General features: G+C 53.4%; 210 protein-coding genes, 2 tRNA genes and 2 pseudogenes (2 of these 214 cut by a window edge). 59 read left to right on the forward strand and 155 right to left on the reverse strand.

All coding sequences use genetic code 11. The features are described from left to right. The 8 genes from JQR86_RS10965 to aroC form a co-directional block, all read right to left on the reverse strand. Positions 1-289, reverse strand: the 5' portion of a protein-coding gene (locus tag JQR86_RS10965; protein ID WP_010798007.1) for a ribonuclease E inhibitor RraB. Its footprint begins 47 nt before the window's first position; the window shows 289 of its 336 coding nt (coding positions 1-289); it begins with the start codon at positions 287-289; its stop codon lies beyond the left edge, outside the window. Between the two features lie 250 nt (positions 290-539). After that, positions 540-1,400: a polyamine aminopropyltransferase gene (gene speE, locus JQR86_RS10970; RefSeq protein WP_434153571.1), complete on the reverse strand. Its 861-nt coding sequence runs from the start codon at positions 1,398-1,400 to the stop codon at positions 540-542. A gap of 102 nt (positions 1,401-1,502) precedes the next feature. Next, positions 1,503-1,718, reverse strand: a complete 216-nt coding sequence (locus tag JQR86_RS10975; protein ID WP_010798005.1) for a PLD nuclease N-terminal domain-containing protein — start codon at positions 1,716-1,718, stop codon at positions 1,503-1,505. 94 nt (positions 1,719-1,812) lie between these two features. Next, positions 1,813-2,496, reverse strand: coding sequence for an acireductone synthase (gene mtnC / locus JQR86_RS10980; RefSeq protein ID WP_434153572.1), 684 nt, complete (start codon positions 2,494-2,496; stop codon positions 1,813-1,815). After that, complete coding sequence (locus JQR86_RS10985; RefSeq protein ID WP_150347592.1) at positions 2,493-3,044, reverse strand: 1,2-dihydroxy-3-keto-5-methylthiopentene dioxygenase; 552 nt, start codon at positions 3,042-3,044, stop codon at positions 2,493-2,495. The genes mtnC and JQR86_RS10985 overlap by 4 nt, the downstream gene beginning before the upstream one ends. Then, positions 3,041-3,658 carry a methylthioribulose 1-phosphate dehydratase gene (locus JQR86_RS10990; RefSeq protein WP_010798002.1) on the reverse strand — a complete coding sequence of 206 codons (618 nt, stop codon included), beginning with the start codon at positions 3,656-3,658 and terminating at the stop codon, positions 3,041-3,043. The genes JQR86_RS10985 and JQR86_RS10990 overlap by 4 nt, the downstream gene beginning before the upstream one ends. Next, positions 3,618-4,799, reverse strand: a complete 1,182-nt coding sequence (locus tag JQR86_RS10995) for an MFS transporter (protein WP_434154893.1) — start codon at positions 4,797-4,799, stop codon at positions 3,618-3,620. Before JQR86_RS10995 ends, JQR86_RS10990 begins: the two co-directional genes overlap by 41 nt. 127 nt (positions 4,800-4,926) lie before the next feature. Then, on the reverse strand, positions 4,927-6,018 hold the full coding sequence (gene aroC, locus JQR86_RS11000) for a chorismate synthase (RefSeq protein WP_019365091.1): 1,092 nt from the start codon (positions 6,016-6,018) through the stop codon (positions 4,927-4,929). A gap of 175 nt (positions 6,019-6,193) precedes the next feature. Here aroC and JQR86_RS11005 point away from each other — a divergent pair, with 175 nt between their 5' ends. After that, positions 6,194-7,159 carry an alpha/beta hydrolase gene (locus JQR86_RS11005; RefSeq protein WP_312270965.1) on the forward strand — a complete coding sequence of 322 codons (966 nt, stop codon included), beginning with the start codon at positions 6,194-6,196 and terminating at the stop codon, positions 7,157-7,159. A 57-nt stretch (positions 7,160-7,216) separates the two neighbouring features. Next, positions 7,217-8,023 (forward strand): hypothetical protein, encoded by an 807-nt coding sequence (locus JQR86_RS11010; RefSeq protein WP_312507898.1) that lies wholly within the window; start codon positions 7,217-7,219, stop codon positions 8,021-8,023. 194 nt (positions 8,024-8,217) lie between these two features. On the opposite strand, the gene JQR86_RS11015 is transcribed toward JQR86_RS11010, so the two are convergent. Further along, positions 8,218-9,711, reverse strand: coding sequence for a RimK family alpha-L-glutamate ligase (locus JQR86_RS11015; RefSeq protein ID WP_019365094.1), 1,494 nt, complete (start codon positions 9,709-9,711; stop codon positions 8,218-8,220). A 197-nt stretch (positions 9,712-9,908) separates the two neighbouring features. Here JQR86_RS11015 and JQR86_RS11020 point away from each other — a divergent pair, with 197 nt between their 5' ends. Together JQR86_RS11020 and JQR86_RS11025 are read left to right on the forward strand one after the other, a co-directional pair. Next, positions 9,909-11,027 carry a GNAT family N-acetyltransferase/peptidase C39 family protein gene (locus JQR86_RS11020; RefSeq protein WP_434153573.1) on the forward strand — a complete coding sequence of 373 codons (1,119 nt, stop codon included), beginning with the start codon at positions 9,909-9,911 and terminating at the stop codon, positions 11,025-11,027. Between the two features lie 102 nt (positions 11,028-11,129). Beyond that, positions 11,130-11,309, forward strand: coding sequence for a hypothetical protein (locus JQR86_RS11025; protein ID WP_122042806.1), 180 nt, complete (start codon positions 11,130-11,132; stop codon positions 11,307-11,309). 76 nt (positions 11,310-11,385) lie between these two features. On the opposite strand, the pseudogene JQR86_RS11030 reads toward JQR86_RS11025, so the two are convergent. Next, positions 11,386-11,475: pseudogene (locus JQR86_RS11030) on the reverse strand (CatB-related O-acetyltransferase); the annotation flags it as partial. 54 nt (positions 11,476-11,529) lie between these two features. Then, positions 11,530-12,819: a mechanosensitive ion channel family protein gene (locus JQR86_RS11035; protein WP_416613508.1), complete on the reverse strand. Its 1,290-nt coding sequence runs from the start codon at positions 12,817-12,819 to the stop codon at positions 11,530-11,532. A 211-nt stretch (positions 12,820-13,030) separates the two neighbouring features. On the opposite strand from JQR86_RS11035, the gene JQR86_RS11040 reads away from it, so the two are divergent. From JQR86_RS11040 to JQR86_RS11080, 9 genes are all read left to right on the forward strand, one after another. After that, positions 13,031-13,933 carry an AraC family transcriptional regulator gene (locus tag JQR86_RS11040; RefSeq protein WP_434153574.1) on the forward strand — a complete coding sequence of 301 codons (903 nt, stop codon included), beginning with the start codon at positions 13,031-13,033 and terminating at the stop codon, positions 13,931-13,933. A gap of 290 nt (positions 13,934-14,223) precedes the next feature. Then, positions 14,224-15,531, forward strand: coding sequence for an ABC transporter substrate-binding protein (locus tag JQR86_RS11045; protein WP_122042810.1), 1,308 nt, complete (start codon positions 14,224-14,226; stop codon positions 15,529-15,531). Between the two features lie 116 nt (positions 15,532-15,647). Then, on the forward strand, positions 15,648-16,583 hold the full coding sequence (locus JQR86_RS11050; protein WP_434153575.1) for a carbohydrate ABC transporter permease: 936 nt from the start codon (positions 15,648-15,650) through the stop codon (positions 16,581-16,583). A 10-nt stretch (positions 16,584-16,593) separates the two neighbouring features. After that, positions 16,594-17,427, forward strand: coding sequence for a carbohydrate ABC transporter permease (locus JQR86_RS11055; RefSeq protein WP_122042811.1), 834 nt, complete (start codon positions 16,594-16,596; stop codon positions 17,425-17,427). A 17-nt stretch (positions 17,428-17,444) separates the two neighbouring features. Then, positions 17,445-18,542, forward strand: a complete 1,098-nt coding sequence (locus tag JQR86_RS11060) for an ABC transporter ATP-binding protein (RefSeq protein ID WP_286788699.1) — start codon at positions 17,445-17,447, stop codon at positions 18,540-18,542. A gap of 48 nt (positions 18,543-18,590) precedes the next feature. Next, positions 18,591-20,072 carry a mannitol dehydrogenase family protein gene (locus tag JQR86_RS11065; RefSeq protein ID WP_434153576.1) on the forward strand — a complete coding sequence of 494 codons (1,482 nt, stop codon included), beginning with the start codon at positions 18,591-18,593 and terminating at the stop codon, positions 20,070-20,072. Between the two features lie 63 nt (positions 20,073-20,135). Continuing rightward, a complete protein-coding gene (xylB, locus tag JQR86_RS11070; RefSeq protein WP_434153577.1) occupies positions 20,136-21,641 on the forward strand; it encodes a xylulokinase in 1,506 nt (501 codons plus the stop codon). A gap of 74 nt (positions 21,642-21,715) precedes the next feature. Next, positions 21,716-22,141 (forward strand): HPF/RaiA family ribosome-associated protein, encoded by a 426-nt coding sequence (locus tag JQR86_RS11075; protein ID WP_010797985.1) that lies wholly within the window; start codon positions 21,716-21,718, stop codon positions 22,139-22,141. 110 nt (positions 22,142-22,251) lie between these two features. After that, a complete protein-coding gene (locus JQR86_RS11080) occupies positions 22,252-23,313 on the forward strand; it encodes an oxidoreductase (RefSeq protein WP_434153578.1) in 1,062 nt (353 codons plus the stop codon). On the opposite strand, the gene JQR86_RS11085 is transcribed toward JQR86_RS11080, so the two are convergent. Beyond that, positions 23,314-24,354, reverse strand: coding sequence for an acyltransferase family protein (locus JQR86_RS11085; protein ID WP_434153579.1), 1,041 nt, complete (start codon positions 24,352-24,354; stop codon positions 23,314-23,316). It abuts the gene before it with no gap. A 210-nt stretch (positions 24,355-24,564) separates the two neighbouring features. Beyond that, a complete protein-coding gene (rlmKL, locus tag JQR86_RS11090; RefSeq protein WP_434153580.1) occupies positions 24,565-26,757 on the reverse strand; it encodes a bifunctional 23S rRNA (guanine(2069)-N(7))-methyltransferase RlmK/23S rRNA (guanine(2445)-N(2))-methyltransferase RlmL in 2,193 nt (730 codons plus the stop codon). Positions 26,758-27,069: 312 nt separating this feature from the next. On the opposite strand from rlmKL, the gene rmf reads away from it, so the two are divergent. After that, on the forward strand, positions 27,070-27,285 hold the full coding sequence (rmf, locus tag JQR86_RS11095; protein WP_010797981.1) for a ribosome modulation factor: 216 nt from the start codon (positions 27,070-27,072) through the stop codon (positions 27,283-27,285). Between the two features lie 94 nt (positions 27,286-27,379). On the opposite strand, the gene JQR86_RS11100 is transcribed toward rmf, so the two are convergent. Beyond that, positions 27,380-28,408, reverse strand: coding sequence for a quinone-dependent dihydroorotate dehydrogenase (locus tag JQR86_RS11100; protein ID WP_122042822.1), 1,029 nt, complete (start codon positions 28,406-28,408; stop codon positions 27,380-27,382). Between the two features lie 394 nt (positions 28,409-28,802). Here JQR86_RS11100 and JQR86_RS11105 point away from each other — a divergent pair, with 394 nt between their 5' ends. After that, on the forward strand, positions 28,803-29,738 hold the full coding sequence (locus JQR86_RS11105) for a hypothetical protein (protein ID WP_074825324.1): 936 nt from the start codon (positions 28,803-28,805) through the stop codon (positions 29,736-29,738). On the opposite strand, the gene JQR86_RS11110 is transcribed toward JQR86_RS11105, so the two are convergent. From JQR86_RS11110 to JQR86_RS11125, 4 genes are all read right to left on the reverse strand, one after another. Next, positions 29,724-30,305 carry a biliverdin-producing heme oxygenase gene (locus tag JQR86_RS11110; RefSeq protein WP_010797978.1) on the reverse strand — a complete coding sequence of 194 codons (582 nt, stop codon included), beginning with the start codon at positions 30,303-30,305 and terminating at the stop codon, positions 29,724-29,726. The genes JQR86_RS11105 and JQR86_RS11110 overlap by 15 nt on opposite strands. After that, entirely contained in the window at positions 30,302-32,719 is a 2,418-nt protein-coding gene (locus JQR86_RS11115) for a response regulator (RefSeq protein ID WP_434153581.1), read from the reverse strand. The genes JQR86_RS11110 and JQR86_RS11115 overlap by 4 nt, the downstream gene beginning before the upstream one ends. Before the next feature lie 88 nt (positions 32,720-32,807). Further along, positions 32,808-33,269: a response regulator gene (locus tag JQR86_RS11120; protein ID WP_073449641.1), complete on the reverse strand. Its 462-nt coding sequence runs from the start codon at positions 33,267-33,269 to the stop codon at positions 32,808-32,810. 10 nt (positions 33,270-33,279) lie between these two features. Next, entirely contained in the window at positions 33,280-35,538 is a 2,259-nt protein-coding gene (locus JQR86_RS11125; RefSeq protein WP_434153582.1) for an ATP-binding protein, read from the reverse strand. 229 nt (positions 35,539-35,767) lie between these two features. Between JQR86_RS11125 and JQR86_RS11130 the strand changes: the two genes are divergently transcribed. Further along, a complete protein-coding gene (locus JQR86_RS11130) occupies positions 35,768-36,772 on the forward strand; it encodes an alpha/beta fold hydrolase (protein ID WP_434153583.1) in 1,005 nt (334 codons plus the stop codon). Between the two features lie 47 nt (positions 36,773-36,819). On the opposite strand, the gene JQR86_RS11135 is transcribed toward JQR86_RS11130, so the two are convergent. The 3 genes from JQR86_RS11135 to JQR86_RS11145 all read right to left on the reverse strand — a co-directional run bounded on the left by JQR86_RS11135 (position 36,820) and on the right by JQR86_RS11145 (position 44,545). After that, positions 36,820-41,691: an NAD-glutamate dehydrogenase gene (locus tag JQR86_RS11135; protein ID WP_434153584.1), complete on the reverse strand. Its 4,872-nt coding sequence runs from the start codon at positions 41,689-41,691 to the stop codon at positions 36,820-36,822. Between the two features lie 262 nt (positions 41,692-41,953). After that, the gene (locus tag JQR86_RS11140; RefSeq protein ID WP_407363190.1) at positions 41,954-44,062 is read right to left on the reverse strand and encodes an LTA synthase family protein; all 2,109 of its coding nucleotides are present in this window, start codon (positions 44,060-44,062) and stop codon (positions 41,954-41,956) included. Positions 44,063-44,065: 3 nt separating this feature from the next. Next, positions 44,066-44,545, reverse strand: coding sequence for a hypothetical protein (locus tag JQR86_RS11145; RefSeq protein ID WP_434153585.1), 480 nt, complete (start codon positions 44,543-44,545; stop codon positions 44,066-44,068). Positions 44,546-45,128: 583 nt separating this feature from the next. Here JQR86_RS11145 and JQR86_RS11150 point away from each other — a divergent pair. From JQR86_RS11150 to JQR86_RS11185, 8 genes are read left to right on the forward strand one after another with little or no spacing between them, the layout of a single operon-like run. After that, positions 45,129-46,088 (forward strand): AAA family ATPase, encoded by a 960-nt coding sequence (locus JQR86_RS11150; protein ID WP_010797970.1) that lies wholly within the window; start codon positions 45,129-45,131, stop codon positions 46,086-46,088. Between the two features lie 4 nt (positions 46,089-46,092). Then, positions 46,093-47,031 (forward strand): DUF58 domain-containing protein, encoded by a 939-nt coding sequence (locus JQR86_RS11155; protein ID WP_010797969.1) that lies wholly within the window; start codon positions 46,093-46,095, stop codon positions 47,029-47,031. Beyond that, entirely contained in the window at positions 47,028-47,525 is a 498-nt protein-coding gene (locus tag JQR86_RS11160; protein ID WP_407363188.1) for a DUF4381 domain-containing protein, read from the forward strand. The genes JQR86_RS11155 and JQR86_RS11160 overlap by 4 nt, the downstream gene beginning before the upstream one ends. After that, a complete protein-coding gene (locus JQR86_RS11165; protein ID WP_010797967.1) occupies positions 47,518-48,555 on the forward strand; it encodes a vWA domain-containing protein in 1,038 nt (345 codons plus the stop codon). The genes JQR86_RS11160 and JQR86_RS11165 overlap by 8 nt, the downstream gene beginning before the upstream one ends. Beyond that, entirely contained in the window at positions 48,555-50,288 is a 1,734-nt protein-coding gene (locus JQR86_RS11170; protein ID WP_434154895.1) for a VWA domain-containing protein, read from the forward strand. The genes JQR86_RS11165 and JQR86_RS11170 overlap by 1 nt, the downstream gene beginning before the upstream one ends. Further along, entirely contained in the window at positions 50,285-51,928 is a 1,644-nt protein-coding gene (locus tag JQR86_RS11175; RefSeq protein WP_434153586.1) for a BatD family protein, read from the forward strand. Before JQR86_RS11170 ends, JQR86_RS11175 begins: the two co-directional genes overlap by 4 nt. Positions 51,929-51,973: 45 nt before the next feature. Continuing rightward, the gene (locus JQR86_RS11180; RefSeq protein WP_434153587.1) at positions 51,974-53,212 is read left to right on the forward strand and encodes an exonuclease SbcCD subunit D C-terminal domain-containing protein; all 1,239 of its coding nucleotides are present in this window, start codon (positions 51,974-51,976) and stop codon (positions 53,210-53,212) included. After that, positions 53,209-56,874, forward strand: a complete 3,666-nt coding sequence (locus JQR86_RS11185; protein ID WP_434153588.1) for an AAA family ATPase — start codon at positions 53,209-53,211, stop codon at positions 56,872-56,874. The genes JQR86_RS11180 and JQR86_RS11185 overlap by 4 nt, the downstream gene beginning before the upstream one ends. A gap of 452 nt (positions 56,875-57,326) precedes the next feature. Here JQR86_RS11185 and pepN read toward each other — a convergent pair whose 3' ends face one another. From pepN to ccmA, 12 genes are all read right to left on the reverse strand, one after another. Continuing rightward, positions 57,327-59,984 carry an aminopeptidase N gene (gene pepN / locus JQR86_RS11190; protein WP_407363184.1) on the reverse strand — a complete coding sequence of 886 codons (2,658 nt, stop codon included), beginning with the start codon at positions 59,982-59,984 and terminating at the stop codon, positions 57,327-57,329. A 47-nt stretch (positions 59,985-60,031) separates the two neighbouring features. Next, positions 60,032-60,859, reverse strand: coding sequence for a DUF2797 domain-containing protein (locus tag JQR86_RS11195; RefSeq protein ID WP_407363183.1), 828 nt, complete (start codon positions 60,857-60,859; stop codon positions 60,032-60,034). Positions 60,860-60,935: 76 nt separating this feature from the next. Further along, positions 60,936-61,199 (reverse strand): YeaC family protein, encoded by a 264-nt coding sequence (locus JQR86_RS11200; protein WP_010797960.1) that lies wholly within the window; start codon positions 61,197-61,199, stop codon positions 60,936-60,938. Positions 61,200-61,321: 122 nt separating this feature from the next. Beyond that, complete coding sequence (gene ccmI, locus JQR86_RS11205) at positions 61,322-62,527, reverse strand: c-type cytochrome biogenesis protein CcmI (RefSeq protein ID WP_434153589.1); 1,206 nt, start codon at positions 62,525-62,527, stop codon at positions 61,322-61,324. Further along, positions 62,527-62,997 carry a cytochrome c-type biogenesis protein gene (locus JQR86_RS11210; RefSeq protein ID WP_434154896.1) on the reverse strand — a complete coding sequence of 157 codons (471 nt, stop codon included), beginning with the start codon at positions 62,995-62,997 and terminating at the stop codon, positions 62,527-62,529. Before JQR86_RS11210 ends, ccmI begins: the two co-directional genes overlap by 1 nt. Then, positions 62,997-63,533 (reverse strand): DsbE family thiol:disulfide interchange protein, encoded by a 537-nt coding sequence (locus JQR86_RS11215; RefSeq protein WP_312507867.1) that lies wholly within the window; start codon positions 63,531-63,533, stop codon positions 62,997-62,999. The genes JQR86_RS11210 and JQR86_RS11215 overlap by 1 nt, the downstream gene beginning before the upstream one ends. Beyond that, positions 63,530-65,503: a heme lyase CcmF/NrfE family subunit gene (locus JQR86_RS11220; protein ID WP_434153590.1), complete on the reverse strand. Its 1,974-nt coding sequence runs from the start codon at positions 65,501-65,503 to the stop codon at positions 63,530-63,532. Before JQR86_RS11220 ends, JQR86_RS11215 begins: the two co-directional genes overlap by 4 nt. Positions 65,504-65,550: 47 nt before the next feature. Then, the gene (gene ccmE / locus JQR86_RS11225; RefSeq protein WP_434153592.1) at positions 65,551-66,009 is read right to left on the reverse strand and encodes a cytochrome c maturation protein CcmE; all 459 of its coding nucleotides are present in this window, start codon (positions 66,007-66,009) and stop codon (positions 65,551-65,553) included. Next, positions 66,006-66,182: a heme exporter protein CcmD gene (gene ccmD, locus JQR86_RS11230; protein ID WP_010797954.1), complete on the reverse strand. Its 177-nt coding sequence runs from the start codon at positions 66,180-66,182 to the stop codon at positions 66,006-66,008. The genes ccmE and ccmD overlap by 4 nt, the downstream gene beginning before the upstream one ends. Beyond that, the gene (locus JQR86_RS11235; RefSeq protein ID WP_150347620.1) at positions 66,179-66,940 is read right to left on the reverse strand and encodes a heme ABC transporter permease; all 762 of its coding nucleotides are present in this window, start codon (positions 66,938-66,940) and stop codon (positions 66,179-66,181) included. The genes ccmD and JQR86_RS11235 overlap by 4 nt, the downstream gene beginning before the upstream one ends. A 12-nt stretch (positions 66,941-66,952) precedes the next feature. After that, positions 66,953-67,624, reverse strand: a complete 672-nt coding sequence (gene ccmB, locus JQR86_RS11240; RefSeq protein ID WP_010797952.1) for a heme exporter protein CcmB — start codon at positions 67,622-67,624, stop codon at positions 66,953-66,955. Further along, a complete protein-coding gene (gene ccmA / locus JQR86_RS11245; protein ID WP_404627657.1) occupies positions 67,621-68,244 on the reverse strand; it encodes a cytochrome c biogenesis heme-transporting ATPase CcmA in 624 nt (207 codons plus the stop codon). Before ccmA ends, ccmB begins: the two co-directional genes overlap by 4 nt. A gap of 143 nt (positions 68,245-68,387) precedes the next feature. On the opposite strand from ccmA, the gene JQR86_RS11250 reads away from it, so the two are divergent. Further along, positions 68,388-69,911 (forward strand): flagellar hook-length control protein FliK, encoded by a 1,524-nt coding sequence (locus JQR86_RS11250; RefSeq protein ID WP_434153593.1) that lies wholly within the window; start codon positions 68,388-68,390, stop codon positions 69,909-69,911. Beyond that, the gene (locus JQR86_RS11255; protein ID WP_074825278.1) at positions 69,908-70,222 is read left to right on the forward strand and encodes an EscU/YscU/HrcU family type III secretion system export apparatus switch protein; all 315 of its coding nucleotides are present in this window, start codon (positions 69,908-69,910) and stop codon (positions 70,220-70,222) included. Before JQR86_RS11250 ends, JQR86_RS11255 begins: the two co-directional genes overlap by 4 nt. 124 nt (positions 70,223-70,346) lie before the next feature. On the opposite strand, the gene JQR86_RS11260 is transcribed toward JQR86_RS11255, so the two are convergent. From JQR86_RS11260 to flhA, 14 genes are all read right to left on the reverse strand, one after another. After that, a complete protein-coding gene (locus tag JQR86_RS11260) occupies positions 70,347-70,745 on the reverse strand; it encodes a DUF2802 domain-containing protein (protein ID WP_010797948.1) in 399 nt (132 codons plus the stop codon). After that, complete coding sequence (locus JQR86_RS11265; protein WP_010797947.1) at positions 70,745-71,224, reverse strand: chemotaxis protein CheW; 480 nt, start codon at positions 71,222-71,224, stop codon at positions 70,745-70,747. Before JQR86_RS11265 ends, JQR86_RS11260 begins: the two co-directional genes overlap by 1 nt. A gap of 93 nt (positions 71,225-71,317) precedes the next feature. Continuing rightward, entirely contained in the window at positions 71,318-72,190 is an 873-nt protein-coding gene (locus tag JQR86_RS11270) for a CheW domain-containing protein (RefSeq protein WP_150347624.1), read from the reverse strand. Between the two features lie 77 nt (positions 72,191-72,267). Beyond that, on the reverse strand, positions 72,268-73,059 hold the full coding sequence (locus tag JQR86_RS11275) for a ParA family protein (protein ID WP_150347625.1): 792 nt from the start codon (positions 73,057-73,059) through the stop codon (positions 72,268-72,270). 92 nt (positions 73,060-73,151) lie between these two features. Continuing rightward, a complete protein-coding gene (gene motD, locus JQR86_RS11280; RefSeq protein ID WP_010797944.1) occupies positions 73,152-73,973 on the reverse strand; it encodes a flagellar motor protein MotD in 822 nt (273 codons plus the stop codon). A gap of 3 nt (positions 73,974-73,976) precedes the next feature. Continuing rightward, complete coding sequence (locus JQR86_RS11285; protein WP_010797943.1) at positions 73,977-74,717, reverse strand: flagellar motor protein; 741 nt, start codon at positions 74,715-74,717, stop codon at positions 73,977-73,979. Positions 74,718-74,802: 85 nt separating this feature from the next. Then, on the reverse strand, positions 74,803-75,906 hold the full coding sequence (locus JQR86_RS11290) for a protein-glutamate methylesterase/protein-glutamine glutaminase (RefSeq protein ID WP_074825269.1): 1,104 nt from the start codon (positions 75,904-75,906) through the stop codon (positions 74,803-74,805). 28 nt (positions 75,907-75,934) lie between these two features. Beyond that, complete coding sequence (locus JQR86_RS11295) at positions 75,935-78,160, reverse strand: chemotaxis protein CheA (RefSeq protein WP_434153594.1); 2,226 nt, start codon at positions 78,158-78,160, stop codon at positions 75,935-75,937. Between the two features lie 26 nt (positions 78,161-78,186). After that, positions 78,187-78,972 carry a protein phosphatase CheZ gene (locus tag JQR86_RS11300; protein WP_010797940.1) on the reverse strand — a complete coding sequence of 262 codons (786 nt, stop codon included), beginning with the start codon at positions 78,970-78,972 and terminating at the stop codon, positions 78,187-78,189. Between the two features lie 19 nt (positions 78,973-78,991). After that, positions 78,992-79,366 carry a chemotaxis response regulator CheY gene (locus JQR86_RS11305; RefSeq protein WP_173869067.1) on the reverse strand — a complete coding sequence of 125 codons (375 nt, stop codon included), beginning with the start codon at positions 79,364-79,366 and terminating at the stop codon, positions 78,992-78,994. 79 nt (positions 79,367-79,445) lie between these two features. Next, on the reverse strand, positions 79,446-80,186 hold the full coding sequence (gene fliA / locus JQR86_RS11310) for an RNA polymerase sigma factor FliA (RefSeq protein WP_010797938.1): 741 nt from the start codon (positions 80,184-80,186) through the stop codon (positions 79,446-79,448). Continuing rightward, on the reverse strand, positions 80,183-81,010 hold the full coding sequence (gene fleN / locus JQR86_RS11315; protein ID WP_010797937.1) for a flagellar synthesis regulator FleN: 828 nt from the start codon (positions 81,008-81,010) through the stop codon (positions 80,183-80,185). Before fleN ends, fliA begins: the two co-directional genes overlap by 4 nt. A 175-nt stretch (positions 81,011-81,185) precedes the next feature. Continuing rightward, entirely contained in the window at positions 81,186-82,514 is a 1,329-nt protein-coding gene (flhF, locus tag JQR86_RS11320) for a flagellar biosynthesis protein FlhF (RefSeq protein ID WP_434153595.1), read from the reverse strand. Positions 82,515-82,524: 10 nt separating this feature from the next. Beyond that, a complete protein-coding gene (gene flhA / locus JQR86_RS11325; protein ID WP_407363366.1) occupies positions 82,525-84,624 on the reverse strand; it encodes a flagellar biosynthesis protein FlhA in 2,100 nt (699 codons plus the stop codon). Positions 84,625-84,903: 279 nt separating this feature from the next. Between flhA and sodC the strand changes: the two genes are divergently transcribed. After that, the gene (gene sodC / locus JQR86_RS11330) at positions 84,904-85,431 is read left to right on the forward strand and encodes a superoxide dismutase family protein (protein ID WP_074825257.1); all 528 of its coding nucleotides are present in this window, start codon (positions 84,904-84,906) and stop codon (positions 85,429-85,431) included. Positions 85,432-85,464: 33 nt separating this feature from the next. Here sodC and flhB read toward each other — a convergent pair whose 3' ends face one another. The 39 genes from flhB to JQR86_RS11525 form a co-directional block, all read right to left on the reverse strand. Further along, the gene (gene flhB / locus JQR86_RS11335) at positions 85,465-86,601 is read right to left on the reverse strand and encodes a flagellar biosynthesis protein FlhB (protein ID WP_286788728.1); all 1,137 of its coding nucleotides are present in this window, start codon (positions 86,599-86,601) and stop codon (positions 85,465-85,467) included. A 13-nt stretch (positions 86,602-86,614) separates the two neighbouring features. Then, entirely contained in the window at positions 86,615-87,391 is a 777-nt protein-coding gene (gene fliR, locus JQR86_RS11340) for a flagellar biosynthetic protein FliR (RefSeq protein WP_150347631.1), read from the reverse strand. Positions 87,392-87,394: 3 nt separating this feature from the next. Then, complete coding sequence (gene fliQ, locus JQR86_RS11345; RefSeq protein WP_010797931.1) at positions 87,395-87,664, reverse strand: flagellar biosynthesis protein FliQ; 270 nt, start codon at positions 87,662-87,664, stop codon at positions 87,395-87,397. Positions 87,665-87,677: 13 nt separating this feature from the next. Beyond that, positions 87,678-88,460: a flagellar type III secretion system pore protein FliP gene (fliP, locus tag JQR86_RS11350; protein WP_434154899.1), complete on the reverse strand. Its 783-nt coding sequence runs from the start codon at positions 88,458-88,460 to the stop codon at positions 87,678-87,680. A gap of 82 nt (positions 88,461-88,542) precedes the next feature. Then, a complete protein-coding gene (gene fliO / locus JQR86_RS11355) occupies positions 88,543-88,956 on the reverse strand; it encodes a flagellar biosynthetic protein FliO (protein WP_010797929.1) in 414 nt (137 codons plus the stop codon). A 4-nt stretch (positions 88,957-88,960) separates the two neighbouring features. Next, positions 88,961-89,416, reverse strand: coding sequence for a flagellar motor switch protein FliN (gene fliN / locus JQR86_RS11360; protein WP_010797928.1), 456 nt, complete (start codon positions 89,414-89,416; stop codon positions 88,961-88,963). A 67-nt stretch (positions 89,417-89,483) separates the two neighbouring features. Next, positions 89,484-90,455 (reverse strand): flagellar motor switch protein FliM, encoded by a 972-nt coding sequence (fliM, locus tag JQR86_RS11365; protein WP_010797927.1) that lies wholly within the window; start codon positions 90,453-90,455, stop codon positions 89,484-89,486. Positions 90,456-90,463: 8 nt separating this feature from the next. After that, positions 90,464-90,976 (reverse strand): flagellar basal body-associated protein FliL, encoded by a 513-nt coding sequence (gene fliL, locus JQR86_RS11370; RefSeq protein ID WP_010797926.1) that lies wholly within the window; start codon positions 90,974-90,976, stop codon positions 90,464-90,466. Between the two features lie 159 nt (positions 90,977-91,135). After that, positions 91,136-92,455, reverse strand: coding sequence for a flagellar hook-length control protein FliK (locus JQR86_RS11375; RefSeq protein ID WP_434153596.1), 1,320 nt, complete (start codon positions 92,453-92,455; stop codon positions 91,136-91,138). Between the two features lie 74 nt (positions 92,456-92,529). Further along, complete coding sequence (locus JQR86_RS11380) at positions 92,530-92,883, reverse strand: Hpt domain-containing protein (RefSeq protein ID WP_010797924.1); 354 nt, start codon at positions 92,881-92,883, stop codon at positions 92,530-92,532. Between the two features lie 425 nt (positions 92,884-93,308). Next, positions 93,309-93,755, reverse strand: a complete 447-nt coding sequence (gene fliJ, locus JQR86_RS11385) for a flagellar export protein FliJ (RefSeq protein WP_010797923.1) — start codon at positions 93,753-93,755, stop codon at positions 93,309-93,311. Positions 93,756-93,761: 6 nt separating this feature from the next. After that, positions 93,762-95,108 (reverse strand): flagellar protein export ATPase FliI, encoded by a 1,347-nt coding sequence (gene fliI, locus JQR86_RS11390; RefSeq protein WP_010797922.1) that lies wholly within the window; start codon positions 95,106-95,108, stop codon positions 93,762-93,764. Beyond that, positions 95,098-95,880: a flagellar assembly protein FliH gene (gene fliH, locus JQR86_RS11395; protein WP_010797921.1), complete on the reverse strand. Its 783-nt coding sequence runs from the start codon at positions 95,878-95,880 to the stop codon at positions 95,098-95,100. The genes fliI and fliH overlap by 11 nt, the downstream gene beginning before the upstream one ends. A gap of 120 nt (positions 95,881-96,000) precedes the next feature. Then, positions 96,001-97,014 carry a flagellar motor switch protein FliG gene (gene fliG / locus JQR86_RS11400; protein ID WP_010797920.1) on the reverse strand — a complete coding sequence of 338 codons (1,014 nt, stop codon included), beginning with the start codon at positions 97,012-97,014 and terminating at the stop codon, positions 96,001-96,003. After that, positions 97,001-98,812 (reverse strand): flagellar basal-body MS-ring/collar protein FliF, encoded by a 1,812-nt coding sequence (fliF, locus tag JQR86_RS11405; RefSeq protein ID WP_010797919.1) that lies wholly within the window; start codon positions 98,810-98,812, stop codon positions 97,001-97,003. Before fliF ends, fliG begins: the two co-directional genes overlap by 14 nt. An 11-nt stretch (positions 98,813-98,823) precedes the next feature. Further along, positions 98,824-99,162 carry a flagellar hook-basal body complex protein FliE gene (fliE, locus tag JQR86_RS11410; RefSeq protein WP_010797918.1) on the reverse strand — a complete coding sequence of 113 codons (339 nt, stop codon included), beginning with the start codon at positions 99,160-99,162 and terminating at the stop codon, positions 98,824-98,826. Positions 99,163-99,489: 327 nt separating this feature from the next. Then, positions 99,490-99,858 carry a ComEA family DNA-binding protein gene (locus JQR86_RS11415; protein WP_434153599.1) on the reverse strand — a complete coding sequence of 123 codons (369 nt, stop codon included), beginning with the start codon at positions 99,856-99,858 and terminating at the stop codon, positions 99,490-99,492. Between the two features lie 154 nt (positions 99,859-100,012). Then, positions 100,013-100,942: a dTDP-4-dehydrorhamnose reductase gene (rfbD, locus tag JQR86_RS11420; protein WP_434153600.1), complete on the reverse strand. Its 930-nt coding sequence runs from the start codon at positions 100,940-100,942 to the stop codon at positions 100,013-100,015. Then, positions 100,939-101,475 carry a dTDP-4-dehydrorhamnose 3,5-epimerase gene (gene rfbC / locus JQR86_RS11425; protein WP_010797915.1) on the reverse strand — a complete coding sequence of 179 codons (537 nt, stop codon included), beginning with the start codon at positions 101,473-101,475 and terminating at the stop codon, positions 100,939-100,941. The genes rfbD and rfbC overlap by 4 nt, the downstream gene beginning before the upstream one ends. Continuing rightward, positions 101,475-102,356, reverse strand: a complete 882-nt coding sequence (gene rfbA, locus JQR86_RS11430; protein WP_019365157.1) for a glucose-1-phosphate thymidylyltransferase RfbA — start codon at positions 102,354-102,356, stop codon at positions 101,475-101,477. The genes rfbC and rfbA overlap by 1 nt, the downstream gene beginning before the upstream one ends. A gap of 61 nt (positions 102,357-102,417) precedes the next feature. Then, positions 102,418-103,482: a dTDP-glucose 4,6-dehydratase gene (gene rfbB, locus JQR86_RS11435; protein ID WP_434153601.1), complete on the reverse strand. Its 1,065-nt coding sequence runs from the start codon at positions 103,480-103,482 to the stop codon at positions 102,418-102,420. 313 nt (positions 103,483-103,795) lie between these two features. Continuing rightward, positions 103,796-105,802 carry a polysaccharide biosynthesis protein gene (locus JQR86_RS11440; RefSeq protein ID WP_434153602.1) on the reverse strand — a complete coding sequence of 669 codons (2,007 nt, stop codon included), beginning with the start codon at positions 105,800-105,802 and terminating at the stop codon, positions 103,796-103,798. A 313-nt stretch (positions 105,803-106,115) separates the two neighbouring features. Further along, positions 106,116-107,147: an MraY family glycosyltransferase gene (locus JQR86_RS11445; protein WP_434153603.1), complete on the reverse strand. Its 1,032-nt coding sequence runs from the start codon at positions 107,145-107,147 to the stop codon at positions 106,116-106,118. Between the two features lie 68 nt (positions 107,148-107,215). After that, complete coding sequence (locus tag JQR86_RS11450) at positions 107,216-108,169, reverse strand: UDP-glucose 4-epimerase family protein (protein WP_434153604.1); 954 nt, start codon at positions 108,167-108,169, stop codon at positions 107,216-107,218. Next, positions 108,166-108,936, reverse strand: a complete 771-nt coding sequence (locus JQR86_RS11455; RefSeq protein WP_434153605.1) for a glycosyltransferase family 2 protein — start codon at positions 108,934-108,936, stop codon at positions 108,166-108,168. The genes JQR86_RS11450 and JQR86_RS11455 overlap by 4 nt, the downstream gene beginning before the upstream one ends. A gap of 12 nt (positions 108,937-108,948) precedes the next feature. Beyond that, positions 108,949-110,358 (reverse strand): mannose-1-phosphate guanylyltransferase/mannose-6-phosphate isomerase, encoded by a 1,410-nt coding sequence (locus JQR86_RS11460; protein ID WP_434153606.1) that lies wholly within the window; start codon positions 110,356-110,358, stop codon positions 108,949-108,951. 39 nt (positions 110,359-110,397) lie between these two features. Then, the gene (gene fcl / locus JQR86_RS11465; RefSeq protein ID WP_434153608.1) at positions 110,398-111,369 is read right to left on the reverse strand and encodes a GDP-L-fucose synthase; all 972 of its coding nucleotides are present in this window, start codon (positions 111,367-111,369) and stop codon (positions 110,398-110,400) included. A 2-nt stretch (positions 111,370-111,371) separates the two neighbouring features. After that, positions 111,372-112,490: a GDP-mannose 4,6-dehydratase gene (gene gmd, locus JQR86_RS11470; RefSeq protein WP_434153609.1), complete on the reverse strand. Its 1,119-nt coding sequence runs from the start codon at positions 112,488-112,490 to the stop codon at positions 111,372-111,374. 14 nt (positions 112,491-112,504) lie between these two features. After that, on the reverse strand, positions 112,505-113,095 hold the full coding sequence (locus JQR86_RS11475) for a DapH/DapD/GlmU-related protein (RefSeq protein ID WP_434153610.1): 591 nt from the start codon (positions 113,093-113,095) through the stop codon (positions 112,505-112,507). Beyond that, positions 113,092-114,171 (reverse strand): EpsG family protein, encoded by a 1,080-nt coding sequence (locus JQR86_RS11480; protein WP_434153611.1) that lies wholly within the window; start codon positions 114,169-114,171, stop codon positions 113,092-113,094. Before JQR86_RS11480 ends, JQR86_RS11475 begins: the two co-directional genes overlap by 4 nt. Before the next feature lie 79 nt (positions 114,172-114,250). Next, positions 114,251-115,147, reverse strand: a complete 897-nt coding sequence (locus JQR86_RS11485; protein WP_434153612.1) for a hypothetical protein — start codon at positions 115,145-115,147, stop codon at positions 114,251-114,253. 296 nt (positions 115,148-115,443) lie between these two features. Continuing rightward, positions 115,444-116,490, reverse strand: coding sequence for a pseudaminic acid synthase (gene pseI, locus JQR86_RS11490; protein ID WP_434153613.1), 1,047 nt, complete (start codon positions 116,488-116,490; stop codon positions 115,444-115,446). Positions 116,491-116,930: 440 nt separating this feature from the next. After that, entirely contained in the window at positions 116,931-117,488 is a 558-nt protein-coding gene (pseH, locus tag JQR86_RS11495) for a UDP-4-amino-4,6-dideoxy-N-acetyl-beta-L-altrosamine N-acetyltransferase (RefSeq protein ID WP_434153614.1), read from the reverse strand. Positions 117,489-117,490: 2 nt separating this feature from the next. After that, positions 117,491-118,582 carry a UDP-2,4-diacetamido-2,4,6-trideoxy-beta-L-altropyranose hydrolase gene (gene pseG / locus JQR86_RS11500; protein WP_434153616.1) on the reverse strand — a complete coding sequence of 364 codons (1,092 nt, stop codon included), beginning with the start codon at positions 118,580-118,582 and terminating at the stop codon, positions 117,491-117,493. Beyond that, on the reverse strand, positions 118,579-119,280 hold the full coding sequence (pseF, locus tag JQR86_RS11505; RefSeq protein ID WP_434153617.1) for a pseudaminic acid cytidylyltransferase: 702 nt from the start codon (positions 119,278-119,280) through the stop codon (positions 118,579-118,581). The genes pseG and pseF overlap by 4 nt, the downstream gene beginning before the upstream one ends. Next, a complete protein-coding gene (gene pseC / locus JQR86_RS11510) occupies positions 119,277-120,437 on the reverse strand; it encodes a UDP-4-amino-4,6-dideoxy-N-acetyl-beta-L-altrosamine transaminase (RefSeq protein WP_434153618.1) in 1,161 nt (386 codons plus the stop codon). The genes pseF and pseC overlap by 4 nt, the downstream gene beginning before the upstream one ends. 3 nt (positions 120,438-120,440) lie before the next feature. After that, complete coding sequence (gene pseB, locus JQR86_RS11515; RefSeq protein WP_434153619.1) at positions 120,441-121,439, reverse strand: UDP-N-acetylglucosamine 4,6-dehydratase (inverting); 999 nt, start codon at positions 121,437-121,439, stop codon at positions 120,441-120,443. A 17-nt stretch (positions 121,440-121,456) separates the two neighbouring features. Further along, complete coding sequence (locus tag JQR86_RS11520; protein ID WP_434153620.1) at positions 121,457-122,656, reverse strand: lipopolysaccharide biosynthesis protein; 1,200 nt, start codon at positions 122,654-122,656, stop codon at positions 121,457-121,459. Between the two features lie 175 nt (positions 122,657-122,831). Beyond that, the gene (locus JQR86_RS11525) at positions 122,832-123,884 is read right to left on the reverse strand and encodes an LPS O-antigen chain length determinant protein WzzB (RefSeq protein ID WP_434153621.1); all 1,053 of its coding nucleotides are present in this window, start codon (positions 123,882-123,884) and stop codon (positions 122,832-122,834) included. A gap of 284 nt (positions 123,885-124,168) precedes the next feature. Between JQR86_RS11525 and JQR86_RS11530 the strand changes: the two are divergent. Then, positions 124,169-124,980, forward strand: a pseudogene (locus tag JQR86_RS11530) (IS5 family transposase). Between the two features lie 317 nt (positions 124,981-125,297). Here the strand turns inward: JQR86_RS11530 and JQR86_RS11535 are convergent. From JQR86_RS11535 to uvrB, 8 genes are all read right to left on the reverse strand, one after another. Further along, on the reverse strand, positions 125,298-125,516 hold the full coding sequence (locus JQR86_RS11535) for a hypothetical protein (RefSeq protein ID WP_434153622.1): 219 nt from the start codon (positions 125,514-125,516) through the stop codon (positions 125,298-125,300). A gap of 299 nt (positions 125,517-125,815) precedes the next feature. After that, complete coding sequence (gene ihfB / locus JQR86_RS11540; protein WP_019365163.1) at positions 125,816-126,097, reverse strand: integration host factor subunit beta; 282 nt, start codon at positions 126,095-126,097, stop codon at positions 125,816-125,818. A 201-nt stretch (positions 126,098-126,298) separates the two neighbouring features. Further along, positions 126,299-127,978, reverse strand: coding sequence for a 30S ribosomal protein S1 (gene rpsA / locus JQR86_RS11545; RefSeq protein ID WP_010797902.1), 1,680 nt, complete (start codon positions 127,976-127,978; stop codon positions 126,299-126,301). A 147-nt stretch (positions 127,979-128,125) separates the two neighbouring features. Next, a complete protein-coding gene (gene cmk / locus JQR86_RS11550; RefSeq protein WP_074825215.1) occupies positions 128,126-128,812 on the reverse strand; it encodes a (d)CMP kinase in 687 nt (228 codons plus the stop codon). After that, positions 128,809-131,016: a bifunctional prephenate dehydrogenase/3-phosphoshikimate 1-carboxyvinyltransferase gene (locus JQR86_RS11555; RefSeq protein ID WP_434154902.1), complete on the reverse strand. Its 2,208-nt coding sequence runs from the start codon at positions 131,014-131,016 to the stop codon at positions 128,809-128,811. The genes cmk and JQR86_RS11555 overlap by 4 nt, the downstream gene beginning before the upstream one ends. Positions 131,017-131,032: 16 nt before the next feature. After that, positions 131,033-132,145 (reverse strand): histidinol-phosphate transaminase, encoded by a 1,113-nt coding sequence (hisC, locus tag JQR86_RS11560; protein WP_434153624.1) that lies wholly within the window; start codon positions 132,143-132,145, stop codon positions 131,033-131,035. A 212-nt stretch (positions 132,146-132,357) separates the two neighbouring features. Beyond that, positions 132,358-133,839 carry a glutamate--tRNA ligase gene (gene gltX, locus JQR86_RS11565; RefSeq protein WP_407363159.1) on the reverse strand — a complete coding sequence of 494 codons (1,482 nt, stop codon included), beginning with the start codon at positions 133,837-133,839 and terminating at the stop codon, positions 132,358-132,360. Between the two features lie 119 nt (positions 133,840-133,958). Continuing rightward, positions 133,959-135,968, reverse strand: coding sequence for an excinuclease ABC subunit UvrB (gene uvrB, locus JQR86_RS11570; protein WP_010797897.1), 2,010 nt, complete (start codon positions 135,966-135,968; stop codon positions 133,959-133,961). Between the two features lie 297 nt (positions 135,969-136,265). Here uvrB and JQR86_RS11575 point away from each other — a divergent pair, with 297 nt between their 5' ends. From JQR86_RS11575 to JQR86_RS11585, 3 genes are all read left to right on the forward strand, one after another. Continuing rightward, a complete protein-coding gene (locus JQR86_RS11575) occupies positions 136,266-137,462 on the forward strand; it encodes an amino acid aminotransferase (RefSeq protein ID WP_286790826.1) in 1,197 nt (398 codons plus the stop codon). 64 nt (positions 137,463-137,526) lie between these two features. Further along, positions 137,527-137,602 (forward strand) — tRNA-Asn (locus JQR86_RS11580). Positions 137,603-137,875: 273 nt separating this feature from the next. Further along, entirely contained in the window at positions 137,876-139,393 is a 1,518-nt protein-coding gene (locus JQR86_RS11585) for an amino acid permease (protein ID WP_404627676.1), read from the forward strand. Positions 139,394-139,422: 29 nt separating this feature from the next. Here JQR86_RS11585 and JQR86_RS11590 read toward each other — a convergent pair whose 3' ends face one another. From JQR86_RS11590 to JQR86_RS11705, 24 genes are all read right to left on the reverse strand, one after another. Then, the gene (locus JQR86_RS11590; RefSeq protein WP_434153625.1) at positions 139,423-140,823 is read right to left on the reverse strand and encodes a sigma-54-dependent transcriptional regulator; all 1,401 of its coding nucleotides are present in this window, start codon (positions 140,821-140,823) and stop codon (positions 139,423-139,425) included. Continuing rightward, positions 140,820-142,025, reverse strand: coding sequence for a sensor histidine kinase (locus JQR86_RS11595; protein ID WP_434153626.1), 1,206 nt, complete (start codon positions 142,023-142,025; stop codon positions 140,820-140,822). The genes JQR86_RS11590 and JQR86_RS11595 overlap by 4 nt, the downstream gene beginning before the upstream one ends. Before the next feature lie 91 nt (positions 142,026-142,116). Continuing rightward, positions 142,117-143,598, reverse strand: a complete 1,482-nt coding sequence (locus JQR86_RS11600; protein WP_010797892.1) for a sigma-54 dependent transcriptional regulator — start codon at positions 143,596-143,598, stop codon at positions 142,117-142,119. A gap of 125 nt (positions 143,599-143,723) precedes the next feature. Then, positions 143,724-144,020 carry a flagellar protein FliT gene (locus tag JQR86_RS11605; RefSeq protein WP_150347650.1) on the reverse strand — a complete coding sequence of 99 codons (297 nt, stop codon included), beginning with the start codon at positions 144,018-144,020 and terminating at the stop codon, positions 143,724-143,726. Between the two features lie 20 nt (positions 144,021-144,040). Then, positions 144,041-144,427 (reverse strand): flagellar export chaperone FliS, encoded by a 387-nt coding sequence (gene fliS / locus JQR86_RS11610; RefSeq protein ID WP_150347651.1) that lies wholly within the window; start codon positions 144,425-144,427, stop codon positions 144,041-144,043. Positions 144,428-144,540: 113 nt separating this feature from the next. Continuing rightward, positions 144,541-145,956 (reverse strand): flagellar filament capping protein FliD, encoded by a 1,416-nt coding sequence (fliD, locus tag JQR86_RS11615; protein WP_434153627.1) that lies wholly within the window; start codon positions 145,954-145,956, stop codon positions 144,541-144,543. 167 nt (positions 145,957-146,123) lie between these two features. After that, positions 146,124-147,302 (reverse strand): flagellin, encoded by a 1,179-nt coding sequence (locus tag JQR86_RS11620; protein ID WP_434153628.1) that lies wholly within the window; start codon positions 147,300-147,302, stop codon positions 146,124-146,126. A 442-nt stretch (positions 147,303-147,744) separates the two neighbouring features. Beyond that, positions 147,745-148,098, reverse strand: coding sequence for a flagellar protein FlaG (locus JQR86_RS11625; RefSeq protein ID WP_434153629.1), 354 nt, complete (start codon positions 148,096-148,098; stop codon positions 147,745-147,747). Between the two features lie 71 nt (positions 148,099-148,169). Beyond that, positions 148,170-149,348, reverse strand: a complete 1,179-nt coding sequence (locus JQR86_RS11630) for a flagellin (protein ID WP_434153630.1) — start codon at positions 149,346-149,348, stop codon at positions 148,170-148,172. Between the two features lie 442 nt (positions 149,349-149,790). Next, positions 149,791-150,144, reverse strand: coding sequence for a flagellar protein FlaG (locus JQR86_RS11635; protein WP_434153629.1), 354 nt, complete (start codon positions 150,142-150,144; stop codon positions 149,791-149,793). A 71-nt stretch (positions 150,145-150,215) separates the two neighbouring features. Next, entirely contained in the window at positions 150,216-151,415 is a 1,200-nt protein-coding gene (locus tag JQR86_RS11640; protein WP_434153631.1) for a flagellin, read from the reverse strand. A gap of 380 nt (positions 151,416-151,795) precedes the next feature. Continuing rightward, positions 151,796-153,352 carry a flagellar hook-associated protein 3 gene (locus JQR86_RS11645; protein ID WP_434153632.1) on the reverse strand — a complete coding sequence of 519 codons (1,557 nt, stop codon included), beginning with the start codon at positions 153,350-153,352 and terminating at the stop codon, positions 151,796-151,798. An 11-nt stretch (positions 153,353-153,363) separates the two neighbouring features. Further along, a complete protein-coding gene (gene flgK / locus JQR86_RS11650; protein WP_434153633.1) occupies positions 153,364-155,415 on the reverse strand; it encodes a flagellar hook-associated protein FlgK in 2,052 nt (683 codons plus the stop codon). Between the two features lie 9 nt (positions 155,416-155,424). Further along, positions 155,425-156,651 carry a flagellar assembly peptidoglycan hydrolase FlgJ gene (flgJ, locus tag JQR86_RS11655; RefSeq protein ID WP_434153634.1) on the reverse strand — a complete coding sequence of 409 codons (1,227 nt, stop codon included), beginning with the start codon at positions 156,649-156,651 and terminating at the stop codon, positions 155,425-155,427. Between the two features lie 13 nt (positions 156,652-156,664). After that, entirely contained in the window at positions 156,665-157,765 is a 1,101-nt protein-coding gene (locus JQR86_RS11660) for a flagellar basal body P-ring protein FlgI (RefSeq protein ID WP_010797882.1), read from the reverse strand. A gap of 11 nt (positions 157,766-157,776) precedes the next feature. Continuing rightward, positions 157,777-158,472 carry a flagellar basal body L-ring protein FlgH gene (flgH, locus tag JQR86_RS11665; protein WP_010797881.1) on the reverse strand — a complete coding sequence of 232 codons (696 nt, stop codon included), beginning with the start codon at positions 158,470-158,472 and terminating at the stop codon, positions 157,777-157,779. A 29-nt stretch (positions 158,473-158,501) separates the two neighbouring features. Beyond that, positions 158,502-159,287, reverse strand: a complete 786-nt coding sequence (gene flgG / locus JQR86_RS11670; RefSeq protein WP_010797880.1) for a flagellar basal-body rod protein FlgG — start codon at positions 159,285-159,287, stop codon at positions 158,502-158,504. A 52-nt stretch (positions 159,288-159,339) separates the two neighbouring features. Then, a complete protein-coding gene (gene flgF, locus JQR86_RS11675) occupies positions 159,340-160,077 on the reverse strand; it encodes a flagellar basal-body rod protein FlgF (protein ID WP_010797879.1) in 738 nt (245 codons plus the stop codon). A 184-nt stretch (positions 160,078-160,261) separates the two neighbouring features. Then, a complete protein-coding gene (gene flgE / locus JQR86_RS11680; RefSeq protein WP_150347662.1) occupies positions 160,262-161,569 on the reverse strand; it encodes a flagellar hook protein FlgE in 1,308 nt (435 codons plus the stop codon). Between the two features lie 27 nt (positions 161,570-161,596). After that, positions 161,597-162,307, reverse strand: a complete 711-nt coding sequence (locus JQR86_RS11685) for a flagellar hook assembly protein FlgD (protein ID WP_010797877.1) — start codon at positions 162,305-162,307, stop codon at positions 161,597-161,599. 13 nt (positions 162,308-162,320) lie between these two features. Further along, a complete protein-coding gene (flgC, locus tag JQR86_RS11690) occupies positions 162,321-162,764 on the reverse strand; it encodes a flagellar basal body rod protein FlgC (protein WP_010797876.1) in 444 nt (147 codons plus the stop codon). A gap of 2 nt (positions 162,765-162,766) precedes the next feature. Further along, positions 162,767-163,180, reverse strand: coding sequence for a flagellar basal body rod protein FlgB (gene flgB, locus JQR86_RS11695; protein ID WP_026003857.1), 414 nt, complete (start codon positions 163,178-163,180; stop codon positions 162,767-162,769). Between the two features lie 226 nt (positions 163,181-163,406). Further along, a complete protein-coding gene (gene cheR, locus JQR86_RS11700) occupies positions 163,407-164,234 on the reverse strand; it encodes a protein-glutamate O-methyltransferase CheR (protein ID WP_010797874.1) in 828 nt (275 codons plus the stop codon). A 43-nt stretch (positions 164,235-164,277) separates the two neighbouring features. Beyond that, entirely contained in the window at positions 164,278-165,210 is a 933-nt protein-coding gene (locus JQR86_RS11705) for a chemotaxis protein CheV (RefSeq protein WP_010797873.1), read from the reverse strand. 98 nt (positions 165,211-165,308) lie between these two features. On the opposite strand from JQR86_RS11705, the gene flgA reads away from it, so the two are divergent. The 4 genes from flgA (at position 165,309) to JQR86_RS11725 (ending at position 167,825) form a co-directional block, all read left to right on the forward strand. Continuing rightward, complete coding sequence (flgA, locus tag JQR86_RS11710; RefSeq protein WP_407363154.1) at positions 165,309-166,034, forward strand: flagellar basal body P-ring formation chaperone FlgA; 726 nt, start codon at positions 165,309-165,311, stop codon at positions 166,032-166,034. A gap of 146 nt (positions 166,035-166,180) precedes the next feature. Continuing rightward, on the forward strand, positions 166,181-166,507 hold the full coding sequence (gene flgM / locus JQR86_RS11715; RefSeq protein WP_010797871.1) for a flagellar biosynthesis anti-sigma factor FlgM: 327 nt from the start codon (positions 166,181-166,183) through the stop codon (positions 166,505-166,507). A 41-nt stretch (positions 166,508-166,548) separates the two neighbouring features. Then, positions 166,549-167,016, forward strand: a complete 468-nt coding sequence (locus JQR86_RS11720) for a flagella synthesis protein FlgN (protein ID WP_010797870.1) — start codon at positions 166,549-166,551, stop codon at positions 167,014-167,016. A 74-nt stretch (positions 167,017-167,090) separates the two neighbouring features. Continuing rightward, entirely contained in the window at positions 167,091-167,825 is a 735-nt protein-coding gene (locus JQR86_RS11725; protein ID WP_407363153.1) for a flagellar brake protein, read from the forward strand. Here the strand turns inward: JQR86_RS11725 and JQR86_RS11730 are convergent. The 9 genes from JQR86_RS11730 to JQR86_RS11770 form a co-directional block, all read right to left on the reverse strand. After that, a complete protein-coding gene (locus tag JQR86_RS11730; RefSeq protein WP_407363152.1) occupies positions 167,822-169,195 on the reverse strand; it encodes an MFS transporter in 1,374 nt (457 codons plus the stop codon). The two genes, JQR86_RS11725 and JQR86_RS11730, sit on opposite strands and share 4 nt — an antisense overlap. Before the next feature lie 187 nt (positions 169,196-169,382). Continuing rightward, positions 169,383-170,195, reverse strand: coding sequence for a glycosyltransferase family 2 protein (locus tag JQR86_RS11735; RefSeq protein ID WP_230382325.1), 813 nt, complete (start codon positions 170,193-170,195; stop codon positions 169,383-169,385). 7 nt (positions 170,196-170,202) lie between these two features. Further along, the gene (locus JQR86_RS11740) at positions 170,203-170,562 is read right to left on the reverse strand and encodes an EamA family transporter (protein WP_010797866.1); all 360 of its coding nucleotides are present in this window, start codon (positions 170,560-170,562) and stop codon (positions 170,203-170,205) included. Next, the gene (locus tag JQR86_RS11745; RefSeq protein WP_286788228.1) at positions 170,559-171,398 is read right to left on the reverse strand and encodes a sugar phosphate isomerase/epimerase family protein; all 840 of its coding nucleotides are present in this window, start codon (positions 171,396-171,398) and stop codon (positions 170,559-170,561) included. Before JQR86_RS11745 ends, JQR86_RS11740 begins: the two co-directional genes overlap by 4 nt. Further along, a complete protein-coding gene (locus tag JQR86_RS11750; protein WP_010797864.1) occupies positions 171,398-172,195 on the reverse strand; it encodes an NAD(P)-dependent oxidoreductase in 798 nt (265 codons plus the stop codon). Before JQR86_RS11750 ends, JQR86_RS11745 begins: the two co-directional genes overlap by 1 nt. Before the next feature lie 5 nt (positions 172,196-172,200). Next, a complete protein-coding gene (locus JQR86_RS11755) occupies positions 172,201-173,850 on the reverse strand; it encodes a hypothetical protein (protein ID WP_434153635.1) in 1,650 nt (549 codons plus the stop codon). Next, positions 173,831-174,937 (reverse strand): FAD-dependent oxidoreductase, encoded by a 1,107-nt coding sequence (locus JQR86_RS11760; RefSeq protein ID WP_010797862.1) that lies wholly within the window; start codon positions 174,935-174,937, stop codon positions 173,831-173,833. Before JQR86_RS11760 ends, JQR86_RS11755 begins: the two co-directional genes overlap by 20 nt. Before the next feature lie 14 nt (positions 174,938-174,951). Beyond that, positions 174,952-175,977 carry a glycosyltransferase gene (locus JQR86_RS11765; protein ID WP_197873228.1) on the reverse strand — a complete coding sequence of 342 codons (1,026 nt, stop codon included), beginning with the start codon at positions 175,975-175,977 and terminating at the stop codon, positions 174,952-174,954. A gap of 511 nt (positions 175,978-176,488) precedes the next feature. Beyond that, positions 176,489-176,565, reverse strand: a tRNA-Arg gene (locus JQR86_RS11770). 282 nt (positions 176,566-176,847) lie between these two features. Between JQR86_RS11770 and JQR86_RS11775 the strand changes: the two genes are divergently transcribed. Further along, positions 176,848-177,165 carry an Arc family DNA-binding protein gene (locus JQR86_RS11775; RefSeq protein ID WP_010797860.1) on the forward strand — a complete coding sequence of 106 codons (318 nt, stop codon included), beginning with the start codon at positions 176,848-176,850 and terminating at the stop codon, positions 177,163-177,165. 48 nt (positions 177,166-177,213) lie between these two features. Here the strand turns inward: JQR86_RS11775 and mgtE are convergent, their stop codons facing one another. Further along, the gene (gene mgtE, locus JQR86_RS11780) at positions 177,214-178,647 is read right to left on the reverse strand and encodes a magnesium transporter (RefSeq protein WP_010797859.1); all 1,434 of its coding nucleotides are present in this window, start codon (positions 178,645-178,647) and stop codon (positions 177,214-177,216) included. A 292-nt stretch (positions 178,648-178,939) separates the two neighbouring features. On the opposite strand from mgtE, the gene bamE reads away from it, so the two are divergent. Beyond that, positions 178,940-179,473: an outer membrane protein assembly factor BamE domain-containing protein gene (gene bamE, locus JQR86_RS11785; RefSeq protein WP_289929081.1), complete on the forward strand. Its 534-nt coding sequence runs from the start codon at positions 178,940-178,942 to the stop codon at positions 179,471-179,473. Positions 179,474-179,491: 18 nt separating this feature from the next. Here bamE and pheA read toward each other — a convergent pair whose 3' ends face one another. The 4 genes from pheA to mtnA all read right to left on the reverse strand — a co-directional run bounded on the left by pheA (position 179,492) and on the right by mtnA (position 185,687). Beyond that, complete coding sequence (pheA, locus tag JQR86_RS11790; protein ID WP_010797857.1) at positions 179,492-180,586, reverse strand: prephenate dehydratase; 1,095 nt, start codon at positions 180,584-180,586, stop codon at positions 179,492-179,494. Positions 180,587-180,589: 3 nt separating this feature from the next. Next, positions 180,590-181,675 carry a 3-phosphoserine/phosphohydroxythreonine transaminase gene (serC, locus tag JQR86_RS11795; RefSeq protein ID WP_434153636.1) on the reverse strand — a complete coding sequence of 362 codons (1,086 nt, stop codon included), beginning with the start codon at positions 181,673-181,675 and terminating at the stop codon, positions 180,590-180,592. Beyond that, positions 181,675-184,494, reverse strand: a complete 2,820-nt coding sequence (gyrA, locus tag JQR86_RS11800) for a DNA gyrase subunit A (protein ID WP_125887859.1) — start codon at positions 184,492-184,494, stop codon at positions 181,675-181,677. The genes serC and gyrA overlap by 1 nt, the downstream gene beginning before the upstream one ends. A gap of 116 nt (positions 184,495-184,610) precedes the next feature. Then, positions 184,611-185,687, reverse strand: coding sequence for an S-methyl-5-thioribose-1-phosphate isomerase (mtnA, locus tag JQR86_RS11805; RefSeq protein ID WP_010797854.1), 1,077 nt, complete (start codon positions 185,685-185,687; stop codon positions 184,611-184,613). Between the two features lie 182 nt (positions 185,688-185,869). On the opposite strand from mtnA, the gene JQR86_RS11810 reads away from it, so the two are divergent. The 4 genes from JQR86_RS11810 (at position 185,870) to JQR86_RS11825 (ending at position 189,438) form a co-directional block, all read left to right on the forward strand. After that, the gene (locus JQR86_RS11810; RefSeq protein ID WP_434153637.1) at positions 185,870-187,192 is read left to right on the forward strand and encodes a TRZ/ATZ family hydrolase; all 1,323 of its coding nucleotides are present in this window, start codon (positions 185,870-185,872) and stop codon (positions 187,190-187,192) included. A gap of 89 nt (positions 187,193-187,281) precedes the next feature. Next, positions 187,282-187,980 (forward strand): bifunctional 2-polyprenyl-6-hydroxyphenol methylase/3-demethylubiquinol 3-O-methyltransferase UbiG, encoded by a 699-nt coding sequence (ubiG, locus tag JQR86_RS11815; RefSeq protein WP_010797852.1) that lies wholly within the window; start codon positions 187,282-187,284, stop codon positions 187,978-187,980. A 4-nt stretch (positions 187,981-187,984) separates the two neighbouring features. Next, positions 187,985-188,656, forward strand: a complete 672-nt coding sequence (mupP, locus tag JQR86_RS11820) for an N-acetylmuramic acid 6-phosphate phosphatase MupP (protein ID WP_407363144.1) — start codon at positions 187,985-187,987, stop codon at positions 188,654-188,656. A gap of 38 nt (positions 188,657-188,694) precedes the next feature. Continuing rightward, positions 188,695-189,438, forward strand: coding sequence for a YciK family oxidoreductase (locus JQR86_RS11825; protein WP_407363143.1), 744 nt, complete (start codon positions 188,695-188,697; stop codon positions 189,436-189,438). Positions 189,439-189,495: 57 nt separating this feature from the next. Here JQR86_RS11825 and JQR86_RS11830 read toward each other — a convergent pair whose 3' ends face one another. The 3 genes from JQR86_RS11830 to selD form a co-directional block, all read right to left on the reverse strand. Next, positions 189,496-189,777 (reverse strand): hypothetical protein, encoded by a 282-nt coding sequence (locus tag JQR86_RS11830; protein ID WP_010797849.1) that lies wholly within the window; start codon positions 189,775-189,777, stop codon positions 189,496-189,498. A 64-nt stretch (positions 189,778-189,841) separates the two neighbouring features. Continuing rightward, complete coding sequence (gene mnmH / locus JQR86_RS11835) at positions 189,842-190,933, reverse strand: tRNA 2-selenouridine(34) synthase MnmH (protein ID WP_312270947.1); 1,092 nt, start codon at positions 190,931-190,933, stop codon at positions 189,842-189,844. Beyond that, positions 190,933-191,967, reverse strand: coding sequence for a selenide, water dikinase SelD (gene selD, locus JQR86_RS11840; protein ID WP_150347677.1), 1,035 nt, complete (start codon positions 191,965-191,967; stop codon positions 190,933-190,935). The genes mnmH and selD overlap by 1 nt, the downstream gene beginning before the upstream one ends. A 540-nt stretch (positions 191,968-192,507) precedes the next feature. Between selD and JQR86_RS11845 the strand changes: the two genes are divergently transcribed. Further along, positions 192,508-193,713, forward strand: coding sequence for a CynX/NimT family MFS transporter (locus JQR86_RS11845; RefSeq protein ID WP_125887855.1), 1,206 nt, complete (start codon positions 192,508-192,510; stop codon positions 193,711-193,713). A 44-nt stretch (positions 193,714-193,757) separates the two neighbouring features. On the opposite strand, the gene JQR86_RS11850 is transcribed toward JQR86_RS11845, so the two are convergent. The 7 genes from JQR86_RS11850 to JQR86_RS11880 all read right to left on the reverse strand — a co-directional run bounded on the left by JQR86_RS11850 (position 193,758) and on the right by JQR86_RS11880 (position 199,365). Further along, positions 193,758-194,810 carry an AI-2E family transporter gene (locus JQR86_RS11850; RefSeq protein ID WP_037030858.1) on the reverse strand — a complete coding sequence of 351 codons (1,053 nt, stop codon included), beginning with the start codon at positions 194,808-194,810 and terminating at the stop codon, positions 193,758-193,760. A gap of 164 nt (positions 194,811-194,974) precedes the next feature. Next, complete coding sequence (locus JQR86_RS11855; RefSeq protein WP_074827327.1) at positions 194,975-195,775, reverse strand: DUF4892 domain-containing protein; 801 nt, start codon at positions 195,773-195,775, stop codon at positions 194,975-194,977. Positions 195,776-196,022: 247 nt separating this feature from the next. After that, positions 196,023-196,889: an alpha/beta fold hydrolase gene (locus JQR86_RS11860; protein ID WP_010797843.1), complete on the reverse strand. Its 867-nt coding sequence runs from the start codon at positions 196,887-196,889 to the stop codon at positions 196,023-196,025. A 159-nt stretch (positions 196,890-197,048) separates the two neighbouring features. Then, a complete protein-coding gene (locus JQR86_RS11865) occupies positions 197,049-197,486 on the reverse strand; it encodes a hotdog fold thioesterase (protein ID WP_125887852.1) in 438 nt (145 codons plus the stop codon). A gap of 96 nt (positions 197,487-197,582) precedes the next feature. Next, positions 197,583-198,038 carry a phosphohistidine phosphatase SixA gene (gene sixA, locus JQR86_RS11870; RefSeq protein WP_074827331.1) on the reverse strand — a complete coding sequence of 152 codons (456 nt, stop codon included), beginning with the start codon at positions 198,036-198,038 and terminating at the stop codon, positions 197,583-197,585. After that, positions 198,035-198,328, reverse strand: a complete 294-nt coding sequence (locus JQR86_RS11875; protein ID WP_434153638.1) for a DUF4389 domain-containing protein — start codon at positions 198,326-198,328, stop codon at positions 198,035-198,037. The genes sixA and JQR86_RS11875 overlap by 4 nt, the downstream gene beginning before the upstream one ends. Positions 198,329-198,336: 8 nt before the next feature. Continuing rightward, on the reverse strand, positions 198,337-199,365 hold the full coding sequence (locus JQR86_RS11880; protein ID WP_312507822.1) for an NAD(P)H-dependent glycerol-3-phosphate dehydrogenase: 1,029 nt from the start codon (positions 199,363-199,365) through the stop codon (positions 198,337-198,339). 196 nt (positions 199,366-199,561) lie between these two features. Here JQR86_RS11880 and JQR86_RS11885 point away from each other — a divergent pair, with 196 nt between their 5' ends. The 4 genes from JQR86_RS11885 to JQR86_RS11900 all read left to right on the forward strand — a co-directional run bounded on the left by JQR86_RS11885 (position 199,562) and on the right by JQR86_RS11900 (position 204,832). Next, positions 199,562-201,445, forward strand: a complete 1,884-nt coding sequence (locus JQR86_RS11885) for an ATP-binding protein (RefSeq protein ID WP_010797838.1) — start codon at positions 199,562-199,564, stop codon at positions 201,443-201,445. 180 nt (positions 201,446-201,625) lie between these two features. Further along, positions 201,626-202,141: a 3-hydroxyacyl-[acyl-carrier-protein] dehydratase FabA gene (gene fabA / locus JQR86_RS11890; protein ID WP_010797837.1), complete on the forward strand. Its 516-nt coding sequence runs from the start codon at positions 201,626-201,628 to the stop codon at positions 202,139-202,141. A 12-nt stretch (positions 202,142-202,153) separates the two neighbouring features. After that, entirely contained in the window at positions 202,154-203,371 is a 1,218-nt protein-coding gene (gene fabB, locus JQR86_RS11895) for a beta-ketoacyl-ACP synthase I (protein WP_407363137.1), read from the forward strand. Positions 203,372-203,596: 225 nt separating this feature from the next. Then, positions 203,597-204,832, forward strand: coding sequence for a sugar MFS transporter (locus JQR86_RS11900; protein WP_010797835.1), 1,236 nt, complete (start codon positions 203,597-203,599; stop codon positions 204,830-204,832). 108 nt (positions 204,833-204,940) lie between these two features. Here the strand turns inward: JQR86_RS11900 and ccoM are convergent, their stop codons facing one another. The 4 genes from ccoM to JQR86_RS11920 all read right to left on the reverse strand — a co-directional run bounded on the left by ccoM (position 204,941) and on the right by JQR86_RS11920 (position 206,251). After that, on the reverse strand, positions 204,941-205,048 hold the full coding sequence (gene ccoM, locus JQR86_RS11905; protein WP_019365407.1) for a cytochrome c oxidase subunit CcoM: 108 nt from the start codon (positions 205,046-205,048) through the stop codon (positions 204,941-204,943). Between the two features lie 100 nt (positions 205,049-205,148). Next, positions 205,149-205,307, reverse strand: coding sequence for a hypothetical protein (locus tag JQR86_RS11910; RefSeq protein ID WP_162997644.1), 159 nt, complete (start codon positions 205,305-205,307; stop codon positions 205,149-205,151). After that, complete coding sequence (locus JQR86_RS11915; RefSeq protein WP_122042995.1) at positions 205,304-205,885, reverse strand: alpha-ketoglutarate-dependent dioxygenase AlkB family protein; 582 nt, start codon at positions 205,883-205,885, stop codon at positions 205,304-205,306. The genes JQR86_RS11910 and JQR86_RS11915 overlap by 4 nt, the downstream gene beginning before the upstream one ends. 99 nt (positions 205,886-205,984) lie before the next feature. After that, positions 205,985-206,251: a hypothetical protein gene (locus JQR86_RS11920; protein WP_074827344.1), complete on the reverse strand. Its 267-nt coding sequence runs from the start codon at positions 206,249-206,251 to the stop codon at positions 205,985-205,987. A gap of 115 nt (positions 206,252-206,366) precedes the next feature. Between JQR86_RS11920 and rapA the strand changes: the two genes are divergently transcribed. After that, positions 206,367-209,189, forward strand: coding sequence for an RNA polymerase-associated protein RapA (gene rapA, locus JQR86_RS11925; RefSeq protein ID WP_074827346.1), 2,823 nt, complete (start codon positions 206,367-206,369; stop codon positions 209,187-209,189). 43 nt (positions 209,190-209,232) lie between these two features. Here rapA and JQR86_RS11930 read toward each other — a convergent pair whose 3' ends face one another. The 4 genes from JQR86_RS11930 to apbC form a co-directional block, all read right to left on the reverse strand. Then, positions 209,233-210,039 (reverse strand): MOSC domain-containing protein, encoded by an 807-nt coding sequence (locus tag JQR86_RS11930; RefSeq protein WP_239380431.1) that lies wholly within the window; start codon positions 210,037-210,039, stop codon positions 209,233-209,235. Between the two features lie 96 nt (positions 210,040-210,135). After that, positions 210,136-211,065, reverse strand: coding sequence for a chemotaxis protein CheV (locus JQR86_RS11935; RefSeq protein WP_010797828.1), 930 nt, complete (start codon positions 211,063-211,065; stop codon positions 210,136-210,138). A gap of 256 nt (positions 211,066-211,321) precedes the next feature. Beyond that, entirely contained in the window at positions 211,322-211,888 is a 567-nt protein-coding gene (gene dcd, locus JQR86_RS11940; protein ID WP_010797827.1) for a dCTP deaminase, read from the reverse strand. A gap of 125 nt (positions 211,889-212,013) precedes the next feature. After that, positions 212,014-213,108 carry an iron-sulfur cluster carrier protein ApbC gene (apbC, locus tag JQR86_RS11945; RefSeq protein ID WP_010797826.1) on the reverse strand — a complete coding sequence of 365 codons (1,095 nt, stop codon included), beginning with the start codon at positions 213,106-213,108 and terminating at the stop codon, positions 212,014-212,016. 162 nt (positions 213,109-213,270) lie between these two features. Between apbC and metG the strand changes: the two genes are divergently transcribed. The 7 genes from metG to JQR86_RS11980 all read left to right on the forward strand — a co-directional run bounded on the left by metG (position 213,271) and on the right by JQR86_RS11980 (position 220,976). Further along, entirely contained in the window at positions 213,271-215,316 is a 2,046-nt protein-coding gene (gene metG, locus JQR86_RS11950) for a methionine--tRNA ligase (RefSeq protein ID WP_404627698.1), read from the forward strand. A 132-nt stretch (positions 215,317-215,448) separates the two neighbouring features. Beyond that, positions 215,449-216,597, forward strand: a complete 1,149-nt coding sequence (locus JQR86_RS11955) for an ABC transporter substrate-binding protein (protein WP_404627699.1) — start codon at positions 215,449-215,451, stop codon at positions 216,595-216,597. After that, the gene (locus JQR86_RS11960) at positions 216,594-217,667 is read left to right on the forward strand and encodes a FecCD family ABC transporter permease (protein WP_125887843.1); all 1,074 of its coding nucleotides are present in this window, start codon (positions 216,594-216,596) and stop codon (positions 217,665-217,667) included. Before JQR86_RS11955 ends, JQR86_RS11960 begins: the two co-directional genes overlap by 4 nt. Further along, complete coding sequence (locus JQR86_RS11965; RefSeq protein ID WP_010797822.1) at positions 217,667-218,449, forward strand: ABC transporter ATP-binding protein; 783 nt, start codon at positions 217,667-217,669, stop codon at positions 218,447-218,449. The genes JQR86_RS11960 and JQR86_RS11965 overlap by 1 nt, the downstream gene beginning before the upstream one ends. 140 nt (positions 218,450-218,589) lie before the next feature. Next, entirely contained in the window at positions 218,590-219,969 is a 1,380-nt protein-coding gene (gene rsxB, locus JQR86_RS11970) for an electron transport complex subunit RsxB (RefSeq protein WP_407363136.1), read from the forward strand. A 44-nt stretch (positions 219,970-220,013) separates the two neighbouring features. After that, on the forward strand, positions 220,014-220,652 hold the full coding sequence (gene nth, locus JQR86_RS11975; protein ID WP_074827356.1) for an endonuclease III: 639 nt from the start codon (positions 220,014-220,016) through the stop codon (positions 220,650-220,652). A gap of 144 nt (positions 220,653-220,796) precedes the next feature. Next, positions 220,797-220,976 (forward strand): PA3496 family putative envelope integrity protein, encoded by a 180-nt coding sequence (locus JQR86_RS11980; RefSeq protein ID WP_010797819.1) that lies wholly within the window; start codon positions 220,797-220,799, stop codon positions 220,974-220,976. Positions 220,977-221,074: 98 nt separating this feature from the next. Here JQR86_RS11980 and JQR86_RS11985 read toward each other — a convergent pair whose 3' ends face one another. Next, on the reverse strand, positions 221,075-222,292 hold the full coding sequence (locus JQR86_RS11985) for an argininosuccinate synthase (protein WP_019365393.1): 1,218 nt from the start codon (positions 222,290-222,292) through the stop codon (positions 221,075-221,077). Positions 222,293-222,401: 109 nt separating this feature from the next. Next, positions 222,402-223,352, reverse strand: coding sequence for a flagellar protein MotY (locus JQR86_RS11990; protein WP_434153639.1), 951 nt, complete (start codon positions 223,350-223,352; stop codon positions 222,402-222,404). Between the two features lie 244 nt (positions 223,353-223,596). On the opposite strand from JQR86_RS11990, the gene pyrC reads away from it, so the two are divergent. The 4 genes from pyrC to bfr all read left to right on the forward strand — a co-directional run bounded on the left by pyrC (position 223,597) and on the right by bfr (position 226,321). After that, positions 223,597-224,640 (forward strand): dihydroorotase, encoded by a 1,044-nt coding sequence (gene pyrC / locus JQR86_RS11995; RefSeq protein WP_434154904.1) that lies wholly within the window; start codon positions 223,597-223,599, stop codon positions 224,638-224,640. A 29-nt stretch (positions 224,641-224,669) separates the two neighbouring features. Then, positions 224,670-225,317 carry a ribonuclease T gene (gene rnt / locus JQR86_RS12000; protein WP_407363362.1) on the forward strand — a complete coding sequence of 216 codons (648 nt, stop codon included), beginning with the start codon at positions 224,670-224,672 and terminating at the stop codon, positions 225,315-225,317. 125 nt (positions 225,318-225,442) lie between these two features. Beyond that, complete coding sequence (locus tag JQR86_RS12005; protein ID WP_073450677.1) at positions 225,443-225,658, forward strand: bacterioferritin-associated ferredoxin; 216 nt, start codon at positions 225,443-225,445, stop codon at positions 225,656-225,658. Between the two features lie 186 nt (positions 225,659-225,844). Further along, the gene (gene bfr / locus JQR86_RS12010; RefSeq protein ID WP_019365389.1) at positions 225,845-226,321 is read left to right on the forward strand and encodes a bacterioferritin; all 477 of its coding nucleotides are present in this window, start codon (positions 225,845-225,847) and stop codon (positions 226,319-226,321) included. A gap of 74 nt (positions 226,322-226,395) precedes the next feature. Here the strand turns inward: bfr and JQR86_RS12015 are convergent, their stop codons facing one another. Next, the gene (locus JQR86_RS12015; protein ID WP_074827365.1) at positions 226,396-227,130 is read right to left on the reverse strand and encodes a dienelactone hydrolase family protein; all 735 of its coding nucleotides are present in this window, start codon (positions 227,128-227,130) and stop codon (positions 226,396-226,398) included. Positions 227,131-227,193: 63 nt separating this feature from the next. Continuing rightward, positions 227,194-229,092: a molecular chaperone HtpG gene (htpG, locus tag JQR86_RS12020; protein WP_125887836.1), complete on the reverse strand. Its 1,899-nt coding sequence runs from the start codon at positions 229,090-229,092 to the stop codon at positions 227,194-227,196. A 277-nt stretch (positions 229,093-229,369) separates the two neighbouring features. Here htpG and JQR86_RS12025 point away from each other — a divergent pair, with 277 nt between their 5' ends. After that, complete coding sequence (locus JQR86_RS12025) at positions 229,370-229,654, forward strand: hypothetical protein (RefSeq protein WP_010797811.1); 285 nt, start codon at positions 229,370-229,372, stop codon at positions 229,652-229,654. Between the two features lie 55 nt (positions 229,655-229,709). Here the strand turns inward: JQR86_RS12025 and brnQ are convergent, their stop codons facing one another. Beyond that, on the reverse strand, positions 229,710-230,686 hold the 3' portion of the coding sequence (gene brnQ, locus JQR86_RS12030; protein WP_219653200.1) for a branched-chain amino acid transport system II carrier protein. Its footprint extends 343 nt past the window's final position; 977 of the gene's 1,320 nt are visible here — the last part of the coding sequence; the start codon falls outside the window, past its right edge — the gene reads right to left on this strand; its stop codon occupies positions 229,710-229,712.

Consider the following 230,686-nt stretch of genomic DNA (forward strand, 5'->3'; position numbering starts at 1 on the left):
CGCCAAGAGGACTGACGACGGCCTCAAGATCAGACTCGAAATCGTCAATTGTCGTATAGGTAGCAAACATGACCTTACTGACCTGTAAGTGCCACCCACCCTCTTCGTGCGGGATTATCTGAGCGTTCAACGACTCTCCCTTGAATTGACATGCAGCCTCTCGGGCCTGTTTTTCATCAGGAAAAATAGCGAAGAAATCGATGGGATGTATGCGTGAGAAGTCGAAACCACCCTCCTTCATCTGCCGGAGCACAGTAAGGCTTACATCATCGGAGATGTTTAAAGGCATAGGGCACCTCCTGCTCATTGAATGGGATTTTTAGTTAATGCGATAGAGCGTGATAGAGGCGTTGCAACGGTGATCGCCGGTATCAGCGAAGCCACTCGCAGAGCCCTTTCAACTAAAAGAACGCCAACACAAACGCCTGACGTATAGCATTGCACACAACTAAAAGAGAGCTTTGAGGCGGCACCGGTTCCTTGGATAGCGACGAGTGGTGCGTGCCCTGCAAATGATCACAGGGCACCTTCCGAAAATATCAGGCGTTGGAAGTCTTGCCAATGGCGCCTAGTACATATTGAGGCAGCGCAAAGGCACCAATATGGATGTCGGCATTGTAATAGCGCGTAACAATGCTGGAGGCTGCGAAACGTTCGCGTAGGGTATCTACCGGCACGAAACGTTTGCCAGCGTCTCGGCTGCCCCAGGCAAAGGTCATCGCGCCGCCAATGTAGGTCGGTACGGCAGCCTGATAGAAATGCCAGTCAGCAAAGAGCCCGTTGACCCGGCTTGCTGTGGTCTTCACTTCGTCAAGCTGCATGAAGGGCGTGCCGTTCTGCGTGACCAGGATTCCACCTTCATTCAGGCAGCGATGGCAGGCCTGATAAAAGTTTTCCGAGAACAGTACTTCACCCGGGCCGATGGGATCGGTCGAGTCGGAAATGATCACGTCGAAACGGTCAGCTGTATTTGCCACGAAGCGCATACCGTCATCGATGACAAGGTTGAGACGCGAGTCGTCAAATGCGCCATTGGAGTGATTGGGCAGATAGGTTTTGCACATGTCGACCACGGCCGCATCGATTTCCACCATGGTGATGTGCTCGACACTCTTGTGCTTGGCCACTTCACGCAGGATGCCGCCGTCACCGCCACCGATGATCAGGACACGCTTGGCCTGACCATGGGCAAACAATGGCACATGGGTAAGCATCTCGTGGTAAATGAACTCATCGGCTTCGGTCGTCTGGATTACGCCGTCCAGCGCCATGACGCGTCCCATGCGGGCATTCTTGAAAATAACGAGTTGCTGGTGCTCGGTACGAACCTCATGGAGCAGCTCGTCCATGCGAAAGCGTTGGCCATAGCCGTCATATAGAGTTTCTAGATAATCTTTCATTGAGAGGTCTCCCGTTCCTCGGATGGGCGGAACGGAAAACGCCCGCCCTGGAAAAGGCGGGCATTGTAAGGGCAATGCGTGACGGTCTCCAGACGCGTTCTACTACCCTTTATGCGTTGGCGCCGATACGGACGTACTTCCGCGAGGACCCGCAAGCCCCCAGGCAATCAGCCCCACGACTGGCAGAATGATGATAAGCAGTGTCCAGAAGATCTTCTTGTTACTAGTGCTGTCGCTGCGAATGACGCTGACGATAGCCCAGATATCCAGCAAGAAGACGATGAAACCGATGACACCGCCTATAGTTGAGTTAATCATGGGTGCTCTCCAATTCAGTTCCGGTAAAATTGGGACTGCGCACCCGAGGCGGTAGTTCGCCTTAAACGACCGAATGTCGCTGATACCTCTTTTGTCAGAGCGTCAGAGGGTCGATTTCAGCAAAGTTTTTCACGCAAGGGTGACCGGCCAGCTCGCCGCCCTCGCGAACCAGGCCACAGGTTTTCATACCGGCAGACCGGGCAGCATCCAGCTCCTCGACAACATCCGATAAGAAGAGAATTTCATCTGCCTGATGCGTGGTTGCGCTGGCGATACGGCTATAGGAAGCGGCTTCACGCTTGCCTCCGGTCATCGTATCGAAGTAGCCGGAAAACAGCGGCGTCAGGTCTCCAGCCTCGGAACAACCGAAGATGAGCTTTTGCGCCTGCACAGAGCCGGAAGAATAGACGTAAAGCGCAATCCCCAGCGCATGCCAGCGCCGAAGGGCTTCGACGGCATCCGGATAGACGTGCCCTTTCAGCTCGCCGGCCTTGTAGCCCTGTGCCCAGATCATGCCCTGCAAGGCTTTGAGCGGTGTAACCTTACGATCCTCAGCGATCCAGCCCAGCAGAATCTCGATGACGCGCTCGGTGTCGGCAGTCAACTCCCCGGCCTCGGCGCGCACCGCATCCAGCTGCTCTGCCACTGCCACCTCCTGAGCATGCTCACGCACATAGCCCGGCAGATGCTTGGCCGCAAAAGGAAACAGGACATCAAAGACAAAGCTGACCGCGCTGGTCGTGCCCTCGATATCGGTCAGGATAGCGCGAATGGTCATGCATCTGCCTCCAGGCGTGGAAAACGGGAAGCAATGTCTTCCCCAGTGAACTGGGCGATCCATCCCTCAGGATTATTGAACAGCCGGATCGCAACGAAGTTAGGCTCTTCGCTCATATCGAACCAGTGCGGTGTACCGGCGGGCACTGAAATCAGGTCATTCTTCTCGCACAGTACGGCATAGATATATTCGCCGATATGCAAGGTAAAGAGGCCACGCCCGGCCACGAAAAAGCGGACCTCATCCTCTGCATGACGATGCTCGTCCAGAAACTTGGCGCGCAGCTCGGCTTTCTGAGGATGATCAGCCTTCATGCTGATCACATCCACGGTCTGATAGCCGCGTTCCTGGATAAGACGATCGATCTCGGGACGATAGGCGGCAATCACTTCTTCCTGGCTCGCCCCCGGCGCTACAGGCGCCGTGGCCTGCCAGCGTTCGAATCGAACGCCTACTTCGGCCAGCGTTGCCGCGATATGGTCGCTCTGGGTCAGGACCTTGTTGGGCTGCTCGGGATGGGACTCATGGTAGACAGTCAGGCGGCTCATGTCCGGATACTCAATATTTTAAGTTCACATTCGAAAAGAAACTCGAACGCCTCGATCTGGCGCAAGGCATCGCTCATACGAGCCCCCCAAGTATAGAGACCATGACCACGAATCAAATACCCCACGCAGTCTGGATGCGTGTCGAGCCATGTCTGAACATGCGTGGCAAGCCGGGCGATGTCCTGATCGTTTTCAAAGATCGGTACCAGTACCCTGCCCTCGTGGGTCGTGATACCGCTGAAGGCCTTCTGCAGCTCATAGTCATGCAATACCAGCGCCTCGTCGGCAACCATCCGGGACAGAACCGTGGCATTAACCGAATGCGTATGCAGCACCGCGCCAATCTCCGGCTTCCATCGATACAGCTGGGTATGCAGCAGCGTTTCGGCCGACGGCTTCTTGCCGGGCTCCAGGCTGTTACCTTCCAGGTCCGTTACGAGCACATCATCCAGGCCCAACTGTCCCTTGTGCTTGCCTGAGACTGTAAGCAACGCGCGGGTTTCGGACAGCCGGGCAGAGTAATTGCTACTGGTTGCTGGAGACCATCCCCGACTGTAGAGAAACTGACCCGCCTCAATGATTTGCTGCGCCAGCAGCTCCCGATGATTCATCATGATGTCGATCTTCCAAACGCGTAATGATCATGCATGCCCCCACCAGCGCTGCCAGGCTGGCGAAGCCGAATGTCCAGGCAGGACCCAACACCTGCCAGCTATAACCGGAGTAAAACGCCCCCAAGGCGCCTCCGGTTCCCGACAGTGCAGCATACAATGCCTGCCCCTGCCCTTGATGTCTGTTTCCGAAACGGCGCTGGATGAAATGGATCGCCGATGCATGAAAACAACCAAATGTAGCCGCATGAATGACCTGGGCAAAGAGCAGAACCCCTAGGTGATCGGCAAGATGACCCAACAGCAGCCAGCGCAGCGCTGCAAGCAGAAAGCTGGCCGCAAGTACCTGTCTCAGGCTGAACAGGGTCAACAAACGAGGCATGACCAAAAAGATCAGCACCTCCGCCACAACCCCTACTGCCCACAAGAGACCGATCGTGCCGCGAGCATAACCCAGGCTTTCCAGGTGTATCGTTAGAAAGGTGTAATAAGGCCCATGGGAGAGCTGCATGAGGCAGGCCCCCAAATAAAAAGCCATGATGCCCGATTGACGCAGACAACCCATGAGTCCGCCTTCGCTTCCGCTGTTTTCCAGTTTTACCGCAAGAGGCGACGGAACCCAGATACTGCCTATGACAATACCGGCCATGATGACCAGCAGGCCGGCTGGGTACAGATCAAGACTGAAATGCTCGAACAGCTTGCCCAGCCCTACCACTGCTGCAATAAACCCGACGGATCCCCAGAGGCGAATGCGGCTATACAGCGAAGCCTGTTCACGCAGGTGTGCCAGGGTAATGGCTTCAAACTGTGGCAGCACCGCGTGCCAGAAGAACGCATGGGCCGCCATGACCAAGGCGAGCCAGGCGTAGCTATGACTGAGGTAGATTCCCGCAAAGCAGATGAGCGTGCAGCAGGCGCCGAAACGAACAATGGTTAACCGCTTACCGGTACGGTCGCCCAGCCACCCCCACAGATTAGGCGCCAGGCAGCGCATCAGCATAGGAATAGCGACCAGTTGACCGATATGCTCGCTGGAAAACCCCAGATGATGAAAGTAGAGCGACAGAAACGGCGCCGTTGCGCCCAACAAGGCGAAGTAGAAGAAATAAAAACTGGACAGACGCCAATAAGGAATCGGCATTGACTCATGTGTATTCATGCAGTGCCCGAGCAGGCCGATACAGCTGATCAGCGGCGTGCCTATTCATGCAGCTGCCCTCAACGGGCAGGCTGCAGTTGAACCTGTCTATAGGCTGATAAGCCCGCAATCAGAGCTGACCCAGGACAGGCGTTCCTACGTGTACATCCGCATTCTGGGCACGATGTCGCAGGTAGTGATCCATCAGGACGAGCGCCATCATCGCCTCGGCAATCGGGGTGGCCCGAATGCCAACGCAAGGATCGTGGCGGCCCTTGGTTATCACATCAACGGGCTGGCCATTCACATCGATGGAGCGGCCAGACGTGGTAATGCTTGAGGTAGGCTTGAGCGCCAGATGCGCTACGATTGGCTGCCCCGAGGAAATGCCTCCCAGTACACCGCCGGCGTTGTTGCTGAGAAAGCCTTCGGGGGTCAGCTCATCGCGGTGCTCGGTGCCCCGCTGCGCTACACTGGCAAATCCGGCACCAATCTCAACGCCTTTCACGGCGTTGACGCTCATGAGTGCATAAGCCAGCTCGGCATCCAGGCGATCGAAAATCGGCTCACCCAGGCCCGGCGGAACGCCGTCGGCCACGACCGTAACCCGGGCACCTACCGAATCCTGATCGCGACGCAGCTGATCCATGTACGCTTCCAGCTCCGGCACCTTGTCTGGATCAGGACAGAAGAACGCATTCTCCTCCACACTATCCCAGGTCTTGAACGGAATTTCGATAGGACCGAGCTGGCTCATGTAGCCCCGGACACGGATGCCCTTGGTCGCCAGAAACTTCTTGGCAATGGCGCCAGCCGCAACCCGCATGGATGTTTCACGAGCAGAGCTGCGGCCACCGCCACGGTAGTCACGCAACCCGTATTTATGGTGATAGGTATAGTCCGCGTGAGCTGGGCGGAACAGGTCCTTGATGGCAGAGTAGTCCTTTGACTTCTGGTCGGTGTTGCGAATCAGCAAAGCGATAGGCGTACCCGTGGTGACGCCTTCGAACACGCCAGACAAGATCTCGACCTCATCCGGCTCCTGGCGCTGGGTAGTATGCCGACTGGTGCCCGGCTTGCGACGGTCCAGATCATGTTGAAGGTCAGCCAACGCCAACGGCAGCCCCGGTGGGCATCCGTCTACAATCGCGACCAGCCCGGGCCCATGGCTCTCGCCAGCCGTGGTAACAGTGAACAATGTGCCAAAGGTATTGCCGGACATGTCGCAAAGCTCCGCAGAATCGATGGACCGGAGCCTATCCAGCGCCGGCACAGAAAGCGAACGAGTATACCTTCTGGCTTTCCCGAGTTCATCTTTAGAACCCTAACCGTTACGCTGCGTCCAATTACGGGTTACCGGAACCGTCCGGTGCCCTTTGTTTATGGTCATGAGTGCTGTGATGTCCCGCCTGTTTGTTCTGCTGTGTTGCCTTCTGACGCTACCCGCATTCGCGGCCAGGGGGCCGATCCTGTATCACCCTATCAACCTTGAGACGGCCAACGGAACGCTGTATGGCAGCCTGGTCATGCCGGAAAGTCACAAGCCACAGCCGGTAGCTCTTATCATTGCAGGTTCCGGGCCTACAGACCGTGACGGCAATAACCCCATGGCGCGTAACTTTGCCTTGAAGCGCCTGGCCGAGGCCCTGGCTGAGAACGGTATTGCCAGCGTTCGCTATGACAAGCGTGGCGTCGCACAAAGTACGCCTGCTGCGCCACGAGAAGAAGACTTGAGCGTCCCACGCTATGTTGCAGATATCGTCGCGTGGTCGAAAAAGCTCCACTCAGACCCGCGTTTTACAAAATTGATCCTGATCGGCCATAGCGAAGGCGCCCTCATGGCCAGCCTCGCTGCCAACGATGCAGGTGCCGATGCCCTGATTACCTTGTCGGGAAGTGGCCGCCCTATCGACGACGTGTTGCGCGAGCAATTGGCAACCAAGCTGTCCCCTGCGCTGCTGGCCAGCGCACAATGGATCATGGATCAGCTGGATAAAGGCCAGATGCAGCTTCAAGTACCGGAGCCCCTGATGGTGCTGTTTCGCCCTAGCGTTCAGCCTTACCTGATCACCCTCTTCCGGGAGAATCCCGCCCAGGCCTTCGCTCAGGTCAAGGCTCCGGCATTGATCATCCAGGGCAAGCATGACATTCAGGTAGACATCAAGGATGCCGAGGCGCTTAAACGGGCAAGGCCCGAGGCCGAGCTGGCGCTGATTCCAGGCATGAACCATATGCTCAGAATCACGCCAGCCAATGTCGAAGCTCAGCTTTCCACCTACAACAACCCGGATCTTCCATTAGCGGGCGAATTGGTGGAGCGAATGACCGCCTTCATTCAGGAAAAAGTCTCTAGTCCACGCTGATTTGGCCGATATAGCGATTTGAATTACCCCATGCGGAGGTAGAAAAGGATCGCGGCCATGACTGAAACCGATATTGAAGAACCCACTACCGCCGAGGAAACCGCCCCTGAGAAGCAGACGCATCCCTGGGCCGAGCTCGGACCGGAACATTTTTACCTGCTGCGTCTGACACCGTTGCCCACGGATCGTATTACCGGGCCTCGCCCGCTGCGCTTTGTGCAGTTTGGCAAGACCGAACGGCATGGAGACGATCTGAGCGTTTTATCGTTGAGCATTCAGCTGCCCGGACAGCGCGTTCACCGTGATCAAAACTTCCTGAATATCTGGGCTGATCACGAGAACAAGGAGATCCGCTTCACCGCCGAACCCGGCGGACTTGAAGGCGGACTGTTGCAAGTCGAGCCATCCAATCGTGGCCTGGGCCGCTTTCTGTTGGCTCAGGGCATTGCATGGGCCAAGACCAAGTGGGGCCACTACAAGGTGGCCAACCTTGATCTGCCAGCCCGTGATGGATTTGTCGAGGAGATGCGCAAGCGCCGCGACCATGCACTGGAAGCTCAGGGTTTTACCCTTACCTATCTTGAGGGGCAAACCCTCAAGGCCATCTGTAGCGCGCCCAAGGCCAGCGAGCTGAAAAGCGAATGGAACATGGATAAGGTGCAGGTGCTTTCCCTGCTGGATGTAGGCAGCATGCTGGAACAGGCGGACAAGAACCTGCATGAGCGTGACCTCAGCGTGTTCAAGCTGCAGGAGCAGATTGCCGCCTACCGTCGTGACGATGCGGGCCTGAAGTTCACCATGGCATGCCTGATGGCGTTCTGCCTCTTCGAGGCCGGGCTGCTGATCTGGATGGTGTTTCATTGAGTCAAAAGGCTTCAGGCGTTACAGCTACGCCTGAAGCCGATGTTTTTATCGGCACTCTTTCGGTACGTAGTTACCGGGATTGAGAACCGTCCTTCCAGGGCGGTCAGTCCGAGGATAAAAGCTACGCTTTGGTTAAATCTCCGACCGCTTTGCGGGGCACTTTAGCGTCCAAGTGCTTACAGGAACATCAGCAATCACCAACGCTGACCGTTGCGCTGCAACTCCAACCGGCGGATGAACTCCTCCAGGATCAACGCATACAGATCATCCTTCAGGACGGCATCCTCGATCCCTGAGTCGATATTGGGATTGTCGTTGACCTCGATGACCGCCATTCGCTCGCCCGCCTGCTTGAGATCAACTCCGTACAGGCCGTCGCCGATAAGGTTGGCAGTACGAACCGCCAGCTCGACCACTTCATGAGGTGCCTCCTGAATGGGTACGGTACGAAAGTCACCACTGCTCTCGACCGCACCGGCGCTGTGATCGTAGATCTGCCAATGCCCTTTCGACATGAAGTACTGACAGGCAAAGATCGGCTCCTGGTTGAGCACGCCTATGCGCCAGTCATAGTCGGTATAAAAGAACTCCTGGGCCAGGAGCAGCACGGAGCGCTCGAACAACTCGGCGCTCGCCTTGTTCAACTCCTCTTGATTGGAGACCTTCATAACGCCACGCGAGAACGAACCATCCGGAATCTTTAGCACCAGCGGAAAGCCCAGCCGCTCCCCTACCGTTGCCAACTGGGCGGCATTGTCCTTGTACAGAATTTCCGTCTTGGGCATGTCCAGCTTGTGTGCTTTAAGCAAATCCGCCAGATAGACTTTATTGGTGCATCGCAGGATCGAGCGGGGATCATCCATTACCACCAACCCCTCGCTTTCCGCTTTTTTGGCGAAACGATACGTGTGATGATCGATGGCAGTTGTCTCACGGATAAACAGCGCATCGAACTCCGAAAGGCGTGAGTAATCCTTTTTCTCGATCAACTCGACATCAATTCCCAGGCGCTTGCCAATCCGGACAAAGCTTTTCAGAGCCTTGGCATCAGAAGGCGGAAACGCTTCTTTCGGGTCATGCAGGATAGCCATTTCGAAGCGATATTTTTCGCGTACGCGCGGCTTGAGCCAGACCTGTCGACTAAAACCATCCAAGGCATTGGCAAAAAGGTCTTCCTGAGCTTCGTGCAGCTTGTGTATGGCTCCCAGCTTGACGCCCCCAATATGCCAGCCCTCACGATTGCGGCGAAAATCCACGAGCAGCAGTGGACTGGGGAAAGCTTCAAACAGCTGGCGGGCCAGATCCTGCAAGGCTTCGATATCGGTTCGCCCAAAGTACAGGGTCAACGTGAACCCATCAGCACTGGCGTAGGGATGGCCCTTCAAGGCCTTGCTCAGTAACCTGTCGAGATCTTCCAGCGCCAGGTTATAGATGGATTTACGGGAGAGCTCACTGATCGTGCGAACGGAAGGAATTACCTTGTGACCCCGGGCCTCTGCCAGTAATGAGCAGTAATACCCGTGCCCCAGGTACTTCTGGTTACGGCACAGGTTGATGACCTGCACACGCTTGCCGTTATCTTGCTCATTTGACTGCTCAAGGTATTCCTGGGCAGTGATAACGTCTTCGCTCGGATAATAGGATGACCAATCCTCCTTGCGCTCGACGATGATATACAGCTTGCTCACAACACCTCCTCGGTGCAGATAATCGCCTTGGGAGCCTATTACCAACGTTCCTGTCAAACGACTCAGGTTCGGTCTGTACCAATTGATGGACAGACGAAAACTACGTAACACAGCCTCCATTAACCGCGGCTTAACCGCACTGCTGAGGACCGAGCGACTGTCTTTGAGGCGCTTGACCTGGCTAGGGATTCACACAAATGAATTTCACGCTACGCCCTGCTGTTCACGAGGACCTCAACGCACTGGTTGAGCTGGAGAAACGGTGCTTTGAATACGACCGCCTTTCGCGGCGCAATTTCCAATGGATGCTGACTCGAGCCAATGCCTCTCTCACGCTGGTGGAAGAGGCTAGAAATATCCTGGGGTACGCCTTGGTTCTGTTTCACCAAAATACCTCCCTGGCGCGGCTGTATTCCATTGCCATCGACCCGGCAGCTCGAGGGCACAAGCTTGGGCAGCGCCTACTCGAGGCTGCGGAAGCCTGTGCCATTGAGCGGGACTGTGCGTACATGCGTCTGGAGGTGCGCCCGGACAATACTGCAGCCATTGCCCTGTATGAACGCAATGGCTATCTCCCCTTTGCAACCGTCGATGACTATTACGAAGATCACAGTCAGGCGCTGCGCTTCGAGAAGCGTATCCGGCAGCCCGGTGAAGGCCGGCTACGCAAGGTACCTTTCTATAGACAGACCACGGATTTCACCTGCGGCCCGGCCTCGCTTCTGATGGCCATGGGCGCGCTGGAGCCTGGACGCCCGCTGGAGCGTTGGGAAGAGTTACGTCTCTGGCGTGAGGCTACCACCATTTACATGACCGCCGGCCACGGTGGCTGTGGGCCACACGGCTTGGCCCTGGCCGCCCGACGCCGCGGCTTTCGTGTGAAGTTACAGGTTAACACCCGCGGCCCTCTTTTCCTGGAAGGCGTACGCAGCGAAGAAAAACGTGACGTGATGCGGCTGGTGCATGAGGACTTCAGCCGGGAGCTCAAACAGACTGATATTGAACGCCTGATTCGAACAAAGCTGGATATCCCGCAAATCATTGCCGATGGTGGTCTGCCATTGGTGTTGATCAGCAGCTTTCGCCTTATCCAGACCAAAGGCCCTCACTGGATCGCTGTAACCGGTTGCGATGAAGACTTCATTTACTTCCACGACCCAGACGTAGACCATAGCCAACATCGTCGGGAGCTGGACTGCCAACACATTCCGGTCAGTCATGCCGAGTTCGACAAACTCAGCCGCTTCGGCAAGAGCAAGCTGCGGGCTGCAGTGATCCTGTATCCTCCAGCCCCAGTGAAAAAACCGGTAGCGTAAGGGCAGTAGCGTACCGCTTCAGCGCCATAAGCCGGCTTCAATTTTAAGGTAGAAAAAGACGCTTGGTAACAACATTGACGCTGTTTCTAAAACGGAGCTCCTATGAGCACTTGGGTTCTTCTTGTGGTGACCCTTTTGAATACAACCAGTCCTCATACCGATAAGGGCAGCTCGCCCATGGTCGCCATGCAGGAGTTCAATTCTCAGAAAACCTGCATGGATGCGCGGACCCAGCTGATAAAAATGAATCCCTCCATCAGTGCGTCCTGCGTTCTCAAGTAACCGGCCCCTCTGACATAGCATGGCAAGCTGCCCAAAAGCGGCTAGGACGCCTGCCAGACGAGTTCTGGCAAATGAGTCAGCACACTCGACACCCTTTTCGGGTAATTTCCACCGTTTTGTATGCTGCTGGCGGTGCGCTGCCGGGCACATGCTGCACGAAACGCTCCTTCGCCAACTAGTATTACCCAGGTTGCACTGTCAGGGTAAAAAGCGTCCCGGCCTATCGTATGGTCAGATGCTTGTCATCCAGCGACGTTACCGCGTTGATGGGTCGATCCGACGTCAGAAAAGCACGCATGTCCGCCCCGCTGGGTTGTTGATAGATACGAAGCCCGAATTCCGGCAGGATCGCCAGCAAATGATCGAAAATATCGCTCTGGATATTTTCGTACTGCGCCCAGATCACCGTATTGGTAAAGCAGTACACCTCCAGGGGTAAACCGCTGGAAGTAGGATCGAGCTGGCGAACCAGTAGGGTCATGTCCTGCCGAAGGCCGGGATGGCTACGCAGGTAACGCTCCACATACACCCGAAATGTACCCAGGTTGGTAATGCGACGTGTGTTGACAGGTTCCTGCCCGCGCTCAGCCAGCTTTTCGTTCCATTCATTCAACTCCTTCTGCTTATTATCCAAATAGTCCGCCAGCAAACTGAAACGATGCAGATGCCGATACTCATCACCATCGATGAAATGCACGCTCTGCTGGTCCAAGAACAGGCTGCGCTTGATGCGGCGACCGCCGGATTCCTGCATACCGCGGTAGTTCTTGAACGCATCGGAGATAAAGCGTTTGGTGGGAATCGTGGTGATCGTCTTGTCGAAGTTCTGCACTTTGACCGTGTGCAAAGCGATATCGATGACATCCCCACTGGCGTTGAGCTGGGGCATCTCTATCCAGTCACCGATGCGCACGATGTCCCCGGATGAGATCTGTACGCTGGCCACCAGTGACAGGAGCGTATCCTGGAAGATCAATAGCAGCACAGCAGCCATCGCGCCCAGTCCGGACAGGAGAATCAATGGCGAGCGATCAATCAGCGTGGCGATGATCAGAATGGATGCCAGGCAGAATATGCCGATCTTGAGGACCTGGATGTACCCCTTGATCGGCCGGAATCGCGCATCGGGACGGCGCTGGTAAACCGCATTGACAATATCGAGCAGATTACTGATCGCCAACACGATAGTAAGGATAATGAACGCGCTACACACGTTCCCAACTACTGTGACCAATGCTTCCGGCAGTCCGGGTACCGCGACGATACCCGTCGACAAGATCAGAGCCGGCACCACATTAGCCAGGCGCGCGATCATCGGGGTATTGGTGACCTCACTTTTAAGACCCAGCGAAGCACTGCTTAATAGCCGGTAAACACCCTTCACCAGAATACGCTTCACAATCCAGTTACATAGCCAGGCAGCCAGCAGCAGCAAGGTCAGGCAGAACAGCGTGTAAAGCTCGGGATAGTTCCTGAGCCAGTTTAACGAGGCATCTAAATAAGTAGTCATAATCTTTGCTTTTTAGAGTCGCACCATCCTGATCCGGACGGCGGGGAGGCGTTACGGTAGCAAAATGCAACCGGCTTCTGTATGACCGGCGACAAACCGGCGTTACCTGATCCGGCATGGCCGTATCGTTGAGCCGCTAAAGACATTTCGGAGGAAGCGGACTATGCTGCGGTGGCCTTTTCCGTATAACCACAACACCACGGACCCGGCCATGACTCGACCTTTGCGCAAACGCGATCCGTCGTATGAACTGATGGACGATCTTAGCGGCCATTCGGTGATCTACCGCGAGCACGGTTTCCCCTGCCCTCTGGTTCGCTGGCATTTTCACAAGGAATACGAGCTGCATCTGATCATAGCCAGCTCGGGCACAGCCTTCATTGGCGACTATATCGGCAGCTTTTATCCTTACAGCCTGTTCTTGACCGGTCCTAACCTGCCCCATAACTGGATCAGCCAAGTAGCGGAAGATGAGGTCGTCGACAAGCGCGACATGCTGGTTAACTTTACCGATGAGACGCTTGAAAACGCGGCGACAGTTTTTCCTGAACTCAATGCACTGAACCCGCTGCTTGAGCGCGCCCGTTTCGGCATTCAGTTCCACTGTTCGCGCACCATCAACGAATCGGCAGATCTTCTGCAGCGTATTGCCGAGACGCGGGGTGCCAGCCGTCTGGGTCACTTTTTCGTACTGATGGAACTGCTGGCGACCTGTGAGGATTATCACCTGCTGAGCGGCGCGCCGATTCGTTCGGAAGACGACGAACATACGCTGGACCGTACCAACAAGGCGCTTAACTTCATCTTCGAGCGCTATACCAGTGAGCTCACGCTTGAAGAAGCAGCAGAGCACCTGGGCATGACGCCTACCTATTTTTCCCGCTTCTTTCGCAAGGCTACCGGGCGGTGTTTTATTGAATTCGTGAACAGCCTGCGTATCAGCAAATCCTGCGAGCTGTTATCGCAAAGCGAAAAGGCCGTGACAGACGTCTGTTTCGAGTCAGGCTTCAATAACATTTCCAATTTCAATCGCCGCTTCCAACAAATGAAAGGCATGACGCCTACGCATTATCGGCGCCTCACGGTAAAACGCTTGACCGAGCAGAACGTATAAACCGGGTCCAGGCGACTGCTCATTGCCTGCCAATACCTTGCAATTTCTGTCACGCAGGCTCAACGCCAAAAACGCGCCAAGCCCTACTGCAGAGCGTTCTGTTGCTATTTCACACGCAAAGATCACTCGCTAACAAGTGCAAAAAAGTATCAGTCTGAGTGTGTTTTCGCATTTGTCTACCGCTTAACTTAAGAGGTGTAATCAATCGAACACGCTCCTCCTGTTTCGCAGTCTGGGGGTTAAAACAACAATAAGAGCTTCTGTCGCTACGGCGCAGAAGGGAGTGCGACATGAACATGCTATTGAAAGCGCTTTTCGCTACAGCCGGAATTTGTGCCGTCACCTATGCTCAGGCCGCCACGGTCACCATCGCTACCGTTAACAACAGCGATATGATTCGGATGCAACGGCTCTCCAAAACCTTTGAAGAGCAGCATCCGGATATCAAACTCAATTGGGTAGTCCTTGAAGAAAACGTACTTCGCCAACGTCTGACGACTGACATTGCCACGCAGGGCGGTCAATTCGATGTGCTGACCATTGGCATGTACGAAACCGGTCTCTGGGGCGCCAAAGGCTGGCTGGAACCCATGAAAGACCTGCCAGCCGACTATGATGTGAACGATCTGTTTCCTTCGGTACGGGAAGGTTTGTCCGTCAAGGGCACGCTGTATGCCTTGCCGTTCTATGCGGAAAGCTCAATTACCTACTACCGTAAGGACCTCTTCAAGGACGCCGGGCTGACCATGCCCGAGCAGCCAACCTGGGAACAGCTCGGTGAATTTGCCGCCAAACTTCACCATCCCGACAAGGATCAGTATGGCATTTGCCTGCGTGGCAAAGCTGGCTGGGGTGAAAACATGGCGCTGATCGGCACCATGGCCAATGCGTTCGGTGCACGTTGGTTCGATGAAAAGTGGCAGCCGGAATTCACTGGCCCGGAATGGACCAAGGCCGCCAACTTTTATGTCGATACGATGAAGAAGTACGGCCCTCCCGGTGCGTCCAGCAACGGCTTCAACGAAAACCTGGCGCTGTTCAACAGCGGCAAGTGCGCCCTATGGGTGGATGCCAGCGTGGCCGGGTCTTTTACGACCGACAAATCGCAAAGCAAGGTGGCTGACCAGGTGGGCTTTGCCGCCTCCCCAACGCAGGTAACCGATAAAGGTTCGTCTTGGCTTTATGCTTGGTCCCTGGCGATTCCTTCCAGCTCCAAAAACAAGGAAGCTGCACAGTCCTTTGTAACATGGGCGACGTCCAAGCAATACGCCACCTTGGTAGCTGACAAGGAAGGTATTGCCAACGTCCCGCCAGGTACGCGCAAGTCTACATACAGCGAGGCCTATATGCAGGCCGCACCCTTCGCCAAGGTATCCCTGTCCATGCTGGAAAAGGCCGACCCGGCGCATCCCGCTGCCAAGCCTGTTCCTTATGTGGGTATTCAGTACGTAACCATTCCTGAGTTCCAGGCTATCGGCACCTCGGTGGGCAAGTTGTTCTCGGCGGCACTGACCGGACAGATGCCCGTGCAACAGGCGTTGCAGGCTGCCCAGCAGTCGACCTCTCGCGAAATGAAACGCGCGGGTTATCCCAAATAGCTTAACCGGTTCGGCGTGGCCGTAATGGCTACGCCGCTTCAGGACAAGCCTGGCCTGACAGCTTTCTGGATGGCCGCCCTGTAGACCTCTCGCTGCAACGGTTCGGAGCGACTGTCATGAGTACAACCACGTTGAAAAGCCCCGTCTCTACCCAGGCACGAGCTCGTGAGCACACCGTTCGCAAGCGCCGGACCAGCCCCGGCTGGTTTCTGGTCAGCCCGTCGGTCCTGCTGCTTCTGCTCTGGATGATCGTGCCACTGGGCATGACCATCTACTTTTCGCTAATTCGCTATAACCTGCTCTACCCCGGTGAGAATGACTTCGTCGGTCTGGAGAATTTCGAATACTTCATCACCGACACCGGCTTCATGCCGGGCATGACCAACACCCTGCTACTAGTGGGGAGTGTCTTGTTGATCAGTGTGGTCCTGGGCGTACTGATTTCAGCGCTTCTGGAAGCCACCGAGTTCTGGGGGCGTGGGATTGTACGGGTCTTTCTGATTTCCCCCTTCTTCATCATGCCTACCGTCAGCGCACTGATCTGGAAGAACCTCATCTTCCATCCGGTTTCAGGCATTCTCGCCGCCGTCTGGAAGTTTTTTGGCGCACAGCCAATCGACTGGCTGGCAAATTACCCATTGCTGTCGATCATCTTGATCGTGTCCTGGCAATGGCTGCCCTTCGCCATTCTGATCCTGATGACCGCCATGCAGTCGCTTGATCAGGAGCAGAAAGAAGCAGCACGGCTGGACGGTGCCGGCCCGCTTGCTATTTTTTGGCACCTTACCCTGCCCCATCTGGCGCGTCCCATTGCCGTCGTGGTGATGATCGAAACGATCTTTCTACTTTCGGTCTTCGCTGAGATCTTTACCACCACCAGTGGCGGCCCTGGCTTCGCGTCTACCAACCTTGCGTATCTGATCTATAACCAGGCGCTTCTGCAGTTCGATGTAGGCATGGCCTCGGCAGGCGGATTGATCGCTGTCGTGATCGCTAATATTGCCGCCATCATCCTGGTTCGGATGCTTGGCAAGAACCTGACCCAACAGTGAGGATGCGACCATGATGACGCTCAAGCAATCTCGTCGCCTGCACAGTGCCATTCTCGGCACGCTGGCCTGGATCATTGCGCTGGTGCTGTTCTTTCCAATCTTCTGGATGATCCTGACCAGCTTCAAGACTGAAATCGATGCCTTTGCAACCCCTCCGCAGTTCATCTTCATGCCCACGCTGGAGAATTATCTGCACATTCAGGAGCGCAGCGATTACTTTCATTTTGCCTGGAACTCCGTCGCCATCTCCTTTGGTTCTACGGTGCTGGGCTTACTGCTGGCGGTTCCAGCGGCGTACTCCATGGCCTTCCATGAGACGCGCCTGACCAAGCAGACATTGCTCTGGATGCTTTCGACCAAGATGTTACCGGCCGTAGGCGTTCTCATGCCGATCTACCTGATGACCAAGAGCCTGGGCCTGCTCGATACCAAGCTTTCGCTGATCATCATCTACACGCTGATCAACCTGCCCATCATGGTCTGGATGGTCTACACCTACTTCAAGGATATTCCGAAGGACATCCTGGAAGCTGCTCGCCTGGATGGCGCCACCACTTTTCAGGAAATCGTCAGGGTTCTTCTGCCCATCAGCAAAGGGGGCCTGGCGTCGACGGTCCTGCTGTCGCTGATCCTGTGCTGGAACGAAGCGTTCTGGTCACTCAACCTCACCTCGTCCAACGCCGCGCCACTGACTGCCCTGATCGCGTCCTATTCAAGTCCGGAAGGCTTGTTCTGGGCCAAGCTGTCTGCCGTCTCGACACTGGCCTGCGCACCTATCCTGATTTTCGGCTGGATCAGTCAGAAGCAACTCGTACGCGGCCTGTCCTTCGGCGCCGTCAAATAAGAACAAGAGGATTTTCCATGGCTACGTTAAAGATTCGTAACCTGCGTAAAGGCTTTGACTCCATCGAGATCATCAAGGGTGTCGACCTGGATATCAACGACCGTGAATTCGTGGTGTTTGTCGGTCCTTCCGGTTGCGGCAAGTCCACGCTGCTGCGCCTGATTGCCGGCCTTGAAGATGTTACCAGCGGCACCATTGAGCTGGACGGCCGTGACATTACTGAAGTCAGCCCCGCCAAACGGGATCTGGCCATGGTATTCCAGACCTATGCGCTTTACCCCCATATGACGGTGCGCAAGAACATGTCGTTCGCGCTGGATCTGGCGGGAATTGCCAAAAGCGAAATAGAGAAGAAAGTTGACGAGGCGGCACGTATCCTCGAATTGGGTCATTTGCTTGAACGCAAGCCTCGCCAGCTTTCCGGCGGCCAACGCCAGCGTGTCGCCATTGGCCGCGCCATCGTACGCAATCCAAAGGTCTTTCTCTTCGACGAGCCCCTGTCCAACCTGGACGCTGCCTTGCGTGTCCAGATGCGCCTGGAACTGGCCAGGCTGCACCAGGAACTCAAGGCGACCATGATCTATGTCACCCACGATCAGGTCGAAGCCATGACACTGGCAACCAAAGTGGTAGTGCTCAACGGCGGCCGTATCGAACAGGTCGGCTCGCCGCTGGACCTCTACCATCATCCTGCCAATCTCTTCGTCGCAGGTTTTCTGGGCACACCCAAGATGGGCTTCCTGAAAGCCAAGGTCATCCATACCAGCGCTCAGGTGACGGAAATCGAGCTAGCCAGCGGGCCTCGACTGCGTCTGCCACGTGACGGCAGAGCATTGGCAGTCGGCCACGAAGTCACCCTAGGTATTCGCCCTGAGCATCTCGTCATAGACCCTCAAGGTCAGCTGCCCGTGGTCACGGACGTAACCGAGCGCCTGGGCAGCGACACCTACTGCCACATGACCACGCCGTCTGACGAACCCCTCACCGTACGCGTACCGGGAGACTTTTCCGGTGCTTATGGCGAGCGGCTCAAGCTGGCCGTTGATGTGAGCCACTGTCATCTCTTCGATGAGCATGGGCAGGCCGTAAGCCGTGCCCTGCAACAAGCCGCCTGATCAACTGAATTCGCGTGGCTCAATAGGGCCACACCTGGAGACACCTGCATGAAACTCAATCGCCAGAATCTTGCACAGCTGACAGACCCGGTCCGCACGCCAAGCTACGTGCCATGTCAGACCCGGCATGGCATTGCTCACATCGGCGTTGGTGGCTTTCATCGAGCCCATCAGGCCATCTATACCGAAGCCCTTCTCAATCAGGGCGAGGCGCTGGACTGGTCCATTTGTGGGGTGGGATTGCGCAGTGAAGACCGCGCCATGCGCGACACTCTAGCCGAGCAGGACTATCTCTATACGCTTTTCGAGCTGGGCGACACGCCAGATCTTGAAGTCCGTGTTGTGGGGGCAATCAGCGAGATGCTGCTGGCAGAAGACAGTGCTCAGGCACTGATCAATAAACTGGCCCATCACCATATTCGCATCGTTTCGCTGACCATCACCGAGGGCGGCTACTGCATGGACGATAGCACCGGCGAGTTCAACGATGAACTTCCGCTGGTCCAGCATGACATCGCCCACCCGGAAAATCCTAAAACGGTTTTCGGGTTTCTGCTGGCGGCCTTGTGCAAACGCCGTTGCGAAGGCATACCCCCTTTCACCATCATGTCCTGCGACAACATTCCTCATAATGGCGACGTCACCCGGCGAATGCTGCTGTCCTTTACCAAACTGGTAGACAAGGAGCTGGCGGACTGGATCGCCAAAAACGTCTCCTTTCCTAACGCGATGGTCGACCGTATCACCCCTATGACCAGCACCGCGCACAAGCAAAAGCTAAAGGACAGCTACGGCATCGAAGATGCCTGGCCGGTTGCGTGTGAGCCCTTCATGCAATGGGTACTGGAAGACAAATTTGTCAATGGCCGACCGGCTTGGGAAAAGGTAGGTGTTCAGTTCACTGACGACGTTACGCCCTATGAGGAGATGAAAATCAAGCTGCTCAATGGCAGCCATCTTGCCCTTACCTACCTGGGTTTCCTCAAAGGATATCGTTTTGTTCACGAGACCATGAATGACCCGCTATTCGTTCAGTACATTCGTGATTACATGAACAAGGATGTTACCCCGCAACTCGCCCCTGTTCCCGGTATTGATCTGGAAGCCTACAAGGACAAGCTGATCGAGCGCTTTTCCAACCAGGCGATTGCCGATCAGCTGGAGCGCGTCTGCTCGGATGGATCGTCCAAGTTTCCCAAGTTCACCATTCCCACTATCAATCGTCTGATTGCTGACAAGCAGAATCTGGATCGCGCCTCCCTCGTCGTGGCCGCCTGGGCGCTTTATCTCAAAGGCGTAGACGAGCGCGGCGAAACCTACCGTATTCCTGATCCCCGCGCCGACTTCTGCCAGTCCCTGGTCAGAAACGATCAGCGCCTAACCGAGCAGCTGCTGGGGGTTGAAGAAATCTTTGGAACCTCTATCCCAAAATCCGCCGCCTTTATTGCCTCCTTCGAACGTAACCTCGCCAGCCTGAAAACCTTAGGCGTAGAGAAAACTCTGGAAAATCTTCTGAAGTCAGACAGGTGATCCCCAGGCTCTAGAAGCAAATGCATCTAGGGCCTTTCAGTACGAACAACAGCGAGACTACACATGTTTCTTGGTATTGATTGCGGTACACAAGGCACCAAGGCCGTCATTCTCGACTCAGCTACGGGCCAGATCCTGGGGGAAGGTTCCGCGGCCCACGACATGGTCAGCGGGCCCAACGGTCGTCGTGAGCAGTTGCCTGAACAGTGGGTCCAGGCATTTGAAACGGCTACACAGCAAGCACTCGCTCATGCTGGCCTGCCAGGAAACGCTCTCCGGGGTATCGGAATATCAGGTCAACAACATGGGCTGGTATTACTTGACAGTGAAGGCCAAGTGCTCCGCCCTGCCAAGCTGTGGTGCGACACCGAGTCAACGCTAGAGAACGAGGAGCTGCTCGATTACCTGGGCGGACCTGCCGGTTCGCTGGAACGTCTTGGTATAGCCATTGCGCCGGGCTATACCGTATCCAAGCTTCGATGGACACAAAAATACTTTCCCGACCTCTTCGCCCGCATCGCTCATATTCTGCTTCCCCATGACTACCTGAATTACTGGCTCACCGGCCGTTGCTGTACCGAGTTTGGCGATGCGTCAGGGACAGGCTACTTCGATGTGCGGTCCCGGCAGTGGGATAACGACCTGCTTCTACACCTTGATCCGACTGGACGCTTGATGAAGGCTCTGCCTGAACTCATCGAGGCCCATCAGCCTGTCGGCACGCTGCTTCCACCGGTTGCCAAGCGGCTGGGTCTGAATGAGCACGTCATCGTATCCAGTGGCGGTGGGGATAACATGATGGGAGCAATCGGCACCGGAAACAGTCAGGAAGGCCTTATTACCATGAGCCTGGGCACTTCCGGAACGGTATACGCCTACTCTGCTAGCCCCCGCGTTAGCCCGCATGCATCTGTCGCAACGTTTTGCTCTTCGACTGGCGGCTGGCTGCCGCTGATCTGCACCATGAACCTGACAAACGCAAGCGGCGCGCTGCGCGAGCTTTTAGACATCGACCTGCACACCTTCAACCGCCTTGTCGAACAGGCACCCATTGGGGCTGAGGGTATTACGGTTCTACCTTTCCTGAACGGCGAGCGCGTCCCTTCCCTGCCTACTGCTACGGCGAGCCTGCTGGGCCTGACCGCCTCCAACCTTACCCGTGCCAACCTGTGCCGTGCGATGATCGAAGGCGTAACCTTTGGCCTGCGCTATGGGCTGGACTTGCTGCGCGGCACCGGCATGCACAGCCAGACTGTTCGCCTGATTGGCGGAGGAGCCAAAAGCCCTGTCTGGCGGCAGCTGGTGGCAGATATCATGGATACGCCGGTCATCAGCACCCTTCACACCGAAGCGGCGGCCCTTGGCGGTGCCATACAGGCAGCATGGTGCTGGTCTTCTCAGCATGACTCGGCAGACACCCTTGAATCGCTGAGCAAACGCTGCGTGCAGCTGGACGACGCGTCGCATGTCTCTCCTGATCCCGACCGCGCGCGCGCCTATGAAGCTGTCTACCAGCGTTATCGGCACCAGCTCCATGCCTTGCATGGCGAAGTACTTGGCATCCATTAGTCTTTAAAAGATGAACCTCCTACTGCCGAGCCCGTCCTATTAGATAGGCACGTCAAAAAACATGAGGATGTGGTATGCAAGTCCAAGTGAACACCAATCAGATCGAAGGCAGTGCCGAGCTGCAAGAATGGGTAGGTTCTGCTGTTGTCGATCGCCTGGAGCGTTTCGAAGATCTCTTGACCCGCGTTGAAATTCACTTGAGCGATGAGAATGCTCAAAAATCCGGAGCGGAAGATAAGCGTTGTCAGATCGAAGCCCGCCCCAAGGGGTACCGCTCGATCTCAGTGACTCATAAAGCCGAAGCGCTAGACCTTGCCGTAGATGGCGCTGCAGAAAAAATGCGACACGCCCTTGAACACCTCACCGGAAAACTTGATGCAAAGGTTACGTCTACCGGCCACATCGACGACCCGATTAATCTGGAAGATTCACAGGAATTTACCGACTCGCTTCTGCAGGACGACTTCCTGGCCAAGCAGGCAGCGCTAGGTAAGGAATAACGTATCTCCCACCTTGCCGCGAGAGAATTGTTTCCTCTCGCGGCTTTCTTATCGATAGTGTCCAGCCTGGCTATACTGCGACTTCATTTCAGTCAGTGTATTAGTTCATCATGGATACGCAGGTTCGAGTTGCTCTCATCGGTTATGGCTTTGTAGGGGAAATCTTTCATGCCCCTCTCATCGAAAGCGTCGATGGCCTTCTTCTGACGCATATTGCCTCTCGCCAGCTCGATAAGATTCGCTCTCAACGCCCTCATATCAATGTCATCAGTGATTATCACGCTGCAGTAACGCATCCTGAGGTCGATCTGGTGGTCCTGGCCACGCCCAACGATACCCATGCAACACTGGCTGAAGCAGCCTTGCGAGCGGGTAAGTATGTCGTGGTGGACAAGCCCTTTACACTGACGCTTCGCGAAGCGCGCCAGCTGGCAGACATTGCTCAGGCAGAAAATAGATTTCTGTCCGTTTTTCAGAATCGCCGCTGGGACAGTGACTTCCTAGGCGCTCAGGAGCTAATAAACAGCAATCGTTTGGGTGAGATCGCCGTGTATGAATCACGTATCGAGCGCTTCCGGCCCGAGGTTAGGCAACGCTGGCGTGAAAGTGATGGACCGGGTAGCGGCCTGTGGTACGACCTGGGGCCGCATTTGGCGGATCAGGCACTCTGCCTGTTTGGTGTACCGCACCGTGTAACTGCCCAGCTTGTAAAGCAGCGGCAAGGCGCACTGGCGGATGACTGGTTTCACGTCGTACTCGACTATGGACGTACTCAGGCGATCCTGCAGGCCGGAATGTTGAGCGCTGGAGGATCGCCCCGCTTCATGATCCAGGGTACACAGGCCAGCTGGCTGAAGCGTGGCGCCGATCGTCAAGAGGACGCATTACGTCAGGGTATTTTGCCGGGCGGAGAACATTGGGGCCTGGATGAGGATGCCGGACAGCTGTTCCATGCCGATGGCACTCAAGAGCTTGTAGCGGTGCCCACAGGGGATCATCGTCGTTATTACCAAGGCGTGATCAGTACGTTACGGGGTGAGGCAGAAAACCCGGTTACGCCAGCCCAGGCGTGCTCACTCATGGCTGTCATCGAGGCTGTCCAGCGTTCCGCAAAAGAAGGGATCAGCGTTGTGCCCGACTTTAGCGAAGCCGAGCGCAACGCTTGGCGCTGATCAGCGAGCACGCGCCTCCAGGGTCTCGGCAATACGCGCCGGGACCGCTTCCAATGCCGTCTTAACCTTGCGGGTCATTCGACGCTCGATGAATTCAAAACTGAGCCATGACAACACGAGAATGATCGGCAAGCACAGCAGCAAGGTTTCATAGGGATTCAACCCCACCTGATGATGTAGCCAGTAGTCGCCCAGCCATAGGACGATGACGTGGATGAGATAGACCGAATAAGACCAATCACCCAACGCCTTGAGAACCCGATTACCCGCAAACAGTGGCTCCATTGCGATGCAGCTGGCTACAAGCAAGGCGCTGAAAACACCCCAAGTCAGCAAACGCCAGTCATTACCGGCATCAAAATGCAGAATCGTGGCTATCGAAAATCCTGCAACCAGTGGCGCTACCTTCAGACTTTGCGGTATGAACCCCTTTCGGTACAGCACACCGATACCCATGCCCAACAAGAACTCATACATGATGGGATTATGGTAGAAATGGCTGATAAAAGGCTGCTCTGCTGACGCAACGCTGACCCCAACCACCAGAAGCGATACAACCCAGAGTCGCCAGCGTTCCGGCACTTTGAATGACAGTGCAAACAGCAGATAGAACAGCATTTCATAATTTAACGTCCATCCTACCGGCAGCGTGGGATACAAACCGAATCCTCCGGGATTCTGGCTCGGAATGAAAAACAGCGATAGCAATAGCTCCTTGCTTGCCACTCCATAAACAGGCATCACATCCGCCGCAAAATAAATGATGGCAGCGGTAATACCGGTATAAAGCCAATAGGCGGGCACTATTCGCGCGATCCTATTCACCATGAACCGGAACGTGGGCATGGCTCGACCTGCTGTCGAGATATAGATCACGAACCCACTGAGCACAAAAAAAATATCGACTCCCACTTGCCCTCGCGTTGAGAGCAGATGGCCGACCAGGGTGTCGGACCGGAAATCAAAGAAGACCTGCATGAAGTGATGAAACACCACGAGCCAGGCTGCCAGAGCCCTTAGCGCTTGAAGCGAAACCAACATTGAAAGCGTTTGCCTCCTTGAAGCCCATTGATGCGGATAGGACTGCTGCAGCATCAGCCGCTCTGACAGCACATTTTCGGTACTGATTAGGCAACGCTGACCTGTTCAGACAAACCTTAGAGGCTAATCCGCCCAGGGTCGACTCTCATCGACCCTCAGGGTTTCAAGTTTTGGCCCGCTTCATGACAGAAGTCACAAGCAAGCGCATCATTATGCTTTTGGCTTAGCCGAAATCCGCCACGCTCTGTGAATCTTGCTGTTCCGTGCAAAATCCGGATCAAGTGTCTCGTGCGTAATCTCTTCTACCTGGTAGCGTGCTGCGAGCGAAGCATCCAGCTCGAACTTTCGGAAGTTGTTCGAAAAATAAAGGAGGCCTCCCCGGGCAAGCCGAGCCATGGCCATATCGATCAGTGAAACGTGATCACGCTGAACATCGAACACGCCCTCCATACGCTTGGAGTTGGAGAAGGTTGGCGGATCGATAAAGATCAGATCGTACTCTCCCCGGTTCTCATCGAGCCACTCCATGACATTGGCTTGTTCCAGACGATGCTTGTCAGAGAAGCCATTGAGCGCCAGATTACGGCGTCCCCAGTCCAGATAGGTCCGTGACATGTCTACGCTGGTGGTGCTGCGGGCACCGCCAACCGCTGCATGTACAGTCGCCGTCGCGGTGTAACAGAATAGGTTCAGGAAACGCTTGCCAGCGGCTTCCTGCTGGATACGCAAGCGCAAGGGTCGATGATCCAGGAACAGGCCGGTGTCCAGATAGTCGGTCAGGTTGACCAGAAGCTTCACACCCCCTTCGATCACCTCCATAAAGTGACCCTGCGCAGCCTGACGCTCGTACTGCTTCTTACCGGTCTGGCGCTCGCGACGCTTCACGACCACACGAGAAGGATCAATATTCAGCGCCTGCGGAATGGCTGCCAATGCGTCCAACAACCGCGACTGCGCCTTTTCCGGGTCGATAGTCTTCGGCGGTGCGTATTCCTGCACATGAACCCAGTCACGGTACAGATCGACGGCAACAGCGTACTCGGGCATGTCCGCATCATACACGCGATAACACTCGATCTCTTCCTTACGCGCCCATTTGGAGAGTTGCTTCAGGTTCTTTTGCAGGCGATTGGCAAACATCTGCCCGCCTTCGCTCAGCTTGGCAGGTTCCGATGCTACCTGCGCTTCATCACGGGATTGTGACGATGTGGAAGAACGTTCACCAGTCACAAATTGCCGTGGTTCGATCTCGAACATGAGCAGCTTGCAAGGCAGTGCACCGTTCCAGAAGGCATATTGCTTGTGGCTGCGGATACCCATGCGCTTGCCCAGCTCCGGTGCTCCCGTAAACACACCGGCACGCCAGTTCAGGCAACTCATGCGCAGACGCTCACCCAGGTTCTGATAGAGATACAGCAGGCTTGCCTCATCCCCCAGGCGCTCGCCATAGGGTGGGTTGCAGATGACTAGACCAGTCTGGTTCTTATCTGGTCGCGGTTCAAAATTCGCTACTTCTCCCTGATAAACCTTGATCCAGTCGCCCAGCCCTGCCCGTTCGATATTATTGCGGGCGGGTTGAATAAGCCGAGGGTCGGCTTCATACCCGCGAATCCATAGCGGTGGACGCGCAAGCCCGGCGACAGCTCGATCCTCGGCCTCGTCAATCAAGCGATTCCACACCGCCGGGATATGCCCCAACCAGTTCGAGAACCCCCAATGTTCCCGCTTCAGATTGGGCGCGATGTCCGCAGCCATCAACCCTGCCTCCACAAGGAACGTCCCTACCCCGCACATCGGGTCAGCCAACGCGCCGCCCTGCGCGGCCAGTTGCGGCCAGCCCGCACGAATCAGAATGGCCGCCGCCAGATTTTCCTTGAGCGGTGCAGCACCCTGCTGCAGACGGTAACCTCGCTGGTGCAGGCTGTGCCCGGACAAATCCAGCGATACCGTCGCTTCACCTCGATCCAGATGAACGTGAATGCGAACGTCCGGCCGCACCTTGTCAATCGACGGACGCTGCCCCGATACCCTGCGCAGCCCATCGACAATAGCGTCCTTGACCTTGAGCGCGCCGAAATGTGTGTTATCAATCCCCGAACCCTTTCCGGAAAATTCAACGGCCAATGTCCCGTTGGGCTCAAGGTGTTCGCTCCAATCAATAGCCGCCACCCCGTCGTAAAGGGTATCGGCATTGGTCACTGCAAAGCGCGACAGTACCAACAGCACCCGGTTTGCCAAACGTGACCAGAGGCAAAGCCGATAGGCTGTTTCCAACGTGCCCTGCCCACGTATGGCAGAGACCTGAGCGCGTGCCTGCTCCAGACCAAGCGCTTGTGCCTCGTCCAGTAGCAGCCCGTCCAGCCCTTTAGGGCACGTCAGAAACAATTCGTATTGATTGGTCATGAATCGTCATTACTCATTGATGGCAGGTTTACTGACCGGCCAGAAAACTGAAAACCATAAAAAGCCCTATTACATAAGGCTTTGACTGTTAGGACCGGCCTTGTAAAGGTCTTTCTTAGCCGGTCGTTATGGTTAGATTTGATAAAAACACTATGGTTATGCCAAAACGATCATTCACATAGCTGTAACCATTGGTTAGAACTTAACCAATCCCGATTCGCAATGAGCGGGATGAGAAGCGTCACGCCGGCAACGCTTCCACGAGGCCCAAGGGCCATTGGAAAAACAGTCAACAAACGAGGGCAACACCCTATGAGAAGACTTAAGCGTGATCCGATGGAACGAGCTTTTCAACGTGGTTATCAGCACGGCGTTAGCGGAAAATCCCGCGATCTTTGCCCCTTTAACCATCAAAAAATCCGCCAGGCCTGGATGAACGGCTGGCGCGAAGGCCGCGGCGACCACTGGGATGGCTTCATCGGCACAGCAGGTATTCATCGCTTAAATCAACTCAACGTAGCAGGCTGATACAACCTAATTCGTTTTGGACGGGTGACTTAACGCCCTCAAACAGATCGCACTGGTGAACACCAGATACGCCTCCAACGAGGCACAGGGCTCCTTAAGGAGCCCTTTTGATTGTCGAAGCGATAGCATCTACTGACTCGCGAATGAGTGCCGGTCCCTTGTAAATGAAGCCGGTATAGATTTGAACCAGGCTTGCACCCGCCGCTATCTTCTGCTCTGCGTGGATACCCTCGGTAATGCCGCCTGCCGCAATAATGGGCAGTTTGCCCTTTAGCTCCGACGCCAGCACACGTACCGTATGCGTACTCTTATCACGCACCGGCGCACCGGAAAGACCGCCCGCCTCGGCAGCATAGGGAAGATTCTCCACGCCGTCCCGACTCAGAGTCGTGTTGGTCGCAATGATCGCATCCATGCCGGCCTGATGAATGGCATGGGCTACCAGTACAGTCTCTTCATCCGTCATGTCCGGCGCGATCTTGATGGCAATCGGCACTCGCTTGCCGTAACGCACCGCCAGATCCTCCTGACGAAGCCGAAGCGCTTCCAGAAGCGCTTTGAGCGAGTCACCAAATTGCAGGCTGCGCAGTCCGGGTGTATTGGGCGAGCTGACGTTGACGGTCACGTAGCTGGCATGCTCATAGACCTTGTCCAGGCATAGCAGATAATCGTCAGCGGCACGCTCGACAGGCGTATCGAAATTCTTGCCGATATTGATTCCAAGAATGCCTTTGTACCGGGAGGCCCGAACCCGCTGAATCAGATGATCGACGCCCAGGTTGTTGAACCCCATGCGATTGATGATGGCCTCAGCCTGGGGAATACGGAACAGCCGTGGCCGAGGGTTACCCGGCTGTGGCCTTGGCGTTACCGTACCCACCTCGACAAAACCGAACCCCAGCTGTGAAAAACCATCGATGGCAGCACCGTTTTTATCCAGTCCAGCCGCCAGGCCTACAGGGTTGGCGAACTCCAGCCCCATGACCGTGACGGGGAACGAAGGCTGGCGATGAAACAGGCCATTGAGACCCAGCCTGCCACCAGCACCAATCAGATCAAGGGTCAGATCGTGGGACGTTTCCGGAGAAAGCTTGAACAGTAGGTTACGAACCGTGGAGTACATGGGCAAGGGCTGTTCGAATGGAAGGACCGCCCATTATACAGCTCAACAAGTCGCGAGTCTCTCCATGCCAGCAGCGGGAATAAACCGCACAGCTCTTTTGTAATTGCAAAGCAGTTATCAGTAACGAACTGAACAAGTTATAAAATGTCAGAATAAAAAGAGTATTTTTCAAAACCCGCTCGTATTTGGCTGGTGCCTTTCAACGTGTGCTCTACTTCCCCGGGTTATTCCAACCGTTCGGAAGAAAATCGCGCAGACTTTCCTATGCATGCCATAGTGAATTGTTAGTGCAATCAGTGAATCTTTATCAGTCGGCAGGGTCCGATGGCCCGCCGTTTATCAACGGGTCTTTGAATACGAATGGAGCGCCAGTGAATTGTCCCACGGAGGGAAAATGAGCCCGCGGAATGCGCTAAGCCTCAGTGCTCGGTTCATGGCGCTTACCCAGCGCTTGAGACTTGGCCAGTCGGCCAGTCGAGTGCTGCATCGCGCCAGCCGTCTGGATCTTGATTTTCAGCCACTTCCGGAGGATGTCGAAAGCATCTGGTGGGATGAAGGGCTTCCCCTGTATCAATTGATTTCCCTGTCACGTGGAGCACTTTCAGGTCCGGTTCAGGAAGACAAGGCGCCTGCCTATGAGCTTCTCAGCCAGCTCATCAAGACGCGACAGATCAACTACTCCAGCTTCGACCTGCGCTGGATCAACGGCGTCTATACACGCCACCCCGCCGTCAGCACGGTCTCGGCGAGCAGCTTTGAAGAGCTGGCCGCTACACCCTACTGTCGCCGCCATGTACGCATTATCAGTTATCGCGACTTTGAGTCCACACTGGGCCAAGCCCTGGCAGGAAACCGCTTTTCACTGCAGCTTCGTGAAGCGAGCTGGCGCGGCTCACGGCTGTTCTGGTATGGCGATGAGCAGCAGGTTTGCGCTTTTGCAGGCGCAGTAGCTTATGCACGCCTGAGAGGCCTTGAATATCTACTGCCCGCAGAATTGACGACCTATCAGCTCGATCCGGCTGCGGTAGAGACACTCGGTGAAGCCTTCCATGTACTTGCCGTACCTTCGGAGTGCTGGAACGAGCGAGGGTTTGTAAAACTACTGATTGATAACGCCATTCCCTATGCCCGACTTACTCTTCCCGGACACCCGGAGCAGCTGGAATGGCTTCTGCTGCCCCGTCAGTCACCGTTAAGCGATGCGCTGGGTCAGGGACTCAAATTGGCAGGCGCTCCCGATCTGTTGGTTCGCCTACGCCAGATTGGAGCGATTCCTGATGAAAGGACACCCACAGCGCCGTTACCGCCTGAAGAATCAGGCGGTGCTTGAGGCGACCGGTTGAAAGCGTTGCCCTGCCTGTAAAAACAAGCCAAAGGCTTGAGATTGACCGCTGAAGAGATCGTCTTCTTTCCAATGTACCGCCCGATGCTCCAGCTCTGCCAGAAAAGCAGGCCATCCGGCCGGCCCGGAGTCAGGAACATGACTTAGATAATGAGTTGCAGCCCGAATCAATGGCTCATCACTACCAGCCACATAGCGGGCAATCATCTTGCCGCCGAGCCGTGACCCTTCAAGCACATAAGCATATCCCCAAAGGGTGGCCTCATTACTGCAGGCCTGCAAAGGCTTATATTCAGGTACAGACACACCCAGCATGGCCAAATCTTCGGCCAACGCAAACCGACGCCGACGCTGCTTCCAGTCAGGCATCATCGCTTCGATGCCGGAGGACTCAAGCATCTCCTCCATGGGAAACAAGGCCCATGCATGGGCAACCAGAAACGTCTGGTAGCCATCCAGATCCGTTAGTCGATAGGACGAAAACAAGGCGTCCACCTGCTGGTGCAATTCGCCACCGGCCTGTCGTAAACGCTCACGAATAGAGGACGTACTCATGTCTGCTGTATTACTTTCAAGGGATTGGAGCCTTTCAGGGCTGAATGAACCTTGTTCGCCAGGTCATTCTCTCGAAAGGGCTTGGGTACGATGAAATATTCCTGCTCGTCCAACTCGCCGAGTTCGGCGTATCCGGTAATGAAGACTACCGGAAGATCGGGCTGGCGTTGGCGCAACGTTCGGGCAAGCTCGGCGCCGTTCATGCCCGGCATGGCAAAGTCAGCCAGCAACAGATCAATCTTGGCCGTACGCTCTATCACCGCCAATGCAGCAAAACCGTTTTGCGCCTCGATGACGCTATATCCCAGCTCCTGAAGCAGCGTTGAGGTAACCTCCCGAACGGCACTGTCATCATCAACCAGCAGGATCGTACGTCTGGGTCCATCCATGCGACTTTCGGAGGCTGCCTGGGTATCCGACGCCGCATCATCCAACTCCACCTCGGCGCGAGGTAGAAATACTTTGACTTCGGTGCCTACACCCAATTCGGTTTCGATGCGCACTCCACCACCGGATTGCTTGGCAAAACCAAACACCTGAGCAAGCCCCAGGCCAGACCCCTTGCCTACTTCCTTGGTAGTAAAGAACGGTTCGAATGCCTTGGCCAGCACCTCATCTGTCATACCCGTGCCAGAATCCCGCACGGACATCATGACGTAATCGCCCGGCTCTGGCTCTTCAGGCCGCGAAGGTGCAGCGGTAATCGTCTGGTTGGCCGTGGTCAGACGCAGCGACCCGCCTACGCTCATGGCATCCCGAGCATTAATTGCCAGATTCAGGATGATCAACTCGATCTGGGTCGGATCGACCAAGGCATGCCAAAGCCCCGGCTCCAGGGAGGTCTCAATCCAGACGCTGCCGCCCATGGTGCTTTGCAGCAAGGCCAGCATGCTGTTGACCGTCTCGTTTAGCTCAACAGGCTTTGGCGCAAGACGCTGGCGTCGTGAAAACGCCAATAACTGGCCAATCAGCTTGGCGCCTCGCTCTCCCGCCTCGCGAACGTTCTGCAGACGCGAAGGCAACTTTTCTAAAGTACCCTTTTCCAGATCGCGCCCCATGAACGCCGCACTGCTGAGAATGACAGTCAATAGATTGTTGAAGTCATGCGCAACACCGGCCGTAAGCTGACCCACGGCTTCCAAGCGCTGCATTTGCTGCAGCGTCGCCTCTACGCGCTCCCGCTCATTGATCTGCTCACGCAGCTGCCGGTTGGCTGTCGCCAGCTCTTCCATGGCATCCACTTCAGCGGTGATGTCTCGCCCTGAGCCATACAACTTTCCATCTTCGGGCACAGCCGTCCAGGAAATCCAGCGATAGCTGCCGTCTCGATGCTGAATACGATTAACGAACCGGTTGGTTATCCGGCCGTTACTGACACTGTTCAGCTCAGCCTGGGTAATGCTGCGATCATCACAATGCACCAGCTCAATGAACGGCTTGTCGATCAAGGCCTGGCGATCCCATCCTAGGGTCTCAGCCCAGGCCGGATTCAATGCCAACAGACGACCTTGTGATCCGGTTACGATCAACAGGTCTCGTGACAGATCCCAGGTACGGTCGCGCTCGCGTGTACGTTCCTGTACACGTTCGCCCAGTAAGGTATTGAGTTGCTCCAGCGCTTCGGTGGCCCGCTTCTGCTGGGTGATATCCATCATTACCCCGAGCAGGCGAGTGCAGATGCCATCCTCGAAGAATGCCTTGCCTCTCGCCTCGATCCAGCGCTGTTCTCCAGCAGGAAGAGAAATCCGGTATTCCGCGTGATATTCCTGGTCATTGCTATGCTCGGTAGCACGGCGGACCGCATCAAACATTTTCTGGACTTCGTCCGGATGCCCCAGTCGAGCAAACAACTCCAAATCGACCTGTGCGTCCGAAGGCAAGTCGAACATGGCCTTGCAGCGCTCGTCCCACAGCAGGTGGTTGGTCTCGGGTTGAAGCTCCCACATGCCCAGGCGCGCCGCATCGATTGCCAGCCGGGAGCGCACTTCAAGCGTTTGCAGAGCCTCTTCGGCCTTGCGGCGCTCCCGTCGTTCATGCACAACAGTCAATGCACGCTCTACAGAAGTAGAAAGCAGCTCCAGACTCTGTTTGAGCACGTAGTCATTCGCGCCCAGGCGCATCATCTCGACGGCATGTGCCTCACCAAAAATGCCGGAAACAAAGATGAACGGCGTATCGGGAGCCGCTACGCGCGCCACTTTGAGCGCCTCGGCTCCAGAGAAGCCAGGCAGGATGATATCCGACAGGATAAGATCGAACGGCTGGCCGCACAGTGCTGCGTCAAGCCCCGCTCGGTCATACACAACCGTTGGCTCAAGACTAAAGCCGTTGCGCTCCAGTTCGATAAGGATCAGCTCGACGTCGAGCTTGCTATCCTCGACCAACAATATCTTGATGCGTTTCGGTAAGGACATATTGCTTCGCCGAGCAGGTTCCACGAGCATGGAACGTGAAATCAGGCCGTTCGGGTCATCTGCAGTATAGGATTTAATAAGGACCTCACTATGAGCCGGGGCGACGGGTTAGACGGAACGAACCGGGTGGCGGCTCGTTGAGCACAGCCCAGAAGATGCCTAGGTCGCTGATGGCCGCTACGAAATCACGAAACTCAACAGGTTTTACCACATAAGCATTGACACCGAGCTGATAGGCCCGCTCCAGATCAGGCTCCTCGCGAGAAGAAGTCAGCATTACAACCGGTATGCTGCGCAATGATGGGGTATCACGCACTTCTTTGAGCACCTCAAGGCCATCGACCTTGGGTAATTTCAAGTCCAGCAGCATTACCGCCGGATTTCCCTCAAGTCGCTCAGCATGAGCGCCCCGCCGCATGAGATAGTCCAGCGCCTCGGCACCGTCGCGCAGAACAATGACCTCGTTGGCCAACTGGCTCCGTTCAAGCGCAACCAGCGTCAGCTCGAGATCGTGCGGATTATCCTCGATCAGAAGAATCGGCTTAAGCATAGAAGGAGTCTCAACGTTTCTGTGTGGAAAGGGGGCGCTGTTTCGGTAAAGCAAAATAGAACGTGGCACCTGTGCCCGGCTCGCCCTCAGCCCAGACCCTGCCATCATGGCGTTCTATGATACGGCGGACAGTGGCAAGGCCGATACCGATGCCTTCGAACTCGTCCATATGGTGCAGTCGCTGGAAGACGCCAAACAGCTTGCCCACGTAATCCATGTTGAATCCGACCCCGTTATCCCTGACATGGAAAATGTCTTCCTTGTCGGTTGATTCTGAGCCGATCTCGATAACCGCCTGCTCGCGGTTGCGGGTGTACTTGATCGCGTTGGAAATCAGGTTACGGAGCGCCAGATGAATAAAAGCCGCATCTGCAATGACCATCGGCAATGGCTCGACCTTCCACTCGATGTTGCGCCCGGCAAAGTCAGGCGCCATCTCCTGACGAATCGCTTCGATCAAGGCTGCGACATTGACATCGGAATAGCGGATCGCAGCCCTTCCCATCTGGGAAAAGCTCAGCAGGTTGTCAACCAGGGTTCCGGCAAACCGTGCTGAAACGCCGATGTTCTCAAGGAAGCGTGCGCCGCGATCAGAGAGCTTGTCGCCCTCGAAGTCATTGAGTAATTCTGCATAACCGGCAATGTGCCGAAGAGGCGCACGCAGGTCATGTGAGACGCTGTAGGAAAAGGCTTCAAGTTCCTTATTGGTTCGCTTGAGCTCTTCTGCCAGCTCGGCCAACTCTTCAGCCTTGCGCAAGACGATACCGCGAACGGCATTACGCAGCTCGATGCTGCCCTCGACCTCCAGCGGGTCCCACGGCAATGAGAAGCCTCGGACGGTTTCCTGCCACGTGCTAAAGCTCAGGCGGGGATTGAGCATTCCGTCGTCCTGCACCGCCTTGTGCGGCGGTCCGGCCCAGTTGACGACCTGAACCTGCTCAGGCCTGAACCAGATCAGGTAATGGGAGTGAAGCTCGGAGATCGGCACTGCCAGCAGACCGGCAACATAGCCGCCCAACTCCAGTTCGGGAATATCACGCGTCACATTGTTGGTATGGAAATCATCTTCAACATGCGTCGAGAGCCACATCACCAACGACTCGACGACCGAGCGCGGGGGCGTCTGGCCAATCAGGTCGCAGCGCTCAGCCGATACGATAGCACCACCCGACGCACTGGCGAACCGGAGAAAAATATCGGGTACTTCAGCGATGCCTTCGATAACACTGTCGCGGTCAGCCATCGCGGCCAGCAACTGCACGATCATCTGCCGAAGCGACAGGCGGCGATCGGATAACTTGTGAGACTCACCAGCCTCGATCTGCAAGGACAGCATACGTCCCAGGAGTTCGCAGCCAGTGCGCTTCTGGAAGCTCACTGACTTTGGCTCGGCATCGTGGCAGGAAATCAGCCCCCAGAGCTCGTTATCCACCAGAATGGAAATGGACATCGAGGCCTGCGTACCCATGTTACGCATGTATTGGACATGCACTGGCGATACGCTGCGTAGCATTGCAAAGCTCAGGTCCAGCGGGCGCCCCGTTTCCGGGTTGACGGAAGGCTCAATGATAGAGGGCTCGTAATGGGCGTCCTGAATGACACGAATCCGGTTTTCACGATAGAGTCGACGCGCTTGAGCCGGGATATCCGACTCGGGGAAGACATGGCCAAGGTAACGGTCGTAACCCTCGTCTGCCTCTTCGGCAATCACCTGGCCATGGCCGTCGTGATCGAAGCGATATGCCAGTACTCGGCCAAACTGCGTAATACGCTTGACCTCTCGTACCGCCAGCAGGCAAAGCGCCTCAATGGACTCGGCATGCTGCAGCTGCTCGACAAAGGTACGCACCAATGGGTACATCGTTGTGTAAGCCATTGCTGCCGTACCGGCCGCTTCGAACTCGGCGATCAATACATCATCGAAACGATGCACGAACATGGCAAACTGGTTGCCGTTATCACCAAGGCGCAGGACTACATCACCCAGATAGAAAGGATTGTGGTCTTCGACGACCAGCTCCTTCAGCCGCTCGGGCAGATCCGTTTCTGGCAGAAAATCACTCAGGCATTTCCCTAACAGATCGGCAGGGCTGGCATGCAGATAATCCTGTACGTTTTGGCTAACCTGAGTAATTGTCAGGCTCGGCTCGCTCAAGGCCAGCAGAAACCCATGTGGCTGGATACTACCGGGAATGTGTATAGGTTCTTTCGCACATTCCGTCAGCGTGTTGGCTGGAAGCGAGGAACTGGGATTGTCGGCGACGGCCAAGCATCCTCTCCTGTCGTTACGTATGGATAATTTGTCTATGCCTATTGTGCCTGCATAGGTACGTTATTGTACAAGTGTGATTGATCGGGATAGCGCTAAAAATCTGTGATCCGCCTGCTAGAGCTTTCCTGTTGTACATGTCTTGTCAAACAGTGCTGGTGGACTGCGGAACTATTAGTTACCTAGGGTAAGTCGAAACGGCTGAATCATCCCAAGGAGCAAGTTATCCATGTTCGCGCGCCTCGCCCCTGCTTTGCTGCTAGCTACCCTGACACATTCGGCATTGGCTGCCGATGCCGCCTATGGTCCACGCCTGGAAGGTTTCGAATACGCTTACCCGGTAAGTGAGTTTGAGTTCACATCCCAAAATCAACGCCTGCAAATGGCTTACATTGATGTGAAGCCTACCGCAACACCTAACGGGCGTACCGTGGTGTTGATGCATGGAAAGAACTTTTGTGCCGGAACCTGGGAAACGACCATAGCCCAACTGAGCGGGGCCGGTTATCGGGTCGTAGCGCCGGACCAGATTGGCTTTTGTAAATCCACCAAACCTGAACACTATCAATATACCTTTCAGCAGCTGGCGGTGAATACCCACGCGCTTCTCGAGCACCTGAGTGTAGACAAGGTCACAGTTTTAGGTCATTCCACCGGCGGCATGCTGGCTACCCGCTATGCCCTGCTCTACCCCAGCCAGGTCGAGCAGCTGGTCATGGTTAACCCCATTGGCCTTGAAGATTGGAAGACCAAAGGTGTGCCTTACCGTAGTGTTGATCAATGGTACGAGCGGGAGCTGAAAACAAGCGCCGAAGGTATTCGCAAGTACGAGCAGAACACCTATTACGCCGGCCAGTGGAAGCCTGAATACGATCGCTGGGTCGATATGCTGGCCGGGCTGTATCGTGGTGAAGGCAAGCAGGTCGTAGCCTGGAACTCGGCCCTGCTGTACGACATGATCTATACCCAGCCGGTGGTCTATGAATTTGATCAGCTTCGCATGCCAACGCTGCTCATGATAGGCACCAAGGACAATACCGCCATTGGCAAGGACGCAGCCACTCCAGAGGTGCAGAAGGCGCTGGGTGACTATACGACCCTAGGCAAGCAGACAGCCAAGACAATTCCCCATGCCACACTTGTCGAATTTGATGACATGGGACATGCACCACAAATCCAGGATCCCGAGCGCTTTCACAAGACGCTGCTCAAAGGATTGGCTGACATTAAATAAGCTCATAAAAAACCCCGCCGAGGCGGGGTTTTTTTCGATGGTGCGACTTACATCGTCGAACTCGTGGCAGAACCCAGACTAGCCAAGTCCATTAGTTCACGGGCTGCCACCGCATACATGGCGAAATCCTTTCCGCTGGCGGCACGCACATCACTGAGCATACCTCTCCAGCGTTCCACCATGGTACGGTTGTGCTCCATCCATAGGGCCAGCCGCGCAGCGTTATCTTCAGGTGCCTCAGGCATCTGCAAAACCGCAATCGTGATGATGCGCTGCTGTGCATCCAATTCATCTCTGAACGCTTCACGCGCCAATGCTTGCCAGGCATTTTCAACCGGCAACTCGTTGAGCTGTTGCTGATACCAGGTCAGGTCGAGTGCATTGCCAACAGCGAACCAGGTCGAGGCTACCTGGATAGGATCATGCCCGGTCACGTCAGCCGCCTGAATGATGGGCAAAAGCGTATAGATGTGCGTCGTACCCGCCACCACACGCGCCAGTAGCTCCGGCGTACCCTGATCGATGTAATGCTGATACCGCCCTTCCCACTGGCTGCGTGGCTCGCCCTCGAGCAGTTCGTTCAAACGAACGCCCAGCGCGGCAACACGTGGCCCGAAGTGAGCAACATCACGCGCAGCATCCAGCTCACCGCGACGGCTGCGCAGGAACCAGCGCGTCGCACGACGCCCCAAGCGCATTAACTCATCCATCAGACTCAACTGAACATCTGCCGGAACCTTATAGTCCAGCGCTTCGATCTGACGCCACCAATGAGGCAGATGCAGGACATCCCGCATCACAACATAGGCACGCGTGATATCCGCCGCGCTCATGGCGGTGGACTCCTTGAGGCGCTGGATAAAGGTGATACCCATATGGTTGATCAGATCATTGGCGATCTGGGTACTCACGATCTCGCGCTTCAGACGATGCCGCTGCATCGCCTCGCCAAATTCCTCAGTCAGGCGCTGCGGGAACGCAGTATGCATGTCGCGGCTAAGGTACTCATCGTCCGGCACACTCGACTTGAGCAACTGTTCCTTCAAATCGATCTTGCTGTAGGAGATCAGCACCGAAAGCTCGGCACGGGTCAGGCCTATGCCCTGGCTCGCGCGCTCTGCCAGAACATCATCAGAGGGCAGGAACTCCAGTGCGCGGTCAAGCTTGCCACGACCTTCCAGGTCCACGATGAGACGCTTGTACTCCATGAGATGCGTCCGTGCACGACGCTCCGCCAGAGACAGCGCTTGGGTTTGCATGTAATTGTTGTTGACGACCAGCTCACCAACCTCATCGGTCATCTCGCCCATCAGCTGATTACGCTGTTTCAGGGTCATGTCGCCAGAGGACACCACATCGCCCAAGAGAATCTTGATGTTGACCTCATGGTCAGAGCAGTCCACGCCGCCGGCATTATCAATGAAGTCGGTATTGCATGCGCCACCAGTGAGACCATACTCGACCCGTGCCAGTTGGCTCATGCCCAGGTTACCGCCCTCACCTACCACCTTGGCGCGCAACTCGTTGCCGTTCACCCGTAGCGCATCGTTGGCCTTGTCTCCGATATCCGCATGGGATTCGAAGCTGGCCTTGACGTAAGTACCGATACCGCCGTTCCAGATAAGATCGACCGGAGCCTTGAGCAGTGCATGAATCAGCTCGTTAGGCGTCAGCTGATCGGCCTGGATATCGAAGCGCTCTTTCATCTGCGGCGAAATTTCAATTCGCTTGGCGCTACGTGAGAAAATGCCGCCACCCTCGGAAATCAGGCTGGCGTCATAGTCCGTCCAGCTGGAGCGTGGCAGGTCAAACAGACGCTGGCGCTCGGCGAAGCTGCGGGCAGCATCGGGGTTTGGGTCAATAAAGATATGTAAATGGTTGAATGCCGCTACCAGCTCAAGGCTTTCCGAGCGCAGCAGGCCGTTACCAAATACATCGCCGGCCATGTCGCCGATCCCTAATACAGTGACCGGGTCTTTCTGGACGTCAATGCCCCGCTCGCGGAAATGCCGTTGTACGCTGACCCAGGCACCACGCGACGTGATACCCATTTTCTTGTGGTCATAACCTGCCGAACCGCCAGAAGCGAACGCATCACCCAGCCAGAAGCCGTATTCAGCTGCGATACCATTGGCAATGTCCGAGAAGGTCGCCGTGCCTTTGTCGGCTGCCACGACCAGATAAGGATCGTCATCGTCCTGACGCACAACACCCACCGGCGGAACGATTTCACCCTCTTTCAGGTTGTCCGTGATATCCAGCAAACCGGAAATAAAGATGCGGTAGCACGCTATTGCCTCAGCCAGGATCTCGTCCCGGCTACCGCCTACAGGCAGACGCCGCGGTACGAATCCACCTTTTGCTCCTACCGGTACGATTACCGAGTTTTTGACCTGCTGCGCCTTTACCAGGCCCAGCACCTCTGTACGGTAATCCTCTTCCCGATCCGACCAACGCAGACCGCCACGAGCAACCTTGCCGCCTCGCAGGTGGACGCCTTCCACACGTGGCGAGTACACGAAAATCTCAAATCGCGGTACAGGCTTGGGCAGTTCGGGGATCGCACGCGGATTGAACTTGAAGCTGAAATAGCCCTTGGGCTGGCCATTTTCGTCTGGCTGGTAGAAGTTGGTTCGCAGCGTTGCCTTGATCAGATCCAGGTAACGACGCAGGATGCGGTCTTCGTTGAGCACTGCCACGTTATCCAGCGCTGCAAGGATTGCCTGCTCCAAACGCTGTTGCTTGTCTTCCAGATCTTCCGGAGTCATGCGGCGCGCCAGATAGAAGCGCATACGGAACAGGCGTGTCAGCTCGCGTGCAATGTCCACATGATTGTTCAGCGTACTGGCAATGTAGCCAACGTCGAACCCAATGCGAATCTGCTTGAGATAACGCGCGTAGGCACGTAGCAGGGCCACATCACGCCAGGGCAGCCCGGCCGTCAGGACCAGCCGGTTAAAGGAGTCATTCTCGGCGCTGCCATTGACGATATGGATGAACGCATCCTGGAACGTGTCGTTGAGCTGTTGCAGGTCCACATGCAACCCCGCCACCGTGGTAAAGGCAAAATCGTGGATCCAGTATTCGCGCCCATCTTTCTTGCGCAGGTGATAAGGAAACTCACCCAATACGCGCAAGCCAAGGTTTTCAAGGATTGGCAGTACATCCGACAAGGCCAGCGGCGTATCCGCATGATAGAGCTTGCAATGCAGGACATTGTCGCCGCCGCTGTAACCGAGCGGCTGATAGAAGCTCATGATCAGCGGGCGGCTTTCCGACAGGTTCAGCAGATGCCGCATGTCCACCACCGCCAGATGCGGCGCGAAACGCTCACGATAACCGGCCGGGAAACCCTGAGGGAAATCGGCCAGTACCGCTGTACCCTGCGCCTCGCCCAAGGTATCGATGATCAGACTCGCATAGTCGTCCTTCCAGGACCTGCACGCCTGCACCATTTCCTTTTCGATACGCGAAGGATCAATTTCCGGCTTCTGGCCCGGATCGATACGCAGGATGAACTGAACACGCGCCAGAACGGATTCGGAGAAATAGGTCCAGAACTCGCAGTCGGTGCCATGCAAGCGCTCCATAAGGATCTGCTGCATGCGCTGACGGACCTCGGTGGAATAGATGTCGCGCGGTACATAGGCCAGGCAGTAATAGAAGCGTCCGTAGGGATCGCGGCGCAGGAAGACGCGAACCTTGTTGCGCTCCTGGATCTGTACAATGGACATCGCCGTAGCGAAAAGATCATCTACCGGTGTCTGGAAGAGATCATCACGAGGCAGTGCTTCAAGCACCTGCGCCAGCTCCTTGCCCAAGTGCGCACTGGCACCGAAATCGGCCCGACGTCTGACTTCCGCCGCCTTGCGCCGGATAAAGGGAATGGCTTCGACGCTCTGGTTATAGACGTTGGAGGTATATAACCCCATGAACCGGTGTTCACGAATGACATGCCCCTGTTCGTCGCACTGACGGATCGAGACAAAATCGGGATAGGCCGGACGATGTACCCGGCTTGGCAACGCAGCTTTGGCAAACGAGAGCAGCAACGGCTCACGGAAATACTGCAGCGACTCGGTCTGGATATGAGCGTCTTCGGCAGTAAGGCCTATGCGCAGCTGCCGCGAAAGCCCCAGCAGCGAGGACTCATCATAGAAGATGCGACCACCTTCACCCTCGTTCTCGACGGTAAATTCTTCATATCCCAGGAACGTGAAGTGGTTGTCGTTGAGCCAGGCCAGGAAGGTCTTCACCTCGTCTAGCTCTTCTGCCGCTACATTTGGCCCCGCCACGGTGTCCAGCTGATCGAGCAGATGCGCTACACGCTGTTTCATGGGGTTGAAATCGTTCACTGCCAGGCGCACCTCGCCCAGCACTTCAAGCAGGGCTGATTCAAGCGCCTTCATGTCACTGGCTGAAGCACAGCGATCGATCTCAAGAAAAATGACTGATTCCTGGCTGACTCCCTCTCCCTGGGTACCTTTGGGCAATACCTCTAGCAGACGGCCTGTCTCATCACGGCGTACGCTCAGGACACTGTTCTGCAGAGTATGTACGCTGTGTCCGGATCGATTGATCTGCATGCGGACCGAGTCAACCAGGAACGGGATATCGGCATGCAGGACCTCTACCGCCGTGTGGGCAGACTGCCAACCATGCCGCTCGTATTCAGGGTTGAATACATTGACCTGCGGCTGAGCCGGATTGAAACGCTCCAACAAGCGCCAGGCCGAGAGTACACAACCAACAAGGTCCGAAAGACGGCGCTGGGTCAGTTCTTCCAACGCGACAATTCCGAAGAACTGGTCAGCGAAGGGTGTCAGCCTGGAGAGCGTTGGCTCGTCCACATGCTGAGCGAGAGCAAGGTGTAACTGGTGTTGAAAGTCCGCTTTGCTGGCAGCGGTAAAAAACGCCATGGTTGTACTCCATCTGGGCTTTATTCGTTTTTTGCACGCCTGGTGCCTACATACAAGGACGAGGACCCAGGGTGTTCAGCTCGAGTTCAACTTTATTGCAACTGAAGCCCCTGACATTTTTGGCAGCAGCGACTTCAGCCGGGTAAAAGCTTAAAACGAAGCTGCCGCCGCTGCATTCGGTGCCGCGACATCTTCGTTCATACCTGTTGCAGATGGGGTTTGGGAAAGGAATGGCGCAGCGTTTGCCGCTGCGCCAGAACGATTACTTCGAGGAGGGAATCTGGGTCGCCGGCGCCACACCGGTCGTGTTATTCAAAAGGCTGTCGGTTGCGGTTTGCAGGAAAGCATCCAGCTTGTGCTGCATGGCAGAGGCCTTGTCTGCATCATTGACCACTTCCGCACGACGGATAGCGCCCAACTCGTATCGATACAGGCGTGCGTCAAGATCCTTGGGCTTCACCAGAATATCGTCACCCGACACGATGGCCACGGTCTGCTCGCCTCCTGACGGCTTGATAACCGCAACGCCAGGATCGCCTGCTGGCAGGTCCAGCAAATCCCGCCCCCAGCATTGATGGCGGGCCGGCTCGCCCAAGCGGCCGAGGATGGTAGGCACTATGTCGATCTGGCTACCAATCGTATCGCGGCGGCTGCCAAAAGTTTCCTGTACACCAGGCCCAATCAGCAGCAGCGGTACGTTGAAGCGGAAAAGATCCATTTCCGTCAACTGTTCCGGCGCACCGAAACCGTGGTCGCCCACGATGACAAACAGGGTGTCCTTGAAATAGGGCTGCTTGCGCGCCTCGGCAAAGAACTGGCCCAGCGACCAGTCCGCGTAGCGCATCGCTGTCAGATGCTCATCCAGCGAACCGTGTCCGGTTACACGTTCAACCGGCAGGTCTTTGGGTAACGCGTAAGGGGTGTGATTGGAAAGAGTTTGCAGCAGGGCATAAAACGGCTTGCCCTGCTTTTCGAGCTTACTGAGCTCCTCAGCCGAGCGGGCAAACATGTCCTGGTCAGAAACACCCCAGGTTGGATCGATAAAGACCGGATTGACAAAGTCGTCACGCCCTACGAAAGAGGTCATACCCTGGTTGCTAAAGAAACCAGACTGATTGTCCCAGGCGAAACTTCCGTTGTAGACATAGACATCGTTGTAGCCGCGCGGGCTGAGCATCTGTGGCAGTCCAGAAAACTTGTTACTACCCTCCGGCATCCGCATGAGGTATTCGAAAGCCGGCAGGTTCGGGAAGCAGGCCATGGTGGCAAACATCCCCTGGTGAGTATGAGTGCCGTTGGAAAAGAAACGGGTAAACAGCAGGCCGTCCTTGCTTAGCGCATCGAAATTGGGCGTGATGTTATCCGTACTGCCCAGCGCACCAATGTATCGGCCCGCCATGCTCTCCATCAGAATGACGACGACATTGCGTACACCCGGCAGCCTGGTTTCGGGCGCCGGTGTATAGACGCGACGAATGGCAGCGGTATCGGCATCCACCAGCTGATCACGAGGTGTGAGCAACATGCTGCGTACGGTCTTCAGCGCCTCATCCTCGGGCAGGGTCGCCTTCCAGGTGTTGTCCCGATGGTCAGAGAAGGAGTGCTCTGCCGCATTGATAAGCGTCAGAGTGCCATTGAGCCCCAGATGATTGGCAAACATCGACTCCGTTGTATAGGCATCCCCCCAGCGCAGCGGTGGGCCATGGCGCAGCGTGCCACGTACGGCAACGACCGCCACCAGCAGACAGACCACGAATACCGCGCCCCGCGCATACCAGGCAGGTGAAGCGACCGGGCGGGCTCCCGTGCTGTCCGAAGCGACAACCTTCGGCCGCGTCGCCCGCTCGACACGATGAAACATCCATCCCAGCAATAACGCTGCTACCAGCCAGGCCAGCAGAAGGCGAACAACAGGAAAGCCGTACCAGATCATACTGAATACGGTCTTGAGATCTTCCTGCATGTACTGGAACACCAAGCCATTCAGGCGCTGATGAAATTCCCGGTAGAAGTTCAGCTCCACCACACCCAGGAACAGGCAAAGGCTTGCAGCGACCGTAAGCCAGACGCAGTGCAGGCGGCGAGCCGCCATGGCACGCACGCTGAGCAGTGAAAGCAGTAGCGGCACACAGATGTATGCAATCAGGCGCAGGTCGAAGCGGGCACCGTTGATAAACGCCTCGATGAACTCGCCGGCAGGCGTATCGCCAATGGATTCATGATTATAAGCCAGCAAGGCCAGCCGCAGCAGGGCGAACATGACCAGCAAGGCCAGCGCACTCCCCAGCGTAAAGGCCAGATGACTGGCAATGGTTGGCTGTATAGGCCTGCGCCCTGGATTAGCGGGTCGTTTGGCGTCCGGTTGTTGCATTGTTTAAGCGCCTTCTTTGGTGCGTTGGAGTTTCAGGATGCGGTTGCGTCCCTGCTCGGATAGCAGAAAACTGCCGTCAGGTGATGGCAGAAGGGTCTGGGCAGAGCGAAGATGACTCAGGATTACATGCTCTTTGCCCTGTCGATCGAGCAGCAGCAGCCGGGCCATGTGCGTGGCGTCTTCCGTAATCCAAACACCCTCCGTGGTGCACACCATGAAGCCAGGCGCATTCAAACCGGTGAGCACTATAGGGTCCTGGCCATCGGCTTGCCATTGGTGGATTTCACCCTTCTGCTTTTCGAGATAGAACAGCGAACCGTCTGGGCAAGGTGCGACGGCTTCTGCCTGATCGAGGCCCTGCCGCAGAATGGTCACCGCCTGGGTGCTTGGGTCATAGCGCAGCAGTCGCCCGTTGCCATGCAGATCTTCGATGCCGTAGAGATAGTGTCCGTCGGTTGAGACTTCCTCGACATCATTACCCATAAACAGCTCGCGTCTTTGATCGCCCTTTTGCCAGATGACGGGATGTCGGTCGGCCTCCTGGCTATACACCACCCCCCTTGAAAGAAGGTCAGGCCATCAGGCTTGGAAAGACCTTCGACATAAGGATTTAACGTTCCATCGGGAGAAAGCGTCATGACTCTTCCCTTTCCATCCTGGAACTCTTCCGTTACATACAGAGTGCCTGCCTCATCCCTGATCAGCGCACTGACGTTAGGAATATCCTGGCGATAGATTGAGTACTCCCAGCCATTAGCGGCCTGGACAGGGAAGAAGTGTTTCCAAAGTGGAACGCAGGCCGCTGCAATCAGCGCAATACCTGCAATAGCAGCCAGCTTTCCGGCGCGCCTATTCAGCGTCATTGATACGCAGCCCGTTCAAAAAGCGTAAGAATGCCGGATCAGGAATCAAAATTTCGTCAAAATACCGCCTGCAGCCTTTGCAAGACCATTGATCTTCCGTGTACTAGCCAAACGCCGCTAGAGGTTAGGTGTAGTGCATGGGAATGGATTAAAGTAACGCCCTGCCGAGGCTTTCATCCTTGCCATTTTTCCAGGAAGTATTAATGGAACACCGTGAAGCGCTGATCTCGCTACGCAATTACCTGTCCAGCCAGATCCTGGGCCAGGAAAAGCTTATCGAGCGTTTGTTGATCGCACTGCTCGCCGACGGGCATCTTCTTGTAGAAGGCGCTCCCGGACTTGCGAAAACCAAGGCAATCAAAGATCTCGCCGACGGACTGGAAGCCGAGTTTCATCGTATCCAGTTCACTCCGGACCTATTACCGGCCGACATTACCGGTACTGAGATCTATCGAGCCGACAGCGGTAACTTCGAATTCCAGCGCGGCCCTATCTTTCACCATCTCGTGTTGGCAGACGAGATCAACCGAGCACCGGCCAAGGTACAGTCCGCCCTGCTGGAAGCCATGGCGGAGCGCCAGGTCAGTATTGGCCGCACCACCTATGACTTACCGCCGTTGTTCCTGGTCATGGCTACACAAAATCCTATCGAGCAGGAAGGAACCTACCCGCTGCCGGAGGCCCAGCTCGACCGGTTCCTCATGCATGTCAAGATTGGTTACCCGGATGCCAGCGTTGAACGACGGATCCTGGCGCAGGCACGAGGCGAGGCATTACACGGGGAAACGAAGGCGCCTAATCAGGTGACGCAGGAGGCCATCTTTGCGGCCAGACGGGAGGTTGTTTCGCTGTATATGGCCGACGCGGTCGAGGAGTATCTTGTCCAGCTCATAATGGCGACACGGACACCGGCACGCTTCGATGCCGAACTGGCACAGTGGCTCAGCTATGGGTCGAGTCCGCGGGGCTCCATCGCGCTGGATCGTTGCTCTCGCGCACATGCCTGGCTTGCGGGACGGGATTTCGTCAGTCCGGAAGACATCCAGGCGGTACTGTTCGACGTTCTGCGACACCGCATAATCCTCTCCTTCGAGGCCGAAGCGGCCGGCGTCGACCATGATCGCGTTGTGCAACGTATTCTCGACGTCGTGGCCGTTGCATAGCACCATGGGCACGCCGCGCAGCGTCAGTATCAGCCTGACCGAGCTGATCGACATGAGACACCGCGTTCCAGAGGTCAAACTGTTCGCGGCCGCCGGGCGACGCAGCCCGCTCATTGGCGTTCACCATTCACGCCTGCGGGGTCGCGGCGTGGACTTCGATCAGGTACGGGTGTATCAACCAGGCGACGACGTCCGCACCATCGACTGGCGTGTGACCGCCAGAAGCCGCGAGCCACATACCAAGCTGTTTCATGAGGAGCGTGAGCGCCCTGTCTATCTGCTGATTGAACAGAGCCAGCGCTTGTTCTTTGGCTCGGAGCGCGTGTTCAAATCGGTATTGGTGGCACAGGCAGCTGCCCTAATCGGCTGGTCCGTACTGGGTCATAGCGACCGCATTGGCGGCATGGTTTTTGGTGATGACGGCTTTCACGACGTGCGTCCACGGCGCAGCAAGCAAAACCTGCTGAGGTTGTTCGATCATCTGATCAAGGCCAATCACAGTCTTATGGACCAGACCGAACCCAAACTTCCGAGCGACGCCTTTTCATTGGTGTTGCGGCGCGCACGTGAAGTACTGCGTCCAGGCAGCATGGCATTGATCCTATGCGATGAGCGTAGCCTGAGCGAGGCCGCGGAGCAGCAACTGGCCCTGGCGTCTCGCCATACGGACCTGGTTCTGTTACCGGTCTCCGATCCGCTGGACCACCGTTTGCCAGCAGCCGGATTTCTTCGCTTCGCCCAGCACGACACCGAGCTTGAAATCGACACCCTGAACGGCACGCTGTCGAACGCCTACCTGCAGCAGGCAAAGCAGCGTCGGGAGCGCTGGACACGCCTAAGCCAGCGACTGGGTATCCCGCTGCTTCCGCTTTCTACTTCCTACGACCTGATTGAGCAGCTGCGCAAGCATCTGCACCAGCATCAGCCTGGCTACCAACAATGAACCCGCTCGATCAATTGGCCCCTCTGGTCAGGCCCGAGCCCGTTTCGTTCTGGCCGTTGGCACCCGGCTGGTGGATAGCGCTGGTCATGTTAGTGGCGGTACCTGCTGCAGCATTCATGGTATGGCGGCATCGGCGCCAGACGTCTGTGGAGCAGCCTGTTTCAGAAGAAGAGCAACTGGAGGGGCCTCGCCGGGCGGCACTGCTTGAGCTGGCACAAATGCCCCGTCCCTATGGCGAATCCGCCGGGCCCTGGCTGCAAAGTCTAAATGCCCTGCTCAAACGGCTGTGCATGACCCGCTATCCCGACAGCCACTGCCAGACATTGAGCGGGCGCGCCTGGCTGGCCTTTCTCGACACCCGGTGTACGGCAGCTGGCCTGACACGCTGGATGGTCTTGGTAGAAGGCGCTTATCGCCCGGACTGCCGGTTGGACGACAAGACCATCGATGGCCTTTACGCCGCGGTCAACATATGGATTCGCAAACATGTTTGAATTTGCCTGGCCGTGGATATTTTTCCTGGCACCCTTGCCCTGGGTGGCCAGGCTGATATTGCCGCCTGCGCAAAGCCAGGAGTCAGCACTCAAGGTCAGTTTTCTGAAAGAACTTGAGCACCTTGCAGGACACCGCGCCCATACACGTCTGCCTGCCCTGAAGCGGCAGTTGCCGTTTGTATTGATCTGGGTGCTGCTTCTGGCAGCAACAGCTCGTCCCCAATGGGTGGGTTCACCCCTTCCGCTTCCTACCAGTGGCAGAGACATCTTGCTGGCCGTTGACGTGTCTGGCTCCATGGATTATCCCGACATGACCTGGAAGGGAGAAGACATCAGCCGCCTCACCCTGGTAAAGCATCTGATCGGCGATTTTATCGAAGGCCGCACGGGTGATCGCATCGGTCTTATCCTCTTTGGTTCGCAAGCTTATGTGCAGGCGCCGCTCACCTTTGATCGCCGGACGGTCCATGCCCTGCTCGATGAGGCCCTGGTAGGTATTGCAGGCAAGAACACCGCTATCGGTGACGCCATTGGCCTGGCGGTAAAGCATTTGAGGATGCGTCCGGAAAATAGTCGAGTCATGGTCTTGATTACGGATGGCGCCAATAACGGTGGCCGCGTCGATCCATTGATCGCTGCTCGCCTGGCCGCCGAAGAGCATGTACGGATCTATGCCATCGGGATTGGTGCCGACCCACAACAGGCCAGTCTCTCGAGCCTATTCGGTTTCAGCAGCCTGGATCTGGATGAGGACACACTCAAAGCCATTGCCAAGGAAACCGGAGGCCGCTATTTCCGTGCCCGTTCGCAGGAAGAGCTGTCCGCCATCTCGAATGAACTCAACAGCTTCGAGCCGATTGCACAACAGCCCACCCGTGTACGTCCAGCCAAAGCGCTCTTTTACTGGCCACTGAGTCTTGCCCTTCTGACCAGCCTGATCGCCGCTGCCTTGCATATCTGGCCGAAACCCTGGCGGCGTATTCCCCGGCTGCGTGCCTACGCACAGGCGCGCGGGAGGAGGCAGACATGATGTCGCTGATTCCACACCTGTCGCGTCCTCTCTGGCTTCTAGCATTCCCCGTGCTGCTCTGGCTCCTCTGGAAGCTGTGGCATCGTCCGCGTCGCGTAGGACATTGGCAACGGCTTTTGCCAACGGCATTTCACGAATGGCTGCTGACCACGACATCCAGAGATACCCAACGCCTGCCGTTGTTACTGTTTGGTCTTGGCGCTGCGCTGGCAATCCTGGCATTGAGCGGCCCCAGCTGGCAGCGCGCAGAGCAGCCGGCTTATATACGTACCGATCCGCTGGTTATCGTGCTCGACATGACGCCGGACATGCTGGCTTCGGACGTTTCCCCTTCTCGCCTCATTCAGGCCCAGCACACTATTCTGGACCTGTTGGCGGCACGTCGGGATGCTGAAACTGCCATTGTCGTCTATGCCGGCAGCAGTCATATCCTGGTCCCGCTAACCAATGATCTGCATACGGCACAAAGCCTGCTGGAAGCCGTGCGTCCGGCGATCATGCCAGAAGCCGGCGAGCGTGCGGATTTAGCGGTACGCCAGGCACTGCAGCTACTCCGGCAAGGCAGCGGTACAGGAGGAAGAGTCCTACTAATAACCAGCCAGCTCAGCAACCAGGAACAGAAAGGCATACGTGAAGCGCTATCCAGCTATAGGGTTCCCTTGCTTATGCTGGGTATGGGGACACTTGAAGGTGCGCCGATGGCGCGAGAAGAAGGCGGCTATCTGACCGACAATCAAGGTAATATCCTGCTATCACGCCTGGATGAGGCTACCTTGCTCCGCTTCGCTCAATCGGTGGGTGCGCAGTATCAGCGCCAACAGCCTGATGAGCGTGACCTCCGCGCGTTGGGTCTGCTCGACACACCGGACACCGTAGCCGAGCGACAGGAACAGGTACGCCTGGATGCCTGGGTCGACCAAGGCTACTGGCTGCTTATCCCCGTGCTGATTCTGGCTGCATGCGCAGGGCGAAAAGGCTGGCTCTTGTGTATACCGCTTTTGCTGTTTGTCATGCCACCTCCCGCCCACGCGTTTGCGTTCGAAGATCTCTGGTTGCGCAAGGATCAGCAAGGCGCCCGTTTGCTTGAAGCGCAACGTCCTGACGAAGCCGCTCGACGGTTCGAGAATCGTGAATGGCGTGGTGTCGCCCAATACGAAGCAGGTCAATATGAAGAGGCTGCCAAAACCTTTGCCCAGGGCAACAGTGCGGTAGATCACTACAACCGCGCTAACGCCCTGGCCAAAGCCGGTCAATTGACTGGCGCGCTGGACGCTTATGACCAAGCACTCAGGCTGCAAAGCAATTTTCCCGAGGCCCTCCATAACAGAGCCCTGGTAGAAGCCTTGCTCAAACAGCAACAGGAACAGGCAACCGCTCAGGACGCCACGCCTAATGAAGCAGAAAGTAGCGAACAGCAAGGTCAGTCCGACACCCAAGCCCAACCCTCACCGCAAAACAGTGACGCCACTGATGAGCCAAGGGCTGCGTCGAACCATGACGAATCAGGGCAGCCCGTTGGCCAAACCCCAGGCGAAGCCAGCGATAGCGAGGCCGTCGAGACCGAGGAAGAGAACGACGACCTTCTGTCCCAGCCTCACTCGAACGTACTGAGCGAGGAACGCAGGCAGTCACTGGAACAATGGCTAAGAGAAATACCAGACGATCCCGCAGAGCTGTTACGCCGCAAGTTCTGGTATCAGCAGCAACAAAAACAGGAAAATAGAACACCATGAGCCTAGTCCGTATTGCGCTCATCCTGCTTCTGCTGGTCAGTCTGCCTGGCTGGGGGGCAGACTTTACGGCTCGCGTGGACCATACCCAACTCGTACCTGGCGAGACCTTCGAGCTTGTCCTCGAATCAAGCGATCCGACGCTTTTCGGCAAACCGGATCTGTCTCCTCTGGAGCCCCAGTTCGATATTCTCGGCACACGCCAGATCAACCAGTTGAGTACGGGTCCCGATCAAAGCGAGCCTATCACCCGCTGGATCGTAACGCTTCAACCGCGGCAGCGCGGAATCGTGGTGATTCCTCCGCTGACCCTCAGTGGGGTGCGAAGCCAGCCGATTACGCTGCATGTCAACGAAACATCGACGCTCACCCCCAGTGCCCAGAACCTTGAGCCGGTCTTTATCGATGCTACGGTGGATCAGGAAACCGTTTATGTGCAGGCGCAGCTGGTCCTGACGCTACGCATCCTCCACTCCGTACCGCTTTACGATGACAGTAACCTCAGTACGCTGAGCATGCCATCAGCGCGCGTCGAGCCTTTGGGAGAGCCCAGGACGTATGAGCAGACCATTGGCGGCGTGAGACATGGTGTTATCGAGATCCGCTATGCCATTTTTCCGCAGCAAAGCGGTCCATTACGCATTCCCAGCCTGTCGTTCAGTGCCACGGCGGTTGATACCTCAACCAGTGGTCAGCAGTCGTCTCCGTTCAGCTCAAGGCCGGGTCGGGTAATACGCGTGGATACCAGCGAGATTCCCATCCAGGTCAAAGCCAAGCCTGCCGATTATCCTGCTGACGCACCCTGGCTACCGGCACGTCATATCGAGCTGAGCGAAGCGTGGAATCCCCAGCCGGAAGAAGCGCGCCAGGGCGCCGTATTGACACGCCACTTTCTTCTCAAGGCAGAAGGCCTGTCCAGTGCACAGCTGCCGCCTCTGCCGCAGCCGATTGTAGACGGGCTTCGCCGCTATCCAGACCAGGCCAAGCTGACCAACGAAGTGCAGGATCAAAGCCTGGTCGGCATTCGCGAGGAGCGGGAGGCGCTCGTACCCAACCGGAGCGGCGACATCACTCTACCTGCTCTGGAAGTTGTCTGGTGGAATACTCGGACCGACCAACTTGAGCATACACAGCTACCTGCCCATACCCTTACCGTCGCTGCCGACCCGGCCCTAATGCCACCGTCCCCAGGGCAGGCCTCTACCAGTGTGAACGGGAAGCGACTACCTCTCTGGCCATGGCAGCTGGCCAGTTTTATTCTGCTTCTGACCACACTGTTGGGTTTCGGGCTATGGTGGCGAGCCCGCCAACTGCCCGCCATTATTAAAATGGCTCCTGCCGGCCCGAGCCCACGCACGCTGCTCGATGATTTGCGACGCGCCTGCCAGGCTAACGATCCGCATGCCACGCGTCAGGCGCTCGATGCCTGGGCTCGACAACAGCCAGAAACCCTGGCAGAAATGGCAGCCCGCTTCGATCCGCTTTCTGTAGCTCTGGATGACCTTAACGGCGCGCTTTACAGCGAAAGCGGACAGCATCATTGGCAAGGCGAGACACTGTGGCAGGCGCTCCAGGCTTTACCACCCTCTACGCAGCCCGTACAACAGGAGCCTGGCTCACTGCCACCGCTATACCCGCGCTGATGGTCCGGGCGCAACGCCTCGACCACACGCCTGAACAGGAACACCATGCGTATTCTTCATACTTCCGACTGGCATCTTGGCCAGACCCTTCATGGTCAGGATCGCGACTTCGAACACGCCTGTTTTCTCGATTGGCTGTTGGCACAACTCAAGGCACGCCGCCCCGACGCCCTGCTCATCGCTGGCGACGTCTTCGACACGATCAACCCGCCGGTCAAGGCGCAGGAGCGCCTCTATGACTTTATCGTACAGGCACACCTGGCGCTTCCTACCCTAACGGTGGTAATGATTGCAGGCAACCATGACTCTGGAGCCCGGATCGAACTCCCCGCTCCGCTCATGCGCAGCCTGCGGACCCATGCGTTAGGGCGAGTGCTCTGGCTGGATGACGGCTCGCTGGATGCCAGGCGGCTAATGGTTCCGCTTACCGATGCAAACGGCGCGATCAGAGCCTGGTGCCTAGCCCTGCCTTTTTTACGACCGGCAGAAGTAACGGGGGGAAGTGATGGTACCTATATGGAGGGTATCGCCAAGGTACACGCAGAGCTGATTGCCCACGCTGAAACACTTCGCACACCAGGCCAGGCCCTTATTGCCATGAGCCACGCACACTTGGCGGGAGGCCAGGTATCGGAGGATTCAGAGCGCAATATTATTGTTGGTAATGCCGAAGCTCAACCTGCCTCTCTGTTTCCACCAAGCATTGCCTACGTGGCATTGGGTCATTTGCATAAGCCGCAAAAGGTAGCCAAGCAGGAGCGTATCCGGTACAGCGGATCTCCCCTTCCCCTCTCGTTCGCGGAAGTGGACTATCCTCACCAGATTCTTGATGTTCAGTTCGAAGGGGAAGCGCTCAAGACTGTCGAGAGCATTCGGATCCCGCGAGCCGTGGACATGGTGCGCCTGGGCCCTGCACCACTGGCAGATATCCTTGAGCATCTCAAAAGCCAATCCGAAATCGACCTCTTCAATACACCCGAAAGCCACTTGGCTCCCTGGCTCGAAGTCAGAGTCATACTCGACGCACCCCAACCCGATCTACGGCAGCGGCTGGAGTCTGCTCTTGAAAGAAAATCGTTACGCCTCGTTCGGATCAGCGTGCAATACGCGGGAGCCGTCAGTACTTCCAGCGAGTCGCCGGAGCTGGTGGCGCTGGAGCAACTGACGCCACAAGAGCTTTTCAGCCGTGCCTGGCAGGATACCTATGGGCAAATGCCAGAATCGTCCACACTGGACGATTTTGCCCAGTTGCTTGAAGACATCGAACTGGGAGAACAGGCATGAAGATTCTGGCCGTTCGCCTGAAAAACCTCGCCTCTCTTGCCGGCCCGCATGAGCTGGACTTCACCGCTGAACCTCTTGCCAGCACCGGCCTGTTTGCCATTACCGGCCCAACCGGTTCAGGCAAGAGCACACTGCTGGATGCCCTTTCGCTAGGGCTGTTTGGTGAAGTGCCACGCCTTAGCAATGTGCGCAAGGAAGCCAAGGTGCCAGACGGCGATAACGAAATTGCTACAGGCGATCCACGTACCCTTCTTCGCCGCGGTAGCGGTGCAGGCTATGCTGAAGTGGACTTCCTGGGTATCGACGGTTATCGCTACCGTGCACGCTGGGAAGCCAATCGCGCTCGAGACAGAGCGGATGGAAAACTTCAGCCCAGTCGCCAGAGCCTGCGGAACCTGGACACGCAGCAGCTGTTGGCAGCCGACAAGAAAGCCGAATTCAAAACCCAGCTTGAGCAGCGCCTGGGCCTTACCTTTGAACAGTTCACCCGCGCAGTGCTACTGGCGCAAAGCGAGTTCAGCGCCTTTCTGAAAGCGGACGACAACGGCCGCAGCGAACTCTTGGAAAAACTGACCGATACTGCGATCTATAGCCAGCTTGGCCGACGCGCCTTCGAACGGGCGAAACAGGCTCGGCAGTCCCTTGATCAACTGGAACAGCAAGCAGGTGGTATCCGCCCCCTAGACGACGCTGGCCGCACAGCACTCGAAACCCAATGCCAGAGCACGCTGGAAGCGTTGGTCCGCATTCAGGTCGAGCTTGGTGAGGTGGAACAGCAGCGGCGCTGGTTAAGGGATTTGAAGCGATTGGAGCAGGAACTTGCTCAGGCCCAGACAGCGCGTACAACAGTGCGGCAGCAACACGATGAGCATACAGAGGCGCGCCAGACGCTTCATTGGCTTGATCAGTTGCTACCACAGCGTCATCGCTATCAGCAGAAGGCGCAGCTTGAGCATGACATGGACCAGCTGACGGCCCACCTCATACAGCTTGAACAGCAGAAACAAGCGCTTGAACAACGCCTGGACGAGCTGACAGAACGCCAGCAGCACGCTCAAACCTGTCGCCAAACTGCGGAAGAAGCCCTGCATCAAAGTGCCGACTCACTGCAACAGGCTTTTCAGGAAGAGAACGACCTCAGCCGCCTCAAGATCGATGTCCAGCAAACCCGCGAGGCGTGGCGTCAAGAAGACTCGTTTCAACGCGAATCCCTGGCAAGGATCAATGCCTTGGCGGCTACCGAGGTGGAGCAATGTCAGGCACTGGAGCAGATAGCCACACAGCTTCAGGCAAGCGAGGCACTGTCAGCATTATGTGATGCCTGGTCAGCCTACCGCCCTCGCCTTCAGCAGAACCTGCAGCTCGGCGAGCGCTTGGCGGGGTCCCGCCTGCGCATTCCCCAGCTACAGGCTGCTGTAAAAAAAGCCCAGGAAGAGGCCGATACTTATCAGACAGCCATCCAGACGCTCCAGCAGGAATCCGGCGCGGAAGGCAACCTGAGCGAGCAAATCCAGGCGCTGACGCAACAGCAACAGGCCAGCCGCCCCCTGCTCAGCTCATTGGAACGACTCATCTATCTCTGGCAACAAGGAGAAGAGCTCGAAGGCTATTGGCTCAGTAATCAGGAAAAGCAGACAGCGCTCTTGCAGGAGCGGGCCCACACCATAGCCGAGGGTAAGCGCGCCGCTGCAGAGCACGCCGAAGCCGAGCGCGACCTCAAGGTCACCCTTGCCGTACTTGAGCGGCAACGGCTGATGCGTAGCGTAAGCGTGGAAAAGCTGCGTGCCCAACTCGTAGAAGGCGAGCCCTGCCCTGTGTGCGGCAGCCAGGAGCATCCCTTTCATCAGGAGAGTGCTCTGGCAGAGGCCATGGCCTCCCATGAAGCTCGGGAAGAAGAGCAGGCTCGACTACATGTGCAACAGCTGTACGAACGCCTGATTGGTCTACGAAGCGCTGTTGCCGGTCTGAATGAACGGCTCAAGGATCTCAAGCAGCAAGAAGAACAGCTGACCGCACAGCAGTTGGGAATACATGAGCAGCTGCGAGGCCACCCGGAAGGCAAGACACTTCTCGCCCAACCTGAGGAGCATCGCTCTTTCTGGCTGAACGAACAATTGACAGCTCTCAGCAAGCGCATCCAGACCGAAGAAACGCGCCTGCAGTTCCTATTGAATCACCAGCAAAAAATCGATGGCTTACAGGAGCGTTGGCAAACCGCCCGCGAGCGTAGCCAGCAGGCCGCATGGGAGTTGGAAGAACACCTGAAAGCCATCCAGCAGGATGAGCTTCGACACGCTCAGGAGCTGGCTGAACTCACTGCACTACTGCCTGCACCCTGGCTGGAACATTGGCAACAGCAGCCCCAGCCTACGTTTACGCGCTTGGAAGCGCTCATAGAAGCTCGACACCATCACCTGCTACGGAAACAGGAGCTGGAAAAGACATTGACGACCTGCACGTCCGACCTCGAGCGTGAGCGTTATCAACAGCAGACCAGACTTCAGCAGCATGAAAAGCTTTCCAGTCTGCTGGCAACACTGGAAGAACAATTGACGAGTGGTCAGCTGCGCCTTCAGACAACATTGGGTGAACATGCCAGCCCCCATGCCTGGCAACAGGCATTGAACCAATCCGTTGAACAGGCACGCCAAGCAGAGAGTCAAGCCAGGGAAGCCTGGAATGAGGTCAATCTGAACCATGAGCAATTACGCCATACTGTTGAGCTCAAGCGAGGCGAAGCGCAAAAGCTGGACTCCGCACATCGTCTACTTCTCGTCGAGCTTGACGCCTGGCGGGCCCAGCACAGTACGCTTGACGAGACACTGCTGACTCGACTGCTGGGTATCGATGACCGTGAGCACACTGCCTTGCGCCAGCAGTTGCAGGCCCTGGAACGGGCTGTCAATGAGGCTGATGTGGTCGTTCAAGAGCGTGAAAAACGTCTGGCAGCCCACCGGACCGAGCGGGCCGACCTTCCTGAGCCGGAGACGCTGGAGCAGCGCTGGACAGAGCTGAGCCAACTCAACCAGGCCTCTCAGGAACGTCATGCCGAACTACGGGCTGAAATCGCTGAAGACAACCGTCGGCGCACACAAAGCGCTGAGTTGCTGAACGCGATCGAGAGCGCCCGCGCGGAGTATCTTCGCTGGGCCAGGCTGGACGAGCTGATCGGCTCTGCCGATGGTCATACCTTCCGCAAGATTGCTCAAGGCTACAATCTGGATCTGCTGATCCATCATGCCAATGCTCAACTCCAGCAGCTGGTCCGCCGCTATCGGCTCAAGCGAGGCGGCAGTGCGCTAGGGCTCTTGGTTAAGGATACCGAAATGGGCGATGAGCTGCGCTCGGTACATTCTCTGTCCGGTGGAGAAACATTTCTCGTTTCACTGGCACTGGCCCTGGGTCTCGCCTCCATGGCGTCGACTAACCTGAAGATCGAGTCGCTGTTTATTGATGAGGGCTTTGGCAGCCTTGACCCTGATTCGCTACAGCTTGCCATGGACGCATTAGACGGACTTCAAGCTCAAGGCCGCAAGGTTGCTGTCATTTCCCATGTCCAGGAAATGCATGAGCGTATTCCTGTCCAGGTGCAGGTATGCAAACAGGGCAACGGATTGAGTACGTTAAGAATCCAGGGGCCGACGCCTCGCTTTATTGACTAAGCCATGCTGCCGGGCATCACCGTCCAGTGGCGCTCACACGAACCGAGCGCCACTCGTGATCATTTTATTTTTTCAACCGTCTGGCTATCCGCTGGGCGCACATCCGGGAGCAGTGACTGAAGCACGATTCCTTTAGGAAGCGTTTCTTACACGTATGTCCTACAGGTTTTTGCGGTTTCGAACAGATTGCAATCAGCCCCGCTGACGGGTCAGCTGTACGCCGATTGGCGCAAAGGTATCTCATGTCGATACCCAGGCGTTATGGAGCGACACCAGGGAAAGTCCGCGCGACCAGAATGCCAGGAAAGAATAAACATCACTTATGGCAGAAGCGTGCAAGCGGTAGCGAACTCGCCCGAACTGTCACGGCAAGCGTCCGCCTGCTCATCACTTATAGGCATCAGCCGGAAGTAGCAGGCCCATCCTTCAGGCCTGCTACCCAAGCATTTACGTTATGCCAGGCTCTTGCTTACCACCTCATACACATCGCTCGAGAGCTGACCGCTTGCCATGATCCGCTCCAGTTCCCCACGCATGAGTTGCTGGCGGGTTTCATCGTACTTGCGCCAGCGGGTCAACGGCGTTAGCAGGCGGGATGCAATCTGCGGATTCAAGGCATTGAGCGTAATGATCTGATCAGCCAGGAAGCGATAACCGCTGCCGTCTTTTTGATGGAAATTGATCAGGTTCTGGTTGGCGAAGGCGCCGATAAGTGCACGAACCTTGTTGGGGTTCTTCAAGGTAAAGGCAGGATGCCCCATCAATGCCTTGACGCGGTCTAAACCACCCGGACGGTAACTGGCCGCCTGCACACTGAACCAGGAGTCCATAACCAGCGGATCATTCTTGTAGCACTCGGCAAAGCGCTCCAGCACCTCGGTCTTCTCCGCCTCGAAGTCGGAGTTTACCAAGGCTGACAGCGCCGCCAGGCGTTCCGTCATGTTGTCACAGTTGTCGAACTGCTCCTGAGCCGCTGCAACCACTTCCGGCTTGCGGCTCATCATGAGATAGCCTAGTGCGATGTTCTGCAAACTGCGGCGGGCAATATGATCCGCCTGGGCAACATACGGCGTATTGCGTGAGGTTTCGCGGTTCGCCTGATAGCGCTTCCACAGCGGCTCATACAACGCCTTAACCAACTCATCACGAGCGAAGTCACGGGCAGCATGGATAGCATCGATATCGGCGACCTCAGACAGCTCGACCAGATACGCCTCCGTTGGAAGCGCCAGCATTTCTGCCACCATAGCCTGATCCAGGCGCTCGTCCTCCAGTACCGTGCGCAGCGCCTCGACAAGACGTTGATCGAGTACCATCACCTCACCCTTCTGCTGTTGAACGATCAGCTCCTGCAAGACCTGTACAGCCAGTTGCTGACCAGCATCCCAACGATTGAACCCGTCGGAATCGTGCTGCATGAGGAACATCAGCTGCTCACGCGTATAGGGGAAGCTAAGCTTGACCGGTGCGGAAAATCCGCGCAGCAATGAGGGCAGCGGTTTTTCCGTAATACCTTCGAACGTAAAGGACTGCTCAGCCTCGGTTACGGCAATCACGCGATCTGTTACAGCGTCTTCCGTCTCACCAGCAAGGCGTAGCGGCAGTTCTTGCCCTTGCCCTCCCAACAGCCCTAACTTGACCGGAATTACGAAGGGCTCCTTGGTGGGCTGGCCAGGGGTTGGCGGGCAGCTCTGGCGGAAGGTCAGCGTATAGGTCTTGGCCTGTTCATCAAAGGCTTCAGCCACCTCCAGACGCGGTGTACCGGACTGGCTGTACCAGCGTTTGAACTGAGTGAAGTCGACGCCGTTAGCATCCTCCAAGGCCTTGACGAAATCCTCGACAGTGACCGCCTGGCCATCATGGCGCTCGAAGTACAGATCGGTCCCCTTGCGGAAACCATCTGCACCTAACAGGGTGTGCAGCATGCGCACCACCTCAGCACCCTTTTCATAGACAGTCAGGGTGTAGAAGTTGGAGATCTCGATAAAGGAATCCGGGCGCACCGGGTGTGCCATCGGACCGGCGTCCTCTGCGAACTGATTGGTCCGCAGAAAAGCCACGTCCTCGATACGCTTGACTGTTTCCGAGTTCATGTCGGAGGAGAATCCGGCATCACGGAATACGGTGAAGCCTTCCTTCAGGGACAGCTGGAACCAGTCACGGCAAGTGACACGGTTACCCGACCAGTTATGGAAGTATTCATGGGCAACGATAGCCTCGACCCGCTGATGCGCGGCGTCTGTGGCAGTGTCCGGGCTCGCCAGAACAGCGCTGGAATTGAAAATGTTCAGCCCTTTGTTTTCCATGGCGCCCATGTTGAAGTCGTTCACCGCAACGATCATGAAAATATCCAGATCGTATTCACGGCCATAGACTTCCTCATCCCAGCGCATGGAGCGCTTGAGGCTGTCCATGGCATGCTGCAGCTTGCCGATGTTTTCCGGCTCCACATAGATCCGCAGGGCTACGTCGCGTCCGCTTCCTGTGGTGTATGTATCCTCAATACACCAGAGGTCACCGGCTACCAGCGCGAACAGGTAGGACGGCTTCTTGAAGGGATCTTCCCAGGTCGCCCAGTGACGTCCGCCCTCTTCCTCACCGTTGGCAATCGGATTGCCATTGGAAAGCAGGATCGGATACTTGACCTTGTCCGCCTTGATGGTTGTGGTAAATACGCTCATCACATCCGGGCGGTCGAGGTAGTAGGTGATCTTGCGGAAACCCTCGGCCTCGCACTGCGTACAGAACATCTTGCCAGAGGTATACAGGCCTTCCAGCGCCGTATTGGTTTCCGGATGGATGCGTACAGTGGTGCTGAGAGTGAAGTTGTTGCCACAGGGCTGGATCGTCAGGTAATCGGACTCGACCTGATACTCATTAGGCGTCTGGGGCTCGGCATTGACCGATAGGCTCAACAGCTCAAGCTCTTCCCCCTGCAAAACAAGGGGTGGCAGACCGGCGCCTCGGTCAGGGTTACGCCGCATATGCAACTCGGCATGAACGAGCGTATGGTCATCGAACAGCTCGAACGTGAGATGCGTCTCGTCAATGAGGTACTCAGGGGCCTGATAGTCCTTGAGATGTATCGTCTTTGGTTGCTCGGTGCGCATGACGTAACCCTTATGCTAATTCACGACGGCGGTTGTACCGCGGCGGCTTAATGATGCACGGCCAGCTGGTAAGCTGTGTATTTGCGAATATTAATGACCCCGGTATCAAACATCAGGTATTGACCCTTGATACCAAGCAGTGTGCCTTCTACTACAGGCGTCTTCTCCAGATCGTGGCTAACAATCTTGGTGGGATACACCGTAACCGGATAATGAATCTGAAGCGGCTCCATGTCGACTATTGGTTGGATCGCCTGCAGGCCAAAACGCTCCTGAAGCACGTGCATCCCTTGCGCACAGGCATCCAGAATCTGGTCGCGCAGCGCAGCGAGGTCCGCCTGCTCCGCCTCTCCCTTGAGCATAGCGCGCCAGTTGGTGCGGTCTCCTACCTGGCTACGAAAAAGGTCCTCCACCAGACCCGATTGCTGCCGGGTAGCCACACGCAAGATGGCTAGCGCCTGATGAGCACCCTGGTCAATCCAGCGAGTAGGGATCTGATTGGCACGCGTAATACCGACCTTAAGCCCTGAGGAGTTGGCCAGGTAGACGATATGGGGCGTCATGCAAAAAGACTCTCCCCACTCCGGTTCGCGACAGGTGCCATGCTCGAAATGGCACTTCTCAGGACTCATCATGCAGCTATCGCATTGGGCAAGGGAGGTAAAACAGGGATAACAGTAACCCTGACCGAAGCTCTTCTTGGTCTTGCGGCCACAATGGGTGCAATAGATTTCACCTAGGTACTCCAGACGGATTCTTTCGCCAATCAGCGGATTGACGGGAACCTCTGTTTCGCCCAGGCGAAACGAATACTGCACGGGCTCGCCGAGACGCACCGTCATCTTGCTTAGCGCGCCGCGCCCTAACTCTGCCATGGTGTTGCACTACCTTTTAAAATGAAAGCGCCACGGCTGTAGGGCCGCGGCGCTTGGAACTGCGGTGATGCGAAGATCAGTGAATCGCGTCGGACTTAAAAAGAAGATTGGGAATCGGCTCGGACTTTGAACTGCATTCCTGTGGTCCCATGTAGCCGACTCGCTGGTCCTCCGGGACATGCCTGGCCTCATAGGCAATGACTGCCTGCAAACTGAGCTCGACCTGCTCGCGCGTCAGCTTGCGGCCATCCGGCCATTTACCGATTTCTACAGCGCGTTTTAGGTTCTCGTAGATTTCCGGCGTGATGTTATCGAGCATTTGGGCAAAGGGTGTGGACATGCTCCCGCTCCTGGTAAGTAGAAATACCGGCAAATAAAGGCTTAAGTGTAGCGGGAGGCGAATGCTTGCGCACAGCCATCCGGCAAGGCATGGCCCCTCCTGCAAGAAGCCATGCAAATATTCTATTTGGCGTCGGGCTGCGTTATTTTCAACTGCTGCGGCTGGGCATCTTTCACCGCAATCGGCTTGCCAAGCGCAACCCACTCACCTGACGTCGGATTTCCCTGCCGAGAGATACGCGCAACCAGCTGAACCTGATCAAACCCTGACAGCTTGAGCTGGGGCATCATCGCATCTGCATCACTCAGCGATACACTGGCAGGCAGGTCCGCTACTGTCAGACGCTTTACTGCCAATGGCATGGGTGGCCCTGATACAGCGCGGGCAAACACGAACACGGTATCACTCGCCTTGACATGTGAGCTCACGCCTGGATCAAGACTTACCGTGACACTCAGGGTAGCTGATTGAGTAGAACTGGCTGAAGATGCAGCTTCGCCGCTAGCGCCCATATAGCGCCGGGCCCGCTCGATACCACTTTGAATAGCCTTACGGGACGGATCACCAGTAGGCAGCTGATCGACCAAGGTTTGCCAATGAGTGATTGCACCAGCGTAATCCTTCTGCTCGAACGCCGCTATGCCCAGGAGCCCAAGCGTAGTCACTTCCTTGGGATTAGCCTTGAGCGCTTCGTCAGCCAACGTCTTGACCTCCGGGGTCAAGACTTTACCGTCCGCAAAATACTGCGCCTGCGCCAGCTGCCCTAGCAGCTCAGGTTGACGCCCGGCCTGCCGGACTGCCTGGGTAAACGCATGAGCAGCCTCGCTGAAACGCTCCTGGCTCATATAGGTACGACCCAACAGATACCAGCCTTCAGAAGACTCAGGCTGGACGGCAACCGCGCGCTCTAGCCGGGAACTCATTTCATCCATGGAGCGCGGCGGCTGGCTGAACTCGCGAGTGAGCTCGACCCGGTCGCTGGCACCCCAATGCAGGTAGAGTCCAAGTCCAACGAGCGGAACGATTAACGCCACGATCAACGGCGCAGCGCGCCCGCCTTTAGCGCTTGTGGCGTCAGTGTCTGCCTGCTGAGTGTCGGAAAGCAGCTCACGGGCAGCTTCGGAGCGGGCTTCCTCCCACTGCTCAGCAGTCAGCAAGCCTGCAGCGTGTTGCTGGGAGAGCTCTGTCAGTCGCTCCTCGTAAAGCTCAACGTTGACGGCGGCACGGTCTTTACCAGAGGCAACTTGCTGACGGCGTATCGCGGGAATCAGGAGGAAGCCCAAGGCAACGAGCAGCAGCAGCCCTATGGCGAGCCAGAAATCGATCATCAGGAATCTTTCTTTTTCAGAAGTGATGCAAGGCGTGCCTGCTCATCGGCAGACAATGCAGCATTGGATGGCAAGGTTTGTTGCTGGCGACGTCGAACGATGATCAGGATGATACAGAATCCTAAGATTAAAAACGCAGCCGGCCCATACCAGAGCAGCCAGGTCCGCTGTTCAACAGGCGGCCTGTACATGACGAACTCACCATATCGCGCCACCAGATAGTTGATGATCTGCTCATCGCTTTTACCTTCGTTCATCAGACGATGAATCTCTCCTCGCAAATCAGCGGCGATGGGTGCATTCGAGTCGGCAAGGTCCTGGTTCTGGCACTTCGGGCAGCGCAATTCACGCGTCAGTGCTTGAAAGCGCTCGCGCTCGGCATCGTTTGTGTACGCGAAGGTTTCGATGGCGGCCTGTGCAACGCCTATCCATACAAACAGCAATAATAATGATGCTCCTATCCGGCGGATCATGGCGCCTCCATGAGCTGCTGGTAACGCGGCGCCAGCTCATCACGCCACACCTGTTGGCTTACAATGCCTACATGTTTGTAGCGGATGACGCCTTTGCTATCGATCAGATAGGTTTCCGGTGCGCCGTATACACCCAAGTCCAGACCCAGGCTGCCTTTGTCATCGCGAACGTTGAGCTGATAAGGGTTGTGGAATTCCTTCAGCCACCTCAATGCGCTGGCATTATCGTCCTTGTAATTGATGCCGTAGATGGTGATGCCCTGCTCTTTGAGCGTATTCAGAACGGGATGCTCCTCCCGGCATGCGACACACCAGGTGCCCCATACATTGACCAAGGCGGGCTTGCCTTGAAAATCAACCTGAGTCAGGGTTCGGCCGGGGTCGTCAACAGCGGGCAATGAAAATGGCGGCAATGGCTTGTCGATCAGTGCGGACGGTAGCTCAGATGGATTCAGATACAGGCCCTTGAATAGAAAGCCAGCCATGGCAAGGAAAAGAACGAGTGGAATCAGTAGAACCAGGCGACGCTTCATGCCTGCGCCTCCTTGAGCCCCAGGGACCGACTGGCACGCTGACGCACCTTGAGTCGATAACGTTTGTCCGACATGGAAAGTAGTCCACCTAGCGCCATCAGCACGCCCCCTAGCCAGATCCAACGTACGAATGGCTTGATATGGATGCGGACTGCCCAGGCCCCGTCTTCCAACGGCTCACCAAGCGCCACGTATAAATCACGCATAAGCCCTGCATCGATGCCTGCCTCGGTCATGACCGAGCGCTGTACTAAATAAAGACGCTTTTCCGGATGCAGAACCGCAACATTCTGATTGCCTTTCGAGACCCGCAGAGTGCCATAGTCCGACTTGAAGTTAGGCCCCTCGAAATGCTGAGTGCCATCGAAAATGAAGTGATAACCTGCCAGCTCGACCGACTCCCCTGGCGCCATGCGCAGGTCGCGCTCAGCGGAGAACTGGGTAGAGAGCACTATCCCTAATGCCGACACCGCAAGCCCCAGATGGGCAGCCTGCATCCCCCAGTAACTGCGGCCGAGGCTGCGAATACCCTTGAGCCAACCTTTATGGCGCGTCTTGTCCTGCAGATCGCGAAGGCCAGCCAGTACAACCCAGGACGCCAACGAGCACGCCGCCAGCACCGCCCAATGAAAGTCGCCCAGCATGAACGCTGCCAGCACGCCGAAAACAACGCTGACAATAAGTATTGGCATGAGCATGCCCTGCAACCAGCGCACAGGGGTGCTCTTCCAGCGCACCAGTACGCCGATTGCCAGTGCAATCATCAGTATGACCATCAGCGGTACAAACAGGGCATTGAAATAAGGCGGACCAACAGACAGCTTGGCACCGCTTAGTGCATCAATGACCAGCGGATACAGCGTACCCAGCAGGATCATGGACGCCGCTACGACCAGAATGAGGTTATTGATCAGCAGGAGCGTTTCCCGAGACCACAGCTCAAATCCAACCTGACTTTTAACGACAGGTGCCCGCAGGGCAAACAGGGTTAACGAGCTGCCTACTACGACCAGAAGGAAGGCAAGGATAAACACCCCGCGGGTAGGATCTGAAGCAAACGCATGGACAGAGGTCAGCACGCCTGAGCGAACCAGGAACGTGCCCAGAAGACTCAAGGAAAACGCAGCAATTGCCAGCAATACCGTCCAGCTCTTGAAGACCCCACGTTTTTCCGTGACGGACAACGAATGGATAAGTGCTGTCCCGACCAGCCACGGCATGAATGATGCGTTTTCTACCGGGTCCCAGAACCACCAGCCCCCCCAACCCAGCTCGTAATAGGACCACCAGGAACCCAGGACAATACCGATACCCAGGAATGTCCAGGCCACCAGCGTCCAGGGCCGGGACCAGCGGGCCCATGCCGCGTCCAGACGCCCGCCCAGCAGGGCCGCAATGGCAAAGGCAAAGGCGACGGAAAACCCCACATAGCCCATATACAACATAGGCGGGTGCACAATCAGCCCAACATCCTGCAACAAGGGATTCAGGTCATTTCCGTCCACAGGCGACTGGGGCAGCAGGCGTGAGAATGGATTGGACGTCATGATCAGGAACAGCAAGAAACCTGAGCTGATCATTCCCATGATGGACAGAACCCGCGTCAGCATGTCTTCGGGCAATTGCCGGGAGAAGATGGAAACAGCAAACGTCCAGCCGCCAAGGATCAGAGCCCATAGCAGCAGCGATCCCTCATGCGCACCCCAGACTGCACTGAATTTGTAGTACCAGGGCAATAGACTGTTGGAGTTCTCCGCCACATAGGTCACTGAGAAGTCGTTCGTCAGGAATGACCAGGTCAGGCAGCCAAATGAAAAAAGAAGGAAAGCGAATTGTCCCCAGGCCGCCGGCCGCGCAAGCCCTATCCATTGCCGGTTGCCTCGCCATGTGCCCAGCAAGGGAAACGTCGACTGGACCACAGCCATGCACAGCGCAAGTATCAGAGCCAGGTGGCCTAGTTCAGGAATCATGAATTTCTCGCATTACACTAAAAACAAAAATGCAGAGCCCGGCAGCATCAGCTGCCCTTCTGGTTACTAAACTGCTGGTAGGCGCCACTGTCCTTGAGGGCCTTGGTTACTTCAGGCGGCATGTAATTTTCGTCGTGCTTTGCCAACACTTCGTCGGCATCGAGCACACCGGATGCATCGAGCTTGCCTAACGCGACGATCCCCTGCCCTTCGCGAAACAGATCCGGCAGGATGCCATGGTACCTGATGGAAATGTGTTGAACGCCATCACTCACGATGAAGCGCACATCGAGCGAGTCAGCCGATCGCTGGAGAGAGCCCCGCTCGACCATACCGCCCGCCCTGATACGAGTGCCCACGGGGGCTTCACCCGAAACGATCTGGCTGGGCGTGTAGAACAGGTTGATGTTCTGTTGCAATGCCGACAAAGCCAGGGCCACGGCGGCCCCAACGCCAGCCAGAATCGCCAGAATGATCAAAAGACGTTTTTTACGGACAGCATTCACGGGTTCATCTCCCGACGCAGGCGGCGTGCTTCGCTCTGCAGATAACGACGGTGTGCCAGCCGTGGCATCACGATATTGATTATCAGGACCAGTGCAGTGATTCCGTAAGCTGACCACACATAAGGTCCGTGATGACCCATGGCCAGAAACTCGCTTATCGAATGAAACGTCATGTTTTACCCCTTTTACCAAGGCTCTCTTCAACCACTGCCTTGGCCCAAGACGTTCGCGATTCGCGGCGTAAGATTTCAAGACGCATGCGCATCAGGACAACAGCGCCGAAGAAACAATAAAAACCAACCATTATTATCAGAAGCGGAAGCCACATCTCGATGGGCATTGCCGGTTTTTCGGTAAGCGTGAACGTGGCAGGCTGATGTAGGGTGTTCCACCATTCAACGCTGTATTTAATGATTGGCAGGTTGATAACACCTACGATGGCGAGTACCGCGCAGGCCTTGGCCGAACTTTCCCGATTGGAAATAGCCTGCCCCAACGCAATGATGCCGAAATACAGGAACAGCAGGATTAACATGGAAGTCAGCCGTGCATCCCACACCCACCAGGCACCCCAGGTTGGCTTGCCCCATATTGACCCGGTTACCAGCGCAACAAAAGTCATCCAGGCGCCTACGGGCGCTGCGCATTTGAGTGCAACATCGGCCAGCTTCATTTTCCAGACCAGGCTTACTACCCCGGCAATTGCCAGAAGCAGATACCCCGACTGCGCCAAAAATGCAGCAGGTACATGGATATAGATGATGCGAAAACTATTACCCTGCTGATAATCCTGCGGCGCAAAGACCAGGCCCCATACCGTACCTACCATAACGAAGCATGCCGCCGCCCACGCCAGGATGGGCAACCACCGGCTACTGATCTCGTAAAACCATTTGGGCGAGCCCAGTTTATGAAAAAACGTCCACTTCATGACTGTTCCACATTATTCACCCACACTGATCCGTAACCCAGCGCCAATAGCGAATGGAGAGAACGTCAGCGATAAAACCATCAAACTTCCCAGCCACAAAAGCTGTCCTGCGGCGGGCATTCCATGAAGAGAGGCTTGCAATGCACCGCTGCCTAGAATGAGCACCGGAATGTAAAGCGGAAGAATAAGCAGAGCCAGCAGCAACCCGCCCCGCTTGAGCCCTACAGTCAGCGCTGCACCTACAGCACCCAGTAAACTCAACACAGGCGTACCGAGCAGCAACGATAGCAGCAGCACCCCCAAACACTGGACAGGAAGCCCCAGCATGAGCGCCAGGACAGGCGAGAGCACGATTAACGCCAGTCCGGTAAACACCCAGTGCGCCATCACCTTGGCTAATACCAGAACAAAGAGTGGGTGCGGCGAGAGCACCCATTGCTCAAGTGAGCCGTCCTCAAAATCGCTACGAAACAGGCCGTCCAGTGAAAGCAATACCGCCAACAAGGCAGCGACCCAAATCAACCCTGGCGACAGCTCTTTCAACAGCTGGCTTTCAGGTCCCACCGCCAGGGGAAACAGGGCAATCACGATCGCAAAGAACACCAAGGGATTGGCCAGCTCCACCGGGCGTCGGCATAGCAGTAGCGCTTCACGTTTAAGCAGAAGCACGAAGAGCCCGCTCATGAGACCCCCTGCCCTAGCTCTAGCTGGCGATAGCGCGTCGGCGTTTGCGTCATTTGATGATGCGTAGTAAGCACCACTGCTCCACCCTGTTCACAGTGCTGGCTCAAATGCCGCTCAAGATGCTCCACCGCTTGGCGGTCGAGAGCCGTAAACGGCTCATCGAGTACCCACAAGGCAGGAGGGTCAAGATACAGGCGAGCCAATGCGACACGACGCTGTTGTCCGGCAGAGAGCGTATGGCAGGGAACATCCTCGAAGCCAGACAGCCCTACGCTGTCCAGAGCCTGCCAGATCGCTTCCCGAGTGGCGGGCTTGTTCAAAGCGCACAACCAAGTAAGGTTTTCCTCGGCAGTCAGGAGTCCCTTGATTCCAGTCGCATGGCCAAGCCAGAGTAACTGGCTGAACGGCTCGTGTCGCTGCCTACCAGCCAGACGCACCTCACCGGCCGTTGGAGCCATAAGCCCTGCCAGAAGACGTAGCAGACTGGTTTTACCGCTGCCATTCGGCCCCATTATCTGCAGCATTTCACCAGATTCGAGCACAAGATCCAGCTGCTCGAACAGCACGCGCTCGTCACGCTCACAGGTGAGCGCAACGGCTTCAAGACAAGGGGGTATCACTACACGCAACCATTGGCATCAAGTCGGAACGGAATCGGCCGCTATAGTAGGCTGGAAACAAGACCAAGCCCGTCAATTGGCCAGCATTATACACATCACGCCAGCCTGGACGACCGACTGCATGAAACTATCAGAGTGGCTACATGGCTGACATAGGCACTATCCGCCCCGCTTCTGCCCCAGCTGTCCCAACGCGGGCTGCGTTACCCGCCGAGCCGGTCGTGCGGATTACCTTACCGACAGAAAGCCCTCTGCTGCCCGGCGAAACAGCCCAGGCGCAAGTTGTTGCCCTTAAGCAGAACCTGCAGAGTTTTCAGTTATTGCTGCAGTTGACGCTTGCCAATGGACGTCAACTTACCCTACCGGCGGAAAGCACTTCACCCCTGCCAACCGGTTCGCTACTAAACATCATGGCGTTATCGTCTACCCGCCTGGCTGTACAGATCGAGGCCAAGGCAGAGACGCCTTTGAAAAGCCTGGATACCAAAGCGCTTCCGCCAGGCACCCTGCTGCAGACGCGAGTGGTCAGCAGTCAACCAGCCGACGCCTCTGAGGGGCAGATATCCTTCAAATCCGTTGTGACATTGCTCAACGGTGCCCTTGCAGGCAAACAACTGATAATCGAATCGCTAAATGCCCTTAAGCCCGGCAGCCTGATAACGGTTGCGGTACGCGATGCACAGCAGGTTGCTCTGGTGCCCTCCAGCGGAAGACTTGATCAGATTGAGCTGGGACAGCAGTTGACGGCTCAGTTCCAACGACAAGGCTCGCTGGCCCAGTTGTTTCAAGCTCTGCCGCTACTAACGGACTCGCCCGCCACGCCCGGCGTGTTGCGCGATACGCTTGGTCAGCTGCTCGCCTCCGTACCCGAGGTTGAAGAACTCAAGAACCCGGATGTCGTAAAAACCCTGTTCGAGCGAAGCGGCATTTTGCTGGAGCGACACCTTATTTCAGGTGAGACCGAACGGCTACCGCAGGATTACAAGACGCTCCTGCTCCGCCTGATCAGTCAACTGAGCCAGGCTACAACGACCTCCACTTTTCCTCCTCAAGTCGGCGTGCCAAACCTGCCAGGAAGCCTGCGCAATGCCCTAACGGCATTAGGTCAAGGCAACCCTAAGCATGCTGCGTTGAGCTTTCCCCTGCCATCACGGGTAGTTAGCTCGCTGCTGCAGGAAGGCATGGAGCTTGAAGAACTGCTCAAGTTGGCAACAGCAGCCCTATCACGCCTGCAAACTCATCAGCTGTCAGGCGTTGAACAGACACAGCACTACCCGGATGGATCCATGCTGCTTACTTGGCAAGGGGAACTTCCCATGCGTAACGGTGAGCGCATCACCAGTCTGCAATACAAGCTGCAAGAGGAACGCCCTTCCAAAAGCGCTGGCGAACTGCGTGACAGCATCTGGAAACTCGATCTTGCCTTTGACCTCGAGCCGCTTGGCAATATGCAGGTCGAAGCCAAACTTGCTCGCGGTACGCTTTCGAGCCAGTTCTGGGCCGAGCAGAAGGAAACCGCTGCGCTCATCACCCATGAGCTGGAGCACTTCAAGGAGCAATTGCTTGAGGCCGGACTTCTGGTAGGCGAGCTGCAATGCACACTGGGAAAACCGGTGCGTGGACTACGCACTCACATTGAAGAACGCTGGATAGATGAAAGCGCATGAGTACTTCGAAGCAGGCTATTGCACTGGTCTATGACGGCCAGACCGCTCCCACCCTAACAGCCAAAGGCGATGCAGATCTTGCCGAAGCCATTCTGGCATTGGCCAGAGAGCACGAAATCCCTATCTATGAGAACGCTGACCTGGTACGCCTGCTGGCACGCCTTGAGCTTGGCGATGCCATTCCTGAAGCGCTGTACCGCACGATTGCCGAAATCATCGCGTTCGCCTGGTATCTGAAGGGCAAGCATCCGCAGAGCCTGTCATGCAGGCAGGATGATCCCATCCTATCGGCGCTATCCGGAAAATGCTGAAACATCTTATCGAGAGCACAAAAAAGCCATCAGTGCATGACTGATGGCTTTCCGGGAAATGAAGAAATGCAAGGCCTGCCGGATATGACACAAGATCTGTGGCAGGCTTGCGAGATGCACTTTGTCAGGATTGCTGACGCGCCTTATGCATCTTACTGATCAGTTCGGCCTCGGCCCGTGAAAGGCCGCAGGACTGGGTCAGATCATCGACGCTGGCACCCAACCCCACAAGGCGCGCAGCCTGACTGAACGACAGGCTGGCCGGATCGCTTTGTTCGATACGGGTCAGCCTGTCAGGCAGGGGTGCAACCATCTCATTGATTTCATGCAATTGCTCCCCCATACGGACCGTGCCGGCCTGATAGGTTTCCAGCCGCTTGGCTAGAGCCCTCAAGCGCTTTTCGGTTGTTTCCTCATGCTGGGCAAGCTTTGACGCCTGCCGTTTAAGCTCCTGCCATAGCAGAAAGCAGGCACCCGCCAGCCCAAGGCAAATGAACACCAGCACGATCAACGCTGCCAACATTAGATACTTTCCAACTCAGACCATTCTTCTTCGCTCATCATCTTATCCAATTCGACAAGAATCAGCAGCTCGCCGTTCTTGTTGCAAACGCCCTGGATAAACTTGGCGGACTCATCGTTACCCACGTTTGGCGCGGTTTCGATTTCAGATTGACGTAAATAAACGACTTCAGCCACGCTGTCGACAAGAATACCAACGACTTGCTTGTCGGCCTCGATAATCACGATACGGGTGTTATCCGTGATCTCGGCAGAGTCCAGGCCAAAACGCTGACGTGTATCAATTACCGTCACGACGTTACCGCGCAGGTTGATGATACCCAGCACGTAGCTTGGAGCACCTGGCACCGGAGCTATTTCCGTATAGCGCAGCACTTCCTGAACCTGCATGACGTTGATACCGTACGTCTCGTTGTCCAGACGGAAGGTTACCCACTGCAGGATTGGATCTTCGGAACCTTGTGCAGACGTTTTCTTCATTTTCCCAGCCTCGTTGATACCGCCTTGGCGGTCTTGGCGGTCTTCCCGCCTTGGTTGATCCAGAATCGACCCTTTAAGCGTAGGTCAACCCTTCTATTGTTTCCTTTGCTTTGCAGCACCGCTTTCAATCAGCGCCGCAAGCGCCGATACATCCAGCAAGGCACACATATGCTCAATTACCGTTCCCGCCAGCCATGGCCGCTGGGATCGTTGCGTTCGCCATTTGACCTCGGCAGGGTCCAGACGTATCGAACGGCTGACCTGGTGTACCGCAATTCCCCAGTCATACCCTTCAACCGAGATAACGAACCGGAGGCCTTCCTTGAAGTCTTCGCGGTAGCGCTCTGGCATGACCCAGCGCGCGGCATCCAATACCTTCAAATTACCCTGCGGGCTGGGCAGGATGCCCAGGAACCAATCGGGCTGACCAAACAATGGCGTCAGCTCGCGGCCTTCCAGTGAATGAATCGTTCCCAAACATATCAGCGGCACAGCAAGGGTCAGCCCCGCCACGTCGAACAACAGACATTCAAACGGCTCTTCAGCCCATTCCGGCCTTCCGTCGTCGCTTACCTTGAAAGGCTGCACCTGCTGCTCGACAGCCTGAACAGTTCTTAACGGAATAACGGTATCGACAAATTTTTCCGGCTCTGCCACTACAGGCTTAACAACCGGCACCACAGGGAGGCTGTTCTGGGCAGGCGTTTCCCTGACCTGGGCATCGCGTGCCTTCTCCTCACGTACAGCCGCCTCGAACTCGTCCAAAGACACGCTTTGGACCGTAGGCGCAACAGGATCAGGCGCAGCCACGGACACCACTTCAACCAACGAGACGACAACCGCCTCATGCTGGAGGGCGGCAGGCGTCTCTACCGGCAGCTCGAGTGTCGCCTCCATCAGCAGCGCATCCAGATAGGACTGCAAAGCCAGCTGTGGACGAATTTCAGTGCTAGTAGAACGGCTCATGTCACGTATCACACTTCAAGATTGAAGAAACTATCGGCTGGATACCGCAAAAACTTGAGTACTGCATCACTATGTCTTCACGCGACGTTCATTGAGGCAGGCTGCATATCAAGCAGATGCTTAAGCAACGCCCTATATGCAATGACACCACGACTATTCGCATCGTTCTGCGAGGGGGTTATCCCAGCACGGCTGGCATCCCGCAGCTTGGTATCAATGGGAACGAACGCTTGCCACAGATGCTCGACGTAATTGTCTCGGAGGTATTTGAGCGTCCCCAGCGAAGCCTGGGTACGCCGGTCGAACAGCGTCGGTACGATCGTGTAAGGAAGCGCCTGTTTTCTGGAGCGGTTGATCATGGCCAATGTATTGACCATGCGCTCCAATCCTTTGATCGCCAGAAATTCCGTTTGCACAGGAATGACCAACTGCTGGCTTGCCGCCAATGCATTGACCATCAGAATGCCCAACAAGGGCGGACTGTCGATCAGGGCATAATCAAAATCATTCCACAACTGCGCGAGGCTTTTGGAAATCACCAACCCCATGCCATTCTGCCCCGGCGATTGCCGCTCCAAGGTCGCCAGCGCCGTACTGGCCGGCAGCATTGAGATGCGCTCATGGCTGGTCGGTAGCAGAAGTTGCTTGGGTAGCCCGTCCGGAACCTGCCCCTGATGCAGGAACAGTTCGAAGGCGCTGCGTTCCAGTCGATCCGGGTCCTGTCCAAAATAACTCGTCAAAGAGCCATGGGGGTCAAGATCGACCATCAGGACACGCTTGCCCGAGTCAGCCAGAAGCCCTGCCAGCGAAACAGACGTTGTTGTCTTGCCTACTCCGCCCTTTTGATTGGCTATTGCCCAAACTCTCACGTTCTACCCTCCCCAGGCAGCATACTGCATTGCCAAGGCCAAGCCGCTGGATATACCAGCGGCGAAGATTTGACAGCGATTGGTTCTATCGCTTACTTGGAGGGAGCAGGTGCACTTTGCGTGCCATTTCTACCAGAAGCGGAGCGCTCCTGAAAACCACTCACGCCACGGTGAATGTCGACATTTCGTGAAATGAGCAACACCACCCGACGGTTCCGCGCCCTGCCCTCAGGGGTGGAGTTATCTGCTATTGGTTGATAGCTGCCATACCCGACCACGGCGAGCCGTTCGGGTGTAACGCCATCACCAATCAGCAGCCGAGCAATACTGGCGGATCGCGCCGCTGAAAGCTCCCAGTTGGTGGGGTATTGAGGCGTACTGATGGGAATATTGTCAGTAAACCCTTCTACCTGAATCGGGTTCTTGTAAGGCGCCAGAATTTTGGCAACCTTCGCCATCAAGCCAAAGGCTGGATCGCCTGGAATGGCATCCCCGCTAGGAAAAAGCAGATTGGAATTCAGCTCGATTTCCAACCAGGTCTCGGTTGCCCTCAGAGTCATCTGGTCTGAATTGATGAGATCGCCAAAGGCGTTCTGCATACTGGTTGCTATCTGCTCAAGCGGATCGACTGCTTGAGTAGTCGCCGGCGCGTTATCTGATGCAGGCGTATTCTGCTCGATGGTAGGCTGAACGCTGCGAGGCACCTGATCCCCAATGGGAATAGGTTTCATGGAGCGATCCGGCTCTGTAAAGATACCGGTCAGCGTCTCGGATAGAATCTTGTACTTGCCCTCATTGATGGATGAGATGGAATACATCACAACAAAGAAGGCAAACAGCAAGGTGATGAAATCCGCGTAGGACACCAGCCAGCGTTCGTGATTTTCATGCTCCTCGTGTCGACGGCGACGCATCGGTTACTCCATGAAGCCTTGCAGCTTGAGTTCGATGGAACGAGGGTTTTCACCTTCGCCAATAGACAGCAAACCTTCTAGAAGCATTTCTCGGTAGCGAGTTTGACGCAGCACCATGCCTTTGAGCTTGTTGGCAATCGGAAGCAGTAACAGGTTAGCGAATGCAACCCCATAAATTGTGGCTACGAATGCAACAGCAATCCCGTTACCCAGCTGGGAGGGGTTTGCCAAGTTCTGCATGACATGGATAAGCCCCATCACGGCACCGATAATCCCAATGGTAGGCGCATACCCACCCATGGCCTCGAACAGCTTGGCCGCCTGGATATCACGATCTTCCTGGCCATACATATCGACTTCCAGAATGCTGCGAATGGCTTCAGGCTCGGCACCATCGACCAGCAGCTGCAGGCCTTTGCGAGCGAATGGATCACGTTCGGCATCCACGAGCGGTTCAAGCCCCAGCAGACCTTCCTTACGGGCAGACATGCTCCAGCCAATGATGCGATTGATACCGGCTGGCATGTCGACTCTTGGCGGCAAGAAAACCCAACTGAGCATTGTCAGGGAGCGCTTGAGAACACGGATAGGCGTCTGCAGCATGGCCGCACCGCATGTGCCGCCCAGTACGATCAGGGCAGCAGGCCCGTTGAGTAGAGCGGCGATGGTGCCGCCCTCAAGAAAATTACCTCCAATGATGGCAATAAAGGCCAACAGGATGCCAATCAGGCTCAAGACATCCACACATCATCTCCCTAAGGCATGGCAGCAAGCCAAAACCTGTCAAATTCAAATCCGGCGCCGCTCCTGCCTAGCAAGAGCGGTACCATTACATGCACGCGTCAGTAATGTGTCGACCGATGTCGTCAAGACTGTAGACGGCATCTGCCAGATTTGCCTTGACCACGGCCATGGGCATGCCATAAATCACGCAGCTGGCCTCGTCCTGCGCCCAGATCTGGCTACCACCCTGCTTGAGCAGGCGAGCACCCTCACGGCCATCAGAGCCCATGCCGGTCAGCACCACCGCCAATACCTTGTCCGGGAAAATCTTGGCCGCCGAGCCAAAGGTGATATCGACGCAGGGCTTGTAATTCAGCCGCTCATCGCCCGGCAATATCTTCACGCCGCCACGCCCGTCCAGCATCATCTGCTTGCCGCCAGGCGCCAGTAGCGCCAGCCCAGGACGAAGCTGATCGCCATCCTCAGCTTCCTTGACAGAAATCTTGCACAATTTGTCCAGACGCTCTGCAAACGCCTTGGTAAAGGCGGCAGGCATGTGCTGAATCAGCACGATTGGCGCTGGAAAGTTGGCAGGCAATTGGGTCAGTACCCGTTGCAACGCCACAGGACCACCGGTCGACGTACCGATGGCCACCAGCTTGTAATTCTTGCGCCGTGGCGCAGCACTGGTCACCGACGCTGAAGCCGAGGAGCCTGCCGGATGTGCCGAAGCAGTCCGCGCCGCCGGGCGAGGGGTTGTTGAGGTGGGTGCAGGCGCATGGGCCGACACACTTCCAGACGACAACCGGCGGTTGCTGCGCGCAATGGTATGGATCTTCTCGCACAACAAGCGCTTTACGCTCTCGGGATGGCGGGAAATATCCTCGAAATTCTTGGGTAGATAATCTACCGCACCCGCATCCAGCGCATCGAGCGTAACCCGAGCGCCTTCATGCGTCAGCGACGAAAACATCAGAACAGGCGTCGGGCACTTCTGCATGATGTGCCGAACGGCCGTAATGCCATCCATGAAGGGCATCTCATAATCCATGGTAACGACGTCGGGTTTCAACGCCATCACCTGATCAATCCCTTCACGCCCATTGGTCGCCGTACCGACGACCGTAATATTGGGATCACCCGCCAGGATTTCAGTCAAACGGCGGCGGAAGAAACCCGAATCATCCACCACCAACACTCTTACAGCCATATGACACTCCTAACGGCGGGGCTTCGACTCAAATACCGCGGCGCGCGTAGCGCTTGAGCATGCTCGGTACGTCAAGGATCAATGCGATCCGGCCATCACCTGTAATGGTGGCTCCCGACATACCCGGCGTTCCTTGCAACATCTTGCCTAATGGCTTGATGACTACTTCTTCCTGACCTACGAGTTGATCCACAACAAAACCGATGCGTTGCGTACCGACCGACAGGATAACAACGTGACCTTCCTGCTGTTGCTCATCGTAAGCTGCATCCTTGACCAGCCAGCGCTTGAGGTAGAACAGCGGCAGTGCTTTGTCGCGAACCACGACCACTTCCTGACCGTCGACCACATTGGTGCGGGAGAGGTCCAGGTGGAAGATCTCGTTCACGTTGACCAGTGGGAATGCAAAGGCCTGATCGCCCAGCATTACCATCAGGGTTGGCATGATCGCCAGGGTCAGCGGGACCTTGATCACAATCTTGGAGCCCTGCCCCTTGTTGGAGAAGACGTTTACCGTGCCGTTAAGCTGAGTAATCTTGGTCTTCACCACGTCCATGCCCACACCACGACCGGAAATATCGGAGATTTCGGTCTTGGTTGAAAAGCCTGGTGCAAAGATCAGGTTGTAGCATTCAAGATCGGTCAAACGTTCCGCCGCGTCCTTGTCAAGCAGGCCTTTTTCAACAGCCTTGGCGCGCAGAGCGTTGGGATCCATCCCTTTGCCATCGTCGGAAATGGCCAACAGGATATGATCGCCCTCCTGCTCCGCAGACAGAACGACACGGCCCGCACGGGCTTTGCCATTCTTCTCGCGCTCGGCAGGCTCCTCGATTCCATGGTCGACCGCGTTGCGCACCAAGTGCACCAGTGGGTCAGCCAAGGCCTCTACTAAGTTCTTGTCGAGATCGGTTTCTTCACCCACAAGCTCAAGGTTGATTTCTTTCTTCAGGTTGCGCGCCAAGTCACGAACCAGACGCGGGAAGCGTCCGAATACCTTCTTGATTGGCTGCATGCGCGTCTTCATGACCGAGGTCTGAAGATCCGCTGTCACAACGTCCAAGTTTGATACAGCCTTGGCCATGGCCTCATCGCCACTGTTCAGCCCAAGACGAACCAGACGATTACGCACCAGCACCAGCTCACCGACCATGTTCATGATCTCGTCGAGACGGGCGGTGTCCACACGCACGGTTGTTTCAGCTTCGCTGGCCGGCTTCTCGCCTGCCGGGGCCGCCGCCGCACGCGGTTCAGCTTTGGGTGCTGCGCTGGCTGCCGGTGCAGGGGCCGCTGCAGGCTGGGGCTTCGCCACAGGAGCAGATGCTGCCTTGGCAACCGGAGCAGGTGCAGGCGCTACAGGAGCAGCCGCAACACCACCATCGAAACGGCCCTTTCCATGCAGCTCATCCAGCAGGGATTCGAACTCGTCATCCGTGATCTCGTCACCTGACTTGGCTACCGGAGCAGCAGCCTTGGCAGGCTCGGACGGCGCTGCAACAGCAGCATCGAACTTACCTTTGCCGTGCAGCTGATCCAGCAGAGATTCAAACTCATCATCCGTGATCTCGTCACCTGACTTGGCTACCGGAGCAGCAGCCTTGGCAGGCTCGGACGGCGCTGCAACAGCAGCATCGAACTTACCTTTGCCATGCAGCTGATCCAGCAGGGATTCAAACTCGTCATCGGTGATTTCGTCGCCAGATGCAGGTACGGCCGAGCCAACGGCTGCCACAGGTGCAGGCTCATTCCCGATTGCATCGAGGAGTCGGTCAAACTCATCGTCGCTTACATCACTGGCAGCAGGTGCCTGGACAGCAACCACAGGGACCTGAACCGGCTCCACAGCAGCGGGAGCAGGTTCGGCGCCTTCAGGCTCCGCCAGACGTGCCAAGGCAGCCAGCAGCTCAGGAGTAGCCGGTGTCGGCTCAGTACGCTCACGTACCTGGCCGAACATTTCGTTTACCGTATCCAGAGCTTGAAGGACAACGTCCATCAGCTCGGCATCAACGCGGCGCTCACCCTTACGCAGGATGTCGAACACGTTTTCGGCAATGTGGCAGCACTCAACAAGGGCGTGCAGCTGGAGGAAGCCTGCCCCTCCCTTTACCGTGTGGAATCCACGGAAGATGGCGTTGAGAAGATTCATATCATCCGGGCGGCTTTCGAGTTCCACCAATTGCTCGGACAACAATTCGAGAATCTCGCCGGCCTCTACCAGGAAATCCTGGAGGATTTCTTCATCGGCGTCGAAGCTCATTCATGCACTCTCCAAAAAGGCCAGGTTTAGAAACCAAGGCTGGACAGAAGGTCATCTACGTCATCCTGGCTGGATACGACGTCTTCTCTTTTATCGGCATGAATCTGCGGACCTTCACCCTTCGAAGACTTTTCTTTTTGAATTTCTTCGATGGCCTTGACGTGGTCGTGGCTAATTCCTGCATAACGATCCACCTGACCGGCCATACGGACCAGCTTGACGAGATCGCGCTCGACTTGTGTAACAAGGTTCGTCACACGCTTGATGACTTGACCGGTAAGATCCTGATAGTCCTGCGCCAACAGGATATCGTTCAGCAACGAAGACAGCTTGTGGGCGTCCTCATCGCTGCGCCCCAGAAACGCACCGACTCGCTTGGCCAGCTCGCGGAACTCCTCGGCACTGAGCTCGCGCCGCATAAAGCGGCCCCACTCGGCGTGGAGGTCATGAGCGTCCTTACCAAATGATTCGATAAGCGGTGTGCTGGCATCGACCAAGTCCATGGTACGGTTGGCAGCACGCTCCGTCATTTCCACAACGTAGCTTAGGCGATCGGTGGCGTCTGCAATGTTTGTTACTTCATTGGCATAGGACGCCTGGGGATCGATCTGGAAGTTGACGATCGCGTTGTGCAACTCACGCGTCAGCTTGCCGATTTCCTGATACAGACCACGATCTCGCACCTGATTGAGCTCATTGATGAGCTGCACTGCCTGGCTGAAATTGCCATCTTCAAGGCTGGCAACCAGCTCTTGGGCATGCTTTTTCAGGGTCGATTCCAGGTCTTCGAATGATTTACTGCCAAGGTCCATAACATCCTCGAGATGGTTATCAGCCGTTGACCCGCTCAAAGATCTTGTCGATCTTTTCTTTGAGCACCTGGGCAGTAAACGGCTTCACAACGTAACCATTCACACCCGCTTGAGCTGCCTCGACAATTTGTTCGCGCTTGGCTTCGGCCGTTACCATCAGAACAGGCAGGTTCTTCAGGCGTGCATCGGCACGGACTTCCCGTAGCAGGTCGATACCGGTCATACCCGGCATGTTCCAGTCCGTTACCAGGAAGTCGAAGTTGCCGCTTTGCAGCATCGGCAACGCCGTCAAGCCGTCGTCGGCCTCGGTAGTATTGGTGAACCCCAGATCTCGCAGCAGATTCTTGATGATGCGTCTCATGGTGGAAAAATCGTCCACGATGAGAATTTTCATATCTTTGTCCAAGTCGACCTCCATCCTTACCCCAGACATGCCTCTTCAAAGGCATGCCATACATGCTTAGTGTTTTGCCTTAGCGCGAACGCCATTCAGCCAGACGAGCCCGCAGACGTGCTGCGCACTGACTGTGCAGTTGACAGACTCGGGATTCACTTACCCCAAGCACCTCTCCGATTTCCTTTAGGTTCAACTCCTCGTCGTAATACAGCGACAAGACGAGACGCTCACGCTCTGGAAGATTGGCAATGGCTTCCGCCAGGGCCTGCTTGAAACGATCATCTTCCAGTCCTCGACCTGGCTCGAAATCATGGGCTCCGCTCTCTTCGAGACCGTGCTCACCCTCTTCCATCAAGTCATCGAAGCTGAACAGGCGACTTCCCAATGTGTCATTGAGAATGCCGTAATATTCTTCAAGGCTTACACCAAGTTCGGCAGCAACTTCAGGATCTTTAGCGTCACGACCCGTTCTTGCTTCAACAGCACGAATCGCATCGGCCACCATACGGCTGTTACGATGCACCGAACGAGGTGCCCAATCACCTTTGCGAACCTCGTCCAGCATGGCTCCGCGGATACGGATACCGGCATAGGTTTCAAAGCTTGCACCTTTGCCGGCATCGTACTTCTTGGAGGCCTCGAGCAGGCCGATCATGCCGGCCTGCATGAGATCTTCCACCTGTACATTGGCAGGCAGACGCGCCAACAGGTGATAGGCAATGCGCTTGACCAGCGGCGCATACTGATTGATCAGTTGCTCCTGCTGTGAATGGGTCTGAGATTTACTGTACATACGGAGACCGCTGGACGCTGTCATACATTTGGCCCTACAGTGGGTTGCACCAATCGTTCGACGAAAAACTCCAAGTGACCGCGTGGGTTGGCCGGCAAGGGCCAAGCATCCACCTTCTGGGCAATAGCCCGGAAAGCCAGAGCGGCTTTGGAGCGCGGGTATGCTTCGTATACGGACCGCTGCTTCTGGACGGCTTTCCGTACACATTCATCAAAAGGAACCGCACCCACATACTGCAGAGCCACATCCAAGAAACGGTCAGTTACCTTGGTCAGCTTAGCAAAGAGATTGCGACCTTCCTGGGGCGTCAATGCCATATTCGCCAGTACGCGAAACCGCGTGATTCCATGATCGCGGTTGAACATCTTGATAAGCGCATAAGCGTCCGTGATCGAAGTAGGCTCATCACAGACCACCAGAAGCACCTCCTGAGCAGCCCGTACAAAGCTCACAACCGAATCACCGATGCCAGCAGCCGTATCGACAACAAGCACATCGATATCGTTGCTGATGTCACTGAATGCCTGGATCAGACCGGCATGTTGAAGAGACGACAACTGCACCATGGCTTGCGCACCGGAAGCGGCCGGAACGACCCGGATACCGCCAGGGCCTTGCAAAATCACGTCGCGAAGATCACATTTACCTTCGATCACATCGGCGAGTGTCTGCTTCGGAGTCAACCCGAGCAAAACGTCGACGTTTGCCAAGCCCAAGTCGGCATCGAGCAACATGACACGTCGGCCCAGTTCAGCCAACGCTAGCGAAAGGTTTACCGAAACATTGGTTTTCCCAACACCTCCCTTGCCGCCTGTCACTGCAATTACCTGTACGGGATGCATACCCATTGCTGTACACCTATGAAAAACCAGCCAGCCCGTAGAGGGCACTTATGGTGTAGCCAGATCGTTGTGCTAACGAGCCAGCTGGCACTAAACCTGAAGCGTGTACTGCTTTCTGACACTACGACGCCTGTAAACCTTCTGTTGCAAAAACCTTACCCAACTTGCAAAAAACTGTAACTTAACCGACGCGCTTGGCCGGCTTTTGATAGAGCTCGGCAAACATATCCGCCATGGTTTCCTCTGCAGGCTCGTCGGTCAGCTGACGATTGACTGCACGGCTAACCAGCTGATGCTTGCGCGCAATATGCAGGTCGTCAGGGATGCGAGGACCGTCGGAGAGATAGGCTACCGGGATATGATGGCTAATGGCTATACCGAGCGCTTCACCCAACGTCGCGGACTCATCCAGTTTGGTCAGAACACAACCAGCCAGACCGCACCCCTTGTAGTTGTGATAAGCCGCTTTCAGCACCTGGCTCTGGCTGGTTACTGCCATGACCAGATAGCTACGAATCTTCAGTTTCTCATTAGCCAGCGCTTCCAGCTGCAGACGCAGGGAGGGGTCATTGGCCGGGATACCTGCCGTATCGATCAGGACCATGCGCTTGCGGGCCAGTGGTTCAAGCGCCTGAGCCAACGACTGACGTGGATCTACAACGGTAACCGGCACATCGAGAATATGACCCAACGTCTTGATTTGCTCTTGGGCGCCGATGCGATGGCTATCCATGGTGACCAGCGCAAGACTTTGCGCGCCATACTTCAGAACATAGCTCGCTGCCATTTTGGACAGCGTAGTGGTCTTACCCGATCCGGCAGGACCGACAAACGCGACGATACCGCCCTCTTCCAGCAGATCAACCTGGGGCGTGTCGATTGCCTGGGTCAGGTGGGCCAACAGCATACGCCAGGCCTGACGGGGCTCGTTCACACTTGCTACACGCGCCATCAGGTCACGGCACAGATCAGCCGGAAGTCCCATGCGTTGCAGGCGGCGCCAGAAGTTTGCTTCGTCAGGACGCTTGTCCTGCATCTGGCCCCAGGCGATAGAGCCCAGCTGCACTTCAATCAATTCGCGTAGCCCGGTGATCTCGGAGCGCATGGCATCCAGCGCGCGGCGCTCTTCGGCAGAAGGCGCGGCGGCAACGGCAGGTGCTGGCTGGGCAACTTTGGGCTCGGAGATAACAGGTTCCTGGCGAGCGCTGATCTGCTCACTGCCAAAGAGTTGACTAGCGTTGGCTTGCGGCGCAGCGACACCCTGGTTAGGCGAGCGAATGGCCAGTTCAGCGTGGGCTTCGGCGATACGCACTTGGGTTTTACGCAGCTCGGCTTCCAGCGCAGCATTCGGCGCAGTGGGAGTCGGCGCTTGATAATCCAGGGCAGCGGTCAGCTCAATGCCACCGGCAACACGGCGATTGCTCAGGATCGCGGCATCTGCACCCAGTTCGTCACGAACCATTTTCATGGCTTGACGCATATCAGCAGCAAAAAAGCGTTTAACTTGCATGGTTCAAACCTCAGCCGTTCTGGCCAACCGTTGCGATAATGGTGACTTGTTTGTTATCCGGAATTTCCTGATAAGCCAGCACAGACATAGTGGGAACTGCCATTCTCGCGAAGCGGGACATCATCCCGCGAATCGCACCGGCTACCAGTAACACGACTGGCTTACCCATCATTTCTTGACGCTGTGCTGCATCTACCAGAGAGCGTTGCAATTTCTCGGCCATTCCTGGTTCCAGGAACATGCCATCTTCAACACCCTGTCCGGCCTTCTGCATACCATTAAGCAACATCTGTTCCAATCTCGGTTCCAGCGTAATAACAGGCAGCTCGGGCTCCAGTCCAATGATGTTCTGGACGATTGCACGGGACAGCGCCACACGAACCGACGAAACCATGACGGCGGGATCTTGACTACGCGGCGCCACATTCGCAATAGCCTCAGCAATCGTACGAACATCACGTACCGAGACCTGCTCCTGCAGCAATTGCTGCAATACCTTAAGAAGCGTAGACAAGGAAATCATGCCTGGCACCAGTTCTTCGGCCAACTTGGGCGAACTCTTGGCCAGAAGCTGCAGTAATTGCTGCACTTCTTCATGCCCCAACAGCTCGTGGGCATGCTTTTGGAGAACCTGGTTGAGGTGGGTCGCAACGACCGTGCTGGCATCGACCACGGTATAGCCCAGGGACTGCGCCTGATCACGCTGACTGACGTCAATCCAAACCGCATCAAGGCCAAACGCCGGATCTTTGGCAATCACACCATTCAACGTGCCGAATACCTGACCCGGGTTGATAGCCAGTTCGCGGTCCGGATAGATTTCGGCTTCCGCAACATTCACGCCCATCAACGTCAAACGATAAGCATTGGGCATCAGTTCCAGGTTGTCGCGAATATGTACAGCGGGCATAAGGAAGCCAAGATCCTGGGACAGCTTCTTGCGAACACCCTTGATACGCGTTAGCAGCTCACCGCCCTGGTTGCGATCCACCAAAGGAATCAGGCGATAACCTACTTCCAGGCCAACCATGTCGACAGGCGTTACGTCATCCCAGCCCAGCTCCTTGGTTTCAGCGGGGCGCTGTACGGGGGCCAGCTCCTGCTGACGCTTAGCTTCCTGCTCGGCCACTTGCTTGACCTTGCGCTGGCGATCCCAGATGAAATAGGCACCGGCAGCAGCCATGAAGCCCAAACCCAAGAACGGCACGTGCGGCATGCCGGGCACCAGACCCATGGCAATGATGATGGCCGCAGAGACAGCAAGCGCCTTTGGCGAGGCGAACATTTGACGGTTGACCTGCTGCCCCATGTCTTCGGAAGAAGACACACGCGTTACCATGATGGCAGCCGCAACAGACAGCAACAGCGAAGGCACCTGGGCAACCAGACCGTCACCAATAGTCAGCAGTGCATAGATACGGCCTGCATCGGCAATGCTCAGGTTATGCTGCATCATCCCGATCGCGATACCACCGAGCAGGTTAATGAACAGTACCAGCAGACCGGCAACCGCATCACCGCGAACGAATTTGCTGGCACCATCCATTGAGCCATAGAAGTCAGCTTCCTGACCTACCTCGGCACGACGCTTCTTTGCTTCGGCCTGATCGATCACACCGGCGTTCAGGTCAGCGTCGATGGCCATCTGCTTACCAGGCATGGCGTCCAGGGTGAAACGCGCGGATACTTCGGAGATACGACCAGCACCCTTGGTCACTACCACAAAGTTGATGATCATCAGGATGGCGAACACGACCGCACCGACAACGTAGTTACCACCCACCACTACGTCACCAAAGGCCTGAATCACCTTACCGGCAGCGGCATGGCCATCATGACCATGCAAAAGAACGACACGTGTAGACGCCACGTTCAATGCCAAGCGCAGCAACGTGGCCACGAGCAGGATCGTCGGAAACACCGCAAAGTCCAAAGGCCGTAGCGCATAAACGCTTACCAGCAATACCACGATCGACAGCGCGATATTGAAGGTAAACAGCACGTCCAGCAGAAACGGCGGGATCGGCAATGTCATCATGCCGAGCATGGCCAGAACCAATATCGGTACAGCCAGGTTACCGCGGCTCAGGCTGCGAACATTGGTCAACATTTGCCCGTGATTAACTTTCACAGTCGTTCCTCTTGAATGCCTTGCATATCAATCTTTTGACGTCAGAGCGTCTTGATGCAGGCTATTCAGCAAGCAACGGGCCAAGTTCCTTTTTTGTTTGAATTTGTTGCGTTTGCGCCTGTTATATCGGCCTGCACGACTGTTTTCTTGAGGCCGGCCTTTAGCCACTGTTGATACGAGCACCGTAATAAGGAAACCTGAACACGCATATGAGGTCCCTTCACAAGACGCGCATAAAGTGGATAACAGGAGAACCCGATGAAAAAATGGATTGCCGTAACGCTGATGTCAGCAGGACTCGCTGGTATGGCCCAGGCGGATGACGCCGTGACTGTTCCATTAAATATCGCAACAGAGAAAGGTCCGGGCGAAAGTGTAGGCAGCGTCACCATCGTAAAGACTGACTACGGCTTGGTATTTACACCTGAGCTAAAAGGGCTGGAGCCAGGGACACATGGATTCCATATTCATGCCAAACCCAGCTGTGACGCTGCAGAAGTCGATGGCAAGAACACGCCGGCAGGCGCCGCAGGCGGTCACTGGGACCCTGAGAATACCGGCAAGCATGACGCTCCCTGGGGCGACGGCCATAAAGGTGATCTGCCCGCCCTTTATGTCACAAGCGACGGAACAGCCTCTCAGCCCGTGCTGGCGCCGCGCCTGAAGGACTTGAATGAAATCAAAGGCCACGCTCTGATGGTTCACGTAGGTGGCGATAACCACTCGGATCATCCCAAACCGCTAGGCGGTGGTGGAGCCCGGATGGCGTGCGGGGTTATCAAGTAACAAGAAGGCCCCGTTCAGCGGGGCCCTCTTTACCTACTCATCACGCCGTAAATCCGGCGGGATAGGTGGCTCATGCGGCTGTTCTGGACGCCGGCCTTGACCGGCCTTGTACTGCTTGAGCTGATAAACGTAGGCCAGTACTTGCGCCACAGCGATGTAAAGCCCTGCCGGAATCTCTCTATCGATATCAGTAGAATAGTACACTGCTCGCGCCAGGGCGGGTGACTCAAGCGTCGTAACGGCGTGCTCCTGGGCAAGCTCACGAATCTTCAATGCCACAAAGTCGCTACCCTTGGCTACCAGGATCGGCGCCCCACCGGTGGCAGCGTCATACTTTAGCGCCACAGCATAATGTGTTGGGTTGGTGATAATGACGTCGGCCTCTGGCACGGCGGTCATCATGCGACGTTGCGCCATTTCGCGCTGCATCTGGCGCATCCGCCCTTTTACTTCGGGCTTGCCTTCGCTGTCCTTGTATTCATCCTTGATCTGCTGCTTGGTCATCATCAGCTTTTTCTTGTTGCTATACCATTGGAACGGTACGTCAATAGCTGCGATAAGTAATAGTCCTAAAGACACCATCAACGCTGCATGTCCCGCCACTTTTATACTATGGATAATGGCACTGCCTAAAGGCTCCTTTGCAATGGACAGCAACGCATCGCGCTCAGACAAGAGAACCATGATAGCGATGGTTAGCAGCAGAACGAACTTGGCCAGCGCCTTGCCCAACTCCATCAGCGCATGGGTCGAAAACATGCGCTTGAGTCCTGAAAGAGGGTTCATTCGACTGAACTTGGGCTGAAGGGATTTGCTGGAAAACAAGAAGCCTCCCAGTGCAATCGGGCCAATAACGGCAGCCAGCACAAGGACGAGAAAAACCGGCATCATGCCCAGCATGGCGGCCTTGCCGGATGTTAGCAGCATGATCCCCATGTTCCGCTCATCCAGAACGGCTTCACGGTTTAGTGAAAAACTGCCACGCATCAAATCCAGTAACGCATCTCCCAGGATCGACCCAAACGCCAGAAGCGCTATGAGCCCCCCCATCACAACCGTCAGCGTGCCAAGCTCACGGGATCGGGGTAACTGCCCCTCCTCGCGCGCTTCCCGCTTACGTTTGTCGGTAGGTTCCTCTGTACGGTCTTCACTGCTGGATTCGTCCGACATGGCGACCTCCTGCCTATCGCGCTCGCACCAGCTCTCGGAGCCATTGCAGCGCTTCAGTGACTAATGATTCGTAGTGCGAAAAGATATCCGCTGTGCCAATCCAGATAATGATCAGACCCAGCGTTACGGTTAAGGGCATGCCAATGGAAAAAATGTTGAGTTGAGGCGCTGCGCGGGTCATTACGCCAAAAGCAAGGTTCACGACCAGCAGTGCCGTAATAGCAGGCAAGACCAGTAATACGCCAGCACCAAGCACCCAACTCAATTTACCGGCCAGCTCCCAAAAATGATCAACAGACAGCAACTGACCAACCGGTAGCGTGGTAAAGCTTTCTGCCAGGATTTCCATGACGATCAGGTGTCCGTTCATGGACAGGAACAGCAGCGTCACCAGTACGTTGAAGAACTGCCCCAGCACCGGCACCGAAATGCCATTGGCCGGATCGACCATTGATGCAAAGCTAAGTCCTGCCTGGGTGGAGAGTAGCTGCCCAGCAATCACGAAGACGTGAAAGAACAGCTGGAGGCTAAAACCCATCAGAGCGCCAATCAGGATCTGCTCTGCAATCAGCGGCAAGGCCTGTACGCTCACGGCATCGACCTGCGGCATGGGGGGCAGCGTAGGCACCAGCAGAGCGGTAAAGGCCAGCGCCATATAGAGCTTTACGCGCGCGGGAACCATGTTGGTCCCGATGATAGGCATCGTCATAAAGACGGCAGCAATACGGAACAGAGGCAGCAGGAACGTACCGACCCAGCCGCCAATCTGCGCATCACTCAGCTCAAGCATGATTTAACCAATCAACATCGGAACATTGGTGATCATGTTGCGCATGAACTCCATTAGCTCACGAGTAAGCCAAGGCCCCAGGACAATCAGCGTCAACAACGTGACAATCAGTCGAGGCAGAAAACTCAAGGTCTGCTCGTTGATCTGTGTAGCGGCCTGGAACATTGAAACCACCAGGCCCACCAGCAAGCTCGGCACGATCAGAATGCCCACCAGCAATGCCGTCAACCAGAGCGCTTGCCGAAACAGATCTACGGCTACTTCAGGTGTCATGGGTTATCTCCTCTTAGACAGTACCGAAGCTGCCAGCCAGCGTACCCATGATCAACGACCAACCGTCAACCAGCACGAACAGCATCAGCTTGAACGGTAACGAGATAATCATGGGTGATAGCATCATCATGCCCATCCCCATCAGCACGCTGGCCACCACCAGGTCAATTACCAGGAATGGAATAAAGATCATGAAGCCAATCTGGAAGGCTGTTTTCAATTCGGATGTCACAAAGGCCGGAACCACGATCGTCAGCGGCGCCTGATCAGGTGTGGCGATGTCTGTACGCTTGGATAGCCGCATGAACATGTCCAGATCGGATTGCCGGGTCTGCGCCAACATGAAGTCCTTGATTGGCCCCTCTGCCCGCGCAATTGCATCCTGAGCCGTCAGCTGCTCATTCATATAGGGCTGCAAGGCATCGTTATTGATGCGATCAAAGACCGGCGCCATGATGAACAATGTCAGGAACAGTGCCAGTCCGATCAACACCTGGTTTGACGGCGTTGTCTGCAAGCCCAGGGCTTGGCGGAGAATGGCGAATACAATGATGATCCGTGTAAAGCTGGTCATTAGCATGACAAACGCTGGAATGAAACTCAGCGCCGTCATGATCAGCAGAATCTGCAGGCTGACGGAGTACTCCTGCTGGCCGTTGGCGTTTGTACTCATGGTAATAGCGGAAATGGACAACGGATTGTTAGTCCCATTTTCCTGCCCAAACGCCAAAGGTGCCGCCAGTGCTACCAGCACAAGCAGGCAATTACGAAGCAAACGAAGATTGGATTTCAACAACGTCGTAAACACACCGCTTGTACCAGTCAGCACCAGTTCATTCTCCGCACCACTCGCGCGAAAGACTTCAATGAGTCGAATCTCATGACTTATCCTTTGGGTCGCGGCTGATCAGCTCGAAAAGCCGTTGAGCAAACTCAGGCGAAGCCGGTTGCTCATCGGCCAGGCGAACCGGTTCCTTCATCACATGCAAGGGAGTAATGCGCCCAGCCGTGAGTCCTACGAGTATTTGCTCCTGCCCTACCTGCACCAACACCAGCCTCTCTCGCGGCCCCAGATGCTGGGTAGCGACCAACTTGATAGCGTTATTGCCACGCGGCCCCACCTGCTGTACCCGACGGATAAGCCAGGCCAGCCCGAAGATCAGGCCAATAATCAGCAGCAGACCCAACACAAGCTGAGTCAGCTGCGATCCCATATTGGTTGACGGTGCAGCTGTTTCAGCCGCCTGGGAGACAAGCGGCAAGGTCGCCAGTAGAGCAATGAGCATTCGCATAAGGTCAGCGTAGTTTCTTGATACGTTCACTGGGGCTGATGACATCGGTCAGCCGGATACCGAACTTCTCGTTAACCACCACCACCTCGCCGTGAGCAATCAAGGTACCGTTGACCAGTACATCGAGCGGCTCTCCCGCCAGGCGATCAAGCTCGATAACCGAGCCCTGATTCAGTTGTAGCAGGTTCCGGATGGAAATGTCGGTATGGCCGACTTCCATCGAAATCATGACAGGAATGTCCAGAATCACATCCAGGTTCGGACCTTCCATACCTGTAATCTGCTGATTGTTACCTTGGATCCCGGCAAATTCTTCTACAGGCGCGCGAGAGGCCGGGTTCGAGCCCTGAGCCATCATCGCATCGATTTCATCCTGATTGGAGTCGCCTGCCTCTGCCATCGCCGCGGCCCACTCATCAGCCAGAGCCTGTTCTTCGCTGTTGGTGTTTTGATCTGCCATCTTAACCTCAATCTAAAACGGTGAGCCTACGGCTCGAAAGAAATAAAAGCATTCAGTCAAAATCGCGTCAGCGAGAGTTCTTGACCGGTTCAATGATTTGCAAGGCCAGGTTTCCTTTACGAGCCCCCATCTTTACTTTGAAAGTTGGCATACCATTGGCGCGCATCAGCATTTCCTCCGGCATCTCAACCGGAATTACATCGCCAGGCTGCATATGCAGGATGTCACGTAGCCTGAGCTGACGACGCACCACCGTCGCTTCCAGCGGTACACGGATATCCAGAAGGTCCTCGCGCATAGCCTTGACCCAGCGCTCGTCCTGATCATCCACATCCGACTGGAAGCCGGCGTCCAGCATTTCGCGGATAGGCTCGATCATTGAGTATGGCATGGCGATATGCAGCTCACCGCCACCGCCATCCAGCTCGATGCTGAACGAGCTGACCACTACCACCTCGTTCGGACTGACAATATTTGCCATGGCCGGGTTGACTTCGGAGTTGATGTACTCGAACTGACACGCGAGCATTGCGCCCCAGGCCTCTTTAAGGTCAACGAAGCACTGGTCAAGCACCATGCGTACAACACGCAGCTCGGTCGGCGTAAACTCACGACCTTCAATCTTGGCGTGACGGCCATCGCCACCAAAGAAGTTGTCTACCAGCTTAAACACCAACTTGGCATCCAGAATAAACAGTGCCGTACCACGCAAAGGCTTGATCTTCACCATGTTCAAGCTGGTCGGTACATACAGCGAGCGAACATACTCACCGAACTTCAAGACCTGCACACCCCCTACGGACACGTCAGCCGAGCGACGAAGCAGGTTGAACATGCTGACCCGGGTATAGCGGGCAAAGCGCTCGTTGATCATCTCCAATGTCGGCATGCGGCCACGGACGATACGATCCTGGCTAGTCAGGTCATACCCTCTGACCGAGCCTGTAGGCGCGATAGGATCCGTTTCGACAAGACCATCATCGACGCCGTGAAGAAGCGCGTCGATTTCATCCTGAGACAGTAAATCTTGTACAGACATGGCAATCCCTATTGCAGGACGAAGTTAGTAAACAAAACCTGCTCGACCGTAGGTTGACCCACCTGCTTCTGAGCAAGCTCCTGAATCTTGGAAGTTGCCTGTTGACGCAGCAATTCCTTGCCGACCGGCGTCAATAAGGCGTCATAACTCTGGGCAGAAAGCAGCATGACCAGTTGATTGCGTACCTGGGGCAAATGAGCCTTGAGTTCATCCATCTTTGCCTGATCGCGTCCCATCAGCGCCACACCCACCTGCATATAACGCTGCCTGCCGTTCACATTGAAGTTGACCACAAAAGACGGCGTTAATTTTTCGTAGATGGCAGGCAGCCGGACAGGAGTGGTGGGCTCCGCCTTTGCGGCCTCGGCATCATGAACCTTCTTGTTCATGATGAACCATGTTGCACCTACCGAAGCCCCTATCGTCAACAACAATGCGACCACGATAATGATGATGAGCTTGAGCTTGCCTTTGCCAGCGGGTTTGGCCGCGTCATCAGCCGCTTGTTCTTTCTTGGCCATGCTTACATCCGTAATTGAGTGAACCGCCTACAGCCCTAAAACGCAGAGGGAATAACAGCAGTTTTGTTGATACATTCATCTTTAGCCAATCGCTTGAGGCGTAGCCGTCAGATTCGCCCTTGGTAAGACGGACCTCATCACCTGCGGGAGGCGTCCCGGTCAAGCGTAGAAGTCCACCACTCCATCATTTCTCTTTATTGTGTGCGCTACCGTCTCACTTGAGGTACCTGCCACTTCATCAATCGCACGATCTTCGCTACCTGACCCAGTATTCGAAGACCGTCGCCCTCCGGTTCCCGTGTCCTGCTGTGCGGCCTGCCAGTTACGATGCGCTGATTGATCCGAGACGTTTACATCAAGCGTCATCCCCTGCTGCACGAACATGTCTCGCAAGCGATGAGACTGGTTGTCGAGTGCATCACGAACATCCGCATGCGGACTAGCAAAAGTGACCTGAGCCTGGTCGTTAGTCATATCGATACGAACTTCAAGACGCCCCAACCCGGCCGGTTCGAGCCGAATGTCAGCACTCCTGAGGTTCTGACTCGACATCCACATGACTCGATCAATTACACCTTCATGCCAGTCGGACTGATTCATTGCCAGCGGTTGACCCGGCACTGTAGGCGCAACGGGACGAGCCGTCTGCACAGGCGTTCCCATTGTCTGGGACAAGCTATTCAGCTTGTCTGCAAAGGTATCGTTTCGACCGTCAGGCAAGGCCCTATCATCGATATCTTTTAACCCCTGCAATGCTTCAAGGGCGGCCTCACCCTCAGTAGGCTGACTTTGAGTGGCCGCAGCCAGAAGAGCACTTACAACCTCGGCCTGTTTAGAGGAGCCTTGACTTGTATTGGCCTGAGCAGTGCCAGATGCTGTATCGGTAGTCTGAAGTAGCTTACTACCGGCCTGGGCCAGCAGCTGGCCAGCAGTCTCATCAGAAGAGGCAGCCTGGCCATTCGAGGAAGCCACCTGATCCAGCCCCTGTGGAAGCGCTGACGCAATACCCGATGTCAGCGTATCTTCCGTCAGGGACGTCAAAGAGCTGACAGCGTTTGAAACTGGCAAAGGCGCCACTTCCGTAGGCAGGGTTCCAGTCATGCCAAGCAGCAATAACGGGTCCAGCTGCGCGTCTGGAACAGAGGCGTGCTCATCGGCTACCGGCAAGGCCTTGCCGCTATCGGCAGATCCAGAGGTCTCTTTCTGCTTTACGTCTGAGGAAACAGACTCGCCAGTCTTGCTGTCGTTAACCTTGCTATCGTGACGCGATGCGGAAGCCTCGCGCTTCACGGACTTTGGATCCGCATCGCGAGTACGCACCTCATTACGAGCAGGCTGCTGCTCTTTGGCATAAACATCCGAGAAACGTGGGGTATCGCTGCGAGTTGACTCAGCGGGCTTGAACGGCGCTTTGAACGCGGTCTTGGCCGAGCTGATATCAGGCGTCGACGACAAAATGAAGTCAGAGGCGACAGCCATAAAATTGCTCCAGTTAAGGTATCTGGAGCTAGAGAAGCAAACGCTGGGCCAGCTTTAAGAAAAACGGCTGAAAATCACGCGTGCCGTTGCCGTTCCGACTTGAACAGAATGCGCACAATGGCAAACTCGCGTTGAACGCTTTCGATCTTTTCATCTATAACGGACAAGGGAGCGTTTCGACGGGCAGCTTCCTCCAAGTCCCGGCAAAGATTTGTCAGAACGACGGCGCCCATGTTACTGGAACTTCCCTTGAAGCTGTGAGCCACATGCCGAAGCTGTACCAGCTCCTGTTCGGCATAGGCCTCCTTCAACGCACGGATACGCTCTTCCGAGTCGGAAATATAGGTGTCGAGCAGATTACCGTACTCGTCCTCCATAATTTCCTGCAGGGCAAGCAGAGTATCGGTATCTAAGTGTGGCAATGACATGGTAGGACTCACTCATCAGGCCAAAGATGCCAGACGAAATGGCAAAGTAACATGAGGATGAAACGTAAGAGCTCTGCTACACAACGCTGACATATCAAGCCCTCCGTTAGGAGTTAGGTTAAACAAACCTTCTGTCAGTGCGATTTTGGCAAAGCTGGCACTCTAATGGCACCCCTGGAACACAATAATTTGTTCTAAAGCGCTCATTACTACCGTTTATATCAGTGGACTTACGCTGGAAGGCGCTCTGGTAATTGCTCTTTTACCAGACTTTGGAAGGTAAACATAAGCCTGACGTCAAAATTCCAGCGAATGAGCAACAGAGGATCTATGTTGCTGGAAAATTGGCTGCCAACCGTCAGGACCTCTTTTAGAAGGTTTGGCAGGAAATAAAGAGGGCCAGCAAAACGGCTGGCCCTTTTTCCTTACATCCGAACCCGTTGCAAAAGCCGTTGGGAAAACTCATCCATCTGCTTCTGCTCTCGCTTGTCCTCAACCAGCCGCTGTTCCTGGCGATATTTCTCTACCAGCTTTTTCAAACCTTCCAAGCGTGCGTATCGTTGCTGCCAGGATTGGCGTGCCTTTTCGACAACATCGCGGTGCCAGTTAGTGCTCCGCTCCTGCTGCGCAATGGCATCCTCCAACTGACTGAGGAAACGCTGATAACCGATCATCCACTGGCCTGACACACCCTGACTTCCCGCATTCAGCCATTGCTTGTGGTAATCGTCCCGGTAGCGCTGCAGGTCAGCAAGTTTTTGCTCTGCCTGCATCAGTTGTGTCTGACACTTACCTAATTGCCGAGCAGCGTCCCGCTCCTCCTGCTCACTCATGTCTATCACTGGGGTCAACCGCTCAGCACGACCTTTCATGATTCATCAGCTCTCCAGCAATACGCCTAGATTTTGCCCGCTCTGCTCGAGCGACTCGCTTTCATTCAGTCCTTGGCGCAAGTACTGCTGCATCGCAGGGTAGCGCTTGATTGCCTGGTCAGTTTCAGGATCGCCGCCTGGTACATAGGCGCCCACACTGATCAAATCGCGGCTTTGCTGGAAGCGAGACCACAACTGTTTCATACGCTGGGCATTACGCAAATGCTCAGGACTTACGACCTGCGGCATCACTCGGCTGATCGACGCTTCAATGTCAATGGCAGGGTAATGACCTTCTTCCGCCAGACGACGGGACAAAACAAAGTGACCATCCAGCACCCCTCGCGCCGCATCAGCGATCGGGTCCTGCTGATCATCACCCTCTGACAGTACAGTGTAGAACGCCGTGATAGAACCACCGCCCTTTTCAGCATTACCCGCGCGCTCCACCAAGCTGGGCAGCTTGGCAAACACGGATGGCGGATAACCCTTTGTCGCTGGCGGCTCACCAATAGCCAGTGCGATTTCACGCTGAGCCTGTGCATACCGGGTCAGAGAGTCCATCAGCAACAGAACGTTTTTACCCTTGTCACGAAAGTACTCTGCAATACGTGTGCAATACATGGCTGCACGCAGACGCAGCAGAGGCGCATCATCCGCTGGCGAGGCAACAACGACGGAACGCTTAATGCCCTCTTCGCCCAAGATGTGCTCGATAAATTCCTTAACCTCACGACCCCGCTCACCGATCAGCCCGACAACGATGATGTCCGCCTTGGTAAAGCGGGTCATCATGCCAAGCAGCACGCTCTTACCAACACCAGTACCGGCAAACAGTCCAAGACGCTGACCGCGTCCTACCGTCAACAAACCATTGATACTACGTACACCAACATCAAGCGGCTCATGAATAGGCTCGCGCTTGAGCGGGTTGATGGTCGGACCGTCGATCGGCACCCAATCCTCGGCGCGCATCCGCCCTTTGCCATCGAGGGCATTACCTAACCCATCGAGCACACGCCCTAACATCGACATTCCCATAGGCAGGCGTCCGGTATCAGGCAGAGGCACGACACGCGCCCCAGGGGCAATACCTGCCAGACTGCCAATCGGCATCAAAAAGGTTCTATCACCTGAAAACCCCATGACCTCGGCTTCTACCTGAGCATGTTGGTAGGTACCGCCATTGATGACCCGGCAGCGACTTCCGACTGCAGCACGCAAGCCTTCTGCCTCAAGCGTCAAACCTACCATGCGCAGCAGACGCCCTTCGATTACGGGCTCACCCGGGAGGCTTACCGCGTCAATATAACCACCCAGTCGACGCTGGAAACTCAGGCGATCAAGATGCATCAGCAGCATCCTCCAAAGGAATATGCAGGTCGGGGTCGGCAGGCTGTGTAGCCTGATGGCGTTGCTGTTCCATAATCTGCGTCAGTGCCTGAGCCAGTCGCGTTTCGATACTTGCATCGATTACGCTGTTCTCGCTTTCGATACGGCAACCACCCGGCAGCAGATTTTCATCTTCCAGCAACTTCCAACGCTCATCGTGCCGATCACGCAGGGCCTTCACCAAATCGAAGTCCTGCGGGTTGAGATGAATGCGGATATTCTCAGCCCCCATGGGCAGAAGCTTCAGCGCCTCACGCAGGATACGTTGCAGCTGCGTAGAATCGTCTTTTAACTCACGCTGGATCACTTGTTTGGTGACATGCTCAACCAGACGAACCAACGCCTGCTCCAGCTCGCGATCCTGCTGGGCGATTGGCTCGAGCAGCTGCTCCATAACGATTTCCAGACTTCGCAGCTTGGCTGTCAATGCTACTTCAGCCTCTTGCCGCGCTCTTACCTGCCCGGAGTGAAAACCATCGCGCTCACCGGCAGTGAAGCCTTCGTTGTAAGCCTCTTGCCGAATGGCCTCCAGCTCTTCCAACGTCAACGGCTTGACTTCCTCTACCGGAACGTCTTCAACGGTGACGGTTTCCTCTTCCGCTGCTTCCGGCTCTGGATCAGGCTCAACGGCCACGTCTTCAACATGGTTGCTATCCAGATCAGGCAAAAGCCATCGCTCGAAGATACTGACTTCCTTCGCGCGAATCAGATCGCTAGCGTCCTCTTTGTTCATGACTCACCTGACAGAAAAGCTACGGTATGCCAGATAGATAGCAAAGCTTGGGCCAACTCAGAATAAAAAAGCCCGACCACTGCAAATACACAGTGACCGGGCTCGAAACCACTTGGTGATTTACACCATTTCTTCGCCGCCCTTGGCACCCAGGACGATCTCGCCAGCCTCAGCCATACGGCGGGCCACTGCGATAACTTCTTTCTGCGCCCCCTCTACCTCGGAGATACGAACCGGGCCGCGGGACTCCAAATCATCACGCAGCAACTCGCCTGCACGCTTGGACATGTTACGGAAGAACTTGTCCTTGATCCCGTCATCTGCGCCCTTGAGCGCCAGGACCAGGATATCGGACGAGACTTCACGCAGCAGCGCCTGAATACCCCGATCATCCACATCGACCAGGTTGCCGAAGACAAACATAAGGTCTTCGATCTGAGCAGACAGCGCATCGTCCACTTCGCGAATAGCGTCCATGAGCGGAGCCTCAACCGCGCTATCCAAGTAGTTCATGATGTCGGCTGCACGCTTCACGCCACCCAGCGTCGTACGGGCGGAGCTTGCACTACCCGAGAACTGCTTCTCCAGAATCATATTCAATTCTTTCAGTGCTGCTGGCTGGACCGTATTCAGCGAAGACACCCGCAGGATAATGTCCAACCGAATCTTCTGATCAAAATGCGCCAGAACTTCGGCAGCCTGATCCGCATCCAGGTAAGCCACTACAATCGCCTGGATTTGTGGGTGCTCGTAACGGATGACATCCGCGACCGCACGAGGCTCCATCCACTTGAGGCTATCCAGGCCACTCGTATTACCACCCAGTAGGATCCGGTCGATCAGACCGTTAGCCTTGTCTTCGCCCAGGGCCTGGGTCAGCATCTTGCGGATATAACCGTCAGTGCCTACACCCAGGCTGGTCTGCTCACCTACCACTTCGATAAAGTTGCCCAGTACATGCTCGGCCTGGTCACGACTGATGTTACGCACTTGAGCCATCGCAGTACCGACGCGCTGTACTTCTTTCGGGCCCAGGTGACGCAGGATCTGGGCAGCGTCTGCCTCACCCAGGGAGAGCAGCAGAACAGCGGCTTTATCGACATTGCTCATGCTGTTGAATTCACTCGTCGGCATTGATCCAGTCCCTCACAACTTGGGCAACCAGGCCCGGGTCTTCAGTCACCAATTGCTTGATGGCATTGAGTTGTACTTCGTAGTTTTCGCTAGGTCCAGGCAACATCAGCGCTGCAGGACTTGCCAGACTTACCTTGTCATCGGCCAGATCACCACCACTCAGGCCGCCCGCTCCACTACCCGCCAGATCGCCAGCACCACCCATACCATCAGCCAGTGCCAAGTCCTTACTCTTGTTGGTACCTGCCAGGTTGTTCAGAACAGGGCGCAGGACACCAAACACCAGGACCAGGATAAACAGCACACCCAGACCTTGCTTAACGACATCCCAGAACCAGGGCTGCGAGTAGAAGGGGATACTTTCCACATCATCAGCAGCGATCGGAGCAAAGGGAGCGTTGATCACGCTAACACTATCACCACGACTTGCATCGAAACCTACCGCGTCTTGCACCAGGCGAGTAAAGCGAGCCAGGTCATCCGCACTCCAGGGCGTATGACTTACCTGCCCTGTCGCTGCATCCAATTTCACTTGATCATCCAACACTACCGCTACAGAGAGACGACGTACTCGACCTTGCTGCTGGCGGGTGTAGCTGATACTGCGATCCAACTCATAATTACGTGTGCTTTGGTCACGCTTGTCTGTCGGATAAGGCACTGTCGCCGGCAGACCTGTCTTCGGGTCAGTAATGAACTGATCATTAGGGTCACGAATCAGCTGACCCGGCGCCGTAAAGTTGGTACCCGCTGCCGCTGTTGCGTTCTCAGGTGCAGTGGCTGGTCCAGGCGGCTGGTTCGACAAGGCTCCCGGCACACCCTGCGGCCCACCGCCGGCAGTTTGACGCTGTTCGGTATTGATCTGCTCGCTGCGCAGTGCAGGCTGATCAGGGTTAAACTGCTCGGACGTTGACTCAACCGCATTGAAATCTACATCTGCCGATACTTCTGCCTTGAAGCGACCGTTTCCTACGATTGGCTGCATCATGTTTTGCACACGTTGAGTCAATGTGCTTTCGATGCGGTTCGTATAATCCAGCTGCTTACCTGCAACACTGAACTCAGACTGGTTCAGCTGATCCGACAAGAGCTGTCCCTTCTGATCGACTACCGTTACCTGAGACTTCGTCAACTCTGGAACACTGGTAGCAACCAGATTAACGATCGCCATTACTTGCCCAGTTTCCAAGGTACGGCCTGGATACAACTCGACCAGAACCGAAGCCGTCGGCTTACGCTCATCCCGTACGAATACAGAACTCTTCGGAATCGCCAAATGAACACGTGCACTTTTAATGCCATTCAAGCTGGCAATCGTACGAGACAGTTCACCCTCAAGGCCGCGACGGTAATTTGCCGCTTCCATGAATTGGCTGGTTCCCAGAGGCTGCTCCTTGTCCAACAGCTCGAAACCAACGATACCGTCAGTAGGCGCTACGCCAGCGCTGGCCATTTTCAAGCGAGCACGGCCCAGATCGTCCGCCTTTACCAACAAGGCACCGGTATTAGGATCAACCTTGTAGTTGATATCGGCTGAAGTCAGCGCTTCAACTACCTGATTGGCATCCAGGCCTGACATACTGCCATACAAGGGGCGGTAATCAGGCTGCTGTGACCACAGCACTACTGCAAACCCTAAGGCAACGCTGGCAGCCAAGCCAACCATAAGGCCTACTTGACGCAAGATCGGCATTTCAGACAGGTTGTCTAGAAAGCCCAGGCCCGGAAAAGGCTTCTTGGATGCGCCAGAGGCGTCTACCTTAGCGGGAACCTGATTATTGAGGGCGGTGTCGGCCATTCAATCTATCCTCAGATAGGCATCTGCATAATGTCTTGGTAGGCCTGGACCATCTTGTTACGGACTTGGGTCATGGCCTGGAAGGAAACGCTAGCTTTCTGCGAGGCAATCATGACTTCCGTCAGATCAACGCCGCCTTGACCAAGCTCGAACGCTGTGGCCATCTCATTGGAAACCTTTTGCGTCTCGTTGACTTTACGGACAGCCTGTCCAAGTAAATCCGGAAAGCTGGGAACATTTGCAGCACCCTCAACACCGACAGGGCTCGCAACGGGCTTTCGCGCCATTGCCTCTGTCTGCATGGAGCGCATCTCCAGCATTAAACGATTGAACTCAACACCTTGAACCATTTCACCCTCCAACCAGCGCGGATTTTTGACGCCGCGCTTTTAGCTATACCTTGATGTAGCAATGGCGATGCCAAGTTTTGTCTGTCAGCTGAAATTGGCTAACTGAACCGGCTTGGCGCCAGGTTTCAATCACTATCAAGGTAAGAGCAATTAACAGGCCAGAAAGGTTTTTGGGTGAGAACCGCTTGGCCTTAGGCTGAGGCCAAGCGCCTAGTTAAGGTGATGGTTTGGACACCTTGGAAGAAATGCAACTAGTAAGATGCGGCTGGATAACTGTTTTGTGCCAAAAGAATAACTCCGGCTGGTTGGCTACCAGCACCGCTTTTGTCAATTGATTGTCAGGACGTCAGAATTCTTTTCCCAGATTGCAGGGCCGATGCCCTTAACTTCTATCAACTCGTCAACAGCCTGAAACGGGCCATGCGCATTCCGATAGTCAACAATCGCTTTTGCTTTGGCAGCTCCAACACCTTTAAGTCTTTTGTCCAGCGTAGCGGCATCTGCCGTGTTGATATTGACCTTACTGGAAAAAACAGGCCCAGAGGATCTGGACACCTCTGTAGAGGTCCGGGCGATAGGTACAGGTTTGGGTAACTGATAATGCAGCGGATCACCGTACGTTTCAGCATAGGCAACAGAAGTGAGCGTAAAAAGAGTAAAACAGACGGCAATACGAAATAATAGAAGTGCGCGCATAAATAGACATCCTTTTCCAAGCGCATAATTGACGTTCAACTACAGAAGAGTTTGAGCCTGTATCCTTGGCCTCACTCGAAATTAAATGCATATGCTACCAACCACTCACGCCTTATCAGAAAGGCTAACTACTGGCAGCATCACATTATTAACGTTACGCACTTACCTGATTGGGTGCATTCTTTGCGTGAGCAGCAGTTACAGCTATTAATGCATTAAGGGAGTCATTAACCCCTGTCTTCCAATCGCTCGGGTCAACACCAAACCGTTTCTTGAGTAGCGTGCTGTCTAGTACCGAATAGGAAGGACGACGCGCTGGGGTAGGAAAATCAGCTGTCGTAATCCCGTTTACCTTGGGAAGCTTATTGATAATTCCCTTCTCAAGCGCAACATCAAGAATATACCGCGCGAACCCACACCAGGTAACAGCATCGCTGCCCCCATAGTGATAGAGACCAAATAACTGGGAGTCATCAATAGTAGCGATACGATGAGCCACCAACAGTAAAGCATCGGCAATATGCCCTGCGTAAGTGGGCGTCCCTTGCTGGTCGTCCACCACCTGTAGCTTGTCTCGCTCCGAGGCCAGGCGGAGCATGGTTTTCATGAAGTTATTTCCATGCTCGCTAAACACCCAAGCCGTTCTCATGATGACATGATTCGGACAGGCATCCTGAATACGGTACTCACCTTCCAACTTGGTCGCCCCATATACACCTGACGGCCCCACGGGGTCATCAGGTGTATATGGAACAGAAGCATCACCCGAAAATACATAGTCGGTAGAAATATGTAATATCGAACAGCCGTGCTCATGGCAAAGCTTGGCTAACGTAGCAGGACCCTTGATATTAGCGCGTGCCGCTACATCAGGCTCCATTTCCGCCTTGTCCACTGAGGTATAGGCTGCAGCGTTTATCAGCACAGATGGTTTGAAACGCTGCAGGTGCTCGGCCACAGAGCGCTCATCTGCAATGTCCAACGTGGCACGACCATGCGCTTCCCACGCCAAGTCACTGCGCTTCAAGCGATCAATCAGGCATTGTCCTACCTGACCATTTCCCCCTGCGACCATGACTCTCATTTATAAAGCTCCACCAAGCGTAGGCCTTGAGCATCCTTGGCTGACAACTGAGGATCAGAGATCTTCCAGTCAATACCCAGATCAGGATCATTCCAGATCAAGCATCCCTCGGCGGAAGGATCATAATAGTCAGTACATTTGTATTCAAAATCCGCTGTCTCAGAAAGTACAACGAAACCATGAGCAAGCCCTGGCGGGATCCAAAGCTGCCGCTTGTTGTCCTCAGAAAGGATTTCCGCAACCCAGCGACCAAACGTAGGCGAGTCTTGGCGGATATCAACAGCCACATCCAACACTTCGCCCTTTACGCAACGAACGAGCTTGCCTTGCGGACGGCTGCGCTGAAAATGCAGGCCACGTAATACACCTCGCGTTGAGCGTGAATGATTGTCCTGCACAAAAGGCAATGTTATGCCAGCCAGCTCTGCATAGCGATCGGCTTGAAACGTTTCTAGAAAGAATCCCCGCGAGTCGCCAAAGACTCGCGGTTGAATGATCTTTACGTCTGCAATGATCGTATCGATCACTTCCATCATCGATCTCCTGCAATCAAGCGGGCCAGATATTGACCATAGCCTGTCTTGCTCAAGGCCTCGGCCTGCAGTGCTACCTGCTCGCGAGTAACCCACCCCTTCTGAAAGGCAATCTCTTCAAGGCAAGCAACCTTGAGACCCTGACGCTTTTCAATGGTCTGGACAAAATGCCCAGCCTCTAGCAACGCATCATGAGTCCCGGTATCAAGCCAAGCGAAGCCGCGGCCAAGAACGGAAACATTCAGATCGCCGCGACGCAAATACTCATTATTGACATCGGTAATTTCAAGCTCACCGCGCGGTGACGGCTTGATATTGGCTGCAATCTCAAGTACGTCGTTATCGTAGAAGTAAAGACCAGTCACTGCATAGTTGGACTTAGGCTTTTTAGGCTTCTCCTCGATACTGATGGCCTTGCCATTTTCATCGAATTCAACGACACCGAAACGCTCTGGATCAGCCGTGTAATAACCAAATACCGTTGCGCCCTGTTCACGTGTCGAGGCACTTACCAATGTCTGAGTAAAGCTTTGACCATAGAAGATGTTATCGCCGAGGACCAAACAAACATTATCGTCACCCACAAAATCAGCGCCGATAATGAACGCCTGAGCCAATCCATCAGGGCTTGGCTGCTCGGCGTAACTCAGCTTGATGCCAAACTGGCTGCCATCGCCAAGCATACGCTGAAAACCTGGCAAGTCCGTTGGTGTGGAAATAATTAGTATTTCCTGAATACCTGCCAGCATCAGTACAGACAATGGGTAGTAAATCATCGGCTTGTCATAGACAGGCAGAGACTGCTTAGAAACACCTAGTGTGATGGGATGCAAACGGGTACCCGAACCGCCCGCCAATAATATCCCTTTATACTTTTTCATTACGCGTCCCTCTCAATCGATAGGCTTAAGGATCTAAATACAAATTAACCCTGGCTGAAAATTAAACAGCTTCACCCAATCGCTCGAGACGGTAAGCACCAGAAAGAACGCGCTGCCACCAGGAACGGTTGTTGAGGTACCACTGGACTGTCTTGCGAAGCCCTGTTTCAAAGCTTTCCTGCGGAACCCAACCAAGCTCCGACTCAATCTTGCTGGCATCAATTGCATAGCGCAGGTCATGGCCTGGGCGATCTTTCACGAAGGTAATCAAGTCGCGGTAGGCTGTGATACCAGCTGGCTTCTCAGGCGCCAACTCTTCGAGCAAATCACAAATAGCTTCTACCACTTCCAGGTTACGCTTTTCGTTATGTCCGCCAATATTATAGGTCTCACCTACAACACCTTTGGTTACAACGGCGTAGAGCGCACGGGCATGGTCTTCAACGAATAGCCAATCGCGGATCTGCGAGCCGTCACCATATACGGGTAACTGCTTGCCATGTATGGCGTTCAGAATAACGTGGGGAATCAACTTCTCCGGGAAGTGGAACGGTCCATAGTTATTCGAGCAATTAGTGATCAGCACCGGCAATCCATAGGTGCGTCCCCATGCGCGTACCAGATGATCACTGCCCGCCTTGCTGGCTGAATAGGGAGAGCTTGGCGCATAAGGTGTCGTTTCGGTAAACAAGTCATCCGTACCGTGCAGGTCACCAAATACCTCATCGGTAGAGATATGATGGAAACGGAATGCTTGCTTGGCTCCGCCCTCAAGACCAGACCAATAGGCACGGGCTACCTCAAGCAATGTGCCCGTACCAAGTACATTGGTACGAATGAACTCAGCTGGCCCCTCAATGGAGCGATCAACGTGAGATTCAGCAGCCAAATGCATTACTGCATCTGGTTTAAAAGAGGTAAATACTATTTCTAGAGCAGTCTTATCGCAGATGTCGACCTGATGAAATTCGTACCGATCGGACGTTGAGACTTCGCTCAAAGACTCCACATTGCCTGCATAAGTCAGCTTATCAATGTTAGCAACGTGACAATCGGTTTCATTGATTAGAAAGCGGACCACTGCAGACCCAATGAATCCCGCACCACCTGTTACCAGAACTTTCATCCTGAACCTGCCTGATAGTTAAACTTCCCGCACGATAGATCCCATAGAGAACTAGCTGCAGAAAAACACAATGGAAAACTTACCGACCCGAGCTTTTCGCAGCCTGCAAGCGGCATCATTACACAGCAACAACGTACTGCATGACTCGTCACTGCTTTGTGTTGCGACGAAGACTCGAGTTAAACAGCTTTGATGAGAAAAAGTTCCAAGCCTAGGAAAAGCTAGAAGGTTAATGTGGACAGGGTCAAAAAACGACAGGTAGACGTGAAAGCCTACAAGATAGGAGAACTTAAGAAATTAAGAATAGCCTGAATCAAGCATCATGCCGACGCTGGAGATGTATCCAGTCTACAAGATCCCCTTCTGGAACATAACCATCTACCGTTTCACGAAGCAATTGGCGCACACGTGGATAATCATCACGCGCTACTGCAGCCGTAAGCTCAGTCAAAACCAGCTTGTACTCTTCCCAAGGAACATAACTCTCATTTGCACGCATAATCATAGGATGGTCGGTAGGACTGACATTGTCACCAATCAACAGCTCTTCATAAAGCTTCTCGCCTGGCCTTAACCCTGTAAACTCGATAGCTATATCCCCATGAGGGTTCTTTTCCGAGCGTACAGTCATACCTGATAAATTAATCATCTTTTCAGCCAGCTTTACGATCCTGACAGGTTCGCCCATATCTAGCACAAACACATCCCCTCCTTCCCCCATTGAGCCCGCTTGGATGACCAGTTGAGCCGCCTCTGGAATCGTCATAAAGAAGCGAGTGATATTGGGATGAGTAACGGTGACTGGTCCGCCCTTATGAATCTGAGTTCGGAACAGTGGGATAACCGAACCTGATGATCCAAGCACATTACCGAAGCGGACCATAGTGAATCGCGTTGCATTGAGTCGGTGTACGCCTGCCTTATCACCATAAAGTACTGGTGCAGGTTCCTGGCTTAGCGCTTGCAGTACCATCTCAGCCAACCGCTTAGTACTACCCATTACATTTGTTGGGCGCACCGCTTTGTCAGTTGAAATAAGCACGAAATGCTCTACGCCCGCCCGGATAGCAGCCTGCGCTGTATTAAGTGTACCGAGCACATTATTAAGCACACCCTCTGCAATATTGTGCTCGACCATTGGCACATGCTTATAAGCAGCTGCATGATAAATAGTATTGACCTTCCATATTTTTAAAACGTGTGAAAAATGCTCAGCGTTACGGATTGATCCTAAAACGGGAATAAGATTGACGGGTAAAGATTCTCTCTCAATAGCCTGTTCTAATTCACGATGAATGCTGTAAAGGTTGAACTCGGAATGTTCAAACAAAAGTAATGATACAGGCCCTTGCCCTAAAATCTGGCGACATAATTCCGAGCCAATCGAACCACCCGCCCCTGTAACCAGTACCACCTGATCACGAATACACCGTTCAAACAGTTCCTGCCGAGGTGCTACTTGATCACGACCAAGCAGGTCTGCAATATCCACCTCTTGAATATCATCAACCTTAACTTTACCGCTGGCTAGGTCATTAATACCCGGAACAGTGCGAACATGCAGCGGAAACGGCTCAAGCTGGGCCAATACTTCCCTTCGCCGAGCGCGTGTTGAAGATGGGATTGCAAGCAGAACTTCTTCCGCCCCCGTTTCATTTATCATTTGTTGAATATGTTTAGGGCTATATACCTTTAACCCAGCGATTACGCGACATGCAATACTTTTGTCATCGTCAATGAAAGCCACTGGACGCATCGCTCGGCCAGCACGCAGCGCTGCAACTAGCTGATTCCCCGCCGAGCCGGCACCGTAAATAGCAACTCGGGGTAATCCTTTTTGCTGACGCATGAAGGGTACGCTTGTCAATGCGATATACCAATCACCCAAGAAATACTGTCGCATAGACAGACGCAGCCCACCAATCATAAATAGGCTTAACCACCAAAAATTGAATACCATTGATCGAGGCACTACTTCCGGCTTGCTTTGATACCAATAAATGATCAGTGACAAGACCAACACTGATAGAGTAACGGCTTTAGCAATAGCTATTAGCGCATCGTTTCCCAAATAGCGCATCACTGCACGATACATTCCGAAACGGATGAAGAAGGGAATGCATACAATTGGTGTAATGCCAAAAAGCCAGGCATGCCCATCAAAAGGCTCGATCATTTTCGATGATCCAAGACGAATATAAAAAGCCAACCAAAGCGCAAGCCAAATAAGTACTAAGTCTGCTGCAATTTGAATTACTCGCTTTTGCCGCCGCGGCAACTTAACGAGTAGCTCCCTTAATTTTGGCTTTTGATTGAACACAGCGCTTTTCGTCCTTCATCAATTCGTCAGACGGTGCATAGACCTACATTACAAACATATCCACTAATATTTTAGCCGACACGCCTATTACACAACCCACTATTTTAACAGATACTACTCTTAACTAAGAGCGAAACAAGCAAAGTGCAATACTTATTATTAAGATTATATATCAACTTTCAACCCTTCTCCCAAGCCCAGCATAGTAATGACTTTTTACAGCCTTCTGTTTGCCTTTTTATCTTTTCTGAACTGCTCAACTCCTCATTCCACTCAACTAACCGACAGCATAGTCTCAACGGTTTGAAGCCATCTAAATTAATGCTTCGCCTTCTTGCCCACCTGCACGATACTTAATAGCAAGCACTACCAAAGGTAGGTAAGCTAAGACCAGTCCTATTAAACCCTCAACATGGCCTAGCCCAGCAGCAAGAGCGATTGGAGTAAGCCACAATATGTTGATAAGGAGTACTGCAGTCGTAACAGGTAGATGACGTCCATAGAGGCGGGAAGCGTATTGGTAGGCATGGCTCCGATGCGCCTCATAGATTTTGTCACCACGTAAAAGTCGGCGAAATAAGGTATAGGTTGCATCAACAATGAAGACACCTAGCAAGATCAGCCAACTCCAAAGCCATTGGGAATCAAGCCAACCGGCTTGTAAAGATAAAGCACCGAGCATAATACCAAGAAAGCCGCTCCCCGCGTCGCCCATGAAAATCTTTGCAGGCGGAAAATTCCATGCTAAGAACCCGACTACTGCCGCGGCCAGGACAAACGGTAGTATCCAAGCTGGCTCGCTATTACTATGTGAAAGAATTGTTAGCAGAACCCCGCCAAGACAAACACAGATAGCTTCCACGCTTGCGATGCCATCAATACCGTCCATGAAATTATATAAATTCAGTAGCCAAACCAAATAAAGCACGCCAATTACGTATCCAAACGCTCCTAAATCTACAGCCCAACCGAACAGCTCTAATGGCGGCACTCCCCCTAACCAGAATAACAACCATAAAGATCCAGCAAAATGTCCTAATAAGCGCCAGCGTGCAGCAATGTGCCCGTGGTCGTCGAAAAACCCAAGAACGGCAATCCCTGCTCCTGCCCCCAATAAGCCCAGCGATAAGTCCCTAGAGATAACGTTTAAAAACCAAAGCACGACTACAGCCAATAAAGAGGCTATTACAATCGCTATCCCTCCACCTCGTGGCGTAGGTACCGAATGGGAGCTTCGCGCATTGGGTATATCTATAATGCTACGCGCCAGAGCATAACGACGTAGTCCACCAGTCAATAGCCAGGAGGCGCTACATGTCATCAGCGATAACCACAGAAATTTCATTAAGCCCTCAATCAATTATCATTCTTTAGCGCTACCAAATGGCACTTAGCCCATTCTTTTTTACGGCATCAACTGTGTTTCTCCAGAAAGCGTTCTGCCGTTTTTTTTAAAGCCTTGTCAACTGAAATTATAGGCGACCATTGTAGTAGGTCTTTTGTTTTACTGATGTCAACCTGTAATGAACCGCAAAGACGTTGCGCTACGGCCCTTTTACCAAGAGCTCTAGCGCTAAATTCAAGAAAAGCCTCAGGAACTGGGACCAACCAAGCTGGCTTGTTTAGTGCTTTTGCTAAGCGTCGCAACAGACATGATGTAGAAAGATCCTCATCATCGCTTACCAAAAAGGTCTGGTTTGCTGCAGCAGGATGATCAATGCAAGTAGCAATAAGGTCTACTAAATTATCCAGTGCAACAAGACTACGCTTGTTATGAACAGATCCAAGGGGTAGCGGGATACACCGATTAAGCCATAGCATCATGCTATGAAAATTTGCTTTTACCCCTGGCCCGTATACCAAGACGGGCCGGATGACAACAACTTCTAAATCAGTAGCTTCCGCTATAGCTTTCAAGCCGGCTTCAGCCTCCATTTTAGAGAGGCCATAGGGGTCAGCAGGGTTAGGCATATCATCTGCTCTATAAGGACTTTCATCTGTCGGTCCATCCCCATTCACCTTGATAGAGCTAAGAAAAATAAATCGCCGCACCCCCGCCCTGCTAGCCTTTTGTGCCAGATGTAACGTTGCTTCTACGTTAGCCTTACGGAATTCAGCCAGGGGATCGGCTGCCTTATCCTGCATGATGTGTACTCGAGCACCGCAGTGGATAATTGCGTCAAAGCTCTGTAGGTCAATCGCCGTCAAGCTCAGCAGATTTTCCGCATAAATTGATTCTATGTTTATAGAATTTCTTACTGGGTTACGAATAAGTGCTATTGGTTGATATTTTCCTGCTCGCTCAAGCTCTTCAAGGACTGCTGACCCAATAAACCCGCTGGCACCTGTTACTAGAACCCGCCTCATTCCGTGTTTCCTTTAGGACGACGCATTAACTCCAGTAGCTTGAACGGCATTTTAGAAAGGACCATTAAAAGATTGGTGTAAATGCCATTCCGCCGACAGGCATCCACAATCTCTCGATTTAACCGAACACTACTTCTAAGGCCAGACGTACTAATACCACCGGCACGCATTCGCACTAGTACTGCATCTATGCGAGTCCAAGAAAGCTTATTTACCAACAGCAACCTTACAAACATTTCATAATCAGCCGATATTCGAAGATCTAAAGAATACTCGCCAGCTATGTCATAAGCGCACTTTCGGATAAACGTGGCCGGATGTGGGGGCATCCAACCAAAACGCAGCTTCCACGGTTTAAAATGAGCCGCACCGTAAAACCGTACAATTCGTTTTAGATTCTCAGGCATTACAAACACAACATCTCCAAAAACAATATCAGCGGCAGGCGTTACTCGAAACACATTAACTACCTGTGATATTGCATCATGACTTTCGTAGAAATCGTCTGAATTTAGTATACCGACAATTTCACCGGTGCAGGCCCTGATGCCTTTATTCATTGCATCATAAATACCTTTGTCCGGCTCGGAAATAATGCTTGCGATACGATCTTCATATTGCTTTATAATGTATAAGGTGTCGTCACGAGACCCACCGTCTATAACAATATATTCAATATCAGAATAATTTTGAGAAAGGACGGACTCGATTGTATCCTTGATAGTTTCAGCACTATTGAAGCAGACCGTAATGATAGAAACTTTCATTGCTTCGCCCAATCATATACGACCATAAACATCCTCCAAACGAACAATATCATCTTCCCCTAAATATGAGCCTGACTGAACCTCAATTAATTCCAACGGAATTTTTCCAGGATTTTCTAGACAATGTATTTCGCCGACAGGAATATATGTTGACTGATTTTCGGTTAGCAACATTGTCCTTTTACCAACAGTAACTCGTGCCAAGCCGCTTACCACGACCCAGTGCTCGGCTCTATGGTGGTGTTTTTGTAAAGACAGTCTGGCTCCAGGCTTAACAGTGATGCGCTTTACTTGATAACGCTTACCTTGGGCTACAGCGTCATAACTTCCCCAAGGTCGATGTACTTCACAATGGTTTAGATGCTCGTGTCGCTTATCATTTTTAAGATGCTCAACAATTTTCTCCAGATCCTGCGTATGGTCCTTATGCGCAACAAGCACTGCATCTTTAGTCTCGACTACCACAAGATCTGATACACCTAATGCTGCAACAAGACGACTATCAGAACTAATGTAAGTGTTATGACAGTCTTGAGCGAGCGTGTCACCCTGTAAGACATTCCCTTTTTTGTCTTTTTCGTATATTGCCCACAGCGCCGACCAGGATCCAACATCGCTCCAGCCTGCATCCAGCGGTACTACTGCAGCTGCAGATGTTTGCTCCATAACCGCATAATCAATAGATTCGCCTGGACATTCAGCAAATGCCTCTTCATCAATCCGAATAAAATCGAGATCACAACACCCTTGAAGAAGGGCACGCTGACACGCAGCTAATATACGCGGCTGTAGTAGCTCCAGCTCTTCTAGATAACGACCGGCACTGAACATAAATATGCCGCTATTCCAAAGGTAGTTCCCGTCTTCGACATAAGACTTCGCCTTGACAAGGTCAGGCTTTTCAACGAAACGGCGTACGAAAAAGCCATTATCATCCAGTATATCGCCCCGCTCGATATACCCATATCTGGTTTCAGGATAGCTAGGCACAACGCCAAAGGTAACTAATAGGCCATCGCGCGCCAGACTTTCTGCCCTCACAACTGCCTGCTGAAAAGCATTCGCGTCCATGATCATATGATCCGCTGCTAACACTAACATCATGGCGTTTGGATTCTGCTGAGCTAGGCACAGTGCCGCTAAGGCAATAGCAGGTGCGGTATTACGTCCGCAAGGCTCGAGGATAATAGTGGCATTATCAATGTTAATTTGCCGCAACTGCTCAGCTGCTAGAAAACGATGTTGTTCATTGCAAATAATTAATGGAGCCTCTATAGCAAGCCCATCGAGCCGGAGCAGCGTCGCCTGAAGCAGAGTGGCACTGTCATTACCAAATGACAAAAACTGTTTAGGGTTCAATTGACGCGATATTGGCCAGAGCCGTGTACCACTGCCGCCAGCCATTACTACAGGATAAAGCATTACTTCTTCCTAAAAGAGAAAAGCGGCACTTGTGGCAGATCAGCCTCGTACACTTTCAATATTATCCAGGAACCAACGATAGGTATCATGCAAGCCATCTTCAAGTTCAATAGAAGCCTTCCAACCCAACGCATTCAAACGAGAGACGTCCATTAATTTACGCGGTGTACCGTCTGGCTTAGTAGAGTCGAATGTTAACTGCCCTTTAAAACCTGTCACCTTAGCAATAGTCACGGCAAGTTCACGAATTGTACAGTCACGACCGGTACCGACGTTAATGTGAGACAGCATTGGCTGCGTGTTAGCCTGATAAATCACATGATCTAAATTCATAACATGGACACTAGCAGCAGCCATATCATCGACATGCAAGAACTCTCGCATTGGATTACCGCTGCCCCAGATGATGACCTCATTGTCGCCACGCTGTGTTGCCTCATGGAAGCGACGCAGCAGAGCTGGAATGACATGGCTATTTTCTGAATGGTAGTTGTCGTACGGGCCGTATAAGTTGGTTGGCATCACGCTTCGGTAATCCCGACCATATTGGCGGTTATAGCTCTCACATAGCTTGATACCAGCAATTTTAGCAATTGCGTAAGGCTCGTTAGTTGGCTCCAATGTCCCAGTCAAAAGAGCATCCTCACGCATTGGCTGCTCGGCATATTTGGGATATATACACGAAGAACCAAGAAATAATAGCTTTTGCACATTACATCGATGTGCTGCATGAATAACATTGGCTTCGATTATCAAATTTTCATAGATGAAATCGGCGGGATATATATTATTAGCGTGGATACCCCCCACCTTGGCAGCCGCTAGGTATATCTGGTCTATCCTTTGCTCATCAATGAAACAACGCACAGTATTTTGGTTCAATAGATCTAACTGATCGCGCCCTGCCGTTATGATTTCACAAGTACCTAAGGCTTTAAGCTTGCGCACAATTGCAGAGCCGACCATGCCACGATGGCCAGCTACGAAAATACGTGGTAAAAACGTATCCATAATCAGTTCTCCACGCTTACAGGAATTTCGTGCCCTAACCCTTTAAGCAATGCGTGCCGCTTGGCTACTTTTAAATCTTCACGAACCATTTCTGCGCACATATCCTGAACGGTAATTTCAGGCACCCAACCCAGCCTGCTTTTAGCCTTGCTCGGATCACCTAATAAGGTTTCCACCTCAGCTGGGCGAAAATACCGAGGATCAACCCGCACGACAATATCGCCTACTTTTACTGCTGGTGCGTTATCACCGCTTACTGTCTCGACGACTGCAGTTTCGGCTACATCCTTCCCCTCGAAGCGTAGCGTAATGCCCAGCTCTTTGGCTGACCAACGGATGAAGTCACGCACGGAATACTGCACGCCAGTCGCGATTACAAAATCTTCAGGCTCTTCCTGTTGGAGCATCATCCACTGCATACGAACGTAATCCTTAGCATGGCCCCAGTCACGCAATGCCCCCAAGTTGCCCATATACAGGCACGACTCCAAGCCTTGCGCAATATTAGAAAGGCCACGAGTAATCTTACGAGTTACAAAGGTTTCGCCACGTCGAGGGGACTCATGGTTGAACAGCACACCATTACAAGCATACATCCCATAAGCTTCACGATAATTCACGGTAATCCAATAGGCATATAACTTAGCTACCGCGTAGGGAGAGCGGGGATAAAAAGGCGTGCTCTCCTTTTGGGGTGTCTCCTGTACTAAGCCATACAGTTCGGAGGTCGATGCTTGATAGAAGCGTGTCTTCTTTTCCAAGCCTAAAAGCCGGATCGCTTCTAAAAGCCGTAAAGTGCCCATAGCATCAACATCTGCTGTGTATTCTGGCGACTCGAAACTCACAGCCACGTGGGATTGCGCCCCGAGGTTATATACTTCATCAGGTTGTACTTCTTTGATAATACGGGTCAGATTGGATGAATCAGTCAGATCACCGTAGTGCAGTACAAAGCGCTGATTTTCAACATGAGGATCCTGATAAATATGATCAACACGCTGCGTATTAAAAAGAGAAGCTCGGCGCTTAATACCGTGAACTTCGTAGCCTTTTTCTAATAAAAACTCAGCCAAATAAGAACCATCTTGGCCTGTTATGCCGGTGATAAGAGCTTTCTTCATAAAAATTGAAATCCTTACAAGTCTCGAACTAACTGGCCATAATTATTAATTTTATGTAAGGCGCGTAAATGCTGAGCACGCTCCTCTTCTGAGTCAAAACGATAACCAATGATTTTGGCGGGAACTCCGGCAACTATAGCGAAATCAGGAATGTCTTTTGTAACAACAGAGGCAGCAGCAATAATGGCACCGTTTCCTATTTTGGTGCCAACCATTATTTTGGCTGACATTCCAATCCAAACATCATCCCCAATAAATGTATAAGGTAAAGGCTCACGACCAGAAAAGCATATTGGTACGCCGACCTTTTGAAACTCGTGATCCGCACCTAGAATCGAAACTTCAGGAGCAATTAACGCAAAACGTCCAATCTGCACACGAGGGTATATCGTACAGTCACGACCAATAAAACCGAAATCCCCCAAAACCAAATCTCGAGAAATATAATGCTGTCGCGCTACCACCCAGGCCTTAACTGATACCGAGTGCCAGCCAAACCTGGCAACCCGAAACCTCATCAAACTTTCACGCAAAAAGATATATATTCTGGAATTATCTTTTATAGTTTTTTTTATTGATGCTCGCACCTTATTAACAAAAATCACCGAAGCTCTCCTGCTTTCCATTTCAGCCAATACTCTTCTACAGCCATATCGCGCTGGCGGTCAAAATCTATATCTCTAGAAATCAACTGAAGTGCAGAGTTAGAGTAGCCTTTATATAAAGAATCAAAAACTGGCAATGAAAACAAACCGTAAAAAACATATACCGAATAAGCAGTGACAGTTAAAAACACTACTAGCCATAAGTGAGGCTTAAAATAGCGAGCCAGAAGAAATGGAAAAATCACTAAAAAAACCGTAAAGAATTCCCGAACTCGCATCCAGAAAACACCGAAATCATAAAACACCATTTCATAAAAAAACATTAACAATACCGCAGAGTAGCTCAACCTTAGCCAATATTCAGTGTCCACCTCTAAATCCCTTTTACTGGAAAAATAAAAAAGAATACTATATAGTAAAAGTAACACCAGACGAAGCAGATGCCCCAATGTCATTGGGTAGTGGTCAAAGCCAACATAAAGAACAACCCTAGCAGCAAAATTATAGCCTGAAAGATATGGCAGAAAAAATTCAGCTATGCTTGCAAAATTAAAAATTTTTAAACTTTGGAAAAAGAAAAACAGGATTGAAAGCGAGAGGAAAAACGAGCGAAGAACTGCCGAACGAAAGAGAAAGACTACAGGAATGCAAACTAAAGCACTGAGGTGAAAGAGAGAAGCACAAAATAGTAAAAAAAATGCGACTAAATTTCCTTTCCGCATATAAAGTAGTGCTAAAAGAACAAACGCAGCAGCCAACTGCTGCCTAAGCATATTTTCTAGAAAAACTATAGATAACAATACATAAAGAACAAAAGCAGCTAATGGCGCGCCCCTAGCTCGCCAAAGAACCCATCCAAGCACAGAAATATAAAAACATTTAATAAAAGCAGAAAAAAACCAATAATTAATACCAAAAAAAGAAAAGCCAGAACAAACAGCCTTATAACCAAGCTCAAAGTTAGGGTTAACACACCCAGCATTATAATCAGCTAAATAATTATACCAATCAGACCCTGACTTGTAAGAAAGCCCTATAAAAAAGAAATATACAAAAAAAGCTGAAATAAAAAACAACAGCCTCGATGCATAATTCAAGTAAAAACTAACACAAGAAAATAACCACAACGTCAAACTATAATAAAGATATACCAATTTACAAATCCCTGAAATAAATATCAGAAATAGAAGAACGTTCAAAAGCATCAATATAGCTTTTTGAGCTAACATTTATAACATGAACTTTTCGCATATCAGCAAAACCACGCAGGACTTCATAATTTTTAAAAACCTTCCCCCAGCGCAGAAACATATCTCCGACAGTGAAGCATACCTGAGTAGGTCGATATATAGGTCTAGCCTTTACTTCTTCAGCATAAAAATGATATTGCTTCACTAAAGCTTCGCCATTACTCGATAAAAAAAGCTCTTCATGCCATGAGTGATCAGCCCCGAAGATATAAATTTTTTTGTACGAGGCACAAAGTGCCAGAGAAAGGGCCGCAATCAAAACATTAAGTGCAGCAGGCATACCTAACTGCTTCTGCATCAGCCAACCAGAAAATCTTAAACTTCCTGCCACTGGGGTAGAATTATAAAACTCAACAGAAATAAAAGAGCTTTTTAGTTTTTTACAAAAATTCGAGCCTTTAGCACTAAGCGGTATTAAAATTGTCATAGGCCAATTGACGTTACCCTTAACTTCCAATATAAATCGGCTTCGCAACGCATCAGCCTCCGGGGAAACAACTGGCAACCAATAGTTAGGATCTGCAAGCACATAAAAAGCAGGCTTTAAGTAAAAAAATTCTTTAGAAAAACAAAAATTATTTACCACCCAGATATCAACAGAGGCCCGATTGACATACTGTTTTAACTCTTTAATATCATTTTTTAATGAGGGGCCGTTTCCTAAAACTATAGCAGTCCGCGCCTCTCGAAAACGCCATTTCGAATCTAGCAGCCTTGAAAAAAGCAATACAGAAAAAAAACTTATAAGAGTAGAAAAAACCTTATCAAATAAGAAAAATATGTGCTTTAAACTTTCTTTCAAGGATTTACTCCAACCACAAAAATAAAAATTTGACAAATATATCCTTAAATACTCAAGATAAGGATACAAACTCAACACACCTAAGAATCTAAAAGAGTAGCTTTCAGGGGCTCCTCATATACGCTGAGCCAACTCGGCCACCTTCATAGATCAGCAGCTTCTACTTGCTGATGAAAGCTAGCTCACGCTATCAGCTAGAGATAGAAAAACCTTTTCCTCTGTCACATGGCGAGCAACTGTCCCATCGTACTCAGGTGGCTTCATCATGAGAGCGAGTTGCTACTATAAGAATAATTTTATTCTTCAATGAGATCCCAGCAAACGGGCGTTCCATAAGTCACATCTTTTTTTAATCGCTTACCTATTAACTGATCAAAATGTTTGGGAGCAAGCCCTACACCTGGTCTTATACGTCGTATATTAGTAGTAGAAATTACATCACCTTTTTTTAGATCTTTGACGAAATAAATTGATCGTCGAAATTTTTTATTCCCCTCCTCGGACTTTTGGCGCTCAAAACTTGATGTTCCTAAAGCGGACCATGCGTCAAACGTCTCTTGACACAACCTCTTCAACTCAAAAGGTTCTAGGGAAAACTCACTATCAGGACCTTTTTCAGAACGGTTAAGGGTAAAATGCTTTTCAATAACACATGCACCTAAAGCTACAGCTGCAACTGAAACAGTGGTACCTAAAGTATGGTCTGATAAGCCAGGAACCGTATTAAAACGCTCTGCCAAACAGGACATTTGTAGTAAGTTTGCTTGATCAATTGGTGCAGGATAACTGCTAATACAATGAAGCAGAATCAAATCTTTACAACCAGCATCATAAACTGTTGAGACTGCTTCTCTTATCTCTTCAATTGAGCACATGCCTGTTGACAAGATAATAGGCTTCCCTTTGCTTGCAACATACCGAATCAACGGCAAATCCGTAGCTTCGAACGAAGCGATTTTATAAGCTGGAGTTCCGAGCGACTCTAAAAGATCAACCGCTGACTCATCAAAAGGAGTCGAAAATATAGTTATACCAATACTAGCAGCATACTCAAATATAGCTTTATGCCAATCATATGGGGTTTCAGCCCACTTGTATAATTCATAGAGCTTATACCCGTCCCATAGGCCACCACGAATCATAAACTCTTCGCGATCAGAATCAATAGTCATAGTATCTGCAGTATACGTCTGCATTTTTATCGCATCAGCACCACTGTCACGAGCGGCTTTTATTGTTTCGAAAGCGCGTTCAAGAGAGCCGTTATGATTAGCTGAGAGTTCAGCTATAATATAGGGGGGATGTTCTCTCCCAATCTCTCTACCATTAATATAAAAGCCCATCTTAACTTTACTCCAACATAAACCAAATTTAAATTAACTGCAATTTCACCATCTGAAATTTCAGCTTTTTAATCCTATATGTATACATACCTACTCTAACGGCGAGCCCTTCGCAAGCATAGAAATAACTCATGTGAAAAACAAACACATTCAAACCTCTTCATACATTTACTGGCACATAGCAACTCCAACAAATAAATTACATATCTTTGATTTATTTCCTCTAATCTAAAATAAACTTATAATGGCGCTTTATCCATAACCATTATTCTAAATCCGTGTAAGTTAACTTATTCAAACCAGTTTCATGACAATACTTAAAGCCTACTAAAATAAAAATTTAGGCTCCACCTCAATTTACTCGCCAGCACTTTTATAAAACACAGCAAATTAAGACCAACAGGCTTGAAAACACTCATCAAAATCACAGACACAGAGAATTATGATATTTTCCTTTGAAGCAAGACTATTCTCTCCTCCATTGCAGAGCGCAAATTCTTCCAATCGGAATGCAACATTCCAAAGCGATAGATGTCTACATACTTATCCTTGAAGATATATTGCTCTTTAAAAACTCCCTCTTGAGAAAAACCAAACTTCCTATGAAGCTTTATAACTGGTATATTGTAGCCCAGCACTTCACAATATAGCTTGTGCAACCTGAGGCATTCAAACGCGTAGTCTAATGCAAGAAACTCCATCATTGTGCCGGTACCTTTAGGCGCATCTGGAGCAGCATAAAAACCCCAAGCGGCGTTCCTGCTTATGACGTCTATTTTATTATAGCAAACAACGCCTAACGACCGACCATTAAGCTCATAAATGAAATACCGGTTTTCAGTAGAATTTGAAGAATTCCGCCACCATGCCAAGTGCTCCTCTTGGCTTATTTCGTGCTGGGTATACATATTCAAACGCACATTTGGCGCATTTCTCCACAACCTCATATTATTCAAGTCGCTTTCAGTAACAGGCCGCAATTGACCAAAACTTTCCATTACTAGCTCCAGTCGCTGACTCTTTTAACTACGCGCCCCGTACCTTGACCATCTGTAACTGACGAGGCTTTAAAAGTGAGCTCTCGTCTTAATTGATCATTCTCTATTAGCAGATGAAGGTAGGAAATAAGCGTTTGTGTAAAATTTTCACTTAGAGGTACAACTAAAGCAGCCTCTACGTTTTCCAATTGGTGGGCTACAGTTTCTTGGTTCTTGGCAAGAATCATCATGATGGTCGGCAAGCCTAAAGCACACCGCTCCCATGAGGTGCTTCCGGCAGCACCAATAGCCAAATCACTTATTGCCATTTGGTATGCCATATCCTCAATTCCAACCAATACCTCCGTACTCCATGGAAGTCTGGCCGCTTGCTGTCTTATCTGACCAAGCCACGGCGCCTTTGCCCCCATGACGATCGTTATTGTGACATTGGCAGGTAATGACGCATGACTTATCGCATTTAAAACGCGGCCCGTAACGTTATCCGAGTCGACACCACCCAAGCTGACTAGTATCCGTGTAACGCCCGTTGATACGCGGCGCTTGACACTTTGACATCGAAGCAAAGCAAACTCTGGGCGTAACAAAGCATAGTTTGGCCCCATAAGCATCTTGCATTCTGCTGGCACTAACCCCTGATAGTCAGCTATTTGCCTTCCAAGATTCTGATCAAGAAGTAGATCACATTGATGCATTCTGTCAGCTAAGTCATCAATTACCATTAACCTGCTACAACTAGGCCGCACTATACTTTCCCAGTGAGCATCCAAAGCATAGTGATCTACGATCAACCAGTCTGGTTGAATATCTTGGAGCACCGAATTGCAAGCTTTAGCATCTTGCTCTTGCGTAGAACCTAGCCAATGCGCATGAGCAAGCCTATTATCTATATACGTTTGCTTCGAGCCGTACGGCAGTACATGTACGGTATATCCCTTGCTACGCACCAGATCCATTAAATGCCCTGAGTGCATCCGGCAGAAAAAATGACATTGCATACTCATCTGCCTTAAGGCATCAGCTAAAGTCAGGCAACGCATGACATGACCGCTACCCATTTGCAAAGAAGCATCTACACGGATAGCAACTTTCACGACTTCGATCGTTCCATTTGCATGGTTTTAAACAGCCACTCGGCTCGAACCCAATCTTCTAAGGTGTCAATGTCCTGAACCCGATGACGTGGCAAAAACACTGCGGATGAGTTGAGCCCAAAAATTGACCTACCTTCACGCCAAGCCTCAGCGCGCCCCCAGTAGAACTGACCCGCATCGTGATAGGCTTCTTCAAGATCTTGTGATCGTGTCTCAAAATATTCTGGAGCGAACATTTCCATACGCCCCTCCTTGTTGACTCGAATAGCGCGCTGAATAGGAAAAGCATAGCTGGTTACCGAAAAGGCGTAGTCACAGCCATGCTTAAGTAAGGTATTCAGGCCGTTGCAAATGTCTTTACCCGTCACGAAAGGTGCAGTTGCGTAGATGCAACATACTTGCTCAGGTGGGTCGCCATTGGCGCTCAGCCAGTCAATGGCATGACTGATGACTGGAATAGTCCCAATGTAATCGTCTGCGAGCGTATCAGGCCGCATAAATGGGATCGAAGCTTTATACCTCAGAGCAACCTCGGCAATCTCTGGATCATCGGTCGAAACGATAACCCGATCGAAACAGTCACTTTGCAGCGCGGCCTCGATTGACCAAGCGATCATTGGCTTGCCACAGAACGGCTTGATATTTTTACGTGGAATGCGCTTGCTCCCGCCGCGCGCTGGAATGACAGCTACTTTCATAATCGAAGTGCTTTGTGTAGTGCATTGACCACAGCATCTTGCTGCAGCTCTGTCATGGTCTGATACATAGGCAGGCTAATAGCTTCTCGATAATAACGCTCAGATTCAGGAAAATCTCCCATACGGAAACCCATACACTGATAGTACGGCTGGGTATGGACCGGAATATAATGAAGATTGACGCCAATGCCCTGCTCGCGTAGCGAATCGAATACCTGACGCTGACTAACACGCAGGCAGTCTAACTCCAGACGAATGACATAAAGGTGTAAACCAGAGTAGCTGTCCGGGTGTTGCCAAGGCGTCACAACTGGCAAGCTAGCCAGCAACTCATCATAACGGCGGGCGCTCTGGTGCCGATAAGCCACATAATGATCCAGACGCTCCAGCTGGGATATACCCAGCGCAGCCTGCAACTCCGTCATTCGGTAATTGAAACCAAGATCAATCTGCTGATAATACCAGGGCCCATCTGACTCGTGCGTCATTTGCGCCGGGTCACGAGTAATACCATGACTACGCAGCAATGCCATTTTTTCAGCCAGCTCCGCCTTATTAGTCAGCGCCATACCGCCCTCGGCAGTAGTAATAATTTTTACCGGATGAAAGCTGAAAACCGTGATATCACTATAACGGCCATTACCAATGAACCCCCCTTGGTATCTACCGCCGATAGCATGTGATGCGTCTTCAATGATACTGAACCCATAGCGCCGAGCCAGAGCTTGGATAGCTTTCATATCACAAGGCTGACCGCATAGGTGAACCGGCACGACTACCTTAGGTAAGGTACCGTCACGTTCAGCCTGCTCTAATTTGCGAGCCAATGCCTGCGGGCATAAGTTATAGGTATTAGGATCTATATCGACAAAATCCACTTGCGCCCCGCAGTACAGTCCGCAGTTGGCAGAGGCCACGAAGGTGATTGGCGAGGTCCATAACCAATCACCAGGCCCAAGTCCTAGCGCCTTACAGGCCACGTGAAGCGCAGAAGTTGCACTGTTCATAGCAAGTGCATAAGTCGCACCCACATGTTTTGCAACCTGCGCCTCAAATTTAGGCACCATAGGTCCCTGCGTCAGGAAGTCAGACTGTAGTACCGAGACCACAGCGTCTATATCAGCTTGGGTAATATCCTGACGACCGTATGGAATCATGTTTTAAATGCTCCCAATCTTGTCTTTATTAGCATTGATCCAATGGGCCAAGTCCTCATCACTCATCCATTCTGAATTGTTGTCGCTGGCGTAAATAAAGCCTTCAGGGACTTTCCTGCCATCCTTGATACGCTTTTCGCAAGTACCCCAGTTGTTGATTGCCGGAAGGATTTTGTAGTGCTCAGGATATTCATAGGTATAGTACGAATCCTCCTCACTAATCATCTGTTCATGCAATTTCTCTCCTGGCCGAATACCGACAATCATTTGCTTGGCTTCAGGTGCAATGACTCGCGCGAGATCAGTCACTTTCATGGAGGGGATTTTTTTAACATAAATTTCACCACCCTCCATGTCGTCAAACGCATGCCATACCAACTCAACCCCCTCCTCTAAGGAAATCATAAATCGAGTCATACGCGCATCCGTAATAGGCAGCTCGCCTTTATCTTGGATAGACATAAAGAAGGGGATAACTGAGCCGCGAGATCCCATAACATTCCCATAGCGCACCACAGCCATGCGTGTTTCATGACCGCCAGCATAAGAGTTGCCTGCCACGAACAATTTGTCAGACGCGAGCTTAGTAGCACCATATAAGTTGGCAGGGCTGCTGGCTTTGTCAGTAGACAAAGCCACAACCCGCTTGACGCCCTGATCGATACAGGCATCAATCAGGTTCATGGCTCCCATGATGTTTGTCTTGATACACTCGAACGGGTTGTATTCAGCGGTAGGAACAATCTTGGTTGCCGCAGCGTGAACTACATAATCTACACCGTCTAATGCGCGATAAAGACGCTCCTTGTCACGCACATCACCAATGAAGAATCGGACACGAGGATCGCCCTGAAATTTTTTCGCCATTTCCCATTGCTTCATTTCATCACGAGAAAAGATGATAATTTTTTTCGGATTGTATTTATTTAAAGTCATAGGTACGAACGTATTGCCGAACGAACCTGTTCCCCCAGTTACCAGAACCGTTTTATTGCTTAGCATTAATTTTTAATCCTTTTTTAAGGGTGGGAGGTAAAGGAGCGCGCCCGGTAACGCAAGGCCAACATTCCGCTTTTCCATACAACCATTAAACCGAAAGCAACGCATAGAGAAACAGGCACTGCCAATACTTCAAGCACTTTAGAAAGCGCTATCACAAGAACAATAAAAATAGTCACTACCCCTATGTGACTCTGAATAATAGGCTTGTCGTGCCCCATTGAATAAAGCCCATAATGAGGGATCATACTGATGCCATAAAGAACAGTTGCAGCCAGAAGCCAAAAAAATATACTACTATATTCTAGATAGATTGATTTTCCAGTCCACTTCAGCAATGGATCTAAAGTCAGAATGGAAGCCAATATGAATAGCATTGACACACCCGCCACCTGTATAGACATAATTTTCATCCGGCGCCAAAACAGCTTTTCACTTGATGCTTTCCAGTCAGCAATCAATCTCGGGTAACTAAATGCGAAAACCCCGGCGTCAAGAAACGCAAGCAGTGCGCTACACATACCAATAAAAAGGACATAGGCCCCCAGGGCCTGCAGCCCGCTTAAAAACTCAAAGAAATAACGATCCAACGTAAAAACAGCTCGAATGGCCAGTGTCGCGAAAAGAAGAGGTAGTACAATTTTCAGTCCTGTCTGAACCCAGCGCCAGTCTACCGGCTCGGACCAGCCACCAAGCCTCATCTGTCTTAACTTATATCCACCTAAAATTAATGCCAGCGCACCACCACAAGACCAGAAAGTGAAAACAGTAGTTAGTGAACGCGACTCTGGGGTGAATGTCATCCATAAGGCTAAAGTAGCTGCCCATAAGCCGGAGCGGAGACAGAGTATAAGACTAGCCCAAACCTGCTCCGAAGCAGCAATCAAGAGGCGGTTAAGCTCTTGCGCCCAATGCTCCATTACTAACAGAAGGAAAAACCAACCGAACATAGACCAGGGCAGCAACTTTCCAACAAAGACCAATACTAATAGAGGGCCAAAAAAACAATATAAAAGCATAGAGAATAAACATTGGGACTTTATAAGTTTTCCCCACACTGCTTTCTCGCTACCAATTAGCTCACGAGTAGTATAAATATAAAAATCAAAACCCAGAAAGTATAGGGAGTAACCAACCGCAGCCGTTAAGAGCCCATAAAGCCCCAACTCTTCAGGACTTAAATATTTCGCCAAAATAAATACAAGCAAAAACTTACTCAATAACGTGACACTTCGCAACCCTACATTGACGAGCCGGACCAATCCAGCATTAATTATTAGCTTCACTTATAAAACCGTGTCACGAATTTTATTCCAAATAAAACTGCTCACCCATCCTATCTAGCGACTATACTCGCTAGAATTTTAGAGCAACTGCAGTTAATAATTAAATTATTTATCGACGTCTGCACCCTACCATTACTATTCGAAATAATGCAATCAGCACACCCAGCATTATCCCAACAGCAAGCCCTAACAATATAACAAGGCTTCGCTTAGGTGCTATTGGACTGTCAGGAATTTCCGCAGGGCCATCTTGTCGCATGACGGCAACACTTTCAGGGTTAATACGTATATGTGAATATAAACTATGCTTTTCCTGCAAATCCCTTAATCCAGGAATAAATGGATCGTCTGAAGTGCGCTGTGTAAGGTTTGCTATTTCCGCTTCCAGGGCCTTGCTACCACGCATATACATGAGTGCGCCGTCCATAAATGCTGAAACCTCTCGTTCACTTCCTGCGCTACCACCAGTGATTACAGGGGGATCAGCCAAATTAATTTGTTTAGCAATTCGGAGAGCCTCACCGAGTCGAACTATACGATCCTCTCGCCGATCTTTTGCGCTCGCTCTTAGTGTTTCAATTTGCTGCTCTAATCCACGTGCACGCACCCTAGCCTCGCTCATTGCATTCTCAAGCATCTCGTGCAGGGCTTTTTGCTTGGCCAGTTCTGTATATTCTTTCGCCCAAGTTGCTGCCTGCTCAGGATCAGTACCTTGAACGTGAACTGTAAATCGATCAGGTGTATTTTTAGCTGGAGCGTGAATAGCCAACCGCTCGCTAAAGAGCGCGTATTGCGCATCTCGAGAACCTTGTCGCTCAACATCACTTAATGAGGGCAAGTATGTTGATAAAAAAAATTCATTTCGCGTGGACTCTGCAACCAGGTTACGAGTAAAAACACTATAGATAAATGACGCGTCAAAGGGCTGCAAGCCTAACTCAGAGATACGACCATAATTAAAACCTGCAATTTTATTGAGCGATGGCGGCAACGTATGAAGCTTAGCTTCGTAACTAGGCTTGGCCAGGAAAGCATAGACAACGGCTGCAAATGTACAAATAAGTGCGACCAGAACAATCAGGCCTTTTCGTCTCCATAGCGCCTCGGCCAACATCAATAAGTCTATTTCATCGTTTCTTAGGGATTGAGCGGTTGCGTTCACGATTTATCCTTGTAGGAAGCAAGTACTGCCCTTATCGTTCTTGAACCGACGACTTACAGGCGCGCCTATGACAATATCTCTGCAGGAAAAATTCCTAGATAAAATTTTCTCCATATACGGACTAGCCAAAATCACCTCTATTGAAGAAGCAACGAAAGAAATTAAATGAAAAGTCTACAGATCGTACTACGCTCTGTCTAAAAAATCGATTTGCTAGGCCATCCCGTCTTTTCCGTGTGGAGACTAGAAATGACGGTCCGTTAAGAATTGGATGATGGGCGCTAATCAGCGATCCGGTTTCTCACAAGCAGCAGCAGGGACGGCACTGCAAGGATGATCGCTTTAAGCCTAGTAGCGTCTTCCGAGCGCTGTGCTCAGAGACGAAGTGGCGTGATCTACCCGGTCACTTCGGGACCTGGTAAACGGTCTGTCATCGTTTCCGTACCTGGTGAGACCGCTCGCTGTTTAAGGCTGTGCTTAAAAGGCTTCATTTGGAGCTAAGGCGGGGAGGTCGTATTAATCTAAGCACATGGATGGTGGACTCTACGACCATTCGAGCTACCCGTGCCGCGGCAGGAGGCGGAAAAAAAGGGGCCCGGACGAACCTGTAGATCATTGCCTGGGACGCAGCCGGGGTGGGTTCGGTACCAGGATTCACCTGCTTTGCGATGCCAAGGGTTATCCGCTGAGCTTTACCCTCTCGCCTGGTCAGCAGGCCGATTCGCACAACTTTATTCCGTTACTGGATCAGGTGCGTCTTCCTGGCTCTCAGGGCAGACCACGCAAGCGTTGCCGGACAGTAATCGCGGACAAGGGCTACGATAGTGAAGGGTTGCGTCGCTATTGCGACCGCTTCGGTATGCAGCCGGTGATTGCCCAGCGCACGATGCACCGCAAGCCCCGGCCAGGTCTGCCTTGCCTGTTTGATAGGCCCAAGTATCAACAGCGTAACGTGATCGAACGGCTATTCGGCTGGTTAAAGGAAAAGCGTCGGCTCTGTACTCGCTTTGACAAGCTGGCTAGCAGCCTCAAAGCCATGGTAACGCTGGCCTGTATCGAGCGATGCATGCGTGCCGACTTTTTAGACAAACCCTAGTGGCCAGGTCGAGCGCATGAACCACGCGACCAGGCACGCCACTAAGACCTTTTACTACTCCCCTCTTATATTAGCTGCTGGGCAATTACGCACCCAACAAATCTGTTCGCCCCGGTAACAAGCACTCCAAAACGCTCTATTGTCGCCACATTATCTTGCACTGCCGTTTCTCTTGACCGTTTTCCCTTACGGCCATCTTACACCACTCACAAAAACATCAGTATGTTGACGAGCACTCACGGCTTGTCATCAACAATGTCTTTGTGAAAGAAACAAAAAAGCCCAACCTTAGGCTGGGCTTTTTTTAGAGTACGTATTTAGGCGCTTTTAACGTTGGATGTAATGGATGATTCAACTTTAATCAAGGCATCACTCATATACATAGATGAAAACGTATCACGCTGAACAGAAGGTTTAACAAACAGCGCCACCACCCAGCTAACCATAAGACTCAATACGGCAAGCATCGCATGGTCAATTTGTATAAAGGCAAAACAGGCAGCGATACCGAGCCAAATAAACAGGTAATGACGCATGATGACATCCTCACTAGCGTGGACTTCGAGGCCATGAGCGACCAGATGTGAGGATTCTTGCTTAAAGCGAGAGATATGTCCAATAAAAAAATAAAAAAAGGCTTGATTTTTTTAAAAGTGTCAATTTTATGATTCAGCACGAACAAAAGTCAAAATACAGGCAGACATCTTTTCCAAACAAACTCTGACATTGCGGTATCAATTACGAGCTTTTCAAAAACGAGCATAAAAGCCGCTCGCTAATACATCAGCAATAAACCATGCCTTAAACCTAGAAACCGAATAATGCCAAGCTTTACCTAGAGCTCATTAACCCTATCTCTAAGCTCTTTACCCGGCTTAAAGTGCGGAACGTATTTCCCATCCAACGTTACAGACTCTCCTGTTTTAGGGTTTCGACCTGTACGAGGTGAACGATAATGCAAAGAGAAGCTGCCGAAGCCTCGTATTTCAATACGATCTCCGGTTGAAAGCGCTTGAGCCATTTGCTCAAGCATTGTCTTGATAGCCAGCTCAACATCGCGAGATGACAGCTGCCCCTGCTCCGAAACGATACGTTCGATCAACTCCGACTTGGTCATGGAATTTTCCTTCTTTTTCAAGCGGCTAGATCATTTTTTAACTCTTTTAGCATGACCGCTTGGCTTTGAAAAGCATATACCCAGCAAAAGGCTGTAAATTTATTTGACGCTAAACATATAACCCCTTAGATCTGAGAAGCTTTTTTTAGGCAATAAAAAAGGGTGGCCTAAGCCACCCCTTTCTTAGAAAACCTAAGGTGATTAACCCTGGTTTTCCATCTGCGCCTTGATCAGGTCACCGATAGTAGTCGGGCCTGCGCTCGGCTCCTGCTTGTTACGCAGGGACGTCATCGCTTCCTTCTCATCGTCAACATCCTTAGACTTGACGGAAAGGCTGATCACGCGGCTCTTACGATCGATGCTGATGATCTTGGCTTCAACTTCGTCGCCTTCCTTCAGAACGTTACGCGCATCTTCAACGCGATCACGGCTGATTTCAGAAGCCTTCAGAACGCCTTCGATCTCATGGCCCAGAGTGATGATGGCGCCCTTGGCGTCAACTTCCTTCACAGTACCACGAACGATGGTGCCCTTCTCGTTCAGAGCAGCGTAGCTGGAGAACGGATCGTCTTCCAACTGCTTAATGCCCAGAGAAATGCGCTCACGCTCAGGATCAACGGACAGGATAACGGTATCCAGCTCATCACCCTTCTTGAAGCGGCGTACGGCTTCTTCGCCCGGCTCGTTCCAAGAAATATCGGACAGGTGAACCAGACCGTCTATGCCACCATCCAGACCAATGAAGATACCGAAGTCAGTAATGGACTTGATAGTACCGGAGATACGATCGCCCTTGTTGAACTGACCGGAGAACTCTTCCCATGGGTTCGGACGGCACTGCTTGATACCCAGAGAGATACGACGACGCTCTTCGTCAATATCCAGAACCATAACTTCCACTTCGTCGCCAACCTGTACGACTTTGGACGGGTGGATGTTTTTGTTGGTCCAATCCATTTCGGATACGTGTACCAGACCTTCAACGCCTTCTTCCAGCTCAGCGAAGCAGCCGTAATCAGTCAGGTTAGTAACACGAGCCTGAACACGTGTACCTTCTGGGTAACGCGCCTTGATAGCAACCCATGGGTCTTCGCCCAGCTGCTTCAGGCCCAGGGATACGCGGTTACGCTCGCGATCAAACTTCAGAACCTTAACGTCGATCTCGTCACCAACATTAACGATTTCGGAAGGATGCTTGATACGCTTCCATGCCATGTCAGTGATGTGGAGCAGGCCATCTACGCCGCCCAGATCAACGAACGCACCGTAGTCGGTGAGGTTCTTGACGATACCGCGAACCTGCTGACCTTCCTGCAAGGACTCCAACAGCGCTTCACGCTCGGCACTGTTCTCAGCCTCAAGAACGCTACGGCGAGAAACAACAACGTTGTTGCGCTTCTGGTCAAGCTTGATGACCTTGAACTCTAGCTCTTTGCCTTCCAGGTGGGCAGTGTCACGCACAGGACGGACATCAACCAGGGAGCCTGGCAGGAAAGCACGGATGCCGCTAACGTCAACAGTGAAACCACCTTTGACCTTACCGTTGATAACACCCTTGACCACTTCGTCAGCGTTGAACGCAGCTTCCAGGACCAGCCAGGACTCAGCGCGCTTGGCTTTCTCGCGAGACACTTTGGTTTCGCCGAAACCGTCTTCCACGGCATCGAGAGCCACATGGACTTCATCGCCCACGTTGATGGTCAGCTCGCCTTGTTCGTTGTAGAACTGCTCGAGCGGAACAAGACCCTCAGATTTCAGGCCAGTGTCGACAACTACCCAGTCACCATCGATGGAAACCACAGTACCTGTGATGATGGCACCCGGTTGCATGTCGAGGGATTTCAGACTTTCTTCAAAGAGTTCTGCGAAGCTTTCGCTCATGTTTATACCTGTAATGTTGGGTACACGATGCACCCGATCTACCGCATCACCAGCCAATGCGGGGTTCGTTATCAATATCCAGCAGACAGGTTGAGACTGGTTCCTGCCTGCCTTCACCAAATATCCCAGGATAGGATAATCTGGCTGTCATCCTGCCAGGTCACGCTCGGCGGCCAATGCAAGGATGTGGTCGAGCACTTGTTCAATCGAGAGATTCGTCGAATCCAGGACAATGGCATCATCTGCCGGTTTGAGTGGAGCGACGGTGCGCTGAGTATCACGCTCGTCGCGCTCACGAATCTCTTCGAGGAGACCCGGCAAAGTAACACTTTCGCCCTTTTTCTTCAACTGAAGATAGCGCCGTCTGGCGCGTTCTTCGGCGCTAGCGGTCAGAAATATCTTTAATTCCGCATCTGGGAAAACCACGGTTCCCATATCCCGACCATCCGCAATAAGGCCAGGCGCCTCGCGAAAGGCTTTCTGTCGCTGCAACAACGCTTCACGTACAGCCGGCAGGATCGCCACCTGTGAAGCGCCTGCCCCAATATCTTCGGTTCGAATGAAGTCGGTAACATCCTCTCCCTCTAAGACAATGCGCTGACCATGCTCATGCCCAGCCTGGAATTGCACGTCCAGATACGCTGCCAACGCCTTGAGTGACTCCTCATTCGTCAGGTCAACGCCATGGTTGCGCGCTGCGAAGGCCAGCAGGCGATAAAGCGCTCCGGAGTCCAGTAGATTCCAGCCCAGACGGCGGGAAAGAAGTGCCGCGATAGTGCCCTTCCCAGAGCCTCCAGGCCCATCGACTGTAATAACCGGAGCGGTACTCATCATACGGAAGCCTCTTCTTTCACACGAATCCCAGCTTTAGCTGCCAGTTCAAGAAAGCCGGGAAAGGAAGTTGCAACATTTGCACAATCACGGATTCGTATCGGTGCGCTCGCTCGCAGCGAGGCCACACTAAACGCCATTGCGATGCGATGATCACCATGACTTTCCACTTCTCCGCCACCCATGGAGCCGCCCTCGATCACGATTCCATCAGGCGTAGGAGTAGCACTTACACCCAGTACTTTCAAACCATCGGCCATGACCTGAATACGGTCAGACTCCTTGACACGCAACTCTTCCGCACCTCGCAGAATGGTACGCCCCTGAGCACAACTGGCGGCAACAAACAGAACCGGGAACTCATCAATTGCCAGCGGCACCAACGCTTCCGGTATTTCGATTCCCTTCAATGTAGCTGAACGGACGCGCAGATCAGCTACAGGTTCTCCCCCTACCTCACGCTGATTCTCAAGCGTAATGTCGCCACCCATCAGGCGCAGGATATCGATGACCCCGGTACGAGTAGGATTGATACCCACGTGTTCAAGAACCAACTCGGAGTTTTCCGCAATGCTTCCGGCCACCAGGAAAAAAGCTGCCGAGGAAATATCTGCAGGTACTTCGATACGATTGGCAGTGAGCGTGGAGCCCGAGCGCACTCTTGCCACATTACCTTCTACCGTCACCGGATAACCAAACCCCTGCAACATTCGCTCGGTGTGATCACGCGTCGGAGCAGGCTCAGTAACCGATGTCTCCCCTTCGGCATACAGGCCTGCCAGCAATAGGCAGGACTTAACCTGGGCGCTGGCCATGGGCATGTCGTAATGGATACCTTTGAGCTTCTGTCCGCCGCGAATGGTCATCGGTGGCCGTCCCTGCTCTGCTGTTTCGATAACAGCCCCCATCTCCCGCAATGGATCGGCAACCCGGTTCATGGGGCGCTTGGAGAGCGAGGCATCACCGGTCAGGGTGGTATCAAATGCCTGAGCGGAAAGAATCCCGGACAACAGTCGCATTGAGGTGCCTGAATTCCCCAGGTATAGCGGACCTGCAGGCGCCTTGAGGCCATGCAATCCCACACCATGAATGGTTACACGACCATTGGTGGGCCCCTCGATGACGACCCCCATATCACGGAACGCCTGCAGCGTAGCGAGGGCATCCTCACCCTCAAGGAACCCTTCCACCTCTGTCGTTCCATCCGCCAGGGAGCCCAGCATGATTGATCGATGCGAAATGGACTTATCTCCGGGCACTCGAACGCGTCCGGACAACGAGCCGCCAGGATTGGCGATATAGGTAAGATCTTTAATTTGCATAGCGTCCACATAGGCCCGGCGGGCCAGTATTTTGCCGAAATGCTCGCGGGCAACCCGGGCGCGGGTAAAGACACCCAGCAGCTGATGCCCATCCTGTGTAATGACAGCCTGACGCAATGCATCCAGGTCGTCACGAAATGTATCCAGTGTCCGCAGTACGGCTTCCCGGTTGGCTAGAAAAATATCGTGCCACATGACCGGATCACTGCCAGCGATACGGGTGAAGTCTCGAAAGCCACCAGCGGCATAACGAAATATCTCAAGGTTCTCACTACGCTGGGCGAGCGAATCAACCAGGGTAAAAGCCAGCAGATGCGGCAAGTGACTGGTTGCAGCCAACACCTCATCATGGTGGTCAACCGTCATGTATTCAACGTCAGCACCCAGTGCCCGCCAAAGTAGATCAATATTTGCAAGCGCCTCAGCATCCGCCTCATCAAGGGGTGTAAGAATGACTTTGTGCCGCTTGAATAGCTGACCATTAGCCGCCGTAACACCACTCTTTTCAGAACCAGCGATTGGATGCCCTGGGACGAAGCGGAACGCTTTGCCGGCAAAGGCCTTTCTGGCTGCCCGGGCAACGCTGCCTTTTGCACTCCCAACATCGGTCAGCACAGCCTGGCCGATGTCGAGAGCCGCAAGCTCTGCAAGGACTCGTTCCATGGCAAGAATGGGAACCGCCAACTGGATAACGTCTGCATTCTGACAAGCAACGGCCAGCTCTGCCTCAGCGCTATCAACAACCTCTAACTCAACCGCTAGACGCCGTGTTTCTCTATCCCGATCTACGCCGACCACTTCATGAAACAGGCCGCTCTCCTTCATGCCCTTGGCAAACGAGCCGCCAATCAGTCCAAGTCCTACTACGACGAGACGACCAAACATGGGGACCTTTTGCGATTCAACCACGAGCCAGCACCTTGGCAAGCGCCTCAAGGAAACGACTGTTTTCCTCTTTCGTACCAATAGAAACACGAAGGAATGTTGGCATGCCGTATCCAGCGACCGGACGGACAATCACACCCTCTTGCAGCAATGCCTGATAAACAGGCGCGGCCGGTTGCCCGAGATCAACGGCGATAAAGTTTCCCTTGGAAGGAATCCAGGAAAGTCCCAGCCGCTGAAAACTCTGTTCAAACTGAGCCATTCCCTCGTCATTGACCTGACGACTTTTAACCAAGTAATCAGCGTCATCCATAGCCGCGCATGCTGCAACCAAGGCAAGGCTGTTGACATTGAATGGCTGTCGTACGCGATTCAATACATCCGCAATCTGCGCTGAAGAAATGGCATACCCCACCCGTAACGAGGCCAAGCCATAAGCCTTGGAGAATGTACGTGAAACCAGGAGGTTGGAGTGGTCTGCCAGATAGCTCAAACCATCCGGCAACTCGTCTCCCTCGGCATACTCAATATAGGCTTCATCAAGCACCACCAACACACTCTCGGGTACTGCCTTCAGAAAGGCCGCCAAAGCGCGTGGACCAAACCAGGTACCTGTTGGGTTATTGGGATTAGCCAAAAAGACGATTCGCGTATGCTCGTCAATAGCCTTGAGCATTGCATCCAGATCATGCCCCCAATTCACGGCGGGAACTGCACGACCTTCGGCACCAATTGCCTGCGTCACCAGAGGATATACGGCAAATGCATGCTCGCTAAATACCGCATTAAGACCAGGAGCCAGGTAAGCGCGTGCAACCAGCTCGAGAATATCGTTAGAACCGTTGCCCAAGGTGATCTGATCGATATTGACGCCGCATCGACTGGCAATTTTCTGCTTGAGCTCAAACCCATTGCCATCCGGGTAACGTGTCAGCTCAGCCAGCTCGGCTCTTATCGCCTCAGTTGCCTTGGGACTCGGGCCTAATGGATTTTCATTGCTCGCCAACTTGACGATACGCTGAGGATCCAGTCCCAATTCGCGCGCCAACTCATCGACTGGCTTGCCTGGAACATAAGGTGAAAGTTTCTGCACGCCTGGCAGGGCTTGCGCTAGAAAATCGCAGCTCATTGTAACCTCATAATGGCCGGACTCCCGGCACCCATTAAACGAATGGGCGCCATGGTAGACCATGCAGCCGCGGGAACCCAGCCCAAGGCGCTGGATTACTCAACAACAACCGATCTACATGAGTAATGCTCATCACCTTGATGCAAGGTAATCAGCCACTTCAAAAGGCCAGAAAAAAGGGGCGCCGTAATTGCTCACGTCGCCCTTTTCAATTACCCCAAGGTAGCCAGGAGCTTTTCCCACTCCTTGTTTTCTTTCTTGGATACCCCCCCGAGCAGCTCTATGGCCTGACGCAAGCGGAAGCGTGTGAGGTCGGGACCAAGAATTTCCATAGCATCAAGGACCGAGACGGAGCTGGCCTGTCCAGTGATAGCTGCAAACATCAATGGCATCACGTCTCGCAGTTTGAGCTCAAGTCCCTCGGCTACACCTTGAATACATGCCGTAATATTATCCTTGGTCCACTGACGTAACGATTCCAACTTCCAGAGAGTCAGCTGCATTACCTGGCGCACCTGATCTGGAGAAAGCTTCTTGTGAGCAAACAACCCCGCATCCAGCGGCAAAGCGCCGGCAAAAAAGAAACCGGCCAGCGGCGCAATCTGACTGAAGGTTTCAACACGCCCCTGTACGTGAGGCGCGATCTTCATCAGGTAGTCAGGGTTGAGCGCCCATTTCTGAACCTCGGCAGCAAATGCCTCCACGCTCAGCTCACGGATCCACTGTCCGTTTAGCCAAGACAGTTTTTCAATGTCGAAAATGGGGCCGCCAAGCGAGATACGATTGATATCGAAGTGCTCGATCATCTCAGCCAACGTGAACTTCTCACGCTCGTCCGGCATTGACCAACCCATCCGGCCCAAGTAGTTCAACATGGCCTGGGGCAAATATCCCATACGCTCATAGAACGTTACGGACGTCGGGTTCTTGCGCTTGGAAAGCTTGCTCTTGTCTGGATTACGCAGCAGCGGCATATAGCACAGTGCGGGTTGCTCCCAGCCAAAGTATTCGTACAGCTTGATGAGCTTGGGTGCGGAAGGCAGCCACTCTTCGCCACGCAAAACGTGAGTAATGCCCATCAGGTGGTCATCGACCACGTTAGCCAGGAAGTATGTCGGCAAGCCGTCTGCCTTCATTAGAACCTGCATGTCCATGCGGTCCCACGGAATTTCGACATTGCCGCGCAGCATATCCGGCACGACGCAGATGCCTTCTGTTGGCACTTTCATTCGTATGACATGGGATTCACCCTCAGCAATACGACGCTGCGCCTCGGCAGGATCGATATGCATGCAGTGTCCATCATAACGAGGCGTTTCCTTGCGGGCCGTCTGCTCGGCACGCACCTGATCCAGACGCTCGGCCGAGCAGAAGCATGGGAACGCATGTCCCTTGGAGACAAGCTCGTCGGAGTACTTCTTATAAATCTCACCCCGCTCACTCTGGCGATAAGGCCCATGTGGACCTCCTACGTCAGGACCCTCGTCCCATTCGATACCCAGCCAACGTAGCGCATCATAGATCTGCTGTTCAGACTCACGCGTAGAGCGAAGCTGATCGGTATCCTCGATACGCAGGATGAACTGACCGCCATGCTGACGAGCAAAGCAGAGATTGAACAAGGCGATGTAAGCGGTACCGACATGGGGATCGCCAGTAGGCGACGGTGCGATACGCGTGCGAACAGTGGTCATGGGAGGTCTCGACACAGAACAATACAAAAGGAGATGGTAGCAGCGGGCAAGCCTTGGCTTCCAGCGCCGAAAACACAAAGGCCCGGCTTTAGGACCGGGCCTTTGTGTTTGACACTCACTCAAGCCGCCATGAGGCGCTCACGCAGTTGCTGGATTTCATCACGCAGTTTGGCTGCGGCTTCAAATTCCAGATCACGCGCCAGCTTGAGCATACGCTCTTCAAGCTGAGCGATCCGCTTGGTGATATCTGCCGGTGAACGCAGCTCGGCCTCATAACGACCGCTGTCCTCGGCTGCCTTGGCGGCACGACGCTTACCGCGGGCACCCGGAACAGCCGCACCTTCCATGATATCGCGGATATCCTTCTTGATTCCCTTGGGCACAATGCCATTAGCCTCGTTAAAGGCCAATTGCTTGGCTCGGCGCCGCTCTGTTTCATCAATGGCACGCTGCATGGAGCCTGTCATCGAATCGGCATAGAGAATCGCCTTGCCGCTCAGGTTACGTGCTGCACGACCAATCGTCTGGATAAGAGAACGCTCTGAACGCAAGAAGCCTTCCTTGTCAGCATCCAAGATCGCAACCAGCGAAACCTCCGGCATATCCAGTCCCTCACGGAGCAGGTTGATACCGACGAGCACATCGAACGTTCCCATTCGGAGATCGCGAATGATCTCGACCCGCTCTACCGTATCGATGTCAGAGTGCAAATAGCGAACCCGAACATCATGATCGGCCAGATAGTCCGTCAGGTCTTCAGCCATACGCTTGGTAAGGGTTGTCACCAGAACGCGCTCATCCTTGGCTACTCGCAAGCGGATTTCAGAAAGCAGATCATCTACCTGTGTCGTTGCCGGGCGGATTTCAATCTCCGGATCAACCAGGCCTGTCGGGCGCACCACCTGTTCAATAACACGGCCGGCATGCTCTGCTTCATAAGGCCCTGGTGTTGCTGATACAAATATGGTTTGCGGACTCCCCGCCTCCCACTCCTCGAATCGCAGCGGGCGATTATCCAGAGCCGAAGGCAGTCGAAAGCCATACTCGACCAGCGTCTCTTTGCGTGAGCGATCGCCTTTGAACATTGCCCCTATCTGCGGCACGGTTACGTGAGATTCGTCGATCACCAGCAGCGCATCAGGAGGTAGATAGTCATACAGGGTTGGCGGCGGCTCACCCGGAGCACGCCCGGACAGATACCGTGAGTAGTTTTCGATGCCATTGCAGTAACCCAACTCCATGATCATTTCCAGATCAAAGCGGGTTCGCTGTTCAAGTCGCTGCGCCTCAAGCAGGCGGTTTTGCGTACGCAGGAATTCCAGCCGATCCTTGAGCTCCGCCTTGATATGCTCAATGGCCTCAAGCAGCGTATCGCGTGGCGTGGCGTAATGCGTCTTGGGATAGAAGGTAAAACGCGGCAGCTTTCTGATGACCTCCCCCGTCAAGGGATCGAAGGCAGAAAGATTTTCCACCTCGTCATCAAATAGCTCTACGCGAATAGCCTCAAGGTCAGACTCAGCCGGGTAAATATCGATCACATCACCACGCACCCGAAACGTTGCACGGGAGAACTCCATATCGTTGCGCGAATACTGTAATTCAGTCAGACGCCGTAGCAGCGTGCGCTGATCGATACGGTCTCCGCGATCCAGATGCAGCACCATCTTGAGGTAAGCCTTGGGATCGCCCAGGCCGTAGATGGAGGATACTGACGCTACGATGATTGCATCACGGCGCTCCAATAATGCCTTGGTTGCCGACAGTCGCATCTGCTCAATGTGGTCGTTGATAGACGAATCCTTCTCGATAAAGGTATCCGAGGAAGGCACATAGGCTTCTGGCTGATAGTAGTCATAGTAAGAGACGAAGTACTCGACGGCATTATCAGGAAAAAAGGCCTTGAATTCGCCGTACAGCTGAGCCGCCAATGTTTTATTGGGTGCCAGCACGATCGTGGGTCGCTGAATCTGAGCGATGACGTTGGCGATACTGAAGGTTTTGCCCGAACCGGTCACACCCAGCAAGGTTTGATGTGACAGGCCAGCATTGATCCCTTCGACCATCTGGCGAATCGCCTCCGGCTGGTCACCAGCCGGGGTATAACGTGTAGACAATTGAAATGCAGACATGAGCTTCCTCAAGAGGAGGTGCAGAGAGCCATCCTGCCCGAGATGCACCCCAAATAACCAACACGAACCCAGCGTTTCGTTGTCTGTACTCCTGGAATGACATTGCTATCCAGATTCTTTTAGATGCGTCCTGACAGCATATTTTTCAAGCATTGAACATTAGTCTAGTTACTGCCAGGCGGGACCTGTTTTTTGTCGCCCCGACAGACGATGCCCGCTATACTGTCTCCCCGCTTGCGCACAACGGCAATCGGGTCTTGTGCGTGTTTTCATTCTTCTAAATCGAGCTTGCGCACAATGAGTTTGTTCTCTGCCGTCGAAATGGCTGCCCGCGATCCAATCCTGGGCCTAAACGAAGCCTTCAATGCCGATGCCCGCCCTACCAAGGTCAACCTGGGCGTTGGTGTCTATTACGACGAGCAGGGCCGCATCCCCCTGCTACGCGCCGTGGAAGAAGCGGAAAAGAAACGCGTTGTAGCCCGCGCGCCGCGTGGATACCTGCCCATTGACGGTATTGCCGCTTATGACGAAGCAGTGCAAACCCTGCTGTTCGGTCAGGGCTCTTCACTGATCAGCGAAGGTCGTGTTGCTACCATTCAGGCATTGGGTGGAACCGGTGCATTAAAGGTTGGCGCTGATTTTCTCAAGCGTCTCCTGCCTGATGCCACGGTAGCCATCAGTGATCCGAGCTGGGAGAACCATCGTGCCCTGTTCGAGGCGGCAGGCTTCCCTGTACAAAACTATCGCTACTACCATGCTGCCACGAATGGTCTGAACCGCGGCGGCCTGCTGGAAGACCTTAACGCCCTTCCTCCGCATTCCATTGTAGTATTGCATGCATGCTGCCATAACCCGACCGGTGTCGATCTGCAGCTGGACGACTGGAAGGAAGTGCTGGAAGTCATCAAGACGCGCGAACACGTGCCCTTCCTGGATATCGCTTATCAGGGATTTGGCGATGGCATCGAGGAAGATGCTGCAGCTGTCCGCCTGTTTGCCGAATCAGGCCTGACCTTTTTCGTTTCCAGCTCGTTCTCAAAATCGTTTTCTCTCTATGGCGAGCGCGTCGGCGCACTTTCGATCGTAACAGCTGATCGCGAGGAAACCGCTCGAGTGCTGTCGCAAGTCAAGCGTGTGGTACGCACCAACTACTCCAATCCGCCGACGCACGGTGCCACGATCGTTGCGACTGTTCTGCGCGATCCAGAGCTACGCGCAATGTGGGAGGCCGAACTGGCAGAAATGCGTGATCGCATCCGTAGCATGCGCCATGCTCTGGTGGAAGGACTCAATGCAGCCGGTGCCAAACGCGATTTCAGCTTCGTCAATGGACAGCGCGGCATGTTCTCCTATTCAGGACTGACGACCGACCAAGTTGATCGCCTGAAAGCTGAGTTTGGTATCTACGCGGTAGGAACTGGCAGAATCTGTGTAGCGGCACTGAACAGGAACAATCTGGACGCGGTTATCAAGGCTATCGCCGAAGTTCTCTAAGGTTTTTTTGTCTAAGGAGAAGTGTTGACTTCTCCTTAGCAATCAGTAAGATACGTTTCGTTGTTCCGCGATAGCTCAGTCGGTAGAGCAAATGACTGTTAATCATTGGGTCCCTGGTTCGAGTCCAGGTCGCGGAGCCAAATTCAAAACCCAGCCAGTGGCTGGGTTTTTTTATGGGCGCATCCAGGCTTCATACGGTAGCGTTCATGCAGAAATTCAATGGCGATCAAGCGCCCCGTGTTTTCCTTTTGCTGTACACTCCCGCCCTTTTTGCAAACTCTGCTTTGCAATCAGGTGCTGCCATAGGCAGTCGCCTGCACTGTAAGAACCCTTTCACTGGCAATACCGGTGAGCACTATCCGAGTCTGGAGCCTATCACCAGACCCTTGCTGCCCTAGTTGGACCTTTTGTTTATGACTGCCGTCTCCCTCCCTCCGGAACAACCGACCGCCTCGCAGGGGCAATCTACAGCAGAGCAAGCCACCACGGCGGAAAAGCCCCACCTGAACCGGGTACTGAAACCCAGGCATCTGAACATGATTGCCATTGGGGGCTCGATCGGTACAGGACTTTTCGTTGCGTCAGGCGCGACCATCGCCTCAGCAGGTCCTGGTGGTGCCCTGCTCGCCTATGCCCTGATTGGTCTGATGGTGTATTTCCTCATGACGAGCCTCGGCGAGATGGCGGCCTATATGCCCGTTTCAGGCTCCTTTAGCACCTATGGAAGCCGCTTCGTTGAAGATGGTTTTGGCTTCGCCCTGGGTTGGAACTATTGGTATAACTGGGCAGTGACCATTGCAGCCGAACTTGTCGCTGCGCAGTTGATCATGAGCTTCTGGTTTCCGGATGTTCCCGGAATCATCTGGAGCGCGGGCTTTCTTGCCTTGATGTTCCTGCTCAATGTCTTTTCAGCGCGCGGATTTGGAGAAAGCGAATTCTGGTTTGCCCTGATCAAGGTCCTGACAGTAGTCATCTTTATTGGCATTGGTCTAGCCAGCATCTTTGGCATCATGCACGGCGTTGAAGCCCCGGGTTTCTCCAATTTCACGCTTGGTGAAGCGCCTTTCGTGGGTGGTCTTCAGGCAATGGTAGGCGTGGCCATGATTGCGGGCTTCTCTTTCCAGGGAACCGAGCTGATTGGCGTGGCAGCAGGTGAGTCCGAAAATCCGAAAAAGAACATTCCGATCGCTATCCGCCAGGTTTTCTGGCGCATCCTGATGTTCTACATTCTGGCGATTTTTGTAATTGCCATGCTGATCCCTTATACCGACCCACGCTTACTGCAAAACGAAGCCAGTGACATTAGCGTTTCCCCGTTTACGCTGCTGTTTGAACGTGCAGGCTTCGCTGCTGCAGCTGGCGTCATGAATGCTGTTATTCTTTCTGCCATTCTGTCTGCCGGAACTTCTGGCATGTACGCCTCGACGCGCATGCTGTTTAGCCTGGCCGAGCAGGGTAAAGCCCCCCGTCTGTTTGCCAAGGTCTCGCGAAACGGCATTCCACGTAATGCCCTGTACGCGACAACACTGGTAGGCGCCCTGTGCTTTTTGACCTCGATTGTTGGCGATAAAGTACTTTATACCTGGCTTCTGAATACCTCAGGCATGTGTGGCTTCATTGCCTGGCTGGGCATTGCCATTTCCCATTATCGATTCCGCAAAGGCTATATCGCTCAGGGTGGAAGACTCGAAGACCTGCCCTACCGGGCCAAACTCTTCCCCTTCGGGCCGCTTCTTGCGTTCGCTCTGTGCCTATTCATTACCATGGGGCAGAACTACACGGCGCTTATTGGCGAGCAGATCGACTGGGCAGGTCTGGCAGCAACCTACATCAGCATTCCTCTGTTCCTGCTGATCTGGCTGGGCTACCGCTTCAAGCACCGCAGCCGACTGGTTCGGTACAAAGAGATGGACCTGAGCTCTGGCGATTGACGCCTTTGACCCCGGCTCATGGCCGGGGTCTAGCTGGCATAGAGATAGGCCTCGATATCAATACCGGCCTCACGCATCTGTACAAGCTTGTAACGCAGGGTGCGTGCACTGATACCCAGCCGATCAGCCGCTTCCTTACGCCTTCCTCGCTCAGCACGTAACGTTTCCATGATGACCTCGAATTCACGACGACGCAGGTCATCCCCCAACGCTCCCGCAATTAGTGATTCATCAAGAGCGGTAGGACTTAAAGGCGCTTTGACTGCAGCCACTGGCGGAGCGATATCACGCGCAAAAAATCCGGGAGCACCGTCAAGACATAGGTCTTCAGGCTCAATGGTACCCGCCTGCTGCAGAATCAAGGCTCGCTGAACCGCATTATCCAATTCGCGAACATTTCCCGGCCAACCGTAGTGCTGAAGCAGCCTGGCAGCTCCTTCCGAAAACACAATACCGCTCTGCCCTGCCCTGGCGGCATGCTTTTTCAAAAGCCGATCTGCAAGCGGCAGAATATCCGCAGGGCGCTCACGAAGCGGTCGCCATGCCAAGGGAAAAACAGACAGCCGATAATACAAGTCTTCTCGAAAGCGTCCGGCGGCCACTTCAGAAGAAAGGTCCCGGTTGGTGGTTGCCAACACTCGAATATCCACCTGCTTGGGTTTGCGCGCACCAACACGCTCTACTTCTCGCTCTTGAAGCACCCGCAGAAGTTTGGCCTGTAACCCTAGCGGCATCTCGGATACTTCATCCAGCAGGATAGTGCCACCATCAGCCAACTCGAACTTGCCTGGCTGTGAGGCGATGGCACCGGTAAAAGCGCCCTTCTCATGACCAAACAAGGTGGCTTCAAGCATGTTATCCGGGATGGCTGCGCAGTTGATGGCTACAAAAGGTCCATCTGCGCGCATTGATTGCAGATGGATATAACGAGCCAATACCTCTTTCCCTGTACCGGATTCGCCGGAAATCAGCACGGTTGAATTACTTTTTGCAACCCGGGCCGCCAAGGCCAGGAGCTGACGACTTGCCGGCTCCTGGGCAACAGGACTGTCTTGTTCATCAGCGACTGAATGGCTTACATAACGCTCGACTCGCTCCAGCAGCACCCGAGGGTCGAATGGCTTGACCAGATAATCCACAGCGCCTTGCCGCATAGCTTCCACAGCACGCTGAATGGAGCCAAACGCGGTCATCAGCAGGACCGGTACGTGCCATTGCTTCTGCTGAATACATGCCATGAGCTGATGGCCATCCATGCCGCCCATGTTCACATCGCTGATGACCAGCCCATAGGCGCTCTGACCCAGTGCTACCAGTGCAGACTCTGCACTGTCGACCGAGTCGAAGTCGAAGCCACCGACCTCTAGCGTATCCTCCAGTGCTTCGCGCAGGGCTGCATCGTCTTCTACCAGCAGAATACGAGCGCTCATAGGGGATTCTCCATCAGCACCAATCGCGGTCCATGAAGCGGCAAGACAAATGTCATACAGGTTCCCCTGCCTGGCCTGGAGCGAATCAACAGGTCGCCGTAATGAGCCTTGGCTACGGTCCTGGCTACAGTCATGCCCAGGCCGGTTCCCATGGGTTTGGTGGTGAAAAATGGCTCGCCAAGCCGCCTTACTGTTTCAACGGTCATACCGGGGCCGCTGTCGCTGATGGACAACCTCAGGGTGTCCTGCCTGGCGTACGCGTGAATCTTATACCGCGCGGTCTTGCCTGCGGCCTGCACAGCGTTATGGACAACATTCATGACTGCACCTACAAACGTGTCCCGGTTACAAAGCACTTCTCCTACAAATGCGTCGCATTGCCATCGCAATTGCAGATCTTCCAGGTAGGGATTGGCAATTGATTGGATGGCAGCGAACAACTGAACGGGAGAAACTCGATCATTGAGCGGCAGCTCACCGCGCGCAAAGATCAACATATCCTGAACCTGGTTCTCAAGCTCATGGAGGCGATCTTTGAGTCGGCTGGCAAATCGTTGCTGCTGCTCGAATGGCAGGGGTCGCTCAGACAGGTGACCTGCATACAACATGGCGGCAGATAAGGGGGTACGAATCTGATGTGCAAGCGAAGCAACCATGCGCCCCATGGAGGATAAGCGCTCATGGCGAGCCAACTGCTCCTGAAGGCGGCGCGTTTCAGTCATATCGCTAAGCATGATGAGCTGACCGGGTTCACCGTCCAGCGAGCGTGTCGCCAATGACACCCGACGACCACTTTTGAGTGATACCTCATGCCCATCATCTTTGCGAGGCGCGAAGCAGCGACCGATAACGTCCCGCCAAAGCGCTCCTACCAGCGGCTCGCCTAGTAGAGCGACTGCAATAGGATTGGCCTCGCAGACAACGCCCTGCCCATCCAGAATGATGATGCCCGCCGGAAGGATATCGAGAAGGCTTTGCAATCGATTAGCCAACCGCTCCTTCTCCGCCAACTCCCGAACACGCTGGGCGGTTTCACGTGCAAGCTCACCCTTCAAATCAGATAGACGATCTTCAAGCCAGCCATAGGGCTCATTGAACAGATCGGAGATGGGTTCAAACAGAACACTGGCCTGCTCAAGTGTTCGTCTGACGTCATCCGTAGAAGGCGTATTAGAAGGAACCGGCGTTACAGATGAACTCATGCAGTACTCTCTGTTTAATGACAGGAAGTCGTCACCAGACAGAGAGTGTGCAAGCTGCGTGCCGTTAGTAGAGGCGCCTCAGAGGCAAGCGTTACTCCTCATCCGCCAGTTCGTCCTCACGACGACCCATACCATACTTACGCATCTTTTCGACCAGGGTAGTACGCCTGATACGCAAGCGCTCGGCCGCCCGAGCGACCACACCGCCAGCATCATCAAGGGCTTGCTGGATAAGGCTTTGCTCAAGATTCGCCAGATAATCCTTGAGATCCAGCCCTTCTGACGGCAGTAGCGCAGAAGATGCTGCCGGACCCGGAAGACTGGCTAGCGCTACCGCTTCCCGCTCTTCAAGTTCTTCACGCAAGGACGTGGTCATTGCGTCGTTTTCATCTTCTACGTAACGGAATTTCTGTGGCAGCTCAGCTACACCGATAACGCCATAGGGATGCATGATCGCCAGTCGCTCAACCAGGTTGGCAAGCTCACGCACGTTACCCGGCCAGCTGTGCCGGCACAGCGACATGATAGCCGCCGAGTTAAAGCGGATGGAGCCGCGCTTTTCATGCTCCATACGGGAAATCAGCTCATTGATGAGCAGCGGAATATCTTCTGCACGATCCCGCAGGGGCGGCATATCGATTGGAAAAACGTTAAGACGATAGAACAAGTCCTCACGGAAGGACCCATCCTCGATCATCTTCTCGAGATTCTTGTGAGTTGCTGCAATGATGCGCACATCGACTGTTTGAGTCTTGTTACTGCCCACACGCTCGTAGGTACGCTCCTGCAACACACGTAACAGCTTGACCTGCATGTTGAGTGGCATATCGCCGATCTCGTCCAGGAAAAGCGTACCGGTATTGGCCAGCTCGAACCGCCCGGCGCGGTTGGTAATGGCCCCGGTAAACGCACCCTTCTCATGACCGAACAGCTCACTTTCCAGCAATTCAGCTGGAATAGCGCCGCAGTTCACCGGAACAAAAGGGCCGTCTTTACGTTTTGAATGGAAATGCAGGTTGCGCGCAACAACCTCCTTACCTGTACCTGACTCACCGAGAATCAAGACACTGGCTTCGGTATCTGCGACCTGCTGCATCATCTTCCGCACACCCTGAATGGCGCGGCTGGTGCCGACCAGGCTACGGAAAAGATTGGGCTCACGCTGGCGTCCGCGGTCTCGCGCTTGGTCATACATATCCCGATAGACCTGAGCGCGATGGAGCGAGTCGAGCAGCTGGTTGTATTTAACCGGAACCTCTAAGGTCGCCAGGATGCGCCGCCGGACATCATCCGGCCAGTCGCTGTACGTGACGGCACCTAGCAATAGAATAGGGAGGACCTCGTCAAACGCTGCGAGCTTTTTTAGCAGCTCGACGCTCCCCCCCTGCGCGTCGATCTGGCCCAGCAAAACACACAGTACCGCTCGACTACTTTCAAACGACTCGACAGCCTGCTCCCAATCAGCACTCGTACAGGCGACATGCTCTTCGCCTAGAAAGGCCAGAATGACGGCAAGATCGTGGCGACGCTTCGCGTCATCTTCTATCAGGAGGATTTTAGTTTCACGCCACATCTTCAATTATTCCCTTTCCGCCAAAGACCACTAACAGGCATAGCCCTAGTAAAGTCAAAAGTGGGAACAGAGTCAATTTTATGACGTGTTTTTCTTACTTTAAATTTATTCCGCTGGTCGTATTCTCAGCCAAATAACTTGTAAACATTGGCCGCTTTTTGAGAACGCTTCGCTTTAGAGGCTTCCTTAGCAATTTCATTACGCTGCATGCGGCTTGCGTAGATGAGCTTTCCATAAAAAGCTAATAGCTTCTCCAAACTTAGCCGCAAAGCGTCATCGTCCCGAGGAATTTCACGCATCGCTTCGTCGACATAAGTACGGCAGGCAAAATCAAGGGGCCCGATAGAGTCCCAATCTTGACATTCGAGCGCAACCGCCAAAGCATCTCTTGTTTCGTCTAATCGCTGAAGTGCCAATGACATAACCCCGATCTCCCCTATTTTCAAGCCGCCGGCGCGATACCGTCCCAGCCTTCTTTGATAGTACGTAGAAGTTTGGCGACTTCGTCTAACTTCGACTCATCATTCGTCTTATTAGCTTCAATAAGGCAGCGGGTCATGTAAAGGTATAAATTGTTCAAATTGGCAGCAATTTCGCCACCCTTCTCCATATCGAGCCCCTCACGCAGACCTCCAATAATGTCTATCGCTTTTCCTACGAGGACTCCTTTTTCGGCAATTTGTCCGCGACTCATAGCTCCCTTCGCTTGAGCGAGTCGTGATAATCCACCCTCCATAAGCATTTGGATTAGTCTATGGGGGCTTGCTTCTAATACTTGAGCATGAGTATCAACCTGCTGATACTGACGCATGGCGGACTTGGCATACATGGGGATCAACTCCTTAGCTGTACGTTTTCGATATAAGCATATCGGCCCGCAGGAGAAGATCTTTAAAAGAAAAGACCAATACCTATGGCCTTTTCTTTCTCATTTCAAGGAAATTAGTCGTTATCTCGCTTATTCAATGCGTTCAGAGTGGTCAACACGCTGTTACTGGTTGCGTTTAACTGCGCAACAAGCGTGTCCATGGCATTGTACTTAGCATTTAACGTGGCTTCCAGTTTCGTGACTCGTCTATCCAGCGCATCTTGCTGGTCATTTAAATCATCTAATTTTCCTTGCAAGCTGGTTTGCCGCTTAGCAAGAATTCCATCGGAAGCTGTATAAACGTCAACTTTTTCGCTTAACCTTGATAGCAACCCATTATCACCAGTAAAGAAGTCGGCCAAGCCAGTAGGGTTTTTAGCAATCGCAGCGTCTAATTTTGTATCGTTTATCTCAAGCTTACCTGACTGTGTAGTCATAATACCTAACTGAGACAACATTGTAATTTCGCCGGTCTGCCCTGAACTATTTACAAGCTCTTTGCGGACAGCACTTAACAACTCTCTAACAGAGGCGTCGCCTGTAAGCGCTGAGGCCGTAACTGTAGAGCTATCTGTACCTGTGGTAGAAGATACCTTAGTTAGGGAGCTAGTAGTACTAATTAGCGCATTGTAGGCGTCAACGAAAGACTTGACCGATGATTTCAAACTACTTGTATTGCTACCCACTGTAACCGTGGACGTCTCGCCTGCAGTACCTAGCGTTAATGTTATTCCACTAATCGCCTTATCTAACGTATTAGTTTTCGACTTCATTGCAAGGCCATCAATGCTATATTCTGCATCTTGAGCCTGAGTAAGTACTGTTCCTTTAGTGGTAGCTGTTCCTGTATTTGTATCTATCACCGATCCTGCATCAAATGCAGCAAGCTCTGACGTTGAACCTCTAACTGAAAGATCTGTGTTACTTCCAGTAGTAGTTGAACTCAACACCAAGCGACTGCCTGAGTTATCAGAGATAATATTTGCAGTGATGCCTTTTGTTTGTAGGCTACTATTTATAGCATCCCGCACTTCCTGAAGGGAGGAGCCTTCAGCTATCTCTACTGAGTAATCCGTAGAACCAGTGCTTCCATCCCCCTGAGAAATAACCAGCTTTCCTGCAGAATACTCTTTTGTAGCGTCAGCAATAACAGCTGTAGCCACCTTAGAGCCAGTCGCCAACTTATCAACCTTAACTTGATATGTCCCGCTTACAGCATTATCACTTGCAGTAACCGTTACCGCTTTTTCATTAGAAGTATTCGCGCTCAAACCTGTAAATGAAGAAGCTGTATTAATTTTCCCCATTGCAGTTTTAAACGTCTCCAGCGCGCTCTTTAAGCTACCTACTGCTGAAAGCGTAGTCTGCGCAGACGTTCGCTGCGTAGTAATCTGGTTTAGCTTTGGCGCTTTTTCTGCATTTACCAAAGCCTTGACAATAGAGGCAGTATCAATACCAGTTCCGATACCGCTAACCGTTGTGCCCGCCATAGATTTACCTCGGCTCTAACAATTCTTTGACAGAATTAGGATGTGAAAGTAACCCAGCATAATTCAGGCCAACATAGTTACGACTGAGTCAATATCGATGACATTAACCGCAAACAACAACGAGGAGATGCTTTCGCACCCCCTCGTTGTTAGCCACTCTGTGCTTATTAGCCCAGGAGCTTGAGCACAGCGTTCGGCAGCTGGTTGGCCTGAGCCAGTACAGAAGTCGAAGCCTGCTGCAGGGTCTGCTGCTTGGTCATTTCTGACGTTTCGGCAGCAAAGTCAGCGTCTTGGATACGGCTACGAGCGGACGTTGCGTTCTCGGCGATGTTCTGCAGGTTAGAGATGGTGCTATCGAAACGGTTTTGTACCGCACCCAGCTCAGCGCGCTGAACGTCGATCAGCTTCAGAGCATCATCAATTACCTGGACAGCCGCTTGGGAGTTAGCTGCGCTAGTCACATCGATCGCACCGACGTTGGTGTCGGTAGTTAAAGCCTTACCTTTAGCCGTTGTAGAGGCATCAATACCAGTTAGGCCCAATGCTGTTATAGCAGCATCATTGTCACCGCCAGCTGGTACTGTTCCGCTAGCTTCGATCTTGATATCTCCGGCGGAAGAGAAGGAGAGCTGCTTGGTATCAGCATCGTATGTCGCAGTTACACCGGTAATAGTAGACTCAGCGTTAATTTTCTTGAGTACTGCAGCAGCGTCGTCACCTACAGCCAGCGCGATTTCGGTATCATTTACTTTGATATTGGCTGCTTTTGTAAGACCAGTCAGCCCTTCACCAGTGGCAGCTGCGCCTGTAACGCTAGCCGCAGTGTAGCTACCCTTCAGCGCGCCGGCCTTCATATCGCCCAGACCAAAGCTGATGGTCTCGTTAGCGTTGGAGCCAACCTGGAACGTCAGGGTGCTGGCAGAACCGTCCAGCAGCTTCATGCCGCCACCAAAGGTGGTGGTTTCAGCCATACGGGTCAGTTCCTTGCTCATCTGCTGGAACTCTTGGTTCAGAGCGGCACGGTCGTCTGCACTGTTGCTACCGTTGGCCGACTGCAGGGCCAGCTCACGCATACGCTGCAGAATGTTGGTGGACTCGCCCAGAGCGCCTTCAGCAGTTTGCGCGATGGAGATGCCGTCGTTGGCGTTCTTGACCGCAACGTTCATACCAGTGATCTGGCTGGTTAAACGGTTGGAGATCTGCAGGCCAGCGGCGTCATCTTTGGCGCTGTTGATTTTCAGGCCAGAGGACAGGCGCTGCATGGAGCTGCTCAGGCTGTCGGAAGCGCGGTTCAGGTTCTTCTGTACGGACAGAGAGGCAATGTTGGAGTTAACGGTCATAGCCATGATGAGATACTCACAAAAGTCATTTGATTGATACCCCGGCCTGGCAGTTGCCTCAGTGGCCTGGAGAACTTACGTTTAAGTTATCGGCGCTTGCTCAATTTGCTTTAGAAGAATTTTCTTCAGTGCTTCCCAAGCAGTTGGCTAAACGTGCCATCCACCCCGCTTAACTGCGCGGCGACCTAAACCAGTTACTTTCTATTTCGGCTCACATCCGTTTTGCTTTAGTGATAAAGCTTTAATTTATTAAGTATTAGCAGCACGTTAAGTTATTGGCGCTGCTTATTTATCCGTCATATCTTTGGCAACTTAAGGATGGGTAATACTAAGAGCCAAATAAAAAGGCGAGCCGTGGCTCGCCTCTCTAAATATCATGTCCATCATTGCTATACCCAGCCGAGGAAAATAACCCTACCCTGGTTTGGAAGCTAGCAGCCGGGCAAAGTCAAGCCTTTGCCTGGAACAACACAGGATTGTCTTCCTTCATCCGCTGAGCCAGCTGTAAAGCTTCTTCCGAGGGCATTTGCCGAATCAACTCACCACTAGCCTTGTTAATCACTTTGACGACGACTTGATCCGTACTTTCGTCAATGGAAAATTCAAGGTTTCGCTGAACCGACTCAATAAAGTGCTGGATGCTTTCGACAGCTTCCTTTACATCCTGGATTTCCGGCTTGACCTTATCGTCCTTGGTTGGCTGAGAAGTAGACAGCTGAGCACGGTCCGCCGTAAGTATGTCTGCTTTTGGACTAACTCCACTATGAACATAAGCCATGTTTAGGTTGACATTGATATCCATGCCATCACCTCACAAACAAGAAAACGAGGAGATGCTTTCGCACCCCCTCGTTGTTAGCCACTCTGTGCTTATTAGCCCAGGAGCTTGAGCACAGCGTTCGGCAGCTGGTTGGCCTGAGCCAGTACAGAAGTCGAAGCCTGCTGCAGGGTCTGCTGCTTGGTCATTTCTGACGTTTCGGCAGCAAAGTCAGCGTCTTGGATACGGCTACGAGCGGACGTTGCGTTCTCGGCGATGTTCTGCAGGTTAGAGATGGTGCTATCGAAACGGTTTTGTACCGCACCCAGCTCAGCGCGCTGAACGTCGATCAGCTTCAGAGCATCATCAATTACCTGGACAGCCGCTTGGGAGTTAGCTGCGCTAGTCACATCGATCGCACCGACGTTGGTGTTGGTATCTGAAGACTTACCTTTGGCTGTTGTAGAGGCGTCAATTCCAGCCAAGCCTAACGCTGTAATAGCGGCAGCATTATCACCGCCAGTTGGTGTTGTTGTGCTAGCTTCGATCTTGATGTCCTTAGCGGCAGAAAAGGACAGCATCTTTGTAGTAGTATCGTAGGTTGCTGTTACGCCAGTATCACCTGTCGCAGCATTAATCTTTTTGGCCGCAGTTTCAGCGGTATCGCCTATAGCCAGCGCAATGTCAGTACCGTTTACCGTGATGTTAGCTGCCTTTAAAAGACCGCTTTCTCCCTCTGTAGTAGCCGCTGCGCCTGTAACGCTAGCAGCAGTGTAGCTACCCTTCAGCGCGCTGGCCTTCATGTCGCCCAGACCAAAGCTGATGGTCTCGTTAGCGTTGGAGCCAACCTGGAATGTCAGGGTGCTGGCAGAACCGTCCAGCAGCTTCATGCCACCACCAAAGGTGGTGGTTTCAGCCATACGAGTCAGTTCCTTGCTCATCTGCTGGAACTCTTGGTTCAGAGCGGCACGGTCGTCTGCACTGTTGCTACCGTTGGCCGACTGCAGAGCCAGCTCACGCATACGCTGCAGAATGTTGGTGGACTCGCCCAGAGCGCCTTCAGCAGTTTGCGCGATGGAGATGCCGTCGTTGGCGTTCTTGACCGCAACGTTCATACCAGTGATCTGGCTGGTCAAGCGGTTGGAGATCTGCAGGCCAGCGGCGTCGTCTTTGGCGCTGTTGATTTTCAGGCCGGAGGACAGGCGCTGCATGGAGCTGCTCAGGCTGTCGGAAGCGCGGTTCAGGTTCTTCTGTACGGACAGAGAGGCAATGTTGGAGTTAACGGTCATAGCCATGATGAGATACTCACAAAAGTCATTTGATTGATACCCCGGCCTGGCATTTGCCTCAGTGGCCTGGAGAACTTACGTTTAAGTTATCGGCGCTTGCTCAATTTGCTTTAGGAGAATTTTCTTCAGTGTTTCCCAAGCAGTTGGCTAAACGTGCCATCCACCCCGCTTAACTGCGCGGCGACCTAAACCAGTTACTCTCTATTTCGGCTCACATCCGTTTTGCTTTAGTGATAAAGCTTTAATTTATTAAGTATTAGCAGCACGTTAAGTTATTGGCGCTGCTTATTTATCCGCCATATCTTTGGCAACTTAAGGATGGGTAATACTAAGAGCCAAATAAAAAGGCGAGCCGTGGCTCGCCTCTCTAAATATCATGTCCATCATTGCTATACCCAGCCGAGGAAAATAACCCTACCCTGGTTTGGAAGCTAGCAGCCGGGCAAAGTCAAGCCTTTGCCTGGAACAACACAGGATTGTCTTCCTTCATCCGCTGAGCCAGCTGTAAAGCTTCTTCCGAGGGCATTTGCCGAATCAACTCACCACTAGCCTTGTTAATCACTTTGACGACGACTTGATCCGTACTTTCGTCAATGGAAAATTCAAGGTTTCGCTGAACCGACTCAATAAAGTGCTGGATGCTTTCGACAGCTTCCTTTACATCCTGGATTTCCGGCTTGACCTTATCGTCCTTGGTTGGCTGAGAAGTAGACAGCTGAGCACGGTCCGCCGTAAGTATGTCTGCTTTTGGACTAACTCCACTATGAACATAAGCCATGTTTAGGTTGACATTGATATCCATGCCATCACCTCACAAACAAGAAAACGAGGAGATGCTTTCGCACCCCCTCGTTGTTAGCCACTCTGTGCTTATTAGCCCAGGAGCTTGAGCACAGCGTTCGGCAGCTGGTTGGCCTGAGCCAGTACAGAAGTCGAAGCCTGCTGCAGGGTCTGCTGCTTGGTCATTTCTGACGTTTCGGCAGCAAAGTCAGCGTCCTGGATACGGCTACGGGCGGACGTTGCGTTCTCGGCGATGTTTTGCAGGTTTGAGATAGTGCTATCGAAGCGGTTCTGCACAGCACCCAGCTCAGCGCGCTGAACGTCGATCAGCTTCAGAGCATCATCAATTACCTGTATAGCCGCTTGGGAGTTAGCTGCGCTAGAAACATCAATCGCACCAACATTGGTATCGACTGTTTGAGCTTGGCCTTTAGCAGCTGTGGTACCGTCGATACCATCTAGGCCCAACGCTGTTAGAGCAGCATCGTTATCCGCAGTAGTACCAGTTGTTCCAGCTACGATCTTAATGTCTTTCTCAGAAGAGAAGGACAATTTCTTCGTATCAGCATCGTATGTCGCAGTTACACCGGTAATAGTAGACTCAGCATTAATTTTCTTGGCTACGGCTATAGCATCATCGCCTGCGGCCAACTTGATTTCGGTATCACCTACCTTAATGTTTGCTGCCTTTGCAAGTCCAGTGTAGTCAACAGCAGGGGTACCGCCATCATTACCGAAATTTACAGCTGCGCCTGTAACGCTAGCAGCAGTGTAGCTACCCTTCAGCGCGCTGGCCTTCATGTCGCCCAGACCAAAGCTGATGGTCTCGTTAGCGTTGGAGCCAACCTGGAATGTCAGGGTGCTGGCAGAACCGTCCAGCAGCTTCATGCCACCACCAAAGGTGGTGGTTTCAGCCATACGAGTCAGTTCCTTGCTCATCTGCTGGAACTCTTGGTTCAGAGCGGCACGGTCGTCTGCACTGTTGCTACCGTTGGCCGACTGCAGAGCCAGCTCACGCATACGCTGCAGAATGTTGGTGGACTCGCCCAGAGCGCCTTCAGCAGTTTGCGCGATGGAGATGCCGTCGTTGGCGTTCTTGACCGCAACGTTCATACCAGTGATCTGGCTGGTCAAGCGGTTGGAGATCTGCAGGCCAGCGGCGTCGTCTTTGGCGCTGTTGATTTTCAGGCCGGAGGACAGGCGCTGCATGGAGCTGCTCAGGCTGTCGGAAGCGCGGTTCAGGTTCTTCTGTACGGACAGAGAGGCAATGTTGGAGTTAACGGTCATAGCCATGATGAGATACTCACAAAAGTCATTTGATTGATACCCCGGCCTGGCATTTGCCTCAGTGGCCTGGAGAACTTACGTTTAAGTTATCGGCGCTTGCTCAATTTGCTTTAGGAGAATTTTCTTCAGTGTTTCCCAAGCAGTTGGCTAAACGTGCCATCCACCCCGCTTAACTGCGCGGCGACCTAAACCAGTTACTCTCTATTTCGGCTCACATCCGTTTTGCTTTAGTGCTCGCTTGATATTTTAGTCAAGTGCCATTTTACGGAGCGTACGCGGTGTGGCAAAAGAAGCCTTATGTCATAGCTTTGGCTTACACATATATCAGCAAAAAGCGCGCAACAAAAAAGGCGAGCTTACGCTCGCCCTTTTCTGTCGCAGTGGGTTTACAGCTTGTCGAACAAGCTCAACTGGCTGACTCTTGCGAATGATGCTTGAGCAGCCTCCAGCATTGTCTGCTGAAGAATAAGCTTGGATGACGCCTCCGCCATATCAGTATCGCGAATATCCGACTGGGTGGATTTATTTGTCATGCCTAAACTTTCGTTTTCAACTGTAAGTGTCTCTACTGTGTTCAGCCGTGCACCAATGGAGGAGCGGGTAGCATCAACACGAGCCATAGCACTGTCAATGTTTCTGACTGCCAGATTAAGCGACTCACTTAGTTTGAACTGAGCACTCTCATTGCCAGTTGCAGGCGTCTTCAGCGCTTTGGACAAATTAGAAAGTGTGTCCAATATACCCTGCGTTGTTTGAGGTTTAGGCGATACGTTGAGCTGATCACCAACTTGGGGAGTCCCGCTCACTTGCAGTTGCACACCCGCATAGGTCAACGATGATCCGTTAAGGGCTCCTTGTGCTATTGGCTTGCCAGCTTCGCTTATTGGCTGAGCATACACATCATATTCTGTGGCGCTCGTAAACTTAACGGCTATACCAGCGGCGGGGAACTGCGTGGTATAGGCATCCGAATCAACGACCTTGCCGCTACTTAGCTGAGCGTTAGAGGCATTCTGGCCAGACACAGAAAACTGATCTGTCGCTGTTCTAAGCTCAAACTGATGCCCTGCCAGTTGTGTATCTAGATTTGCACTAGAATCTTTTGACAACCCTGTAATACCCAACGCGAAATCCACACCTCTAAACGAGATATTGTTCGTAGATTTAGTAGGATCAATTGTACCCGTTGCCAAGGCCTGACCTGGGTCAGTTTTACTGAAAACTTTATATTCTGTGCTGCTGGTTAGCTCTATAACGTAAGGTGCGCTGTTCTGGAAAGAATTATTGAAGTTTTCGCTGTTGCTAACGACACCTTGTCCCATTGTCGCCTTTTGTCCACCAGCTGGCACAGCTGTTAGCTGGGTTTCAGTACGTGCATTATTGACTACGTTTTCGAAAACACTCCAACCGCTGTCATTGGAAGACAAGCGCATAGAGCTAGAAACTTGCAATTCTAATGATCCTTGATCACCTGCATAGCCATAGCTGCCGTCAGGATTTTGCGTGAAAGGTATTTCACTGCTTTTGGCCCCGCCAAACAAATACTGCCCGTTAGCATCACGGCTGTTCATTGAATTAAGTAACTGCTGCTGGATCTGGTCTAGCTCAGCGGCAACCGAGTTGCGATCAAGATCGGAATAGGAGCCGTTACCTGCAGATAGTGCAAGCTCCCGAGCACGTTGAAGCATATCGTTCACCGAGTTCAATATGCTTTCTTCCTGCAGCAAGCTATTTTTCGCCGTATCCAGATTGCCTTTGTACTGTCCAAGCTGAGCCTGTTGCTGCTCCAACTGAAGCAGACGAGCAGCGCCAACAGGATCGTCTGCCGGCGTCTGGATACGAACGCCGCTGGAGATCTGCTGTTGGGTTTTAACAATGCTCGAATAGCCGTTCTGATATCCGGCAATATTCGAAGCAAACATTTGTGAAGTAGAGATGCGCATGAATAAAGCCTCTATCGAACTGCATTGATCAGCGTATCGAACGTGCTGCGAGCGATCGAAATCACCTGCGCAGACGCGTTGTAATACTGTTGAAACTTGACCAGGTTAGCCGCCTCTTCGTCCAGGTTGACGCCTGATACCGAATCACGACTGTCTTTTGCTTGGGTCAGCACAGCGCTCGTTGCCTTGGTATCGAGCTCGGCCTGACTTGTAATGGCCCCTACTCGCTCAATCAATGAGCTATAAGCACCAGTAATGCTGGTTCCTACACTCCCGCCACTGACGCCCACCGCATTCTTGGTTTGCAGATTCAGCAGTTGCTGAGCGTTGCGGTTATCAGAGGCGCCGCTCTTGTTGAACGACACCGTGAGGCTGTCATCCTTGGATGGAGAGCCGCTCACCGTCATTTCAAACGAGAACGTTTTGGCCGTTCCGTCTGTATTCAGTACCGCATTGCCAGCGTCATCCAATACAGGAACATTGACAGCAACCTTGTTGTTGTTGCCCGGAACGATAGTACCGGTCCCGATGGATTCACCCTTGGTGTTGAATACCGAGTAGCTCTGAGAGCCATTCGCGACGTCACCAAATACAATCTTGACCGGCGTGCCGTTCTTGATACCCGCCTGCATCTGAGCATTGGCGGTAGCATCATTGACATCCAGCTTGGTCGTCAAAGTCGGCTGCGTCACACTGCCAGACCCTTTATTACCGGTTGTAAGCGTGGCGGACAGCGGTGCAGCGAACGCCAGCTGAGAGGCATCCTTGAGCTGCGCGGAGATGTCTGCCGCCCCGGTACGAGTCGGTATGATCGTGAACTTGTCACCCTTTACCGCAGACCCGCTCGCCAGGCTCAGTGAGAAGCCATCAATCACCGGTGCAGGCGAAGCATCCAGGCTGTAAGAGCCCATGGCTTGGCCATCGGAAAGACGGCGCACCGAATATCTATTACCTTCCTGCATCGTGACTTCATAGTCACTAGTGGTCAGCTTGCTGGTGTCCTTGATGTCTACGTTCAGGCTTGCCGTCTTATCGCTGTTGCCAATCTGGGCAAGGCTGCGATGAGAAACGTTGGCGGCGCTGTTAAGATCAGCAAACATCGGCGAACCGAAGTTGCCGTTAAGATCCAGGCCCTGCCCCAACTGGCTATTCACCTGCTCGGTAATCACCATCGCCATGCGGCCCAGCTCATTTCGGGCCGGATCAAGCACGTTATCACGGTAGTTGAGCAATCCACCCATTTCACCGCCCGTTACCACGGACGAGACATCTTGGGTTGTATTGGCCTTGGTCAACGTAACGGCATAACGCGCCGGATCGATTTGGCTGGGGCCTGCTGCAAGCGTAGACACGGAGTTGCCGACCACCAGGGGCTGACCTGAGCCGATATACAGGTTGTAGTTGCCGTCCTGGTTGACCACCGTTACGCCGATCATCTCGGAAAGCTGACGTACCGCCTCGTCACGGGCATCCAGCAGGTCGTTGGGCGAAGCGCCGTTGCCTGAGGCCTCGGCTATGGCCTGGTTGTACTGAGCTACGCTACCTGCCAGTTTGTTGGCCTGCGTGGCCATGCTGGCCAACTGCTCGTTAACGTAGTTGTTCTGGTCTACCAGCTGATTGGTTACAGAGTTGAAGCGCTCGCTCAAGCCCTGAGCCTGTGTCAGAAGCAGTTGGCGAGAGGCATTATCCGTAGGACTGGCCGATGCTGTCTGCAGCGCAGCAAAGAATGACTGCATGACCTTGCTAACGCCGGTAGTACCGTCCGACAGCAGTGAGTCGACCTGCTTGACCTGGTTGTAAAACGACTGCGAGGCGCTATTCAGCGCAGTGGTCGTCCTTACCTGGGTACCCAGGTAGTCATTATAAATACGGCGCACGTCGGCAATGGTCGTACCGGTACCAATATAGGAGGTACCTTCAAGACGCGCTGCCGTCGTTTTCTGAACAGTCTGCTGACGGGTATACCCTGCGGTATCCGCATTGGTAATGTTATGACCCGTCGTGCTCAAAGCACTCTGGCTGGCTGAAAGCCCCGAAAGTCCGATTGAAATGAGGTTCGACATGATCAGGCCTTATGAACGAATCGTAGTTGAGCTATTCGAGGCAATGTTCTGGTAAGTACCAATGCCTTGAGCAATTTGCGTTACCTTGCGTGCATAGTTCGGGTCAGTGGCGTAGCCGGCTTGCTGGAGTCCTTTCATGAACTTCTCTGAATCGCCTCCGCTGTTGAGCGCCTTCTGATACCGATCGTTGTCCTGCAGAAAGCTCACATAGTCATGGAAGCTGTCTGCGTACGAGTCATATGCACGGAACTTGGCTACCTCTTTAACGGGCTGCCCGTTCACATATTCGGTAGTCAGTGCACGCGCCGAACCACCCTGCCAGCCATGAGCCTTGATGCCGAACAGGTTGTGGCTACTGGAGCCGTCCTGCTGCTGGATGATGGACTTGCCCCAGCCGGTTTCAAGTGCAGCCTGGGCTACCAGAAAACGCGGGTCGACGCCGATCCGCTCAGCCGCTTCCTTCGCCATTGGCAGCATCGTGTTAACGAAGTCCTCACGGCTACTGAAGGATGACTTACTGGCCAGGGGTGGTTGCGCATACCGACGTCCACTAATCTCTTGGGAGGCACCCGTACTCAGACCTTTATCGGCCGAAACGGCCAGAGCTTGAGCAGGCTTCCAATCATTTTTTGACAGTGCAGTGTTAGCCGTGCCGGCAACTTGACTGGTCGGATTTTGTACATCCGGCACAATACCGGCCATGACGCGATCAACCAGCTTTCCAGGCAACGCCAGGCGGCGTTGATTGAGAAACTTGGAGTCATCACGCGCAGGATCTACAGTGGCCAGTTTGTGATCGGAGCGAAGCGTTGAAGGCTGGGCAGCCGCTGAAGCCTCACTTTTCGGCGCCACCGCTGCCTGCCCTACCTGCGCAAATGGATTCGGACGATGGCTGGTCTGACCCGTCTTCGAGAGCTGACGCTCAAGCACAGAGGCTAAGCCAAGGCCACCACCCTCTCGCGAGAGCGACACGGCCATCTGCTGGTCATACATGCTCTGGTATTGCTTGGTCGTTTCGCTCTGAAACGGACTGTCCTTATCGGCCAGCACTTCATTAGCCGAGCGCATGGACTTCATCATCTGGTTCAGGAAGAGCGACTCGAACTCCTGAGCCACTTTCTTGACGTTTTCCTCACTATCCCGGTTCTTGCCCTTCATCTGGGCAAGGCGGTTCAGGTCGGTGTATGCGCCGGAATCGACGTTACTGCTGTAGGTTCCGCCCAAACGAGAGTCCATGACTACTGCTCCGTTAAATTACAATCAGATCGGCCTGCAAGGCGCCAGCCTGTTTAAGCGCCTCGAGGATCGCCATCAAATCACTGGGTGCTGCGCCAACTTGGTTGACGGCCCGTACAATCTCATCAAGAGTCGTGCCAGGACCAAACCTGAACATCGGCTTGGCTTCCTGCTTGGCCTTGACTGTCGAGTTGGGCACCACTGCTGTCTGGCCGTCCGAGAGCGGATTGGGCTGACTGACAATGGGATCTTCACTGATGGTGACCGTCAGGCTGCCATGCGTAACAGCTGCAGGCGCAACTTTTACGTTCTGCCCGACGACGATAGTGCCGGTACGCGAGTTGATAATGACCTTGGCAACTGCTTCGCCTGGGCTGACTTCCAGGTTTTCCAGCACAGAGATGTAGTCCACGCGCTGGTTGGGATCGAGCGGTGCCGTCACACGAACCGAGCCGCCATCTACTGCCGTTGCCACACCGGGACCCAGCAGGTCGTTGATCTTGTCAACGATATGTTTGGCGGTTGTAAAGTCCGAACGGTTAAGGTTCAGCGTCAGCGAGTTGCCTTGATCGAAGCCGCTCGGAACCGGACGCTCGACGGTGGCCCCGCCAGGGATACGCCCTGCTGACGGAACGTTGACAGTGATACGCGAGCCGTCCTTACCTTCTGCGTCAAACCCACCTACAACCAGGTTGCCTTGCGCGACGGCATACACATTACCGTCGATACCTTTTAGCGGGGCCATCAACAGGCTACCGCCACGCAGGCTCTTGGCATTACCGATCGACGAAATGGTAACGTCGATCGTCTGGCCTGGCTTGGCAAACGCTGGCAGGTCCGCATGAATGGATACAGCGGCCACGTTCTTGAGCTGGACGTTTCCGCCGTTGGGGACCTTGATACCGAACTGCGCCATCATGTTATTGAAGGTCTGGACGGTAAACGGTGTCTGAGTCGTCTGGTCACCTGTACCATTCAAGCCTACAACCAAGCCATAACCAATCAACTGGTTGGTCCGCACGCCCTGAATCGTGGCGATGTCCTTGAGGCGTTCTGCCTGGACTGCCGTTGCCGACAGTACCAGTGCGAAAGCAACGCATAGATGTTTCAACATGATTTCACGCCTCAGAACGGAAATAGCGGACTAGTAAAGAATCGGCTCAACCAACCCGGCTGACTGGCATCGGCAAATGCCCCGGTACCGGAATAGGTAATCCGTGCATCTGCTACCCGAGTGGAAGACACGGTGTTATTGGTGCTGATATCGTCTGCACGAATCAGTCCAGAAATGCGCATCAGCTCATTACCTGTGTTGAGCGTCAGCCATTTTTCACCCCTGACGGCCAATACTCCGTTGGGCATCACATCTGCCACCGTCACGGTCAAAGAACCCGTCAGACTGTTGCCTTGTGCAGCCTTGGCATCACCCTTGTTCTCTCGAGCACCGTCAAACTGGGCGCCCAGGTTCAGGTTGCCACCCGAAAGCGGGTTGCCAATCTGCGCCTTGGTGCCAAACAGGGAGCTGACCCCAAGATTGGCCGAGCTGTCCTTGGAAATATCCGAACTCGCGTTCTTGCTCGCCTGAGTCCTTTCTTCCAGCGTGATGGTAATGATGTCACCTACGCGGAACGCCTTGCGGTCGGTATACAGATTCTGGTCGAACCCAGGCTGGTAAATGGAGCCATTGTTCTGCGCAGCCGGCATCGGCGTGCGCGGCAGCACCGGCGCGTAATACGGATCGTTTGGCTGAGCAGCAGGTGCTACGCAGCCAACCAGCAATACAGCGCCAAGCGCGGGAACAAGAGCAAGAAGGCGGTTCATACAAACAACGACCTCGCGAATAAAAGCGATTACAGGTTCTGGGTAACGAAGCCAAGCATCTGGTCAGCGGTGGAGATGACCTTGGAGTTCATCTCGTAAGCGCGCTGAGTAGTGATCATGTTCACTAACTCTTCCACGGTGCTTACGTTGGAGTTTTCCAATGTCTGCTGCATGACGGTGCCAAGACCATTCAAGCCAGGGGTACCGTTCTGCGGAGCACCACTGGCAGCGGTTTCCATGAACAGGTTGTTGCCTACAGCCTGCAGGCCGCCCGGGTTGATAAAGTCAGCCGTCTGAAGGTTGCCGATCACCTGCGGCGCCGCATTGTTAGCAGTAGTTACCGACACCGTACCGTCTTCGCCCACAGTAAAGGTTCTGGTCTCGGCAGGAACAACAATCGCTGGCTCCAGCGCGAAGCCATTGGCGGTAACGACCTGACCATCAGAGTTCAGGTGGAAGGTACCGTCACGGGTATAGGCAATCGTGCCGTCCGGCATGGAAACCTGGAAGAAACCACGACCGTTGATGGCCATGTCCAACGGTTGATCCGTGGTTTGTAGGCTACCTTCGGTAAAGTTTTTCTGGGTACCTACGATACGTACACCAGTACCCAGTTGCAGACCTGACGGCAGCTGGCTGTCCTGAGTGGACTGGGCGCCTGGCTGGCGACGTACCTGATACAGCAAATCCTGGAACTCGGCACGGTCGCGCTTGAAGCCCGTCGTGGAGACGTTGGCCAGGTTGTTGGAAATAGTGGTCAGGTTCATGTCCTGAGCGGACAGACCTGTTTTACTGACCCACAATGCAGACATCATAATTGCGTTCTCCTCAAGCGCCGGCTTTACGGCGTTTCATGCAAACTGGTAATTAGGATTGCAAAACCTTTGCCATCGCAGCCGAGTTGTCTTCAGCCGAACGCATCATCTTGATGTGCAACTCGAACTGACGGGCCAGGGCAAGAACAGAGGTCATTTCTTCAGCAGCATTCACGTTGCTGCTTTCTACGAATCCCGAAGCCACACGGACATTGGCATCCGGCGCTGCAGGCTGGTTGTTCTTGGTGTGGATCAGGCCATCAAGACCTTTTTCCATTTGCTTGGTATCAGGGTTAACCAGCTTGATGCGGTCAACCTCGGCCAGTACGCGAGGACTCTCACCTAGCGCCTGAATACTGATTGTGCCGTCCTGACCGATTTCCACCTTGGCTTGCGGAGGCACCGCAATAGGTCCGCCATTGCCAATGACCGGGAAGCCGCCGCTAGTACGCAGCTGACCCAATGCATCAATCTGAAGGCTGGCGGTACGCACATACGCCTCGCTACCATCTGGCGCCTGGACAGCAATCATGCCGTTACCCTCGATAGCGATATCCAGGTTCCGTCCGGTCTCTTGAAGCGAGCCAGGCGTAAAGTCCGTTGCCGGACGCTCGCTCATGGCATAAACGCGTGAAGGATGAGTATCACCAAATACCTGCATCGAGCGTGCTTGCTCAAGATCCTTACGGAATCCTGAAGTGGAAACGTTCGCCAAGTTGTTGGCGTGGGCACGCTGTGCCATTTCATTCTGGCTGGCACCGCTCATAGCGACGTAAAGCAACTTGTCCATAGAATCCTCTAGCGACGGTTTTTTGCAGCGAATTGCTTCGATGCAGGATCTATAGCAAGGCCTGTGCCATATTATTTAAATTAGTTAAGCAGTTGATTTAAAAAGAAAAAGGCCTCGAATGAGGCCTTCTTGTCAGAGCGCCGGAATATTGTTGCCGCTAGCGGCAAACCCATCCTTCCCCTAATTAACGAATCTGAATGATCGTCTGGGAAATGGCGTTCTCAGTTTCGATGGTCTTGGCGTTAGCCTGATAGTTGCGCTGAGCAACGATTAGGTCTACCAGCTGCGCCGTCAGATCCACGTTGGAATCTTCCAATGAGCCGGACTCGATCGTACCAATCACACCTGAACCCGGAGTACCACGAACGGGCTCGCCGGACGCAACAGTCTGGATCCAGTTAGTGTTACCTACCGGACGCAGGCCCTGCATGTTGGCGAAAGTAGCCAGAACAGTCTGACCAATGTTCTTTGACTGACCGTTAGTGTAGTTGGCGAACAACGTGCCGCTGGCATCTACGGAGAGGCCCGACAGTTGACCCGTGGTATAGCCATCCTGGGTTACCTTGGTAACCGCAGAGCTGCTGTTAGTCTGGGTGACTTTGGTGATATCCAGAGTAACGCCAGCACCGTTGGCAGCCGCGCCATTGGCCCCCCAAACGACCGGATCAGCCTTGCTGTCTTTAACAGCAGCAGGCACCCAGTTGTTCATGGTCAGCACGTTGTTTGCGTCGACCTGGAAGTCATTCGACGCAATTGAGCTCATACGACCGGCAGCGTCAAAATTAACGTTCGCTGAATACGGTGTGGTTGAGGTCGGATCTGCAGGGTTACGACCGTCAACCGTTACATACATGGTCCACTGGTTTGTATCATTCTTGACGAAGTACTGCATCATGTTGTGCTCGTTACCTTGAGTATCGAACACACTGACTGAGGTAGACCAGTTGTAGCTAGAAGCTAGATTAGGATCGAATGTAGTGGACGTCGGTACCGTCGAGCTTGAGTTCAATGTCAGCGTCTGTGCTACGGCAGTCGTGGCTTTAGGCAGCTGGTTGGTCGTATCGACTACAAGGTCAGTCACCGCGCCGGGCACAATATTACCATCGACATCAGCGCGATAGCCCTGGAGACGGTTGCCCGAATTGTCAACGATATAGCCTTCTTTATCCGTGCTGAACGTACCGTTACGAGTATAGGTCTCCGTACCGTTGTTGCTCATGATGTAAAAGCCATTACCGTTAATGGCCATGTCCAGGCTATTGCCGGTCTTGCTGATTGTGCCCTGCGTGAACTGCTGGGAAATATTGGCAGTCAAGACGCCGCTGCCTGTGGTGTTATTGCCTACACCAAACATCGACGTTGCATAGATATCGGCAAATTCGGCACGGGATGCCTTGAAGCCGGTGCTGCCTACGTTGGCAATGTTATTACCGGTAACGTTCAAGTGAGTGCTTGCTGCTTTCAGACCGCTCAGACCAACATTGAATGACATAATTCTTTCCTCTGCCGGACTGCCGGCTTACTGACCAATCATCTGAACTTGCGACAGCGTCACGCTGCCCAGCCCAGCCAGGTTAAGTTGCATTTCACCGCCATCCTGTCCCAGCGTTACGCTATTGACGGTGGCCGGCAGATAAGTAGTCAGGGCTTGCCGCGTTTCATCGATATCGGCAGATGCCTTGAAGCTATAAATTCCCGCATCAACTTTATTACCTTTCGCATCTGTACCATCCCAGATGAAATCGGTAGTGCCTGCCTTGGCTACGCCCAGGTCGATGGTCTTGACCAGCGAACCTGCACTGTCGTACACGCCGACAGTGACATCCTTACCGGCCGCCGGCATGACCAGCGAGCCATTGAAACTTTTCGAGGTGTCCACCATGGACGACCCCGTTTGGGCGATCACGGAGCGTCCCACCAGTGACGACGCCTGCAGCGCTTGCGAAGACTGATAGGTACCTGCGATGCCGTTAACCGCAGAGTTCAGGTTCTGCAGGCTTTCAACACTACTGAACTGCGCCAACTGAGCAACGAACTCACTATTGTCCTGAGGGCTTAGCGGGTTCTGGTTGTTGAGCTGAGTGACCAGCAGCTGCAGAAAGTCATCCTTTCCCAGACTGCCTTTCTTATCGGTAGACGCAGTAGCATCCTTTGACGAAGTGCTCGTAAGACTTGTCAATGCCGATGCTGCAACGCCTGCGTTATTGGTATTCGTATTGATAGTGGACATGCGTGATCTCCGCTTACTGACCTAACGTCAAGACTTTCTGCATCATCTGCTTGGCAGTGTTCATGATGTCAGCGTTGGTCTGAAATGCACGGCTTGCCGAAATCATGTCCGCCATCTCTTCCACGACATTGACGTTCGGGTAGTACACATAACCGTCTTTATCAGCAGCCGGATGATTGGGCTCGTAACGGGCCTCAAGATTGCTTTGGTCTTCAACGATGCCCAGTACCTGCACACCCGTTCCAGCTTCGCCCTGCTCATCGAACAGAGAAGCGCTGCCACCGTTCTGCGCCTGGTTCAACATGGTTGCGAACACAGGGTGACGGGCACGGTAGGTCTCATCCACGCTGGACGAAACGGTTTCGGCGTTAGCAATGTTACTGGCGATGGTATTCAGGCGCGTGGTCTGTGCGCTCATACCTGTACCAGCAATGTTGAATACATTACTCAGGGACATGGTTACTCTCCACGAAGGGCAGACATGAGCCCTTTGAATTTGTTGTTAAGCAACGTGAAGCTGGCTTGGAACTGCACAGAGTTTTCTGCGTAATTGGCTTGCTCTACTTGCTCATCTACAGTGTTCTGATCCAGCGAAGGCTGAGTGGGTATGCGATAGCGCATCGCAGCATCCGCTGACAGATCACCGAAACCTTCAGCCTCGATATGACGAGTGTTGGTCGTATCAAGGTTGAATTTGCTATGCGACGACTTGTTGGCTTGCTCTGCCAGAACGGCCGAGAAATCCAGATCGCGCGCCTTGTATCCAGGCGTGTCGGCGTTAGCAATGTTGTTGCCCAACACTTCGGCACGTTGAGAACGGAAATTCAACGCCTGCTGATGGATACCCAATGCTTTATCGAAACTGATACTCATGGTCATGAACCTATTGCCAGAAGGGCTATCTCCCTTTAGCAATGCACATGCCAACTATTAAAACCCTTAAATATCAATGGTTTAAAAAAATAAGGCGCGCTACGGCGCCAAAAGCGGCAAGGTTTTTCCGTATTTGAAGGGGCAAGCGGCAAGGATGACGGCAAAACTTTGACAGGAAGGATGGCAAGACAGGAAAAGAAAAGGCCCGACATGTCGGGCCTTTGGCTTATTTCGCTTTGTAAATGATGCCAGGATTACACTGGACCATCTGATAGAGTTCCGGCAGCCCGTTCAAGGCTTCCGACGCCCCCAGGAACAGGTAGCCTCCCGGTTTGAGCGTGCCGTGAATACGCGTCAGGATATCTTTCTTCACATCAGCCGAGAAATAAATCAGCACGTTGCGGCAAAAGACCATGTCGAACTTGCCCAGGCTGGCATAACTGTCCAACAGATTGAGCGCTCTGAATTCAACGCGGCTTTTAATAGCGGGCTTTACTGACCACCGATTCGGCGGAACCACGTCAAAATTACGTTGCAGTCTTTCCTGGGAAAGGCCACGCCCGATTGCCAGTGAGTCATACTCACCCGATTTAGCCGCTGTCAAAATTACACCGGACAAATCTGTTGCCACGATCTGGACACCGCTGCGTAGTTGGCCTGGGCTGCTACGCTCAAACTCGTCTATAGTCATCGATAGCGAGTAAGGCTCCTGGCCCGACGAGCAGGCTGCCGACCAGATACGCAGTCGCTGTCCAGGGTTGGCTTTGGTCAACTCCGGTAACAGGCGATTTTTCAGAACCTCAAACGGGTAGGTGTCACGAAACCATAGGGTTTCATTGGTCGTCATCGCATCGACGACCTTCTCCTTGAGTCCGCTGCGTGGCTGGGTCTGGATACGCTGCACCAGCTCTCCCAACGACTTGATTCCTTCCGCCTCCATCAGTTTGTTGAGGCGGCTGGAAACCAGATACTGTTTATTATCACCAAGCAGGATTCCACACGTCTTTTCAAGAAAGACACGGAACTGCATAAAATCTGCATTAACTGCTGACACTTCCGTTCTGCTCCTGAATCAGAAAAGAAGAGCGTTGATCATCTCAGCCTTCATCGGCTGCCTTGATACGCTCAATAACCCGGGACGCAAGATCATCGGGGCGGAATTTAGCGAGGAAATCATTAGCTCCAACCTTCTTAACCATAGCCTGGTTGAATACACCAGACAGCGAGGTATGAAGAAGGATATGGAGGTTGCTCATCCGGGGGTCGTTACGGATTTCTGCCGTCAAAGTATAGCCGTCCATTTCAGGCATCTCGATATCAGAGATCAGCATGAGCAACTCCCGCTCCGGCTTTTCACCATTATCGACCATGTCCTTCAGGAAATTCAGCGCCTGACGTCCGTCATTGAGCGCAGTTACTTCCACTCCAACGGTTCCCAGACAGCGGCTCACCTGCTTACGTGCCACAGACGAGTCATCGACGATCAGCACATGCTTGGTAACGGCTTTTGCCTGAACAACCGTGTCAATAACACCTTCCGAAATGGTTTCGACCGAAGGCGCTACTTCTGAAAGGATTTTTTCCACGTCGATAATTTCAACCAGCTGATTATCGACACGCGTAACAGCCGTCAGGTAATGATCACGACCGGTTCCCTTGGGTGGCGGTTGGATCATATCCCAGTTCATATTGATGATTCGCTCGACGGAGCGCACCAGGAAGCCCTGAACCTTGGTGTTGTATTCTGTAATGATGACGAAGCTGTTCGTCAGATCATCCAGACCACGGCGACCCGTTGCCAGCGCCAGGTCCATGATCGGAAAGGTGCCACCACGAATACTTGCAACGCCACGTACGACAGCACTGGATTTCGGCATCACGGTAAGTTTGGGGCACTGCAGCACCTCCCTTACCTTGAAGACGTTGATTCCATAAAGCTGCGGGCCGTCCAAACGGAACAACAGCAGTTCCAGCCGATTCTGCCCGACCAACTGAGTACGCTGGTTGACTGCATCTAATACGCCAGCCATTTGTGAACTCCTGAAAAGGCCGGCCTATCGGATGACAGAAGACGGCACAGGGATTGCTTAGGTAGGTTCATGAACCGCCGAAGACAGTTTCTCGACGCATGAACAGACGCCACATCTCATTACTGATAACGCTTGTAGGGTTCTGCTCTGCAAACCAGACCTATGCAGCTGCCGAGCTAACCCTGCCTGAAGAACTTATCGGCGCGGCTCAAGGATTTCTTGAGGAGCGCGTTCAGGAATATTTGATCGAGAGTCATGCCGAGGGTCGACACGAGGTTCAGGTGAAAGACTTGGACCCACGTTTACGTCTGTCGGCTTGCGATCGACCGTTAACCGTTGCACAGCAGGGCCTTGAAGCACCGCTAGGCCGTGTTTCGGTACGTGTTCGATGCGAAGGAAGTACCCCTTGGACCGTCTACATTCCTGCGGAGGTTCGCCTGTATCGAAATGTCGTAGTCACTACCCGCCCATTGCTGCGCGATACGATTATAGATCCGCAGAATGTAGCTCTACTGGAGCGAGACGTCGGAAAATTGCCTCAAGGTTATCTGACGGATATCGATCTAGTGATGGGTCAGAAACTCAAGCGGCAGGTAGTAGCAGATCAAATATTAGCTCCCTCCTTTCTCCAGGCAGCCGAAGTGGTGCGCAAGGGCGATCAGGTTGTTATTAGTGCGGGATCGGGAGGCTTTACTGTAAGAATGCAGGGAGAGGCGTTGGTTGATGGAGCCCAGGGAGAACAGATTCGCGTCAAGAATCTGAATTCCAAGCGCGTCATTAAAGCGCGCGTGACTGGCCCGGGAATGGTTGAGGTCGCCATGTAAGCCAAACAGCCACCATGGCCTCTAACAGATGGTTTATACTGACCCATTAGCTTTTTGCCAAACGGAGCACAAAATTTAGCCTAAAGTTTTTTTGGGCTAAGCCGAAAAGCTGGGCATGCGACCGAAACTGTCCGAGGTTCTCCATCATGGTTATTGATTTCAACAGAACGAACAGCACTTCCAGCACCGCCAGCACTAGCCGGACTACTGGACCTGCAGCGACCAATGCAACTAACAAAACCAGTGAAGTTGCCAAGGCAGCTGCCGTATCCCCAACCCAGCCAGCAGGCGAAAATGTAAAGCTGAGCGATGAAGCCCAAACGCTTCAGAAGGCTGTCGAAAAGATTCGCCAAGAGCCGGTGGTTGATAGCGAGCGTGTTAATCGCCTGAAGCAGGCCATTGCTGATGGCAGCTATAAAGTCGATAGCCAGCGCGTAGCTTCCAAACTGCTTGATTTTGAATCCCAGCGCTAAGCGACGCAGCGTTGGAAATATGACGCACGAGTGTAGATCGTATGCACAACGCCAGCTTGCTTGAGCTAACCCTTAGCGATTTGAACATCGCTACAAGGTTACTGGAACTGATCGAGTTAGAACACGAAGCCCTGGTAAATCGCAAGTTCGATTTGCTTGGCCTGTTGCTGGATGAAAAGCAGCCACTCCTGGTTCAACTGGATCAGCATAATCACTTGCGCTCTGCACAATTGCAGCGCCTGGGGTTACCCTTGAGCCGTGAAGGCCTGTTAGCCTATGCCGAACGTTTCGAGCAGGACGATCAGTTGATCGAGGCGGCAGACCAGCTCACGACCGTTATTGAGCAGTGCAAGGAAGCCAATAACCGGAATGGCCAGATCATCAAGGCCAACCAGTATACTGTGGCCAGCATGCTCGAAATTTTGCAGGGTCCTCCTGTGCCCAGTCTGTACAACAGACGCGGCCATCTGCCCCGCTCGAGTTACCAACGCCCGTTAAGTCAGGTATGAATTGTTGAAACAATGGCTGGGATTAAACGATCCCGGCCATTCTTTATTTATTTGTCAAGAAATGGAGACAGGGCGTGTCCAACGCATTTAATGATGTGCAGGGTCCTCAGCCACCCAAGCTGCTCAAAACACCTATTGAGATAGCTGCATACCTAAAACCGTTGGTGGAAACCCGTAGTCCACTCCGCGTAACCTTTCTGGAACGTAACAGACAGTTCCAGAGCTTTCTGATCGACATCAATACCGAACAAGGCTTGATCGCGCTGGATGAACTCATCCCTACCGAGGGGGAACGGCTACTGCTTCAGGGAGAGCGTTTTCGCATCGACAGCTCCCATGAAGGCGTGCAAATCACTTGGGAGTACGACGTTCCAGGCAATTTGAGCGAGCTGAACGACAGCCGCTGCTACTGGTTTCCACTCCCGAAGGAAGTAAGCTATCACCAGCGCCGAAATGCTTTTCGGGTCCGCCTTCAGCTTAATCGCCAGCCAACAGCCGAGCTCTCAGACCTTCCCAGTAAAAAATTCCTGAAAGGTTCGCTCCTGGACATCTCGGCGACCGGCTGCAAGATCCGTATCGCCAAGAATGCAACGTCCATGGTGTCTCCTGGTGAGCTACTGGAAAAATTTTCCGTAGCCCTCCCTGGCAGCGCCCTTAGCTCAACAGTAGAAGTCCGCCACGTTTCTTATAACGAAAGGCTAGATTGTACCGAGGTAGGCCTGCGCTTCTATCGCATGTCGGGCCTAACTCAACGTCAGGTCGAACGCTTCGTCTATCAACTTCAACGCGAAACACGGCGGATAGACTAACGCTTGGGCTCATCCTCAGGTATAGGATTGCTCTCTTCAGCCATAGCCTGCACTGCAGATGAGGAAGTCTCTTCATCTGCAGCCTCCGCTGGAGTTGCCACCGTCTCTGCATTCTGCATCTGATCATGGACTACCTGCTCATCTACTCGCGGGTCCAGTGCCGCAACCAAAGGTGAGCTGGCCAGGCTATCCGGCATAGGCACGTGTTGCAGCGGGGCCTCGTCGACACGGTGCAAGCCTTTTACGTCCTGTGGCCTGATACGCCACACCAGAATCAACCCGCACACACCAATGGACGCGTACAACATGTTGGCGCCGAACCAATTCATCAAGGCACCCACTAATAGCGGACCGATACAGGCCCCCACGCCAAAGGTGGCAAGGAGCATGGCGGTAAGGGATACCCGTCGCTCCCCTTCCACATGGTCATTGGAAAGCGCAACGGCTAGAGGATAAAGCACAAAAAGCAACATGCTGACTGCAAAGCCAAGAGCGAGCAGCAGTAATAAGGGGACCTTGGGCAATAACGCCAGCGGTAGTGCAGCCACCACCAGAACAAGCGCAACCTTATTGATCAGCCAACTACGATCATGGCGGTCGGAAAGCCAACCAATAGGCCATTGAGCCAGCAGCCCTGCGAAAATACAAACCCCCATGAATAAGCCGACTCGCTCGGTTGGCAGCCCTTGGGCCGCGGCGTAAACAGGCGCAAGACCATAAAACGAACCGATAGCGAGGCCACTCACTACAGTTGTTGTTAACGATTGGGGGATTCGTTTGAAGAAAAATCCAGGATCAAGAGGAGCCGGACTCATCGGGGCCGGGTGGATCTTCGCAGTGATCGCAACAGGCACCAGACAGAGCGCAAAACAGAGCGCAACCAGCATAAGCTTTTCGCTACCGAGCTCAGGCCAGGCAATCAGTACACCTTGCCCTAGAACCAGACCAAAGTAGGAAGCCGTCATATACCCCGAGAATACCTTGCCTCTCTGGTTGGGCTCAGCTTGCTCATTCAACCAGCTTTCCAACACCATGTACTGGCACATCATGCCCATCCCTACCAGCATACGCAGCAGCAGCCACACGGGCAGAAAGGGCAATATTCCGGTTCCCAGAACTGCAGCAGTTACGATTCCCGCACAAGCAACGTAAGCCCTTATATGCCCTACACGCGCAATAAGCCGATGCCCTACCTTGCCTCCCAACACCAGACCCAGGTATTGAGCACCTGTCAATGCACCGATCCAGGCCCCTGGAACTTCCTCGGACGCAAGCCTTAGTGCCATATAGGTGCTAAGCAGGCCTGAGCCGATCAGCATGAGCAACGTAGCAGCATAAAGCGCTCGGAAGGCAGATAACGTACGTCCCATTACAGCTCCTTACGAAGGCAGCACAATGCGCTTCGAAGACAGATTCTTATGCGTTTGACACGAAGGCCTGTTGCCTTGACGTTGATGTACCCCTTCGATGGGCAGCAAGCCCAAGAGTTCGGTCGAGTCAGGAGGGATTTTTAGCCGAAACAAACACGGCGGCCTAAGCCGCCGTGTTTATAGTCCCTCAAGGGTTGTACTGTCCCGTACACGCCTTGAAGAGAACTTGAAGAACAGAGAGATTTCCTCTCACGCTACTGATCTTGGTGGGCACTTCACCTTTAGGGTAGCGGCGGATGGTAGGCAGCTCTACACAACGATAACCCAGCTTGGGCACTCGATAGGACAGGTAAGCCAACAGCTCATAGGTCATGAACACATCACGGAATGGAGCGACGCGCGGATCCAACAGCATTTTGCGACTATAGGCCCGGAACCCCTGGGTCGTATCGGTCCAGTGAAAGCCTGATGCCATGCTCAGCATAGGCGCATGAATGAAGCGAATAGCGAAATCACGGGACTTTGGCGTGTTTTCAGCAACACCGCCTTGCAGGAAGCGCGACGCCTGCACGAAGTCTGCCCCCTCCTCCAACGCCTTGATGAACCGCGGGATAGCCTCAGGATCATCCTTGTCGTTCCCGTCAATCGTCACGATGCCCTCGTAGCCCTGCTCTAATGCAAAGGCGTAGGCACAACGCAACTGAGCACTTAGCTTACCAGGTCCCTTTTTGAGCAACAGGCCTCTAACACCCTTGGACTTGAGGCGCTCCAGCTCCAATGAGCCGTCTGTGCTGCCGCCATCGATAATGATTACATCCGACGCTTGATCAACGTTCAGATCCTTCATCCGAGTCAGCAAACTGACAATACGGCTTCCTTCATTGATAACGGGAATGATGATGCATGTGGCGTGCTGCTTGCCCAACCACATCGTTTTTTCATACGCAGGCACTTGCCAGGAAGTGCGTATGTGTTCGGAAATATCTGCTGTCATAGTCATGTCTACATTATGAGCTTACACGGGCCGTAATCAGCGCAACACCGGCGATTACCATGATGATCCCGGTAATGGTCGTCCATGGGAAAGGTTCTTTGAATATCGCTGCCGACATGATCGCCACGGTTGCTATGGCACCAGCGGTCAAAACGGGATGCGCCACATTCAGCGGCAAACGTGCAAGCGCAGCGGCATACAGCAGAAACGCCAATCCATAAAGAAAAAGTCCAAGCCAGAATGGCCAGTTGCTTAACGCTCCCATAGGATCGGAAAGACTTGGAAACTTTCTTGGTGGCATCATGGCCATCTTTACAAGGACACTGGCAGATGCATTGGACAGGATGCCCAGTATGAGGATCATCCACTTCATGCCATTACCCCTGCTTGCACACCATCTCGATAGAGCCGTGTAGCAACGCCCAGTGCTCTTTCGATAGATGCCATGTTCGACTCTTCCCTGGCAGGGAGCATCTCGATAGTCACGACATGATCGGGAAGGTGTTGTGCCAATGCCTGGGCAACCTGCGCATGCTTCGAACTGCCATCACCCAACGTAATCAGATTGGGTTCACTGGCATGTACATGCCCAATGAAAGGTGCAAAGCGGGCAATGATCTCTTCAGGATTTTCGTCATTGATCGCCAAGGCGCCAGTATCGAGTTGCATCCGGATAGAGTCATGATCAACTGCCTCAACTACACGAGCAGTCTCTACACTATTGACCATGAAGTTAGCGCCATAACAGGTGGGATTTGGCTCCAGGCATATCAGCACACCATGACGAGCAGCAATATCACCCAAGCGGCGGAAGAAAGGGATAGCTACGCTATCTACCTGTTCATCCGCAATTGCAGAGCGATCACGGTTCTTGGGAGAGCCAAATACCAAACGCGTAGAGCCCAGGCCTGCCGCAATACGGCAGACGGCATCCAAGTGATCCAGCATTGCCTGCTGTGACTCAGCGGAGCCAAAAACATTTAATCCAGTAGTTCCGAATAACAGGGACTGCATACCTGTTAGCGAAACACCACGGGACTGCCACCACTGCTTGACCGCCCGGATCTCTGCGTCAGTCGCATCCTTGGGCTGCGGAAAGTATTTACCGGGCGCTATATCGACTGCATCTACATCGTAACGGGAAAGCAGCTGCGCTACTTCTTCGTCATTGGAAACATCCCAAGCGATGTTGGAAATGGCGACTCGCATCAATGAGCCTCCGAAGCAGTCTTCGCTTTCAACGGCTCGGACTGTGCATATGCCCTTACTGCCTGAAGCGTCTCACGCTTGCTGTACTGATAGCCGGCACCACCGCCAAACTCCTCAGCATGGAGGGATTGGAAATCATACGAAGCTGGAGTGTTGCTTAATTCATTAGTGAACTCGAAGCCAAAGCCATAGCGAGCGATATCAGCGACGCTGACAGGCTCCGAAGTAAAATGCACCAGTTTGAGATTAGCCTTCAGGGCAGTCTGGATGTCATACCAGAGATTGACCATGGGATAGAACTGGAATACCCCACGGCTATCGATGACCGAAAGATTATTATCGTTCAGGAAGTCAAAAATAACGTTCTTGCGAAGTCCTGGTCCGACTAGACCTGGCAAACGAACAATCAGGTAATTGGGGAAATGACTTTCTACGAATTTCTCAAGGCGTCTGCGATTCAAGCCATACGCATGCAGGCCCTCTTCAACAACAGGCGTTTCTTCATTGACTCCAACGGGCGAGCCGAATACATCAACAGTACTGATAAGAACAAATGTCTCGCATTTAACCTGCTTCAAGTGTTCGATCAAACCGTCGATTTTCTCTCGGTCAGCCTCGGGGTCCTTATTCGCAATCCATTTCTGAGCGGGGGCACCGGCGCATACAAGCGTGTGATAAGCCTTTTCGCCTACCTCAGAGATGTTGGTCGAGCGAAACTGGCCCTCAAAGTCTTTTTGCTTGAGCAATGTCGAACCGACAAAGCCGCTATATCCTATAAGCGCGTCTGGCAAACTCATTCCTATCACCCCTGAGTATTTTTAAAACGAAGACAATATTCCGACTCGCACTTTTCGTACGGATACCTTTCATCCAGATACTTTTTGAGCTCAGGAAATTTGTCGTGCATTGATATGTCGTTGATATTGAACGACCAGAACGTTGTGGAGTAGACCACGACAGAGGGGTCTGACTTTTTCAGATCCGAAATCATGTCTTGCTCATACACGCGCGTGGCATACACCGGATAAATGTATTTCGTACACGCGGGCAAACCTGTCACGCCATTGATAATTCCGTTATTGGAAAGATCAAACACACACTGCGATCCTGACCCCTTGATCTGGCTGGCCGCCCAACGCGCACCGTCAGAGACCAGCAGAGAGTTCTCAGGGGGCGACGCCATATTGGGTAGCCACTTGTAGCCGTTTACAAGAACATTGGGGACTGGCGATTTGTAAAGTGTAAAGGCAGCCAGCAACCCCGAGAGACCTACCAGGGCTACATACCCCAAGGGCTTGCGGTTGCTGTTAATGAGTACCAAACCCAGCAGAACTGCAAAAAAGGGCATCGGGTTCTTACCAATCAGCCCTAGAAGCAGCATAGACCCAACCACCGCCACGGCTACGGGCTTTTTCAGCAGCACAAATTCCTGCTTTCGGCCCGTCTTACGCAGCTGGTCATAAGCAAAGAGGAAACTGAGCAGAGGCGCCCACATACCCATTGGAACATGGATGAAATCTGCACGGTTGGTCGCGATCTTGTACAAAACCAACATCAGGACAGCCAGCATTCCAGCAATGGCAAACGCAGAGCCGAAATGGAACGGCTTAGGCAGCGCTTTGAACAGTGCATAATAGGCCAGCACTGTCGGTACGGTCAGTAGCGCGCTCTGAATGATGAAGCGTGGACTGTGATACGTCCATTGCGAGGATGTACTGAGTAGAAAGTCGAAGTTCCGTAGATAATCGCTAAGGGAAAACACCTCAGTCATCAGGGACAGTACAAGAAATGTCCCAACAAAGATGGCCATGGCATAGATGAAACGGCGATCGTAAAAGCTGGCCAGAAGCACGCCCAACCCTATCGCCCCAAATCCGGTAATGCCCCGGTCATAAGACCAAAACATGTTGAATGCTGCAGCAATACCCAAGAGAGTCGCTTTAACAAAAAAATCGGAGGAGCGATTGGCTCGCAAACACAGCAGGAATAAATAGATCGAAAGCAGCAAGCACAGGTCACGGTAACCAACCAGTTGACTGGCTACCACCGCCACTGCAACGAGTGTCAGCAACTCATATCTAGCGCCACGCTCAATGAATAAAGACGCTATCAAGTAAAACAGCCAAGCCGCACCTAGGTTGCACAGTGCGTAGGCAACCTGGGTATAGAGAAAGTTATTATCCGGCCCGCTGAAGTGAGTGGCGATCCAGGCAGGTAAATAATCGAGTGCACCATGAATAGTAAAAGCATGCTCACCTGCCTGGCCATGCAACATGTTAGGCAAAGTGGCAAAAAACTCTCCTTGATGGAAAGGATCGACAATATTGCCTGGACCTAGCGTGAAATGACTGACGAAAGCAAACGCGAGTAGAGCAATAATTCCCAGCCAGCGGGCCGTCCGAGCCGGGGTAACATCCGCAAAACTTGTTGCATCAGTGGATGGGTTCGGCATCTAGCTTCTCCAGAACATCAAAAATGTTATCGATTTTTCCGCCTAGAACCGAGTAACAATTGGGCAGTTGAGCGTGTTGCTCAAAAAGGATGGGACGACCGTCATCCCCTTCGTTCTTAACGAGGATGGTCTTGACTTCAAAAAGCGAGTCCCTGTACTGAACATTGGCGACAGGGGCCATGTATCGCGCCACATCTCGAATCATGCGATCAACGCGTGTGTCGCGGTGATAGTGCTCAAGGCGATGATAGGGATCGAGATCCGGTGAGTCGTTCCACTGCATATGCGGCGTGTATCGCACATGGGATAGCGTATGCAGCCCTCTCGCAGGGAAAGGCATCATGGAGAAGAAAGGCCCATCCATCACCGTAACGCCTAGACCTTTAAGCGCATCCGGCATCTCAACCAAGGCCATTTCTGTCAGCTCATGCTTCAACTTGGTCTGAGTACCCGGAAAGTCGCCGGAAAACTGATTCAGACCACTATAGGTGCAGTTAAAAATGAACCGAGTGGAGCGCTCTACCGATTTTCCATCCTGCTCATAAGTGACCGAAAGCGTGTCACTGCCCTGCCGATGAATAGATTTCACCCTGGTATTAAGTAATACCTCGACTCCAACTTCATCGAGTTCGCGCCTCGCCTCTCCTGCCAATTCTCTAGAATTGAACGCGTACTCTTCCGTTAGATAAACAGCCTCAATAAGCCGTGGCTCAAAGAGCTTTTCCATTGACGCAGGTACAGGTTCAAGCTTTGCACCGATTTCATGACAAAACCGCTCGAACTGCTTGGCAGTAACTTTCGAGTTATTACGGGCTATGGCGTAGAGCTTTGTGAAGTTTGTGACTACAGCGTCAGGATAATCTTTTATAAAGCGGGGTAAGTTGACGCGACTTCTGAAGGCAGTCGTGAAACTACGCGGATAATGATAGCCGTTATGCACACGGGCCTGATTGTTATAAGACGCACGATTGAGCAGAGTCGCCTCTCGCTCAATCAACGTCACAGCCTTGAAACCTCGTACTTTCATCAAATACAAGGCAATCATGGATCCGTAGAAACCGCCACCAATGACAATAGCATCCTGCATGATGTATGTATGCCTTAAGCCATATTAGAGGCAGCAGCAGTCAGGGTAGACGGCTGTGGGTCACTGACGACCTCAATGTTGAGTTTCTCGCGTCGCGTCATGATGGCGCTCGTAAACTCCTGAGCAACATGGTATGCCGGCCCTTCATTGGTACGGGTAGCCACCTGCAGGATGTATTCGCCCAATACCAGCAGCACGAGGGACAAAAGAAAGAACATGCCTGACTGTTGCAGGGATAGCGTTACCCAACCTGGCGCAACATCCGACTTGAGAAGTCCAACCGCGATGACGTATGCCGAGTAGATAAGGTTCGCTGCAGCACCAAACATGCAAAGCATGTTGACCAGTCGCATAGGGGCACGCGTTGTGGAGATCAGAAGACGGATTCCCCGCTCGATACTGTCTCCCAGACGCTTGTTCTGAGGCGCTTTGGGCGTAGAGCTATAGGTCAACTTGGTCTGAGCAAAGCCCGCTGTTGCCGGCAAATGACGATAGGTCAAAGCAGGAACAGGGTGTTGCAGAATAAAATTAACTACGCGCTTGCTCAACAGGCGATACTGAGGGGCATCGTTTGCAAGGTCGATGCCGCCTAGACGCTTGTACAAAGAGTTAAAGCTGGAGAAACAGGCCTTATAGGCTAAGGTACGCTTAGGCTTTTGAGAATTGGCCGCAAATACGACATCACTTCCTTCCGCTGCCTTTTCCAGCATTGCAGGCAAGAACCCGACATCGTCCGTCAGTGGATCAATGACGGCTACATAATCGCCAAGTGCATTTTCCAAACCCACCCAGCAAGCGGTGTCCGTATCGACCTCTTTGGTCAGAGCATACACCTGAAGATTCGGCAAACCCTTCTCGCTGGTTAACCCTTTCAACATGGCTACACTGTCATCGGTAGAGGCGTTGTCAACAATGATCAACTCATAGTCACTCACTAGTGAGGCGATAATACTCGCCGCATTAGTCAATGACTCTGCAAGCTCCCTAGACTGATTACGGACAACAAAGACGATTGATAACAGAACGGGATAATAAGACATTCACGCTTCCTCTCAGAGAGCCCAAGTGGGTTGATCCATATTCAGCAAAGCTGTCTAGATAAACTTTAATATTGCGGCTTCATTAAGAATGGGCGCGACATAACGAACAAACCATCACAACCAACTCAATTGGCCGTGCCTGTAAAACAAGTTCATTGCTGGGCTCTGCTTGTTCGAATCGTTATCGAGGCCAACACGCTCAGCCCAATGAGCACCGGAATAACATAACTATAATTAAGGAATCTTGTTACCCCTTAATACTAGCGCCAGCGATAGATTCTCATGCCCACCAAAGGTTCCCCTTCAGCCTGCCAACCCCATCACATATTTATATATCGGTTATAGGACGACTAACTATTAATATCACTTTACGGTAAAAGTCATATTAATAGTTGACATAAAAATGAAAGGACAACCGTTAACGCGCAATAATATAAAAGACCATAAAGCCCAGTTTATGCGTTAGTCAAGGATGTGAAGAGTAGAAGTGCGTGAGGTATTGCAAGTTTTATGGTGTCCCAGGCGAGGTTCGAACTCACAACCTTCCCCTTAGGAGGGGGATGCTCTATCCAATTGAGCTACTGGGACCAAATGACGTCGTGCGAGAGCAGAATGTTAACGACAAGAGCGCGCTTTGTCATGCGTTATGTAAAACCTAGCGTTAAAGACCGCTATTCCCAGAAATCATTGCTAAGCTTCTCATTAGCATTGATTTAGAGAGAAGCCACTTTGCTTTTTTTGAAAATTGTCACTAAATTGACGCCAATAAGCTCACGCAAGTAATGGCGTTGAGAGCAAATAACAAATGCTGTCCCAAGCTTCATGAAAGCCTTGTTGGCATCGTCCTTGACCACTTAGATGAATGTACTCATGACTCAGGCAATTAGATCGTACTCCAGTCGCACAGCTGACAAATTCGTCGTCCGTCTTCCCGAAGGAATGCGCGAACGTATCGCCGAAGTTGCACGCAACCATCATCGCAGCATGAATTCTGAAATCATTGCTCGACTGGAGCAGAGTCTCATTCAAGAAGGCGCTATCGATACAGATCCGAGCATGCGTATGGATAGTCCAGAGCTAAGCGCTCATGAACGGGAACTGCTACAGCGCTTCAGGCAACTTTCTGGACGCCAGCAAAACGCTCTCCTCTCTCTGATTGCCAATGACGTCGAGTCATCACAGGAATAAAGTATTTGTTAAAGGATCAGGGATACGCCCTGATCCTTTCGCTTGAAGTTACAGAAGGAACATAGTGGCAAGACCAAGGAAGATGAAAAAGCCGCCGCTGTCTGTCATTGCTGTAATCAGCACGCTGGACCCCATTGCGGGATCTCGCCCAAACCGTTGTAACGTCATGGGAATCAATACTCCCATGAACGCGGCTAGCAAGAGATTCAATGTCATGGCAGCCGTCATGACGACCCCTAACGACCAACTGTTATAAAGGTAATAGGCAATCAGGCCAATTACCCCACCCCAAATCAATCCATTGAAGAGCGCAACACCTAGCTCTTTCCTCAACAATCTCATGGTGCTGCTGGCATTGAGCTGACCCAGCGCGATAGCACGCACAATCATAGTGATCGTCTGATTGCCCGAATTACCGCCAATACCTGCAACGATAGGCATCAAGGCGGCCAGCGCTACTAACTTTTCAATGCTGCCTTCAAAAAGCCCGATTACACGAGATGCAACAAACGCCGTTACCAGATTCGTAGCAAGCCAAGTCCAACGATTGCCGACCGACTTCCAAACAGAAGCAAAAACATCTTCGTCTTCACGAAGACCCGCCATGTTGAGGACCTCAGATTCACTTTCCTCGCGAATCAAGTCCACCATTTCATCGATAGTGAGACGACCTATCAATTTGCCATTCTTGTCAACGACAGGCGCAGAAATTAGATCGTAACGTTCAAACGCTTGAGCGGCCTCGTAGGCATCATTATCAGGATGAAACGCTACCGGGTCGTTAGCCATTACCTCAGCGACTTGCTTTTCCGGGTCATTGACCAAAAGCCGCTTCACAGGAAGCACGCCCTTCAATATGCCGTCATAATCGACAACAAACAGCTTATCCGTATGGCCTGGCAGCTCCTTCAAGCGACGCAAATACCGCAGAACAACCTCAAGCGTGACATCGTCGCGGATAGTCACCATCTCGAAGTCCATCAGTGCGCCAACCTGATCCTCTTCATATGAAAGCGCTGAGCGCACCCGCTCACGCTGCTGGGCGTCCAAAGCCTCCATAAGCTCATGTACAACATCTCGAGGCAGGTCAGGCGCCAGGTCGGCCAGCTCATCAGCATCCAGCTGTCCTGCCACTGCAAGGATTTCCTGATCATCCATGTCGGCGATCAGTGTTTCACGAACAGAGTCGGAGACTTCAAGAAGGATGTCGCCGTCACGCTCGGTCTTAACCAGGCTCCAGACGGTCAGACGCTCATGAAGTGGAAGCGCCTCAAGGATAAAAGCAATATCGGCCGGATGCAGTTCATCCAGACGGCGACGGAGCTCGGACAGCCCCTCTTCATGCAGCGCCTCATCAGGCTGCACAACCTGTTCGTCGTGAGCGGGACCTTCAACGAAACGATACTGATGGAGCAGCTCAACGACTTGAGCCAGTCGTTCCTGCAGACTTTCCTGTGGCTTTCTTGCTTCCACTTCACTCATAAGCGCACTCCATCCCCGGCAACGGAGCGCGCTGCGGGAATCAAATCTTTAATAAACGAAACAGCGATCGAAGTTTGTTAGATCGGGGTATGTCCATGGAAAGGGTCCACGAGCCCCGGCGGGGCTGACAAGCGGAATCATAGCACTGCATGCGCTGCATCGGCGATGTAAAACAGTTAAAAACAATCATTTGGCAGCTAATGCTCATGCCTGACCGTTGATCTGCGGAGCCAATCACAGCGGCACGGCGCATCTCGCACTACGCTATGAACAGATGTCATGGAGGACAGCTATGTACCGTAATCCCGTTACACTTCTATGTTTGGCAACGTTGTTTTTTTCAAATACGGCTACTGCCACAACCGTCTTTCGGTGTGTAAGCGAAGACGGCCATATCAGCTTTTCCGCAAATGGTTGCCTTAAAGGCGATACGATCACCCACCAAACCGCTGATAACCCCAAGCCTGGCGGCAACGGACCCAAAACACCGATATTGACACAACCGTTATCCCCGCCTTCCCCCTCAAAGGATCAATTGCCTACCTACCATGAGCTAGCAGTTGTGGGAGCCAAGGAAGGAGCCTGTCCAAACGTGCTTTCAGGCTCGGAAAGAAGAACGGCGGTCATCCACAAAAAGGTTATAGCGGGCATGACGAAAGAGGATGTCGAAAGCGCCCTGGGAAAGCCAGACAGGATCATCGAGAACAATAATCGCGCCCGCTACTACTATGTAACGCAGCGCAAGAAGCATTCACGCGTCATTAGTTTTGATAATGCGGGATGCGTTACAGATACAGGAAGCAAATATAAAAAAGCCACACCCTAACGGTGTGGCTTTCGAGCGTTACAACACTGCTTTAGGATACGACCCTAAAACTTTCAAAGCGACCGTATCGCCATTGATTTTTTCCAGCACATCCTTGATGAGAGGATCATGCTGATGACCGATGAAGTCTATAAAGAAAACATAGGTCCACTTACCACTGCGGGATGGACGTGTTTCGATGCGCGTCAGGTCAATGTTGTTGGCATGAAACGGCATTAACAAATCATGCAAGGCGCCCGGCTTATTGCGAGTCGACACGATCACAGACGTCTTGTCATCGCCGCTAGGTGGGACCTCCTGATTTCCGATAATCAAAAACCGCGTGGAGTTATCTGGACGATCCTCGATTTTCTCATGCAGCTTTGACAAACCATACAGGGAAGCCGCCATATCCCCTGCTATCGCCGCACTATTCCATTCACTTTTAACCCGCTTCGCAGCCTCGGCATTGCTCGAAACTGCGATTCGTTCGATGTTAGGGAAATACGCGTCTAGCCATTTACGGCACTGAGCTAGGGATTGCGCGTGTGAGTAAACACGCGAAATGCTATCTGTCTTGGTCGTTTCACCCACAAGCAGATGATGGTGGATACGCAATTCCACCTCGCCGCAGATAACCAGATCATGCTCCAGGAAACTATCAAGCGTATGGTTGACGGCACCTTCAGTTGAGTTCTCAACAGGAACCACACCAAAATTTACGGCCCCAGCCGCCACCTCACGAAAGACTTCGTCGATAGCGGCCATTGGCCGTGTCTTTACTGCCATACCAAAATGCTTAAGCGTAGCCGCCTGCGAAAACGTACCTTCCGGCCCCAAATAGGCAACCTTCAATGGCTCTTCAAGCGCAAGGCACGAAGACATGATCTCTCGAAACAAACGAGCCATGTCCTCGTTACCCAACGGGCCCTGGTTACGCTCCATTACCCGCTTGAGCACCTGCGCTTCGCGCTCCGGTCGATAGAAAACCGGACTTTCACCCTCACCTAGCGACTGCATTTTCACGCGAGCCACATCCTGAGCGCAGCGGGCGCGCTCACTGATGAGTTCCTGAATCCGTTCATCCAAGCTATCGATACGAAGGCGCAGGGCCTTGAGCTCTTGTTCCGCCATGGTTTAACCGTGCTCCTTTTCAAACTCTGTCATATAGACGACCAGTGCTTGCACAGCCTCAAGACTGACAGCGTTGTAGATGGATGCTCGCATGCCACCTACCGAGCGATGCCCCTGAAGATATAGAAGGCCTCGCTCTTCTGCACCCGACAGGAAAGTCTTGTCCAGACGCTCATCTGCCAGGCGGAAAGGCACGTTCATCCAGGAACGATCATTTACCGCAATCGGATTCATGTACATTTCACTACTATCGATGAAGCCATACAGAAGCTCCTGCTTCTGACGGTTGATCCGCTCGATGGCAGGTAGTCCACCCTGATCTTTCAGCCACTGGAACACCAGGCCAGACAGATACCAGGAAAACGTGGCGGGCGTGTTGTACATCGAACCGTTGTCTGCTTCGACCTTGTAATCGAGGAGCTTAGGACAAGAGGAACGTGCCCGCCCCAGCAACTCCTCCTGAACGATCACCACTACAAGCCCACTGGGACCGATATTTTTTTGCGCGCCCGCATAAATCAACCCAAACCGTGACACGTCCAAAGGACGTGACAGCAGGTTCGAGGACGCATCAGCAACTAGAGGAACATCGTCTGTCTCAGGAATCCAGCTGTACTCAAGGCCGCCAATGGTTTCGTTCGGCGTGTAATGAACGTAGGCCGCGTCCTTGGAAAGCTGCCACTCATTCTGCCCAGGAATAGCCAGGTAATCGTATTTCTTGGCGCTGGCGGCAACATTCACTGCGCCATAGTTTTGCGCCTGCTCGATAGCCTTGCGTGACCAGATCCCTGTATCGATGTAATCAGCCTTTCCACCTTCAGGTAGTAGGTTCAGTGCAATCTGAGCGAACTGTAGACTTGCCCCACCCTGCAGGAAAAGCACTTTGTAATCAGTGGGGATTACAAGCAGATCCCGCAAGTCCTGCTCGGCTTTCGAGCTGATTGCAGTGAAGTCGTCGCCACGGTGACTCATCTCCATGACAGACAAGCCGCGCCCCTGCCAGTCGAGCAGATCGGCCTGAGCTTGTTTCAGTACCGCCTCCGGCAGCGCAGCCGGGCCAGCGCAGAAGTTATACGCTCGCTTGCTCATCACTCATCGTCCTCATTGGGCATGTCATCAGAGGGAACATCGTTGGCGCCCGGCAGGACATCCTCATCGCTTGGCTCTTCGCTAATGACAGGAAGCTCCTTTTCAAGCAACTCGTCATCAAGCTCGCCCTCATGCTCGATCAACTCGTCGTCAACTGAGGGCTCCTGCACACGCTCAAGGCCTACGAGCTTCTCGCCCTTGCCAAGCTTGATCAGTGTTACACCCTGCGTGTTGCGGCCTTGCAGGGAAACCTCATCAACCCGTGTACGCACCAGCGTACCCTGATCGGAAATCAACATGATTTCCTCACCTTCAAGGACTTGAATAGCGCCAATCAGCGGGCCATTACGCTCATTGGTTACCATGGCTATCACGCCCTGACCACCACGACCACGCTGCGGATACTCAGCAATAGCAGTACGCTTGCCATAACCATTCAGACTGGCTGTCAGTATCTGCGCCTGCTCTTCTGGAATCAGCATGGAAATCAGATGCTGCCCATCACCCAGACGCATACCGCGGACACCACGGGCTGTACGTCCCATTGTGCGGACATGACGCTCCTTGAAGCGAATGACCTTACCGTTGTCAGAGAACAGCATGACCTCCTGGGCGCCATCGGTAATGGCCGCTGCAATCAGGCTATCGCCCTCTTCCAGCTTCAGCGCAATCAGGCCATTGCTACGAGGACGACTGAACTGCACCAGCGGGGTTTTCTTGACCGTGCCGTAAGCAGTAGCCATGAAGATATAGGATCCGGTAGGCTCATCCTTGCCGCTATCTTCAACCCCTTCTGCGCCCTCATCGACCTCAACATCATCTTCAAGCACCACGTCTTCAACGACATCGTCCTGATCACCCAGGTCTTCATCCTCAGGTGCCTGTTGACGCACGGCCTCCAGATCTACTGGCAACATCGCAGTGATACGCTCGCCTTCAGCCAATGGCAGCAGATTTACAAGCGGACGACCACGTGCAGCACGAGAAGCCTCAGGAATTTCGTAGGTCTTTTTCCAGTACACCTTACCCAGGCTGGAGAACAACAGCAGTGTGGTATGGCTATTGGCGACGAGAAGATGCTCGATGTAATCGTCTTCCTTCACGCCCGAGGCAGAACGGCCGCGACCACCACGGCGCTGAGCCTGGTAGGCATGCAAGGGCTGGGACTTGGCGTAGCCGCCATGGGAAATGGTGACGACACGATCTTCTTCTGTGATCAGGTCAGCAATGGTCAGGTCGACTTGAGACGCGACGATTTCAGTACGACGTGCATCACCGAACTCTGCCTTGATCTTTTCAAGCTCCTCACGGATGACTTCCATGAGACGCTCAGGGCTGTTGAGTATTCGGATCAGCTCTGCAATCTGTTTCAGGATCTCCTGATATTCAGCCAGCAGCTTTTCATGCTCCAGGCCGGTCAGGCGATGCAGTCGCAAATCAAGGATGGCCTGCGCCTGTTCAGGAGATAGCCAGTATTTGCCGTCACGAAGACCATACTGCGGATCAAGGTTTTCCGGGCGGCAGGAATCCGCACCAGCGCGTTCTACCATCGCCTCGACAGCACTGGACTCCCAACCGGTCGCAATGAGCCGCTCTTTGGCTTCAGCTGGGGTTGGAGAGGACCTGATCAGTTCAATAACCGGATCGATATTGGACAGCGCAACCGCTTGGCCTTCGAGAATATGACCACGCTCACGCGCTTTACGCAGTTCATAAATGGTCCGACGGGTAACCACTTCGCGACGGTGACGGATGAATGCCTCAAGCATGTCCTTTAGGTTAAGGACCTTGGGCTGGCCGTCCACCAGCGCAACGATATTGATACCAAACACTGTTTGCAGCTGGGTTTGTGCATACAGATTGTTCAGCACAACCTCAGCCACTTCACCACGACGCAACTCGATCACGACACGCATGCCATCCTTGTCGGACTCATCACGCAGCTCGGTGATACCTTCGATCTTGCGTTCTTTCACCAGCTCGGCAATCTTTTCGATCAGACGAGCCTTGTTCAGCTGATAAGGCAGCTCGGTGATGACGATCTGCTGGCGAGTGCCTGACTTGTCGATATCTTCGACGTCAGCACGTGCACGTACGTAAATACGCCCCCGCCCTGTACGATAAGCCTCGATGATACCTGCCCGGCCATTGATAATGCCTGCAGTCGGGAAATCAGGCCCCGGGATATACTGCATCAGTTGGTCGACAGTCAGCTCACTGTTTTCGATCAGCGCCAGGCAGCCATCAATCACTTCGGTCAGGTTGTGAGGCGGAATGTTAGTAGCCATCCCCACCGCGATACCACTGGAGCCATTGACCAGAAGGTTCGGAACCTTTGTAGGCATGACTGCCGGGATCTTCAGGGACCCGTCGTAGTTGTCTACCCAGTCAACGGTTTCCTTATCCAGGTCCGCCAGGATTTCGTGGGTCAATTTGAACATGCGCACTTCGGTGTATCGCATAGCGGCTGCGGAGTCACCGTCAACCGAACCGAAGTTACCTTGACCATTCACCAGCATGTAGCGAAGGGAGAACGGCTGCGCCATACGTACAATCGTGTCGTATACCGCAGAGTCGCCGTGAGGGTGGTATTTACCGATTACGTCGCCCACGACACGGGCGGATTTCAGATAAGGCTTGTTCCAATCGTTACCCAGCTCGCTCATGGCATAAAGCACACGGCGATGCACAGGTTTCAAGCCGTCGCGCACATCCGGCAATGCGCGTCCGACGATTACGCTCATCGCATAATCGAGGTAAGACTGTCTGAGTTCGTCTTCAATATTGACCGGGAGGATTTCTTTGGCCAGTTCGCCCATGAGAAGCCTGGTTCCTTAGTTTCAACACCCTGCGGGAAAGCAGTAAATACTACCACAAACCAAGGGTTGCCTGCGGTTTCCCGCAGGCGATGTGTGAGTCGTGTTAAGCGGAAAAATCAGTGCAAGCGCTTGCGGTTCATAAGTGCAGCCATTTTCTCTGCAGTGGGCCGCTCCACGACGCCTCGCTCCGTGACAATCGCATCAATCAGATCAGCAGGCGTTACATCGAAAACAGGATTTACAGTATCGACTTCTGCCGCAATCCGAACACCGCCTATTTCAAGCAGTTCGCGTCCCTCACGCTGCTCGATGGGGATATCCTCACCGGATGTCAGATTCATGTCGATGGTCGAGCTGGGCGCCACAACCATAAAGCGCACCCCATGGTGCATTGCATTGACGGCCAGCTGATAGGTCCCGATCTTGTTGGCAACGTCACCGTTGGCTGTGATTCGGTCAGCCCCTACGATGACCCAGGAGATATTGCCGGTTTTCATCAGATGGGCCGCTGCCGCATCGGCATTCAAAGTGACAGGAATGCCTTCGCCAGCCAACTCCCAGGCAGTAAGGCGGGCACCTTGTAGCCACGGGCGCGTCTCATCGGCAAATACCTTGTCCACAAGTCCTTCCAGGTGAGCCGCACGAATAACCCCCAGGGCGGTTCCAAACCCTCCGGTCGCCAACGCACCGGTATTGCAATGGGTCAGAAGCGTCTGAACGCCATCGCCATGCTTGCGAATCAACTCGACCCCGAGCTGCGCCATGGTCAGATTGGCTTCGCGATCGCTCTCATGGATGGCAACGGCCTCCGCTTCAAGGGCCGCTAGTGCCTCCTCGCCCGGCTTGAGTCGCTTCAGGCGCTCTCGCATACGATTAAGCGCCCAGAACAAGTTGACCGCTGTAGGACGGGACTCTGCGAGCATCTGCATATCCTCATCCAGCGTTTGCAACCAGTCTTCCCCTGCCTGCTGGCGCGCTCGAGCGCCTAGCACAACGCCGTAGGCTGCACTAATACCGATTGCCGGTGCTCCTCGCACGACCATCTGCCTGATTGCCTCGGCCACACCACTGGCCGAGTCATACGTGAGCCAGACTTCCTGCATGGGTAATAAACGCTGATCTAGCAAATGCAGTACGCCCTCTTTCCACTCGATAGCCTTGACCTTCTCTGCGGCCAGAAGTCGCTCGCGCATGATCACCCTCATCGCCTGAAACAAAAAAGTCGATTATACAGGGGTGATACAAGCCGCTGTGACAGGACATCGCGAATACATGGGTTTATAAACGCTTTTATCGATAATGTGGCTCGACTGAGTCCCGCCATTGGGCTGACGCCAGTTATACTTTCATTTATTTACCTTCAGGAAGCCCTTCCATGCCTGGTGTCGTGCCCCTTGACCTGCTTCTTTTTCCCACCTGGATCGTTCCGGTGGAACCGGCCGGGGTGGTACTGACTGACTACGCTATCGGCATCAAGGATGGGCAAATCGCCGTATTGGCACCCCGCTCTGATCTGCGACGCTATCAGGCAGCCGAGTCAGTCGAACTTCCCGGCATGCTACTGAGTCCGGGCCTCATCAATATGCACGGCCATGCTGCGATGACACTGTTTCGTGGCCTTGCGGATGACCTTCCGCTCATGACTTGGCTACAGGAACATATCTGGCCCGCTGAAGCCAAATGGGTAAGCGAGGATTTCGTCCGCGACGGCACCCGATTGGCCATCGCAGAGCAAATCAAAGGCGGCATAACCTGCTTTTCGGATATGTACTTTTTTCCGCAGGTAGCGTGTGAGGCCATCCACGAGTCAGGTATGCGGGCGCAAGTCACCCTGCCGATCATGAACTTTCCTGTACCAGGGGCAAGGACTGCAGATGAGGCGATACGCCGGGGACTTGAGCTTTTTGATGACCTGAAGCTACATGAGCGCATCAAGGTCGCTTTTGGGCCTCACGCCCCCTACACCGTCAGCGATGACAAGCTGGCCAATGTCCTGATGTTGGCCGATCAACTTGACGCATGCATCCACATGCATGTGCATGAAACGGCTGGCGAGGTGCAGGAGGCAATCGAAAAGACAGGGGAACGTCCGCTTGCTCGCCTGCGCAGGCTAGGACTTTTAGGTCCCCGCTTCCAGTCTGTCCACATGACCCAGATCGACGAGGAAGACTTGGAAAATCTGGTTGAGACCAACACTCATGTAATCCACTGCCCTGAGTCCAATCTCAAGCTAGCCAGCGGTTTCTGCCCGGTAGAAACGCTTTGGCAGGCAGGCGTGAACGTCGCGATAGGTACGGACGGGGCAGCCAGCAACAATGACCTGGATCTGTTGGGCGAAACCCGTACCGCCGCTCTCCTGGCCAAGGCCGTAGCCGGTTCCGCAACAGCACTGGATGCACACAGAGCCTTGCGTATGGCCACACTCAATGGGGCACGTGCCCTAGGCCTTGAGCGCTGCCTGGGCTCCCTTGAGGCGGGTAAGGCAGCTGACATGGTCGCTTTCGATATGAGCGGATTGGCTCAGCAACCCATTTATGACCCAGTGTCTCAACTGATTTATGCCAGCAACCGTGATTGTGTGAAGCATGTCTGGGTGGGTGGTCGCCCCCTGTTAAAGGACGGCAAGCTGACTCGCTTGGATGAACAAGAACTTATCGAGAACGCTCGCACCTGGGGCCAAAAGATAGCCACTCGCTAACGACTGGCTGCGCCAGTGGTGCGTTCATCTAGCAAATGCCAAATCACAAGCGCATTTGCATAACGAATTTAGAGAATGGAGTGTAAGGAATGTCCAACGTCGATAATGCCGAGATTGCCAAATTCGAAGCCCTGGCCTCGCGGTGGTGGGACAGAGAGAGTGAATTCAAGCCGCTTCATGATATCAATCCGCTGCGCGTCAATTGGATTGACCAACACGCCAACCTCGCCGGCAAAAAAGTACTCGACGTAGGCTGCGGCGGCGGCATCCTGAGCGAAGCCATGGCAGTACGGGGCGCGGACGTCACAGGAATCGACATGGGCGAAGCGCCGCTTTCAGTTGCACAGCTTCACCAACTGGAATCAGGTGTGCCCGTTAGCTACCGCCGCATTACCGCTGAGGAGCTGGCAGCTGAAACGCCCGGCGCTTACGATGTCGTCACATGCATGGAAATGCTTGAGCATGTCCCAGATCCGGCATCTGTGATTCAAGCATGCCGGACACTAGTCAAACCTGGCGGCCATGTCTTTTTCTCTACGATTAACCGCAACCCCAAATCCTATCTATTTGCCATTGTGGGCGCCGAATATGTCTTGCGTCTGCTGCCGCGCGGCACTCATGACTTCCGCAAGTTTATTCGTCCATCCGAATTAGGCGCTTGGTGCCGAAACGCCGGCCTACACGTACGCGATGTCATCGGTATGACTTACAACCCGATTACCAAGGTCTACAAGCTGGGCAATGATGTCGACGTAAACTACATGCTGCGCACCATCCGCGAGGAGTAATAGGATGCGAATAAAAGCAGTACTGTTCGATATGGACGGCACATTGCTCGACACGGCACCTGACTTTATCGCCGTGATCCAGTCCATGCGCACTGATCGAGGCTTGCCAGCCGTCGATGAGAAAACTGTCCGGGACGTCGTATCGGGTGGCGCACGAGCCATGGTAGCCAGCGCGTTCGAAGTAGATCCCTTGAGCGATGAGTTTGACCCACTACGATTGGACTTTCTTGACCGCTATCAGGATCACTGCGCCATCCACTCTCACCTATTCGAGGGCATGGAAGAATTGTTGGCGGACTTGGAGCGGGCTCGTCTGACTTGGGGCGTAGTCACCAACAAGCCCGTCCGTTATGCAGAGCCCATCATGCAGGCACTTGGCCTTGCTAAACGTTCAGCCGTTCTGGTCTGCCCTGACCATGTCACCCACAGCAAACCTGATCCAGAGCCCGTGTTGTTAGCGTGTAAACAAATCAATATCGAGCCGCAAGCCGTCATTTTTGTCGGTGACGATCGTCGAGATATCGAATCGGGGCGCGCAGCGGGCACCAAAACAGCGGCCGTGCGATATGGCTATATCCATCCAGAGGACAATCCTGCTCACTGGGGCGCCGATCTGGTAGTAGATCACCCGCTTGAGCTGCGTGACGCCTTGGACCGCGCCATTTGCGGCTGTTAAAACAGTAGGGCCGCTCAAGCGAGCGGCTGGGAGTCAAGATGTTTGAATACAAGGCCCGCCCTGACCTTCTCAAAAATCGAATCATCCTTGTAACAGGTGCCGGACGAGGCATTGGCCGGGCAGCGGCAAAAACCTATGCTGCCCATGGCGCAACCATCCTGCTCTTGGGTAAGACAGAAGAGAACCTCAACGAGGTCTACGATGAAATCGAGACTGCTGGCTATCCACAAGCGGTAGTCGTTCCTTTTGACCTTGAAGCCGCACGGCCTGAGCAGTTCGAAGAGCTGGCTGCCATGGTAGAGACGGAGTTTGGTCGACTTGATGGTCTTTTGCACAATGCAGGCATTCTAGGTCCTCGCGCCTCCGTTGAGCAGACCAGCGGAGAAGCCTTCATGCAGGTTATGCAAGTCAACGTCAACGCAGTCTTCATGCTAACGCGTGCGCTACTGCCACTGCTCAGACAATCGAACGATGCCTCGATCATTTTCACCTCCAGCAGTGTGGGGCGAAAAGGACGTGCCTATTGGGGAGCATACGCCGTTTCTAAATTTGCCAACGAAGGCCTTATGCAGGTGGTTGCCGATGAAATGGATGGCACTGCGGCCGTACGGGCCAACAGTATCAATCCCGGCGGAACCCGAACCGACATGCGCGCCCTCGCTTACCCTGCTGAAAACCCTGCACGCAACCCAACACCCGAGGAGATCATGCCCGTCTACCTCTATTTGATGGGACCAGACAGCGCACACGTCAATGGGCAAGCGTTCAACGCTCAAGGCTAGATAGAGGAAAGGGAAGCAAGAAAGGATGAACATGTGAGATGTTCATCCTTGGATCAATCAACGACCAGCGCGTGATTCGCGAATATAGAAGCGCGCCTTCTGGGCATTTTGAACGCAGCCGTTATAGGCTTCTACCTGCTGCTGAGTCTTGGCGGTTGAAATCAAGCCCAGCGCCTTGGAATAGCTGACCGTACCTGCAAACCCTTCGGTTTTGGCTATATCCAGTTCTTTCCATGCAGCGTTCACCTCTGCCGCACAACTGTCTCGGTTGACCGTTTTGGCTGCACATCCAGCAAGTACCAGCGCCGCGACAGGCATCATTGCAAGCCAGCGATTCATGATTTGACTCCTTCAATGGATAAGTAAATCCGGCGCATTAAAGACCTCGTTTTAACTAGCCTGTTCAACGGTTTGCCTTGAGATAACTCACGACCGACTGCTGATCTCCAGCAAAGAGGATGCGCCCCGACTTATTCTCGCGTTGATAGGCATACATAGGGTCGTAATATTCACTTAGCAACGCTCGAATCCATTCACGATGCTGCCCTACATCGCCACTGACCTTCTGCACCGCGAGTGCTTCATTCATGATCTCCGCTAGGCGTTGATAGCGCTCGCCGCCCAGTCTTTTGGCAATATTGGAAAGACTCTTACAAAGCTGTTCAGCAAACAAATCGAATCCGCTGTCGCCATGCTCACGATTGAACTCGGCTGCCAGATCAATCACGTAGTCCTTTAGTATTCGCTCAACACGCCCCTCCAGGGTGTCTTCCAGCCATACCATGGGAAAATGCTGCATGGCCTGGTGCAACTCAAAAGGCAAGGAGCACCGCCCAATCAACCGAGACTCATCTTCCAGCACAAAACGATCCTGCCCCTTTGCACGACGCCTCAACAGGTCAATGGCCAAACTGTTTTCAAAATCGATTTGTGATGGCTGTACGGTGGCGCGCTTACCAAAACTTGAGCCGCGATGATTGGCATGCCCTTCCAGATCAACACTATCGTCGAGCTGAGCGATGACTTCTGTTTTGCCAGTTCCAGTCATACCGCCAACCAATACGAAGCGGCATTCCTCAACAGACTGAAGCAGTGTTTCCATGAGAAACGTACGCATGGCCTTATAGCCGCCGGCTACACGTGGATAGGCAATACCTGCCTCACTAAGCAGCCATTGCTGAGTGATTTGCGACCGCAGGCCACCCCTGAAGCAGTACAGATAGCCCTCCGGATTGGCCTCGGCAAACTCGGCCCACGCCTGTACCCGCGCTTCCTTCAACTTGCCGGAAACCAGAGAGTGTCCAAGCTCCAGAGCAGCCTGCTGCCCCTTCAGCTTGTAACAGGTACCCACCTTTTGCCGCTCGATGTCATTCATCAACGGCCGGTTGGTTGCGCCCGGAAAAGCGCCCTTGGAAAACTCGACGGGTGCGCGCACATCCATTAGCGGCACACCAGAAAGAAAGAGGGAGCGGTAGTCCCGAGCGTCATCGCGCATCAATACACCTCAACCGCATGCCGCTGTCGATCAACCATTTCGCCAATAGGCTGAAGTGACAGGCCTAGCTCTCGAGCGACCGACATGAATGCTGACTCGCCCTGCGGCTCGACCGCGATCAACAGCCCGCCACTGGTCTGGGGATCGCACAAAAGCAATTTCTGCTGCTCGGATAGCGATGCAATACGGTCACCGTAGCTATCGAAGTTGCGTAAGGTGCCACCAGGCACACACCCCCACTCCAGATACTGCTCAACCATAGGCAAACGTGGAACTGCGTTATATTCGACCCGGGCAGTCAAGCCGCTGCCGTCAGCCATTTCCACCAGATGTCCCAGTAGCCCGAAGCCCGTTACATCTGTCATTGCGGTGACGGCAGCCAACTTGCCAAAGCGACTACCCGGCTTGTTCAGTTGACACATCCAATCGCGTGCGACACCCATGTCTTCCACACGCAATTTTGATTTTTTTTCAGCGGTAGTCAGAATGCCGATGCCCAGAGGCTTGGTGAGGAACAACTTGCAGCCTAACGAAGCCGTGTCGTTTCGCTTCATGTTTCGCTTTTCGACGACACCTGTTACTGCCAGACCAAAAATAGGTTCAGGCGCATCGATAGAGTGTCCACCAGCCAACGGGATGCCCGCCTCGTCACAAACCTTGCGGCCACCTGCCACCACTTCCCGTGCAACCTCAGGCGGAAGCACATTGACAGGCCAGCCCAAAATTGCAATTGCCATCAAAGGATCACCACCCATGGCGTAGATATCGCTAATGGCGTTGGTCGCCGCGATACGTCCGAAATCAAAGGGATCATCCACAATGGGCATGAAGAAGTCAGTTGTGGAAACCACACCTCGCTCAGCATCAAGGGCATATACCGCTGCATCATCCCTCGAGGCATTTCCTACCCAAAGGTTCGGGTCCAGATGCTGGGCACCACTGCCGGCCAGAATGATTTCCAATACCTTAGGCGAAATCTTGCAACCACAGCCGGCTCCATGGCTGTATTGGGTAAGGCGAATCGGCTCGGACATAAGTACTCCGCTGAAGGCTAAGAATTTCATACGCGCGAGGCGCGCTTATAGATCAGTATTCTAACAAAGCCTGGATAAGGTTAGGCTTGCTTGGTAAGTGAACCAGACTAAATAGCCAGAATACGCCTGCTATACGCGTGATTCGAGGCTCGTATGGAGCCACAGATTGAACTTGCCAGCTATTTACAAGGACAAAATGTCGCGAAAAAACATTGTATAAACGCCTAAAAGTACCTGGCATGAACGTTTTTAATCCACAAAAGCTGTGGATAAGTTCGTGGAAAAGATGGTGGAAATTACCGCAACGCCAGTAGCCACGCCATCTTTAACTAAACTGTCGTTTTTTTAGGCAATCCATAAATTCTGTGCCTTTTCAGTCATTTATAATTTTAGAGTATAGCTTTACTACGCATTACAACCCCTTGACATTACGCCCAATAGCGTTTTAGTCGGGTGTGTATATCTCGCCATCCCAACTACAAAAATGTCCTGCCGATTGTTTGAGGTAGGATAAGCATGTTTATACATTTGGATTACTTAATGTCTGCCCCATCAACCCACACCTCATCTGTACCCGCACGTGCGTGGTTACTCCTGCTGGGACTCTTTCTTGTCGCACTCAACTTAAGGCCCGCCTTATCAAGTCTTTCCCCTCTGCTTCGTCAGATCGAGGCCTCGACCGGGTTGTCCAGCTCGGCAGCCGGGCTACTGACTACAGCACCCGTCCTGTGCCTGGGACTTTTTGCGCCATTGGCGCCTCGCCTCTCCCGATGGCTGGGCAGCGAAAGAACCGTGCTGGTGATACTGCTTACACTGGCAGGCGGTATTGTCTTACGTAGTCTGTTACCCCCTGCCGGCCTGTTTATAGGCAGTCTTGTTGCAGGTGCCAGCATTGGAGTCATCGGCGTTCTATTACCCGGCATTATCAAGCGGGACTTTCCGGAGCAGGCAGGCATGCTCATGGGCGCCTATACCATGGCGCTATGCCTGGGTGCCGCCCTCGCCGCCGGTGCAACAGCCCCACTGGAGCATCTGTTCAACGACCGCTGGCAACCGGCCTTGGCTTTCTGGGCAACACCAGCGATCTTGGCAGCAATCGTCTGGTTGCCGCAAACCCGCGCCAATCATCATGCGAACAGCCAGAAATGGCAGGTGGTAGGCTTATGGCAGGATAAGCTGGCTTGGCAGGTCACCCTTTATATGGGGCTTCAATCGTCGCTCGCCTATATTGTTTTTGGATGGCTACCCTCCATCCTAATTGATCGAGGTCTCAGCGCTGTAGAGGCAGGACTCATGCTGTCCATTTCAGTCCTACTTCAATTACTGACCGCGCTTATCACGCCCTGGCTGGCTACCCGAGGCAAGGACCAGCGCCTGGCCATCATCCTGGTGCTGAGCATGACGCTAACCGGCCTTCTTGGCTGCCTGTACGGTTCCCTCGGCAGTCTATGGTTCTGGGCTTGCATTCTAGGCCTGGGCCAAGGCGGAACCTTCAGTATAGCCCTGGCCTTGATCGTACTTCGTTCGCCTGATGCGCATATTGCAGCTCGCCTGTCAGGAATGTCCCAAGGCGTAGGCTATACATTGGCAGCCATGGGTCCCCTGCTGGTAGGCGTGATCCATGACATGAGCAGCGGCTGGAGCAGTGTGGGCATCCTGTTTATTGGAATCGCCATTTCAGCCGCGTTATTTGGCCTGCTTGCAGGACGCAACCTGCATGTAAACGCCAAGAGCCTTCCGCTATAACGTGCTTGAGTGGGTAAAACGTCTTGTTTGCCCCACTCGTTTGGTTATGGCTTTGGGACCTGATCTGTAGCGCCTGCCATCCAGTCACGAATCAGATTGTAGGCAACGGCCAAAAGAATAGGCCCCAGAAACAATCCCATAAAACCAAACGCCAGCAGGCCGCCAAAGACACCAAGCAATACGACTACCAATGGCAGGTCCCCTCCCCGACTAATCAAATACGGCTTGAGAATATTATCTACACCGCTAATGACAAAGAGCCCCCAAAGTCCCATGAATATGGCGTATCCATATTCCTGCTGGAGCACCAGCCAGATCGTTGAAGGTATCCAGACCAGCGGAGGCCCTACAGGGATCAAGCTCAATGCAAAGGTCAACAGCGCCAATCCTAACGCGCCGGGCACCCCAGCGATCATTAGGCCTATCATCGCCAAGACACCTTGAGCCGCCGCCGTTCCTAGAATTCCATTAACGACTCGATGCACTGTGCCGCCGACCAGTTGCATATAATGGCCGGCTTGAGCACCAATCAGCCTGACGAGCAGCTTCTCAACCAAGGTAGCCAGCCGAGGTCCGTCACGGTAGAAGAAAAACACCAGGACAAGACTTAGCGCCAGCTCTAAAAAGCCGCCACCTACGCGCGCACTTCGCGCCAGAAGCCAATTCCCCATCTGCCCCAGATAGGGCTTCAAGCTGTCAAAATAGGCAGTACCTCGCGCATCCAGGGTTTGCCATAGACTGGCCAGCCGGTCGCCAACAAGAGGCAACCGCACTACCCACTCTGGCACAGGCGGCAAACCGCCCACTTGAATGCTGCGAACTAACTCAATCGTTCCACGCACATGATCAGCAAGTCCGATACCGACCCATACAAGCGGCAATGCCACCAACAATATCCAACCGATCGTAAGAATCGCAGCGGCCACCGTATTACGGCCGTTCAGCCTGCGGGTCAAGCCCCGCATCAGAGGCCAACTGGCGTAAGCCAGTACCGCAGCCCAAAATAGGGCCGACATGAATGGCAGCAACACCCATAGACAGGCACCAAGGAGTGACAGGAGAAGTATGCGGACGAGCAGGCGATCGTGCTCATACATGGGCGGAGGTAATTGGGGAGACTGACCAGCAGGAAGCCGCATATAAATTCCTAAGATGACAATCGAATCACTGTCCTGCTTAAGCGGCTCCATCCGCCGGACAGGCAAGCGATAGTGTCAGAGCTTAACGCCCCGGCAGATACCTGTCGTTACCGCTAGATGGATTATGGCTGCAGATAGAGCCCAGGCTCACGATTCGGATCAGCTTCAAGCCGGGCCGCTCGTATACGCCTGGCCAGCAACGCTTTTTCCCACTTGCCCGCTTGCGGCCCACCGATGATCACTCGGGTACCTGTGTCCAGATTAAGGCACTGCCCTACCAGGTCCAGCCAGATATCGTCTGGTGGATCGGCTAACGCAGGAAGATGTAACTCACCATCTTGCCGCAATTGACGAAGCAATGTTGCAGGACTTGCTACCAGCTTGCCCAAAGGTATGGAAGCCTCGAGCTGCTCCACATGCAGATAACCCCTTCGATTACCCCGAGTGATCGCGTAAAGCGCCAGCAATGTATCGTCTTGTGGTGGAGCGAGACGCAACAGGAGATACGACTGCTGCTCGTCCGGCCCATACAACTGCGATTTTCCAAAAATAGCATTGGCAAATACATTACTGGAGCCACAATCGCGTCCCTTACACCACGATAACGGTATCGCAGATTGCTTCTGCAATGTACTTCTAGCCTCATTGAGTGCCGCAATAGGGTCATGGCCACGGGGCAACTCATAGGTCAGCGTGACGAGCTTACCCTCTGCTTGGACGTCTCCCTCCAGGCGCAACTTGCCTCCTATACGACTTACAGCGCCCTGTGGGTACATTTTTTCGACAGACCCAGCCTCACGATAATCAATAATTTCGGCATGAGCAGGTCGCGCCAGCACTGGAAGATCGACACTGCCTGGCATATCTGCCGCAACAGCAGCACACGTCATGAACCCCAGACCAAGCGCAAAAAAAAGTCGCATATATATTAGTGAATCACCCTGAATTAATTTAAAGACCCATAAATAATAGCGGGGACATGTTTACCTGGAGTGGCGTGTTATACCGGCACGCGCCTTTTCCTGCCTGAGGACTGACAGGCGAATCTGACAGAGCGAATACACGTTCAAAACCGCCCAAACGCTGCATCCTTTAGAGGCATGGCTCCCTGTGACTTGATCGCTATTGATCCTTTATGCATAACAAGCCTTATCAATACCCGTATTCGAGTCAAGCTGCAGAGAAAAAGCGATTGAAACAATCTGCTACCGCCCTTGCGCCAACCTCGTTATCCAGATGCAAGTGATGCCCCCCAGCCAAACGGGTAACTTCATAGCAAGCAAGCTCCTGTAGAAGTCCATCGATACCGGGAATGTTGACGAGCAGCCCCTTGTCAGCCACAACGAGACTCGCGGGGCACTGCACTTTTTTAATGAACGCCAAGGCCTGCTCATGCGTCAGCCTTAATGTGGCCGGCAAGGTTAAACGAGCATCGGAGCGCCAGGTATACCCTCCTGGAATAGGCATCAACCCTCGCTCTGCCAGTAGCTCTGCAGCCTCCATACTGACCGATCCCACACCTTTGAGTCTGGCTTGAGCGGCCTGCTGAACAGTCTCATAAACCGGCTTGCGCTTATTGGGCAAATTAAGCTGAGCACGCAAGGCATTGCCTAGTTTTTCAGGCGCCTCATCCGGCTCTGTCGTGTACGGTAGCAGCCCGTCGATCAACGCCAGACGCTCGACACGTTCCGGCAATGCTGCTGCGAAAAGCACCGAAATAATGGCCCCGAGTGAGTGACCCAGTAACGAGAAGCGCTCCCACCCTAGCTGCTCTGCTGCCATCAAGACGTCCTGCACGTAGTCTTGCAGCAGGTAGCCAACACCGGCCGGGCGATGAGCGGATAAACCATGCCCCGGCAGGTCGACTGCAACAATGCGCAACCCCTCCAGATAAGGGGCCAATCGCGAGAACGTCATGGCATTATCTAACCAGCCATGCAAAGCCAGCACTGGCCGCCCGTCTTCAGGGCCGAATAAACGAGCCGCAAGCTCAAGGTGGGGTAAGTTAAGGCGCAACTCCTGTACATGGGCAGTCATGTCTAGTTCTCATAATTGATTTTCAGATCAGACAATAAAGCAAGCAGAAGGGCTTCGCAGAGCAATGGCGCTCATGCTCGACGAACCAGTAAATGCTCTAGATATAAAGAGGCGCAAGACCAACACCTAATAACCGAAAGGGCTGGTCCAGGCGCGGCATCAGGACGAAATGCGGTCTTTGGGGATGACAGCTACCGTTAAACGCGAAATACAGGTTGCACGCCCCGCTTCATCTGACAATCGGATATCCCATACATGAGTACTTCGACCCAGATGGACAGGCTTTGCCACAGCGGTCACCCGTCCACGTCTAACAGCGCGCAAATGATTGGCATTGACCTCAAGCCCCACGCAGGTGTACTGGCTCCTGTCGATACAGAGCAGACTGGCAATGGAGCCGACGGTTTCTGCCAAGACAACAGAAGCCCCTCCATGAAGCAACCCAAACGGCTGGTGGGTACGCTCATCTACCGCCATGCTTGCAGTGAGCGAATCTTCATCATAAGCCTCAAAATGAATATCCACGCGCTGGCAAATAGTGTTTTGCAAACTCTCATCCAGCGCAGCGAGGTCCGGCTCGGTGAACCAGATACTCATACCAAGTACTCCGCATAGACCCGTAAAGACACACCTGATGCATCAATTAACATAACGACCTCTTTTTTGTTAGAAATTATGGAATCGTCGAATCAGTCAAGGATGGAAAAGCTCAACCAGCTCCATAGCACCTGCAATGCGCATTTCTCCTTCAAGCGTAGCCAGTGAGCCTGTAGCCATACTCAGTGGCTGCTGTAGGTTTCCATGAACCAGAAGACCAGCCAGGTAGCTGACAAAGGGATTATGGGTAGTTAACAGGATATTACTGCCGGAAAGATCATCCAGAAGATCAATAGCCTTGATCACGTCATCATCAGGCGTTATCCAGGGCAGAGTGACAATGGACTCTTTGTGCCCTAGAACACCCCTGACCAGCTCGGCTGTCTGCTGGGCTCGGACGTATGGACTGGCATAAATCACATCGATTCTTTGCCCTAATAGCCGCTCTGCACTGCGCCTGACCTCAGTACGCCCTCTATCCGTCAACGGCCTGAACTCATCGCCCTCTGAACGCGGCTCCGCCTCACCATGCCTTAGCAACCAGAGCGTCATGGCTGTTTCTCTTGCATAGAGGAAGCGGTATCGGGCCAGTCAGCAAGAGGCCATGGCTTTTCTTCTGTAGCAAAGGTTCCGAAACGAACAATTTGCGCCAGATAGCAGGACAAACTCGAACCAAATTCACTTAAGGCGTCACTTGGTGTGCCTTTGACGAGGCGATAACACAGCTGAGCAATTACCACGCCTGCAAAAAGGTACTGCGACATTAACCATACAAGCAGGAAAATCACCATCCAGATAAGACGCAACGCGAGGCTTTCGCGCTCATGAGTGTCTGCTGACATATTCTCTCCTAAGTTTCGGAGCCTATCGGCAAATAGAAATCGACATCGGTTTTCGGCTCTCCACGCATCAACGCAGCAATAACCTGATCCAGCGTGCGGGACTCGAACAGTACCGCATACAGGCCTTGCACCAGCGGCATATAGACGCCGAGTTCATCGGCTTTTTCCTTGAGAACACGCAAGGTGTTGACCCCTTCCGCCGTCTCCCCCATTCGAGCAACTGCCGCCTCAAGCGTAAGGCCCTCACCCAATGCATGCCCTACCTGATAGTTGCGGCTCTTGGGCGAAGAACAAGTGACGATAAGATCACCTACCCCGGCCAAACCCATGAATGTAATGGGATTGGCACCCTGCTGTACGGCAAAGCGAGTCATCTCGGCGAGCGCGCGGGTAATCAGCATGCTGCGGGTGTTTTCACCCATATTCAGCGCAGCTGCCAGCCCCGCCATGATGGCATATACGTTCTTCAAGGCTCCGGCCAGCTCTACTCCCAGCCGGTCACGGCTGGCATAGACCCTGAAGGTACGCCCATGGAGAACAGCCTGCACCTGCTGGCAGAGCGCATCATCTTCACTGGCAATAACGGTAGCCGTCAGTGCGTGCTCTGCAATCTCTCGCGCCAGGTTAGGTCCTGAAATCACACCAATTCTGGCTTTCGGTGCGATCTCCTCAAGGATCTGGCTCATCAGCTTGAAGGTATGCGCTTCAATTCCTTTGGTGAGGCTGACCAACGCCTTACCCGCCAGGCGATCGGCTACCGGGGCAAGCACATTACGTAACGCACTGGAGGGCAGCGCGACAAAGACAATGTCACACCCTGCCAGAGAGGCATCAAGATCACATCCCGGCTCGACAGATTGATGAACCTTTATGCCCTTTAGATACCGCGGATTCTCACGAACTTGACGAATAGCTTCAGCCTGCTCAGGATCGCGCATCCAGAGCTTTACAGGATGACCATTCTCCGCCAGCAGATTGGCTAGGGCAGTTCCAAAACTGCCTCCGCCCAAGACTGCTATGGGTTGCTTTACACTCATCGGGTTATCCATTTATGCCGCAATGTGCGACGGTATCCACATTATACGAAGCCCCTATTTAACATTCCGCTCTCTTTTATTGAACCATGTGTAATTACCGTATCCTTCTTCCTGAAGGTGGACGCTAACACCATAACGGCCAGAATGGCCTATTGTAGTAAGAGCATCGAGCTCAAGGCTCACGGAGAACGCTCTATTGGACAAGCGACGCGGCTGGGGCATACGTACCCGTACTTTAGCCATCAGCCTGGGACCTGCCCTGATTATTACACTGGTACTGACGGGCTATTTCACATACGCCCGCCTTCAGGATCTGCATCACGAACTCAGTCACACAGGTCAGCTGATTGCAATTCAGTTGGCATCTGCCAGTGAATATGGGGTCTCGACCGACAACCTGCCGATGCTACGCAACCTCCTGGAGGCCACACTGGCGACCCGCTACGTTCGCTTTATCGAAATCCGCGATCGTCAGGAGCGCATCATCATGTATGCGCATAATCCGCCCCCCAATGCGCAATCGGCTTCACAGGTAGAGATATTTCACGCAAGCATCAGCCGCTCGGGCACACCCAATTCGAATGGGTCCCTTGGCCGTGTTGCCGTTGGCGTGACCAACGAAGCCTTCCATGAGCGCCAACAGGCTATTTTGACCAAGGCAGGCGCACTGGCCTTACTGGCACTTGGGCTTACCTTCTTGCTGGCCTGGCGCCTGGCCAAGCGCCTTTCCGCGCCGCTAAGCGACATGGGTCGTACCGTGAATGCCATTCGCGCAGGCGACTACCACAGCCGTCTTCCGGTACCAGACAACTCCGAAATGGGCGTATTGGCGCATCTGATCAATGATCTTGCCCAAGCCCTGCAGCGGGCCAGTGAAGAGCAACAGCGCAGCATTGATCAACTGGTTGCGGCACGTGAAGAGGCCGAGCAGGCCAACCGCGCCAAATCAGACTTCCTCGCCATGATGAGTCATGAGCTTCGTACACCACTCAATGGCGTACTGGGCATGTTGCAGCTCCTTGAAACCACAGAGCAATCCCGCGAGCAAAGTGAATACACTAGCCTTGCTACCGAATCCACAGAGCATTTGCTGAAAGTCATCAACGATGTTTTGGATTTCTCACGCATCGAGCGTGGTGCGCTGGAGCTGGAAAGCATTCCATTCAATCTGGCCGACCTGATTACAGGTTCGGTGCAGGTTTTCCAGCACAGTGCAACACAACGTGGTCTGCAGCTGGCGCTTGAAGGCGCCGAAAGTCTGGAGCGACTGGAGGTTACCGGAGACCCGACGCGCCTGAGGCAGATCCTGGTCAATCTGGTTGGCAATGCACTCAAATTTACCGAGAGCGGCTCAATCGAGGTTAAATGCTACTGCCAACCTCTGGATGAGCGCCTGCTCTGGCTCACCTGCTCGGTACACGATAGCGGCATAGGTATTTCGGCAGAACGTCTGGAACGCATGTTTGATGCCTTCCAGCAGGCTGACCCAACCATCAGCCGCCGTTACGGAGGTACCGGGCTTGGACTGTCCATCGCACGCACACTGGCGGAGCGGATGGGTGGATCGCTTCATGCCATAAGCCAGGAAAGCCAGGGATCAACCTTTACGCTCGAATTGCCGCTTCCCTTCCGACACGTCCAGCAGACAGAGCGCAACCAGTCTCCTCTTCAGGAGTTTCAGGTCAATGGACTGAACGTCCTGCTGGTTGAGGATAACCCGGTCAATCAGACAGTTATCGAAGCCATGTTACGCAGCCTGGGGTATCATATTACTATCGCAGGGGATGGAGCCCAGGCGGTAAGTCTGGCCGAGCAGCAGTCTTTCAGTGCAATTCTCATGGACTGTCGTTTACCGGTGCTGGATGGCTATCAGGCTACTCGCCTGATCCGTCAACAGCCTGGGCCTATGGTTCCCATCATTGCACTAACGGCCAATGCGCTGCAGGGGGATCGGGAAAATTGTTTGGCTGCCGGAATGAATGATTATCTGGCAAAACCCTTCAAGCGAGCTGATCTTCAACAGATGCTGCAACGCTGGATTAGCCAGCCCGAGCGGTCTCGAGGAGCAACGTCCTTGTAATCGGATATGCATCACTATTGGAGTATTTGATCTCCAACGTGCACAATTCGTCTTTCGCGAGGTTTTACCGCCTCGCTGTGACTTTCAAAATGGCTTGGCTGTCTATGTGGTGGCTGTCCAATAGCGAGAGCGACACTATAATCGCCGACATTGATCACCAGGCCAGCTACAGGAGCTTGCATGACCAAACAACACGCCTTCACCCACGAAGACTTGCTGCGCTGCAGCCGTGGCGAGCTATTCGGCCCGGGTAATGCGCAACTGCCCGCCCCGAACATGCTGATGATCGATCGGATCACTCATATCAGCGATGTAGGCGGCAAGTACGGTAAGGGTGAACTGGTCGCCGAGCTGGATATCAATCCAGATCTCTGGTTCTTTAAATGCCATTTCGAAGGTGACCCGGTAATGCCAGGCTGCCTGGGCTTGGATGCCATGTGGCAATTGGTAGGTTTCTATCTTGGCTGGCAGGGAAATCCTGGCCGCGGCCGTGCGCTGGGCTCAGGAGAGGTCAAGTTTTTTGGCCAGGTACTGCCCACTGCCAAGAAAGTGACCTACAACATACATATCAAGCGCACCATTACACGTTCGCTAATTCTAGCCATTGCAGATGGTACGGTTAGCGTTGATGGTCGCGAGATTTACTCGGCCGAAGGTCTTCGTGTCGGCCTATTCACTTCAACAGAAAGTTTCTAAGGGTCCTTCCGCATGCGTCGCGTCGTGATCACCGGCTTGGGCATTGTTTCTTGCCTCGGCAATGACAAAGACACCGTTTCCGCCAACCTGCGCGCAGGTCGTCCCGGCATTCGTTTCAATCCGGAATATGCCGAAATGGGGCTTCGCAGCCAAGTGTCCGGGTCCGTCGACCTGAACCTGGAAGAGCTGATCGACCGCAAGGTCAAGCGCTTCGTGGGTGATGCAGCCGCCTATGCCTACCTGGCAATGGAACAGGCTGTCAAAGACTCAGGCTTGACCGAAGAGCAGGTTTCAAACCCACGTACCGGCCTGATTGCCGGCTCTGGGGGCGCATCTACGTTCAACCAGATGGAAGCGCTGGATATCCTGCGCGAAAAAGGCGTCAAGCGTGTCGGCCCCTACCGGGTTACTCGTACTATGAGCAGCACGGTATCGGCTTGCCTTGCAACGCCTTTCAAAATTAAAGGCCTGAACTATTCCGTGGCATCGGCCTGCGCAACCAGTGCGCACTGCATTGGCCTGGCGATGGAGCAGATTCAACTGGGCAAGCAGGACGTCGTGTTTGCCGGTGGCGGTGAAGAGGAGCATTGGTCCCAGTCCTTCTTGTTCGACGCCATGGGCGCCCTTTCTAGCCAGTACAACGAAACCCCTGAAAAAGCTTCCCGCGCGTACGATGCCAATCGTGATGGCTTTGTCATCGCTGGCGGCGGCGGTATGGTCGTAGTCGAGGAACTCGAGCATGCCCTTGCTCGTGGTGCCAAGATTTATGCAGAAATCGTAGGCTACGGTGCAACATCCGATGGCTATGACATGGTTGCGCCGAGCGGTGAAGGCGCTGCGCGCTGCATGCGCCAGGCGATGTCTACAGTGGACGCCCCGATTGACTACCTGAACACCCACGGCACCTCCACCCCGGTGGGTGATGTTGCGGAGGTCAAGGCGGTACGGGAAGTCTTTGGTGACAAGGCCCCGGCCATCAGCTCTACAAAGAGCCTGTCAGGTCACTCCTTGGGTGCCGCTGGTGTTCATGAGGCGATCTACTGCATGTTGATGATGGAGGGTAACTTCATCGCTGGCTCAGCGAATATCGATGAGCTCGACTCTCAGGTAGCAGACTTGCCCATTCTTCGTGAGACTCAGGAGAATGCCAAGCTCGACGTCGTCATGAGCAACAGCTTTGGCTTTGGTGGAACCAACGCCACGCTGATTCTCAAGCGTTGGAATAGCTGATCCAGCGCCGCGTGCAACACCCTAAAACCCGCACACCGTGCGGGTTTTTTTACAACCAAAACATGACCTTAGACGAACTTTTTAAAAATTTAACCTCTCGCTGAATCGATTTCTGCACGGTTCATAACTATTATTCCGCGCGGATTGAACCGAAACGAATTGGATCAATCATATGCGAGCTTTAAACGGGCGTTTATTTGAGTCGCCTACCCCTTTGGAGAGAAGATGAATAATTCCAACGAAGTTCCAAATTACAGAGGCCCCCTGTCGGTACTGACCGTACTGTTCTTCATGTGGGGATTGATTACCTCGCTGAATGATATTCTGGTTCCTCACCTCAAGGCTGTCTTCACGCTGAGCTACGTTCAAGCCTCGCTGATTCAGTTCTGTTTCTTTACCGCGTACTTCATCGTCTCGTTCCCGGCAGGTCGCCTGGTTGAGGGGCTTGGCTACAAGAAGGGAATTATCTTCGGCTTATGTACAGCTGCTGTTGGCTGTTTGCTGTTTTATCCAGCTGCCGGAGCGCACTCCTACGCCTTCTTCCTACTGGCCCTATTCGTACTAGCGGGCGGTATCACTGTCCTTCAGGTGGCAGCCAACCCCTACGTTACTGTTCTTGGTAAGCCGGAAACCGCTGCAAGCCGTCTGACCCTGACTCAGGCCTTCAACTCCCTGGGCACAACCGTAGGCCCGCTGATTGGCGCCGTAACCATTCTGGCACTGGTCGAGCACAGCACAGATGCCTCTTCGGTACAGATGCCCTACCTGATTCTGGCCGGTATGCTTCTGGCAATTGCCGTGATCATTGGCTTTATCAAATTGCCGCAAATCAAAGGCGGTAATGACGAAGTTCAGACCCAGCAGAACAGCGCTCCTCAGCACGAAGCCAAAAGCATCTGGCAGTACAAGCACCTTCTTCTCGGTGTTATCGGTATTTTCATGTATGTAGGCTCCGAGGTATCGATCGGCACCTACCTGATCAGCCTGATGGAAAGCCCTGACGTGGCAGGCCTCTCGAGTGATGTAGCTGGACGCTACCTAGCTCTGTACTGGGGCGGCGCGATGGTAGGCCGCTTTGTCGGTGGTGTGATCATGGCACGCGTCAGACCTAACTATGTGCTGGCCTTCAACAGCGTTGCAAACGTCGTATTGCTTGCGATTGCCATGGCAGTCAGTGGTAAGGCAGCAATGTGGGCTCTGCTTTGCATTGGTCTGTTCAACTCCATTATGTTCCCCACCATCTTCTCCCTGGCTCTAGACGGCCTAGGCAAGTTCACCAGTAAGGGCTCTGGCCTGCTGTGCATGGGCATCGTTGGCGGCGCACTGGTTCCGTTTATCCAGGCTATGTTTGCTGACTCCATCGGCCTGCTAATGTCGTTCTTTGTTCCGATGCTGGGCTATGTCTACATTCTCTTCTACGGTTTGAAAGGCTATCGCACCAAACCTGTAGTTGCTCACTAAACACAAAAGGCTGGCTTTTTAGCCAGCCTTTTTCTAATCCCTGAAAATAAAGCAAAAAAAAGGCGACCGAAGTCGCCCAAGTGCCTTGCGTGCCCTTTGTCCAGAAGGTCAGCGTTTATGCATATCCTTCCAGACGATGAAACCTACAACCGCAACAAATAGCGAAATCGAAGCCAACGCGCCGATACCCATTGTGATGACATCATCGATAAACATGGTGATGATCTCTGCGGCCAAGCAATGGGTATACGTTAAACGAGAGACAGCTTCGAATTATTGACCTCAGTCAATGGTTGGGTAGGTAGGTAACTGACACTCAACGTTTCTTGGGCTTTGACTTGCCTTTCTTTTTGGGCTTCGCCAATGGCAGAGCCTGTTCGAACGCCTGCCGCATCTCGTTCAGCCGTTTTTCATTCAAATCATGGACGCGCTTGCTTCGCTCGGAAGTAAAATCAATCAGGTTGTTATCGCTCACGTTCGTATCCAACGAAAAGTAAGATTGAGTCGAGAAGACATGGACCGTTTTGTACGGGCAATTTGATGCTGCCAATAATGCTGGGTAGCACCTCGCATAACCAGAAGCGAGCCGTGCGTTAGCTCTATGGAATGCTCGATACGTTGCACACCGCGACGACGCAGATCAAAACGTCGCGCCTCTCCCAGGCTTAACGAAGCAATTGTAGGGTTTCGGCCCAGCACAGCCTCGTTATCACTATGCCAACCCATGGCATCTTGGCCGTTACGATAATAGTTGATCAACACCCCATTGAATGGGTGTTCACAAAACCGACTCACTCGACCACGAATATCGCCAAGAAGCTCCGTCCAAGGCAAAGAAGGATGCGCAAGACTGGAATATCCATAACTGATTCCAGGATCACCATACCAAGCAACGAGCCTGGGGGTTGGATAGCTCTTGCCGTAAACCTGCACCTGCGGCTGCTCCCATGGCGTTTGTTTAATCAGCTCCGCCATCCAGTCGTCAGCTTCCTGAGAAACAACCCAAGACTCATAGAGCGTCACATCGGCATTCGCCAAACCTGTCTGAGTCATGGCCTCCCGTCTCCTTCCCGAGAGGGCTTGCGGCCGACCCTCTCTTGGCATTGACTTATATAGAGCGCTATATATGGCTTGATAGAACCCAGCCGCCGCCTAAACTTTGATATCAACACACTGCCCTTTTTCGGAAGGTTCCATCAATGCTTCGGCACGCTCATCCGGCAGTAAAACCTGCAGTCCCCGCTTACGCTTGCGACGTTTTTCGCTTTCCTGCTCCAACTTTTGTTCATCCAGAACGGATTGAAAGCCTGCTTCCTTTGCATGAGCGACAGCTGTTACTGGAGCGATGTCCGGTCGAGGCTTTACGGAATCGTGCTGCGTAGTGATCGGAATCAAGGCTTGCGGTATGGGCGGTAACATCAACTTGTCCTCTCGCGATATACCTATTTAAAGATTTTATGCCATCAGGCTTTGGCCTCGGCGGGCGCATTCGTTAACATAACCGGCTTTTTGAATGGGCGGGAGAAGCTACTACATGGCGCAGTATCAACCTGGGCAACGTTGGATCAGTGACAGTGAAGCCGAGCTGGGGCTCGGTACCATCCTGGCACAGGATGGACGCCTTCTGACCGTACTGTATCCGGCTACCGGAGAAACACGCCAGTATGCTCAACGCAACGCACCCTTGACCCGCGTACGCTTCGCACCAGGTGATGAAATCACCCACTTTGAAGGCTGGAAACTCACCGTTCGTGAGGTGGAAGAAAACGAAGGCCTGCTCACCTATCACGGCTTGAATGCCAAAAACGAGCCTCGCACGATGACCGAGGCTGAACTGTCCAACTTTATTCAGTTCCGTCTGGCAAGTGATCGTCTTTTCGCAGGCCAGATCGACCCGCTTTCCTGGTTCAGCCTGCGTTACCACACACTTGAACACAGCAGTCGTCTCCTGCAATCGCCACTCTGGGGGCTGGCAGGCGCTCGAGCCCAACCTATCCCACACCAGCTGCATATTGCCCGTAGTGTAGCCGACCGTATTGCTCCGCGTGTCCTTTTGGCCGACGAAGTGGGCCTTGGCAAGACGATCGAAGCAGGTCTTGTTATCCATCGCCAGCTGCTCAGTGGTCGTGCGCGTCGCATTCTGATTCTTGTGCCTGAAAACCTCCAGCATCAGTGGCTGGTAGAGATGCGCCGGCGCTTCAATCTGGAAGTCGCCCTGTTCGATTCAGAGCGCTTCCGCGCCAGTGACGCGACCAATCCCTTTGAAGATAATCAGATTGCTTTGGTCTCTTTGGACTGGCTAAAGCGTGATGAGCGCGCCCAGGACGCCGCGTTTGCAGCCGGCTGGGACCTTATGGTTGTGGATGAAGCCCATCACCTTGTATGGCACCCGGAACAGGTGAGTCCCGAATATGCTCTGGTCGAGCAGCTGGCTGAAGTCATCCCTGGCGTCCTGCTTCTGACCGCTACGCCCGAACAGCTTGGACAGGACAGCCACTTTGCTCGTCTGCGCCTGTTGGACCCTAATCGCTTTCATGATCTTGAAGCATTCCGTAATGAAAGTGCCAATTACCGTCCGGTTGCCGAAGCTGTTCAAGAGCTGCTGGACCACGGCACGATGAGCGATGCTTCACGTGCCGCCATTCATGGTTTCCTGGGCGAGGAAGGCGACGCGCTGCTCACATCCGCTGCGGCTGGTGATGAAGAGGCTCGCTCACGTCTTATTCGTGAGCTGCTGGACCGTCACGGGACAGGTCGGGTTCTTTTCCGTAATACTCGCGCCGCAGTGCTGGGCTTTCCAGAGCGAAACCTGGATGCATCAGCCTTGCCCTTCCCAGATCAGTACATGGATGCCAGCGCCTCGCTGTATCCTGAAACACTGTATGTTCCAGAGGATGAAAACGATCGCTGGTGGCGCCATGACCCACGTGTAGAGTGGCTGATTGAAACCCTCAAAGGCTTGAAAAAATTCAAGGTTCTAGTCATCTGCGCACATGCAGAGACTGCACTGGATTTGGAAGACGCCTTGCGACTGCGCTCGGGCATTCCGGCCACGGTTTTCCATGAGCGGATGAGCATTCTTGAGCGTGACCGGGCTGCCGCCTACTTCGCTGACGAAGAATTTGGGGCGCAGGTACTGATCTGCTCTGAAATTGGTAGTGAAGGACGCAACTTCCAGTTTGCCCATCATCTCGTGTTGTTCGATCTACCCGCGCACCCTGACTTGCTGGAACAGCGAATCGGCCGTTTGGACCGGATCGGTCAGCGCCACACTATTCAGCTGCATGTTCCTTACCTCGAAGGTAGCGCACAGGAGCGCAAGTTCCAGTGGTACCACCATGCACTGAATGCGTTTCTGTCAACCTGCCCTACCGGCAATACGCTAGAGCAGCGCTTCGGTGAACAGCTCAACACGCTGCTCCCTGGTGGAGATGAAGACAGCTGGCAAGCTCTGCTTGAAGAGGGTCGCCGCACACGTGAAGCACTTGAAGCCGAGCTGCATACAGGCCGCGATCGGTTGCTTGAGCTTAACTCCAGTGGCTCCGGCGAAGGTGAAGAGCTTCAGGAGGCGATCCTGGAACAGGATGACGAGTTTGCACTGCCGATCTATATGGAGAAGCTATTGGATGCCTTTGGCGTCGACAGCGAAGACCACTCCGATAATGCGCTCATCCTCAAGCCCAGCGAAAAAATGCTCGATGCAGGCTTCCCCCTGGGTAACGATGAAGGCGTGACGATTACCTATGACCGGGATCTGGCCTTGGCACGTGAAGACATGCAGTTTCTTACCTGGGAGCACCCCATGGTCCAGGGCGGCATGGACCTTGTGCTATCAGGCTCGATGGGCAACACGGCAGTAGCGCTGATCAAGAACAAGGCACTCAAGCCTGGCACAGTACTGCTTGAACTGCTTTACGTCAGCGAGGCGGTAGCCCCACGTTCACTTCAGTTGACTCGCTTCCTGCCCCCTATTGCCCTTCGCTGCCTGCTGGATGCAAACGGCAATGATCTGGCTGCACGCGTTTCGTTCGAGACGCTTAATGATCAGCTGGAAAGCGTACCACGCGGAAGCGCCAACAAGTTTGTTCAAGCCCAGCGTGACGCCTTGAGCAAACTCGTGGCGGCTGGCGAAGGCAAGGTATTGCCTCGTCATAACGAGCGCGTCGAACTGGCACGTCAGCGCTTCGTTGCCAACATGGACGAGGAGCTGGCTCGCTTGACGGCATTGCAAGCCGTCAACCCAAGTGTTCGTGATACTGAAATCGACACCCTGCGTCAGCAGCGTGAAGAAGGTATTGCCCACTTGGACAAAGCATCGCTACGCCTTGAATCCATACGGGTTCTAGTAGCTGGTTGATGACAAAGGCCCTTCTCAGAAGGGCCTTTTCATTTCCACTGCGCTATGCCAGCACCTCAACAGGCATACCGATATTCACTGCGCCTGGATTAAGCTGGATCAGATTCTGCCCAAAGTAAACGGCGCCCTCATGTTCTCTATAAGTCTTCAGTGTTGCTAAAGGCTCCCGGTCATGACTGCGCACGCTGGTAACCGGATCAACAGTAATCAGTACACACCGAGAGCAAGGCTTCACAATACGAAATTCAACCTCCCCTATTCGTATATGCGTCCATTTATCCTCCGCGTAAGCCTTGCTACCTTCAACGACCAGATTAGGTCTGAACCGCCTCATATCCAAAGGCCGGCCCACGCGCTGAGCCAGATCATCCAGAGAGGCTTGGCCAATCAGTAGCAATGGAAAACCATCTGCGAAATTAACGTAATCACCAGGACTGGCATAAGCAGTATCAACCTGACGCGCCCGACTTTCGGGCATATACACCAAGCGACAAGGTCTGTCCAAGAAGGTGCTTAACCAGGCATTGGCTTCTTCTCCTGCCTCTGGAACCTGGAACGTGTCTCGCCAGAGTGTGACGCCCTGCAGGGCCTCATCTGGCAGAGGAACGGAAATTTCAAGCGTTGACATTCCAGGGGCATTAAGCGAGAGACAACCGTTACTGATCCAACGGGCTACAATCTGCCCCATGCTGGGTAACAATCGCTGGGTCAGGAAACGTCCTGTCGAAGCCTCTACCACCATCCATCGCCGATCACCCGCCACGCCTAGGCAATCAATATCGGCACGCTCAAGAGGCTCAGGCGCAGTAGATTTGACGGGATAACGATAAAGTCCGCTGAGATGAAACATGGCACGGCTTCCTGTCGACCAAAGAAGCCGTGAGTCTAGAAAAGATCAGCGCCTGTGTGCAGGCTTGACGGACAAAATTATCGTCAGGACCTACACTTATTGGTCTAGCAGGCTCAATCGGGTTCGTACCGCCTCAACCAACAAATCAGGCTGGAACTTGGACAGGAATGCATTGCAGCCTACTTTCTTGACCATCGCCTCGTTGAAACTACCGGACAGCGAGGTATGAAGTACGACGTAGAGGCTACTGAGCTGGGGATCCTGACGGATCTCCGTCGTTAGGCGATAGCCATCCATCTCCGGCATTTCAGCGTCCGTGATAAGCATCAGCAGCTTTTCAGAAACATTGACCCCGTCCTTGGCCCATTGTTTGAGTTTCTGCAACGCCTTGAGACCGTCTGTAGCGATGTGGAAGGTCAAACCGAGCTGCGTCAGTGTATCGCGCATCTGATTGAGCGCGGTGCTGGAGTCATCCACCAACATAATTTCACGTGACTTCGCCTTGGTCAGCAACGAGTCGTCCAAGCGCTCGCGGGAAACCTTGACGTTATAAGGCACGATTTCAGCCAGTACTTTTTCTACATCGATGACTTCGATCAGCTTGTCCTCAAACTTGGTAATAGCCGTCAGATAATGTTGACGACCGGCTCCACCCGGAGGTGGTTGGATGCTGTCCCAGTTAAGGTTGATGATGCGATCCACGCTTCCTACCAGGAACGCCTGGACGGTGCGGTTGTACTCAGTGACGATAATCGTGCTGTTTTGATCAGGCACAATCGGCCTCATCCCAATGGCACATGCCAAGTCAATAACCGGCAGTGTTTGTCCGCGCAGATGAATGACACCGCAGACCATCGGATTACGCTTGGGCATTAAAGTCAGTTTGGGCAGGTGCAATACTTCCTGCACCTTAAACACGTTGATGGCAAACATCTGCCGACTGGACAGACGAAACATCAGAATTTCCAGACGGTTCTCGCCTACCAGCTGCGTGCGCTGGTCGACAGAGTCAAGAATGCTAGCCATGCCAAATCTCCTAAGAATAGCGTTTCCTAGGTATCGGCCATCTTGCAAGGACCTTGAAGCGAAACTCTGCAAAAGCCCGTCCGCTCAGCCACGACAGATGGCTGTATGGCTCTTACTGTATCGGCATGCGATAGGGTCTACTTAAAGCGTTCATTACGCCTCCGTCTAACCGGCCTCTTAATACAGTTGAGCAGACTGGTTAGATCAGCAGGCATGAAGAAGCCGGGACACGCCCGGCTTCTTCCACTATTGTCAGTCAGGCTTTCGGCAGTGTTACACCGCGTTGCCCCTGATACTTTCCACCACGATCCTTGTAAGACACCTCGCAAGGCTCGTCAGATTCCAGGAACAGCATTTGAGCCACGCCTTCGTTAGCATAGATCTTAGCTGGCAGGTTGGTAGTATTGGAGAACTCCAATGTTACGTGCCCTTCCCACTCCGGCTCAAGCGGCGTGACATTCACAATAATGCCACAGCGGGCATAAGTGCTTTTGCCAAGGCAGATGGTCAATACGTTACGAGGAATACGGAAGTACTCGACGGTACGCGCCAGCGCAAAGGAGTTTGGCGGAATAACGCAAACATCTCCCTTGATATCGACGAAGCTTTTTTCATCGAAATTCTTCGGGTCGACGGTAGCTGAATGGATGTTGGTGAATACTTTGAACTCATCAGCGCAGCGCACATCGTAACCGTAGCTGGACACGCCAAAAGAGATCAGCCGGTCGGCTCCCTCCCCACGCATCTGCCGCTCAACGAACGGCTCGATCATGCCGTGTTCCTGGGCCATGCGGCGAATCCACTTATCTGCTTTGATGCTCATGGCACTGTCCTGTCAGGGGTAAAAACATAACCGCACATCTTACCGGTACGGCGGCACTCATCAAAGACCTAAACCATGAGAAAGCGAAGGACCAACGCTATTCAGTCCCTCGCTCGTCAATGGTATCAGTCGTCCGAAACCGTGATGGTGGGCATGATGGCAGCCTTTTTTCCACTCTGAGCAATGCGTGCGCCAACATGACGCGCCATATCCTGATAAATCATGGCGATCTGGCTGTCTGGATCAGCGATGGCCGTAGGACGTCCTTGGTCCGCCTGCTCGCGAATAGCCATGGATAGCGGCAGAGAGGCTAGAAGATCAACCCCATACTGACTGGCAAGCTTGTTGCCGCCGCCCTCGCCAAACAAATGCTCGGCATGACCACAATTCGAGCAGATGTGCACAGCCATATTCTCGACTACGCCCAACACTGGAATATTGACCTTACGGAACATCTCAACGCCCTTCTTGGCATCAAGAAGGGCCAGATCCTGCGGAGTCGTTACGATGACAGAACCAGCTACAGGAACCTTCTGGGCCAGCGTAAGCTGGATGTCACCCGTGCCTGGCGGCATATCGATGACGAGATAATCCAGATTATTCCAGGCGGTCTGAGTAATCAGCTGCAGCAGCGCGCCCGACACCATCGGACCACGCCACACCACAGGTGTGCGCTCATCGGTCAGGAAAGCCATGGACATGACTTCGACCCCATGTGCCACCAGCGGAATGAACCACTTCTCATCCTGGATCTTGGGACGTGTACCTTCAGGCAAACCAAACATGATGCCTTGGCTGGGGCCGTAGATGTCGGCATCTAGGATACCTACTCGAGCCCCTTCACGTGCCAGGGCCAGCGCGAGGTTGGCAGAAGTCGTGGACTTGCCGACCCCACCCTTACCAGACGCGACCGCAATAATATTCTTTACGTTCGACATCGCCTCAACCTGAGGCTGAGCCGCATGGGGCTTGATGACACACTGGATCTGGACATCCGCCTGGGTCACACCTGGCAGGTTTTCCAGCGAATTCTTGAGCACCTGTGCCATGCCATTCTTGAACAGTCCCGCCGCATAACCCAGTTCGATGCTAACGACGATGTGTCCGCCGTTAAGGGTGACATCGCGCAGGCAACCTGCGGTGACCAGGTCCTGGTTGAGGTAGGGATCGGTGTACTGGCGCAGAGTGGCTTCTACCACTTCGCGGGTAAGTGCGCTCATAACAGCTCCAAACAAGGGTACGGTGTAATCGTAGTCACTATGCTACCGGTCAGACAGGATAAAACCTACCCGAATACTCAGCTATTGGACCAGGCGTGAAAAAAAACGGTTCGGCCTTTATAGTGTTCAATTATTTTTAGCCTTAATTGACAGTCGAGCCCTATGTCCGAACCCCGGAAGATTCTTGTCACTAGCGCCCTCCCCTATGCCAACGGTTCGATTCACCTTGGCCATATGCTGGAGTACATCCAGACTGACATCTGGGTGCGCTATCAAAAACTGCGCGGCAACCAGTGCATCTATGTCTGTGCCGATGATGCCCATGGCTCCGCCATCATGCTGCGCGCCGAACGTGAAGGCGTTACGCCGCAACAGCTTATTGATGGTGTTCGCACCGAGCACATGGCGGATTTCGCCGATTTTCTTATTGATTTCGACAATTACTATTCGACGCACTCGGAAGAGAACCGTGCGCTGGCAAGCCAGATCTATCTGAAGCTACGGGATGCAGGCCACATTGCTACACGTGCAGTGACCCAGTACTTCGACCCGGATAAGAACATGTTCCTGGCTGACCGCTTCATCAAGGGCACTTGCCCTAAATGCGGCACCGAGGATCAATATGGTGATAACTGCGAAAAGTGTGGCGCTACCTATGAACCAACGGATCTGATCAATCCAAAGTCAGCCATCTCCGGCGCGACACCTGTTCTCAAGGAATCGCAACACTTTTTCTTCAAGCTACCTGACTTCGACGCCATGCTCAAAAGCTGGACGCGCGGCGGCGCCTTACAGGAGTCAGTAGCCAACAAGATTGCCGAATGGCTCGATGCCGGTCTGCAGGAGTGGGACATCAGCCGTGACGCGCCTTACTTCGGCTTCGAAATCCCTGATGCGCCTGGCAAGTATTTTTATGTCTGGCTGGACGCTCCAATTGGCTACATGGCCAGCTTCCAGAACCTGATCACTCATCGTCCGGAACTAGGTCTTGAGTTCGATGCATTCTGGGGCAAGGACTCCACCGCAGAGCTCTATCACTTTATCGGCAAAGATATTGTCAACTTCCATGCCTTATTCTGGCCAGCTATGCTGGAGGGTGCAGGCTACCGCAAGCCTACCGCCGTCAACGTTCATGGTTACGTTACGGTAAATGGGCAGAAAATGTCGAAATCACGCGGTACATTCGTCAAGGCACGTACTTACCTTGAGCATCTCTCGCCTGAATACCTGCGTTACTACTATGCCGCCAAGCTGGGTCGCGGTGTAGATGACCTGGACCTGAACCTTGAAGATTTTGTCCAGAAAGTCAATTCCGATCTGGTGGGCAAGGTTGTCAATATCGCCAGCCGCTGTGCTGGCTTCATTCACAAGGGTAATAACGGGCTCTTGATCGAGGCCAACCCGGCACCTGAACTCTGGCAGGCATTTCAGGCCGCGGCGCCCAGCATCGCCGAAGCCTATGAAGGTCGCGAATTTGGGCGCGCCATGCGTGAAATCATGGCGCTGGCCGACCAGGCTAACGCCTGGATTGCTGAAAAAGCGCCTTGGGCACTGGCCAAGCAGGAAGGTAAACAGGATGAAGTCCAGGCAATCTGCGCATTGGGCATCAATCTCTTCCGTCAACTGGTCATCTTCCTCAAGCCCGTACTCCCCAAGCTCGCAGAGGCCGCCGAAACGTTCCTGAATATAGCTCCGCTGCACTGGGAAGATCTTTCAACGGCATTGGCGAATCATCAGCTAAACCCATTTGCACCCCTCATGACACGAATCGAATCTGCAAAAGTGACCGAGATGATCGAAGCATCAAAAGAAGACCTGACCGCCAGCGCTACAGCGCCTCAGGCTTCCAATAATGGTGAGCTGACTAAGGAGCCTATTGCGGGAACCATCGACTTCGATGCCTTTTCCGCTGTAGATCTGCGAGTGGCACGTATCGTTAAGGCTGAAGCGGTGGCAGGGGCTGACAAGCTTCTGCAACTCACGCTGGATATTGGAGACGAGCTGCGCAATGTGTTCTCTGGAATCAAGAGCGCCTATGACCCCGTTACGCTGGAAGGTCGCCTTACTCTGTACGTTGCCAATCTGGCTCCCCGTAAGATGCGCTTTGGTGTTTCCGAAGGCATGGTGCTGGCAGCCGGTCCTGGTGGGAAGGATATTTTCTTGTTAAGTCCAGACGCGGGTGCCTTGCCAGGGCAGCGAGTGAAGTAATCAAAACGGCCGCTATAAGCGGCCGTTTTCTTACAAGTGGTTGAACAATAACGGCTAAATATTGCAAAGAGACTTGAAAACATAAGCTGTTAGCCGCCTAATAATAAAGCATCTCATTTGCAGGGAAGAGTAATGTTTAATTCCATATTGTCTGGCAAGCGCTGGCTTAGCCTTCTATCAGGCTTTTCTCTGGCTGCCATCATGTCGAGCGGTCTTCATGCTGAGACTATTACTGATATCGCTGGCCGCCAGGTAGAAATTCCTGCCAAGGTTGACCGTATCCTTCTGGGCGAAGGACGGATGCTTTATGCACTGGCTCTACTGGAAGGCGACAAGCCACTCGACCGCATTGTTGGCTGGCAAGGTGAACTCAGTACCGTAGACAAGCAGGGCTACGCGGCCTATCAGGCCAAGTATCCTCAAATCGACAGGATCCCGACTATTGGCAAAACGTCTGAAGCCAGTGTCAACGATGAAAAAGCGATCTCCCTGAAGCCTGATATTGCAATCTTCGGCATTGCTGGTCACGGCCCGGGCGTCAAGAATGAGCTGGTAGAGCAGCTAAAGGCTGCAGGTGTGCCGGTTGTTTTCATTGATTTCCGTCAGCACCCCATGCAAAACACCATTCCCAGCATGCGTGTACTTGGCAAGGCTGTGCATCGAGAAAAGCAGGCTGAAGATTACATCGCGTTCTATCAACGTCATCTGGATCGAATTCAGAAAACCGTCTCAACTATCCCTAGCGACAAACGTCCCAATGTCTTCATCGAAATGCTGGCAGGTATCTGGCCTGGCGCAGCGTGCTGCCATACGGCCGGTAAAGGCAACTTTGGCGAATTTATCGAAGCGGCTGGAGGCAACAACCTGGCCGCTCCCCTGCTGCCTGGCGTAATCGGCGACATCAATGCCGAGACCCTTCTGAGTGTTAACCCTGATATCTACATTGCAAGTGGCACTCGGGACATGAGCTCCACTGACAATGGCCTGAAGTCAGGCGCAGGCGTTACGGATGATGCCGCGGCCGCCAGCCTGCAAGGTCTGCTCAAGCGTCAGGAAATCGCGCCGCTCAGAGCTGTTCATGAAGGCCGTACGTACGGCATCTGGCATAATTTCTATAACTCGCCCTACAACATTTTGGCCATCGAGGCATTTGCCAAATGGTTCTACCCGGACGCGTTCAAGGACGTCGACCCCAAGCAAACGCTGGATGAGCTGAATAACCAGTTCCTTCCTGTCGATATCCGTGGCGCCTACTGGACGCAAGCCAAGAGTAATCCATGAACGCCAAGCAATCGATTGAGCATCCTGCCCTGGATGCCTCTCTCTCTAACGATTACCGCTCGCTCCTGAGTAAGCGACTCCTTATTCTAGCGATCTTCGTAATCGCGATTGGTTGTTCGTTATTACTGGACTTCACGCTCGGGCCGGCCGGCCTGAGCATTAGTGATCTCTGGCAAACCCTGGTGCATCGCGAGTCGGTCAGTCCTAGTCAGGCGGTTATTGTCTGGAATATTCGTCTCCCGCAAGCGCTCATGGCCGTTTGTGTCGGCGCAGCGTTAGGCCTTGCCGGCGCCGAAATGCAGACAATACTGAATAACCCTCTGGCCAGCCCTTTCACGCTAGGGCTTTCACACGCCGCCGCGTTCGGAGCGGCCCTGGCCATTGTGTTGAATCTGGGCATTCCAGGTGTACCCAGCGAGTGGCTTATCTCGATCAACGCCTTTGTGTTTGTTCTGGCAGCAACCCTTCTACTCGACGTTGTCGCACGGCTTCGTCAAGCCACAACCAGCGCCATTGTGCTGTTCGGTATTGCCTTGGGCTTTACCTTTCAGGCACTAGTATCGCTGGTTCAATTTGTTGCCAGTGAAGATACGCTTTCAGGACTGGTCTTCTGGACCATGGGAAGCCTTGCCCGAGCCACCTGGCTCAAGCTCGGCATTCTGGCGCTGGCACTCGCTATCGCACTTCCCTTGTCGCTTCGTCGGGCATGGCAGCTGACAGCGTTACGACTCGGTGAGGATCGTGCAGCCAGCTTTGGAATCAATGTCAAGCGCTTAAGGCTAGGCACCCTGCTGAGAGTTAGTATTCTCACCGCCCTGGCTGTGGCGTTTGTAGGCACCATCGGCTTCATTGGCTTGGTAGGCCCGCACATTTCTCGCCTGATCTTTGGCGAAGATCACCGGTTCTATCTACCTGCCAGCGCCTTGGCCGGTGCGTTGATTCTTTCACTTGCATCTGTTGCATCCAAGAACCTGCTCCCCGGCGTGCTGATACCGGTTGGAATCGTAACGGCTCTTGTGGGTATACCCTTTTTCCTCACGGTTGTCCTGCGCAACAAGGGAGGCCTGTAATGCACGCGTTATCTATGCAGGGGCTGAATGTTGGCTATGGCAAAAAAACGATCATTCAGGACCTTACCCTTGAAGGCATTACGCATGGCAAGGTAACCGCCTTGCTCGGTCCCAACGGAAGCGGTAAGTCAACTTTACTCAAGGCCATCGCTGGCCTGACGCCGGCCAAAGGCACCATCACACTGGACGAAGAGGCGCTTACCAGTCTGAGCTTTGCCAAACGCGCGGAGAAAGTGGTCTATCTTCCCCAGACATTGCCTGCCAGTGTCCATCTGCGTGTTTTCGAGTCGCTTCTGGTTGCACGCCGTGCCTCTGGGCAGCCGCATGCCAAAGACACTGAGGACGCGCTTACCCTGCTTAGGCGCCTTGAGATCGAACACCTGGGCATGCACTACCTTGACCAGCTCTCTGGTGGACAAAAACAGCTGGTAGGTCTGGCACAGGCCCTGATCCGTAGACCGACACTGCTTTTACTCGATGAGCCCCTGAGCGCACTCGATCTGAACTTCCAGTTTCATGTGATGGACGTGATAGCCCAGGAAACACGTCAGCGCGATATGGTTACCCTTATCGTGTTGCACGATATCAACATCGCCTTGAGACAAACCGACCATATTGTCATGCTCAAGAATGGACGCCTGGCGGCTCATGGCACTCCGCAGAGCGTGATCGATGCGGATAGTCTGGCAGAAGTTTATGGAGTTCGCGCACGGATTGAGTCTTGCTCCAAAGGGCGACCGCAAGTCCTGATCGATGGCCTCCATAGTGCCTCGTTGATCTAGCAGCCTGCCGCTGGCCAGCGGCAGGTGTTCATTCGCGGCCATATCCCGGATAATACGCCCCTGTCTGGCTATCCGCTTTATCTGCTGACCATGCTTGAATTTGTTTTTGGCGCCATGCGCACGTCACTGGATGTATGTGCATGAGCCTGATACATGCAATCGACGCGATTTTACCGCAAACCCAGTGCGGTAAATGTGGCCATCCTGGCTGTCTCCCTTATGCCACTTCCATTGCGGCGGGCGAAGCCATTAACAAATGTCCTCCCGGTGGGGATGAAACCATTCATGATCTGGCCGTGCTGCTGGGCGTCGAGGCCACGCCTCTGGACTCACCCTACCCGCCCACACCTGCTCAGGTAGCGTTCATTCGTGAGGCAGAATGCATTGGCTGTACCAAATGCTTAAAGGCTTGCCCGGTGGATGCCATCGTAGGCGCAGCAAAGCTGATGCACACGGTCATAGCGGCTGAATGTACCGGATGTGAACTGTGCATTGCGCCTTGCCCTGTCGACTGTATCGATCTGAACCCGCTATCTGTACAACCTTCTCACGAACAGCAACGGCAGCAAGCGGCTCATTACCGCTTACGCTATGACGCACACAACGCACGTCTGGCGCGTGAAGAGCAGCGTAAACAGGCCGATCGAGATGCACGTCTGGCACGCTCTCAATTGTCGACAGAGGCGGTTCAAACTGCCACGTCAGTCGATCCTGTCCAGGCAGCAATATCGCGCATCAAAGCTCAGAAAGATCCATCCACTGATGCGGACGTAATACTTAAAAAACTCAAGATCAACGCCTCTACAGCCCAAATGGCGCTCAAGAAAGCTGAAAAGCAGCTGGCTCAGCGTGCCACACAACAATTGGAAGATCAGGTTAAATGGCTCAAGCAGGCCGCTGAAGCCGCTCAGCAAGCGCTGGATGAAGTGCTGAGTGGTAGCCGCCCTTCAAGCCAAGCCCAACCGATTGATGTTTCTGCTGAAATAAAGCGAGCTAAAATCAATGCTGCCATGGCACGAGCGCAACTCAGTAAAGCTGAGAAAGCATTCGGGCAACAGCCAACCCCGGAACAGCAAGAGCAGCTGAGCATGCTTCACGGTTCAGCTGCCGCTGCTGCACAAGCCCTGGCAAATCTTGAAGATCAGACGCCGTCCAAGACGCCGGACGCATTGAAACAGGCAAAGTTGGGTCTAGTAAGTGCCCGTGCCGCGCTTCTCTCAGCAGAGCGTAACGGTGCGCCTCAAGAGGAGCTTTCGCAACTACGCCAAATGCTTCATCAGGCTGAGAACGCTTTGGACATGGCTGAAAAGGCTTCAGACAGACCTCTGCCGGAGCATACTCGGATACAGAAAAGCCTTGTCGACCCTCTAACGCGGACCCTTAAGACGCAGATTGCTTATGCCAAGGCAGAAGTAAAACGCCTTGAACGCGACAGGAACACTTCCGAGAATGTCTTGTTGGAAGTGCGTGGCCGATTGACCGAGCTTGAAAATAAACTGTCAGAGCATTTGGCGTCGTAATAATGCGTTAGCCCTTATACCGTGAAAGCCGAGCCACTATTCCCATGAATGCCGCCAAGCGCCTGGAAATCTTTCGTCGTCTCCACGAGGACAACCCTGATCCCAAGACCGAGCTGTCCTACACGACGCCTTTCGAATTACTGATTGCCGTAATGCTATCGGCACAAGCCACCGATAAAGGGGTCAATAAGGCAACCGCAAAGTTGTTCCCAGTGGCCAACACTCCGGAAACCCTGTATGCTCTTGGTGTGGATGGGCTTTCTGCATACATCAATACGATCAATTTCTATAACACAAAAGCCAAGAACGTTATCGAGACCTGCCGTATTTTGATCGAGCAGCACAACGGTGAAGTCCCACAGACACGTGAGGCACTGGAAGCCCTTCCTGGCGTAGGTCGTAAAACTGCAAATGTCATTTTAAATACAGCGTTTCGGCAGTTTGCAATGGCCGTTGATACGCATATTTTCCGTGTCAGCAACCGGACCAATCTTGCTCCAGGAAAAAATGTAGTTGAGGTGGAGCAAAAGCTTCTCAAGGTGGTTCCGAAGGAATATCTGCTGGATGCACACCACTGGTTGATTCTGCATGGGCGCTACGTGTGTCAGGCGCGAAAACCCCGCTGTGGGAGCTGTCGCATTGAGGACCTGTGCGAATACAAAGCCAAGACATCGGATAATTGATAAGTACCGTAACTTTCAAGCTGATCGATTAAAAAAATCTTTTTTACGACTCATCACTTTGTCGCTATAAGGTGCGCCAAAAGGGCTGTGTAGTCCTCTCAAACTGCACCCGCTCCTTGACCACCTCATGCTAGGAGTTTTCTCATGGCGAGCGAGAAAAGTGATATCGAACTTGATGATGACTTCGTAGAAACCGAGGGTGACGTTGAGGCTGCTGATGTGCCTGTCAGCAAAACCAACCTTACCAAGCGCCGCTTAATAGACAATATGCTTGAAGAGCGTCGCTTGAAGCGTCAGATCTCGGAATACGATTTCGATCTGTAAATAAAAAAAGCCCGGTTGGGCTTTTTTTTTTAGCGTTTAAGAGCGAGAGCCCCTCCAGACGGAAGGGCTGCCCAGGCATTGATCCGGGGCAAGATCACTCAAAACAATTTGCGTCCGCTATTAGCGGCGATACGCATACGCAATGCATTGAGCTTGATGAAACCTGCTGCATCAGCCTGGTTGTAAGCACCACCGTCTTCTTCAAACGTAGCGATATTCGCATCAAACAGGGAATCGTCAGATTTACGTCCAACGACAATTACGTTGCCTTTATACAACTTCAGACGTACGACCCCGTTTACGTTGGACTGGGAAGCATCGATCATCTGCTGCAGCATCAGGCGTTCGGGACTCCACCAATAGCCGGTATAGATCAAGCTCGCATAGCGAGGCATGAGCTCATCCTTGAGGTGGGCGACTTCACGATCCAGGGTAATGGACTCGATAGCTCGGTGGGCCTTGAGCATAATGGTGCCGCCAGGCGTTTCATAGCAGCCACGCGACTTCATTCCCACGTAACGGTTCTCAACGATATCCAGACGGCCAATACCGTTTTCGCCACCGATGCGATTGAGCTCAGCCAGCACATGGGCAGGCGTCATGTCCTTGCCATCGATAGCCACGATATCACCAGCACGGTAAGTCAATTCGATATACGTCGGCTGATCCGGAGCAGCCTCTGGCGACTTGGTCCAGCGCCACATGTCCTCCTCATGCTCAGTCCATGTGTCTTCCAGCACACCACCTTCATAAGAGATGTGTAGGAGGTTAGCATCCATGGAATAAGGCGATTTTTTCTTGCCGTGACGCTCGATCGGGATATTGTGCTTTTCTGCATAATCCATGAGCTTTTCGCGGGACAACAAATCCCACTCACGCCAGGGTGCAATAACCTTTACGCCAGGCTTGAGCGCATAGGCTCCCAGTTCGAAGCGTACCTGATCATTGCCCTTGCCGGTTGCACCGTGGGAGATGGCATCAGCGCCCGTTTCGTTGGCAATTTCGATCAATCGCTTGGCGATAAGCGGACGAGCAATGGAAGTACCTAGCAGGTATTCGCCTTCGTATACCGTATTCGCCCGGAACATCGGATAAACGAAATCACGAACGAATTCTTCACGCAGGTCTTCGATGAAGATTTCCTTGACGCCTAAAGCCTTGGCTTTAGCGCGAGCGGGCTCCACTTCTTCCCCTTGGCCAAGGTCCGCTGTAAATGTTACGACTTCACAGTTATAGGTATCCTGCAGCCACTTGAGGATCACCGAAGTATCCAGGCCGCCCGAATACGCCAGGACTACCTTCTTGACGTCCGTCATGCCACTCGCTCCCACGCATTGCTTAGAAAGAAGATGATTCTACTTGCCAAGCGGAGCTATTTATAGAGGCGCGACACAAGAAGTTGCCTAGGCGACACCCGGTACGCTATTAACTGCTTGGCTTACCACCTTGCGAAGCTGTAGCTGGAACGGCCGCCGGCGCGTCGGCTGGCGCTGCCGTAGAAGACTCTGGCTTGGAGTCAGAGGCTACAGGCTCACGGGTAAACACCATCGACACCCTTCTGTTCTTGGCTCGATTTGCCTTGCTGTTATTGGCGACCAAAGGATACTGCTCTCCAAAAAAGCGAATTTCCATTTGCTCCTCAGGAACGCCACTGGCTTTCAGATACTGCATGACAGCCATTGCACGCAGCCGCGATTCCTGGCGGTTATCGAGTCGATTACCGGAATTATCGGTAAAGCCAGAAATCGCTACATGGTTTACAGTGGGATCGGCTTTGAGATACTGAAGAATGATGTCCAGCTTGTTACGTGCCACTTCATCCAGATCACTTCCCCCCTTGGGAAAGCCAACCAGGGAGTGACGAATTTGATCAAAGTTGACTGGCAGAAGCTTGGCAGCACACAGCTGGAAATCCTGATACGCCGACTCAAACCTCGCGGGTAAAATACGAACCTCAAGCGGGTCGCCATTACGGCTACGCGATTTGATCAATGGACTGCGACCTTCCATCAATCCGGTCAGCAGGCGCCGCCCCTGACTCTCGCTCGTATTGAGCGGAGTATTGCCACTTTGAATTTTGATTGAACCCAGCGACTCATCACCTCGTCCCGGCTGCCATGGCGTAGCGGCAGCCAGCAGCGTCGCAGAGCCTTGGGAAAGCCAGTTTTCAGATGTTTTGAGCCTGAAGGTAGGTTGCTCTCCGGCACGACGAACAAACTCACCCGTACCAAAGCGGGGAACATCCTGAGAAAGCCGGCATTCAAACTGATCGCCCTCCACTTTCCATCCCGCTTTTTCAATGCGGTCCTGGAATGTGATGCCCATTGCCGGCAGGCTGGCCAGGAGCGGTAGAAGGGTCAAGTAACGAAGGCGCACGGGGAGGCTCCGAATCCAATAGAAGAATCTTACCCTTGTGATATCGGTTCATTACCCAGAAAACTTGAATACAATCAGCACCTGGATAGTACGCCAACGCTACGCAGGCGGCATTGCTTTAGAACAACTCTGCCTGTTTCACCCAATGGATCAGCTATTCTGAAATACTTCTAGGCTGGGCGGCGTGCCCGAGTCCGCCTTTTCCGGTAGCATTCTCTCCACATTTGTTCGCCTGGAAATCAGCATGTCCGACCGGATAACGCTTCGCCGTCCCGATGACTGGCATATACACCTCCGTGATGGTGCGGCCTTGAGCCAAACCGTAGCCGATGTTGCTCGCACCTTTGCCCGTGCCATCATCATGCCCAACCTGGTACCACCTGTACGCAATGCGGAACAAGCCGCGGCTTATCGCGAGCGTATTCTGGCTGCCCGCCCCGCCGCCAACCGCTTCGAACCGCTGATGGTACTGTACCTGACTGACCGCACCACACCAGACGAAATCCGTGCTGCCAAGGCGAGCGGCTTCGTACATGCCGTCAAGCTCTACCCTGCTGGCGCCACAACAAATTCCGACTCAGGGGTCACCTCGCTGGACAATACCTTTCCGGTATTGGAAACGATGGCCGAGGTAGGACTGCCGCTGCTGGTACATGGCGAAGTTACACGCTCAGAAGTCGACATTTTCGACCGTGAAAAGCGCTTTATCGACGAGCAGCTTAGCGTCATCGTCAGACGCTTCCCCGCGCTTCGGGTCGTGCTTGAACACATCACGACAGGCGATGCAGCACAATTTGTACGTGATGCGTCGGCGAACGTAGCCGCCACCATCACCGCGCATCATCTGCTCTATAATCGTAATCACATGCTGGTTGGCGGCATCCGCCCGCACTTTTTTTGTCTACCTATCCTCAAACGCAACACGCATCAGGAAGCGCTACTGGATGCCGCTGTCAGCGGAAGTCCAAAGTTCTTTCTGGGTACGGACTCAGCACCACACCCCAAACACGCCAAGGAGTCTGCATGCGGCTGCGCTGGCTGCTATACCGCCTATGCAGCACTTGAGCTGTATGCCGAAGCCTTCGAAAGCCGTGACGCGCTGGATAAATTAGAGGGCTTCGCCAGCCTGTTTGGCGCCGACTTTTATGGCCTTCCGCATAATACCGATACCGTAACGCTGGTGCGTGAAGAGTGGAAAGCACCTAGCTCCCTGCCTTTTGGCGATTTTGAAGTTGTGCCGCTGCGTGCCGGAGAAACGTTGCGTTGGCGTCTGGAGACCTCTGCATGAGTGATGATGAAGAACTGTTCGCGGAAGAAATGGAAAACACCGCGCCAATGTCCGACTCGCGTATTCCAATGGCCCGACGCTTTCGTGGCTATCTACCTGTAGTCGTGGACGTAGAAACCGGTGGCTTCAATGCGGCCACCGATGCGCTATTGGAAATAGCCGCTACTGTCATTGGGATGGATGAGAAAGGTTTTCTCTTCCCTGAGCACACCCATTTCTTTCGGGTCGAGCCATTCGAAGGGGCCAATGTAGAACCTGCCGCGCTCGAGTTTACTGGCATCAAGCTTGATCACCCGCTGAGGATGGCCGTCAAGGAAGAACATGCCCTTACGGAGATCTTCCGTGGGGTGCGGAAATCTTTGAAGGCCAACGGTTGCAAGCGAGCCATTTTGGTAGGTCATAACAGTAGCTTTGATCTTGCGTTTCTCAACGCTGCGGTCTTGCGCTCTGGTATCAAACGAAACCCCTTTCACCCCTTCTCAAGCTTTGACACGGCTACATTAGCCGGACTAGCTTATGGGCAAACGGTACTAGCCAAAGCCTGCCAAAGCGCTGGAATCGAGTTTGATAATCGGGAAGCGCACTCTGCCCGTTATGACACGGAAAAAACGGCCGATCTGTTCTGCGGTATCGTCAATCGCTGGCGTGAGCTGGGCGGCTGGATGGACCCTGAATAAACCTTTTGCCGAGCGGCCATCGTGCCGCTCGGCAGGTTAATAACATTCCCTCCTATAACGCTTTGACAATCATTCTCACTACGATTAGTCTGCCGACATCTCTTTTCAGCCATAGACGAATCGCCATGTACGTATGTTTGTGCCGAGGTGTCACCGATAAGCAAATCCGTGAAGCTATCTACGAAGGATGCTGCAGCTATCGGGAAGTAAGGGAATGCACAGGAGTAGGTACTCAATGCGGTAAATGTGCCTGCCTGGCTAAAACGGTTGTCAGAGAAACCCTTGGCGAGCTTCAGGCGGCTCAAAGTCTGGCCTACCCGGTCGGATTATCCCAAGCCTGATAAACAGATTTTTAAGGACCGGGCATTTGGCCCGGTTTTTTTATGTCTAAAAATCAGTAGGTTATGAATCAGTTGCGAAAGCGTGTTATTCACAGATGTTTTTCATAATCAATTCAATAACTTACGTTTGACAAGCTCTCGCTTCGCGCCCAGACTTGTATTACATAATCCTTGGGCGGAGCCGTCATGAAAGGCGACATTAAAGTCATTCAGCATCTCAACAAGATACTTGGAAACGAGCTTGTTGCCATCAATCAGTACTTCCTCCATTCGCGCATGTATAACGACTGGGGCCTGAAAAAACTTGGCCACCATGAATACCATGAGTCAATCGACGAGATGAAGCATGCGGATCGTCTGATTGAGCGAATCCTGTTTCTTGAAGGCCTTCCAAACCTTCAGGATCTTGGCAAGTTGATGATTGGTGAAAATACCAAGGAAATGCTTGAGTGTGACCTTCGCCTGGAAATCGCAGCGGTTGCCGACCTACGAGATGCAATTGTGTACTGTGAAAGTGTTCGAGACTATGTAAGTCGCGACATGCTCAAAGACATCCTAGAGTCTGAAGAGGAGCATATCGATTGGCTCGAAACTCAGTTGGGGCTGATCGACAAGGTAGGGATTGAGAACTACCTGCAATCCAATATGCATGACGACGACTAAATCTTACAGGTCATAAAAAGCCCGCCTATTGGCGGGCTTTTCTTAGACTAGGCACTGCTGCGGGTCTTCGCATACTAGCGCGACATGACCTCATCAAACAGATTATGCATAGCCAGAAAGGCGCGTTTGGCAACAACCGGATTGTATTGCTGCTTGCCTGGATTATTGGCTTCCGGATCAGTAAAGGAATGGACAGCGTTACCGTAACTGATAACTTGCCAATCGACATTGGCTGCGGTCATTTCTGCCTCGAAAGCAGAAATCTGTTCGCTAGGCACTAACGGATCAGCAGCCCCATGCAGCACTAGAACGGGTGCTTTGATATTACGGGCATCTTCAGGATTTGGCGTATCCAGATTGGCATGGAAAGTGACAACAGCAGCCAATTCTGCACCTTCACGCGCCAACTCAAGCGCAGCACAGCCACCAAAGCAAAAACCAATGGCAGCAATGTGTTTCGTGTCTATTGCAACAGTGCCTGCTTGAGCAACAAGCGCCTGATAAGCAGATTGCAGGCGCTTGCGTAGTAAAGCCCTATCATTACGAATCGGCATCATGGCTGCCAGCGCCTCATCTGCATTAGCAGGACGCACCTTCTGACCATAAAAATCCACGATGAAATAAACCAGCCCATCTTCGCTGGCAAGGCGCTTGGCTAAATCAATAGCACCTTGCGATACGCCCATCCAGTTAGGCGAAAGCAGAACTGCTGGCCGCGTCTGGGGCTGATCAGCATCGTAGACCAGCTGCCCTTCGAACGGCTGTCCATCGATCTCATACTGGATTGCCTTAACCGTCATTTCGGCCATGGGTTACCTCTTCGTCGTTGGGTGTTAAAAGAAAGCCCGCCAGAAGCGGGCTTTATCAGCGCATCAGGCAGAAAGTTCTACCAGAAGCTTATTGAGACGGCGCACGTACGCAGCCGGATCCTTGAGACTATCACCTGCAGCGAGAGCTGCCTGATCGAACAAGACATGAGCTAAATCTACGAAGCGGTCTTCATCCTGCTCCATGTCCAGCTTTTCAATCAAAGGATGCTGTGGATTGATTTCAAAAATCGGCTTGGATTCAGGGGCCTTCTGGCCGCTCGCCTCAAGGATGCGACGCATCTGCAGACCCAGGTCCTGTTCGCCGATTGCCAGAATAGCCGGTGAGTCTGTCAGGCGATGAGAAACCCGCACTTCGCTGACCTCGTTATCCAGTGCCTTCTTGATGCGACCAACAAGATCTTCTTTGGCCTTGGCTATTTCTTCCTGAGCCTTCTTGTCCTCTTCGGAATCAAGCTTACCCAAGTCCAGATCGCCACGAGCGACGTCAACGAATGCCTTACCATCGAACTCAGTCAGGTAGCTCATCAGCCACTCATCGATGCGATCCGTTAGCAGAAGGACTTCGATACCCTTCTTACGGAAAACTTCCAAGTGTGGACTGCTCTTCACCTGATTGTAGCTTTCGCCTGTCAGGTAGTAGATCTTGTCTTGCCCTTCCTTCATGCGACCAATGTAGTCAGCGAGCGCAACGTCCTGTTCACCCGCATCTCCATGAGTCGATGCAAAACGCAGCAAGCCGGCAATCTTCTCACGATTGGCAAAGTCCTCCGCCGGCCCTTCTTTCAGTACCTGTCCAAAAGCACTCCAGAACTGCTTGTATTGCTCCGGCTCGTTTTTGGCCAGCTTTTCCAACATATCCAGGACCCGCTTGGTCAACGCCGACTTCATGGAGTCGATGACCGGATCCTTCTGAAGAATCTCACGAGAGACGTTAAGCGAGAGATCGTTGGAATCCACCACACCCTTGATGAAGCGCAGGTAAAGGGGCAGGAACTCGTCAGCCTGATCCATAATGAATACGCGCTGCACATAAAGCTTCAATCCACGCGGCGCTTCACGCTGGTACAGATCAAAGGGTGCGCGTGCAGGTACATAAAGCAGCGAGGTGTATTCAAGTTTGCCCTCTACTTTATTGTGACTCCAGGTCAGAGGGTTCTCGAAATCATGGGAGACGTGCTTGTAAAACTCCTGGTATTCCTCATCCTTGACTTCAGTACGCGGCCGTGTCCACAACGCGCTGGCCCGGTTGACCGTTTCCCACTCCTGCTCTGAGGGTGCGTCCTCTCCGTGGTGCTCTTTTGGCAGCTCGATCGGCAGTGCAATGTGATCAGAATACTTCTTGATGATATTACGCAGACGCCAGCCGTCAGCGAACTCTTCTTCGCCTGTTTTCAGATGCAGAACGATGCGAGTACCACGCTCAGGTTTTTCGATGGTTTCAACATCGAACTCGCCTTCGCCTTTCGAACTCCAGTGAACCCCTTCCGCAGCAGGCTGTCCAGCACGGCGTGTAAAGACATCCACTTTGTCCGCTACGATAAAGGCACTATAAAAACCGACCCCAAACTGGCCGATCAAGTGGGAGTCCTTGCGCTGGTCGCCCGACAGGTTCTTAAGGAAATCAGCGGTGCCTGATTTGGCAATAGTTCCCAGATGCGTAACGACATCCTCACGGCTCATGCCGATGCCGTTGTCCTCTATCGTGACAGTGCGTGCATCCTTGTCGTAACTGATACGGATCTTGAGCGCGTCGCCGCCCTCAAGCAGCTCCGGCTTGGCCAGGGCCTCAAAGCGGAGCTTGTCCGCCGCATCGGATGCGTTGGAAACCAACTCCCGAAGAAAAATTTCCTTGTTGGAATACAGAGAATGAATCATGAGATGAAGCAGCTGCTTCACTTCAGTCTGAAAACCTAATGTTTCTTTCTGAGTCTCCACACTCATGGTTACGAACTCCACAGATGACGGTTGAGCCGCGATAGCGGTGATGGACGCAAAATGGGGGCAAGTCCTTATTTTTCAACCCAAAACGGATTGCAGGTCTCATATCCGGGCCATTTAATCAAATGTCAGGAACTACCTGGCCATGATTGCTGCCAATAGGTCTGGCAGCCGTACCTGTTAGGCTCGCATACCGCCATAGACGCTAAGAAGGTCTACGCGGAACTTCGCTGTATACGTATGCTCGAAGTGCTGCCGTGAATTAAACAAGGAGAAGACCATGCAAAAACCTTTCGCTTACGCCCTGCTGCTTGCTGCAGCCCTTGGCTTAGCTGCCTGTGACAAGCCTTCCGAAGAAAAGGCACAAGACGCACAGCAATCCGAGCAGAAAGCTCAAGAACACATGAATGAAGCAGCCAAGGAAAGCAATCAGGCTGCTCAAGAGCGTACTGAAGCCGCCCAAGAGCAAGCTAAAGAAGCTCAGGATACCGGCACCAATACTTCTCCTCAGGGAAATCCGGATCAGCCTCTGCAAGGCGGTGATCCGAACACCAAGCAGCAGTAAGCTTGTAATAAAAAAGCCCGCAGTAGCGGGCTTTTTTATTACCGGGAAAAAGCTCTTATGAAGCTCGCACGGCCTGTGGCTGGCCTTGCTGTCTATCCCAGAGCGTAGCCAATACACCCACTACAACCGATGGAATGAGCCACGCCAGCCCTTGATCTACCAGCGGAAGCTTGGCCTCCAGCCATGTAATCCAGCTGGCATCAAAACCTGCCGCCTTTATGCCATCTACAACGCCGAACAGAAACGCAACCAGCATGACAGGGGCTACAACGCGCGAGGATGAATGCCACAGTCTGGAGCAGAAGCTAAGCACAACCAAGACAATGCACGGCGGATAAATGGCCGTCAGCACGGGTACGGATATTTGAATCAGATGAGTCAAACCCAGATTCGAAACGAGTAGAGAAAAAAGTGCCAGTGCAACAACCAGAACTTTGTAAGGCAGATGCAGGGCTTCACTAAAGTATTCTGCACAGGCGCAGGTCAATCCAACCGCAGTGACCAGACAGGCAAGCGAAATCAGACAGGCAAGGAAAATACTGCCAGGTTCACCAAACGTATGCTGTACATAGGCATGAAGCACCTCTGCCCCATTAGTGGCCGCTGGCACCAATGAATGGCTGGTAGAGCCCAGCTGGAACAGGCTGATGTAAACCAGAGCCAACCCAACACCTGCAATCAGTCCTGCAATAACAGCGTAGCGCGTAATCAGTGTTGCTGATTCAATGCCACGCGCCTTGATCGCATTTACAATGACGATGCCAAACACCAGAGCGCCCAACGTATCCATGGTCAGATAACCATTAATGAAACCTTGGGAAAACGCCTGTGCCTGATAAGCTTTAACGGACTCGCCCGTCCCGCCGGCAGGCCATAGGAATGCCGCCGCCCCCAGAATGGCAAGCGCCAGGATTTTCAACGGCGCCAGGAAACGGCCCACCGTATCCAACAACCGACCTGGATAAAGCGATACCAGCAATACAACACAGAAATAGACAAGGCTGTAGAGAAACAGCGGTAGCGCCCCACCAC

The sequence above is a fragment of the Pseudomonas sp. JZ134 genome, assembly GCF_051027695.1.
GTDB lineage: Bacteria > Pseudomonadota > Gammaproteobacteria > Pseudomonadales > Pseudomonadaceae > Chryseomonas > Chryseomonas luteola.

What these genes read in the sequence shown, in the direction of transcription:
- flgF (WP_010797879.1), bottom strand. Translation starts at nt 160,077, where the DNA reads ATGGACAAGTTGCTTTACGTCGCTATGAGCGGTGCCAGCCAGAATGAA.
- JQR86_RS11380 (WP_010797924.1), bottom strand. Translation starts at nt 92,883, where the DNA reads ATGTCATTGCCACACTTAGATACCGATACTCTGCTTGCCCTGCAGGAA.
- JQR86_RS11640 (WP_434153631.1), bottom strand. Translation starts at nt 151,415, where the DNA reads ATGGCTATGACCGTTAACTCCAACATTGCCTCTCTGTCCGTACAGAAG.
- JQR86_RS11605 (WP_150347650.1), bottom strand. Translation starts at nt 144,020, where the DNA reads ATGTCATTGGCACTTCAGCGATTAGACGAAACAAGAGATGCTTTGGCG.
- flhA (WP_407363366.1), bottom strand. Translation starts at nt 84,624, where the DNA reads ATGTTGACCAATGTTCGCAGCCTGAGCCGCGGTAACCTGGCTGTACCG.
- JQR86_RS11755 (WP_434153635.1), bottom strand. Translation starts at nt 173,850, where the DNA reads ATGCCGAACCCATCCACTGATGCAACAAGTTTTGCGGATGTTACCCCG.
- JQR86_RS11645 (WP_434153632.1), bottom strand. Translation starts at nt 153,352, where the DNA reads ATGCGCATCTCTACTTCACAAATGTTTGCTTCGAATATTGCCGGATAT.
- ubiG (WP_010797852.1), top strand. Translation starts at nt 187,282, where the DNA reads ATGTCCAACGTCGATAATGCCGAGATTGCCAAATTCGAAGCCCTGGCC.
- JQR86_RS11150 (WP_010797970.1), top strand. Translation starts at nt 45,129, where the DNA reads ATGGAACACCGTGAAGCGCTGATCTCGCTACGCAATTACCTGTCCAGC.
- JQR86_RS11920 (WP_074827344.1), bottom strand. Translation starts at nt 206,251, where the DNA reads ATGTTACCGCCCATACCGCAAGCCTTGATTCCGATCACTACGCAGCAC.
- fliL (WP_010797926.1), bottom strand. Translation starts at nt 90,976, where the DNA reads ATGGCCAAGAAAGAACAAGCGGCTGATGACGCGGCCAAACCCGCTGGC.
- JQR86_RS11135 (WP_434153584.1), bottom strand. Translation starts at nt 41,691, where the DNA reads ATGGCGTTTTTTACCGCTGCCAGCAAAGCGGACTTTCAACACCAGTTA.
- JQR86_RS12015 (WP_074827365.1), bottom strand. Translation starts at nt 227,130, where the DNA reads ATGGCCGAAATGACGGTTAAGGCAATCCAGTATGAGATCGATGGACAG.
- JQR86_RS11955 (WP_404627699.1), top strand. Translation starts at nt 215,449, where the DNA reads ATGTTTAATTCCATATTGTCTGGCAAGCGCTGGCTTAGCCTTCTATCA.
- JQR86_RS11020 (WP_434153573.1), top strand. Translation starts at nt 9,909, where the DNA reads ATGAATTTCACGCTACGCCCTGCTGTTCACGAGGACCTCAACGCACTG.
- fliH (WP_010797921.1), bottom strand. Translation starts at nt 95,880, where the DNA reads ATGAACAAAGAGGACGCTAGCGATCTGATTCGCGCGAAGGAAGTCAGT.
- JQR86_RS11085 (WP_434153579.1), bottom strand. Translation starts at nt 24,354, where the DNA reads ATGTTGGTTTCGCTTCAAGCGCTAAGGGCTCTGGCAGCCTGGCTCGTG.
- JQR86_RS11875 (WP_434153638.1), bottom strand. Translation starts at nt 198,328, where the DNA reads ATGTCAGCAGACACTCATGAGCGCGAAAGCCTCGCGTTGCGTCTTATC.
- JQR86_RS11010 (WP_312507898.1), top strand. Translation starts at nt 7,217, where the DNA reads ATGACTGAAACCGATATTGAAGAACCCACTACCGCCGAGGAAACCGCC.
- serC (WP_434153636.1), bottom strand. Translation starts at nt 181,675, where the DNA reads ATGAGCAAGCGAGCGTATAACTTCTGCGCTGGCCCGGCTGCGCTGCCG.
- fliM (WP_010797927.1), bottom strand. Translation starts at nt 90,455, where the DNA reads ATGTCTGTACAAGATTTACTGTCTCAGGATGAAATCGACGCGCTTCTT.
- JQR86_RS11745 (WP_286788228.1), bottom strand. Translation starts at nt 171,398, where the DNA reads ATGCGAGTCGCCATTTCCAACATCGCTTGGGATGTTTCCAATGACGAA.
- pepN (WP_407363184.1), bottom strand. Translation starts at nt 59,984, where the DNA reads ATGCGCACCGAGCAACCAAAGACGATACATCTCAAGGACTATCAGGCC.
- JQR86_RS10990 (WP_010798002.1), bottom strand. Translation starts at nt 3,658, where the DNA reads ATGATGAATCATCGGGAGCTGCTGGCGCAGCAAATCATTGAGGCGGGT.
- JQR86_RS11660 (WP_010797882.1), bottom strand. Translation starts at nt 157,765, where the DNA reads ATGTTGAAACATCTATGCGTTGCTTTCGCACTGGTACTGTCGGCAACG.
- fliQ (WP_010797931.1), bottom strand. Translation starts at nt 87,664, where the DNA reads ATGACACCTGAAGTAGCCGTAGATCTGTTTCGGCAAGCGCTCTGGTTG.
- mtnA (WP_010797854.1), bottom strand. Translation starts at nt 185,687, where the DNA reads ATGCGCGAGCGACTTCTGGCCGCAGAGAAGGTCAAGGCTATCGAGTGG.
- uvrB (WP_010797897.1), bottom strand. Translation starts at nt 135,968, where the DNA reads ATGTCTGCATTTCAATTGTCTACACGTTATACCCCGGCTGGTGACCAG.
- JQR86_RS11845 (WP_125887855.1), top strand. Translation starts at nt 192,508, where the DNA reads ATGTCTGCCCCATCAACCCACACCTCATCTGTACCCGCACGTGCGTGG.
- flgM (WP_010797871.1), top strand. Translation starts at nt 166,181, where the DNA reads ATGGTTATTGATTTCAACAGAACGAACAGCACTTCCAGCACCGCCAGC.
- flgC (WP_010797876.1), bottom strand. Translation starts at nt 162,764, where the DNA reads ATGTCCCTGAGTAATGTATTCAACATTGCTGGTACAGGTATGAGCGCA.
- ccmB (WP_010797952.1), bottom strand. Translation starts at nt 67,624, where the DNA reads ATGAGCGGGCTCTTCGTGCTTCTGCTTAAACGTGAAGCGCTACTGCTA.
- JQR86_RS11575 (WP_286790826.1), top strand. Translation starts at nt 136,266, where the DNA reads ATGAGTTTGTTCTCTGCCGTCGAAATGGCTGCCCGCGATCCAATCCTG.
- rnt (WP_407363362.1), top strand. Translation starts at nt 224,670, where the DNA reads ATGGAAAACACCGCGCCAATGTCCGACTCGCGTATTCCAATGGCCCGA.
- JQR86_RS11290 (WP_074825269.1), bottom strand. Translation starts at nt 75,906, where the DNA reads ATGGCTGTAAGAGTGTTGGTGGTGGATGATTCGGGTTTCTTCCGCCGC.
- ccmD (WP_010797954.1), bottom strand. Translation starts at nt 66,182, where the DNA reads ATGACGTTTCATTCGATAAGCGAGTTTCTGGCCATGGGTCATCACGGA.
- JQR86_RS11250 (WP_434153593.1), top strand. Translation starts at nt 68,388, where the DNA reads ATGGCTGACATAGGCACTATCCGCCCCGCTTCTGCCCCAGCTGTCCCA.
- JQR86_RS11450 (WP_434153604.1), bottom strand. Translation starts at nt 108,169, where the DNA reads ATGAGGCGGGTTCTAGTAACAGGTGCCAGCGGGTTTATTGGGTCAGCA.
- metG (WP_404627698.1), top strand. Translation starts at nt 213,271, where the DNA reads ATGTCCGAACCCCGGAAGATTCTTGTCACTAGCGCCCTCCCCTATGCC.
- JQR86_RS11830 (WP_010797849.1), bottom strand. Translation starts at nt 189,777, where the DNA reads ATGAATCGCTGGCTTGCAATGATGCCTGTCGCGGCGCTGGTACTTGCT.
- flgH (WP_010797881.1), bottom strand. Translation starts at nt 158,472, where the DNA reads ATGAACCGCCTTCTTGCTCTTGTTCCCGCGCTTGGCGCTGTATTGCTG.
- aroC (WP_019365091.1), bottom strand. Translation starts at nt 6,018, where the DNA reads ATGTCCGGCAATACCTTTGGCACATTGTTCACTGTTACCACGGCTGGC.
- motD (WP_010797944.1), bottom strand. Translation starts at nt 73,973, where the DNA reads ATGCGTCGCCGTCGACACGAGGAGCATGAAAATCACGAACGCTGGCTG.
- JQR86_RS10985 (WP_150347592.1), bottom strand. Translation starts at nt 3,044, where the DNA reads ATGAGCCGCCTGACTGTCTACCATGAGTCCCATCCCGAGCAGCCCAAC.
- JQR86_RS11165 (WP_010797967.1), top strand. Translation starts at nt 47,518, where the DNA reads ATGTTTGAATTTGCCTGGCCGTGGATATTTTTCCTGGCACCCTTGCCC.
- flhF (WP_434153595.1), bottom strand. Translation starts at nt 82,514, where the DNA reads ATGCAAGTTAAACGCTTTTTTGCTGCTGATATGCGTCAAGCCATGAAA.
- JQR86_RS11850 (WP_037030858.1), bottom strand. Translation starts at nt 194,810, where the DNA reads ATGTATGAGCACGATCGCCTGCTCGTCCGCATACTTCTCCTGTCACTC.
- flhB (WP_286788728.1), bottom strand. Translation starts at nt 86,601, where the DNA reads ATGTCGGACGAATCCAGCAGTGAAGACCGTACAGAGGAACCTACCGAC.
- fliN (WP_010797928.1), bottom strand. Translation starts at nt 89,416, where the DNA reads ATGGCAGATCAAAACACCAACAGCGAAGAACAGGCTCTGGCTGATGAG.
- JQR86_RS11025 (WP_122042806.1), top strand. Translation starts at nt 11,130, where the DNA reads ATGAGCACTTGGGTTCTTCTTGTGGTGACCCTTTTGAATACAACCAGT.
- mnmH (WP_312270947.1), bottom strand. Translation starts at nt 190,933, where the DNA reads ATGCGCGATGACGCTCGGGACTACCGCTCCCTCTTTCTTTCTGGTGTG.
- htpG (WP_125887836.1), bottom strand. Translation starts at nt 229,092, where the DNA reads ATGAGTGTGGAGACTCAGAAAGAAACATTAGGTTTTCAGACTGAAGTG.
- JQR86_RS11630 (WP_434153630.1), bottom strand. Translation starts at nt 149,348, where the DNA reads ATGGCTATGACCGTTAACTCCAACATTGCCTCTCTGTCCGTACAGAAG.
- ihfB (WP_019365163.1), bottom strand. Translation starts at nt 126,097, where the DNA reads ATGACCAAGTCGGAGTTGATCGAACGTATCGTTTCGGAGCAGGGGCAG.
- fabA (WP_010797837.1), top strand. Translation starts at nt 201,626, where the DNA reads ATGACCAAACAACACGCCTTCACCCACGAAGACTTGCTGCGCTGCAGC.
- rpsA (WP_010797902.1), bottom strand. Translation starts at nt 127,978, where the DNA reads ATGAGCGAAAGCTTCGCAGAACTCTTTGAAGAAAGTCTGAAATCCCTC.
- hisC (WP_434153624.1), bottom strand. Translation starts at nt 132,145, where the DNA reads ATGAGCTGCGATTTTCTAGCGCAAGCCCTGCCAGGCGTGCAGAAACTT.
- xylB (WP_434153577.1), top strand. Translation starts at nt 20,136, where the DNA reads ATGTTTCTTGGTATTGATTGCGGTACACAAGGCACCAAGGCCGTCATT.
- sixA (WP_074827331.1), bottom strand. Translation starts at nt 198,038, where the DNA reads ATGACGCTCTGGTTGCTAAGGCATGGTGAGGCGGAGCCGCGTTCAGAG.
- JQR86_RS11965 (WP_010797822.1), top strand. Translation starts at nt 217,667, where the DNA reads ATGCACGCGTTATCTATGCAGGGGCTGAATGTTGGCTATGGCAAAAAA.
- JQR86_RS10995 (WP_434154893.1), bottom strand. Translation starts at nt 4,799, where the DNA reads ATGCCGATTCCTTATTGGCGTCTGTCCAGTTTTTATTTCTTCTACTTC.
- JQR86_RS11810 (WP_434153637.1), top strand. Translation starts at nt 185,870, where the DNA reads ATGCCTGGTGTCGTGCCCCTTGACCTGCTTCTTTTTCCCACCTGGATC.
- rmf (WP_010797981.1), top strand. Translation starts at nt 27,070, where the DNA reads ATGAGAAGACTTAAGCGTGATCCGATGGAACGAGCTTTTCAACGTGGT.
- flgJ (WP_434153634.1), bottom strand. Translation starts at nt 156,651, where the DNA reads ATGGACTCTCGTTTGGGCGGAACCTACAGCAGTAACGTCGATTCCGGC.
- fabB (WP_407363137.1), top strand. Translation starts at nt 202,154, where the DNA reads ATGCGTCGCGTCGTGATCACCGGCTTGGGCATTGTTTCTTGCCTCGGC.
- bfr (WP_019365389.1), top strand. Translation starts at nt 225,845, where the DNA reads ATGAAAGGCGACATTAAAGTCATTCAGCATCTCAACAAGATACTTGGA.
- gltX (WP_407363159.1), bottom strand. Translation starts at nt 133,839, where the DNA reads ATGACCACTGTTCGCACGCGTATCGCACCGTCGCCTACTGGCGATCCC.
- JQR86_RS11855 (WP_074827327.1), bottom strand. Translation starts at nt 195,775, where the DNA reads ATGCGACTTTTTTTTGCGCTTGGTCTGGGGTTCATGACGTGTGCTGCT.
- JQR86_RS11075 (WP_010797985.1), top strand. Translation starts at nt 21,716, where the DNA reads ATGCAAGTCCAAGTGAACACCAATCAGATCGAAGGCAGTGCCGAGCTG.
- JQR86_RS11980 (WP_010797819.1), top strand. Translation starts at nt 220,797, where the DNA reads ATGGCGAGCGAGAAAAGTGATATCGAACTTGATGATGACTTCGTAGAA.
- fliI (WP_010797922.1), bottom strand. Translation starts at nt 95,108, where the DNA reads ATGCATCTTGATCGCCTGAGTTTCCAGCGTCGACTGGGTGGTTATATT.
- JQR86_RS11750 (WP_010797864.1), bottom strand. Translation starts at nt 172,195, where the DNA reads ATGAGTTTGCCAGACGCGCTTATAGGATATAGCGGCTTTGTCGGTTCG.
- fliE (WP_010797918.1), bottom strand. Translation starts at nt 99,162, where the DNA reads ATGGTTCAAGGTGTTGAGTTCAATCGTTTAATGCTGGAGATGCGCTCC.
- JQR86_RS11260 (WP_010797948.1), bottom strand. Translation starts at nt 70,745, where the DNA reads ATGTTGGCAGCGTTGATCGTGCTGGTGTTCATTTGCCTTGGGCTGGCG.
- JQR86_RS11585 (WP_404627676.1), top strand. Translation starts at nt 137,876, where the DNA reads ATGACTGCCGTCTCCCTCCCTCCGGAACAACCGACCGCCTCGCAGGGG.
- fliA (WP_010797938.1), bottom strand. Translation starts at nt 80,186, where the DNA reads ATGACAGCGTCCAGCGGTCTCCGTATGTACAGTAAATCTCAGACCCAT.
- JQR86_RS11590 (WP_434153625.1), bottom strand. Translation starts at nt 140,823, where the DNA reads ATGAGCGCTCGTATTCTGCTGGTAGAAGACGATGCAGCCCTGCGCGAA.
- JQR86_RS11145 (WP_434153585.1), bottom strand. Translation starts at nt 44,545, where the DNA reads ATGGGTAATGATGTCGAGGAAGTCTCAACCGACGGACACTATCTCTAC.
- pseC (WP_434153618.1), bottom strand. Translation starts at nt 120,437, where the DNA reads ATGATTCCATACGGTCGTCAGGATATTACCCAAGCTGATATAGACGCT.
- JQR86_RS11635 (WP_434153629.1), bottom strand. Translation starts at nt 150,144, where the DNA reads ATGGATATCAATGTCAACCTAAACATGGCTTATGTTCATAGTGGAGTT.
- JQR86_RS11105 (WP_074825324.1), top strand. Translation starts at nt 28,803, where the DNA reads ATGAGCCCGCGGAATGCGCTAAGCCTCAGTGCTCGGTTCATGGCGCTT.
- flgK (WP_434153633.1), bottom strand. Translation starts at nt 155,415, where the DNA reads ATGTCGAACCTCATTTCAATCGGACTTTCGGGGCTTTCAGCCAGCCAG.
- JQR86_RS11055 (WP_122042811.1), top strand. Translation starts at nt 16,594, where the DNA reads ATGATGACGCTCAAGCAATCTCGTCGCCTGCACAGTGCCATTCTCGGC.
- JQR86_RS11720 (WP_010797870.1), top strand. Translation starts at nt 166,549, where the DNA reads ATGCACAACGCCAGCTTGCTTGAGCTAACCCTTAGCGATTTGAACATC.
- JQR86_RS11215 (WP_312507867.1), bottom strand. Translation starts at nt 63,533, where the DNA reads ATGAAGCGTCGCCTGGTTCTACTGATTCCACTCGTTCTTTTCCTTGCC.
- JQR86_RS11900 (WP_010797835.1), top strand. Translation starts at nt 203,597, where the DNA reads ATGAATAATTCCAACGAAGTTCCAAATTACAGAGGCCCCCTGTCGGTA.
- JQR86_RS11035 (WP_416613508.1), bottom strand. Translation starts at nt 12,819, where the DNA reads ATGACTACTTATTTAGATGCCTCGTTAAACTGGCTCAGGAACTATCCC.
- pseI (WP_434153613.1), bottom strand. Translation starts at nt 116,490, where the DNA reads ATGGGCTTTTATATTAATGGTAGAGAGATTGGGAGAGAACATCCCCCC.
- JQR86_RS11740 (WP_010797866.1), bottom strand. Translation starts at nt 170,562, where the DNA reads ATGAAGTGGATGATCCTCATACTGGGCATCCTGTCCAATGCATCTGCC.
- JQR86_RS11295 (WP_434153594.1), bottom strand. Translation starts at nt 78,160, where the DNA reads ATGAGCTTCGACGCCGATGAAGAAATCCTCCAGGATTTCCTGGTAGAG.
- dcd (WP_010797827.1), bottom strand. Translation starts at nt 211,888, where the DNA reads ATGAGCATCAAAGCAGATAAGTGGATTCGCCGCATGGCCCAGGAACAC.
- JQR86_RS10975 (WP_010798005.1), bottom strand. Translation starts at nt 1,718, where the DNA reads ATGATTAACTCAACTATAGGCGGTGTCATCGGTTTCATCGTCTTCTTG.
- ccoM (WP_019365407.1), bottom strand. Translation starts at nt 205,048, where the DNA reads ATGTTTATCGATGATGTCATCACAATGGGTATCGGCGCGTTGGCTTCG.
- speE (WP_434153571.1), bottom strand. Translation starts at nt 1,400, where the DNA reads ATGAAAGATTATCTAGAAACTCTATATGACGGCTATGGCCAACGCTTT.
- flgE (WP_150347662.1), bottom strand. Translation starts at nt 161,569, where the DNA reads ATGTCATTCAATGTTGGTCTGAGCGGTCTGAAAGCAGCAAGCACTCAC.
- JQR86_RS11140 (WP_407363190.1), bottom strand. Translation starts at nt 44,062, where the DNA reads ATGCAACAACCGGACGCCAAACGACCCGCTAATCCAGGGCGCAGGCCT.
- rapA (WP_074827346.1), top strand. Translation starts at nt 206,367, where the DNA reads ATGGCGCAGTATCAACCTGGGCAACGTTGGATCAGTGACAGTGAAGCC.
- sodC (WP_074825257.1), top strand. Translation starts at nt 84,904, where the DNA reads ATGAAAAAATGGATTGCCGTAACGCTGATGTCAGCAGGACTCGCTGGT.
- JQR86_RS11050 (WP_434153575.1), top strand. Translation starts at nt 15,648, where the DNA reads ATGAGTACAACCACGTTGAAAAGCCCCGTCTCTACCCAGGCACGAGCT.
- mgtE (WP_010797859.1), bottom strand. Translation starts at nt 178,647, where the DNA reads ATGAGTGAAGTGGAAGCAAGAAAGCCACAGGAAAGTCTGCAGGAACGA.
- JQR86_RS11235 (WP_150347620.1), bottom strand. Translation starts at nt 66,940, where the DNA reads ATGAAGTGGACGTTTTTTCATAAACTGGGCTCGCCCAAATGGTTTTAC.
- JQR86_RS11685 (WP_010797877.1), bottom strand. Translation starts at nt 162,307, where the DNA reads ATGTCCACTATCAATACGAATACCAATAACGCAGGCGTTGCAGCATCG.
- rfbB (WP_434153601.1), bottom strand. Translation starts at nt 103,482, where the DNA reads ATGAAAGTTCTGGTAACAGGTGGTGCGGGATTCATTGGGTCTGCAGTG.
- flgA (WP_407363154.1), top strand. Translation starts at nt 165,309, where the DNA reads ATGAACAGACGCCACATCTCATTACTGATAACGCTTGTAGGGTTCTGC.
- pseH (WP_434153614.1), bottom strand. Translation starts at nt 117,488, where the DNA reads ATGGAAAGTTTTGGTCAATTGCGGCCTGTTACTGAAAGCGACTTGAAT.
- JQR86_RS11305 (WP_173869067.1), bottom strand. Translation starts at nt 79,366, where the DNA reads ATGAAAATTCTCATCGTGGACGATTTTTCCACCATGAGACGCATCATC.
- JQR86_RS11625 (WP_434153629.1), bottom strand. Translation starts at nt 148,098, where the DNA reads ATGGATATCAATGTCAACCTAAACATGGCTTATGTTCATAGTGGAGTT.
- pseF (WP_434153617.1), bottom strand. Translation starts at nt 119,280, where the DNA reads ATGAAAGTAGCTGTCATTCCAGCGCGCGGCGGGAGCAAGCGCATTCCA.
- JQR86_RS11220 (WP_434153590.1), bottom strand. Translation starts at nt 65,503, where the DNA reads ATGATTCCTGAACTAGGCCACCTGGCTCTGATACTTGCGCTGTGCATG.
- JQR86_RS11060 (WP_286788699.1), top strand. Translation starts at nt 17,445, where the DNA reads ATGGCTACGTTAAAGATTCGTAACCTGCGTAAAGGCTTTGACTCCATC.
- JQR86_RS11600 (WP_010797892.1), bottom strand. Translation starts at nt 143,598, where the DNA reads ATGTGGCGTGAAACTAAAATCCTCCTGATAGAAGATGACGCGAAGCGT.
- JQR86_RS11175 (WP_434153586.1), top strand. Translation starts at nt 50,285, where the DNA reads ATGAGCCTAGTCCGTATTGCGCTCATCCTGCTTCTGCTGGTCAGTCTG.
- pyrC (WP_434154904.1), top strand. Translation starts at nt 223,597, where the DNA reads ATGTCCGACCGGATAACGCTTCGCCGTCCCGATGACTGGCATATACAC.
- JQR86_RS11195 (WP_407363183.1), bottom strand. Translation starts at nt 60,859, where the DNA reads ATGGCAGAGTTAGGGCGCGGCGCGCTAAGCAAGATGACGGTGCGTCTC.
- mupP (WP_407363144.1), top strand. Translation starts at nt 187,985, where the DNA reads ATGCGAATAAAAGCAGTACTGTTCGATATGGACGGCACATTGCTCGAC.
- JQR86_RS11985 (WP_019365393.1), bottom strand. Translation starts at nt 222,292, where the DNA reads ATGACGGACGTCAAGAAGGTAGTCCTGGCGTATTCGGGCGGCCTGGAT.
- apbC (WP_010797826.1), bottom strand. Translation starts at nt 213,108, where the DNA reads ATGAGCGCACTTACCCGCGAAGTGGTAGAAGCCACTCTGCGCCAGTAC.
- JQR86_RS11185 (WP_434153588.1), top strand. Translation starts at nt 53,209, where the DNA reads ATGAAGATTCTGGCCGTTCGCCTGAAAAACCTCGCCTCTCTTGCCGGC.
- JQR86_RS11930 (WP_239380431.1), bottom strand. Translation starts at nt 210,039, where the DNA reads ATGTTTCATCTCAGCGGACTTTATCGTTATCCCGTCAAATCTACTGCG.
- flgG (WP_010797880.1), bottom strand. Translation starts at nt 159,287, where the DNA reads ATGATGTCTGCATTGTGGGTCAGTAAAACAGGTCTGTCCGCTCAGGAC.
- JQR86_RS11155 (WP_010797969.1), top strand. Translation starts at nt 46,093, where the DNA reads ATGGGCACGCCGCGCAGCGTCAGTATCAGCCTGACCGAGCTGATCGAC.
- JQR86_RS11270 (WP_150347624.1), bottom strand. Translation starts at nt 72,190, where the DNA reads ATGAGCCGTTCTACTAGCACTGAAATTCGTCCACAGCTGGCTTTGCAG.
- mtnC (WP_434153572.1), bottom strand. Translation starts at nt 2,496, where the DNA reads ATGACCATTCGCGCTATCCTGACCGATATCGAGGGCACGACCAGCGCG.
- JQR86_RS11760 (WP_010797862.1), bottom strand. Translation starts at nt 174,937, where the DNA reads ATGCAGGATGCTATTGTCATTGGTGGCGGTTTCTACGGATCCATGATT.
- cmk (WP_074825215.1), bottom strand. Translation starts at nt 128,812, where the DNA reads ATGATGAGTACCGCTCCGGTTATTACAGTCGATGGGCCTGGAGGCTCT.
- fliO (WP_010797929.1), bottom strand. Translation starts at nt 88,956, where the DNA reads ATGCGAATGCTCATTGCTCTACTGGCGACCTTGCCGCTTGTCTCCCAG.
- JQR86_RS11415 (WP_434153599.1), bottom strand. Translation starts at nt 99,858, where the DNA reads ATGCGCGCACTTCTATTATTTCGTATTGCCGTCTGTTTTACTCTTTTT.
- JQR86_RS11100 (WP_122042822.1), bottom strand. Translation starts at nt 28,408, where the DNA reads ATGTACTCCACGGTTCGTAACCTACTGTTCAAGCTTTCTCCGGAAACG.
- JQR86_RS11960 (WP_125887843.1), top strand. Translation starts at nt 216,594, where the DNA reads ATGAACGCCAAGCAATCGATTGAGCATCCTGCCCTGGATGCCTCTCTC.
- JQR86_RS11200 (WP_010797960.1), bottom strand. Translation starts at nt 61,199, where the DNA reads ATGTCCACACCCTTTGCCCAAATGCTCGATAACATCACGCCGGAAATC.
- fliR (WP_150347631.1), bottom strand. Translation starts at nt 87,391, where the DNA reads ATGCTTGAGCTGAGTGATGCGCAGATTGGCGGCTGGGTCGGTACGTTC.
- fliD (WP_434153627.1), bottom strand. Translation starts at nt 145,956, where the DNA reads ATGGCGGGCACAACGGTTAGCGGTATCGGAACTGGTATTGATACTGCC.
- JQR86_RS11120 (WP_073449641.1), bottom strand. Translation starts at nt 33,269, where the DNA reads ATGCTTAAGCCGATTCTTCTGATCGAGGATAATCCGCACGATCTCGAG.
- JQR86_RS11255 (WP_074825278.1), top strand. Translation starts at nt 69,908, where the DNA reads ATGAGTACTTCGAAGCAGGCTATTGCACTGGTCTATGACGGCCAGACC.
- rfbC (WP_010797915.1), bottom strand. Translation starts at nt 101,475, where the DNA reads ATGGAAGTGATCGATACGATCATTGCAGACGTAAAGATCATTCAACCG.
- JQR86_RS11160 (WP_407363188.1), top strand. Translation starts at nt 47,028, where the DNA reads ATGAACCCGCTCGATCAATTGGCCCCTCTGGTCAGGCCCGAGCCCGTT.
- pheA (WP_010797857.1), bottom strand. Translation starts at nt 180,586, where the DNA reads ATGGCGGAACAAGAGCTCAAGGCCCTGCGCCTTCGTATCGATAGCTTG.
- JQR86_RS11880 (WP_312507822.1), bottom strand. Translation starts at nt 199,365, where the DNA reads ATGAGTGTAAAGCAACCCATAGCAGTCTTGGGCGGAGGCAGTTTTGGA.
- JQR86_RS11180 (WP_434153587.1), top strand. Translation starts at nt 51,974, where the DNA reads ATGCGTATTCTTCATACTTCCGACTGGCATCTTGGCCAGACCCTTCAT.
- JQR86_RS11045 (WP_122042810.1), top strand. Translation starts at nt 14,224, where the DNA reads ATGAACATGCTATTGAAAGCGCTTTTCGCTACAGCCGGAATTTGTGCC.
- JQR86_RS11065 (WP_434153576.1), top strand. Translation starts at nt 18,591, where the DNA reads ATGAAACTCAATCGCCAGAATCTTGCACAGCTGACAGACCCGGTCCGC.
- JQR86_RS11040 (WP_434153574.1), top strand. Translation starts at nt 13,031, where the DNA reads ATGACTCGACCTTTGCGCAAACGCGATCCGTCGTATGAACTGATGGAC.
- fcl (WP_434153608.1), bottom strand. Translation starts at nt 111,369, where the DNA reads ATGGATACGTTTTTACCACGTATTTTCGTAGCTGGCCATCGTGGCATG.
- pseB (WP_434153619.1), bottom strand. Translation starts at nt 121,439, where the DNA reads ATGCTAAGCAATAAAACGGTTCTGGTAACTGGGGGAACAGGTTCGTTC.
- rsxB (WP_407363136.1), top strand. Translation starts at nt 218,590, where the DNA reads ATGAGCCTGATACATGCAATCGACGCGATTTTACCGCAAACCCAGTGC.
- JQR86_RS11705 (WP_010797873.1), bottom strand. Translation starts at nt 165,210, where the DNA reads ATGGCTGGCGTATTAGATGCAGTCAACCAGCGTACTCAGTTGGTCGGG.
- JQR86_RS11110 (WP_010797978.1), bottom strand. Translation starts at nt 30,305, where the DNA reads ATGAGTACGTCCTCTATTCGTGAGCGTTTACGACAGGCCGGTGGCGAA.
- JQR86_RS11130 (WP_434153583.1), top strand. Translation starts at nt 35,768, where the DNA reads ATGTTCGCGCGCCTCGCCCCTGCTTTGCTGCTAGCTACCCTGACACAT.
- JQR86_RS11935 (WP_010797828.1), bottom strand. Translation starts at nt 211,065, where the DNA reads ATGGCTAGCATTCTTGACTCTGTCGACCAGCGCACGCAGCTGGTAGGC.
- JQR86_RS11825 (WP_407363143.1), top strand. Translation starts at nt 188,695, where the DNA reads ATGTTTGAATACAAGGCCCGCCCTGACCTTCTCAAAAATCGAATCATC.
- gyrA (WP_125887859.1), bottom strand. Translation starts at nt 184,494, where the DNA reads ATGGGCGAACTGGCCAAAGAAATCCTCCCGGTCAATATTGAAGACGAA.
- fliJ (WP_010797923.1), bottom strand. Translation starts at nt 93,755, where the DNA reads ATGAAAGGTCGTGCTGAGCGGTTGACCCCAGTGATAGACATGAGTGAG.
- nth (WP_074827356.1), top strand. Translation starts at nt 220,014, where the DNA reads ATGAATGCCGCCAAGCGCCTGGAAATCTTTCGTCGTCTCCACGAGGAC.
- JQR86_RS11375 (WP_434153596.1), bottom strand. Translation starts at nt 92,455, where the DNA reads ATGGCTGTCGCCTCTGACTTCATTTTGTCGTCGACGCCTGATATCAGC.
- bamE (WP_289929081.1), top strand. Translation starts at nt 178,940, where the DNA reads ATGTACCGTAATCCCGTTACACTTCTATGTTTGGCAACGTTGTTTTTT.
- selD (WP_150347677.1), bottom strand. Translation starts at nt 191,967, where the DNA reads ATGTCCGAGCCGATTCGCCTTACCCAATACAGCCATGGAGCCGGCTGT.
- JQR86_RS11620 (WP_434153628.1), bottom strand. Translation starts at nt 147,302, where the DNA reads ATGGCTATGACCGTTAACTCCAACATTGCCTCTCTGTCCGTACAGAAG.
- JQR86_RS11915 (WP_122042995.1), bottom strand. Translation starts at nt 205,885, where the DNA reads ATGACTCAGACAGGTTTGGCGAATGCCGATGTGACGCTCTATGAGTCT.
- fliF (WP_010797919.1), bottom strand. Translation starts at nt 98,812, where the DNA reads ATGGCCGACACCGCCCTCAATAATCAGGTTCCCGCTAAGGTAGACGCC.
- JQR86_RS11080 (WP_434153578.1), top strand. Translation starts at nt 22,252, where the DNA reads ATGGATACGCAGGTTCGAGTTGCTCTCATCGGTTATGGCTTTGTAGGG.
- JQR86_RS12005 (WP_073450677.1), top strand. Translation starts at nt 225,443, where the DNA reads ATGTACGTATGTTTGTGCCGAGGTGTCACCGATAAGCAAATCCGTGAA.
- JQR86_RS12025 (WP_010797811.1), top strand. Translation starts at nt 229,370, where the DNA reads ATGCAAAAACCTTTCGCTTACGCCCTGCTGCTTGCTGCAGCCCTTGGC.
- JQR86_RS11455 (WP_434153605.1), bottom strand. Translation starts at nt 108,936, where the DNA reads ATGAAAGTTTCTATCATTACGGTCTGCTTCAATAGTGCTGAAACTATC.
- JQR86_RS11460 (WP_434153606.1), bottom strand. Translation starts at nt 110,358, where the DNA reads ATGCTTTATCCTGTAGTAATGGCTGGCGGCAGTGGTACACGGCTCTGG.
- fliG (WP_010797920.1), bottom strand. Translation starts at nt 97,014, where the DNA reads ATGCCGACGAGTGAATTCAACAGCATGAGCAATGTCGATAAAGCCGCT.
- JQR86_RS11445 (WP_434153603.1), bottom strand. Translation starts at nt 107,147, where the DNA reads ATGAAATTTCTGTGGTTATCGCTGATGACATGTAGCGCCTCCTGGCTA.
- gmd (WP_434153609.1), bottom strand. Translation starts at nt 112,490, where the DNA reads ATGAAGAAAGCTCTTATCACCGGCATAACAGGCCAAGATGGTTCTTAT.
- JQR86_RS11865 (WP_125887852.1), bottom strand. Translation starts at nt 197,486, where the DNA reads ATGAGTATCTGGTTCACCGAGCCGGACCTCGCTGCGCTGGATGAGAGT.
- JQR86_RS11300 (WP_010797940.1), bottom strand. Translation starts at nt 78,972, where the DNA reads ATGGACCTTGGCAGTAAATCATTCGAAGACCTGGAATCGACCCTGAAA.
- JQR86_RS11115 (WP_434153581.1), bottom strand. Translation starts at nt 32,719, where the DNA reads ATGTCCTTACCGAAACGCATCAAGATATTGTTGGTCGAGGATAGCAAG.
- rlmKL (WP_434153580.1), bottom strand. Translation starts at nt 26,757, where the DNA reads ATGACCAATCAATACGAATTGTTTCTGACGTGCCCTAAAGGGCTGGAC.
- JQR86_RS11595 (WP_434153626.1), bottom strand. Translation starts at nt 142,025, where the DNA reads ATGAGTTCATCTGTAACGCCGGTTCCTTCTAATACGCCTTCTACGGAT.
- fliS (WP_150347651.1), bottom strand. Translation starts at nt 144,427, where the DNA reads ATGTATGCCAAGTCCGCCATGCGTCAGTATCAGCAGGTTGATACTCAT.
- JQR86_RS11170 (WP_434154895.1), top strand. Translation starts at nt 48,555, where the DNA reads ATGTCGCTGATTCCACACCTGTCGCGTCCTCTCTGGCTTCTAGCATTC.
- JQR86_RS11735 (WP_230382325.1), bottom strand. Translation starts at nt 170,195, where the DNA reads ATGACTATGACAGCAGATATTTCCGAACACATACGCACTTCCTGGCAA.
- JQR86_RS11860 (WP_010797843.1), bottom strand. Translation starts at nt 196,889, where the DNA reads ATGACTGCCCATGTACAGGAGTTGCGCCTTAACTTACCCCACCTTGAG.
- rfbD (WP_434153600.1), bottom strand. Translation starts at nt 100,942, where the DNA reads ATGAGAGTCATGGTCGCAGGGGGAAATGGTCAGGTAGGACAATGCCTG.
- JQR86_RS11265 (WP_010797947.1), bottom strand. Translation starts at nt 71,224, where the DNA reads ATGAAGAAAACGTCTGCACAAGGTTCCGAAGATCCAATCCTGCAGTGG.
- JQR86_RS11775 (WP_010797860.1), top strand. Translation starts at nt 176,848, where the DNA reads ATGACTCAGGCAATTAGATCGTACTCCAGTCGCACAGCTGACAAATTC.
- JQR86_RS11730 (WP_407363152.1), bottom strand. Translation starts at nt 169,195, where the DNA reads ATGGGACGTACGTTATCTGCCTTCCGAGCGCTTTATGCTGCTACGTTG.
- flgB (WP_026003857.1), bottom strand. Translation starts at nt 163,180, where the DNA reads ATGAGTATCAGTTTCGATAAAGCATTGGGTATCCATCAGCAGGCGTTG.
- JQR86_RS11535 (WP_434153622.1), bottom strand. Translation starts at nt 125,516, where the DNA reads ATGCGTCATTACCTGTTTATTTGGCTCGGTATCGCTGCCTGTTTTGCC.
- JQR86_RS11555 (WP_434154902.1), bottom strand. Translation starts at nt 131,016, where the DNA reads ATGTTTGGTCGTCTCGTCGTAGTAGGACTTGGACTGATTGGCGGCTCG.
- rfbA (WP_019365157.1), bottom strand. Translation starts at nt 102,356, where the DNA reads ATGAAAAAGTATAAAGGGATATTATTGGCGGGCGGTTCGGGTACCCGT.
- JQR86_RS11765 (WP_197873228.1), bottom strand. Translation starts at nt 175,977, where the DNA reads ATGTCTTATTATCCCGTTCTGTTATCAATCGTCTTTGTTGTCCGTAAT.
- fleN (WP_010797937.1), bottom strand. Translation starts at nt 81,010, where the DNA reads ATGGGTATGCATCCCGTACAGGTAATTGCAGTGACAGGCGGCAAGGGA.
- ccmI (WP_434153589.1), bottom strand. Translation starts at nt 62,527, where the DNA reads ATGATCGATTTCTGGCTCGCCATAGGGCTGCTGCTGCTCGTTGCCTTG.